Source organism: Bacillus mexicanus (genome assembly GCF_050445615.1).
Classification (GTDB): domain Bacteria; phylum Bacillota; class Bacilli; order Bacillales; family Bacillaceae; genus Bacillus; species Bacillus mexicanus.
Window position 1 is genome coordinate 1 of sequence record NZ_JBCEYV010000002.1, and the last position, 230,686, is coordinate 230,686.

General features: G+C 44.0%; 225 protein-coding genes, 1 tRNA gene, 1 rRNA gene, 15 pseudogenes and 4 riboswitches (1 of these 246 cut by a window edge). Of the genes and pseudogenes, 77 read left to right on the top strand and 165 right to left on the bottom strand.

What is annotated here, in order from left to right; genetic code table 11:
• Window positions 1–132 (bottom strand): 16S ribosomal RNA (locus AAGG74_RS09670); the annotation flags it as partial.
• Window positions 133–582: 450 nt separating this feature from the next.
• A riboswitch (TPP riboswitch) is annotated at window positions 583–684 on the top strand.
• A 100-nt stretch (window positions 685–784) separates the two neighbouring features.
• Between AAGG74_RS09670 and thiT the strand changes: the two genes are divergently transcribed.
• Complete coding sequence (gene thiT, locus AAGG74_RS09675) at window positions 785–1,363, top strand: energy-coupled thiamine transporter ThiT (protein ID WP_429675259.1); 579 nt, start codon at window positions 785–787, stop codon at window positions 1,361–1,363.
• Between the two features lie 38 nt (window positions 1,364–1,401).
• On the opposite strand, the gene AAGG74_RS09680 is transcribed toward thiT, so the two are convergent.
• The 3 genes from AAGG74_RS09680 to AAGG74_RS09690 are packed head-to-tail and all read right to left on the bottom strand — an operon-like array spanning window position 1,402 to window position 4,022.
• A complete protein-coding gene (locus tag AAGG74_RS09680; RefSeq protein WP_162103331.1) occupies window positions 1,402–1,923 on the bottom strand; it encodes a GNAT family N-acetyltransferase in 522 nt (173 codons plus the stop codon).
• 15 nt (window positions 1,924–1,938) lie between these two features.
• Window positions 1,939–3,477: a flotillin lipid rafts scaffold protein FloT gene (gene floT, locus AAGG74_RS09685; RefSeq protein ID WP_429675260.1), complete on the bottom strand. Its 1,539-nt coding sequence runs from the start codon at window positions 3,475–3,477 to the stop codon at window positions 1,939–1,941.
• Window positions 3,478–3,497: 20 nt separating this feature from the next.
• A complete protein-coding gene (locus tag AAGG74_RS09690) occupies window positions 3,498–4,022 on the bottom strand; it encodes an NfeD family protein (RefSeq protein ID WP_429675262.1) in 525 nt (174 codons plus the stop codon).
• Between the two features lie 169 nt (window positions 4,023–4,191).
• Here AAGG74_RS09690 and AAGG74_RS09695 point away from each other — a divergent pair, with 169 nt between their 5' ends.
• Window positions 4,192–4,680, top strand: a complete 489-nt coding sequence (locus tag AAGG74_RS09695) for a DinB family protein (protein WP_429675263.1) — start codon at window positions 4,192–4,194, stop codon at window positions 4,678–4,680.
• A gap of 6 nt (window positions 4,681–4,686) precedes the next feature.
• Here the strand turns inward: AAGG74_RS09695 and AAGG74_RS09700 are convergent, their stop codons facing one another.
• The 3 genes from AAGG74_RS09700 to betB all read right to left on the bottom strand — a co-directional run bounded on the left by AAGG74_RS09700 (window position 4,687) and on the right by betB (window position 8,049).
• Window positions 4,687–5,265: an MOSC domain-containing protein gene (locus tag AAGG74_RS09700; protein ID WP_429675265.1), complete on the bottom strand. Its 579-nt coding sequence runs from the start codon at window positions 5,263–5,265 to the stop codon at window positions 4,687–4,689.
• A gap of 87 nt (window positions 5,266–5,352) precedes the next feature.
• Window positions 5,353–6,561, bottom strand: a complete 1,209-nt coding sequence (gene gbsB, locus AAGG74_RS09705) for a choline dehydrogenase (RefSeq protein ID WP_429675899.1) — start codon at window positions 6,559–6,561, stop codon at window positions 5,353–5,355.
• A 15-nt stretch (window positions 6,562–6,576) separates the two neighbouring features.
• A complete protein-coding gene (gene betB, locus AAGG74_RS09710) occupies window positions 6,577–8,049 on the bottom strand; it encodes a betaine-aldehyde dehydrogenase (protein ID WP_429675266.1) in 1,473 nt (490 codons plus the stop codon).
• A gap of 197 nt (window positions 8,050–8,246) precedes the next feature.
• Here betB and gbsR point away from each other — a divergent pair, with 197 nt between their 5' ends.
• The 4 genes from gbsR to ktrB all read left to right on the top strand — a co-directional run bounded on the left by gbsR (window position 8,247) and on the right by ktrB (window position 11,917).
• Complete coding sequence (gene gbsR, locus AAGG74_RS09715; RefSeq protein ID WP_162103338.1) at window positions 8,247–8,789, top strand: transcriptional regulator GbsR; 543 nt, start codon at window positions 8,247–8,249, stop codon at window positions 8,787–8,789.
• Window positions 8,790–8,995: 206 nt separating this feature from the next.
• A complete protein-coding gene (gene bslA / locus AAGG74_RS09720; RefSeq protein ID WP_429675268.1) occupies window positions 8,996–9,535 on the top strand; it encodes a biofilm surface layer hydrophobin BslA in 540 nt (179 codons plus the stop codon).
• Window positions 9,536–9,684: 149 nt separating this feature from the next.
• A riboswitch (cyclic di-AMP (ydaO/yuaA leader) is annotated at window positions 9,685–9,832 on the top strand.
• 72 nt (window positions 9,833–9,904) lie between these two features.
• A complete protein-coding gene (gene ktrA / locus AAGG74_RS09725; protein WP_429675270.1) occupies window positions 9,905–10,573 on the top strand; it encodes a potassium uptake protein KtrA in 669 nt (222 codons plus the stop codon).
• Between the two features lie 6 nt (window positions 10,574–10,579).
• Window positions 10,580–11,917 (top strand): Ktr system potassium transporter KtrB, encoded by a 1,338-nt coding sequence (gene ktrB / locus AAGG74_RS09730; protein ID WP_429675271.1) that lies wholly within the window; start codon window positions 10,580–10,582, stop codon window positions 11,915–11,917.
• Window positions 11,918–12,043: 126 nt separating this feature from the next.
• Here the strand turns inward: ktrB and AAGG74_RS09735 are convergent.
• The 3 genes and pseudogenes from AAGG74_RS09735 to AAGG74_RS09745 all read right to left on the bottom strand — a co-directional run.
• A pseudogene (locus tag AAGG74_RS09735) lies at window positions 12,044–12,125 on the bottom strand (hypothetical protein); the annotation flags it as partial.
• Window positions 12,126–12,220: 95 nt separating this feature from the next.
• Window positions 12,221–13,069, bottom strand: coding sequence for a glucosaminidase domain-containing protein (locus AAGG74_RS09740; RefSeq protein WP_429675273.1), 849 nt, complete (start codon window positions 13,067–13,069; stop codon window positions 12,221–12,223).
• Between the two features lie 159 nt (window positions 13,070–13,228).
• On the bottom strand, window positions 13,229–14,764 hold the full coding sequence (locus tag AAGG74_RS09745) for an MFS transporter (protein ID WP_429675274.1): 1,536 nt from the start codon (window positions 14,762–14,764) through the stop codon (window positions 13,229–13,231).
• Between the two features lie 870 nt (window positions 14,765–15,634).
• Between AAGG74_RS09745 and AAGG74_RS09750 the strand changes: the two are divergent.
• Window positions 15,635–15,850 (top strand): annotated as a pseudogene (locus AAGG74_RS09750) (T7SS effector LXG polymorphic toxin); the annotation flags it as partial.
• Between the two features lie 21 nt (window positions 15,851–15,871).
• On the opposite strand, the pseudogene AAGG74_RS09755 reads toward AAGG74_RS09750, so the two are convergent.
• The 4 genes and pseudogenes from AAGG74_RS09755 to AAGG74_RS09770 form a co-directional block, all read right to left on the bottom strand.
• Window positions 15,872–16,214, bottom strand: a pseudogene (locus AAGG74_RS09755) (peptidoglycan-binding domain-containing protein); the annotation flags it as partial.
• 235 nt (window positions 16,215–16,449) lie between these two features.
• Window positions 16,450–16,522, bottom strand: a tRNA-Ala gene (locus AAGG74_RS09760).
• Between the two features lie 108 nt (window positions 16,523–16,630).
• Window positions 16,631–17,461: an undecaprenyl-diphosphate phosphatase gene (locus AAGG74_RS09765; protein WP_429675276.1), complete on the bottom strand. Its 831-nt coding sequence runs from the start codon at window positions 17,459–17,461 to the stop codon at window positions 16,631–16,633.
• Between the two features lie 112 nt (window positions 17,462–17,573).
• Entirely contained in the window at window positions 17,574–18,725 is a 1,152-nt protein-coding gene (locus tag AAGG74_RS09770) for an AI-2E family transporter (RefSeq protein ID WP_162103345.1), read from the bottom strand.
• Between the two features lie 179 nt (window positions 18,726–18,904).
• On the opposite strand from AAGG74_RS09770, the gene AAGG74_RS09775 reads away from it, so the two are divergent.
• The gene (locus AAGG74_RS09775) at window positions 18,905–19,891 is read left to right on the top strand and encodes a Gfo/Idh/MocA family protein (RefSeq protein ID WP_162103346.1); all 987 of its coding nucleotides are present in this window, start codon (window positions 18,905–18,907) and stop codon (window positions 19,889–19,891) included.
• 152 nt (window positions 19,892–20,043) lie between these two features.
• Here the strand turns inward: AAGG74_RS09775 and AAGG74_RS09780 are convergent, their stop codons facing one another.
• The 5 genes and pseudogenes from AAGG74_RS09780 to AAGG74_RS09800 form a co-directional block, all read right to left on the bottom strand.
• A complete protein-coding gene (locus AAGG74_RS09780) occupies window positions 20,044–22,029 on the bottom strand; it encodes a methyl-accepting chemotaxis protein (RefSeq protein WP_429675279.1) in 1,986 nt (661 codons plus the stop codon).
• Window positions 22,030–22,146: 117 nt separating this feature from the next.
• A complete protein-coding gene (locus AAGG74_RS09785; RefSeq protein WP_419724073.1) occupies window positions 22,147–23,097 on the bottom strand; it encodes a methyl-accepting chemotaxis protein in 951 nt (316 codons plus the stop codon).
• Window positions 23,092–24,132 (bottom strand): annotated as a pseudogene (locus AAGG74_RS09790) (cache domain-containing protein); the annotation flags it as partial. The gene AAGG74_RS09785 and the pseudogene AAGG74_RS09790, both read right to left, overlap by 6 nt.
• A 121-nt stretch (window positions 24,133–24,253) precedes the next feature.
• Window positions 24,254–26,245 (bottom strand): methyl-accepting chemotaxis protein, encoded by a 1,992-nt coding sequence (locus tag AAGG74_RS09795; protein ID WP_429675281.1) that lies wholly within the window; start codon window positions 26,243–26,245, stop codon window positions 24,254–24,256.
• A 175-nt stretch (window positions 26,246–26,420) separates the two neighbouring features.
• Entirely contained in the window at window positions 26,421–28,412 is a 1,992-nt protein-coding gene (locus AAGG74_RS09800; protein ID WP_225493409.1) for a HAMP domain-containing methyl-accepting chemotaxis protein, read from the bottom strand.
• A 164-nt stretch (window positions 28,413–28,576) separates the two neighbouring features.
• Between AAGG74_RS09800 and AAGG74_RS09805 the strand changes: the two genes are divergently transcribed.
• A complete protein-coding gene (locus tag AAGG74_RS09805) occupies window positions 28,577–29,314 on the top strand; it encodes a protein-glutamine gamma-glutamyltransferase (protein ID WP_429675284.1) in 738 nt (245 codons plus the stop codon).
• Window positions 29,315–29,326: 12 nt separating this feature from the next.
• Here AAGG74_RS09805 and AAGG74_RS09810 read toward each other — a convergent pair whose 3' ends face one another.
• The 7 genes from AAGG74_RS09810 to AAGG74_RS09840 all read right to left on the bottom strand — a co-directional run bounded on the left by AAGG74_RS09810 (window position 29,327) and on the right by AAGG74_RS09840 (window position 35,278).
• Window positions 29,327–29,581 carry a hypothetical protein gene (locus tag AAGG74_RS09810; protein WP_162103352.1) on the bottom strand — a complete coding sequence of 85 codons (255 nt, stop codon included), beginning with the start codon at window positions 29,579–29,581 and terminating at the stop codon, window positions 29,327–29,329.
• Window positions 29,582–29,605: 24 nt separating this feature from the next.
• On the bottom strand, window positions 29,606–30,637 hold the full coding sequence (locus tag AAGG74_RS09815; RefSeq protein ID WP_162103353.1) for a nitronate monooxygenase: 1,032 nt from the start codon (window positions 30,635–30,637) through the stop codon (window positions 29,606–29,608).
• Between the two features lie 13 nt (window positions 30,638–30,650).
• On the bottom strand, window positions 30,651–31,049 hold the full coding sequence (locus tag AAGG74_RS09820) for a secondary thiamine-phosphate synthase enzyme YjbQ (RefSeq protein ID WP_162103354.1): 399 nt from the start codon (window positions 31,047–31,049) through the stop codon (window positions 30,651–30,653).
• Window positions 31,050–31,166: 117 nt separating this feature from the next.
• Complete coding sequence (locus tag AAGG74_RS09825) at window positions 31,167–32,831, bottom strand: glycoside hydrolase family 13 protein (protein WP_429675286.1); 1,665 nt, start codon at window positions 32,829–32,831, stop codon at window positions 31,167–31,169.
• A gap of 129 nt (window positions 32,832–32,960) precedes the next feature.
• Window positions 32,961–34,253: a hemolysin family protein gene (locus tag AAGG74_RS09830; RefSeq protein ID WP_429675288.1), complete on the bottom strand. Its 1,293-nt coding sequence runs from the start codon at window positions 34,251–34,253 to the stop codon at window positions 32,961–32,963.
• 43 nt (window positions 34,254–34,296) lie between these two features.
• On the bottom strand, window positions 34,297–34,974 hold the full coding sequence (locus AAGG74_RS09835; RefSeq protein ID WP_162103357.1) for a zinc metallopeptidase: 678 nt from the start codon (window positions 34,972–34,974) through the stop codon (window positions 34,297–34,299).
• 43 nt (window positions 34,975–35,017) lie between these two features.
• Window positions 35,018–35,278, bottom strand: a complete 261-nt coding sequence (locus AAGG74_RS09840) for a YuzI family membrane protein (RefSeq protein WP_162103358.1) — start codon at window positions 35,276–35,278, stop codon at window positions 35,018–35,020.
• Between the two features lie 48 nt (window positions 35,279–35,326).
• On the opposite strand from AAGG74_RS09840, the gene mstX reads away from it, so the two are divergent.
• Window positions 35,327–35,659, top strand: coding sequence for a biofilm formation protein MstX (gene mstX / locus AAGG74_RS09845; protein ID WP_429675291.1), 333 nt, complete (start codon window positions 35,327–35,329; stop codon window positions 35,657–35,659).
• On the top strand, window positions 35,656–36,639 hold the full coding sequence (locus tag AAGG74_RS09850; RefSeq protein ID WP_429675293.1) for a potassium channel family protein: 984 nt from the start codon (window positions 35,656–35,658) through the stop codon (window positions 36,637–36,639). Before mstX ends, AAGG74_RS09850 begins: the two co-directional genes overlap by 4 nt.
• On the opposite strand, the gene AAGG74_RS09855 is transcribed toward AAGG74_RS09850, so the two are convergent.
• The 5 genes from AAGG74_RS09855 to AAGG74_RS09875 form a co-directional block, all read right to left on the bottom strand.
• Entirely contained in the window at window positions 36,636–37,040 is a 405-nt protein-coding gene (locus tag AAGG74_RS09855) for a YugN-like family protein (protein WP_429675295.1), read from the bottom strand. The genes AAGG74_RS09850 and AAGG74_RS09855 overlap by 4 nt on opposite strands.
• A gap of 59 nt (window positions 37,041–37,099) precedes the next feature.
• Window positions 37,100–37,465, bottom strand: a complete 366-nt coding sequence (locus AAGG74_RS09860) for a hypothetical protein (protein ID WP_429675297.1) — start codon at window positions 37,463–37,465, stop codon at window positions 37,100–37,102.
• Between the two features lie 65 nt (window positions 37,466–37,530).
• Window positions 37,531–38,883, bottom strand: a complete 1,353-nt coding sequence (locus AAGG74_RS09865; RefSeq protein ID WP_162103363.1) for a glucose-6-phosphate isomerase — start codon at window positions 38,881–38,883, stop codon at window positions 37,531–37,533.
• A 110-nt stretch (window positions 38,884–38,993) separates the two neighbouring features.
• Window positions 38,994–40,166, bottom strand: coding sequence for an iron-containing alcohol dehydrogenase (locus AAGG74_RS09870; RefSeq protein ID WP_162103364.1), 1,173 nt, complete (start codon window positions 40,164–40,166; stop codon window positions 38,994–38,996).
• A gap of 93 nt (window positions 40,167–40,259) precedes the next feature.
• Complete coding sequence (locus AAGG74_RS09875) at window positions 40,260–41,423, bottom strand: iron-containing alcohol dehydrogenase (RefSeq protein ID WP_429675299.1); 1,164 nt, start codon at window positions 41,421–41,423, stop codon at window positions 40,260–40,262.
• 228 nt (window positions 41,424–41,651) lie between these two features.
• Here AAGG74_RS09875 and AAGG74_RS09880 point away from each other — a divergent pair, with 228 nt between their 5' ends.
• A complete protein-coding gene (locus AAGG74_RS09880) occupies window positions 41,652–41,888 on the top strand; it encodes a DUF378 domain-containing protein (RefSeq protein ID WP_162103366.1) in 237 nt (78 codons plus the stop codon).
• Window positions 41,889–41,978: 90 nt separating this feature from the next.
• Here the strand turns inward: AAGG74_RS09880 and yugI are convergent, their stop codons facing one another.
• The 3 genes from yugI to AAGG74_RS09895 form a co-directional block, all read right to left on the bottom strand.
• Complete coding sequence (gene yugI / locus AAGG74_RS09885; protein WP_162103367.1) at window positions 41,979–42,371, bottom strand: S1 domain-containing post-transcriptional regulator GSP13; 393 nt, start codon at window positions 42,369–42,371, stop codon at window positions 41,979–41,981.
• A 199-nt stretch (window positions 42,372–42,570) separates the two neighbouring features.
• Window positions 42,571–43,731, bottom strand: coding sequence for an aminotransferase (locus tag AAGG74_RS09890; protein ID WP_225493408.1), 1,161 nt, complete (start codon window positions 43,729–43,731; stop codon window positions 42,571–42,573).
• On the bottom strand, window positions 43,732–44,232 hold the full coding sequence (locus AAGG74_RS09895) for an Lrp/AsnC family transcriptional regulator (protein ID WP_003220765.1): 501 nt from the start codon (window positions 44,230–44,232) through the stop codon (window positions 43,732–43,734).
• A gap of 147 nt (window positions 44,233–44,379) precedes the next feature.
• On the opposite strand from AAGG74_RS09895, the gene AAGG74_RS09900 reads away from it, so the two are divergent.
• Window positions 44,380–45,201 carry an alpha/beta fold hydrolase gene (locus AAGG74_RS09900; RefSeq protein WP_162103369.1) on the top strand — a complete coding sequence of 274 codons (822 nt, stop codon included), beginning with the start codon at window positions 44,380–44,382 and terminating at the stop codon, window positions 45,199–45,201.
• 28 nt (window positions 45,202–45,229) lie between these two features.
• Here AAGG74_RS09900 and AAGG74_RS09905 read toward each other — a convergent pair whose 3' ends face one another.
• Window positions 45,230–45,490: a YugE family protein gene (locus AAGG74_RS09905; RefSeq protein ID WP_429675301.1), complete on the bottom strand. Its 261-nt coding sequence runs from the start codon at window positions 45,488–45,490 to the stop codon at window positions 45,230–45,232.
• Between the two features lie 75 nt (window positions 45,491–45,565).
• Between AAGG74_RS09905 and AAGG74_RS09910 the strand changes: the two genes are divergently transcribed.
• From AAGG74_RS09910 to kapB, 3 genes are all read left to right on the top strand, one after another.
• Window positions 45,566–46,729 carry a MalY/PatB family protein gene (locus tag AAGG74_RS09910; protein ID WP_225493406.1) on the top strand — a complete coding sequence of 388 codons (1,164 nt, stop codon included), beginning with the start codon at window positions 45,566–45,568 and terminating at the stop codon, window positions 46,727–46,729.
• Between the two features lie 126 nt (window positions 46,730–46,855).
• Window positions 46,856–48,142 carry a sensor histidine kinase gene (locus AAGG74_RS09915; protein ID WP_162103372.1) on the top strand — a complete coding sequence of 429 codons (1,287 nt, stop codon included), beginning with the start codon at window positions 46,856–46,858 and terminating at the stop codon, window positions 48,140–48,142.
• A 45-nt stretch (window positions 48,143–48,187) separates the two neighbouring features.
• On the top strand, window positions 48,188–48,574 hold the full coding sequence (gene kapB, locus AAGG74_RS09920) for a kinase-associated lipoprotein KapB (RefSeq protein ID WP_225493404.1): 387 nt from the start codon (window positions 48,188–48,190) through the stop codon (window positions 48,572–48,574).
• Between the two features lie 25 nt (window positions 48,575–48,599).
• Here kapB and kapD read toward each other — a convergent pair whose 3' ends face one another.
• Together kapD and AAGG74_RS09930 are read right to left on the bottom strand one after the other, a co-directional pair.
• On the bottom strand, window positions 48,600–49,217 hold the full coding sequence (gene kapD, locus AAGG74_RS09925; protein ID WP_225493403.1) for a 3'-5' exonuclease KapD: 618 nt from the start codon (window positions 49,215–49,217) through the stop codon (window positions 48,600–48,602).
• A gap of 74 nt (window positions 49,218–49,291) precedes the next feature.
• The gene (locus AAGG74_RS09930; RefSeq protein ID WP_429675302.1) at window positions 49,292–49,495 is read right to left on the bottom strand and encodes a hypothetical protein; all 204 of its coding nucleotides are present in this window, start codon (window positions 49,493–49,495) and stop codon (window positions 49,292–49,294) included.
• Between AAGG74_RS09930 and AAGG74_RS09935 the strand changes: the two genes are divergently transcribed.
• The 3 genes from AAGG74_RS09935 to AAGG74_RS09945 all read left to right on the top strand — a co-directional run bounded on the left by AAGG74_RS09935 (window position 49,398) and on the right by AAGG74_RS09945 (window position 53,007).
• Window positions 49,398–50,606: a multidrug efflux MFS transporter gene (locus AAGG74_RS09935; protein ID WP_429675900.1), complete on the top strand. Its 1,209-nt coding sequence runs from the start codon at window positions 49,398–49,400 to the stop codon at window positions 50,604–50,606. The genes AAGG74_RS09930 and AAGG74_RS09935 overlap by 98 nt on opposite strands.
• Window positions 50,607–50,697: 91 nt before the next feature.
• Window positions 50,698–52,572 carry a transglycosylase domain-containing protein gene (locus AAGG74_RS09940; RefSeq protein WP_162103376.1) on the top strand — a complete coding sequence of 625 codons (1,875 nt, stop codon included), beginning with the start codon at window positions 50,698–50,700 and terminating at the stop codon, window positions 52,570–52,572.
• A gap of 21 nt (window positions 52,573–52,593) precedes the next feature.
• Window positions 52,594–53,007 carry a thiol-disulfide oxidoreductase DCC family protein gene (locus AAGG74_RS09945; RefSeq protein WP_429675303.1) on the top strand — a complete coding sequence of 138 codons (414 nt, stop codon included), beginning with the start codon at window positions 52,594–52,596 and terminating at the stop codon, window positions 53,005–53,007.
• Between the two features lie 17 nt (window positions 53,008–53,024).
• Here the strand turns inward: AAGG74_RS09945 and AAGG74_RS09950 are convergent, their stop codons facing one another.
• Complete coding sequence (locus tag AAGG74_RS09950; RefSeq protein WP_429675304.1) at window positions 53,025–53,582, bottom strand: DUF5366 family protein; 558 nt, start codon at window positions 53,580–53,582, stop codon at window positions 53,025–53,027.
• 177 nt (window positions 53,583–53,759) lie between these two features.
• On the opposite strand from AAGG74_RS09950, the gene maeL reads away from it, so the two are divergent.
• The 3 genes from maeL (at window position 53,760) to maeN (ending at window position 58,027) form a co-directional block, all read left to right on the top strand.
• Window positions 53,760–55,361, top strand: coding sequence for a two-component system sensor histidine kinase MaeL (gene maeL / locus AAGG74_RS09955; protein ID WP_429675305.1), 1,602 nt, complete (start codon window positions 53,760–53,762; stop codon window positions 55,359–55,361).
• Window positions 55,354–56,061, top strand: coding sequence for a two-component system response regulator MaeM (gene maeM, locus AAGG74_RS09960; protein WP_162103380.1), 708 nt, complete (start codon window positions 55,354–55,356; stop codon window positions 56,059–56,061). The genes maeL and maeM overlap by 8 nt, the downstream gene beginning before the upstream one ends.
• A gap of 619 nt (window positions 56,062–56,680) precedes the next feature.
• Window positions 56,681–58,027, top strand: a complete 1,347-nt coding sequence (gene maeN, locus AAGG74_RS09965; protein ID WP_429675307.1) for a sodium/malate symporter MaeN — start codon at window positions 56,681–56,683, stop codon at window positions 58,025–58,027.
• A 37-nt stretch (window positions 58,028–58,064) separates the two neighbouring features.
• On the opposite strand, the gene AAGG74_RS09970 is transcribed toward maeN, so the two are convergent.
• Window positions 58,065–58,280: a hypothetical protein gene (locus AAGG74_RS09970; protein WP_429675308.1), complete on the bottom strand. Its 216-nt coding sequence runs from the start codon at window positions 58,278–58,280 to the stop codon at window positions 58,065–58,067.
• Window positions 58,281–58,511: 231 nt separating this feature from the next.
• On the opposite strand from AAGG74_RS09970, the gene AAGG74_RS09975 reads away from it, so the two are divergent.
• Genes AAGG74_RS09975 through mnhG form a run of 7 tightly spaced genes read left to right on the top strand, consistent with a single transcriptional unit; the run spans window position 58,512 to window position 64,280 of the window.
• On the top strand, window positions 58,512–60,917 hold the full coding sequence (locus AAGG74_RS09975; RefSeq protein WP_162103383.1) for a Na+/H+ antiporter subunit A: 2,406 nt from the start codon (window positions 58,512–58,514) through the stop codon (window positions 60,915–60,917).
• Window positions 60,910–61,341, top strand: a complete 432-nt coding sequence (locus AAGG74_RS09980) for a Na(+)/H(+) antiporter subunit B (RefSeq protein WP_162103384.1) — start codon at window positions 60,910–60,912, stop codon at window positions 61,339–61,341. Before AAGG74_RS09975 ends, AAGG74_RS09980 begins: the two co-directional genes overlap by 8 nt.
• Window positions 61,341–61,682 (top strand): Na(+)/H(+) antiporter subunit C, encoded by a 342-nt coding sequence (locus AAGG74_RS09985; RefSeq protein WP_162103385.1) that lies wholly within the window; start codon window positions 61,341–61,343, stop codon window positions 61,680–61,682. Before AAGG74_RS09980 ends, AAGG74_RS09985 begins: the two co-directional genes overlap by 1 nt.
• Window positions 61,675–63,156 (top strand): Na+/H+ antiporter subunit D, encoded by a 1,482-nt coding sequence (locus AAGG74_RS09990; protein ID WP_429675310.1) that lies wholly within the window; start codon window positions 61,675–61,677, stop codon window positions 63,154–63,156. Before AAGG74_RS09985 ends, AAGG74_RS09990 begins: the two co-directional genes overlap by 8 nt.
• A gap of 5 nt (window positions 63,157–63,161) precedes the next feature.
• Window positions 63,162–63,638: a Na+/H+ antiporter subunit E gene (locus AAGG74_RS09995; RefSeq protein WP_162103387.1), complete on the top strand. Its 477-nt coding sequence runs from the start codon at window positions 63,162–63,164 to the stop codon at window positions 63,636–63,638.
• Window positions 63,638–63,922, top strand: a complete 285-nt coding sequence (locus AAGG74_RS10000; protein ID WP_162103388.1) for a Na(+)/H(+) antiporter subunit F1 — start codon at window positions 63,638–63,640, stop codon at window positions 63,920–63,922. The genes AAGG74_RS09995 and AAGG74_RS10000 overlap by 1 nt, the downstream gene beginning before the upstream one ends.
• Window positions 63,906–64,280 (top strand): monovalent cation/H(+) antiporter subunit G, encoded by a 375-nt coding sequence (gene mnhG / locus AAGG74_RS10005; RefSeq protein ID WP_162103389.1) that lies wholly within the window; start codon window positions 63,906–63,908, stop codon window positions 64,278–64,280. Before AAGG74_RS10000 ends, mnhG begins: the two co-directional genes overlap by 17 nt.
• A gap of 39 nt (window positions 64,281–64,319) precedes the next feature.
• Here the strand turns inward: mnhG and AAGG74_RS10010 are convergent, their stop codons facing one another.
• The 6 genes from AAGG74_RS10010 to degQ all read right to left on the bottom strand — a co-directional run bounded on the left by AAGG74_RS10010 (window position 64,320) and on the right by degQ (window position 69,129).
• On the bottom strand, window positions 64,320–64,700 hold the full coding sequence (locus AAGG74_RS10010; RefSeq protein ID WP_162103390.1) for a hotdog fold thioesterase: 381 nt from the start codon (window positions 64,698–64,700) through the stop codon (window positions 64,320–64,322).
• 17 nt (window positions 64,701–64,717) lie between these two features.
• On the bottom strand, window positions 64,718–65,362 hold the full coding sequence (gene comA, locus AAGG74_RS10015) for a two-component system response regulator ComA (RefSeq protein ID WP_162103391.1): 645 nt from the start codon (window positions 65,360–65,362) through the stop codon (window positions 64,718–64,720).
• Between the two features lie 80 nt (window positions 65,363–65,442).
• Window positions 65,443–67,752: a histidine kinase gene (locus tag AAGG74_RS10020; RefSeq protein ID WP_429675311.1), complete on the bottom strand. Its 2,310-nt coding sequence runs from the start codon at window positions 67,750–67,752 to the stop codon at window positions 65,443–65,445.
• Between the two features lie 18 nt (window positions 67,753–67,770).
• The gene (gene comX, locus AAGG74_RS10025) at window positions 67,771–67,947 is read right to left on the bottom strand and encodes a competence pheromone ComX (protein WP_429675312.1); all 177 of its coding nucleotides are present in this window, start codon (window positions 67,945–67,947) and stop codon (window positions 67,771–67,773) included.
• 14 nt (window positions 67,948–67,961) lie between these two features.
• Complete coding sequence (locus AAGG74_RS10030; RefSeq protein ID WP_429675901.1) at window positions 67,962–68,837, bottom strand: polyprenyl synthetase family protein; 876 nt, start codon at window positions 68,835–68,837, stop codon at window positions 67,962–67,964.
• Between the two features lie 151 nt (window positions 68,838–68,988).
• A complete protein-coding gene (degQ, locus tag AAGG74_RS10035) occupies window positions 68,989–69,129 on the bottom strand; it encodes a degradation enzyme regulation protein DegQ (protein ID WP_003220708.1) in 141 nt (46 codons plus the stop codon).
• A 461-nt stretch (window positions 69,130–69,590) separates the two neighbouring features.
• On the opposite strand from degQ, the gene AAGG74_RS10040 reads away from it, so the two are divergent.
• The gene (locus AAGG74_RS10040) at window positions 69,591–69,956 is read left to right on the top strand and encodes a YuzC family spore coat inner layer protein (RefSeq protein WP_162103394.1); all 366 of its coding nucleotides are present in this window, start codon (window positions 69,591–69,593) and stop codon (window positions 69,954–69,956) included.
• Between the two features lie 445 nt (window positions 69,957–70,401).
• Here AAGG74_RS10040 and AAGG74_RS10045 read toward each other — a convergent pair whose 3' ends face one another.
• The 18 genes and pseudogenes from AAGG74_RS10045 to AAGG74_RS10130 form a co-directional block, all read right to left on the bottom strand.
• Window positions 70,402–70,533 (bottom strand): hypothetical protein, encoded by a 132-nt coding sequence (locus tag AAGG74_RS10045; protein ID WP_429675917.1) that lies wholly within the window; start codon window positions 70,531–70,533, stop codon window positions 70,402–70,404.
• Between the two features lie 125 nt (window positions 70,534–70,658).
• The gene (locus tag AAGG74_RS10050; protein WP_429675315.1) at window positions 70,659–72,131 is read right to left on the bottom strand and encodes a nicotinate phosphoribosyltransferase; all 1,473 of its coding nucleotides are present in this window, start codon (window positions 72,129–72,131) and stop codon (window positions 70,659–70,661) included.
• 15 nt (window positions 72,132–72,146) lie between these two features.
• Complete coding sequence (locus tag AAGG74_RS10055; RefSeq protein WP_225493398.1) at window positions 72,147–72,698, bottom strand: cysteine hydrolase family protein; 552 nt, start codon at window positions 72,696–72,698, stop codon at window positions 72,147–72,149.
• A gap of 96 nt (window positions 72,699–72,794) precedes the next feature.
• Entirely contained in the window at window positions 72,795–73,193 is a 399-nt protein-coding gene (locus AAGG74_RS10060) for a YueI family protein (protein ID WP_429675316.1), read from the bottom strand.
• A gap of 71 nt (window positions 73,194–73,264) precedes the next feature.
• Entirely contained in the window at window positions 73,265–73,513 is a 249-nt protein-coding gene (locus tag AAGG74_RS10065) for a YueH family protein (protein WP_162103398.1), read from the bottom strand.
• A gap of 72 nt (window positions 73,514–73,585) precedes the next feature.
• Window positions 73,586–73,807, bottom strand: a complete 222-nt coding sequence (locus tag AAGG74_RS10070) for a spore germination protein (RefSeq protein WP_429675317.1) — start codon at window positions 73,805–73,807, stop codon at window positions 73,586–73,588.
• A gap of 60 nt (window positions 73,808–73,867) precedes the next feature.
• Window positions 73,868–74,977, bottom strand: coding sequence for an AI-2E family transporter (locus tag AAGG74_RS10075; protein ID WP_162103400.1), 1,110 nt, complete (start codon window positions 74,975–74,977; stop codon window positions 73,868–73,870).
• A 421-nt stretch (window positions 74,978–75,398) separates the two neighbouring features.
• Window positions 75,399–75,635, bottom strand: a complete 237-nt coding sequence (locus AAGG74_RS10080) for a YuzF family protein (protein WP_162103401.1) — start codon at window positions 75,633–75,635, stop codon at window positions 75,399–75,401.
• Window positions 75,636–75,824: 189 nt separating this feature from the next.
• Entirely contained in the window at window positions 75,825–76,355 is a 531-nt protein-coding gene (locus tag AAGG74_RS10085; RefSeq protein WP_162103402.1) for an HD domain-containing protein, read from the bottom strand.
• 284 nt (window positions 76,356–76,639) lie between these two features.
• A complete protein-coding gene (locus AAGG74_RS10090) occupies window positions 76,640–77,206 on the bottom strand; it encodes a dihydrofolate reductase family protein (protein ID WP_429675318.1) in 567 nt (188 codons plus the stop codon).
• A 123-nt stretch (window positions 77,207–77,329) separates the two neighbouring features.
• Window positions 77,330–77,790 (bottom strand): annotated as a pseudogene (locus tag AAGG74_RS10095) (transposase); the annotation flags it as partial.
• A 113-nt stretch (window positions 77,791–77,903) separates the two neighbouring features.
• Window positions 77,904–78,635: a (S)-benzoin forming benzil reductase gene (locus tag AAGG74_RS10100; RefSeq protein WP_162103404.1), complete on the bottom strand. Its 732-nt coding sequence runs from the start codon at window positions 78,633–78,635 to the stop codon at window positions 77,904–77,906.
• Between the two features lie 68 nt (window positions 78,636–78,703).
• Window positions 78,704–79,159 carry a type VII secretion protein EssA gene (gene essA / locus AAGG74_RS10105; RefSeq protein WP_429675902.1) on the bottom strand — a complete coding sequence of 152 codons (456 nt, stop codon included), beginning with the start codon at window positions 79,157–79,159 and terminating at the stop codon, window positions 78,704–78,706.
• A 31-nt stretch (window positions 79,160–79,190) separates the two neighbouring features.
• A complete protein-coding gene (gene esaA, locus AAGG74_RS10110; protein WP_429675319.1) occupies window positions 79,191–82,424 on the bottom strand; it encodes a type VII secretion protein EsaA in 3,234 nt (1,077 codons plus the stop codon).
• Window positions 82,421–86,908: a type VII secretion protein EssC gene (essC, locus tag AAGG74_RS10115; protein ID WP_429675320.1), complete on the bottom strand. Its 4,488-nt coding sequence runs from the start codon at window positions 86,906–86,908 to the stop codon at window positions 82,421–82,423. Before essC ends, esaA begins: the two co-directional genes overlap by 4 nt.
• A 60-nt stretch (window positions 86,909–86,968) precedes the next feature.
• Complete coding sequence (essB, locus tag AAGG74_RS10120; RefSeq protein WP_429675321.1) at window positions 86,969–88,330, bottom strand: type VII secretion protein EssB; 1,362 nt, start codon at window positions 88,328–88,330, stop codon at window positions 86,969–86,971.
• A gap of 14 nt (window positions 88,331–88,344) precedes the next feature.
• On the bottom strand, window positions 88,345–88,584 hold the full coding sequence (gene yukD, locus AAGG74_RS10125; RefSeq protein WP_162103408.1) for an ESX secretion system protein YukD: 240 nt from the start codon (window positions 88,582–88,584) through the stop codon (window positions 88,345–88,347).
• Between the two features lie 70 nt (window positions 88,585–88,654).
• Entirely contained in the window at window positions 88,655–88,948 is a 294-nt protein-coding gene (locus tag AAGG74_RS10130; protein WP_162103409.1) for a WXG100 family type VII secretion target, read from the bottom strand.
• Window positions 88,949–89,511: 563 nt separating this feature from the next.
• On the opposite strand from AAGG74_RS10130, the gene adeR reads away from it, so the two are divergent.
• From adeR to AAGG74_RS10145, 3 genes are all read left to right on the top strand, one after another.
• Complete coding sequence (gene adeR / locus AAGG74_RS10135; protein WP_162103603.1) at window positions 89,512–90,735, top strand: sporulation transcriptional activator AdeR; 1,224 nt, start codon at window positions 89,512–89,514, stop codon at window positions 90,733–90,735.
• Between the two features lie 100 nt (window positions 90,736–90,835).
• Window positions 90,836–91,972: an alanine dehydrogenase gene (gene ald, locus AAGG74_RS10140; RefSeq protein ID WP_429675322.1), complete on the top strand. Its 1,137-nt coding sequence runs from the start codon at window positions 90,836–90,838 to the stop codon at window positions 91,970–91,972.
• A gap of 113 nt (window positions 91,973–92,085) precedes the next feature.
• Window positions 92,086–92,763, top strand: a complete 678-nt coding sequence (locus AAGG74_RS10145) for a DUF2278 family protein (protein ID WP_429675323.1) — start codon at window positions 92,086–92,088, stop codon at window positions 92,761–92,763.
• 47 nt (window positions 92,764–92,810) lie between these two features.
• Here AAGG74_RS10145 and AAGG74_RS10150 read toward each other — a convergent pair whose 3' ends face one another.
• The 8 genes from AAGG74_RS10150 to AAGG74_RS10185 all read right to left on the bottom strand — a co-directional run bounded on the left by AAGG74_RS10150 (window position 92,811) and on the right by AAGG74_RS10185 (window position 106,690).
• Complete coding sequence (locus tag AAGG74_RS10150) at window positions 92,811–93,020, bottom strand: MbtH family protein (protein ID WP_162103412.1); 210 nt, start codon at window positions 93,018–93,020, stop codon at window positions 92,811–92,813.
• A 14-nt stretch (window positions 93,021–93,034) separates the two neighbouring features.
• Window positions 93,035–100,174, bottom strand: a complete 7,140-nt coding sequence (locus AAGG74_RS10155) for an amino acid adenylation domain-containing protein (RefSeq protein ID WP_429675324.1) — start codon at window positions 100,172–100,174, stop codon at window positions 93,035–93,037.
• A gap of 20 nt (window positions 100,175–100,194) precedes the next feature.
• A complete protein-coding gene (locus AAGG74_RS10160) occupies window positions 100,195–101,130 on the bottom strand; it encodes an isochorismatase (RefSeq protein WP_429675325.1) in 936 nt (311 codons plus the stop codon).
• Between the two features lie 31 nt (window positions 101,131–101,161).
• A complete protein-coding gene (locus AAGG74_RS10165) occupies window positions 101,162–102,781 on the bottom strand; it encodes a (2,3-dihydroxybenzoyl)adenylate synthase (protein WP_429675326.1) in 1,620 nt (539 codons plus the stop codon).
• Between the two features lie 28 nt (window positions 102,782–102,809).
• Window positions 102,810–104,006 carry an isochorismate synthase DhbC gene (gene dhbC / locus AAGG74_RS10170; protein ID WP_429675327.1) on the bottom strand — a complete coding sequence of 399 codons (1,197 nt, stop codon included), beginning with the start codon at window positions 104,004–104,006 and terminating at the stop codon, window positions 102,810–102,812.
• Window positions 104,007–104,033: 27 nt separating this feature from the next.
• On the bottom strand, window positions 104,034–104,819 hold the full coding sequence (locus AAGG74_RS10175) for a 2,3-dihydro-2,3-dihydroxybenzoate dehydrogenase (RefSeq protein ID WP_225493390.1): 786 nt from the start codon (window positions 104,817–104,819) through the stop codon (window positions 104,034–104,036).
• A gap of 191 nt (window positions 104,820–105,010) precedes the next feature.
• Window positions 105,011–105,880: a ferri-bacillibactin esterase BesA gene (besA, locus tag AAGG74_RS10180; RefSeq protein WP_429675328.1), complete on the bottom strand. Its 870-nt coding sequence runs from the start codon at window positions 105,878–105,880 to the stop codon at window positions 105,011–105,013.
• Window positions 105,881–106,093: 213 nt separating this feature from the next.
• On the bottom strand, window positions 106,094–106,690 hold the full coding sequence (locus AAGG74_RS10185; RefSeq protein WP_225493388.1) for a sulfite oxidase-like oxidoreductase: 597 nt from the start codon (window positions 106,688–106,690) through the stop codon (window positions 106,094–106,096).
• A gap of 100 nt (window positions 106,691–106,790) precedes the next feature.
• Between AAGG74_RS10185 and AAGG74_RS10190 the strand changes: the two genes are divergently transcribed.
• Window positions 106,791–107,393 (top strand): biotin transporter BioY, encoded by a 603-nt coding sequence (locus tag AAGG74_RS10190; RefSeq protein ID WP_162103420.1) that lies wholly within the window; start codon window positions 106,791–106,793, stop codon window positions 107,391–107,393.
• A 268-nt stretch (window positions 107,394–107,661) separates the two neighbouring features.
• Here AAGG74_RS10190 and AAGG74_RS10195 read toward each other — a convergent pair whose 3' ends face one another.
• Window positions 107,662–108,990, bottom strand: coding sequence for a Na+/H+ antiporter family protein (locus tag AAGG74_RS10195; protein ID WP_429675329.1), 1,329 nt, complete (start codon window positions 108,988–108,990; stop codon window positions 107,662–107,664).
• 143 nt (window positions 108,991–109,133) lie between these two features.
• Window positions 109,134–110,637: pseudogene (locus AAGG74_RS10200) on the bottom strand (leucyl aminopeptidase).
• A gap of 156 nt (window positions 110,638–110,793) precedes the next feature.
• Between AAGG74_RS10200 and AAGG74_RS10205 the strand changes: the two are divergent.
• A complete protein-coding gene (locus AAGG74_RS10205; protein WP_429675330.1) occupies window positions 110,794–111,270 on the top strand; it encodes a divergent PAP2 family protein in 477 nt (158 codons plus the stop codon).
• A gap of 27 nt (window positions 111,271–111,297) precedes the next feature.
• On the opposite strand, the gene AAGG74_RS10210 is transcribed toward AAGG74_RS10205, so the two are convergent.
• The 4 genes from AAGG74_RS10210 to AAGG74_RS10225 form a co-directional block, all read right to left on the bottom strand.
• Window positions 111,298–111,954 carry a 3D domain-containing protein gene (locus tag AAGG74_RS10210; protein WP_162103424.1) on the bottom strand — a complete coding sequence of 219 codons (657 nt, stop codon included), beginning with the start codon at window positions 111,952–111,954 and terminating at the stop codon, window positions 111,298–111,300.
• 100 nt (window positions 111,955–112,054) lie between these two features.
• Complete coding sequence (locus AAGG74_RS10215; protein WP_162103425.1) at window positions 112,055–112,375, bottom strand: YuiB family protein; 321 nt, start codon at window positions 112,373–112,375, stop codon at window positions 112,055–112,057.
• Window positions 112,376–112,426: 51 nt separating this feature from the next.
• Complete coding sequence (locus AAGG74_RS10220) at window positions 112,427–112,570, bottom strand: YuiA family protein (protein ID WP_429675331.1); 144 nt, start codon at window positions 112,568–112,570, stop codon at window positions 112,427–112,429.
• A gap of 174 nt (window positions 112,571–112,744) precedes the next feature.
• A complete protein-coding gene (locus AAGG74_RS10225) occupies window positions 112,745–113,965 on the bottom strand; it encodes an NAD(P)/FAD-dependent oxidoreductase (protein WP_429675332.1) in 1,221 nt (406 codons plus the stop codon).
• An 87-nt stretch (window positions 113,966–114,052) separates the two neighbouring features.
• On the opposite strand from AAGG74_RS10225, the gene AAGG74_RS10230 reads away from it, so the two are divergent.
• Both AAGG74_RS10230 and yumC read left to right on the top strand, forming a co-directional pair.
• Window positions 114,053–114,262 carry a hypothetical protein gene (locus AAGG74_RS10230; protein ID WP_429675333.1) on the top strand — a complete coding sequence of 70 codons (210 nt, stop codon included), beginning with the start codon at window positions 114,053–114,055 and terminating at the stop codon, window positions 114,260–114,262.
• Between the two features lie 35 nt (window positions 114,263–114,297).
• Window positions 114,298–115,296, top strand: coding sequence for a ferredoxin--NADP reductase 2 (yumC, locus tag AAGG74_RS10235; RefSeq protein ID WP_162103429.1), 999 nt, complete (start codon window positions 114,298–114,300; stop codon window positions 115,294–115,296).
• A 38-nt stretch (window positions 115,297–115,334) separates the two neighbouring features.
• Here yumC and AAGG74_RS10240 read toward each other — a convergent pair whose 3' ends face one another.
• Window positions 115,335–115,475 (bottom strand): hypothetical protein, encoded by a 141-nt coding sequence (locus AAGG74_RS10240; RefSeq protein WP_162103430.1) that lies wholly within the window; start codon window positions 115,473–115,475, stop codon window positions 115,335–115,337.
• 276 nt (window positions 115,476–115,751) lie between these two features.
• Here AAGG74_RS10240 and guaC point away from each other — a divergent pair, with 276 nt between their 5' ends.
• On the top strand, window positions 115,752–116,732 hold the full coding sequence (guaC, locus tag AAGG74_RS10245; RefSeq protein ID WP_429675334.1) for a GMP reductase: 981 nt from the start codon (window positions 115,752–115,754) through the stop codon (window positions 116,730–116,732).
• Window positions 116,733–116,778: 46 nt separating this feature from the next.
• On the opposite strand, the gene AAGG74_RS10250 is transcribed toward guaC, so the two are convergent.
• The 5 genes and pseudogenes from AAGG74_RS10250 to AAGG74_RS10270 all read right to left on the bottom strand — a co-directional run bounded on the left by AAGG74_RS10250 (window position 116,779) and on the right by AAGG74_RS10270 (window position 119,091).
• Window positions 116,779–117,132 (bottom strand): DUF1433 domain-containing protein, encoded by a 354-nt coding sequence (locus AAGG74_RS10250; protein ID WP_429675335.1) that lies wholly within the window; start codon window positions 117,130–117,132, stop codon window positions 116,779–116,781.
• A gap of 76 nt (window positions 117,133–117,208) precedes the next feature.
• A pseudogene (locus AAGG74_RS10255) lies at window positions 117,209–117,492 on the bottom strand (DUF1433 domain-containing protein).
• Window positions 117,493–117,811: 319 nt separating this feature from the next.
• Window positions 117,812–118,072, bottom strand: coding sequence for a DUF1433 domain-containing protein (locus tag AAGG74_RS10260; RefSeq protein WP_429675336.1), 261 nt, complete (start codon window positions 118,070–118,072; stop codon window positions 117,812–117,814).
• Between the two features lie 210 nt (window positions 118,073–118,282).
• Window positions 118,283–118,570, bottom strand: coding sequence for a DUF1433 domain-containing protein (locus AAGG74_RS10265; RefSeq protein ID WP_429675337.1), 288 nt, complete (start codon window positions 118,568–118,570; stop codon window positions 118,283–118,285).
• Window positions 118,571–118,806: 236 nt separating this feature from the next.
• A complete protein-coding gene (locus AAGG74_RS10270; protein ID WP_429675338.1) occupies window positions 118,807–119,091 on the bottom strand; it encodes a DUF1433 domain-containing protein in 285 nt (94 codons plus the stop codon).
• Between the two features lie 287 nt (window positions 119,092–119,378).
• On the opposite strand from AAGG74_RS10270, the gene AAGG74_RS10275 reads away from it, so the two are divergent.
• Window positions 119,379–119,690: a hypothetical protein gene (locus AAGG74_RS10275; protein ID WP_429675339.1), complete on the top strand. Its 312-nt coding sequence runs from the start codon at window positions 119,379–119,381 to the stop codon at window positions 119,688–119,690.
• Between the two features lie 137 nt (window positions 119,691–119,827).
• Here the strand turns inward: AAGG74_RS10275 and AAGG74_RS10280 are convergent, their stop codons facing one another.
• The 4 genes from AAGG74_RS10280 to AAGG74_RS10295 all read right to left on the bottom strand — a co-directional run bounded on the left by AAGG74_RS10280 (window position 119,828) and on the right by AAGG74_RS10295 (window position 122,830).
• Window positions 119,828–120,190 (bottom strand): HesB/IscA family protein, encoded by a 363-nt coding sequence (locus AAGG74_RS10280; protein WP_225493382.1) that lies wholly within the window; start codon window positions 120,188–120,190, stop codon window positions 119,828–119,830.
• Window positions 120,191–120,267: 77 nt separating this feature from the next.
• A complete protein-coding gene (dapF, locus tag AAGG74_RS10285) occupies window positions 120,268–121,122 on the bottom strand; it encodes a diaminopimelate epimerase (protein WP_429675340.1) in 855 nt (284 codons plus the stop codon).
• A 118-nt stretch (window positions 121,123–121,240) separates the two neighbouring features.
• The gene (locus AAGG74_RS10290; RefSeq protein WP_429675341.1) at window positions 121,241–122,458 is read right to left on the bottom strand and encodes a NupC/NupG family nucleoside CNT transporter; all 1,218 of its coding nucleotides are present in this window, start codon (window positions 122,456–122,458) and stop codon (window positions 121,241–121,243) included.
• 135 nt (window positions 122,459–122,593) lie between these two features.
• On the bottom strand, window positions 122,594–122,830 hold the full coding sequence (locus tag AAGG74_RS10295; protein ID WP_429675342.1) for a YuzB family protein: 237 nt from the start codon (window positions 122,828–122,830) through the stop codon (window positions 122,594–122,596).
• Window positions 122,831–123,092: 262 nt separating this feature from the next.
• Between AAGG74_RS10295 and AAGG74_RS10300 the strand changes: the two genes are divergently transcribed.
• Window positions 123,093–124,160 carry an NAD(P)/FAD-dependent oxidoreductase gene (locus AAGG74_RS10300; protein ID WP_162103439.1) on the top strand — a complete coding sequence of 356 codons (1,068 nt, stop codon included), beginning with the start codon at window positions 123,093–123,095 and terminating at the stop codon, window positions 124,158–124,160.
• Window positions 124,161–124,185: 25 nt separating this feature from the next.
• Here the strand turns inward: AAGG74_RS10300 and AAGG74_RS10305 are convergent, their stop codons facing one another.
• Window positions 124,186–124,512 (bottom strand): YuzD family protein, encoded by a 327-nt coding sequence (locus AAGG74_RS10305; RefSeq protein WP_162103440.1) that lies wholly within the window; start codon window positions 124,510–124,512, stop codon window positions 124,186–124,188.
• A gap of 98 nt (window positions 124,513–124,610) precedes the next feature.
• On the opposite strand from AAGG74_RS10305, the gene AAGG74_RS10310 reads away from it, so the two are divergent.
• Window positions 124,611–124,946, top strand: a complete 336-nt coding sequence (locus AAGG74_RS10310) for a NifU family protein (protein ID WP_202923606.1) — start codon at window positions 124,611–124,613, stop codon at window positions 124,944–124,946.
• A 40-nt stretch (window positions 124,947–124,986) separates the two neighbouring features.
• Here AAGG74_RS10310 and AAGG74_RS10315 read toward each other — a convergent pair.
• From AAGG74_RS10315 to cotNH, 5 genes and pseudogenes are all read right to left on the bottom strand, one after another.
• Window positions 124,987–126,958: pseudogene (locus tag AAGG74_RS10315) on the bottom strand (S9 family peptidase).
• 108 nt (window positions 126,959–127,066) lie between these two features.
• Complete coding sequence (thrB, locus tag AAGG74_RS10320) at window positions 127,067–127,996, bottom strand: homoserine kinase (RefSeq protein ID WP_429675343.1); 930 nt, start codon at window positions 127,994–127,996, stop codon at window positions 127,067–127,069.
• Complete coding sequence (thrC, locus tag AAGG74_RS10325; RefSeq protein ID WP_162103604.1) at window positions 127,993–129,051, bottom strand: threonine synthase; 1,059 nt, start codon at window positions 129,049–129,051, stop codon at window positions 127,993–127,995. The genes thrB and thrC overlap by 4 nt, the downstream gene beginning before the upstream one ends.
• Entirely contained in the window at window positions 129,051–130,352 is a 1,302-nt protein-coding gene (locus AAGG74_RS10330; protein WP_429675345.1) for a homoserine dehydrogenase, read from the bottom strand. Before AAGG74_RS10330 ends, thrC begins: the two co-directional genes overlap by 1 nt.
• 200 nt (window positions 130,353–130,552) lie before the next feature.
• Complete coding sequence (cotNH, locus tag AAGG74_RS10335; RefSeq protein ID WP_162103605.1) at window positions 130,553–131,572, bottom strand: spore coat-associated protein CotNH; 1,020 nt, start codon at window positions 131,570–131,572, stop codon at window positions 130,553–130,555.
• 153 nt (window positions 131,573–131,725) lie between these two features.
• Between cotNH and AAGG74_RS10340 the strand changes: the two genes are divergently transcribed.
• Complete coding sequence (locus tag AAGG74_RS10340) at window positions 131,726–132,226, top strand: phosphatidylglycerophosphatase A family protein (RefSeq protein WP_162103444.1); 501 nt, start codon at window positions 131,726–131,728, stop codon at window positions 132,224–132,226.
• Between the two features lie 26 nt (window positions 132,227–132,252).
• On the opposite strand, the gene nucF is transcribed toward AAGG74_RS10340, so the two are convergent.
• The 4 genes from nucF to lipA form a co-directional block, all read right to left on the bottom strand.
• Window positions 132,253–133,023 (bottom strand): 5' nucleotidase NucF, encoded by a 771-nt coding sequence (nucF, locus tag AAGG74_RS10345; protein ID WP_429675346.1) that lies wholly within the window; start codon window positions 133,021–133,023, stop codon window positions 132,253–132,255.
• A gap of 28 nt (window positions 133,024–133,051) precedes the next feature.
• Window positions 133,052–133,486, bottom strand: coding sequence for a DUF86 domain-containing protein (locus tag AAGG74_RS10350; protein WP_162103446.1), 435 nt, complete (start codon window positions 133,484–133,486; stop codon window positions 133,052–133,054).
• Between the two features lie 23 nt (window positions 133,487–133,509).
• A complete protein-coding gene (locus AAGG74_RS10355; protein ID WP_162103447.1) occupies window positions 133,510–133,785 on the bottom strand; it encodes a YutD family protein in 276 nt (91 codons plus the stop codon).
• A gap of 619 nt (window positions 133,786–134,404) precedes the next feature.
• Window positions 134,405–135,301 carry a lipoyl synthase gene (gene lipA, locus AAGG74_RS10360; RefSeq protein WP_162103448.1) on the bottom strand — a complete coding sequence of 299 codons (897 nt, stop codon included), beginning with the start codon at window positions 135,299–135,301 and terminating at the stop codon, window positions 134,405–134,407.
• Window positions 135,302–135,531: 230 nt separating this feature from the next.
• On the opposite strand from lipA, the gene lytH reads away from it, so the two are divergent.
• Entirely contained in the window at window positions 135,532–136,512 is a 981-nt protein-coding gene (lytH, locus tag AAGG74_RS10365) for an L-Ala--D-Glu endopeptidase (protein ID WP_162103449.1), read from the top strand.
• A 27-nt stretch (window positions 136,513–136,539) separates the two neighbouring features.
• On the opposite strand, the gene yunB is transcribed toward lytH, so the two are convergent.
• The 7 genes and pseudogenes from yunB to AAGG74_RS10400 form a co-directional block, all read right to left on the bottom strand.
• Window positions 136,540–137,298 (bottom strand): sporulation protein YunB, encoded by a 759-nt coding sequence (gene yunB, locus AAGG74_RS10370; protein WP_429675347.1) that lies wholly within the window; start codon window positions 137,296–137,298, stop codon window positions 136,540–136,542.
• Between the two features lie 71 nt (window positions 137,299–137,369).
• Entirely contained in the window at window positions 137,370–137,675 is a 306-nt protein-coding gene (locus tag AAGG74_RS10375) for a YunC family protein (RefSeq protein ID WP_225493441.1), read from the bottom strand.
• A gap of 65 nt (window positions 137,676–137,740) precedes the next feature.
• Window positions 137,741–139,129, bottom strand: a complete 1,389-nt coding sequence (locus AAGG74_RS10380; RefSeq protein WP_429675348.1) for a bifunctional metallophosphatase/5'-nucleotidase — start codon at window positions 139,127–139,129, stop codon at window positions 137,741–137,743.
• 19 nt (window positions 139,130–139,148) lie between these two features.
• Entirely contained in the window at window positions 139,149–139,970 is an 822-nt protein-coding gene (locus AAGG74_RS10385; protein ID WP_429675349.1) for a sulfite exporter TauE/SafE family protein, read from the bottom strand.
• A 17-nt stretch (window positions 139,971–139,987) separates the two neighbouring features.
• The gene (locus AAGG74_RS10390; protein ID WP_162103606.1) at window positions 139,988–140,836 is read right to left on the bottom strand and encodes a DUF72 domain-containing protein; all 849 of its coding nucleotides are present in this window, start codon (window positions 140,834–140,836) and stop codon (window positions 139,988–139,990) included.
• Between the two features lie 37 nt (window positions 140,837–140,873).
• A pseudogene (locus AAGG74_RS10395) lies at window positions 140,874–141,153 on the bottom strand (YunG family protein).
• A gap of 96 nt (window positions 141,154–141,249) precedes the next feature.
• The gene (locus AAGG74_RS10400; RefSeq protein WP_429675350.1) at window positions 141,250–142,593 is read right to left on the bottom strand and encodes an allantoinase; all 1,344 of its coding nucleotides are present in this window, start codon (window positions 142,591–142,593) and stop codon (window positions 141,250–141,252) included.
• A gap of 174 nt (window positions 142,594–142,767) precedes the next feature.
• On the opposite strand from AAGG74_RS10400, the gene pucR reads away from it, so the two are divergent.
• The 5 genes from pucR (at window position 142,768) to uraH (ending at window position 148,997) form a co-directional block, all read left to right on the top strand.
• Window positions 142,768–144,363, top strand: coding sequence for a purine catabolism transcriptional regulator PucR (gene pucR, locus AAGG74_RS10405; protein ID WP_429675351.1), 1,596 nt, complete (start codon window positions 142,768–142,770; stop codon window positions 144,361–144,363).
• Window positions 144,364–144,509: 146 nt separating this feature from the next.
• Entirely contained in the window at window positions 144,510–145,859 is a 1,350-nt protein-coding gene (locus AAGG74_RS10410) for a nucleobase:cation symporter-2 family protein (protein ID WP_429675352.1), read from the top strand.
• A gap of 4 nt (window positions 145,860–145,863) precedes the next feature.
• Window positions 145,864–147,156 (top strand): nucleobase:cation symporter-2 family protein, encoded by a 1,293-nt coding sequence (locus tag AAGG74_RS10415; RefSeq protein ID WP_162103457.1) that lies wholly within the window; start codon window positions 145,864–145,866, stop codon window positions 147,154–147,156.
• Window positions 147,157–147,168: 12 nt separating this feature from the next.
• Entirely contained in the window at window positions 147,169–148,650 is a 1,482-nt protein-coding gene (gene pucL, locus AAGG74_RS10420; RefSeq protein ID WP_429675353.1) for a factor-independent urate hydroxylase, read from the top strand.
• Window positions 148,650–148,997 carry a hydroxyisourate hydrolase gene (gene uraH / locus AAGG74_RS10425; RefSeq protein WP_429675354.1) on the top strand — a complete coding sequence of 116 codons (348 nt, stop codon included), beginning with the start codon at window positions 148,650–148,652 and terminating at the stop codon, window positions 148,995–148,997. The genes pucL and uraH overlap by 1 nt, the downstream gene beginning before the upstream one ends.
• A 698-nt stretch (window positions 148,998–149,695) precedes the next feature.
• Here the strand turns inward: uraH and AAGG74_RS10430 are convergent.
• Complete coding sequence (locus tag AAGG74_RS10430) at window positions 149,696–150,826, bottom strand: response regulator aspartate phosphatase (protein WP_429675355.1); 1,131 nt, start codon at window positions 150,824–150,826, stop codon at window positions 149,696–149,698.
• A 196-nt stretch (window positions 150,827–151,022) separates the two neighbouring features.
• Here AAGG74_RS10430 and AAGG74_RS10435 point away from each other — a divergent pair, with 196 nt between their 5' ends.
• Window positions 151,023–151,232, top strand: a complete 210-nt coding sequence (locus AAGG74_RS10435) for a hypothetical protein (RefSeq protein WP_429675356.1) — start codon at window positions 151,023–151,025, stop codon at window positions 151,230–151,232.
• 124 nt (window positions 151,233–151,356) lie between these two features.
• Here AAGG74_RS10435 and pucE read toward each other — a convergent pair whose 3' ends face one another.
• The 5 genes and pseudogenes from pucE to allC form a co-directional block, all read right to left on the bottom strand.
• Window positions 151,357–151,863 carry a xanthine dehydrogenase subunit E gene (gene pucE / locus AAGG74_RS10440; protein ID WP_429675357.1) on the bottom strand — a complete coding sequence of 169 codons (507 nt, stop codon included), beginning with the start codon at window positions 151,861–151,863 and terminating at the stop codon, window positions 151,357–151,359.
• Window positions 151,854–154,091, bottom strand: a complete 2,238-nt coding sequence (gene pucD / locus AAGG74_RS10445; RefSeq protein WP_429675358.1) for a xanthine dehydrogenase subunit D — start codon at window positions 154,089–154,091, stop codon at window positions 151,854–151,856. The genes pucE and pucD overlap by 10 nt, the downstream gene beginning before the upstream one ends.
• A pseudogene (locus AAGG74_RS10450) lies at window positions 154,088–154,183 on the bottom strand (hypothetical protein); the annotation flags it as partial. The pseudogene AAGG74_RS10450 and the gene pucD, both read right to left, overlap by 4 nt.
• Before the next feature lie 255 nt (window positions 154,184–154,438).
• Complete coding sequence (locus AAGG74_RS10455; RefSeq protein ID WP_429675359.1) at window positions 154,439–155,689, bottom strand: pyridoxal-phosphate-dependent aminotransferase family protein; 1,251 nt, start codon at window positions 155,687–155,689, stop codon at window positions 154,439–154,441.
• Between the two features lie 16 nt (window positions 155,690–155,705).
• Window positions 155,706–156,944 (bottom strand): allantoate deiminase, encoded by a 1,239-nt coding sequence (allC, locus tag AAGG74_RS10460; protein WP_429675360.1) that lies wholly within the window; start codon window positions 156,942–156,944, stop codon window positions 155,706–155,708.
• A 315-nt stretch (window positions 156,945–157,259) separates the two neighbouring features.
• On the opposite strand from allC, the gene AAGG74_RS10465 reads away from it, so the two are divergent.
• Window positions 157,260–158,129 (top strand): endonuclease I family protein, encoded by an 870-nt coding sequence (locus tag AAGG74_RS10465; RefSeq protein WP_429675361.1) that lies wholly within the window; start codon window positions 157,260–157,262, stop codon window positions 158,127–158,129.
• Window positions 158,130–158,161: 32 nt separating this feature from the next.
• Here the strand turns inward: AAGG74_RS10465 and AAGG74_RS10470 are convergent, their stop codons facing one another.
• Complete coding sequence (locus tag AAGG74_RS10470) at window positions 158,162–159,265, bottom strand: ABC transporter ATP-binding protein (protein ID WP_429675362.1); 1,104 nt, start codon at window positions 159,263–159,265, stop codon at window positions 158,162–158,164.
• A gap of 178 nt (window positions 159,266–159,443) precedes the next feature.
• Between AAGG74_RS10470 and frlR the strand changes: the two genes are divergently transcribed.
• Window positions 159,444–160,172 (top strand): transcriptional regulator FrlR, encoded by a 729-nt coding sequence (frlR, locus tag AAGG74_RS10475; RefSeq protein ID WP_162103470.1) that lies wholly within the window; start codon window positions 159,444–159,446, stop codon window positions 160,170–160,172.
• 24 nt (window positions 160,173–160,196) lie between these two features.
• Here frlR and AAGG74_RS10480 read toward each other — a convergent pair whose 3' ends face one another.
• The 7 genes from AAGG74_RS10480 to AAGG74_RS10510 form a co-directional block, all read right to left on the bottom strand.
• Window positions 160,197–161,051, bottom strand: a complete 855-nt coding sequence (locus AAGG74_RS10480) for a fructoselysine 6-kinase (protein WP_429675363.1) — start codon at window positions 161,049–161,051, stop codon at window positions 160,197–160,199.
• A 13-nt stretch (window positions 161,052–161,064) separates the two neighbouring features.
• Window positions 161,065–161,967, bottom strand: coding sequence for a carbohydrate ABC transporter permease (locus AAGG74_RS10485; RefSeq protein ID WP_225493371.1), 903 nt, complete (start codon window positions 161,965–161,967; stop codon window positions 161,065–161,067).
• A 3-nt stretch (window positions 161,968–161,970) separates the two neighbouring features.
• Window positions 161,971–162,849 (bottom strand): carbohydrate ABC transporter permease, encoded by an 879-nt coding sequence (locus tag AAGG74_RS10490; RefSeq protein WP_162103473.1) that lies wholly within the window; start codon window positions 162,847–162,849, stop codon window positions 161,971–161,973.
• Between the two features lie 57 nt (window positions 162,850–162,906).
• Window positions 162,907–164,175, bottom strand: a complete 1,269-nt coding sequence (locus AAGG74_RS10495) for an ABC transporter substrate-binding protein (RefSeq protein WP_429675364.1) — start codon at window positions 164,173–164,175, stop codon at window positions 162,907–162,909.
• An 80-nt stretch (window positions 164,176–164,255) separates the two neighbouring features.
• Window positions 164,256–165,242, bottom strand: a complete 987-nt coding sequence (gene frlB / locus AAGG74_RS10500; RefSeq protein ID WP_162103475.1) for a fructosamine deglycase FrlB — start codon at window positions 165,240–165,242, stop codon at window positions 164,256–164,258.
• Between the two features lie 215 nt (window positions 165,243–165,457).
• Complete coding sequence (locus AAGG74_RS10505) at window positions 165,458–165,832, bottom strand: nucleotide excision repair endonuclease (RefSeq protein ID WP_162103476.1); 375 nt, start codon at window positions 165,830–165,832, stop codon at window positions 165,458–165,460.
• A 99-nt stretch (window positions 165,833–165,931) separates the two neighbouring features.
• Window positions 165,932–167,056, bottom strand: a complete 1,125-nt coding sequence (locus AAGG74_RS10510) for an NAD(P)/FAD-dependent oxidoreductase (protein ID WP_429675365.1) — start codon at window positions 167,054–167,056, stop codon at window positions 165,932–165,934.
• 158 nt (window positions 167,057–167,214) lie between these two features.
• Between AAGG74_RS10510 and AAGG74_RS10515 the strand changes: the two genes are divergently transcribed.
• The 8 genes and pseudogenes from AAGG74_RS10515 to AAGG74_RS10550 all read left to right on the top strand — a co-directional run bounded on the left by AAGG74_RS10515 (window position 167,215) and on the right by AAGG74_RS10550 (window position 173,195).
• Window positions 167,215–167,358 (top strand): spore protein, encoded by a 144-nt coding sequence (locus AAGG74_RS10515; RefSeq protein WP_162103478.1) that lies wholly within the window; start codon window positions 167,215–167,217, stop codon window positions 167,356–167,358.
• Entirely contained in the window at window positions 167,358–167,636 is a 279-nt protein-coding gene (locus AAGG74_RS10520) for a hypothetical protein (RefSeq protein WP_429675366.1), read from the top strand. The genes AAGG74_RS10515 and AAGG74_RS10520 overlap by 1 nt, the downstream gene beginning before the upstream one ends.
• A gap of 156 nt (window positions 167,637–167,792) precedes the next feature.
• The gene (locus AAGG74_RS10525; protein ID WP_429675367.1) at window positions 167,793–168,143 is read left to right on the top strand and encodes a BLB8/JUQZ-1 family protein; all 351 of its coding nucleotides are present in this window, start codon (window positions 167,793–167,795) and stop codon (window positions 168,141–168,143) included.
• A 387-nt stretch (window positions 168,144–168,530) separates the two neighbouring features.
• Window positions 168,531–170,348: a ribonuclease YeeF family protein gene (locus AAGG74_RS10530; protein WP_429675368.1), complete on the top strand. Its 1,818-nt coding sequence runs from the start codon at window positions 168,531–168,533 to the stop codon at window positions 170,346–170,348.
• A gap of 14 nt (window positions 170,349–170,362) precedes the next feature.
• Window positions 170,363–170,872, top strand: coding sequence for a hypothetical protein (locus AAGG74_RS10535; RefSeq protein ID WP_429675369.1), 510 nt, complete (start codon window positions 170,363–170,365; stop codon window positions 170,870–170,872).
• A gap of 119 nt (window positions 170,873–170,991) precedes the next feature.
• A pseudogene (locus AAGG74_RS10540) lies at window positions 170,992–172,371 on the top strand (HNH/ENDO VII family nuclease); the annotation flags it as partial.
• 13 nt (window positions 172,372–172,384) lie between these two features.
• Window positions 172,385–172,849 carry an SMI1/KNR4 family protein gene (locus AAGG74_RS10545; RefSeq protein ID WP_429675371.1) on the top strand — a complete coding sequence of 155 codons (465 nt, stop codon included), beginning with the start codon at window positions 172,385–172,387 and terminating at the stop codon, window positions 172,847–172,849.
• Window positions 172,850–173,024: 175 nt separating this feature from the next.
• Window positions 173,025–173,195: a hypothetical protein gene (locus AAGG74_RS10550; RefSeq protein ID WP_429675372.1), complete on the top strand. Its 171-nt coding sequence runs from the start codon at window positions 173,025–173,027 to the stop codon at window positions 173,193–173,195.
• Between the two features lie 81 nt (window positions 173,196–173,276).
• Here AAGG74_RS10550 and sufB read toward each other — a convergent pair whose 3' ends face one another.
• The 19 genes from sufB to AAGG74_RS10645 form a co-directional block, all read right to left on the bottom strand.
• Window positions 173,277–174,674 carry a Fe-S cluster assembly protein SufB gene (gene sufB / locus AAGG74_RS10555; RefSeq protein ID WP_024713611.1) on the bottom strand — a complete coding sequence of 466 codons (1,398 nt, stop codon included), beginning with the start codon at window positions 174,672–174,674 and terminating at the stop codon, window positions 173,277–173,279.
• A gap of 20 nt (window positions 174,675–174,694) precedes the next feature.
• A complete protein-coding gene (gene sufU, locus AAGG74_RS10560; protein WP_162103485.1) occupies window positions 174,695–175,138 on the bottom strand; it encodes a Fe-S cluster assembly sulfur transfer protein SufU in 444 nt (147 codons plus the stop codon).
• On the bottom strand, window positions 175,128–176,348 hold the full coding sequence (gene sufS, locus AAGG74_RS10565; protein ID WP_429675375.1) for a cysteine desulfurase SufS: 1,221 nt from the start codon (window positions 176,346–176,348) through the stop codon (window positions 175,128–175,130). The genes sufU and sufS overlap by 11 nt, the downstream gene beginning before the upstream one ends.
• On the bottom strand, window positions 176,348–177,661 hold the full coding sequence (gene sufD, locus AAGG74_RS10570) for a Fe-S cluster assembly protein SufD (RefSeq protein WP_162103487.1): 1,314 nt from the start codon (window positions 177,659–177,661) through the stop codon (window positions 176,348–176,350). Before sufD ends, sufS begins: the two co-directional genes overlap by 1 nt.
• Window positions 177,662–177,678: 17 nt before the next feature.
• Window positions 177,679–178,464, bottom strand: a complete 786-nt coding sequence (gene sufC / locus AAGG74_RS10575; protein WP_162103488.1) for a Fe-S cluster assembly ATPase SufC — start codon at window positions 178,462–178,464, stop codon at window positions 177,679–177,681.
• A gap of 193 nt (window positions 178,465–178,657) precedes the next feature.
• On the bottom strand, window positions 178,658–178,795 hold the full coding sequence (locus AAGG74_RS10580; RefSeq protein ID WP_162103489.1) for a YuzK family famiily protein: 138 nt from the start codon (window positions 178,793–178,795) through the stop codon (window positions 178,658–178,660).
• A 192-nt stretch (window positions 178,796–178,987) separates the two neighbouring features.
• Window positions 178,988–179,365 carry a carboxymuconolactone decarboxylase family protein gene (locus tag AAGG74_RS10585; RefSeq protein WP_162103490.1) on the bottom strand — a complete coding sequence of 126 codons (378 nt, stop codon included), beginning with the start codon at window positions 179,363–179,365 and terminating at the stop codon, window positions 178,988–178,990.
• Window positions 179,366–179,633: 268 nt separating this feature from the next.
• A complete protein-coding gene (gene metQ, locus AAGG74_RS10590) occupies window positions 179,634–180,458 on the bottom strand; it encodes a methionine ABC transporter substrate-binding lipoprotein MetQ (protein ID WP_162103491.1) in 825 nt (274 codons plus the stop codon).
• Between the two features lie 13 nt (window positions 180,459–180,471).
• Window positions 180,472–181,140 (bottom strand): methionine ABC transporter permease MetP, encoded by a 669-nt coding sequence (gene metP, locus AAGG74_RS10595; protein WP_225493365.1) that lies wholly within the window; start codon window positions 181,138–181,140, stop codon window positions 180,472–180,474.
• Window positions 181,133–182,158 (bottom strand): methionine ABC transporter ATP-binding protein MetN, encoded by a 1,026-nt coding sequence (metN, locus tag AAGG74_RS10600; protein ID WP_162103493.1) that lies wholly within the window; start codon window positions 182,156–182,158, stop codon window positions 181,133–181,135. Before metN ends, metP begins: the two co-directional genes overlap by 8 nt.
• 105 nt (window positions 182,159–182,263) lie before the next feature.
• Window positions 182,264–182,370: riboswitch (SAM riboswitch) on the bottom strand.
• An 81-nt stretch (window positions 182,371–182,451) separates the two neighbouring features.
• Window positions 182,452–182,829, bottom strand: coding sequence for an SCP2 sterol-binding domain-containing protein (locus AAGG74_RS10605; RefSeq protein WP_162103494.1), 378 nt, complete (start codon window positions 182,827–182,829; stop codon window positions 182,452–182,454).
• Window positions 182,830–182,936: 107 nt separating this feature from the next.
• Window positions 182,937–183,257 carry a thioredoxin family protein gene (locus AAGG74_RS10610; RefSeq protein ID WP_024713602.1) on the bottom strand — a complete coding sequence of 107 codons (321 nt, stop codon included), beginning with the start codon at window positions 183,255–183,257 and terminating at the stop codon, window positions 182,937–182,939.
• A 1-nt stretch (window position 183,258) separates the two neighbouring features.
• Entirely contained in the window at window positions 183,259–183,621 is a 363-nt protein-coding gene (locus AAGG74_RS10615) for a toprim domain-containing protein (protein ID WP_202923607.1), read from the bottom strand.
• A 71-nt stretch (window positions 183,622–183,692) separates the two neighbouring features.
• Window positions 183,693–183,929 carry a YusG family protein gene (locus AAGG74_RS10620; RefSeq protein ID WP_429675379.1) on the bottom strand — a complete coding sequence of 79 codons (237 nt, stop codon included), beginning with the start codon at window positions 183,927–183,929 and terminating at the stop codon, window positions 183,693–183,695.
• 55 nt (window positions 183,930–183,984) lie between these two features.
• A complete protein-coding gene (gene gcvH / locus AAGG74_RS10625) occupies window positions 183,985–184,368 on the bottom strand; it encodes a glycine cleavage system protein GcvH (RefSeq protein WP_162103497.1) in 384 nt (127 codons plus the stop codon).
• A gap of 66 nt (window positions 184,369–184,434) precedes the next feature.
• The gene (locus AAGG74_RS10630) at window positions 184,435–184,791 is read right to left on the bottom strand and encodes an arsenate reductase family protein (protein WP_162103498.1); all 357 of its coding nucleotides are present in this window, start codon (window positions 184,789–184,791) and stop codon (window positions 184,435–184,437) included.
• A gap of 110 nt (window positions 184,792–184,901) precedes the next feature.
• The gene (gene fadE, locus AAGG74_RS10635; RefSeq protein WP_429675381.1) at window positions 184,902–186,686 is read right to left on the bottom strand and encodes an acyl-CoA dehydrogenase FadE; all 1,785 of its coding nucleotides are present in this window, start codon (window positions 186,684–186,686) and stop codon (window positions 184,902–184,904) included.
• Between the two features lie 14 nt (window positions 186,687–186,700).
• Window positions 186,701–187,876, bottom strand: coding sequence for an acetyl-CoA C-acetyltransferase (locus AAGG74_RS10640; protein ID WP_429675383.1), 1,176 nt, complete (start codon window positions 187,874–187,876; stop codon window positions 186,701–186,703).
• A gap of 10 nt (window positions 187,877–187,886) precedes the next feature.
• Window positions 187,887–190,247: a 3-hydroxyacyl-CoA dehydrogenase/enoyl-CoA hydratase family protein gene (locus AAGG74_RS10645; RefSeq protein ID WP_429675385.1), complete on the bottom strand. Its 2,361-nt coding sequence runs from the start codon at window positions 190,245–190,247 to the stop codon at window positions 187,887–187,889.
• A gap of 174 nt (window positions 190,248–190,421) precedes the next feature.
• On the opposite strand from AAGG74_RS10645, the gene AAGG74_RS10650 reads away from it, so the two are divergent.
• Window positions 190,422–190,568 (top strand): YuzL family protein, encoded by a 147-nt coding sequence (locus tag AAGG74_RS10650; RefSeq protein ID WP_162103502.1) that lies wholly within the window; start codon window positions 190,422–190,424, stop codon window positions 190,566–190,568.
• 24 nt (window positions 190,569–190,592) lie between these two features.
• On the opposite strand, the gene AAGG74_RS10655 is transcribed toward AAGG74_RS10650, so the two are convergent.
• Window positions 190,593–191,501, bottom strand: a complete 909-nt coding sequence (locus tag AAGG74_RS10655) for a proline dehydrogenase family protein (RefSeq protein WP_429675386.1) — start codon at window positions 191,499–191,501, stop codon at window positions 190,593–190,595.
• 94 nt (window positions 191,502–191,595) lie between these two features.
• On the opposite strand from AAGG74_RS10655, the gene AAGG74_RS10660 reads away from it, so the two are divergent.
• The 4 genes from AAGG74_RS10660 to mdtP all read left to right on the top strand — a co-directional run bounded on the left by AAGG74_RS10660 (window position 191,596) and on the right by mdtP (window position 194,438).
• Window positions 191,596–191,841, top strand: a complete 246-nt coding sequence (locus tag AAGG74_RS10660) for a hypothetical protein (RefSeq protein ID WP_162103504.1) — start codon at window positions 191,596–191,598, stop codon at window positions 191,839–191,841.
• 12 nt (window positions 191,842–191,853) lie between these two features.
• A complete protein-coding gene (locus tag AAGG74_RS10665) occupies window positions 191,854–192,186 on the top strand; it encodes a spore coat protein (protein WP_014477927.1) in 333 nt (110 codons plus the stop codon).
• Between the two features lie 160 nt (window positions 192,187–192,346).
• Window positions 192,347–192,817: a MarR family transcriptional regulator gene (locus tag AAGG74_RS10670; RefSeq protein WP_162103505.1), complete on the top strand. Its 471-nt coding sequence runs from the start codon at window positions 192,347–192,349 to the stop codon at window positions 192,815–192,817.
• Entirely contained in the window at window positions 192,783–194,438 is a 1,656-nt protein-coding gene (gene mdtP, locus AAGG74_RS10675; protein ID WP_225493359.1) for a multidrug efflux MFS transporter MdtP, read from the top strand. Before AAGG74_RS10670 ends, mdtP begins: the two co-directional genes overlap by 35 nt.
• 36 nt (window positions 194,439–194,474) lie before the next feature.
• Here the strand turns inward: mdtP and AAGG74_RS10680 are convergent, their stop codons facing one another.
• Window positions 194,475–194,858, bottom strand: coding sequence for a tautomerase family protein (locus AAGG74_RS10680; RefSeq protein ID WP_429675387.1), 384 nt, complete (start codon window positions 194,856–194,858; stop codon window positions 194,475–194,477).
• Window positions 194,859–194,874: 16 nt separating this feature from the next.
• Entirely contained in the window at window positions 194,875–195,615 is a 741-nt protein-coding gene (locus AAGG74_RS10685) for an SDR family NAD(P)-dependent oxidoreductase (RefSeq protein WP_429675388.1), read from the bottom strand.
• Between the two features lie 133 nt (window positions 195,616–195,748).
• Here AAGG74_RS10685 and AAGG74_RS10690 point away from each other — a divergent pair, with 133 nt between their 5' ends.
• Window positions 195,749–196,636, top strand: a complete 888-nt coding sequence (locus AAGG74_RS10690) for a LysR family transcriptional regulator (RefSeq protein ID WP_429675390.1) — start codon at window positions 195,749–195,751, stop codon at window positions 196,634–196,636.
• A 23-nt stretch (window positions 196,637–196,659) separates the two neighbouring features.
• On the opposite strand, the pseudogene AAGG74_RS10695 reads toward AAGG74_RS10690, so the two are convergent.
• The 4 genes and pseudogenes from AAGG74_RS10695 to AAGG74_RS10710 all read right to left on the bottom strand — a co-directional run bounded on the left by AAGG74_RS10695 (window position 196,660) and on the right by AAGG74_RS10710 (window position 200,440).
• Window positions 196,660–196,943 (bottom strand): annotated as a pseudogene (locus AAGG74_RS10695) (YusU family protein).
• A 31-nt stretch (window positions 196,944–196,974) separates the two neighbouring features.
• Window positions 196,975–197,802, bottom strand: coding sequence for an ABC transporter ATP-binding protein (locus tag AAGG74_RS10700; RefSeq protein ID WP_429675903.1), 828 nt, complete (start codon window positions 197,800–197,802; stop codon window positions 196,975–196,977).
• A 176-nt stretch (window positions 197,803–197,978) separates the two neighbouring features.
• The gene (locus AAGG74_RS10705; protein ID WP_162103510.1) at window positions 197,979–198,413 is read right to left on the bottom strand and encodes a YusW family protein; all 435 of its coding nucleotides are present in this window, start codon (window positions 198,411–198,413) and stop codon (window positions 197,979–197,981) included.
• A 218-nt stretch (window positions 198,414–198,631) separates the two neighbouring features.
• Window positions 198,632–200,440: a M3 family oligoendopeptidase gene (locus tag AAGG74_RS10710; RefSeq protein WP_429675391.1), complete on the bottom strand. Its 1,809-nt coding sequence runs from the start codon at window positions 200,438–200,440 to the stop codon at window positions 198,632–198,634.
• A 132-nt stretch (window positions 200,441–200,572) separates the two neighbouring features.
• Here AAGG74_RS10710 and AAGG74_RS10715 point away from each other — a divergent pair, with 132 nt between their 5' ends.
• Both AAGG74_RS10715 and AAGG74_RS10720 read left to right on the top strand, forming a co-directional pair.
• Complete coding sequence (locus AAGG74_RS10715) at window positions 200,573–201,427, top strand: oxidoreductase (protein ID WP_429675392.1); 855 nt, start codon at window positions 200,573–200,575, stop codon at window positions 201,425–201,427.
• Window positions 201,428–201,504: 77 nt separating this feature from the next.
• The gene (locus AAGG74_RS10720; protein ID WP_162103513.1) at window positions 201,505–201,966 is read left to right on the top strand and encodes a Dps family protein; all 462 of its coding nucleotides are present in this window, start codon (window positions 201,505–201,507) and stop codon (window positions 201,964–201,966) included.
• A gap of 247 nt (window positions 201,967–202,213) precedes the next feature.
• Here AAGG74_RS10720 and AAGG74_RS10725 read toward each other — a convergent pair whose 3' ends face one another.
• Complete coding sequence (locus tag AAGG74_RS10725) at window positions 202,214–203,584, bottom strand: S1C family serine protease (protein ID WP_225493357.1); 1,371 nt, start codon at window positions 203,582–203,584, stop codon at window positions 202,214–202,216.
• 277 nt (window positions 203,585–203,861) lie between these two features.
• Between AAGG74_RS10725 and cssR the strand changes: the two genes are divergently transcribed.
• Entirely contained in the window at window positions 203,862–204,539 is a 678-nt protein-coding gene (gene cssR, locus AAGG74_RS10730) for a two-component system response regulator CssR (protein ID WP_162103515.1), read from the top strand.
• Complete coding sequence (gene cssS / locus AAGG74_RS10735; RefSeq protein ID WP_162103516.1) at window positions 204,536–205,891, top strand: two-component system sensor histidine kinase CssS; 1,356 nt, start codon at window positions 204,536–204,538, stop codon at window positions 205,889–205,891. Before cssR ends, cssS begins: the two co-directional genes overlap by 4 nt.
• Window positions 205,892–205,919: 28 nt before the next feature.
• Here cssS and spxO read toward each other — a convergent pair whose 3' ends face one another.
• Window positions 205,920–206,084, bottom strand: coding sequence for an anti-adapter protein SpxO (gene spxO, locus AAGG74_RS10740; protein ID WP_162103517.1), 165 nt, complete (start codon window positions 206,082–206,084; stop codon window positions 205,920–205,922).
• Between the two features lie 168 nt (window positions 206,085–206,252).
• Between spxO and AAGG74_RS10745 the strand changes: the two genes are divergently transcribed.
• The gene (locus AAGG74_RS10745; RefSeq protein ID WP_162103518.1) at window positions 206,253–207,128 is read left to right on the top strand and encodes a TetR/AcrR family transcriptional regulator; all 876 of its coding nucleotides are present in this window, start codon (window positions 206,253–206,255) and stop codon (window positions 207,126–207,128) included.
• A gap of 39 nt (window positions 207,129–207,167) precedes the next feature.
• On the opposite strand, the gene fumC is transcribed toward AAGG74_RS10745, so the two are convergent.
• Together fumC and AAGG74_RS10755 are read right to left on the bottom strand one after the other, a co-directional pair.
• On the bottom strand, window positions 207,168–208,556 hold the full coding sequence (gene fumC / locus AAGG74_RS10750; RefSeq protein ID WP_162103519.1) for a class II fumarate hydratase: 1,389 nt from the start codon (window positions 208,554–208,556) through the stop codon (window positions 207,168–207,170).
• Window positions 208,557–208,622: 66 nt separating this feature from the next.
• Window positions 208,623–208,808: a YvzF family protein gene (locus tag AAGG74_RS10755; RefSeq protein WP_162103520.1), complete on the bottom strand. Its 186-nt coding sequence runs from the start codon at window positions 208,806–208,808 to the stop codon at window positions 208,623–208,625.
• Window positions 208,809–208,924: 116 nt separating this feature from the next.
• Between AAGG74_RS10755 and gerAA the strand changes: the two genes are divergently transcribed.
• The 3 genes from gerAA to gerAC are packed head-to-tail and all read left to right on the top strand — an operon-like array spanning window position 208,925 to window position 212,551.
• Complete coding sequence (gerAA, locus tag AAGG74_RS10760) at window positions 208,925–210,370, top strand: spore germination receptor protein GerAA (protein ID WP_162103521.1); 1,446 nt, start codon at window positions 208,925–208,927, stop codon at window positions 210,368–210,370.
• Window positions 210,339–211,436, top strand: coding sequence for a spore germination receptor protein GerAB (gene gerAB / locus AAGG74_RS10765; RefSeq protein ID WP_162103522.1), 1,098 nt, complete (start codon window positions 210,339–210,341; stop codon window positions 211,434–211,436). Before gerAA ends, gerAB begins: the two co-directional genes overlap by 32 nt.
• Window positions 211,433–212,551 carry a spore germination receptor protein GerAC gene (gene gerAC, locus AAGG74_RS10770; RefSeq protein ID WP_429675396.1) on the top strand — a complete coding sequence of 373 codons (1,119 nt, stop codon included), beginning with the start codon at window positions 211,433–211,435 and terminating at the stop codon, window positions 212,549–212,551. The genes gerAB and gerAC overlap by 4 nt, the downstream gene beginning before the upstream one ends.
• 11 nt (window positions 212,552–212,562) lie before the next feature.
• On the opposite strand, the pseudogene liaR reads toward gerAC, so the two are convergent.
• From liaR to AAGG74_RS10805, 7 genes and pseudogenes are all read right to left on the bottom strand, one after another.
• Window positions 212,563–212,813, bottom strand: a pseudogene (gene liaR, locus AAGG74_RS10775) (two-component system response regulator LiaR); the annotation flags it as partial.
• Window positions 212,798–213,132, bottom strand: a pseudogene (locus AAGG74_RS10780) (protein liaI); the annotation flags it as partial. The pseudogenes AAGG74_RS10780 and liaR, both read right to left, overlap by 16 nt.
• A 159-nt stretch (window positions 213,133–213,291) precedes the next feature.
• On the bottom strand, window positions 213,292–214,560 hold the full coding sequence (locus AAGG74_RS10785) for an MFS transporter (RefSeq protein ID WP_429675397.1): 1,269 nt from the start codon (window positions 214,558–214,560) through the stop codon (window positions 213,292–213,294).
• Window positions 214,561–214,734: 174 nt separating this feature from the next.
• Window positions 214,735–215,316: a cob(I)yrinic acid a,c-diamide adenosyltransferase gene (locus AAGG74_RS10790; protein ID WP_429675399.1), complete on the bottom strand. Its 582-nt coding sequence runs from the start codon at window positions 215,314–215,316 to the stop codon at window positions 214,735–214,737.
• Between the two features lie 21 nt (window positions 215,317–215,337).
• Window positions 215,338–216,666: an ABC transporter ATP-binding protein gene (locus AAGG74_RS10795; protein ID WP_429675904.1), complete on the bottom strand. Its 1,329-nt coding sequence runs from the start codon at window positions 216,664–216,666 to the stop codon at window positions 215,338–215,340.
• On the bottom strand, window positions 216,666–217,727 hold the full coding sequence (locus AAGG74_RS10800; protein ID WP_429675400.1) for a FecCD family ABC transporter permease: 1,062 nt from the start codon (window positions 217,725–217,727) through the stop codon (window positions 216,666–216,668). The genes AAGG74_RS10795 and AAGG74_RS10800 overlap by 1 nt, the downstream gene beginning before the upstream one ends.
• Window positions 217,690–218,643 carry an ABC transporter substrate-binding protein gene (locus AAGG74_RS10805; RefSeq protein WP_429675402.1) on the bottom strand — a complete coding sequence of 318 codons (954 nt, stop codon included), beginning with the start codon at window positions 218,641–218,643 and terminating at the stop codon, window positions 217,690–217,692. The genes AAGG74_RS10800 and AAGG74_RS10805 overlap by 38 nt, the downstream gene beginning before the upstream one ends.
• A gap of 105 nt (window positions 218,644–218,748) precedes the next feature.
• Window positions 218,749–218,888, bottom strand: a riboswitch (cobalamin riboswitch).
• 153 nt (window positions 218,889–219,041) lie between these two features.
• On the opposite strand from AAGG74_RS10805, the gene AAGG74_RS10810 reads away from it, so the two are divergent.
• Window positions 219,042–219,833, top strand: coding sequence for an SDR family NAD(P)-dependent oxidoreductase (locus AAGG74_RS10810; protein ID WP_225493355.1), 792 nt, complete (start codon window positions 219,042–219,044; stop codon window positions 219,831–219,833).
• Window positions 219,834–219,870: 37 nt separating this feature from the next.
• On the opposite strand, the gene AAGG74_RS10815 is transcribed toward AAGG74_RS10810, so the two are convergent.
• From AAGG74_RS10815 to AAGG74_RS10835, 5 genes are all read right to left on the bottom strand, one after another.
• Window positions 219,871–220,749 carry an SMP-30/gluconolactonase/LRE family protein gene (locus AAGG74_RS10815; protein ID WP_162103530.1) on the bottom strand — a complete coding sequence of 293 codons (879 nt, stop codon included), beginning with the start codon at window positions 220,747–220,749 and terminating at the stop codon, window positions 219,871–219,873.
• 67 nt (window positions 220,750–220,816) lie between these two features.
• Window positions 220,817–222,559, bottom strand: coding sequence for a two-component system sensor histidine kinase YvrG (gene yvrG, locus AAGG74_RS10820; protein ID WP_162103531.1), 1,743 nt, complete (start codon window positions 222,557–222,559; stop codon window positions 220,817–220,819).
• Window positions 222,556–223,269, bottom strand: coding sequence for a two-component system response regulator YvrH (gene yvrH / locus AAGG74_RS10825; protein WP_162103532.1), 714 nt, complete (start codon window positions 223,267–223,269; stop codon window positions 222,556–222,558). The genes yvrG and yvrH overlap by 4 nt, the downstream gene beginning before the upstream one ends.
• A gap of 153 nt (window positions 223,270–223,422) precedes the next feature.
• Entirely contained in the window at window positions 223,423–223,659 is a 237-nt protein-coding gene (gene rsoA / locus AAGG74_RS10830) for a sigma-O factor regulator RsoA (protein ID WP_162103533.1), read from the bottom strand.
• Window positions 223,643–224,191 (bottom strand): sigma-70 family RNA polymerase sigma factor, encoded by a 549-nt coding sequence (locus AAGG74_RS10835; RefSeq protein ID WP_162103534.1) that lies wholly within the window; start codon window positions 224,189–224,191, stop codon window positions 223,643–223,645. Before AAGG74_RS10835 ends, rsoA begins: the two co-directional genes overlap by 17 nt.
• A gap of 203 nt (window positions 224,192–224,394) precedes the next feature.
• Between AAGG74_RS10835 and AAGG74_RS10840 the strand changes: the two genes are divergently transcribed.
• The 3 genes from AAGG74_RS10840 (at window position 224,395) to AAGG74_RS10850 (ending at window position 226,298) form a co-directional block, all read left to right on the top strand.
• Window positions 224,395–224,550: a YvrJ family protein gene (locus AAGG74_RS10840; RefSeq protein WP_010330059.1), complete on the top strand. Its 156-nt coding sequence runs from the start codon at window positions 224,395–224,397 to the stop codon at window positions 224,548–224,550.
• Window positions 224,551–224,670: 120 nt separating this feature from the next.
• Window positions 224,671–225,828, top strand: coding sequence for an oxalate decarboxylase (oxdC, locus tag AAGG74_RS10845; RefSeq protein ID WP_429675404.1), 1,158 nt, complete (start codon window positions 224,671–224,673; stop codon window positions 225,826–225,828).
• A 71-nt stretch (window positions 225,829–225,899) separates the two neighbouring features.
• The gene (locus AAGG74_RS10850) at window positions 225,900–226,298 is read left to right on the top strand and encodes a YrvL family regulatory protein (RefSeq protein ID WP_276019976.1); all 399 of its coding nucleotides are present in this window, start codon (window positions 225,900–225,902) and stop codon (window positions 226,296–226,298) included.
• A 33-nt stretch (window positions 226,299–226,331) separates the two neighbouring features.
• Here the strand turns inward: AAGG74_RS10850 and AAGG74_RS10855 are convergent, their stop codons facing one another.
• From AAGG74_RS10855 to AAGG74_RS10875, 5 genes and pseudogenes are all read right to left on the bottom strand, one after another.
• Window positions 226,332–227,561 carry an ABC transporter permease gene (locus AAGG74_RS10855; RefSeq protein ID WP_429675405.1) on the bottom strand — a complete coding sequence of 410 codons (1,230 nt, stop codon included), beginning with the start codon at window positions 227,559–227,561 and terminating at the stop codon, window positions 226,332–226,334.
• Window positions 227,554–228,243, bottom strand: coding sequence for an ABC transporter ATP-binding protein (locus AAGG74_RS10860; RefSeq protein WP_429675406.1), 690 nt, complete (start codon window positions 228,241–228,243; stop codon window positions 227,554–227,556). Before AAGG74_RS10860 ends, AAGG74_RS10855 begins: the two co-directional genes overlap by 8 nt.
• Window positions 228,227–229,426, bottom strand: coding sequence for an efflux RND transporter periplasmic adaptor subunit (locus tag AAGG74_RS10865; protein ID WP_429675408.1), 1,200 nt, complete (start codon window positions 229,424–229,426; stop codon window positions 228,227–228,229). The genes AAGG74_RS10860 and AAGG74_RS10865 overlap by 17 nt, the downstream gene beginning before the upstream one ends.
• A gap of 170 nt (window positions 229,427–229,596) precedes the next feature.
• Window positions 229,597–230,407 (bottom strand): annotated as a pseudogene (locus tag AAGG74_RS10870) (ABC transporter ATP-binding protein).
• A 15-nt stretch (window positions 230,408–230,422) separates the two neighbouring features.
• Window positions 230,423–230,686 carry the 3' portion of a FecCD family ABC transporter permease gene (locus AAGG74_RS10875; RefSeq protein WP_429675409.1) on the bottom strand. 747 nt of this gene lie beyond the right edge of the window, so only the last 264 of its 1,011 coding nucleotides appear in the window; its start codon lies beyond the right edge, outside the window; its stop codon occupies window positions 230,423–230,425.

A 230,686-nucleotide genomic window follows, 5' to 3' on the forward strand; every position in this document is an offset into this window, starting at 1 on the left:
GCAGGTTACCCACGTGTTACTCACCCGTCCGCCGCTAACATCAGGGAGCAAGCTCCCATCTGTCCGCTCGACTTGCATGTATTAGGCACGCCGCCAGCGTTCGTCCTGAGCCAGGATCAAACTCTCCATGAAGTAATGGAGCGCAGATTAAGTTCATCACATCCTGTGAGAACATCTGCATGACCTGCATCGTGCAGGCCCCTGACTACGCACATCACTGTGCGATTTGTTTAAAACTGAATTAACAGGTACGTTTTGTCTTGTTTAGTTTTCAAAGATCATTTCGCTGCCTCTCAACGAAACAGCTTTACCAATATAACATCCAACTTCTTTTTTGTCAACAACTTTTTTAAATTGTTTTGAAGTTTTTTGTTTTGTCTGCTGTTCATCAGCGACGTTTAATAATATAACACCCGTAATTCTTTATTGCAATAGTTTTTCTAAAAAAATTCTATAAAACATATAAACTAGAATCCTTGTCATAGATTCTATGGGAGTTAACTATTAAAAGAACACATACATTAATCATGGGATCTTGTTGTTTTTTTCTTTTTCTTGTATAGTAGAAACGAACTAAATACTGATAACCACAAGGGGAGCATTAAAGCTGAGAGTGAGCGGTTTCGTTCTGACCCTTTGAACCTGTTAGTTAACGCTGGCGTAGGGATGTGGCAAAGTCAAATGAATTGCAGATCGTAAAGCAGTGCGTGGAACTTTTCTCATCCTTCCGCGTGCTGCTTTTTTGTTGTCCTTTTGGATTGTCTATCGACGGAAGGGGATTTTTATGAATCAATCTAAGCAACTGGTTCGCCTTATTGAAATTGCAATTATGACTGCGGCTGCTGTTATTTTAGACATCGTCTCAGGAATGTTCCTCCGCATGCCTCAAGGGGGGTCGGTCTCCATTATGATGATTCCGATTTTTCTAATTTCCTTTCGATGGGGTGTCAAAGCAGGCCTCACTACCGGCCTGCTCACAGGACTGGTTCAAATAGCCATTGGAAACTTATTCCCGCAACACCCCATACAGCTGCTGTTAGATTATATTATCGCGTTCGCAGCTATCGGAATAAGCGGATGTTTCGCTTATTCTATTCGTAAAGCCGCTATATCCAAAGCAAAAGGAAAATTAACGGCTTCAGTGATCAGTGCAGTTTTTATCGGCAGCTGCCTCCGCTATATCGCGCATGTTATTTCAGGAGCTGTATTTTTCGGCAGCTACGCTCCAAAAGGAACACCGGTATGGATTTATTCTTTGACTTACAATGCCACTTATATGGTTCCTTCATTCCTCATCTGTGCAATTGTCCTTTGTTTATTGTTTATGACAGCTCCGCGTTTGCTTACAACTGATAAAGCTTAACGTCGACACCCCCAGCGTCATACGCTGGGGGTGTTTTTTCATCTGTTAAGAACTGTCTTCAAAGCCGAAAGATCCGGCCAGCCGAAGCCTGCTACTTCCAGTCTTTCTCCTGCAATTTCAAAGATATCCTCCGATACCCTTTCAGGTGAATAAGCCTGATAAAATCGGATCGAGGGATTTTCCTTGATAACCCAAACAAACATGCTCGAAAAGCCTTGATGAAGCAAAAACTCCGCTCCTTTTGCTAAAAGCGCTTTGCCTGCACCTTTCCGCTGATGCTTTTCTAAAAGGTAAATCGCGTATAACTCGCCGTCATAGCCTCGTTGTTCAGAGCGAAGAGTCCCAAAGGAAGCAAAGCCGAATAGTGGATCTATTTCGTCCTGAACCACAAATACACCTTTTAAAGAGCGGCTTTTCCATTTGTCTTCACATTCCTTGTAGTTAAGACTGTTTAAGTAATCAGCCGGGACAATTCCGCGATATGTTGTCCTCCAGCTGTCTACATGCACTTTTGCAATGTCCTTTATATCCTCTTCCTTTGCTTCTCGTACAGTTAACATACTGATATCCTTTTCTTAGTCAGCATTCTGGTTTTTTGAGTCTGTTTTTGCTTCTTTTATTTCATTTGTTAATTCGTTAATACTTTGTTTTACATTTCCTTTACCTGAGAAGTTCTCAATCATTTCTTTTACGTCAATTCCTGACGATGCTTTTAAGCTTTCTTGCAGGCTTGACATTAAGTTCGTCGCATAGCTGGTTACTTTGTTAGCACCGCTGGATTCACCGCTTCCTCCTGTATCAACGACGGTAATTTTATCAATATTTGAAAGAGGTGACGCTGCTTGTTTCGCGTATTCCGGAAGCATTTTCACGATCATATCGAAAATCGCTGCCTGCCCATACTGTTCAAAAGCAGCCGCAATTTTCTCTTTTGCTTCCGCTTCTGCCAGACCTTTCAGGCGGATAACCTCTGCTTCTGTTTCCCCTTTTGCTTTTTCAGCCTCTGCTTTAGCTAACCCGTCTATTCTGACTTTTTCTGCCTCAGCCTTCGCCATTGCTTCTATACTGTACTTCTTGGCATCGGCTTCCGCGAGCTGTTTGGCTTTCTCAGCTGCTGCGGACTGCTCAACTGAATAACGGTCTGCATCGGCTTTTTTCTTCACCTCAGAGTCATATTGACGTTCCCGGCGTTGAATTTCTTTTTCCTCTAGTTCTATTTGTTTTTGGCGTTCGATAATTTTAACCTGCATTTCCTGCTCTGTGACTTGCTGACGCGCTCTTGCAGTCTCTAAATCATATGCCTGGTCGGCATTCGCTTTAGCCGTATCTTGTTCTTTGCGGTATTCAGCCATTTTGAGCTGATTGATTTTTTCAGCTTCAGCGATTTCTGTTGCCCTTTCAAGTTCTGATTTTTTTGCATCTTTATCGGATTCCGCCCGCTTAATTCGAGTTTCTTTATCCGCATCTGCCGTTGCGATGTCAGCATCCCGTTTTACTTGGGCAATTCTCGGTTTACCTAATGATTCAAGATAACCGTTATTATCACGCACATCTTTAATGGTGAAAGAGACAATCACCAGCCCCATTTTGGCGAGATCCTGTGAAGCGACACGCTGTACCTCTTGAGAGAATTTTTCTCTGTTTTTATAGATTTCTTCAACTGTCATGGACCCGAGAATGGAGCGAAGGTGGCCTTCTAAAACCTCCCTCGCTTCCTGTTCACGGTCGTCTTTTGATTTCCCTAAAAATTGTTCGGCTGCTGTAGCGATTTCTCCTATAGAACCGCCGATTTTAATAATTGCAGTCCCATCAGCCATTACAGGTACACCTTGTTCTGTATAGACTTCAGGCGTCGATACATCAAGTTTGCTTGATAATAAGCTCAGCGGCTCTGCCTGCTGGAAGACGGGAAGGACAAAAGTTCCTCCGCCGCGAACGATTTTAAGACGGTTGCCGCCTTCATCGACATGAACATTTTTATTGCCAAGATAGCTCCCTGTTACGATTAACGCTTCGTCAGGTCCTGCTGTACGATATTTTGTGATGAATACGGCAATAAGTGCAATTAATAAAAAGAATACAACTCCGATAACAATGATAATCGGCATTGTCATATTACATTCCTCCTTGTGTTTTAAATGGGTTCATGCGGTGTAACCGAAAGAACTCCGTTGTTAATATCTACGACTAACACCTTTGTTCCGTACATGATTTGCTGATTATCAAAACTGACCGCTGATTTTGAAATGGTTCCGCCTATCCCTTCTATAACCACTTCACCAAACCCGTCAACCGGTACAGCTGTAATCACTTTACCGACTCTTCCTCTTAGATCATCTTCTTTATAAACCAATGATTCTTCAGCGGATGATAATGGCACCAGAACAAAGATGTGAAGCAAGATCACCAGCATGATCGAAAGGATGCAAGATAGAAGCGCGATCAACATACTCGACAGCGGCAGAGCCAGTTCGCCTATATATCCGCCTGCCGAAAAACATGTAAAAAATGCGAGCACTAATGTCGGATTAAGCAACGGTATGCCTTCTGACATTCCTGCAAACATATCTCCGAAAAACAGAAATAAAAGCGTAAGACTGCCTGCGATAATAAGCGTATAAAGATAAATCGTTTGTATAGGAACACCAAATAACTCCAATTTCCTCATCCTTTCTCCATCAATGCATTGATGAACGGCTGCCGTTATCATTTAATACGAGATACGCCTGGAAAAGTTTCAAAATTTTAAGACAAATAACCCATTGTGAAGTGCTTGATAAATGATAATTGGTTTTATATATGATAATGTCATGTTAGGAGGAGATATGATGAGTATCTTTAATGAAGCCAGATTAGAAACGTGGAACGAAGTGAAAGGAATTTCTGACGAAAAGCTGAATCAAAAGCCTTCTGCCGAAGAATGGAGCATACGGGAAGTTCTTGACCATTTAAAAAAAATCGATATGACTGCCCAAAAAATGCTGAAGGAGCGTGTAAAAGAAGCTCCTGTTAAAGAAGTTGAAGAAAAACCGCTTGAAGCAGCACAGGATAGAAATAACAAACGGAAAGCTCCAAATCATCTTGAGCCTGAGCATGATTTTATTTCAGGCAGTCAAATGAAACGCGAGCTCGATGTAGTGAGAGAGCAGTTAACAGCTGCAATTGCCTCTTTGAAAGAAGAAGATTTTGAGAGAGTGCTTCCGCATCCCGTGTTTCAAGAACTTACCGTCAGACAATGGATTGATTTTATCGGCCATCATGAAAAACGGCACCTCAGCCAGATTAAAGAAATTAAAGAAAAGATAGAAAGGGCCTGATGTTAATCAGACCCTTTCTGCTTTTCTTTTGACTTTCTTGTGATAAGAATGAACCTCTATTTCATCACCTGCGTAAACAGCACCAGGTCTTTCAACAATGCAGACGATCCCTCTTATGCCCAGTGCGTGGCGGACGAAAGCCGGCGCCAGCCTCTGCTTTTCCGGATAATAAGATTGAATGACTTCACCCGGCTGGATACATGGGTCATTTTCTCCCTCACACAGCAAAGCCGCACCGCTCGGAAAAATGAGCCGGCTTCCTTCTTTTAATGAAGTAAGATCAGGTAAACCGCTGACGGCCACATTCGCTCCAAGCCATTCCGGCAAAATGTTCGGCACGCCTAATTTTAATGCAATTTCATCACATTCCTCTATTGATACGATAGAAATTTGCCTCCGGTTGAAAATTTCAGTTCCTCTTGAAAACATCGGTTCTCTTGCTCCCGCTTTTTTGGTCAGACCAAAATGCAAGTCGCCCGGGATGCCGCCATAATCAAAATCGAGCTTGTCCATTTTCTTTGTTATGAAGCTTTCTGTATCTGCAATATATACCCCTTCCGCTTTTGCGGTCATACGCTTCCACATCAGCAGCACCTTCCTTCTTTCCTCATATTTTCATCTATGTTTCATTATCCAGAAAAATCCCGCTCTGTAAAGGAGCGGGACACGTTGTTATACTGTTTTAGGGATAAGATCAAAGCATCGCTTGTAGATCCAATTGTATGCTTTTTCATTTAAATCTCTAGGGTTTCCGAAGGTTTGCGGATCTTTCATCGCTTCTTTTGACAAACGCTCGATCATATTAGGTGATACTCCCTGCGCTTCTAAAGTCGGTACTTCTAAGTCTGCGACAAGATCATACATCCAATTAACAGATGCTTTTGCAGCTTCTTCTGTTGTCATATTGCTTGTATCAATGCCGAATGCTTTTGCAATACGCGCAAATTTCTCAGGGTAGCCTTTCCAGTTGTACTCCATAACAGGACCCATCATCGCAGCCACGCATTGACCATGAGCAACCGGGATAATACCGCCAAGCGTTTGGCTCATTGCGTGAGCTGCGCCTGCTGATTCACTGCCGTAAGAAAGACCTGCAAGCATCGCAGCCTGCGCCATTCCGTATCTTGCTTCCAGATCCTCTCCGTCAGCAAATGCTCTTCTAATATAATGAGCGGCATATTCAATCGCCATCAAGGCAACTGCATCCGTGATTGGCTGAGCAAATTTCATTGTGTAGCACTCAATGGCATGAGCAAGCGCATCAATTCCTGTCATGGCTGTTACATGCGGCGGCATTGAAGTATGAAGCTCAGGATCAATAATGGTCAGATGAGCTGCGATCAGCGGCCCACCAGTATTGAATTTGAATTCTCTTTCTTCATCTGTAATAACCGCCCATTGGGTTACCTCCGATCCTGTTCCGGCCGTTGTCGGAATTGTCGTCAGCGGAGGAATGCGGTTTTCCAGCGGTTTTTTTCCGTCTGCCGCTTCATAATCAAGCACGCTTCCTTCATGAGTGGCTTCCACTCCGATTGCTTTTGCTGTATCCATGGAGCTTCCGCCTCCGACTGCCACTAAACCATTACAATTTTCTTTTTTGTACAGGTCAGATCCTTCATTCACCAGACGGACAGGCGGGTTGGGTTCTACTTTATGAAAGAGCACCACTTCAATGCCTGCTTCTTTAAGTGATTCAATCACAGGATCAGCGACACCGGCTTTATAAATCCCAGGGTCTGTGACAAGAAGCGCTTTAGAAACGCCCAGCGCTGCTACTTCTTCACCTGTATGTTTGACAGCCCCGATTCCATGCTTAATCACAGTCGGAATTTCAAATGTATGAAACTTGTTCATGCTTTCTACTTTCATATTTAATGTCATCATTAACTCCCCCTCTTATGAATTGAACCAATTAACTGCCGCAGGTTTTGTATTGCGGTACACATGTTTGACTTCTGTATATTCTTCAAGACCAATTTTTCCAAGCTCACGTCCGAATCCGGATTGCTTATAGCCTCCCCATGGCGCCTGTGCAAAGTAAGGATGGAAATCGTTAATCCAGACTGTTCCCATTCTCAAGCGGGCTGCTACGCGCTCACACTTTTCAATATCTTTTGACCATACCGCTCCGGCCAAACCATAGATGGTATCATTCGCAAGCGCGATCACCTCTTCTTCAGAGCTGAAGGCTTCGACAGTCAATACAGGACCGAAAATCTCTTCCTGAATGATTCTCATATCAGACTTACAGTTTGAGAATATCGTAGGTTCATAGAAAAAGCCGTTTTGAAGCGCAGGGTCGTCCGGCCGTTTGCCCCCTGTCTCAAGCTTCGCGCCTTCTTTTATTCCGATCTCTACATATTTTTCTACTTTCTCCCTGTGCTCTGCAGAAATAAGCGGGCCGCTTTCTGTATCTGTGTGAAAACCATTACCGAGTTTTATGCGTTTTGCCCGTTTGACAAGCTCCGCTAAAAACTGGTCATGAATGGCATCTTCAACAAATAAACGGGAACCGGCTGAGCATACTTGACCGGCATGGAAAAATACTGCGTTTAATGCCTGATCGACTGCAACCTTTAAATCTGCGTCCTTGAACACAATATTTGGATTTTTTCCGCCAAGTTCAAGTGCGATTTTTTTGACGTTTCCGCTTGCAGCCCGCATGATTTTTTTGCCTGTTTCGATTCCGCCTGTAAATGAAATCAAATCGACGTCTTTGTTTACGGCAAGCTCGTCGCCTACTGTAGCTCCCGGGCCGAGGACAAGATTAGCGACACCTTTTGGAACACCGGCTTCTTCCATCAGCTTAAAAACTTTGATTGTCGTCAGCGGTGTGATTTCACTTGGTTTCATAACGATTGTATTGCCTGCAGCCAGTGCAGGTGCGATTTTCCAACTCGCTTGCAGGAGCGGATAATTCCATGGAGTAATCTGGCCGCAAACCCCGATCGGCTCTCTGATAATTTTGCTTTCTGAATCAGGGATTGGAGAAGAAATGATTTCTCCACCATCTTTATCTGCCAAGCCGGCGTAATATTGAAAAACATTGGCGATATCGTCCATGTCCCCCTTGCTTTCTTCGAGGGTTTTTCCCGTATCAAGCGATTCAAGTTCAGCCAGCTCATCAAGATCGCGTCTGATTAATTCCGCAATTTTCAGAACAATTTTACCGCGTTCAATCCCTGATAAAGATGGCCATTCGCCGTTGTCGAATGTTCTTCGCGCGGCTGCGATTGCCTTTATGGCGTCCTCTCGTCCTCCTTCGCTTACAGTTGCAATTTCTTCTTGATTAAATGGATTGATTATACTGCGGATCTGCTCTTTTTCAGAACTGATCCATTCTCCGTCAATATATAATGTTTGACTCATATAAGCCTCCTTGACGTAAATAAAGTTTGTTAAATAAAAATTTAACGTTTTTAACAACCTTAATCTATCATACGATTTTTAAACTGTCAAAGCCCTATTTAATTTTTCTTTTTGACTTTTCTTTATGTTTCGTTAAGATAAAGAACATAAAGAAATAACTTAACAAATTTAATTTTCTAATGGAAAAGAGGGTCAGTATGGATGAAAATCCAGAAGTTACAGCTATAGAACAGGCTCGGGATCTTGTTATCGACTCCATTGCTGAAACAATGGATCTTTATGGAATCACCCGCAGTGTGGGGATTTTATATGGGACGATGTATATGAGGGATGAGATGACCCTTGACGAAATGCGCGAGGAATTGCAAATGAGCAAACCAAGCATGAGCACAGGCGTCAAAAAGCTGCAGGACTTAAACGTAGTGAAAAAAACATTTCACAGGGGCATCCGCAAACATACATTTGTGGCTGAAAAAGATTTCTTCAAATTTTTCATAAATTTCTTTCCGCCTAAATGGGAACGGGAAGTTCAAGTAAATATAGCAGCCATAGAAGAAGCTCAGGCTGATTTACAAGAGGTTTTGAGCAAAGAAGGTCTCAATGAAGAGATCAAAAATGAAGCACTTCAGCTATATGAGCAGCTTGAAAGCTCTAAATCTTACTATGACTGGCTGAAACGGCTCGCTGAAGCGGTACAGAGCGGGGAAATTTTTACATTTATACCGATTGAAACAAAGTAAACGAAAAAACGCCCGGGAAACCAGGCGTTTTTTTGTTCTTTTGTATAAAATTACAGTAAATTTGAAAAATACGGTAATAAAATCCCATTTACCTCCTAAAAAATTGATGATAATTTTTTCATGTAGGGAGAATTGTATTTGGCCGGCAAAGGAGGTGAAAAACGGCAGGCCTGTTTTCATTTAAAACTTTGAGGGGGATTTTTATTATGAAACGCAAACTATTATCTTCATTGGCAATCAGTGCACTAAGTTTTGGCTTACTTGTTTCTGCACCTACCGCTTCTTTCGCTGCTGAATCTAAATCAACTTCCGCTCATACTGAGTCTACTATGAGAGCACAGTCAACAGCTTCATTGTTTGCAACAATCACAGGGTCCAGCAAAACGGAATGGTCTTTCTCTGATATTGAATTGACGTACCGTCCGAACACGCTCTTGAGCCTTGGGGTTGTAGAATTTACGCTGCCAAGCGGATTCACTGCAACTACGAAAGACACAATGAACGGACATGCTTTGCGTACAACACAGATCCTCAATAATGGTAAAACTGTAAGAGTCCCTCTGGCACTTGATTTGTTAGGGGCTGGCGAGTTCAAATTAAGACTGAATAACAAAACACTTCCTGCCGCTGGTACATACACTTTCCGTGCGGAGAATAAAAGTTTGAGCATCGGAAATAAATTTTACGCTGAAGCCAGCATCGACGTGGCTAAGCGCAGCACTCCTCCGACTCAGCCATGCAACTAATCTAAAAAAAGACCGGTTCACTCCGGTCTTTTTTTGCGTCTTACTCTCTCCTTTTTCCACCATCCCCAATTATCTTTTTTCTTATTTAAAATTTAAATTGACAAACACTAGAAACAAGAGTAAATTCTTGAGTGTTCAATTTCATACAGTCTCTTTTACCGCTTAATCAAACACGAACGGGGGAACCAACGAATGGCTGTTTTTAAGCAGCCCTGGGGTGAATCTTACGAAGTAAGAAGGGGTACTCTGAATCCCTAATCCGACAGCTAACCTCGTAGGCGTATACAGAGAGGAGGCCTATTTATCGGCCATTCTTTGCAATGGTCTTTTTTTGCATCAAAACGTTATTTACTAAGGGAGATATGAACAGTGGGAAAAATGAAAAATAAACAATTTGCTGTGATCGGACTGGGCCGTTTTGGCGGCAGCATTTGCAAAGAGCTGCACAGAATGGGGCATGATGTCCTTGCAATTGATATTAACGAAGAAAAGGTAAATGCGTTCGTTTCTCATGCAACACATACGGTGATTGCAAATGCCACTGAAGAAAAAGAATTGCTTTCGTTAGGAATACGCAATTTTGAGTATGTGATTGTTGCCATCGGAGCGAATATTCAAGCGAGTACTCTGACTACGTTATTATTAAAGGAGTTTGACATTCCGAATATTTGGGTGAAGGCTCAAAACTATTATCATCATAAGGTGCTTGAAAAAATCGGCGCCGACCGCATTATTCATCCTGAAAAGGATATGGGCGTTAAAATCGCACAAAGTCTTTCAGATGAGAATGTTTTGAATTACATTGATTTATCAGATGATTATAGTATTGTCGAGCTGCTGGCAACAAAAAAGCTTAATTCAAAATCGCTTTTTGATCTGAACGTAAAGGCGAAGTACGGCTGTACAATTCTGGCTATTAAACATCTTGGAGATGTCCGTCTGTCTCCCGCCCCTGAACATATCATTTTCGAAAAGGATTGTCTGGTGATCATGGGAAACAAAAAGGATATTAGACGTTTTGAAAACGAAGGGATGTAGACAAAGGTGACGCTTAAAAAGGATAGAGTAATTAAATGGGTTCGCTTTACTCCGCCTCAAGTGCTTGCAAGTGGTTTTTTTCTTACGATTATTATCGGAGCTGCGCTGTTAAAGCTTCCGATTTCTGTTATAAAGCCTTTGTCATGGATAGACGCCCTTTTTACTGCGGCGTCTGCTACAACTGTTACAGGACTTGCAGTTGTTGATACCGGGACAGAGTTTACTCTTTTCGGGCAAATAGTCATCATGGGGCTGATCCAGATCGGCGGGCTTGGATTTATGACTTTTGCTGTTTTAATCGTCATGATATTAAGAAAAAAAATCGGGTTAAAAGAACGAGTGCTGGTTCAGGAAGCTTTAAATCAGCCGACAATTGGCGGCGTCATCGGCCTTGTCAAAGTTTTGTTTCTGTTTTCAATCAGTGTTGAGTTGATAGCAGCACTCATCTTATCCATTAGGCTTGTGCCCCAGTTCGGCTGGGCATCCGGCTTATTTGCCAGCTTGTTTCACGCCATATCTGCTTTTAACAATGCCGGGTTTTCGGTGTGGCCGGATAATTTGATGAGCTATGTTGGCGATCCTACAGTGAACCTAGTGATTACTTTCTTATTTATCACTGGAGGGATTGGATTTACCGTTCTGTTTGACATGATGAAAAAGCGGCGATGGAAGGCGTTTTCTCTACACACGAAAATCATGCTTACCGGAACCTTGATTCTGAATGCAGCTGCCATGCTTGTGATCTTTGTTTTAGAGTACAGCAATCCCGGCACGCTTGCCCATCTGCAGATAGGAGATAAACTATGGGCCTCCTATTTTCAGGCTGTGACACCGAGAACCGCCGGCTTCAATTCTATTGATATAGGAAGTATGAGAGAAGGAACGATTGTATTTATTTTATTATTAATGTTTATTGGAGCAGGCAGCGCTTCAACGGCAAGCGGCATTAAGCTGACTACGTTCATCGTGATTTTGATGTCTGTCATCGCTTATTTGCGCGGAAAAAAAGAAACGGTTATTTATCGCCGCTCCATCAAATATCCGATTATCATTAAAGCTTTAGCCGTGAGCGTCATCAGTTTGTTCATCGTGTTTTTAGGAATATTCGCCCTGACGATCACAGAACAAGCGCCGTTTATTCAAATTGTGTTTGAAGTCTTTTCCGCATTCGGAACTGTCGGTCTTACGATGGGATTGACTCCAGAACTCACAACAGCGGGAAAATGTATCATTATAGTCATTATGTTCATTGGAAGAATTGGTCCTTTGACGTTTGTGTTCTCATTCGCGAAAACAGAGACATCCAATATTCGTTACCCTGACGGTGAAGTATTTACAGGTTGATGTTAAAAACTCCGGCGATTTAAGCGCCGGAGTTTTTATGATTCGATATTTTTTCATGTTCCGCGATTGATGGCATTATCCCTCTGCATGGTCACAGGTCACGTTTTTTTATCGGACCGACCGCTGCAAGATCATAACAGCGATGTAATTGCCTTTTTTTAAGTTTGAGATTGTCAGCATGGTAGAGTCCGATACTAAACAAACATACAGAACAGTCAATAAGTGATGAATATGTGAAGTATTATTCCGCATAATCCCCTAAACGGAACAAAAAATGAAAAATACCTGCCAAAAGCCCTCGGTTCAGGTTGCTTCCTTGATTTCAACAGCTGAATCATCAATCCAGCCGATGAGTTTATCTTTAATTTGAAATTGGTACCAGACAGACTGGCCTTTCTGCCTTTTGGATACAACTTTTATGTCTTTTCCGACGTAAGATTGGGCAGAGGTGATCTTTATGGACCGATCATCAGTAGAAGGCTTGGACCAGATGTCTTGAACAGCACCGTCTTTAATGGAGGCGTTTATATCCACTGGTTTGAGAGATGGATTTACCTTATCGTACTCATTTAAATCGTATGTTTCCACAATAGCGCTGATTTTGTCGGCGTACTCAGGGTCTGTAGCGTACCCTGCCTTTTGCAAGGCCGTAGCCGCTTCCTTATAATCTCCAGCATCAAGCACTGGTTTATACTTCTTTTTATTCCATGAAGTGCCGCGGACAAACAATTGGGCGTGGTCATCCATTGATTCAAAAAACGTGCTGTATTTTCGAAACTTCGCACGAATGGTCTTTCGTTCCCCTTTTTCAAATTCGTCCGTTTCCATCGTGACATGATGGCCTTTATATTTTCCTTTTACGCCAAAAAGGTTGTTGGCCTGGGCAGCAAGCTCGCTGTTTCCCCAGTCAGATTCAAGAATAGCCTGAGCAATTGTAATACTGGGGAGAACATGATATTTCTCATACAAAATTTGCGCATGTCCGGACAGGCTATCTATAAATAATTGCCGTTCATCAATTTCTTCAGGCTCTTTCGATGTCTCAATCGGTTTTGATAATGTTGTCGCTAAAACAAAAAAAGCGAGCGGGATCGATACAATAAAAAATAGTGCAATGAAGATTCTGCGTTTTCTCAGTTTTTTACGGGCCATGAAAACCTTCCTTCGGATTAAAAGATTACAAAAGTAAAAGAATCTACCTTTTAGAATTTTACTTGCACTTCTCATATTTTTCAATTCTTTAAGGATAAAGTTAGGAAAAGATTGCAAATAAAAAACCTTTCCCTCAAGGAAAAGGTTTTGATCCTGTACCTATTTTAATAAGTTTCTGAGTGCGTGACGATATTCTCTATCCCGTATCACATGATGTGAATTGGCTGCAGTCTTTGGCAGTCCTTCTGATGAAACGGCTGGTTTTTCTGGAGCTGTTTTCGCTTTGTCATGCGGTTTATGTGCCAGCTTGTGCCCCATGCCTGTGGCATTCATACAGAATGATAAGCAAACGATCAGCACGCTTAGGATAAAAGAAATGAGAAAGAGATCATGATAAGCAATCATCATAGAATCCTGCACCGAACCGTTTTGTCTGGCAGCATCTTTTTTCGTAAAAAAGCCGATAAGAATTGGAACTCCCATATAGACAAACAACCTTAAAAACTGAACAGCTGTCATTCTCTTGACTAAATCAGGCAGCGGGCCGCCCATAGCAGCTCCCATAAGCCCTGCGGCCACTGTCAGCCCTGTTCCAGCCGCAAGCATGATAAACAGCACTGCAAACATATAGAGTGATGAATGATCCTGCATATGCAGCCATTGAAAATTCACAAATACGAGCATAAGAGCACCTATAATACCGAGCACTCCGGGTCCGACTTTATCATAAAACAATGTGCTCACAATGGCGGCAATTGCCACTCCAATTAGAAGAGTCAAATTTAAAAGAACGAGATGCTCCTGAGAGATATTATACATTTGACGCAGCAATCCTTGAAAAGCAGAAAGGCTGACAGCTACAGTTATAGTTCCTGCAGCAATGATAAATAAGCCGAGCATCGGTTTTGGCAGCAGCATCAGTTTAATAGAAATGAAGGGGTTTTTCTTTTTATACTCCACAATTAATAGAACAACCAGCAAGCATAAAGTAATGCCAAACCCAGTCCATACATACCCTGATGAAAGCCCCAACTTTTGCAGAAAAACAAATGTAACCGCTGAAGCCAGAGCAAGGCACACAGATAAAATAATTCCTGCGTTATCAAGCGGCTGTTTTTGCTCTTGTGAACCATGATGCTCATCATGAAGAAAGAAATAGCTCACTAAGACACCGATCAGTGACAATACGCCAAAGGTGTAAAACAGCCATCTCCAGTGGCCGCAGCCTGTGGCAATTGTTCCAAGGATCGTGCCGATGATCACAGAGCCATAAAATCCGCCGATCAGCACCAGCAGAGCATAGTTTCTGCGTTCAATCGGAAAAGACAAAACAAGCATTGGAATCATAATCATCAGCATAACGCCTGTAGCCGCCCCCTGTAAAAAACGCCCTATCGCCATCCATGCAATATCACTCGAACATGCGAAGAGCAATGAACCAAATATAAAAGCGGGTAATGAGGCCAAATAGATTGGACGCGCACCAAATTTTTTTCTCAGCAATGGTCCTGCCGGCACTAATAAAGCAAAGGCCATATTGCCGATCAATATTGGATTTACCGATGTGAAGCCACTTGTTCCAACCGTCTTTTGAACGAGGCCTTGCACTAACGACAATGCCGTGTTAGACATCAATCCCGGTCCGACCGCTAAAACGGCGAGCAAAGAAATCATCCAATAATGTTTTGTCTTCATGTTGTCATTCCTTCCTATACATACGAAACACATTATTTTTAAAAACCAAAAGAAGCTAATAGTTTTTGCACGCCATTAGCTTTCATTCTAATATTCTCCCTGTCTTGAGAAATGATATGATGTTATGAGTGTTATGTGAACAAATGAGCATATATTCAAAAATTATTCCGAAACAACTCTGTTTGTCAATGACGCAAATTTCAAGCACAACATAAATATCTGCACCGCATTTTCCTGAAAATCGCGTTTTTAAATACAAGGATGTGGAACTTACGGGTCCATGCTCCCTCAAGCGATTCAAAACAGGCAGGCTGTTCTCTTCCAACTAATAAAAAAGGTTCAGCAAACGGCATTTCTCTCAAAAACAACGCCTTATAGAATAAAGGTATGGAACAAAGGATAGCTCGAACCCTTGTTGACCTCTATCGTGCCAGTTCGAAGATGGATTTCTGATACTAACGGACGTTTTATAGTTTCTGATTGGGTTGGTCACCTGTCCCTAAAAGCATTATAACATACTTCATTTACATCTCTGTCAGGCGTTAAATTAAATAACTATTTTAAATGCCGCTTATTCTCTTCCAAAAATCCCCTCGTAGATAAAAGAACTTTTGTTCGTATGTGATTTATTTAAGGAAAGAAAATTAAAATGGCAGATTTTGAGCATAAAATGTATTGAATTATTTTTAATATAAGTTACTTCAGAAACATGGAACTATTGGAGCGAAAAACCGCAAACTTTTTTCTTCGGTTAGTTTCTTTCAGGGTTCATTTTCCAAATAAAATGCTTTTTGTGTTTTCTCGATAACTTTATATGGTGAAATTTTATTGATTATTGTACCGCAAGGCTTAACAAGAAAGGATATGATCATGAAAGTTTTTGAAGCCAAAACACTGCTTTCCGAAGCAGATAAACGCGCCAAGGAATACGAAGAATTAAGAAGTCAAATGGTCAGTCTAAAAAAGGCATTTAAAGCTGTAGCTGATTTAGATGACAGTGAGTTTTCCGGCAAAGGCGCCGACAACATTAAAGCATTTTATCAAGACCACGCAGGTGTAGCTGACAATTTGATTGACTTACTTGATAAGAGCGATGATTGAAACTTTTTAGGTCCCTTGGAATTCAAGGGACCTTTTTATTACTTCAAGTTTTGCTTTTGTAGCTGGTCCATAAATGTCGTCAGAATTTAACCATTCATCAGCTGGAACCGTCTTACTACATCAGCTGTTTTTGGCCGTAATAGCTAGCGATACCGAAGTTTTTGGCTTTCTTATCCGGATAGAAATGCATTGCCGACAGGGCTGTTTGGATCTGCTTGACGGCTTCGCTGTGCATTAATGGGCTTTTCATTTTGAAAATACCAGAAGGCAGATTAAAGGACAATTTCTTTTTACTTGAGCTTGGTTTTTTCACTGCCTTGGACGAAGTTGTTTTCTCGCTTGATGTTTTCAGCCAAGCGCCGTTCATGCAAACAGACGAATCATATCTGATATTTACGGCCACATTACCGAAAAACTTGAAAATGAGACAGCTCAATATTTTGATCAATTCAACCCTAATTTAAAGGTGAAAAGTAACTAAGTTACCACAAAATAAAAATTTTCTGTCCCAATTATTTTTTTAGGGTAATCCTTTCTGTTCCAGACAAACAAAAAAACCCTTATAGAATAAGGGTTAAAAGGGATGGAGCCAAGGGGGCTCGAACCCCTGACCTCTACACTGCCAGTGTAGCGCTCTCCCAGCTGAGCTATGGCCCCGTATGTAATATCAAAATTTATTATAGAGGATTTTTTTTTGAAAAACAAGCTGTTTTCTCTTGATCTGACAGAAAAAATAAGGCTCCGGAAAGGGCCTTATTTTTCGACTTACATCATGATCAAAAGGATAATCACACCGAGAATGATTCGATAGATTGCAAATGGCACGAGTTTGATTTTGTTTATCAGTTTTAAAAAGAAACGGACGACAAACAGCGCGACAACAAAGGCACAAATAAAACCAACGATAAAAAACGGCATGAGATCTGAGCTTAAGCTGTCCCAATGCTTCACAAGGCTCAGAAAACTTGCTCCTATCATGATCGGCATCGCCATAATAAACGTAAAATCAGCTGCGGCGCGGTGATTTAAACCAAGAATAACACCTCCGGAAATGGTTGATCCGGAACGTGAGAAGCCAGGCCAAAGGGCAAGACATTGGAATACCCCTACCCCGATCGCCTGCCTATAGGAAATGCGGTCGAGAGTGTCTGTCGCTGCTTTCCGTTTATTTACCCAATCAGCAAAAAGCATGAAGACTGCCCCAGCGATTAAACCGAAGGCCACAGTTTTAACGGAAAATAAATATTCATCAATGTAACCCTCAAACAAAAAGCCGAGAACTGCTGCAGGCACGAGCCCGACAGCAATTTGCGAAATGCTTAATTTATGTCCCTGTTTCTGATCGTTTGTAATATTCTTTTTTAATCCGAGCAAATTCAAAATCCGATCTTTAAACACGATAACTACTGCTAAAATAGAGCCTAGCTGAATAACCACTTTGAATGTGTTAGCAGCTTCTCCTGACATCAGATTGCTTGATTTCAGCCAGATATCGTCTACTATGATCATATGTCCTGTTGAAGAAACCGGCGCGTACTCTGTTAATCCTTCTACGATTCCTAAAATGGCAGCTACAAACAATTCCCATAGAGTCATGATTTTGATTCTCCCCATTAGACATTTATTTTTTGCGATTCGGGAGCTTTCCATAATCGGCAAGCCTGTCTTATATAACTATAACCAAAAATCACACTTTATGACCTGTCACTTAGGCATTTTCATTTTTTTCTTCGTCGTATAAATGGGATCGCATTTTAAACCAGTCAAATAAATGTGTCGTAATGACTTTGGCAACTGCATAGCCCGGAATGGCAAGAATGATGCCAACAACACCAAACAGCTTTCCTGCTGTTAACAGCAGAAAAATAATCGTAATTGGGTGGATGTGAAGGTTTTTTCCCATAATTTGCGGAGAGATCAGCTTTCCTTCAATCAGCTGCACAATCGTCCAAACGATCACCAGCTTAAGCAGCATGAACGGTGATGTCACTATAGCGATGATAATCGCTGGCGTAATGGCAATCGTCGGTCCTAAATACGGAACAATACTGGTACAAGCCGCAATGAAGGCAAGCAATGAAGCATAATCCAGTCCGATAATCAAATAACCGATAAACAGCAAAAAGCCGATACAGAAGCTGACAATAATCTGGCCTCTGATATAAGAGCTTAACCGATGATTCATTTCGCTTAAGACTGTATATGTCTGTTCTTTCAATTGAGTCGGCACGAACTTCAGTATGTAGACCGGCAATTTCTTTCCATCTTTTAATAAGTAGAAAAGAATAAACGGAACTGTGACGATTGAAATGATAATCTCCGTCAGAGCACCGATGAAATTCCCAACGCCGGTAAAGGTGCTGTTCACAATTGTCGCTGCCTGATCTGAAACCTTTGTTGCGAGATCAGAAATATTGATGTTCATCGTTTGCTGGGCCTGATTGACGAAATTGCTGCCAATCAGCTGTTTTGTCTGATTTTCTACGACATCCACATACCTTGGGATGTTGTCAATCAAACTCATAATTTGTTCTTTTAAGAAGGGGATGATGGACACAATCGTAATTGTGATCAACCCGATAACCAAGAGATATAACAGCAAAATAGAATAAATTCTTTTAATTCTTCTTCTCTCAAGGAAATCAACGATTGGATTTAACAAATAAAAAACAATGCCTGTTAAAATAATCGGCAGTGAGATCGTTTTGAGAAGAACTATTATCGGGATGAAAATAAATGATGTTTTTGTAAAAACGAGAATATTTAAACCAATCAGCAGCAGTACAAGCAAAAATAAAACAAACTTATTGTCCAAGAAGAATCGCTTGAATCTGCCGCTCCATGTTTGCAACGTCTCCACTATCGTTCCTCCGTTATCCATAGTTTAATTAAATTGTACACTATCGCCCCTATAATGAAAAATAATAACCGCTAATTGCTGGAAACCTCTCTTGTTTTCAATAGGAGATTGGTTTTCTCATGTGCTTTTCTCTTTTTTAAGCTATACTTTATCTATATCATGCAAAAGGAGTGATAAGAATGATACGTTTTGCCATAATAGGTACCAACTGGATTACAGACCGCTTCCTAGAGTCAGCAGCGGAGATCGAAGATTTTGAGCTGACAGCTGTTTATTCAAGATCGGCTGAACGCGCTGCCGATTTTGCTGCTAAACATAACGCTGAGCACACCTTCTCAGACCTCGAGGAAATGGCGGCAAGCGAGTGCTTTGATGCCGTCTACATAGCAAGTCCCAATGCCTTTCACAAGGAACAAGCCGTTCTTTTGATGAACCATGGCAAGCATGTGCTTTGCGAGAAACCTCTTGCTTCGAATACAAAAGAAACAGAAGAGATGATTTCAGCGGCTAAGGAAAACGGCGTTGTTCTCATGGAAGCGATGAAGACCACTTTCCTGCCAAATTTTAAAGAGCTGAAAAACCACATACATAAAATCGGCGCTGTCCGCAGATTTACCGCGAGCTACTGCCAGTATTCCTCACGGTATGACGCATTTAGAAATGGAACCATCTTAAATGCGTTTCAGCCTGAGCTGTCCAATGGGTCATTAATGGATATCGGCGTCTATTGTATTTATCCTGCTGTCGTGCTGTTTGGTGAGCCGCAGGATGTGAAAGCGAACGGATATGTTTTATCTTCAGGAGTGGATGGCGAAGGAACCGTCATTTTGTCTTACGATGGGTTCGAAGCTGTTCTCATGCATTCTAAAATCTCTACTTCCTATGCCCCGGCGGAAATTCAGGGTGAAGACGGAACAATTGTGATCGATACGATTCATCGTCCTGAACGAATGGAAATTCGCTATCGCGACGGCCGCTTGGAAAACATTTCGATTCACGATCCTAAGCCGGCGATGTTCTACGAAGCAGAAGAATTTGTCACACTCATAAAAGAGAACAAGAAGGAATCTGAAGAAAATACGTTTGAACGTTCATTCATCACCGCGAAAATCATGGAAGAAGCGAGAAAGCAAATGGGGATCGTGTATCCAGCTGATCAAGCCTAATAAAATCCGCCCGCGTGCGCCGCGGCGGATTTTTTATTAACTTTTTACCTGCACGCCCGATTGCTCACAGGGGGTATTCCAGATGTCCTGAATGGTACGCTTTAAATAAAAAAGAAAGCAGCAGGATATGCCGCTTTCTTTTTCTATGACAATTATTCAATGATGAATTTCTTAGTAACGTCCTGAAGTTCTTCCGCCATGTTTGCCAGCGTTTCAGCTGAAGAGCTGATTTCTTCCATTGAAGCTAGCTGTTCTTCTGCCGAAGCTGCGATATCTTGAATGCCAGCTGAGCTTTCTTTTGACACTTCAGAAATGTGTTCAACTGCATTTGATACTTCCTGTGATCCCGCTGACAGCTGTTCAACGGTTGCGTTCATGTTTTGCAATTCACCGGAAATTTGAGTGGTCATCTCATAGATTTTCTTAAAGCTTTCCGCAGTTTGGTCAGTAATCTGCAAGCCTTCCTTCACTTCATGATTCACAGATTGGAACATTGAAAGCGATGTGCTGATTTCTCTGACAATCTCTTGAATCAACCCTTCAATTTCCTTAGCAGAGTCTGCTGATTGTACGGCGAGTTTTCTGACCTCTTCTGCAACTACTGAGAAGCCTCTACCGTATTCCCCTGCTCTTGCTGCCTCAATCGCAGCGTTTAAGGCCAGCAGGTTGGTTTGATCTGCAATGCCGTTAATCACATTTAAAATGCTTGTAATGTCTTGAGATTTTGTTTCAAGTCCCTTCACAACAGCCTCTGCTTTTTGAACAGATTGGTCGATTGTTTTCATTTGACCGACTGTGTGTTCCACCAGTTTTTCCCCGCTGCCCGCTGCCTCAGAGGACTGGATTGATGACTTCGTAATGGTTGAAGAGGCCTGAGCCACTGTTGTAATCCCATGGTTCATTTGAGAAAGATGGTTTGAGCTTGTCTCCAGTTTCTCGCTTTGCGCCTCGTTGCCATTTGAGAATTGTTCAATAGCGAGCGTAATGTGCTCAGTCGCTTTACTCGTTTGGGCTGCGCTTGCCGTCAGCTCTTCAGAAGATGACGCCACATTTTCTACAGACGTTTGGATAACGCCAATGACTGAACGCAATGAGGCAGACATTTCGTTAAAGCTTTCGCCAAGCTGGCCAAGCTCGTTTTTCGAGTGGATGTCAACAACTTCTGTGAGATCTCCGTCGCTGATTTTTGCGGACGTTGAAACCAGTTTTCTTAACGGCTTAGTAATAGCACTAATGATAAAGAGAATAAGTATACCGCCAAGCACAATTGACACGCATAGAATGATAATTGCTGTATTCCATACTGGTCTTGACGCGTCTTCCAATTCACTAATAAAATATGTGCCCGCAATTTTCCAGCCTGTCAATTTATTTGTTGTGTAGGCCATTTTCTTTTCTTTGCCTTCAAACGTATATTCTAATGAGCCTTTTTCTTTGGAGTACACTTCGTTTGTCCAAGCGCCGGTACCTGTCGTTCCAGGCTTAATCGTCGGATGGGCAACGTATTTTTTGCTGCCTGTTGTAATAAATGCGAAGCCTTCTTTGCCGATTTTGATTCTTTGTGAAGCCGCAAGCACTTCATCAAGGTTTAAATCAATTGCTACAACTCCTGAACCGTCTTTTAGCTGTTCAGAAATCGTGATAACTGTTTTATTTGTTGTCACATCAGTGTACGGTTCTGAAAAAACAGCTGTTCCGCTTTTATTTGCTGCATCCTTAAACCAATCGCGCCCTGTCGGATCATAGTTTTTTGGATTATTCGTTTTTGGATACTGGGACAGTTTCTTATCGTTTGATGCAACGTAAATAGACGCTACATCGGCATTCAGCTCAGTATACTGCTTAAACTTCTCATCCAACAACGTTTTGTTTTTTCCTTGTAAATCAGCTTTATCGAGTGACTCGCTGTAATAATTAAGTGCTTTTACTTTATTATTCAATTTATTTTGCAGGGTGCTGTTTAGTTCTTCAACATTTCCCATTGCACTGTTCGTAAGTTCCCTATCCAGTGCGTTCCACGCTGAATGATAGCTGAAATATGCTAAAACACCGACCGGCAAAATAAGCACTGCCAGAAACGCAGCGATAAGCGGTTTGCTGATCGATGGCTTTTTAATCCACTTTATAAATTTTTCCATTTCCGCTGATTCCTCCTTTAAGCTAAATCTAATATCGTCACACTAGGATAAAAGTTTTAATAAAAAAACTAAAAAAAACACCTAAGTGTACAACACTTAGGTGTTTTGACTTACTTATTATTCGATTTTGAATCGTTTTGTCATATCGCGAAGCTCTTCCGCCATAGACGAAAGGGTTTCTGCTGACGAGCTGATTTCTTCCATAGAAGCAAGCTGCTCTTCGGCTGATGCTGCGATATCTTGTATATGAGCTGAGCTTTCTTTTGAAATTGATGCAATGTGCTCGGATGCTCCTGAAACTTCCTCGGAGCTTGCAGAAAGCTGCTGAACCGTCGCGCCCATGTTTTGCAATTCGTCAGCCATCTGGTCCGTCATTTCAGAAATTCGTTTAAAGCTCATTTCTGTTTTATCTGTGATGTCAAGGCCTGTCTGTACCTCTTGGTTGACAGACTGGAACATGCCAAGAGATGTATTGATTTCTTTCACAATTTCGATGATTAATCCTTCAATCTCTTTTGCCGAATCTGCTGACTGAACGGCCAGTTTTCTCACTTCTTCCGCTACAACGGAGAAGCCGCGGCCGTACTCGCCTGCGCGAGCTGCTTCAATCGCCGCGTTTAAGGCCAGCAGGTTCGTTTGGTCTGCGATACCGTTAATCACACGCAAAATGTTTGTAATGTCTTTCGACTTCGTTTCCAATCCGCGTACGACATGCTCTGCTTCTTTAACAGACTTGTCAATAACGTTCATTTGGCCCACGGTTTGATTAACAAGCTTGCCGCCTTCACTTGCAATTTCTGTAGATTGAACAGATGAATCTGTGATGACTTCAGACGCTTGCGCCATATTCGTCAATCCGTCATTCATTTGATAGATGTGCTCTACAGCAGTTTCAATGTTTTCGTTTTGTTTTTCATTATTGTTAGAGAATTGTTCAATTGCCAATGTAATGTGCTCAGTTGCCTTGCTTGTTTGTCCAGCTGATGCGGTCAGCTCCTCAGAGGAAGCCGCGACATTGTCTACCGAATCCTGAATCGCGTGTATGAGAGAACGAAGTGACGACGCCATATTATTAAAACTATTGCCGAGTTCGCCCAGTTCATCTTTTGAACGGATCTCAATGGTTTCTGTCAAATCTCCCTCGCTGATCCGCTTAGAAGAACCGACTAGCTGTTTCAGCGGCAGTGTAATGGAACGAATGATGAATGTCACGACGATGATTCCAATAATAATGGCAGCTGCCAGCACAATTAAAGCGAGATGCAGGACAGGCTGCGCAGCATCGTGTATTTCATCCAATGACATCGTTCCGGCAATTTTCCACCCTGTTAACTTGTTTGTGGCAAAGGCCATTTTTTTACTTTCGCCATCTAAATCGTATTGAAAATCACCTTCATCCGTATTTAGCATCTGATCGACTGCGCCTTTTAATTCAGTTCCTGAGGCTTTCTCAGGATGGCTGACAACTTTTTTGTCCTTCGTCATGATAAAAGCATAGCCTTGTTTGCCGATGTTTACTTTTTTCGTGATGTTCAGCAGGTTTTCAATCGTCATGTTGATGGCGATAACGCCTGAGCCATCTTTTGTCTGCTGGGCGATTGTCACAACCATTGTATTGGTAGACGCGGTTTTATACGGGTCTGTCACCACAATTTCTCCTTTATTCGCAACCGCTTTTGTGTACCAGTCACGTTCAACCGGATTATAATCGCTCGGCATTTGAAGATCAGGATAACGGGTGAAGCGCCCGTTTTGGTCACTTGTATAAATGGATTCTACATCTTTATTAATGCTGATATATTGTGAGAATTTTTCTTTAATGCCCGCATTGCTTTTTGCATTGTATTTTTCTTTTGTCAGCCATTCACTGAAGTAAGCGGCGCCCTCTTCTTTTTCACCAATGCTCGTATTAATAATTTCGTTTAATTGCTTTACATTTCCTGATGCGCTCCCCATCATTTGTTTGTCGAGAGAGCTGCTTGCCGATTGATACGCAATGGCCGCCAATACGACAACCGGTATGATAAGGATCGCCAGAAAGGAAACGAGAAGCTTCCGTGAAATAGATCTTTGTTTTATGAGCTGGAGTATTTTTTTCATCATTCATTTCCCCTTTTTTATGCTACTTTTCATATCGGCACGATATAGGTAAATGTATACACCAAAAAAAGAAAAATGAATAGAAATGACTAATTACTCACAAAAATGTAGTTATTTAGACCTATTAAGCATCCACTTTAAATCGTTTTGTCAAATCACGGAGTTCTTCAGACATTCTTTCAAGCATCTGTGCTGATGAGCTGATCTCCTCCATTGACGCCAGCTGTTCCTCTGCAGAAGCGGCGATATCCTGGATGCCGTCCGAACTTTCTTTAGAAATGGCAGTAATATCGTTTGAAGCAGCAGAAATTTCTTGAGCACCCGCTGAGAGCTCCTCAACCGTTGCATTCATGTTTTGCAAAGTTGACGCAATTTCTTTAGTCATGTGCGAAATATCTTTGAAGCTTTGTTGTGTTTCATCCGTCATGACAAGCCCTGTTTCAACTTCTTTATTTACAGACTGGAGCACGTTCAATGATGTATGAATTTCTTTCACAATATCGCTTATCAGTGATTCAATTTCTTTTGCCGAGTCAGCTGACTGTACCGCAAGTTTCCTCACTTCCTCAGCGACGACCGAGAAGCCCCGTCCGTATTCCCCGGCTCTTGCGGCTTCAATAGCGGCGTTTAAAGCTAAAAGATTGGTTTGATCCGCAATGCCGTTAATGACTCGTAAAATATTGGCGATATCCTTTGATTTGATTTCCAGCCCTTTCACCACTAACTCCGCTTCTTTCACAGAGTGGTCAATCGTATTCATTTGGCCGGCTGTTTTCTGGACGAGTGTCTCACCCTTGTTTGATAGTTCAGTTGAGTCTGCGGATGTTTCTGTAATCACCACGGCAGCCTGCGCCAGTTCAGCCAATCCATCGTTCATTTCATTGATTTGTTCGGTTGTCGTTTCAATTTTGCCGCTCTGGCTTTCAGTGCCGTTTGAAAATTGCTCAATGGCAGTCGTTATATGCTCCGTGGCTCTGCTTGTCTGGTCTGCGGATGCAGTCAGCTCTTCGGATGATGAAGCAACGTGTTCTACTGAGTCTTTAATGCCGTTAATGAGTGAGCGAAGCGATTGGGCCATATGATTAAAGCTCTGGCTCAGAACACCTAGTTCATCTTTTGAGTTGATTTCAATCGTTTCGGTTAAATCGCCTTCACTGATTTTTTCAGCTGACGCGACAATGCGTGTTAATGGTTTTGTAATCGATCGAATCACAAAATAAATGGCTGTAATTCCACCTGCGATGGCAATCGCCAAAACGATTGAAGCCATTGTCAGAACTCTGCTCGCGGCATCGTGAATCTCGTCCGCATACAGTGTGCCGCTGATTTTCCAGCCTGTTGCTTCACTTGTGGCAAATGCCATTTTCTTCTTTTTGCCTTCGTACGTGTATTCAAAATCGCCGCTTTTATTTTTGTAGAGCTTATCAACCCAGTCCCCTTTTAGCTCTGTTCCCGCTTTTTCACCAGAGAAAGCGATGACTTTCTTGTTTTGGCTTAAGATAAAAGCATAGCCTTCTTTTCCAATATTGATTTTTTTCGCTGTTGTGACCAGGTCGTCAATTTTCATATCAACGGCAACAACGCCTGATCCATCAACCGTCTGCCGGGCGAGGGTGACGACCATTTTCCCTGAAGAAACCGATTCATAGGGTTCAGTAATAATTGTTTTGTCTTTATTGGCCATTGCTTCTTTGTACCAATCTCGTTCCAAAGGATTAAAGTCACCACTCGGCATTTCCGAGTATGGAAAATATGTGAGTGCCCCGTCTTTGCTGCTGGAAAACACCGCAGCAACATTATCATTCATTTGGATAAATTGTTTAAATTCCTTTTTCATCTCTGTTTTCTGTTTATCCTTAAATTTATCTGCTGTGGCCCAATCACTGAAAAATACGAGGCTTTTTTCAGTGGTGCTGATTTTATCATCAATGATACGGTCTAATATTTGAACGTTTTCCTTTGCGCTTTGCGTCATCTGAATATCTAGAGAAGCAACTGCTGATTGATAAGCGCTTACCGAAAGGACGGCAATCGGAATAAGTAAGATTAGCAGAAAAGAAATTATTAGTCTCCTTGCAATTGATGGTCTGCGAATCGTAGTAAGTGTTTTTTTCATTTCTTTTTGAACCTTCTTTCAATCATTTACAAATTATATCGGATAAAATTCCTTTATATTACATTGAAAATGAAGGAAAAAACGAAAAATGGTTCTAAATTCACCTTAAAAAAGTAGGACTTTATTATTATTTTCCACATAAAAAAACAGCGCTTTAAGAAGCGCTGTTTCTGTTTTATTCGATTTTAAACTGTTTTGTCAGATCACGAAGCTCTTCTGCCATCTGCTCGAGAGTGGTCGCTGATGAACTGATTTCTTCCATCGAGGCAAGCTGCTCTTCAGCTGATGCAGCAATGTCTTGGATGCTTGCCGCGCTTTCTCTCGACACATCAGCTATGCCGCTGACTGCTGAGGAAACATGCTGTGAACGGTCTGACAGCTGTTCAACAGTGGCATTCATCGTCTGCAATTTGCCCGCGATTTCGTTTGTCATGCTGAAAATACTTTGGAAGCTTTCTTTTGTATGATCTGTGACTACAAGCCCTGACTGTACTTCCTGGTTGACTGCTTTAAACATATGAAGAGAAGTTTCAATTTCTGCTACGATTTCTTGAATTAGCTTTTCAATTTCTTTTGCTGAATCAGCAGATTGAACAGCCAAGTTGCGCACTTCTTCCGCTACCACAGAGAAGCCGCGGCCTGATTCTCCGGCTCGCGCCGCTTCAATCGCTGCATTTAACGCCAGCAGGTTTGTTTGGTCAGCAATTCCGTTGATGACTCTCAAAATGCTTGTAATGTCTTTCGATTTTCCTTCCAAGCCTTTGACTACAGCTTCAGCTTGCTGAACGGATTGATTAATCGAGTTCATTTGTCCGACTGTCTCCTGTACAAACTTTTCACCCGTTCCGGCGATTTCCGTTGATTGGATAGACGCCTTTGTAATATCTGATGATGTTTGTGAAACTTGCTGAAGCCCTTCATTCATTAAGTTCAGCTGATGAGAGCTGGAATCAACCTTTTCGCTCTGCTCCTCGTTCCCGTTTGAGAACTGCTCAATCGCCATCGTGATGTGCTCAGTAGCTTTGCTTGTCTGTCCGGCAGATGCGGTAAGCTGTTCGGATGAGGCAGCCACATTGTTCACCGAGTCCTGAATCGTGCTGATCAGGGTGCGGAGAGATTGTCCCATTTCATTGAAGCTTTCCCCTAACTCTCCAAGCTCATCCTTCGAACGAATATCGATCGTTTCAGTCAGGTCCCCCCTGCTGATTGTTTTCGAGGAGTGAACGAGACGTTTTAACGGTTTTGTAATGGAGCGAACGATAAATAGAATTAATACTCCGCCTACCGCAATCGAAGCAATCAGCACAATGATCCCTGTTATTAACACAGACTTTGAAGCATCTTTGATTTCACTCGTATACATTGTGCCGGCTATTTTCCATCCCGTCAGTTCATTTGTTGTATATGTCATCTTTTTATTTTGGTTATCTGAAGATGTGTATTGGAGTTTACCGCTATCATCGGCATACATTTTGGCAACCCAGTCGCCTGACAGCTTTTCTCCAGCTTTATGGCTCTTGTGGGCAACATAGGTTTTGTTTTTCGTTGCAATGAAAGCATAGCCTTCTTTTCCGACCTTGATTTGTTTCATCTGTTCCAACAATTTATCAATGGTAATATCCATGGCGACAACGCCAGATCCGTCCTTCATCTGCTGGGCAATGGTAATGACCGTGCTTCCGTCACTTGCTGCAACGTAAGGATCTGTCACTACAATCTCACCGCCGGCCTTGACCGCATCTTGATACCAAGGGCGCTGTCTTGGATCGTATCCGTCAGGCAATTGTTCTTTCGGCGCTTGTACATAGGCGCCGTTTTCTGAACCTCCGTATATTCTGGCTACTCCTTGATTGATCGAGACATATTGTGAAAACTTGGTCTTGAGCTCTTCTTGGTTAGACTTCCCTTTAAACACAGAGCTTTTAAGAGATTCACTGAAAAAAGTGACCGCTTTTGCTTTTGCTCCCAAATCATTTGTAACGGTTGTATTAAATGAATCGACACTGTTTTTCGCACTTCCCATTATTTCTTGTTCCAGCTTTCCGCTGGCGCTTCGGTAAGAACTAATTTCTAATATAATAATAGGGATGATGAGGATCGCAATAAAAGCGACGATTAATTTCCTTGAAATAGACGGTTTTTTCAGCCAATTGATAAAAGTCTTCATGTCCAGTTTCTCCTTAGGGTTTGATACAGTATATATCGGCTTCTTAAAGTAGTTTTAAAATGGAAAAATGGAACAAGTTCTTTTTCTTTCGGCCGTCATCTGTCTTTTTAACTTTCATTGCCCAAGCCCTCTGCATATCTTATAAAAAACAAGGGGGGCTAAAGATGATTATTATATCCGGACAATTGCTCCGTCCCCAAGATGTTAAAAACTGGCAGATTGATAAAAATTTGAATCCGCTGTTAAAAGAGATGATGGAGACACCCGTTCAGTTTGATTATCATTCAATTGCTGAACTGATGTTTGAGCTGAACCTGCGGATGAATATCGTTACAGCGGCAAAGAAGCTGCACAAAAGCGGAGCGAAGTTTGCTACTTTTATGAAAACATATGGGAATACAACTTATTGGAGGGTTTCACCGGAAGGCGCCTTGGAGCTGAAATATAAAATGCCGCCATCAAAAGCGATTCGGGACATTGCAGAAAACGGTCCGTTTTATGCGTTTGAATGTGCGACTGCAATCGTTATCATTTATTACTTAGCCTTAATTGATACAATCGGGGAAGATCAATTCAATGCCAGCTTTGAAAGAATCATATTATATGACTGGCATTATGAGAAATTGCCGATATATACAGAAACAGGACAGCACTTTTTCCTTGGAGATTGTTTGTATTTTAAGAATCCTGACTTTGATCCGCAAAAAGCACAGTGGAGAGGCGAAAATGTTATTTTACTCGGAGAAAATCAATATTTTGCCCATGGTCTCGGGATCTTAAGCGGACAGCAAATTATCGATAGGCTGAATTCTTTTAGAAGAAACGGAGCCGTACAAAAAGCTTATCTTCTGCCCCAGGCGACCAGACTGGATGTTCCGTCTCTTTACCGAATCGTCCGCTAAAAACCCCATCGCCTATTGTTGAGATGATGGGGTTTCAAACGCTTTTCGTTTTCGATAAAAAGGGGCTGTGCCAAAATACTGGTTTGCAGCCCATTCCATTTTTTCAAGGTCATTTCTTGTCACGATTGGATCCAGGCTGCTCCATTTAATAAAGCGGATAAAATAGTAGCCTTTTATAGGAGCCATTGTAACTTTTGAGTGAGGCCAGCCTTCAAATACAAACTCAATCTTCCCTCTTTTTTTATAAGAATATTGAAGAATGTTCATCATCTGTCACCTCTTTTTTTCAAGTTACGTTCGGCAAAGCTCTGCCAACAGCGTCTTCACATCAATAGGTCCGTTCAGCATTCCGACAGATTGTCCCGCCCACAGGGACATGCGGCCGGAATCTTTTTCTTTGGCAGCGTGCTTTCTCATCGGTTTTGTCAGCGTGTTTTGCAATGGATATGGAAGCGCGTTCACCTCCTCAGCCTGCTGCTCTTTCATCCATTGATTAACTATACCCCTCGCAGGCTTTCCTGAAAACAATGCAGTAAGGCGTGTGTCTGTTCCTTTTGCCTGTTTTAATTCATGTCTGTATGTTTCAGAGGCTTCACATTCCTCACACAGGAGAAAAGGTGTTCCGACCTGCACGCCTTGGGCCCCAAGACAATGAGCGGCTTGAACGCCGCGCCGGTCGGCAATTCCGCCAGCCGCGATCACCGGAACGGAAACAGCATCTGCCGCTTGGGGAATGAGCGACATGAGGCCAAGCGCGGATTCTCCGCTGACCGGGAGAAAAGATCCGCGGTGGCCGCCCGCTTCGCTTCCTTGCAGGACGATTATGTCCATCCCGCGTTCTTCAAGCAGGACGGCTTCCTGCGGAGTTGTAGCTGTCCCGATAAGAGAGCAGCCATTTTGCTTTAATGCTTGAATGCTTTCATCCGGCGGAATGCCAAACGTAAATGAACAGGCTTTTACATTGTGTTTAAGAATGATGTTCATTTTTTTATGGAAGTCCTCCCACTCTTCTTCCTCCGAAGAAAATGGCGGAGCCTGTTCGGCGAATGGAATTTTGCTTTTCCACCTTTGAACGCTGTCCTCCTCCGGTTCCTTTCTGCTTTCCGGAACAAACACATTCACCTGAAATACTCGATCAGTCAGCTGCGGCATCTCACTGATTTGCTTTTCAAGCATGTCCGGATTGAGATATCCCGATGCCAGACTTCCAAGCGCGCCTTCATTTGACACAGCGGCTGCCAGGCCAGGCGTGACAAGCCCGCCGGCCATCGGCGCCTGAATAACAGGTTTCGTCAGTGATAATGTTTTCATCCATTTCGTCATGAAAAACCTCCTGCTATTCCATGATTTTGATATAGCATGTCCGAGTGCGCGGGCCGTCAAATTCGCAGAAATAAATGCCCTGCCACGTTCCAAGAATGAGCCGGCCGTTATCAATGATGACATGCTGTGAAGCTCCCACTGTACTCGACTTCATATGCGCAGCTGTATTGCCCTCCATATGGCGGTCAAGCTCGTGTTCCCACGGATACACTTCATCAAACCTTCTAAGCATATCTTTTTTGACGTCGGGATCGGCGTTTTCATTAATGGTAATCCCCGCAGTTGTATGCGGACAGTAAATCAGCGCCGCACCGCTTGTTACACCTGTTTCTTGAAGAAAGGCCTCCACTTCGCTCGTGATTTCAATCATTTCATCTCGTTTGTTCGTGTTGATTTGAAGTGTTTTCAGCATTTGTTTCTCCTTTCATTTGTCTGCTCTATTTGCTATTTCGTTCTGTGTTCTTTTTTTCCTGTTAAACCGCTCTCATAAACCTGAAAAAAATGAAAAACTCCAGTCTCTGGCTGGAGTTTAGTGCCATACATATACTCTTGCTTCATACGGCTGTAACAGTGCTGATGTCATATGCTGATGCTGGTCTGTTTCAACATTTGACAATACAAGTGCGTCTGATGACAACGGTATTCCGGCGTGTTTGAAAAAGGCGGGCATTCCTGTCAGGTTGGCCGCAATCAGTGCAGTATGGCTCTCGCCTTTCCGAAGATAGGCAAAGATTTGCTGATCCTCAGGTAAGATGAGCTCATATGTCCCGTAGATAAACACATCATATGTTTGACGCAGCTTGATCAAGCTTTTGTAATAATGGCGGACAGATGTTCGGTCGTTTGTTTGCGCCTCGGCATTCAGCCATTTGTAGTTCTCATTGATCCCGATCCACGGTTTGGCTTCAGAAAACCCGGCGTATGGATCAGCATTCCATTGCATTGGCGTTCGGGAATTGTCCCTCCCTTTTTTCCAGATAATCTTCATTACATCCTCGTGCGAAGCGCCTTTCGCCGTTTCTCTTTCATACATCCGTTTCATGGCGACATCATCATAGTCCTCAATAGACGGAAACGCCACGTTTGTCATGCCGAGCTCCTGTCCTTGATAAATAAACGGTGTGCCTTTCATGAGGAAATAGACAGCAGCAAGCGCTTTTGCACTTTCCTTCATGTATACTTCGTCATCTCCCCACACAGAAACTGAACGAGGCTGGTCGTGATTTTCCATAAACAAAGCATTCCAGCCGATTCCCTCAAGACTGTCCTGCCAGTCAGTTAACACTCGTTTAAAGGAAACGATATCAATGTTTTCATTGACCTCTACATCCCACAGGCCGAGATGCTCAAATTGAAAAATCATGCTGAAAATGCCGTTTTTTTCTCCAGCCCAATCTGCCGCCTCCTTTGCAGTGACACCGTTTGCTTCACCGACTGTCATAATCGGATAGCGGGAAAATGTATTTTTTTTCAGCTCTGTCAGCAAATCCATTATGCCGTCAATATTCATATGATAGAGAAAGGAAGGAACATAGTTCAGCCCTTTTGGATTAGGCATATCGGGAAGCCCTTCTTTTTTCTTAATATGAGTAATCGCATCCACTCGAAAACCGTCAATTCCTTTATCAAGCCACCAATTGATCATGTCATAGATGGCATTTCTCACTTTTTTATTTTCCCAATTCAAATCAGGCTGTTTTTGATCAAAAAGATGAAGATAGTATTGGTTTGTCTTTTGATCGCACTTCCATGCCGGCCCGCCGAAAATGCTTTCCCAATTGTTCGGCGCGTTTCCGTTTTTGCCATCCTGCCAAATATACCAGTCGCGTTTGTCGGAGTGGATAGATGAACGGGATTCGATGAACCATGGATGCTCGTCGCTTGTATGGTTCACAACAAGGTCCATAATCAGCTTCATGCCCAGCTCATGAATGTCATCAAGCAGCTGGTCAAAGTCCGCCATGGTTCCGAAATCGCTCAATATGTTTTCGTAATCCCTAATGTCATAGCCGTTATCCGCGTTGGGTGAATCGTATATAGGGCATATCCAGATAACATCAGCGCCCAGCTCTTTTATGTAATCAAGCTTGGATCTTATGCCTTGAATATCCCCGATTCCGTCGCCATTTGAATCTTTAAAGCTGCGCGGGTAAATTTGGTAGACAACCGATTCCTTCCACCAAGCCTTTTTCATACAGCTACTCCCTCCTCAGTGTCAGTGTGCGGTCTGTATATCTTATGTAGAAAAAAGGCGTAACAGCATTGCTTTTTTTGAAAAACCAGAAGACGTCAAAAAACAGCCGTTCAAAATGCCGGCTGTTTTTTATAAAAAGTCGGTTTTTTTTATTTCTATAAAACGAATGTGATGATCTTCGACGTCGAGGATTTTAAATTCACAGCCCTCCGCGTATATCACATCTCCTGCTTCCAGCTCCATTTTTTGCGTTAGAAGCCAGCCTGCAATTGTATCAATTTCTTCGTTTTCAATGGCAATATCGAGCAGATCGTTTACCTCATCAATAAGCGCTTTTCCATCCATAACATAATGGTGCTCGCCTTTTTTCAAAATATGCGGCGTTTCATCCTGGTCGTATTCATCGCGGATTTCCCCGACGATTTCTTCAATAATATCTTCAACAGTGACAAGTCCTGCCGTTCCCCCGTACTCATCTACGAGAATGGCCATGTGAATCCGTTCTTTCTGCATGCGGATCAAAAGCTGCTGAACAGGAATGCTTTCAATGACCCTGATGACAGGCCTCATGATCTGCTCCAAATTAATTGACTGTCCGAGAAAATAAGCTTTAAACATATCCTTGCTGTTGATGATCCCTAAAATATGATCCTTGTCTTCTTTAATGACAGGATAACGTGTATACCGTTCATTAATGATATGATGGATCGCTTCTTCCAGCGACTGCTCCAGAGAGATGATCGCCATTTCTGTCCGCGGAATCATAATCTCTCTTGCTACCCGGTTATCGAATTCAAAAATCTTATTCACATAGCGGAATTCAGACTGATTAATTTCTCCCTTTTCATAGCTTTCTGAAAGAATCAGCCTCAGTTCCTCTTCACTGATGACGACCTCGTGCTCCTTTACTGAATGAAAGCCAAACAATTTGACAAGAAAACTTGCAGAGCCGTTCAATGCCTTAATAAATGGATACGTAATTTTATAAAACCAAATCAGCGGCTTTGCGATCCACAAACTGACAGCTTCAGCCTTTTGGATCGAAACGGTTTTTGGGGCAAGCTCACCCATCACCACATGCAAAAAAGTGACGATGATAAATGCAACTATAAATGTGACAATGTGGTTAAACGGTTCCGGAATACCTGTCATTGTAAATAAAGGATGAAGAATGCGTTCAAATGTCGGTTCCCCCAGCCACCCAAGGCCGAGAGCAGTAATTGTAATCCCAAGCTGGCATGCTGATAAATATTCGTCAAGATTAGAGATGACTTTATGTGCGGCAAGCGCCCGGCTGTCACCGCTTTCGATGAGCTGATTGATTTTTGAACCTCTGATTTTGACGATCGCAAATTCTGCTGCAACAAAAACAGCCGTAATGCCAATCAAAACAAAAATGGCGATCAATTGTAATATAAGCAAAAAAAGCCCTTACCATAAATGGTAAGGGGCCACCTCCTCAACGTTAATTCTCATTACGACCGTTTAAGAAGATCATCACAAAGCGCAGAAGCTCAAACAGGGAAACCAGGGCGGCGGCCACATACGTTAAGGCGGCTGCGCTCAGCACTTTATTTACCCCATTTTCTTCATTGTTTCGGATGAATCCTTCTGACACAATAATCTGCTTCGCTCGTGAACTTGCATTGAATTCAACAGGCAATGTAATCAGCTGGAAAAAGACAGCGGCTGAAAACAGGATGATGCCGAGCCCAATCAAATTCAGGCTGCCGAGAAGCATGCCTCCTAGGAAAAGCAAGGGAGCTACACCGGATGCAAAATTCACGACTGGGAAGATTTTATGTCTCAGCACAAGCGCACCATATGATTCCTGATGCTGCAAAGCATGTCCGACTTCATGGGAAGCTACGGATATGGCGGAGATCGAGCGGCCGTAATAGACCGGCTCAGATAAACGCACCACCCGTGTTGTCGGGTCGTAATGGTCTGTTAAAGTGCCTCTTACCGGTTCGACCGGCACGTCGTAAAGACCGTTTATATCTAAAATCCGTCTTGCCGTTTCTGCCCCTGTACGTCCGCTTGAGGCTTCCACTTTTGAATATTTTTCAAAGTTGCTCTTCACTTTAAATTGTGCCCAAAACGACAATCCCAATGCGGCTATTGTTAAAAATATAAACAGCATTTTTCATCATCCTTTTCCATGATCATATCTTTGTTTATTACGATTATTTTAATGAGTTTTCTTTCTCGTGTACAGAAATGCGCTTCTTCCGGCTCGGAGCACACATTCCACCCAGCAGAAAAAGCAATCCTGCTAAAAATAGATAAAAGGAAAAGCTGCCAGTCAGCCCTTTCAAAAAACGAAGCCAGGAAAAGCTGCCGGAAAAGTGATTATATGAATTCAAATCGAAAATAAACAAAATGACCGCGGATGCCGCCAGCTGCGTACCGATCAAAACCACGATCGTCCTTTGCATGATCGTCATCTTTTTTTTCATCCTTTTTGTTTTAGTCTATGGAGAATTCCGTTTTATATGATTTGTGTATTATTTGAAAAACATCATCGGAAGTGGGACATACTGTTAGAAAAAAGCACAGGTGTGATAGAAGCCATGAAAGTGACGAGTGAGGAAAAGGAACAGCTAAGCACCGCAATCGACCGGATGAATGAAGGCCTGGACACGTTTATCCAGCTTTATAATGAATCGGAAATCGATGAACCGCTAATCCAGCTTGATGATGATACCGCTGATTTAATGAAGCAGGCCCGAGGTATGTACGGCCAGGAAAAGCTAAACGAGAAATTAAACACGATTATTAAACAGATTTTATCGATCTCATTATCTGAAGAAGGAGAAAAAGAATGAAATCAAATCGGATATTTATTTCATGGCTCAGGTGGCCGTTATTTATCCGAATCGGAGTTATTATTTTATTTCTGATTCTTTTGTTTGGCCAAATCATTTATATACTTGAGCCAAAACAGTTTACTTCAGTATTTGAGGGCATTTGGTGGGCTATCGTTACAGTTTCGACTGTCGGTTATGGTGATTATGTGCCGCACACGCCGCTGGGACAGGCGGCCGGAATCCTGCTGATTTTGAGCGGAGCAAGCTTTGTCACCGCTTATTTCGCCACATTATCAGCGGCAGTATTCAGCAGACAGCATCGCTACATCGAAGGAAAGGTCGCTTATAAAGGGCGCGGCCACATTATTATCATTGGGTGGAATGAAAAAACAAACCGGCTGCTGAATGACCTGCAGTTTACGGCCCCTTCCAAAACAGTTGTACTAATCGATGAATCGCTAAAAGAAGGCCCGCTGATCGAAAACGTCCATTTCATACGCGGGCATGCTGCCGATGATGAGACACTGAAACGGGCCAATATTACTGAAGCGGAAGCAGTGATGATAACAGCCGATCAGTATAAAAGTGAAGCTGAGGCAGATATGCTGTCAGTGCTGATTCTTTTATCAGTAAAAGGGCTTAACCCTCTTGCTTACTGCATCGTCGAGATTTTGACTGACCGGTTTGTCACTAATGCGGAACGGGCAGGCGCTAATCATATCATCGGAACTTCGGAATTGATCAGCCGGGCGATGCTGCAGCATTACCAAGTCAAATTACGGCCTTCTAAGCAAAATGGGATCAATCTGACACTTGACGAACGCGTGAAGCTTCTTTCTGTTCCTGACAATCTAAGAGGAGCGGCTTACAAAACATGTGTCCTCTATTTCCTTGATCAAAACATAACAATTATCGGCATACTAAAAGAGGAAGGGCCGATGTTTTCCCCTCCTCCTTCATACATGGTGCTCAAAACAGACCAATTCCTAGCGATCTAATGCAGCAGAACATCCTCCAATTCTTTCATCAGAGCAGCGCCGATATCTAAGTACGCCGGATCAATTTCCGCGTCTCGCCTTTCCGGTTCGGAAAATTGATTAAACAGTGATTGAAACGGCCCTCCCTTGGCATCATCGTCAAGACCTGTCTGAAACACTTGTCTCAGCATAAATGGCGTTCCGATTCGGACGGCTGCTCCGCATTCATCAAGACTTCCCTGTACCGCATGGACCGGAACCCTTACAAACAAATAGCCATTTGTGTCATCAATTTTATAATCAAAGTAGCCGTGATCATATTCCCAGCCGCCGTTTATCACATAACCGAGCGGCTTCATTACTTGTTCCAATTCTTGAAACAGAAAAGTCTGCCCATCTATTGCAGAAGGTATTGTAATCATAAACATGCCCCTTTTTCACTTATCCTGTCCTGTCGACCAAGACTTCATTCAGAGGCGAACTACATGGAAATCGTTGTTTCTTTCGTACGGCCGACAAAAAAGAAAGCGCATTCAATTAAAAAGTAAACAGCCAGTGCCGCTGCAAGCCCTGCAGCTGATTCCCCTGAAAGATAAACAACAGCGGCATAGAGTCCTAATTTAGTGAAAAGAGTATGCGATCGTTTTAAATGCAAAATTCGGTGAACCGCATCAGTAAAAAGCGCAAGCGGCAAACCAATAAGGAGAAAGGCGTGGATAAAAAAGGTTGACTGTGTGCCGCTAAAGGTTGAAGAATGCTCTGTGGACACGGCATCGAAGGAGATAAGGATACTTAGAACAGCTGCTGAAAAACCGGCAATCACGAGTTGTTTAACCAATTGTTTCATAAACCATCAGCACCTCTCTGATTTTATAAAAAGCCGACTGGCACAAGCCAGTCAGCTTTCTCACATTAATCTTCCAGACGTTTTTCAAGCTCTGCTTTTTTCTCTTCAAAACCAGGTTTGCCAAGCAAGGCGAACATATTGACTTTATACGCTTCTACTCCAGGCTGGTCAAATGGATTGACGCCAAGGAGATAGCCGCTCATCGCGCAGGCTTTTTCGAAGAAGTATACAAGGTATCCAAAAGTATATGCATTCAGCTCAGGAATGTTAACGATTAAATTCGGAACATTTCCGTCTGTATGGGCAAGCATCGTACCTTGGAATGCTTTTTTGTTAACGAAATCGACCGTTTTTCCAGCTAAATAGTTTAAGCCGTCCAGGTCATTATCGGCTTCTTCGATTGTCAGTTCATGTTTAGGTTTCTCTACGTTCAGCACTGTTTCAAATAAGTCTCTGCGGCCTTCTTGTACATACTGGCCTAATGAATGAAGGTCTGTTGAATAGTTAGCTGAAGAAGGATAAATGCCCTTCTCATCTTTTCCTTCACTTTCTCCAAACAGCTGCTTCCACCATTCTGCAAAGTATTGAAGCGCCGGTTCATAGTTGATGAGCATTTCGATTGTTTTGCCTTTATTATAAAGCGCATTGCGAACAACCGCATATTGGTATGCAGGGTTTTCTTCCAATTCAGATGTTGCAAAATCCTTGCTCGCATCCAGCGCGCCTTTCATCATGTCGTCAATATTGACGCCGCTGACAGCAATCGGCAAGAGGCCAACAGCTGTTAACACAGAATAACGGCCGCCTACATCATCAGGGATAACAAAGGATTCGAAGCCTTCTTCTTTAGACAGCGTTTTTAATGCGCCGCGTTCTTTATCAGTTGTCGCATAAATTCGCGTTTTTGCTTCTTCTTTTCCATATTTCTCTTCAAGAAGCTTACGGAAAATACGGAAAGCAATTGCAGGTTCAGTTGTCGTACCTGATTTAGAAATCACATTAATAGAGAAGTCCACATTTTCAAGAAGATCCATAACATCTTTCATGTAAGATGAACTGATGTTGTTTCCGATGAAAATAACTTGCGGATTGCCGCGCTTTGCTTTTGGCAAAGTGTTGTAAAACGCGTGGTTAAGTGCTTCAATTGCAGCCCGCGCACCGAGGTAAGAGCCCCCAATACCGACGACAAGCAATACATCAGAATCAGATTTGATTTTCTCTGCGCTATTTTTAATCCGCGCAAATTCTTCTTTATCATAATGTTCAGGGAGGTCCACCCAGCCTAGAAAATCGCTGCCCGCGCCTGTTTTTTCATGAATATTATGGTGTGCTGTTTTTACGAAGTCTCGCAAATATGTAAGTTCATGTTCGTTGAAGAAAGTCAATGCTTTTGAGTAGTCAAAGCGTACATGCGTCATTGCTTGTCCCTCCATAACGGTATAATGTTTTCTCTTTCACTTTATATGAACTTATCTGTTAAATCAAGTGAAGAAGAAAGGGCGGAATGACTGGATTCCGCCCTAAAGAATTATAGAGACGCGCGAAGGATGGCAAGCACGTCATCTTTGTTCAGTTTTTGGAAATTACCGAAACCGCCGTGTTCCATTTCTTTGGCTGCGATATCCGCAATCAGCTCAAGCTTTTCTTCTCCGATATCGTAATCGGCAAGACGAGAAGGCGCGCCAAGACTTGTCCAGAATGCAGACAGCTTGTCGATTCCTTCAAGCACGATTTCTTTATCTGTTTTGCCTTCAGTATCGATGTCAAACATGTTGAGCATGAGATTTTTAAAACGGCCGACATTTGTATCAAGCGTGTATCTCATCCAGTTCGGGAAGAGAATCGCCAGTCCGCCCGCATGCGGAATATCGTATACAGCTGAAATAGCATGCTCCATTGTATGTGATGCCCAGTCGCCAAAGTAACCCATTTGCAGGGTGCCGTTTAGAGCGATAGTGCCTGCATACAAAATAGTTTCGCGAAGCTCATAGTTTTCCAGATCTTCAAGAAGCTTAGGAGCTGTTTCGATGACTGTCTGCAGAACCGCAAAGCACATTCTGTCTTGAAGCGGCGTATTTTTGACATTATGGAAGTATTGTTCAAATACGTGGCTCATCATATCAACCATGCCGTACACAGTTTGATTTTCTGGGACAGTGAATGTATTTTCAGGATCTAAAATAGAGAAACGCGGATGTGTCACATTGCTGCCCCATACATATTTCTCGTTTGTTTCCCAATTTGTAATCACGGAATCAGGGTTCATTTCAGAGCCTGTCGCCGCAAGGGTTAAAACAGTGCCAAATGGCAGCGCATCCTTTGCTGTTACTTTTTTGCTGAAGATATCCCAAGCGTCGCCATCGTACTTGACACCCGCTGCAATCGCTTTTGTACAATCAATGACACTTCCGCCGCCGACAGCAAGCAGAAAATCAATGTGATGCTCTCTGCATAGGTCTATGCCTTTTTCAACTGTCGCCAGACGCGGATTCGGCTCTACACCTGACAGCTCATGAACAAGAGCCCCTTCTTCTTTTAAAATACTTGTAACTTGATCATAGAGGCCGTTGCGTTTAATGCTTCCGCCTCCGTAGACGAGCAGTACATTTTTGCCGTATTGGTTTACTTCTTTTCTTAATTGTTCAATCTGGCCTTTGCCGAAGATTAGCTTTGTTGGGTTATAATAAGTGAAATTTTCCATTGTAAAACCTCCAAATGGTGCTGATAAAAAAATAGACGTTCCATTGTAACATAGAAAAAGGGAAGCAGCCAAATGGCTATTTCCCCTTTTTTATTATAGAGATGCTTTTAAAATGGCAAGCACATCTTCCTTGTTAAGTGATTTAAATTGGCCGAAGGCACCGTTAGCCATGGCCTTGTCGGCAATTGTATCAAGCTGCTCATCATTAATATCGTAATCAGCAAGACGTGAAGGCGCGCCAAGGCTTGTCCAGAACGCAGACAGCTTATCGATTCCTTCAAGTGCGATTTCTTCGTCTGTTTTACCTGCTTCTTCAACACCAAACACGCGAACTGCAAGCTGTTTCATGCGGGCAGGATTTTCAGACAATGTGTGTCTCATCCAGTTCGGGAACAAGATCGCCAGTCCGCCGGCATGCGGAATATCATAAACAGCCGATACTGCATGTTCAATATTATGAGTTGCCCAATCGCCTCTTGCACCCATAGAAAGCATGCCGTTTAGTGCGATTGTTCCTGTGTATAGGATCGTCTCACGCAATTCGTAATTTTCAAGATCATTGATCAGCTTAGGCGCTGTTTCAATGACTGTGCGCAGAAGTGATTCACACATACGGTCCTGATACGGCGTGTTTGAGACATGATGGAAGTATTGTTCGAAGACGTGGCTCATCATGTCAACCATACCGTAGATCGTATGATTTTTAGGAACAGTGAACGTATTCACTGGATCAAGAATCGAGAATTTAGGGAATACGAGCGGGCTGCCCCAGCCGTATTTTTCTTTTGTTTCCCAGTTTGTAATCACCGAGCCTGAGTTCATTTCAGAACCAGTCGCTGCGAGAGTTAATACGGTTCCGAATGGCAGAGCATCCTTCGGCTGATGTTTTTTCGTCACGATATCCCACGCATCACCATCATACTTCGCTCCAGCGGCAATCGCTTTTGTACAGTCGATGACACTTCCGCCTCCGACAGCAAGCAAGAAATCAATGTTGTGTTCTTTACAGATGGCAACACCCTTATTAACAGTCGCCACACGCGGATTTGGTTCTACACCTGCTAATTCATGCACGGTCACTCCGGCCTTATTCAGCTGTTCAATCACTTGATCATACAGGCCGCTGCGCTTAATGCTTCCGCCTCCGTAGATCAGCAATATGTTTTTTCCGTAAGATTTGAGTTCCTCCGGCAGTCTTTCCACTTCTCCGCGCCCGAAAATTAATTTGGTCGGATTCCAGTATGTAAAGTTTTGCATGACATCTCCTCCTTAGATTTTCATTATGCAGAATGTCTCCAGTCCATGTAAAGCAATCCGCTCTCACCGGATACATATCGTATGGTTTCATACAGCACGATGCCGGGAAAGAAGCTGATATAGGTGAGGGTAAACCAGTTTCCCTCGTTATGGAGAATGCATGTATAGATTCTCCAATATGTCACAATCTATAACTGTTTTAATAATTCATGGAGGAGGTTGTAAAACATGAGTACCATTCAGAGAATTTGTCTTGTTTTAACCATCATTGGCGCTATTAACTGGGGACTGATCGGATTTTTCCAATTTGACTTAGTAGCGGCTATCTTCGGCGGCCAAGGGTCAGCTCTTTCCCGCATCATTTACGGACTTGTCGGAATCGCCGGCTTAATCAACCTCGGTCTGCTGTTTAAGCCAAGTGAGGAAAGATCACGTGAAGAAGCAGCAAATCCTGAAATGCGATAGGATCAAAGGGCAAAATCCCGAAACACCATGTTTTGGGATTTTGCGTAATTAAAAAGCACCGGACAGGAATGTCCGGTGCTTTTTTCATGCTTATTTTTTGATAAGGTCTTTACGGTTGGACATTTCAATCCACTCTTCAAGCTTATCTTTTAATGTGTTGAAACCTTGTGGTGTAGTAGCTTCTTCGCTTACTTGCGCAGCTTTAGGCTTTCTTGGTTTGCTTTCTTTTTTCTCTGGTGCAGCTTGTGTCGCACGAATTGAAAGGCTGATTTTTCCTTTTTCTTCATCAACAGCAAGTACTTTTACTTGTACTTCATCGCCAACTGAAAGGTGCTCGTTGATATCTTTTACGAAACCGTGAGTCACTTCAGAAATGTGTACTAAACCTTGAGTTTCTTCATCTAATGCAACAAACGCACCATACGCTTGTAATCCTGTAACTTTACCAGTGTAAACACTGCCTACTTCAAATTTTGCTGCCATTCATAACAACTCCTAAGTTAAATTAAATAACTGTTTATACGCAATTTAAAATTATATCACACATGTCTCATTTTCGCAAAAAAACTTTTTATTAAAAAATCAGGTTTATGCACAGCAAAAGGGGGGAAACTGAATACCAAAGGCTTTCTAGTATTCCCCCCCTTTTATTGGATGCGAACAAAAAGTTCGTATCTTTTTTTTATGTTGTTTTATGCAGGAAGTGTTTTATTCTGACTAGCGCTTCTTGAAGCTGCTCAATCGAGGTTGCGTATGAACAGCGGATATACCCTTCACCGCTCGGACCAAACACACTTCCCGGAACAACAGCCACTTTTTCCTGTGTCAGAAGCTCTTCTGCAAACTGCTCCGAACTCATTCCCGTGCTTTTGATGGATGGGAAAGCATAGAAAGCCCCGCCTGGATGATGACAGCTGAGGCCAATTTCATTGAGTGTTTCCACAAACAAATTCCGCCTCCTGCGGTAGCTTTTTTTCATTTTTTCTACGTCTTCCATGCCGTTCTTTAAACCTTCAAGGGCAGCAAACTGCGCCATTGAAGGTGCACACATCATCGCGTACTGGTGAATTTTAAGCATTGCATCCCGGAGCACAGGGGGCGCTGCGGCAAAACCGAGCCTCCAGCCCGTCATCGCAAACGCTTTTGAAAAGCCCGAAATGACAACCGTGCGTTCCTTCATATCCGGCAGTGCTGCTATGCTTGTAAATTCCTCATCATATGTCAGCTCAGCGTAGATCTCGTCAGCTAAGACGATGACATCATGTTTTTGAGCAAATTGTGCAATCTCCTTCAGCTCTTCCTTCGAATAAACTGAACCAGTCGGATTCGATGGCGAACAGATGAGAATGGCTTTTGTTTTTTCAGTGACTGCGGCTTCAAAATCCGCAGCCGTCGCTTTAAATCCTTTATCCGCCGTTGTATGGACGTGAACCGGGATGCCGCCTGCCAAAGAAACAAGCGCATCATACGCCACAAAACACGGCTCAGGAATGATGACTTCCTCACCCGGATTTACAATGGCGCGAATCGCGATATCCAAAGCCTGACTTGCCCCTACAGTCACAATCAGCTCATTGTCCGGCGAGTAGTTCAGGCCAAACCTGCTGCTCAAATAACGGCTGATTTCTTCTCGCAATGAGTATAAGCCGGCATTTGCCGTATATGACGTATACCCTTGTTCAAGGGAAAGAATGCTTGCTTCGCGGACATTCCATGCGGTAACAAAATCAGGCTCGCCGACGCCCAGAGAAATGACGCCTTCCATCGTTGCCGCCAAATCAAAAAATTTGCGGATGCCGGATGGTTTTATTTGTTGTACATAGTCAGATAAATACGAAGTCATTTACGGTGACACCACGATTCTTTTGTCGTCATCTCCTGTTTCAAACACTTTGCCGTCATGTTTGTATTTTTTCAGGATAAAATGAGTTGTCGTAGAAACAACTGAATCAAGCGTAGACAGTTTATCTGAAACAAAGCGCGCTACGTCAGACATCGAATTGCCGCGGATTACGACAGACAAATCGTACACGCCTGACATCAAATAAACTGATTCAACCTCTTGAAATCGGTAAATCCGTTCCGCTACTTCATCAAAACCGACTCCCCGCTTCGGCGTTACTTTGACGTCAATCATGGCTGTGACGCCTTCATGTCCGTCAACTTTTCGCCAGTCAATCATAGCGGAATAATCGATGATCACCTTTTCTTTTTCCAGTTTATCAATAATTGTTTGCACTTCATTTACAGGGATGCCCGCCATCTTTGCGATTGTTTCTAAGTCGGCGCGGCTGTTCTCGTCTAAAATTTCTAATATTTCTGTTTCTTTTTCCGTCAATTTCATTCGATTCACACCTTTGCATGTCAAGAAATCTCATGACATTATATCACGTTTTTTGACGAATGCTAAGAAAAAAACGAGGAGCAACTTCCACTATAATTGACAATTTCAGGGCACAATACAGTCATCTTATGAAAGGGAGTGATGCAAATGGAGGCGATTTCACCAACAAGACGGCTTACAGTCCATGGCGTAAATATATATTACGAACATTATCAAAATCCGGGCAGGCAAACGCTGGTCTGCATACACGGTTTTTTATCATCTGCTTTCAGCTTCAGAAAAGTCATCCCTCTTCTTCGGGACAAGTATGACATCATTGCGCTTGATTTGCCCCCTTTCGGCCAATCTGAAAAATCAAAAACCTTTATCTATACCTATCAAAACCTCGCTAAGCTTGTCATTGGAATGTTGGAGCACCTTCAAGTCAAACAGGCTGCGCTTATCGGTCATTCTATGGGAGGACAGATTTCGCTCGCTGCCGCTCTCTTAAAGCCAGAGCTTTTTTCAAAGGTTGTGCTGCTTTGCAGTTCAGGGTATTTAAAGCGTTCGCATCCATCGATCATTTTCGGGACTCACCTTCCGTATTTTCATCTTTATATCAAGCGCTGGCTCTCGAAAAATGGAGTGGTGAAAAATTTATTAAATGTTGTTCATGACAAAGCGCTGATTGATGAAGAAATGATTGACGGCTATGGCAAACCGTTTCAAGACGAGCAGATTTTCAAGGCAATGACAAGGTTTATCCGCCATAGAGAAGGAGACTTAGAATCCGACCAGTTAAAACAGATGAACAAGCCCGCTCTATTGATTTGGGGCGAGAACGACCGAATCGTGCCTGTTGAGATTGGTAAACGGCTGCACAGCGATTTGCCTGATTCTGTGCTGTACTCTCTCCGCCAGACTGGACATCTGGTGCCTGAGGAACGGCCTGAATACGTGTCCGAACGCATTGCAGAGTTTATCAAATAATAAAAAAACCGGTGCTGAACCGGTTTTTTTAAGGCGTGCAGGAGCTGCTGTTTTTAATGAATAAAAGCTGGCCTGCCACTTCCCGGCAGCTGTCAATTGGCAGCATTTGCTCAAAGGAAAGCTCAAAAACATGCTGAATCCTTTTCGCCAGCGTGTCGGTATCGTCCTCATCATAGACGGCCTGTACGACATCAACAGCCTCCGTTTCATAAAACTCTTCTCCATATGTAAACGGATCCCATTTAGAAATGATCTTGATCATTTCCCTGACCGCTTGACTTTCTTCCATATTCATCACCGCTTATAATAAAATGTACAGCTCTATTTTATCATAGTGAAGCTTAGAAGATGAGGGGGTAATAGAATGAACTTTGATAAACGAGAAGAACGCCTTGGCACCCAATCGGTCAAATGGGACAAAACAGGTGAATTATTCGGCGCGACAGACGCCCTCCCGATGTGGGTGGCGGATATGGATTTTCGTGCGCCCGAAGTGATAACCGATGCATTAAAAGAGCGCCTCGACCACGGAATTTTCGGTTATACGGCTCCAGATCAAAAAACGAAGGATGCTGTGTGCGGATGGATGCAAAACAGGCACGGCTGGAAAGTGAACCAAGAAAGCATCACATTCAGCCCTGGGGTTGTCACAGCGTTGAGTATGGCGGTACAGGCTTTCACAGAGCCTGGAGATCAAGTCGTTGTCCAGCCTCCTGTTTATACGCCTTTTTATCATATGGTTGAGAAAAACGGCCGGCGTATTTTACATAATCCGCTGCTAAAAAAAGGCGGTGTGTATGCAATGGATTTTGAAGATTTGGAAACGAAGCTTAGCGATCCAAGTGTTACATTGTTTATCTTATGCAATCCTCATAACCCATCAGGACGCTCATGGGGACGGAAGGATTTACTGAAGCTCGGCGAATTGTGTCTTGAGCACGGGGTTACAGTTGTATCGGATGAAATCCATTCCGACTTAATGCTCTACGGACATCAACATACGCCATTCGCTTCACTCTCTGACGATTTCGCTAAGATATCTGTGACATGCGTTGCGCCAAGCAAAACGTTTAATATCGCCGGGTTACAGGCATCTGCCATCATCATTCCGGATCGGCTAAAGCGCGCCAAGTTTTCAGCAAGCCTGCAGCGCAATGGTTTAGGCGGACTGAACGCGTTTGCCGTTACTGCGATCGAAGCCGCTTACTCAAAAGGCGGACCGTGGCTTAATGAATTAATCTCTTACCTTGAGAAAAACATGAACGAAGCCGAAGCCTTTTTAAGCACCGAGCTGCCAAACGTCAAAATGATGAAGCCGGATGCATCATACCTCATCTGGCTCGACTTCAGCGCTTATGGCTTGTCCGATGAGGAGCTTCAGCAAAAAATGATAAAAAAGGGAAAAGTGATTTTAGAGCCTGGAACGAAATACGGGCCTGGCGGAGAAGGATTTATGCGCCTGAACGCAGGATGCTCTCTTGCAGCCTTGCAGGACGGCCTGCGCCGTATCAAAGCCGCATTAGCATAAATATAGCTTGTTAAACGCCTTTACGTCTTCATTCGTAAAGGCGTTCTTTATAAAGGAATTTGTATTTTTCTTCTAATATTTAGTGTTATAATAGATATATATTTTATACGAAAGGATTTCACACGAATGGAAATTCTAAAAGACTACCTCCTGCACATCTGCTTTATTTTGTTTCCTATTCTTCTCTACCAAGTGTTTTGGCTTGGAAAACCGGCGATTCTTGTTCCCAAAATAAACAGCGGGCTGGTCACTTTATTCGCCTGCAGCGCCTCTGTTTTATGCATTATATTCCCTATTTATGAAATGGACTACATCCAATACGGCCTTCAATTGATTCCTGTTATCCTTTGTTTATTTTACGTGAGTACTGCTTCCGGGCTTACAGTCGCCGCGGCTGTCTTATGTTTTGAACTTCTGTTTTACGAACCTTCCGCAATGTTTGTTTTCACATTGCTGCCTTTTCTTATCATTATTCCAATTTTATTTCAGAAAAAATGGCCTCTCATGTCCAAAGCGAAAAAATTGCTGCTGGCTTTATTGATCAGCTGTTTGGAATTCTTCTTATTTTTCGCTTCCAGCTGGATTCTTTCTATACTTCATATTCTAGATTTTCAAAAACCAGATGTTTTACTTTATGAGGCAGCTGTCTCAGAGCTGTTTCGTTTGAGCGTTCTTCTTTTAAGCATTTATATTATCGAAAGCATTGCCGAAAATATCGCTTTGCGCTCCCAGCTTATCCACTCTGAAAAAATGACGATTGTGAGTGAACTGGCAGCGAGCGTCGCTCATGAAGTCAGAAATCCACTGACAGTTGTCCGTGGGTTTGTCCAGCTGCTTTTTAGTGACGAAACCCTGCAAAACAAGTCGAGTGCGGATTTCAAAAAGCTTGTATTGTCAGAGCTTGACCGAGCACAAGGCATTATTACAAACTATCTCGATATGGCCAAACAGCAATTATACGAAAAAGAGGTATTTGATTTATCAGCACTTATCAAAGAGACAAGCGCCCTTATGGTGTCGTATGCCAATTACAAGTCTGTAACTGTCGAGGCGGAAGCAGAGCCGGACCTTTGTGTATACGGAGACGCAACCAAGCTGAAGCAGGCTGTCATCAACCTAATGAAAAACAGCATTGAAGCGGTCCCTCACGGAAAAGGGATCATCCGCATATCAGCCAAAAGAAGCGGCCATACAATTATCATTACCATCTCAGATAATGGGGTCGGCATGACAGACCATCAAATGCAAAAACTCGGCGAACCTTATTACTCATTAAAAACAAACGGAACAGGACTCGGGCTCACTGTAACCTTTTCAATTATTGAGCATCATCACGGGACCATTTCATTTAACAGCAGCCCCCAAAGAGGCACCACGGTCACAATTAAGCTTCCCGCCGATCTTCCCCACTAGCAAATCGCTTGGAACTTTTATAGAATGAATGCGAGGTGATGACAGATGAGTACGTTTGAAACAGGATCTATCGTTAAAGGATTTTACAAGACAGGGGTATACATAGGAGAGATTACTGCTTGCAGGCCGCAGCATTATTTAGTGAAAATCAAAGCGGTTCTCACCCACCCCACTCAAGGAGACCTTCATCATCCAAAACAGGCGGATGTGCCATTTTTTCATGAGAGAAAAGCGCTCGCATTTGGCGAACAGACCAATATCCCTCATCATATGGTAAAGCCTTATGACGGTGAAGTGCCGGATTATAACGAGTCTCTGCGGGAGGCGGCAGCACAGCTGAGAGCCAAATTGAATGCGGATGGTTCGGAGTGGGCAAAGCGCTCCCTGAATAATCTGGACGTTTTAGAAAAAGAATATGTTAACCGGCCATAACCCAGTCTGACAAAAGATTGGGTTTTTACGTCGCTCGCTTGAACAGTTCAGATAAATCAATTCTTTCACCGATTGTAGGCGGTTTTGGTTTTTCGAGGTACTGCTTATCCCGTTCCACAAGTTTAAAAAGCTTGTGTGCTGTAAGGGCGTCATCAAGCGCTTGATGATGGGTGCCTGTTCCGGAGTCTCCATATTCTTCGGCAGCTTTCCATAATCCCGTAAGTGTCCGATCTCCAAAGAAGTTTTTGTATTCAAGCGATAAATCTCTCATTTCTCCTTTAAATGGGAAAGGGATATGGTTAAACATACAGTTTTGCTTCAGCACTTTCATATCCATGTTTCCCCACGTAATAATCGTGCTGTTTTTCTCTGGGTCCAGCTCGTTTAATTTACGGATGAAATCCTCGAACCTCATCCCTTCGTCTACCTGCTTTTGCGTTATTTTTAAAAAAGACTTACAGCGCTTCGTCAGCTTCGGGAACTTTTTCGGCCTGACATAGCTAGAAAACGTCTCAACTACTTCATCATCAACCGATTTTACAATTCCGGCTTCAATAATTTCCGGGAAAAAGTTTTGCGGACTGTACTTTCCCTCAGGCATCGTAAATTCGAAATCAATAATGAGTAAGCTATTTGTCGTCACCTTTTACACCTGCCTTTCCTCCGATCAGAAAATGCTATCTTTATAGTATATCAATTTCCTTTCTCGACCTTTCTTCATTTTCTAAAAATAATGAATTTTCCCAGCCGCTTCGTTTCTTTTAAATGATGAATCGTTTCATTATAATGAGTAAGGAACCCGAAATAATAAGAAGGTGATGATATTTCTATCCGCAAGAAAAACTTTGTCATTGTGTGGCTGGCGAACTTTTTTGTCTCGGCCAGCACAACGATGATTATTCCTTTTCTCTCTTTATACATTGAGACGCTCAGCACTTTTTCAAATGGCTTTGTGCAGAGGTGGAGCGGCTATGTGTTCGGCATTACATTTCTCATGGCATTTTTGGTATCCCCGTTTTGGGGACGATTCGGAGACAAACGCGGATACAAGAAAATCCTTATGGCCACCGGAACGGGCATTGCCCTCAGCATTTTATTCATGGGCTTTGTTACATCGGTGTACCAATTGTTTTTTCTGCGAATGGCGATGGGCCTTGTAACCGGGTTTATCCCGACATCTCTTGCGATGATTTCAGCCCAGACTCCGAAGAGCTCAGCCGGCAAAACACTCGGCACACTGCAAATGGGCCAAGTGTCCGGAAGTTTATTCGGTCCGCTTTTAGGAGGCATGCTTGCCGATCGTTTCGGCTTTACGTATACCTTTTTTATCACATCCTTTGTGATTTTCTTTTCTGTTCTTCTTGTGTTATTCGGTGTCAAAGAAAAGCCTCTGGCTGAGACGGCAGCCAAACGTACGTCTTACACGCGAAAAGAAGTGCTTTCCTATATTTTTCACCATCCGGCTCTTTGGGTGATGATGCTGTTGACCATGTTGATTCAAACAGGCAATTTCAGTATCCAGCCGCTGCTCGCTTTATATGTAAATGAGCTGCACGGACCTGTCAATTTGGCCTTTTTCTCAGGCATGGCATTTTCAGCAACAGGACTTGGCAGTTTGCTGCTGGCTAGAAAATGGGGAGATTTGGGCGACCGCTACGGTCACCGCCGCATTTTAATCGGACTTTTACTTGCCGCCTCCTTCTTTTTTATTCCGCAGGCGCTCGCGTCCTCACTCAGCGTGCTCCTTGTTTTCAGATTTTTATTTGGAATGGCGATGGGCGGTTTGCTGCCATGCATCACGGCGGCGATCCGCGTTCAGGCTCCCGGCAGCATTCAAGGAGAAGTTCTCGGCTACAATGTCAGCTTTCGTTTTTTAGGAAATGTGCTCGGACCTCTTCTTGGCGGCATCATATCGAGCCACTTTACCATTTCAGCCGCCTTTTATGTCACAGCGTTTCTCTTTTTTGCCGGCGCCTGCATGCTTTGGATCATGCAGAAATTCCGAAAAGATTCATATGCCAAAGCAAGCTGATTCACAGAAAAACTGAGGAATCTTCTAAATTTAACCTTCTCGTAAACTCAAAAGAGTGGTACGATATGGCTAGAATTTAGGAGAAAAGAGAGTGGCCATGTTACGAAAAATAATCGGATGGATTTTGCTCCTTTGCATAATCCCATTGTTTGCATTTACAATTATCGCTTCCGGAAAAGAAGTAAAACAAATGAAGTCTCTGGATCAGGTGCTTGATAAAAATATTAATCTGAAAGATATCAGTCTTGTTCAGAACAGCTACATGTATGACAGGGACGGATCCTTGGTATCAGAGATCGTCAGCGACCACGAAAATCGTGTTCTCGTTCCATTTGACAAGATTCCCGAGGAAGTCAAACAGATTTTCTTAACGTCTGAGGACCATCATTTTTATGAGCATAAAGGCTTTGACTTCATGGGAATGGTGCGGGCAGCCGCTTCTAACGTCAAAGACAATAAAATTGACCAGGGAGCCAGCACCATTACACAGCAGCTTTCAAGAAACTTGTATTTAAGCCATGAACGCTCTATCAGCCGTAAGCTGACTGAGCTCGCGTATTCTTATCAGCTAGAAAAAAAGTATACGAAGAATGAGATTCTTGAAGCTTACTTAAATACCATTTATTTCAACAATGGTGTGTATGGTGTCGGTTCAGCAGCTGAATTCTATTTCAGCAAACCGCTGAAATCTCTCACAGTGGGAGAAATGGCTTTTATCTGTTCTATCCCTAATAACCCTACATTATATGATCCTCTCAAGCATTTTGACTACACAAAAAGCCGTCAAGAACGTTTGCTTAAAGGGTTAAAAGCTGCCGGGGTCATTACTGATAAAGAACTGAAAAAAGCCGTCAAACAAAAAATCAAACTGGATATTGAAAAAAGAGAAGACAAATATCCTGACTACGTTTCCTACGTCAATGATGAGTTCACTAAGCTGGTCTCTGAATCGGAAGGCTATGATAAACGCATTCAAAAAGCGTCAGGAAAACAAAAAGAAAAGATTGAAAACGAGCTGTCAGCAAAAATCAGCACTTTGACGAAAGACGGCGTAAAAATTTATACCGCACTTGATCCGTATATGCAAAATCAAGTCGTGGCACAAATGAATGAGAAGCTCCCGTATGCAAACGTACAGGGCGGGGCGGCTGTGATTAATCACCAGACGCATCAAATCATCGCTCTATCCGGCGGGAAAAACTATCAAAAATATGACTTTAACCGCGCTTACCAGGCATACAGACAACCAGGTTCATCCATTAAGCCGCTTCTTGATTACGGTCCCTATATTGAAAAGACCGGCGCGACAGCAAGCAGCACAATTGATGCCAGCAAGTTTTGCAGCAAGGATTATTGTCCGCAAAACTACAATAACCGCACGTATGGCACAGTGACAGTCGATACGGCATTTAAGAATTCTTATAACACACCGGCCATCAGAGTGCTGGACCGAGTCGGCATCCAAAAAGCATTCAGCTACATTGAGCCGTATCATTTTGCCAAACTTGTCAACAGCGACTACCGTCTTCCGGCGGCTCTTGGCGGATTTACAAACGGCATGACGCCTCTTGAGATGACAAAGGCGTATACGACTTTCGGCAACAGCGGGAGCTATACACCGAGCCATGCCATTACAAAGGTGACAGACCTTAAAGGAAAGACGCTTTATAAATGGAATGACAATTCAACTCAAATCTTCAGCGTCCGCACGAACATGGAGCTGAAAAAACTCATGTCTTCCGTTGTAAAAAGCGGAACAGGGAAAAAGGCATACTTTAAAGCGCCTTATATCGGCGGGAAAACAGGAACATCAAATGATTATCACGATATGTGGTTCGTCGGCCTGACAGATACGTATACAATGGGTGTCTGGGTCGGAAAAGATACACCGAGCAGCGTTGAATATCTTCACAGCATCAGCCCTCAGCTTTCCATCTGGAAAGGAACGCTGCAAACGGCTTATTAAAAAAAGAGGAGGGGATCTGGCGTGGCATCAGAACAAATTCCAAATCGCGTTTTGCTGTTTGACGGTGTGTGCAATCTCTGCAACGGCGCCGTGCAATTTATCATTAAACGTGATCCAGAAGGATTGATTTCTTTTACCTCGCTGCAGTCGGAAACAGGACGTAGCCTGCTGAAAAAAAGCGGGCTCCCGACTGATCAGTTTGACAGCTTTGTCTTTATTGAAGATGGCCAAGTGTATACAAAGTCAACTGCGGCCATTAAGGTTTTCAGGCATCTGCGGGGCCCATGGCGGCTCTTCGTCCTGTTTTTCGCAGTACCGAAACCTCTTCGAGACATGGTCTATTCTTTCATTGCCAAAAACCGTTATAAGTGGTTTGGCAAAAAAAATGAATGTATGCTCCCCTCTCCTTCTATCAAAAAAAGATTTTTACCGTAAACGAAAAAATGGCTAGCTTACACAGGTAAGCTAGCCATTATGCTATTATAAAGCTTGATAAATATGAACAGAATACCGATAACAAAGGTAAACCAAAACAGCAGTTCCAACAGAATGAATCCGACTAATGACATGAGAGAAAGCGTCGAATAAATTCGGTATACGATAAACACAAAGTAAGCGAGCGTGACGACCGCAAACCAGATCACAATCCAGACGATACTGTGCAAGAGCACAAAGGATAAAATCCCGCCGCCTAAATAAATCATGGAACCCAATCTGATTGTTTTCAGATTGTTCCCTTCCGGATCATTGGCAAAAAATAGCAACGACAGTTCAGTCACGGTATTTGCAATTAATTTCAGAGCGGAGAGAACCATAAAATATAAAAGAGCAAAGGCAGCAAATAACGCAAGCCTGATCCCTTTCTCTGAAAAATAATCGAGAATTCCGTCATACATTCCAAATGAGGACAGCATGTTCAACGCATAAAGTGAAGTTGAAATGGATAAAGACGAACTAAAAAGCAGGATCGCAATCAGCGGAAAGTATCCTGTCAAATAAGTATTTTTCATATAAATAAGTCCCTTTCTATAATCTACCCCATTTATTATGGAGGACTTAAAACACATTGACAAGATAAATTATTCCATTTTTTCTCCTTTTTACGATTTACAGTCCCAAATCTTCACAAACTCGCGTTTTGAAGGTAAAGTAGTACGCAGGAATCATAAAACATAAGGAAGTTTTATATGAAAAAAACATTGAAACTGCAAACCAGACTCACCATATTCGTTTGTATTGTTGTGTTAATCGCACTGCTCATTACATTTTTTACAGTAGGTGCCCAAACCACCACTCGGATTAGAGATCAGGAAAAAGCCACTGCGCTGCAGACCGCAGAAATGGTGGCAGAAGCGCCGATCACAGCCTCTTCTTTAGAAAAAGGCGAAAAACCGAAGGAGCTGCAAAGCTACACAAAGCGGGTTCAGAAAATCACCGGGACAGAATTTGTTGTCGTTATAGATATGAACGGCATTCGCCAAACCCATCCCGATCCGAAAAAAATCGGAAAAAAGTTCAGCGGCGGTGATGAATCCGAAGTGTTAAAAGGTCATGTCCATATCAGCACCGCTTCCGGTACGCTCGGGAAATCGCAGAGAGCATTCGTTCCTGTCTACGGGAAGAATGGAAAACAAGTCGGTGCAGTCGCCGTCGGCATCACCGTCAATGAAATTGATGAAGTGATCAGCCATAGCTTGCGTCCGCTCTACTTTATTATCTGCGTCAGCATTTTTGTCGGCGTCATCGGAGCTGTTATCGTCGCCCGTACGGTGAAAAATATTATGTACGGCCTTGAACCTTATGAAATTGCGACTCTTCTTGAGGAACGGAGCGCGATGCTTGAATCAACGAAGGAAGGGATACTCGCTGTCGATGAACATGGCAAAATCAAACTTGCCAACGCGGAAGCAAAGCGCCTGTTCGTGAAAATGGGCATCAGCACAAATCCCGTCGATCAGGATGTCAATGACATTCTGCCGAAAAGCCGCTTAAAAAAGGTCATTGAGACCAAAAAACCGCTTCAAGACAGAGATGTCCGCATTAACGGATTAGAACTGGTGTTTAATGAAGTTCCCATCCATCTGAAAGGACAAACTGTCGGAGCAATTGCGACATTCCGTGACAAAACCGAGGTAAAACATTTAGCTGAACAGCTTTCAGGTGTTAAAATGTATGCAAACGCATTGAGAGCACAGTCTCATGAATTTATGAACAAACTGCACGTGATATTAGGTCTCGTCCAGCTGAAAGAGTATGACGATCTTGGAGAATATATTAAAGATATTGCGATCCAGCAAAAGTCAGAAACAAGCGAAATCATAAATGATGTCAAAAGTTCTGTGCTGGCCGGTTTTCTGCTCGGAAAACAGAGCTTCATACGAGAGCAAGGCGCAGATCTTGATATTGAATGCAAAGGTGTCATCCCGAACGCGGCAGACCCTTCAGTTATTCATGAACTCATTACAATCATCGGAAATCTCGTCAACAATGCATTGGACGCCGTTACTAATATGCCGAAAAAACAAATCACGATGTCCATGCGTTTTCATAACAGCATACTGGATATTGAAATTACCGATACAGGAGCTGGCATGTCTAAAGAAGATCAAGCCCGCGTGTTTGAACAAGGCTATTCAACCAAGGGCAAAAACCGGGGATTCGGCCTTTATTTCACACAGCAAAGCATTGAAAATCTAAAGGGCCAAATGATCCTCACAAGCGAAGAAAATGAAGGAACGACATTCAGTCTTCGCGTCCCGTACGAACCGAAGGAGGAAAACCATGATTAATGTACTAATAGTTGAAGATGACCCCATGGTGGGTGAATTAAATAAACGATACTTAAGCCAAATAGAAGGCTTTCAGCTGAAAGGCATCGCCTCTTCCTTTCAAAGCGCTCTGCATATTTTAGGAGAACATCATATCGACCTTATTTTGCTCGATATTTATATGCCGGGTAAAAATGGCCTTGAATTGCTAACTGAGCTGAGATCACAAAATGAAGCGGTTGACGTGATTGTCATCTCGGCGGCCAGCGAGCTTGACGTCATCAAAAGAACACTACGTTACGGCGCTGTCGATTATTTAATCAAACCGTTTGAATTTGAACGGTTTCAAACTGCCCTGTCTGATTACAGACGAAAACAAAAGGTATACTCAACCCATCGCAATATGAGCCAAAAAGAACTGGACGCCGAACTTTTCCAAAAGAAAGAAGCGACAGAAAAAGTACAGCTTCCTAAAGGGCTGACAAAAAGCACGCTGAAGCTCATTTGGTCCAGTATCCAGTCATTTGAAAATGAATCTTTTACGACAGAAGACTTGGCAAAACACACAGAAATCTCTCAAGTATCCATACGGAAATACTTAAAGTTTCTTGAAGACATTCAAGTTCTGAATGTGGAAATGGCATACGGCACAATCGGACGGCCGGTATTTCAGTACAATGTCAATACAGCAAACCTTAATGGAATTAAGCAATATCTATAAAAAACCCGCACTGTTCATTCCGATCAGTGCGGGTTTTCTGTCTTATCTCTTGATTCTATACCGCAACTCCTTTAGAAAGAAATACTTACACCACGCTAATTCAAGAAAGATTAAAACTGTCTCAGCGCAATCTGTTGTTCCCAGGCTTTTTTATGTGCCGCGGCCGATACGATAGGTCAACGCTGCATAGGTGTGATGATCAGCACCTTGTATGGCGGTTTCTATAGCTCTATGATTGTGTTTGATTTCATATACTCCACCAATCTCCGGCCCAGAGCTTGGATTTGGAAACTGGCATCTGATGGGCGCTCTCGGGGCTGCCCTGTTTTCAGGTTCACCAAAATTTTCAGCCTCATTAGCTCCGCCTCCCTCTTTTTGTTTATACGACGATGGCGCTTATGTATTAACAATTTTCACTTCAACAGGCCTCATCGGACATCTCCCCTATATAAAAGAAAAAATAGTCATTCATTCTCCCTAGGGAGACACTTCTCCAGACTTCATCCTAATTCAAACGTCCTTTTTATTTTAATTTTTTATTTATTTTTTAATTTAAAAAACTATCAAGTGTTAACGCTTTCTTGTAGACTGTAACAAACAATACATGGGGGTGTATGACATGGGAGCAATTCCAAAAACGGGGACAATTTCAAATAAGCATAAAGACCTAAATGAGAAAAATCTTTTTCGAAAAATTCGGGCCTGGGAAATCGGTGTGATTCCTCTGCCATTATACACAGTGTTAGCTATTATTATTATTCTTGCAGCCTACTACAATGAGCTTCCCTCAAACATGCTAGGCGGGTTTGCTATCATCATGATTCTGGGTGTGTTTCTTGGAGACATCGGACAGCGCATTCCAATATTGAAGGATATTGGCGGCCCAGCTATTTTATCATTGTTTGTTCCTTCATTTTTAGTCTTTTATCATGTATTGAATTCAACATCTTTAGACGCTGTAACAAACTTGATGAAAACGTCTAATTTCCTTTATTTTTATATCGCTTGTCTTGTTGTGGGAAGTATCCTCGGAATGAACAGAGTTGTGTTAATACAGGGATTTATCAGAATGTTCGTACCGCTGGTAGCCGGAACGATTGCGGCTGTTACAGCCGGCATCCTTGTCGGGTTTATTTTTGGCTACAGCGCTTATGATTCCTTTTTCTTTGTTGTTGTTCCGATTATTGCCGGGGGAATAGGTGAAGGGATTTTACCTCTTTCAATTGCCTACTCACAAATATTGGGTTCATCTGCTGATGTGTTTGTATCTCAGCTGGTCCCTGCCGCTATTATCGGAAACGTTTTTGCAATTATATGTGCTGCTTTGATGAAAAAACTAGGCGATAAGCGCCCGGATCTAAACGGAAACGGGCGTCTCGTCAAATCTAAAAAAGCAAATGAGATTTTTAATCAGAAAGAAGCAGAAGCAAAAATTGATTTTAAATTGATGGGAGCCGGTGTTCTGCTCGCATGTACATTCTTTATTTTCGGCGGGTTATTAGAGAAATTTATCTTTATTCCCGGCGCAATCTTAATGATTATTTCAGCGGCGGCCGTCAAATATGCGAATATTCTGCCGAAAAAAATGGAGGATGGCGCTTACCAGCTTTATAAATTTATTTCTTCAAGCTTTACATGGCCGCTGATGGTCGGCCTCGGCATCCTCTTTATTCCGTTGGATGACGTGGCATCTGTCATTTCTATACCATTTGTCGTCATTTGTATTTCAGTTGTTGTCGCGATGATTGCTTCTGGATATTTTGTGGGCAAGCTGATGAATATGTACCCCGTTGAATCCGCGATCGTTACCTGCTGTCACAGCGGTCTTGGCGGAACTGGTGATGTCGCGATCTTATCAGCGTCAGGAAGAATGGGCCTTATGCCGTTCGCACAAATTTCCACCCGACTCGGCGGTGCAGGCACCGTCATTTGTGCGACAGTTCTGCTTCGTTTTTTTACTTCATAATCAGAAAAAGAGTTCCGTTAATTGCGGGACTCTTTTTCTATCTATTGACAATCCGGATATACTCTCGAGGACCAAACGGCAGATCTTTTGATTCCACCTGACTCATTCTGGCTGACAGGTGATGCTCTAAAAAATAAAGCTCCCATTCCTCACCAGCTCCAACATCGCCTCGCCCATCATATTGATTCACAATGAATGCCCCTGCAAAAATGGAACAGAATAAACCCGAGCACATCAATCCCTTTCTTTTCACATGACCAGCTCCTTACATTCAGCTTGATCAGAAATGATTTTAAATATACAAATGACAATATTTTTGCTAGACTTATTTTGAGGTCAAAAGAACTCATAAGGACCCATTTTGCAGTTCGAAGCATGGCAGCTTGCAGAAAAGTGCGATATAATTTGGACTAGGTCGTTTGACTGTATATGTTGATACATAGAGCATTTTTCAATTAAGAAAAAGAAAAAGGAGGTCTTAACTTTGCAGCTCTTACATTTTGCTATTTTATCGCCTTTTTTATTTGCTTTTATCATTCCCGTCTTGGCAAAATACGCAAAAAGAGTGCACACGGGCTGGTTTGTGCTGATCCTGCCCGTCTTGCTGTTTATATACTTTCTCCCAATGATCAGGATGACACAATCTGGAGAAACACTGCGGTCTGTATTTGAGTGGATTCCTTCACTTGGCATTAACTTTACCGTTTATATAGACGGTCTCGGATTATTATTTGCCTTGCTGATCACAGGAATCGGCTCTTTGGTCACTCTTTACAGCATTTTTTATTTATCGAAAGACAAAGAACAGCTTGGACCCTTTTATGTCTACTTATTAATGTTTATGGGTGCAATGCTCGGTGTGGTTCTAGTAGACAATGTTATGGTTCTCTATATGTTTTGGGAGCTTACAAGCCTTTCATCCTTTTTGCTGATCGGCTATTGGTACAAGCGTGAAAAGTCGCGCTACGGCGCCGCTAAATCACTTTTGATTACGGTCACCGGCGGTCTGTGCATGCTCGGCGGATTTATTCTCCTTTATCTGATAACAGATTCCTTCAGTATTAGAGAGATGATTCATCAGGTTCAATTAATTGCCGGCCACAACCTGTTTATCCCGGCGATGATTCTCATTTTACTGGGAGCCTTTACGAAATCCGCGCAATTTCCTTTTTATATTTGGCTGCCTGATGCGATGGAAGCTCCTACGCCTGTCAGCGCTTATCTTCACTCAGCTACAATGGTGAAAGCCGGGATTTATATCATTGCGAGATTCAGTCCTATTTTTGCCTTTTCAGCTCAGTGGTTTTGGATTATTTCTCTGGTCGGACTCATTACGATGGTATGGAGTTCATTCCAAGCCGTGAAACAAACCGATTTAAAGTCGATTTTGGCGTTTTCAACCGTCAGTCAGCTTGGCATGATTATCTCCATGCTTGGTGTCAGTGCCGCGGCGCTTCATTACGGCCATACGGAATATTATACAGTTGCTGCTATGGCTGCCATTTTCCATTTAATCAATCACGCCACCTTTAAAGGGAGCTTGTTTATGGCGGTCGGGATTATCGATCACGAAACAGGCACAAGGGATGTCCGGAAGCTCGGCGGCCTGATGGCGATTATGCCGATTACATTTACAATTTCCTTAATCGGAACATTTTCAATGGCCGGCCTTCCGCCGTTTAATGGGTTTTTGAGTAAAGAAATGTTTTTCACTAGCATGCTTCGCATCACACATTTCGATCTGTTCAATGTACAGACATGGGGTGTTCTATTCCCTGTTCTCGCTTGGATCGGAAGCGTATTTACGTTTATCTACAGCATGAAATTGCTGTTTAACACATTCAGAGGGAATTACCAGCCTGAGAAGCTTGATAAACAGGCTCACGAAGCGCCGCTTGGCATGCTTATATCACCTGTCATTCTTGTTGCTTTGGCTGTCAGCCTCTTCTTTTTCCCGAATATATTGTCTTACAGCCTGATAGAGCCTGCGATGAACTCAATCTATCCGACACTGCTGGACAGCCATGAGAAATTCCATGTTCACATTTCACAATGGCACGGGTTGAATACAGAAGTGCTGATGACTGCAGGCATTATTGTTATCGGCACCATCGGATATATGGCGATGAATAAGTGGAAAGGAATCTATAAGCTGTTTCCTGCGAAGCTCACACTTAATCGGTTATACGACAAGCTTGTGACGCTGATGGAGAAAGGATCTTATCGTATCACAAAACAATATATGACCGGATTTTTAAGGGATTATTTGCTGTATATCTTCGCTGGTTTCATCATTCTGATGGGCGGCGCTATGCTAATCAAGGGCGGATTTTCCTTTACCACAAAAGGTATGGCTGACATCGGCGGATACGAACTGATCCTAACGGTTGTTATGATCAGTGCCACAGCGGCGACCGTTTTTGCCAGATCAAGATTGACCGCGATTATATCACTCGGTGTTGTCGGTTATACGCTCGCATTGTTTTTTGTGATTTTCAGAGCGCCGGACTTGGCCTTGACCCAGCTTGTCATTGAAACCATCTCTGTAGCGCTGTTCCTGCTTTGTTTCTACCATCTGCCGAAATTGAAGCTGAAAAAGAAAACGAGAACGTTTCGGATGACGAACTTTATCATTGCTTTAGGAGTCGGCATTATCGTTACCCTGCTTGGCATCGCATCTTCAAGCCAGCGGACAAAAGACAGCATTGCAGCGTTCTTTGTAAAACACAGCCACGATCTCGGCGGGGGAAATAATGTCGTCAATGTCATCCTCGTTGATTTCAGGGGCTTTGATACCATGTTTGAAATCACCGTGCTGACCATTGCCGCTCTTGGCATCTACAGCATGATTAAAACAAAAGTAAAAGAGGAGGAGAGAAGCGGTGAATGAACAAAAAACAAATGACTTAATTCTTCAAACCGTGACAAAGCTTGTATCCTTTATCATTTTGCTTTTCTCTTTCTATTTATTTTTATCAGGGCATAACGCGCCCGGAGGAGGCTTTGTCGGCGGACTGATCACATCCGCTTCCATCGTGCTGCTGCTTTTGGCATATGATTTAAAAACCGTCCGTGCGATTTTGCCGGTTAATTTCATTTACGTTGCGGGAGCGGGCCTTCTGCTCGCTGTATTAACAGGCGTTGGCTCCTTTGTCTTCGGAGCTCCTTTTTTAAGCCATACATTCGGACACTTTCATCTCCCGATATTGGGAGACACAGAACTCGCCACAGCGACGATTTTTGATTTAGGCGTTTATCTTGTTGTCGTAGGCATTACGATGACCATTATTCAAACGATTGGAGAGGAAGAATAATGGAAATCTTAATGTCAGTTTTAGCCGGGATTATTTTTATGGCCGCCACGTATTTACTGCTTTCAAAAAGCCTGCTTCGCGTCATTATCGGAACAGCTCTTTTGAGCCATGGCGTTCATTTAATGCTTTTGACTATGGGAGGATTAAAGGAAGGTGCCGCTCCGATTTTGGGCGAGCAAATCAAATCTTTTGTCGATCCGCTTCCGCAAGCCCTGATTTTGACAGCTATTGTCATTTCATTTGGGGTTACATCATTCCTTCTCGTCATGGCCTTTCGGGCTTATCAGGAATTGAACTCGGACGATATGGATCAAATGAGGGGAAATGATCAACATGAATAATTTTGTTATTTTGCCAATACTGATCCCGCTCCTGTCGGCCATTCTGCTGATTTTCATGACGAAAAATCTTATGCTCATGCGGATCTTCAGCACGGTGGCATCAGCAGTCGGGATAGTGATCAGCGGCATACTCGTACAGACTGTCTTTACAAATGGCATCCAGACCCTCAGTTTGGGCGGCTGGAAAGCGCCGTATGGCATTGCGCTGGCCGCAGACCAATTCGCCAGCCTGCTCGTTCTTACAACATCAATCATCGGTTTATTGGTTGTGCTTTATTCCTTCCATTCCATCGGTGAAAAGCGGGAGCGTTCATTTTATTACTCCGGCGTCCATTTTTTGCTTGCTGGTGTTAGCGGAGCGTTTTTAACAGGCGATTTATTTAACATGTACGTATTTTTTGAACTTCTGCTTATTGCTTCCTATATGCTGATCGTATTAGGCGGCACAAAAATTCAGCTGCGGGAGTCCCTTAAATATATTGTGTTTAATATCGTATCGTCTGCCCTGTTTGTCATCGGTGTCGGCTATTTATACGCTGTCACCGGTACGTTAAACATGGCGGATCTCAGTGTGAAAATTAGCGAATCAGGACAAACCGGGCTGATCACTGTCATTGGTATCCTGCTGCTTTTAGTATTTGGCATGAAGGGCGGAATTTTCCCCCTCTACTTCTGGCTGCCGGGCTCTTATTACGCGCCTCCGGCTGCGATCTCAGCACTGTTCGGCGCATTGCTCACAAAAGTCGGCCTATACGCGATCACCAGGGTCTTTACATTGATTTTTATTCACGATACAGCTTTTACCCATCAACTGATGATTTGGCTGGCAGCGCTGACTGTGATTTTCGGTGTAATTGGTTCACTCGCTTATTCGGATGTTATGAAAATTGTGATTTACAACATTATTACGGCTGTCGGCGTGATTTTGTTCGGTGTGGCTGTACATACCCCCGCATCAATCCAAGGCGCGATTTATTATCTGATTCACGATATGCTGATTAAAGGGGCTTTATTTATGCTGGCGGGCGCGCTGATCACATTGACAGGAACGGCCAGCCTTCATAAAATGGGCGGGCTGCTCAAACGCTACCCCGTTCTTGGGTGGATGTTTTTCATTTCAGCTATTTCTCTTGCAGGCATCCCGCCTCTCAGCGGATTTATCGGTAAACTTAAAATTGTAGAGGGCGGTTTTGCAAAGAGTGAATTTACGATTTCCATTCTGGTTCTGCTGTCGAGTCTGCTCGTCCTTTACTCCGTGCTGAGGATTTTTATGAACGCCTTTTGGGGCGAAGAAAAAACTACCCCAAAACCAAATCATAAAACAGCTAAAGGGCTTCTTTATCCGGCAGCTATTTTTCTCTTGCTGTCTCTTCTGGTCGGATTGGGTACAGAATGGATATCGCCTTATGTTGATCAAGCCGCCGAGACGTTGCTGAATCCAGAAAAATATATAGAAGCTGTTTTGAAGGAGTAGATCGCATGGCATTTCAAATTTTATTAAATGTGTTTCTCGCTTTTTGCTGGATGTTCTTAAGCAACAGCTCTAGCGCCGCAGGGTTCTTCACAGGATATGTTCTAGGAATGCTCTCCCTCTTTTTCTTCCGGCGTTTTTTTACCCGCCGGTTTTATCTATGGAAAGTGTGTTCTATCATCAAACTCTTTTTGATATTTTTAAGAGAACTGTACCTTGCCAATGTTAGTGTGCTGAAAACCATTCTATCGCCAAAACTGAATATCAGACCAGGCGTTTTTGCTTTTAAAACAGAGCTTACGACGGATTGGGAAATCACCCTGCTGTCACTGCTCATTACGTTAACGCCGGGAACCTTGGTGATGGATATATCAGATGACAGGACGATTCTTTATATTCATGCGATGGATATTGAAGATGCGCAAAAAGCTATTTTTGATATTCGGGAGTCATTTGAAAAAGCCATACAGGAGGTGAGCCGCTGATGTTTACGCTGATCCTGCAACTTTCGCTCGGCATTATGGCAGTGTCTACCTTTTTATATGTCATTCGGGTTATTAAAGGGCCGACTGTGCCTGATCGGGTCGTTGCTTTGGATGCAATCGGCATCAATCTGATCGCGATCACGGCGCTTGTCTCCATTTTGCTGAAAACGAGCGCGTTTCTGGATATTATTTTGCTGCTGGGGATTTTATCGTTTATCGGAACCATCGCATTTTCCAAGTTCCTTGAGAAAGGAGAGATTATCGAAAATGATCGAAACCGTTAAGATCGTTGTGGCTGTATTTATTTTGCTCGGCGCACTTGTGTGCCTCGTTGCTTCATTAGGCGTACTTCGCCTTCCCGATATGTTTACACGTTCTCATGCTGCATCTAAAGGATCAACATTGGGCGTCAATATAATTTTACTCGGTGTCTTCTTTTATTTGTGGCTTGTGACGGGGAGCGTTTCCGCTAAAATCCTGCTCGGGATTCTCTTTATCTTTATTACGACGCCTGTCGGCGGACACTTGATCTGCCGTGCTGCGTACAACTCCGGCGTCAAGCTTGATAAGAGAAGTGTACAGGATGACTATAACGGAATCAGAAACTTTGTCATTAAACGAAAAGAGGATTCTTACTTATAAAAATAAACAGCCGGGACAGGCAGAGTTCCGGCTGTTTATTTATTTTCGGATGACAGCCAGCGTGCATCTGGAAATACAGATCAGTCTCTCTTGCTCGTCATAAAGATGAATTTGATAGACAATAGTCGTTCTGCCTATATGAATAGGTTCTGCTACTGCTTTTACCGTTCCTTCCTTTACCGCTTTCACATGATTGGCGTTAATCTCCAAACCGACACAAGCTTGCCTCGTATGATCAATCAAGTTCTGTGCCCCTACGCTCGCCGCGGTTTCCGCCAGAGCCACTGAAGCGCCTCCATGCAAATACCCGAACGGCTGGACCGTCCGATGATCCACCGGCATGACCGCAACGCATCGTTCCGCTGTATTTTCAACAATTTCAATTCCAAGCGCTTCAAGCAATGTATGTTTCGTATCCATCAGATACCCCCTCTTATTTATAGTACACCATCTGATTTCGCAATTAATACAGCTTCCGTCCGGGAACCGACATTCAGCTTATTGAAAATCGATGTCAGGCTGTATTCAATGGACCTCTTGCTTAAATGCAGAGCATCTGCGATTTCTTGGTTCGTAAACCCCTTTTCAACTTCTTGAAGAATCAGGCATTCTCTAGGCGTGAGCACATCTTGTTCTTTTTGAGAGGAAGGAGCCGGCTTTGTTTTTTGCTGAGTCATCAGCTGTTTAAAATAAGTAAAATCGACTAAAATTTCTCCGTTAAGTACGTGGTATATGTATTGGGTGATCTTCTCTTTAGATTCCGTTTTGCTGATGGCACCGTGCAAACCCGCACGAATCGCTTCCTCAAAGTAATCCTCAACCTCATAACCGGTATACACAATAATTTTACAATGAGGATACTCTTGTAATATCTGTTTAGAAAACTCCATCCCATTGACTTCGCCGCCTAAATTCAGATCCATTAAAATGAGATCGTATGACGAGAAATCATGCTGCTTGATAAACTGTTCGCTCGGTTCAGGACTGAGACAATCGACAGACAGATTCGAATCCGTTTCCAAAATTGTCTTGGTGCCTTCCATGACAGCCGGATGGTCATCAATCACTAGTATCTTTTTCATGTTTTCCTCCCTTTTACTCACTCATTTCCATTTTATAAAAAAGACTTGGCCTGTGCCAAGTCTTTTCCGTTATAAAACCATTACAATTCGATTTCAATATCAGCCTTAAAGCCCTTTCCTTCACTTGTTTCAATCCGAAGGCGTCCATCTAAAGCCCTGACTCTTTCCTTAATGCCAGAAAGCCCCATGCTCATAGAATGTTCACTATTTTTATCTTGGTCGAATCCTACGCCATCATCCTCATAATGCAGAACGATTTTGTTTTGAATACTGATGAGCATAATCAGCACATCTGTTGCCTTAGAGTGCTTGACCGCATTAGACAGAAACTCTTGAATGATCCGGTACAAATTCAGCTGCGAATCCAAATCAAGCGTAGCCGAAAATCTGCCGGTATTTAAACGAATATGAAATGGAACCCGCTCTTGCTGCTGCGCCACAAGCTTGGACAGCGCCTTCACCAGCCCAAGATCATACAGAAGCTGTGGCCGCAGCTCATGACACGTCTCCCTCGTCATCGAAATCACATCAGACATCTGTTCATTCATCTGTACGAGCTTGTCCTGCACCTCTTCCCGGCACGGATTATCGTCTTTCTTAAATTCGCCCACAAACAGCTCGCATTGGCGTTTTAACGAAATTAAATCCTGAAGTACAGAATCGTGGAGATCGCGAGCGAGATCAGAGCGTTGTTTTTCTTCGATCGCAAACATCAGCTTTTTGAGCCAGACCGGGTTTGAGCCTTGTTGTTTCAGGTCTTGTAAATGATTCATGAGTTCTTCGATCTGCAAAATATTTTCCATCGAAACACTTGTATAAAAAGACAATGTCTTTAACCAAGATATCTCATCTCGTGTCAGCCTCGGGGTATTAATGCTGGATAAACAGAGCAGAATGTATGAATTGGCGCCTCTTTCTCCGATCTTCATCAGAAACCCTTGATTTATTTCAATAATCTTCCCAATCTCTGAGGTGACTTTATCAAATTCTTTTTTATACGGCTGCCAATCGGGTTCGATATTATGTTTATCAAAATACAGAATATCTCCGTCAGAAGTGATGTCAAAAATGTATGCCTTGCTAACAGGTAATACATCCAATATAGTCTTTTTCAGATTCATAAACACTTGATTTAAAGCTGACACACTTTTAAGAAGCTGTGTATATTTGAAGATGCTGTCTTGATAGTTATATTTTTCTGAAAAACGTTTCAGCCGGAATTTGTAGTCTAATAACTCCTTAATATAAAATACTGCCAAGAAAATTAAAAACACAAATACAGTGATCTGAATAATATTGAAGCTATTTCCCTTGCTGTCGAATAATATATTCAGCCAAACAACTCCAATAGTCGGTATAATGGAAAGGAAACCATAGTATCTAATTCTCCCCAACAAAAAGTCTATATCGTAGATTTTATTGACCACGAATTGATAGACTAAAGCTAATGGAATAATAATTAAAAATGGTGCTGTAACTATAGCAGAATATATATACTGTCCGAACAACACCTCAGGTATAATATAAAATACTGTAAAAGGAAAAAAGGCTATGGTATTAGATATAAGTAACACTTTCAACAAATAAAAGTGATCCTTTTTTCGGTAGACTAGTCCATAAAAAATAATGGCTGTATAGACGACCATTATTTCCAAAAAAAATGTTACTAAATTAATATTCGTAATGAGTTGGAAGGCAAAATGCTTCTGAAATATCTCGATTATTATATTAATAACCGGCAATATATAGAGAGTAGACACAACACAACCAGCTGAAAATTTCAATTTTAATTCTTTAAAATATTGATACAAAAAGTGAAAGTATAATACAGGTACGTTCAAAAATGTAAAAAGGTTAATATATCTGTTTATTTCATATCCTCTAGTTACTCCACCCGCGCTTAAATATGCAATGGATGTACACAATAAAAAAATAATCAAAATATAGGCTGAATAAGTATCTTTTACTCTGTTAACTTTATAAATATAAAAAATGCATAACAAGCTTAAAGCAAATAATATGCATGGGATAATATAGATAAAAAAACTATAAGAGCTATTTAAGGAAATAAACTCAGTATTATGCAGGTCTATTTTATGATTACCCCTTATTATTTTCATATTTTCAGCTTTCGCTAGATATTGACCTTTTATATTCTCTTCTGTCGGTGTTTTTCCGCTTATTTCAATTATCTTGTCGCCCTCTTTCAAGCCCATATATTTACCATACGTAGACTTGGAGAGATTTACAACCTGCAATTCATGGTTATCGTTTTCAACCACATAGGTTCCTACCAAAATTCCGTTTTGAGTAAAATATATAATATGAGCAACGTAAAAGAGACTGACGAATAACAATACAATCGAAAAATTTCTAATGAATTTTTTCAATAGATTTCACTCTCTCAATCATTGTTCCCAAAAAATTCCCCTAGATCTTTTTGATTGACTTAAATCTCTTTCAAAAATCTCAACAATGGCAGGTAACAGTTTATCCGGAACTCCTATTAAACTAGCTTCCCCACACGCTAACTTTGTAAGTACAAGTGGATTTTCCATAAGGTAATGTACGATATCTTGCTTCACTGTAATTTCCTCCATTAAAGTTCTAACATTATATTTAAACCTTTTATACTTGTCTTAATTTCTTCCTCGTACATTTTAATTAACATTGAAACATACTGGCTAACTCCTGCATCAAATAGCAGGTCTTCAAAGCTTTTTTTATTATCAATGAGGAATGAATGATAACTTTCTTCTGTATTCATTAAATCCAAAATTTTTTCTGAAGCAGCATTAAATCTTCGCTTTAGATACAACAGAATTAATGTTTTTCTTCCCTTTCTGATATCACTACGATTTTTATTGAAAAGACCATAATAATCATTTTCAATCTGTTTAACAATTCCAATTTTATAAGAATAATTCTCAATTTCTTCGTTAAACTCCCCATTTGCAAGCATTGTTCCTAATACAGCTGACATTGCAGTAAGCGAGCCTGATTTTTGTTTAATCATTTGAAGACATTCATCTTCAGTTTCAGGGAAATTTGCCAGATCATTATGTTGACCTTGCATAGCATTTAAAGCATATTTCATAGCAATCCGGGGAAAATCGGAGTTCGTTTTAAGCTCACAAATAACTTGAAGACTTATTGAATAAAGAGAAGTGGCTGCATTAAAAGAGATAGATTGATCTATCTTCATCCATTCCTTATCCAAGTTATCTTCATCCTCTATATCGTCAAAAATATCAAAAGCTAAAATTAATAATTCAATTCCTGAAGCTAATAACGTAATTTCCGAATAATGTTTACCATCGAAAGCCATATAATGTTTAAATGCAAGAACACCAAAAGCAAAATTATTTTTTTCATTTATAAAAGTCTGAAGAGTGTCTTTTAAATGGGGATTGTTTATTTTCTCCCCAACAATTTCCTTCATCTTCTCTTTAATCGTTTCGGCATCTAAACACATTTGCTCAATAATTGTCTTCACCCTCCCATTCCATTTTACTAAATGGGCGATCCGAAGAACAGCAGGTTTTTCGTTTTTTAACAATCATATAATACTTTATCCTTTTTTTGTATGTAAAGAACGAAAAAAAAGACTTGTTTCCAAGTCTTTTTCACGAAATTTTCATTGCATAATTGTATTTATCGAGCTGATCGATGCTTTTGTTAATGTTTCGTAATGAATCTGTCGTTTCTTTAATATCAAGTTCGAGTCGGAATAATAATTGTTTTACTTCTTCAAGTTTCTTTTCCATCGTTTCCACACTCCTTTTTTTGAAAGATCAATGAATTGTGTATGGTGAACGAGTCCTAGGTATTTGATCTGTTATTAATAGTGTATCTGCTTTCGGCTTATTTTTCACCGAAAAGTATGCAAAAAAGTCCTGCGTGACACCGCAAATATAAATAGTTCTTAATGCCTAAATGAATCATAACAAGAACAGGACTATTTTTCTACACGAAAGAGCAGTTAGATGTGCTGAAGTGAGGAACGATTCTTTACCGCCTTGAGTTTATCATGTTTTACCTTCCCATTAAACAAGTCTATAGTCCTTGATAACGTTTTTTCAAAATTGGATATGCGATTCTTGACGTATCCTGACCGACAAATACCGAAAAAGACCGCAACGCTAAAGTTATGGCCTTTTCGCTTTGTCATATTCGGCAATTAGTGATCTATACATATAGAAATATCCCTTTTGTGTGAGGTGCTCCCATGAGATATCGTTATCCTTGGTTTTACGTCTATCCTTATGAAATTCGCCGTTCTCCCGCTCCTGCCAGCAATACAGATACCTTTATCCGTTCCGCGAATCAAGCCGCAGGAATGTTTGCGGATGCCCAGCTCGTACTCAGCCGCATTGCGGGCTCGCGGGAGCTCTCGCGCCGCATCCTGAACGCAGCCGAGCAGTCTGATAAACAATCTATCAAGCGCTTGATTAAACAAATGGGTGTCCGGCATGAAGTGGATGCGGTCTTTAATCCCGACGGCATCTATATCAGCCTCATCGGAACGCAAAGCCGAATGATTCTTGCTTTGCGGTGGTCAGAGAACCGCAATTATTTTGCGTCCATCAGATGATAACACCACTTTAAAGCCTCACGACAACATTCATACGCTTCTTCTTTGTCCAGTTCATTTCCTAATGTTTTGCAAGTGTCCCAGCTCTTGCTTTCAATTCATTGCGCCAGCAGTTCGCAAAGCTTTGCTCTCATGAAATAAATCTTAATGATTTCATGCTTGAATGTCCGATTTTACTTAAAGCTTTTAGGGGAAACATGTTTGATTTCATTAAATCCTAGCAGCATACTGGACATATGTAAACGATCACAAGCTTTATGCTGGGCTGGTCTTTTCTCAATTCGTTAAGCAGTCATAGCAAGAATAGAAATGAGTCGGAAGGTCATGTGTGATGATGAGGGGTTCGCTGAAAAAGCAGCCTTGGCATAATTGAAAACTGTCTTGTGCCGCTTGTTTATATCTTTCCGGCCTCCACTTCAAGGATTTCAATGACAAGCTGTTGATTCTAAATCTGCAGTTGCCTGATCGCCGTCCTTAGCGCTATATACATTTTCTTCGCTTGCTCTATATAGCAGTTCATCAGCAACAACCTGTTCTTTTCTATTAAAAATGGCTGTCTTGCAACAACCACTCTCATTGAATTCTCCTCCTTACATGCGCCCGGCTTTTACTCGCAAGTCATTTGACGAAGATTGTTTTACCATGAAACTTATATATTCATAAAGAAAACTGGCCTTTTCGCGAACGAAAGGCCAGTCTTCTTTATTCTTCTTCGATCTCTTCATCAAGTCTGCTTTTCACTTCATGGATTCGCTGCATTTTATTGCTCCAGCAGTCCTCGCTTAAATCAACCGGATATTCCTCGGGCTTGCTGATTCTCTTATATTCCTCCCACAGCAGGCTGAGGTTATCCTGCACATACTGCTGTATGTCTGAGATTTCAGGGTTTTCGTAACAAAGAATACCCTTTTCAAAAATCAGTTCATGAAGATCCTTCGCATAAAAATTCGTGACAAATTTGCTGATGAATGTATGAACCGGGTGGAACATTCTGAGCCGCTTCTGATCATTCACCTGCTCATCATAAAGTGCAATATAGTCGCCTTCAGAATGATGATTGGACTGATTGATAATGCGGTACACTTTCTTTCTGCCCGGTGTTGTTACTTTTTCAGGATTGGACGAAATTTTGATCGTATCGACCATTTTTCCGTCTTCTTCAATGGCAACGAGCTTGTAAACCGCGCCGAGTGCGGGCTGGTCATAGGCCGTGATCAGCTTCGTACCCACACCCCAGACATCAATGCGCGCTCCCTGAGCCTTTAAATTCATAATGGTATGCTCATCTAAATCACTTGAAGCAATGACTTTTGCATCTGTAAATCCTGCTTCATCAAGCATTTTTCGAGCTTTTTTTGACAAGTACGCCAAATCGCCGCTGTCCAGCCTAATGCCAATGAAGTTGATGCGGTCTCCGAATTCTTTAGCAACTCTAATCGCATTCGGCATGCCTGAGCGAAGGGTGTCATACGTATCAACTAAGAAAACGCAATCCTTATGTGTTTCCGCATATTTTTTGAAAGCTGTATATTCATCGCGGTAAGCCTGCACAAGCGCATGTGCATGTGTACCGGAAACCGGGATATTAAAACGTTTTCCAGCTCTTACATTGCTTGTCGCGCTGAAGCCGCCGATTAAAGCCGCTCTCGCTCCCCACATAGCCGCATCCATTTCATGCGCCCGTCTTGTTCCGAATTCCAGCGCGACTTCATCACCGATAACACCTTTAATTCGTGCCGCCTTCGTTGCGATTAACGTTTGATAGTTCACAATATTGAGCAAAGCCGTTTCAATCAGCTGCGCTTCTACAAGGGGGGCTTCCACCCTCATAATCGGCTCATTGTTAAAGACAAGCTCTCCTTCTTTCATGGAGTAAAGTGAACCTGTGAACGTTAAATCGCGCAAATATTCAATAAAATCTTCCTGATACCCGAGTTCTTCCTGTAAATAATTTAAGTCACTATCCGTAAACTTGAAATTTTCCAAGTATTCGATGGCTTTTTCTAAGCCTGCAAATACCGCATATCCATTTTCAAATGGAAGCCTTCTGAAAAAAAGCTCAAAGATGGCTTTCTTCTCATGAATGCCGTCTCTCCAGTAGGTTTCTGCCATATTAATTTGATAAAGGTCTGTATGTAATGACAGGCTGTCATCTTTAAATCCATACTCTAACACTGTTTTTCCCCTTCCTTACTCTGCCACTTGCGCTCCGATGCTGTTTGCAAAATGAGAAAGAGCCCATATGTGCCCCTCCTGATTAAAGCTGGCAACGGCCTGTTTGTGCACAACAATCCGAAAACCTTTGTTGTACGCGTCAACCGCTGTATGTAATACACAAATATCTGTGCAAACACCGGCAAGATGCAGCTCGTCAATCTGCCGCTCTCTGAGTTTGAGCTCTAAATCAGTTCCCGCAAAAGCAGAATATCTCGTTTTTTCCATGTAGTAAACATTTGGTTCATGTTCATGTTTCTGATATAGAGGCAAAAGCTTTCCGTACAGATCTTTTCCTTCCGTGCCTTTCATGTTATGCGGAGGAAAAAGACGGGTTTCAGGGTGATATTGATCCCCTTCATCATGAGAATCTACTGCTATTACGACGTAATCACCGTTTGTAATGAATGCTTCAGTCAAATTGACGATCGCCTCTTCAATCATTCTGCCGGGCTCCCCGCAGGTCAATTTTCCGTCACTCGCCACAAAATCATTCGTATAATCAATACAAATAAATGCTTTTTTCATAGCCGGCCTCCCCGCTATCAGTATGAGAACATTATATCTTATCTCCAGTTGTAAGTGAATTGCCATGAACAAAAAGACAAACGGCCTGTTTGCCTCTTAATTTTTCAGCACTGACCGATTAAAAATGTCGTCCTGAATATATATCAATTCACGATTCACAGCGATGTCCGCCGCAATCACAAGGCCTAAAGGCGTATGAAACTGAAGATCAGATACGATCTTGAAGTGTATTCCGTTCCGGTTCGCCATTTGGATATAGGACGAGTAAGATTGGTACTGAAGCTTTCCATTGATCAAAAGGGTGATGTTTTTGCTGCTTTTTATTATGCGATCCACTTCTTCATACGGTTTGCTTCTGAGCACTTGCCCTTTTGTCAGCGCCAAAAGCACCCTTTCCCTTAATGAGCCTAAAAACAAATGGCGCTCGTCAGGCTTTGTCTCTAAAGTCCCGTACATTCCTTGCTGCAAATAGAGATCCATTTTTTCATCACTCAAAAGCTTGTCCTCCCGTCTTGTTTGTCCTCATTATCACCTGATCAGGCAGGGGCTAAACTTTCTAAGGCAGTTTACATTTCCGTTACCCAATGAATGATTTTTTTAGCCAGCTCACCAGCCGGCTCCGCCTCTGTATGCCGGCGCAAAGAAGCGTTCAGCCGTTCAGGCAGAGATGCTTTATCTTCTTCATAAGAAATGACTGTGCTCCACTCCAGCTGCGGAACCGCTACAAGGGTGCGCAGTTCTTTTCTGTTTTCATGCAGATACACGTCCGTGATCATTCCGGATTCCGTATTGATGTTCGCTTTTCTGATTTTCATAACATGACCTCGCTATTCAAAGACTATCCATATTATACAATAAAAAAGCAACAGCCTCTCCTGAAAAGGCTGTTACCCGTTAAACGACATTGTTTCATCAATAATATCGGCATCACGAAAGATTGTTTTACTTGTTTGATTATGAATGCTCACAAAGTCACCGAGCTGAAACGCACCCGATCCCGCGCCTGAGTGATCGACACTTTTCGGCGAAATCGCAAACACATCTCCAAAGCTGGCCGCTGCATCACCCGATATTGACATAATATAAATCGGTCCTACAATAGCAGGCATTTCCCCCACCTCCGCATTGATTTACAGCATCATATGCAAAGAGACGCAATTGGTGCCCGCCTATTCCTCGGCCTTTTCGTTTTCTTCAAGGCGTGACCGCTGACGCAGTTTGATGAGGCGGACAATATTCAGGAAAATTTCCTTCAATACAGCGTAAACAGGCACAGCTAAAATCATGCCGAGAATTCCGCCAAAGCTTCCCGCTCCGATCAACAGCAAAATAATCGTAAGCGGATGCGTATTCAGACGCTTTCCGATCACAAGAGGAGACAGTAGGTTTCCGTCGAGCTGCTGAACGATGACGATTACAATAATCGCAAAAAGCGCTTTAGCCGGCGAGTCCATAAAACCGACAATGACAGCCGGCGCCGCACCAAGAAAAGGTCCAACATAAGGAATAATATTGGTAATCGCCATGACGATTCCAAGAATAAGGGCATACGGCAGACCTGCAATTAAGTAGCCGATAAAACACGCCGTTCCGACAAATAGACAGATTAACAGCTGTCCCTGAAAATATGTCGCAAGCGTATCCGATAAATCTTTGAAAATCTTTACCCCTTCTGTCCGATAAGAAGCCGGAAGAATTTTCACTGCCAATTGCGGAAAGCGGTGTCCGTCTTTCAGCATGTAAAAAAGAATAAATGGAACAGTAATAATCACAATCGTGATGTTTGTCACGAAGCCAAACACCGCAGATAAACTGGACGTGATATTTTGGGGCAGGTTTTGAAGAAAGCTTGTCAATGACTGTTCAATTTTTGATATCGATACATAATCCTGATTCATCATCCAGGTAAACCATTGGGAATGGGATAAATCGTTTGTCATTCCTTGAATCTGTTTTATGTAATCAGGAAGATTGTCAAACAGCCCGGTCAATTGCGACGTAATGACAGGACCGACTAATGCTGAAACGAAGGCCAGCAAGCCGATAAATAACAAATAGATCAATAGAATGGATAATGTCCGCGGAACTTTTTTCTCAAGCAGGCGGACGACCGGATTAAAAATGAAATACAATATCCCCGCAATCAGTATTGGGAAAAACAATGTCGAGATAAAAGCAATAAATGGCTGAAACACAAATGAAACTTTTGTTGCTACGAAAATAATCAGTAAAACAAATAAAATCTGCAATGTCCAAAAATGGACTTTTGATTTCAACAAGCTTTGTTCCTCCTAGCTTTTCTTTGTCTGTCAGATAACAGGACTTTTCCCCATTATTGTAACAAAAATGAACTCATACCAGAACTTTTAATATCATGAAAGGAGTGTCGGTGATGCAGGCAATGACATTTGATAAAGATAATATGATCTTCTTTCTCGGACAGCTCCAGGGTTGGACGGGTCAGAGGAACCTAGAGTCAATGATTGTATCTTGCTGGATATCGATCCAAACGTTTTGTGCCCCGTTCGCTGAGAAATCCTGATTATATGTAAGGCTGTATCACTTTCATGTCCGTCAACAGGCTTCAGTCCTTTCAAAGCTTACAGTATATGACATCACTTGTGTCATAGTATGCTTTACAGCGCTTAACTGAAAAATAGGACGTCCCGGTGTACGCCTATTTTTCATGCGCAAGCACTGTTACACCCGTTCACTATAATCTGGCGCAATGGAAATCATGTGCTGGATACTGATCAGACAAACAGAATTTTTTGCTCCTTCAATTGTGATATGGTCAGGTTTTACATCGATCAGTCTGCCTCTGACCGTATCTCGTACTGTCTGTATCACGAACCTTGAGCCGATAAGCTTTTTAATGGTCTGATAGACATAAGGATCGACTAAAGAGACCAGTTGCGGGCTACTTTGATTGACCATACTTTAAATCCCCTTTATATGTTTTATCTCAGCTTATGCCGCAATAATGGATAATGACATAGGCTGACCTGATAAAACCGGGGACGGGGGAATTTTAGGAGAATATGTTTGGATGTGGTGTAAAAGAGTTGGTGATGAAGCGCGGAGACAGCGAAGAAAGCTGGCGCTGTTCCGTGTAGAAAGCGGGATTTATACAGGCTTTGATATGGATGCCTGGGTTTGGTCGATTAATTGGTCCAGCTTTTCTATTTTTTTACGAGCTGTTGAAGGGTCGATTTGGCGGTAATGATGGTGGCCGCCCGGTTCTTCATCAAGTTCGTCCGCTTTTTTGACAATCTGCTGCAGCGTGTTTTTATCTAATTCGCCTTCAGGCAAATAGGAATCGGTATGAAGCAAAATGGCAAGAGCAATCTCTTTTGCCGCTTTCGGTTCCTCGCCAAGCCGAATCAGAAGCTTATGCGCCCGCTCTGCCCCTTTAATGGCATGAATGTCATTACGTTTGTATTTCTCATAATCCCACTTTCCGTCTGTATACCATTCATAGTGGCCAACGTCATGCAATAGTGCGGCTTTTGCAGCTAAATCAGGGTTGATGTCAGCCTTTACAGACAGCCTGTATGCATGGTAAGCGCAGGCGATCGCATGTGCCACGCCAGAGCGCTGAAGATATTTTTGTGCAATGGGATGGGCGAAAACATCCATTAATGTAACCTTTCTCATGGAAACCCCTCCTTTAGATATTTTTAGAATCCTAACATAATTTGCAGAGAAACTCAATTCTTATGTCACATTATTGTTATACCCTAAAGACAGGGTTTCAGTCAGTATATGCGGCTGTTCAACAAAGTACGCGGGCTGTTGCCTTTTTTATAAAGGCTCTGTTAAAATTTAATGTTTATAATTCCAAATATTAAGAGGAACCCATTATTTATAGATTCCCCTTTTACTGTCGAGTATTGCCTTATCATATTTATTACAATTTATATTTTGGAGTGAAAGATTTTTCAGCCATTCCAATGATAAATGATTTGCACAACCCCAGAAGAAAATGTTCTTGTATTAATCATTTTTAAATTTATCCTCTGTTTTAAATCAATAAATAACGGTTTTCCCTCTCCCAAAACAACAGGGTGAATTGATAATCTAAATTCATCAACAAGCCCCAGATTTATAAAAGTTGTAATGAGACTCGCTCCACCATATAGCCAGATGTCTTTACCAGACGTTTTCTTCAATTTATTTACTTCTTCAAGAATATTATCATTTATAAATATAGCTTGATTATCAATCTCATTTTGTGTTCTGGAAAAAACATATTTCTTTTTACTATGAACCAATTTCCAAATTTCCTTTTCGGTATCAGGGTCTTCATTTTTCGGAGCATATTGCCCCCATAAATCGTAGCTTTTTCTCCCATATAAAATAGTATCAACTTGATTTAAGAAATCAGTAAACCCCATCTCAGGGTCCATAATGCACCAATCAACTTCTCCATTTTTCCCTTCAATAAAACCATCTAAAGTAACTGCTAAATCTAAAATGATTCTTCTCTGGTTTAAGTTATTTGTCATACCGATTCATCCTTTTCCCATTCAGATGTTGATTCTTCTGTCCCGTTGAATAAGAATGACACAACGAATTTAGATAATCGCACTATTATAAGTATCTAGGCTCTCCAAGCATCTGTGACAAGCACGTTTTCGTGGTTTTCGTTCAGCAATACACCGTTGACCTTTTTGAGAATACAGGAAATAGATCTCGTCATTTTCAACGATCCCATCAAAATGTTAGCAGTTTGTGCTTTCCGATAAAAAAAACATAACCCAAGTAACCCTACGATTTTAGCCGATTTTCTCAGGGAATATCCCTTGAACATACAGTCATTGCCTTTGACGCCACAAGACGGTATTTGGTGTGTCAGTGAAAGTTTTGCCACAGCATTTACAGTGGTACCATTGCCGACCATTATATTTTCCAAATCGAACAATGTGTTCTGATGAACAATGGGACACTCAATTCCATCCTTGAAGCGAGTTTCTCTCATTTCATTGATTAATCTACCACCAGCAGAGGAAGAAGGTTCAATATAGCGTTCTTTTTGTGTATGTGGCAATTTGTCGATATACTTTAATAAGTCGCTAAACGCTTTGCTCACCTTGATAACGAATCGAACTTACGTTCTGTTTTTGATCATATCAAGAATTCGGATAAATATCAATATTTACCTTTAACAGAGCCTTTATAAAAAAAGAGCAGAAAATATCTGCTCTACAAAAACTCTTTGATATCGTAAATGCGCCCGTTTTCCGCGCCTGTTTCTAATAAAGAAAGCAGCGAGCCGGCAATAAAGGACGGACTGCGAAGGCTTCCTGTTTCATTTAATTCCCGGAATCGTTCGATGTCGTGGAAATCTTTTTTTGATGATGAACGGATGACGGATTGCATCTCTGTGTCCATCACCCCCGGTGAGAAAGAAATCATGTTCACCGGCCGTTCCTCATCCTCCTGTTCAAATCCAAATGTCCTCGTAAACATGTCGAGCCCGGCTTTTGAGCTGCAATATGCGCTCCATCCCTTATATGGATTTTTAGCGGCGCCTGATGTAATGTTGACAACCGTCTTTTTGCCGCTGTATAAAGCAAACCGTTTTGTAAACAGCTGACTCAAAAGCACGGGCGCAGTCAGATTCAGCTGATAATGGCGCTGAAGCTCGTCAAGCGACGCTTCACCGGCGCGTTTAATTGGTGTTACCATTCCGGCGTTATTTATCAAGGTGATACCCGAATAACGATCTGGACTGATGGATGAAAGCAATGTGTCAAACTGCTGTTCAGCTTCTTCGAGATTGATGAGATCTATTTGGTGCTGCGTAAGCTTTTCATGACGGACATCTGACTTCGTTCTGGATAAGGCATGAACTTCGTGGCCCTTCTCTAAAGCCTGTAAAGCAATGGCTTCCCCCAGCCCTTTTGACGCTCCGGTAATGATATAAAGTTCCATTTGGAAACCCCCTCCTTCCATTCCTATTGTACGTACCGCTTTTACTCAACACAAGCAAAGCACAGGGTTTATACCTTCTTGTTTTCCTGAGCTGTCACTTTTGGGATGAGGAAGACAATGCCTGCAAGTCCGAGCAAGATCAGCACGACATAGATAATCGGAAGCAGCAGGGAAGAGGTGTTTTGCTTTTCTTTTGTTTCCGTGGATGACGTCTTTGTGATCGGTTTTTCAGCAAACGTAATCCCTAGCTGCTTCGACTGGGCTGCAATCGTGTTGGATTCCTCGACATTTGTTGATGTAAACAAATCTTTTATCAGCTCGGCGTCCTTGTCTTCAGGCTTATCAAAGGTGATATCCTTCTGTTCCTCAGGCAGTTTTGTTTTCTCGTCATAGTAGGTATCTTCATGCAAATAATTCGTATCGATTTCGATGTCCTTTTTCTCATATTGGTTTGGTGCGACATCTGTGTTTTCTCCCGTTTCGGCAGCTGCGGCAGAGGGAATGAAAAGGGAAAAGGAGAGCATACAAATCATGATCCCCTTTTCCATGGTGCGATTACGCTTCATACGTTTCATCGCTTTCTGCTGTTTTTTCTGCCATCAGCCGGATAATTAGCGGCAAGGCCGCGGTAATCACCGTAATAATCAGCAGCACCGTTATTCCCATTGTAAACAAGTGCCCTGTACCATACTGGATATCGATATATACTTTCGAAACCGGATTTTCAAATGTAAAGTTCGGCATAATCAAATCAATAAGCGGTGCGATGTAGAATAAAATCATTGCTGCTGAAGCAACCCATCCGGGGATCGACCCGAATCTAAATGCCGCCCTGATGACAGCAGAGCTTGCGACGAGCAATAGAATGGTAAATACCGACCACTTAATCGTCTGATCGTCCGGCAATGAATAAATATTCAAACCGAACAAGCTGATCATGAGTCCGACAAGGATATTCAAAATTCCGAATAACGCTCCTTTGACGAGAAGCGGCGCGTTTTGGTAATACGAGCTGAAATAACCGATTAACAGACTGCTGATCAATATGATGACTAGGATAACAACCGGCGGAACCGTCTGCGTTTTTTCTTCCGGCACCTCTCCGCTGATTTTAAGCGGATTCGCCAAGTAATCATATACATAGCCATTGTTTTGCCCGTCTACTAATGTATTTCCCAGTATGCCGTAAACATCACTGCGGATAAGCTTTGTCGAGGCGACATTTTTCCCCCAGTTGTTATTTAAGGTGTCCGCTTTTGTCTGAACATCGTTGACACTTTGCTGCATATTGGTTGTGTAGTCAATAATGCCTGACTGGCGATCAGATAACGAACCCATCATGTCTGACATTTGCAGCACTTCCTGACCGACCGTATCTTGGACACTCAGTGCCATTGTGCCAGACAGCCCATCGTTACTGAACGTCGAAGCTTCCTGCGTTGCGCCCGTTACAAGCTGTTCTGATGCTTTTGCGGCACTTTCAGAGATTTTGGTCAGCTCGTCAAGAACACCTGCTTGGGAATCACGGATGAAGCCGCTGTAGTCCTCATCAAATTTGGTCATGCCGTCAATGAAGCTGTCAATGTCTTCATCGGTTTGCATCGTGTTGTTTTTGAGGTCTTCCCAGCTGGCTGATTCTTCAGGTGTGAGAGCCAGGATGGATTTGACGTTGCCCTGCTTGCCTTCAATGGCATTGGTTTTCGCAGCGCTGTCTATCGTGCCGGATAAGACAGAGTCATAAACAGATAGATATTTATAATATCTCATTGCTGCATTTATATTTTCTTTATTTATATAGATTGCTTCGGTAAATGGCAGCTGAGCTTTATTTTCAAGTTCTTGAATGGCATTATACATATCTCTATAAATACCTTCAAGTTCTTGCTTGCGTTTCGCTTCAAGCTTTTTAAGTTTATCTTCGAGCGTTTTCACTTGGCCTTTGAGATCATCTATTTCATCGTTGAGACCATCCATTTGCTCTTTTAGTTCTTCTAGTTTCTTTTTCAGCTCTTCATTATGGGCAGTTTCTTTATCTTTGAGCTCTTCTTCGATCTGTTTGATTCGCTCAGACGTTTTGCTGAGCTGTTCTTTTGCTTTTGCGATATCAGAAACATCATCGTTTCCTGTTTGATCTTCGTCTCCAGGCTGAGTCGTGCCGCCGTCGCTTCCGGTATCTCCTGAATCTCCGGTTCCATCTTCATTTGCCAGCTTGACCAGTTGGAGGGCTGAGTCAGATGAAGCAGTCTGTTCGGCAGATGTGCCCGGTTCGGTTTGTCCGCTGTCAGACTCGCCATTAGATGCATCGCCGTTCTTTTCCTGGTCTTGATCCTGAGTATCGCCGTCCGTTTGTCCGTCATTACCGGTATCACTGTTGCTGCCATCGTTTCCTGTGTTCCCCTGTGTATCCTCGGGATTTGTGCTGTTTCCGTCATCAGGTTTTTCCGGGTTGTCAGTAGAAGGCTCGTCTGTTCCCGGGTCCTCTGGCTTTGGCTCCTCTTTTTCAGGCTCCTTCAGATTGTCTGAAATGTCCTGAATGTCAGCGGCGATGCTTTTCAGTTCTTCACGCTGTTTTTCAAGATCGATTTTCAGTTCTTCAGGATTTTCTTCTTTCGGATCTTTATCTTGATTTTGATCATCGTTGTCAGAGCTATCGTCTTCCGTTGGGTCGTCCCCTTTGTCAACAGTTAGCGCCGGACGCGTCAAGACAAGCTGTTCATATATCTGTTCTAATGCAGCCTGTCTTGAAGCGGCCTGATATTGATCAATTAAATCGCTTTGGATCTTCGCCATGCCGAGTTCCTGCTGAGGCACCTGACCTTCCCTGAGTTGCTGGGCGGCTGCAAGAACTGTGCTCGTTTGCCCAAGCTGTGTCTTCACTTGACTGATACCTGTTGCCAGTCCGCTCATTCGTTCGCTGAACTGATTTGCTTTTTGCTGGGCTTGAATGGCATCCAGACCCGTCTGGATTTGCTGCTGAGTTGAATCTTGGGCTGCCATAAGCAGTTTTTTCTGGTTTTCTTGATATTCTTTGTATCTTTCAACTGTATCAACGAATTCTTTCAGCGTGTTTTTCGCTTCATCCGCTGTTGAAGCTTTTTCTTTAGTTGTGCCTTGCGCTTCATTCATTGATTTTTTCAGCTCATCAATTAAGTTTTTTTGCTGGTTGATTTCACCTGCTAAATCATTAGAGCTTGGTTTATAAAAGTTGTACATGACATTCTGGAATTCAGATTCCTTATTGACGATTTTGTCAAATTCTCCTCTGATATTGTCCACTTTTTGCGACACAAAATTCCAGTATAAGGCCGACATTTTTTTGTTCATTTTCTTTTGGGCATCCTCAAGCTCACGCTGCACTTTTTCTTTGTTAACCGCATTCAGGTTATCTTGAATGCTGAATTCGAGCGTCGCTTTTTGAGGATGATCTTTATCATAGCTTAAAATGTTTTTTGAGAAATCTGAAGGAATGTAGACGACCGCATCGTATTTCTTTGAGGCGAGACCAGTCTCGGCCGCGCTTCGGTTTACAATCGTCCATGAATAATCGGGACGTTCACCCAGAGCGGCTGCTACTTCCTTACCGAACTGGGCAGATTTGTCCTCTTCCTCAGACTTTATCTCATCACTCAATACACCTGTATCTTCATTCACTACCGCGATTTGCCGCGTGGAATTGACTGCTTTCTTCATCGGATCATCTCCGATAAAGCGGAAAAACAACACCGGCAGCAGCAAAATAATGATGATGGCGGATATTAGCTTGATCAAGTTTTTACGTTGTTCTGTCATCTAGCACTCTCCCTTTCAGCAGAACATAAAGGAATTTGAACTTTTTGCTCCTTCCCGTTTTCCACAACATATCCGAAGCCCGGCTGAATCTCAGGCTCCTGTCTTTGGTACGGGAGAGGAATGACATTTTGTTCAGATTTTTTCATCAGCAGAATAGCGTGGCGAATTTGCTTCATCTCTGTCGTCAAGGAATCATAGCCTTTTGAGAATTCACTGTGATTTCCGCCCGGGATAAAGCTGAAGCCAAGGTGTGCATAAGATTTCATGAAGTTTGCCAGACGGTCTTGTATTCTCGTATCAAGCGTCTGCTGGAATCTCGTGATCCCGTCAATCATCAGCACCACTTGAGAGAATCGCAGATTGTGCGCCTCTCCCTGGCGGACTGCTTCTACATACATGGCTTCTCTCGTTTTGAAGATGTCTTCTGCTGCTTCAACCCATTGTTCAATATCTTCTTTCGTTTCCAAATATGCAATATCCGATTCCTTCGCATATTGGGATAATCCGCGGTCAATCGAGTCAAACAGGCCGATCATTTCGGTTTCATCATCAATCAGATGTTCAAGCATGACCTTTAAAACGTTCGTTTTCCCGCGCTGCGTCTGACCTAAAATCAAACAGTGCTTATGCTTGCCTAAATCAAAATAGACTGGGCTGACTGTTTCTTCATGAAGCCCGATCGGTACAGATAAAGGCTTGCGTTCCAGTTTGAAGCGGAGAGAAAATTCTCTCGTCGACAGGCTCTCAGGCAGCATCGGAATCGGTGCCGGCTGCTCGAAGGAAGCAAAGCGCTCCTGAAGATGCTGAACGTCTGATTTCAATCCGTTGAACATGCTGATATCATCGTCTGCGTCAACAGGCAGGAACATTTGCGCAAAATAAAGCTCTTCCTTTTGAATGATGACACGTCCCGGAATCGGTTCAAGATTGAACTTTGGCCGTCCGTAAATGGAATATCCCTCAGATTGATCCATAAGATAATGGACAACCTTTGTTTTTAGGTTATTTAACAATGACTGGCGGACAGCATTAACACGCGTTGCTGTCAGCATGAAGTAGATGCCCAGACTTTGTCCGTCTCTGGAAAGCTGGACAAACTCCGATTCGAGCTCATGCATTTCATCTTTGACGATGTCAAAGTTATCAATGGTGATAAAAATAAACGGAAGCTCTTCTTCACTCAGCGCATTGTACATTTTGATGTGGCTGATTTCTTTTTCCCTGAACAAACGTTTACGGCGGTCAATCTCTTCCTTGATTCGTATCATGAACTTTTCAATTTTTCTTGATTGGTCCATCAGGAAGTAATCCGCGGTGTGCGGGAGCTTCGCTAATGGTAGCAGCGTTCCGTTCCCGAAATCAAAGATATAAATATGAAGCTCTTCAGGTGTGTACATCTCCGCAAAGCTCATCAGGAGCGTTGCGGCTGCAATTGATTTCCCGTAGCCCGAAGAACCGAATATGCCGATATTGCCATCTTCCATCATCTTATAAGCAATCGGCGCCTGTCTTTGCAGGTCTGGTTCGTCGACATACGCGAAGTGAAAATGGTCTTTTTCATCCGATGGGAAGAGCGTGCGCGGGATACGTTCCGCAAGCGGCGGCAGCCAAGGGCTTGGCAGCTTCTCAATTCCCATTTCATCTTGGATGCGTTCAATTTCGTCAACTATGACTTCAATTTCTGTTTGAACGTCTTTTTTCGCGATATCTTCGGTATCCACTTCTGAAAGCGGAATCAGGCCCGTATCCATGACGATCGCGATTTCGTCCTCTGTTCCGTAGACTTCCTCTAAGTAAGGGGCACCGCTCCAAGCAGACTGAAACAGCTCATACACTTCATTGTTGCCGACCTGCAAATAACCGCGTCCTGTCACAGTAATATTTGCAGCATCGCTGTTTTTCAAAATTTCTTTACTATCGGTCGCATCCTGCACCTTCAGCGCTACTTTAAAGCGCGAGTTACTCCAAATCTGGTCGTCAATGATGCCGCCCGGCTTCTGTGTCGCCAAAATCAAATGAACGCCGAGGCTTCGCCCGATACGCGCGGCACTGACAAGCTCCCTGATAAAATCAGGCTCCTCGCTCTTCAGCTCGGCGAACTCATCGGAAATCAAGAACAAGTGAGGCATCGCAACTTCTGCTTTTCCCTGCTTGAACAGCTTCGTATAGTCATTGATGTGATTGACTTGATACTCGTCAAACAGCCGCTGCCTTTTTTTTAGCTCACTTTTAATGGAAGCAAGCGCACGCATACTGAAGTTTTTGCTGCCTTCAATATTTGTGATCGTGCCGAGCAGGTGAGGAATATTGCGAAACGGTTGCGCCATTCCTCCGCCCTTGTAATCAATTAATAAGAAAGCTGCTTCATGCGGATGAAAATGCACTGCAAGTGACAAAATGTAGGTTTGGAGAAATTCACTTTTCCCAGATCCTGTTGTCCCGGCAAGCAATCCGTGCGGGCCATGTGCTTTTTCGTGAAGGTTCAGATACACAATGTCATCTTTTCCTTTATAACCGATCGGCACTGACAGCGACTTCGACGATTCACTCGTCAGCCATCTTTGTTGTATGCCGATTTCCTTGACTTCTTTCGCATGGAAAAGTTCCAGGAACGAGACCGTTTCCGGAATGGAATTTGTAATGCCGACCTGATGGTTCAGCGTACGCAGCGTACGTGAGAACCGTTCGTTATCCCCGCGCTGATGATGATCGAGTCGGAACGGAATTCGTACCGCTTTTTTCTTTTGGATTAAGATGTCCCCTTCATGCTCATTGATGTAGCGAACAAGAGTCGTAATGTTTTCCGATAAGCTTTCCTTTGTTTCGGCAGCCACGATTGTAGAAATGCCCAGATGCTCATGCTGCCCTTCTAAATATTCGAGAATGACGTGCTCTGAGATCAGCTGCTGATTTGTGATGACAAATATAAAATGCGGTTTGAACTGCAGCTTTTCTTTGTCATCTTCGAGATCGCGCTCTCTGATCAATTCGTAAAGGGAAGACAGGAGCTGATCTCTGGTTTGTTCATTGTAAATAAAACCTTTCGCATAAATATGGGGCATTTGAAATTGCGGCAGCCACTTCATCCACTCCCAGTCTTTATACTCTTCTTCATGAAAAATGAAAACGAAACGAAGATCGTGATAGCTGTTAAAAAACGATAATTGTCCGATCAGCTGGTGAATCTCATTTTTCACAATTTGCGATTTACCGACAAGCCCCATTGGACCTTCTGCCAAATCGACTGTAACCGGGGCGTTGCGAATGTCTTTATAGACACGCTGGATATGCTGCGATTTCTCCATGAGATCGTCGATATCACGATTGGCCATGTCTCCGCCGCTCATATTAATCTCATAGCTCGAAGGGACAGTTCCCGTCCCGAGACGAAGCTGAAGATAATCCTTGCTTTCCAGTGATTTTTCCCAAATCCGGTCACTGATTTCACTCGTTAAATATTTCATTTGTTCAAACGAAGGAAAATGAAATTCAAGAACCTGCTTTTGTTTTTCAGCGAGCGCTTGAAGCTCTTTGCGTTTGTTGTCTAAGTAAAGCTTATATACGCGCTCCCGTTTTTCCTCGCGTTTTTTCCGCTGGTTTTTATCGCGGAAATATTGCACCGTCGAGGTAATAAGGGTCATCATAAACATCGCTAGTGAAACGAGTATAAATATGCCGCGCGGCTGGATCATGGCAACAACGCCCATCACGATCAGCATTACAAGCGGCGGCAAAATGACGAGCCACAGCCCTCTATTGGTTTGATCGCTTTCCTGAGAGGGAAAACTGAAGGAAACGCGGTCATCTGGCAAATCGTACACCATTCGCGGCGTTCTTCTGTATTGCGGGTATTTTTTCTGCATCTCTGTGCTCGGTTTGACCGTTTCTGTTAATGCTGTATCAAACGGGGCAAAATGTTCAATTTCTAAAAGGTCTTGTTCCGTCACTTTCATTTGCATGAAGTTCCAGAAGATTTCATCCCCCGGCTGGAGTCTTGTATTGCCAATGATCTTCTCTCCGTTTAAGAAGACCGTTTCGTCTTCAGGACGAACCGACCAGCTTTCGCCGATACGAAACAAAGAAAACGTGCTTTCTTCTGTAAAAACAAACTGTTGCGGATTCAAATAAATATCTGCATTCTTCTTTTCTGAGGAGCAAATGATTTCATCCCGATTTCCTGTAAAAAAAACGGATTTCTCAGCTTCACTGCCCATCAACGCCAAGCGTATCTCCTGCTGATCCGTTTGCAGGGAAAATGATGTATTCGGTTCGATCGTGCCGAGACAATCATTTCCCAGGAAAACGTCGTATGGATCGCCGGATTCCTTTCTTTTAAGAGAAATCACTCCGCTTTCAAACGGAATCGTCCCGATCGTAACGGAATCCTTCACATCAGGCCCTATGGTCACCGGATGGGACGATGGGAGGTTAGACAAATTCAGTTTTTGAACGTTACTTTGGTAAAAAACCCATAATAGACTCAAATGGCAAACCTCCTAACGGCCGAACGGGGGCATGCGATGACCTGTACTTCATTTCCCGTGTTATTTGTCATCTTTTTTCTCATCTTTCTTTTTTGTTTCTTTTTCTTTCTTCGCTTGTTCTTCTTTTTTTGCTTTTTCCTCGGCTGCGGCTTTTTCTTTTGCCGCTTTCTCTTCAGCTTGCTTTTTCTCTTCGTCAGTCTGTTCTTCAGCGGTTTGGCTGGTTGTATCAGCTTCTGACGTGTCAGACAACTCTTGTTCTTTTTGTTCTTTGATTTGTTTTCTTATTTGATCAAGCTCGCTCTGTATAGAGTCCAATTCTTTTTGCTTCTCATCATCTTTCATACTTTCATCTGCTAGTATCTCAGCCTTATATCTGATCAAACCCAACCCAATGTAGGGATTATATTCAAGCTTTCTTCCGATACTTATAGCTTCTTTATTCTCGCCTCTTCCTATATCTATCCAGTAAAGGAAGTGCTGTGGATCTGACTGCAGTGTAACCAAGTTATTTTCTACTTTTTTCTTTTCATCACTATTTATACTTTCAATCTCAACATAAGACGTCGCCAGCTGATACTGCACCGATTCGGGCAGGCTTTCCCCATCATACTTGGATAGTGTGCTGATGACCTCACTGTACTGCTTGTTTAGGAAAGCGCGATTGCTGTCCACTATCGCCTGGTGCTTAGGCTGCGCGAAAAATAAGGAGTACAACGAATAAATAAGAGCGGGTACAAGCAAAACAATCAGCCCGAGACCGATATATCGCTGGATGTTCCACTTTTTTCTCGGGATATGTATAAATGTTTTCGCTTTGGCTTCGAGCTCATCGATATGGGTTTGAATCAGCTCAAGCAGGTCATCATAGGACGCCGCATCCAATATCGCCTTGGCCTCTGCAGAGAACGTCAGCGTTTCCTTGAATTTCAGGTAGTCTTCAAACGCAAAAGCGCCGTCAACTGCCAAAGCCGCTGTTGCTTTCAGCTCGCCCCATACTCTTTCCTCATCATGCTCGTAGGGAGGAATGCTTTCTTTTACGCCATAATGGAGAAAATAAGGCGTCAGACCTTTGTCGAATACAATGTTTTCAGGAGCGACAATTACATTCAGTCTCGACAAATTGTGCTGCTGTACAGCCTGAACAAGCTGATAAGCAAACTGCCATTTGCTTTTTTTATCTTTAGCTTTCATGAAGCGGAATGCTTTATAGGAGGGAGGAGGTTGGATTGTGATGATCACTTCATCATCCGTCACATCGATCTCTTTATGAAAAAATGGATTTACATCTTTGATCACATTCGCTTCGAGACCGTCCAGAAGCTTTATTTTTTCCCGCTGAAAGGTAAATGTATAGCCGGCGTCTGTTTTCTCGGCAACGGCTTCTAATTGATTTTCTAGATATGATTTTTGTTTTCCTGACATTCAACCAGATCCTTTCATAATATTTCAAGCCGGTCTCCGTTTGTAATGCCGCAATCAGATAGCTTGCATTCTCCGGAAAACACCGTATCCTTATTAACTACTCTGATCCAGTGCCCTTCGCGCGGAGGTATTGTTACGCTTTGAGCCTGCCAAGCAATATCAATTACTTTTTTCACCGGGTGGTAATCAGACAATCTGAGATCAAAGACACTTCCGTTATAATGTTTCAAATCTATTGTAATATCAATATACATTTTAGGTTCACCCTTACATAGAAAAAGCGCCGTCTTCTTGTGAATCAGGCGCTCCTTCCCTTTCATACTGTTATCCGCGAATTTGATTTGCGATGTCTTGGTCAGTAGACTCAAGTGTATTTGCTGTTTGATCAAGCTGTTGATTCACATCTTGAAGCAAATCTGACATTTTGATAAATGAAGGTTTGAGCTGCTCGTATTGATCTGCGAACGCTTCACTTGAAGCACCTTCCCACATGCTTTTCAAATCAGAAATCATTCGGTTTAAACGATCAACCTGATTTAACACTTCTTGGCTTTCAATGCCGTATTGTTTCGCCATCGCTCTTAGCTCTTCGGGTGTGACACGAATTAATCCTGCCATATTCCTCATTACCTCCTGTGCCATCAGCCTAAATATGGGCTAATTCACTTATTTTTAGAACGTCATTATTATAAAAACAGTTTTTCGGCACAGTCAAACAAATATGTTTTAATTTTACAAAATGAGTCCAATGGTTTATCTTACTCCACTTAAAAATGTTATATATTGTTAAATAACTAGGTTTATTTTCTCAATCTTCTCTTTATCCTCCGAATAATCCAAAAGACCCAAATAGCTCTCCAACTCCCAAAAAAAACCTTTCAGAATATGTAATGCCAGAGCACCATTTCTGAAAGGTTCAGTTTTTTTCTTTCTTTGCCCCGATGACTTCTCTAGAAGAATATTAGGGTAAGCTTTCGTATTATGTAATGCATACAACTGTACTATAAAAGGAAGAAAATATCACCAATATATAAGACATTTCACTCAGCATGCCATGTCATTGTTTTGTTTGGCTTCTCTCTTTGTTGTTGATTTACACAAACAATAACAATCATAATAAAAGGAAGGGGATGAATTGTCAAAGAGTAATCAAGCATGAAAAGTAGGGGAGATTTATGACCATGCCAACTGATCCGTTTACATACAGTTTTGACCGGCTTGAAGATGTGGCTGATCATATCAGCGACGTGCTGCGTTGCCCGATTACGATAGAGGATGTCAATCACAAGCTGCTTGCCTACAGTACACACAGCGACTGCACAGATCCTGCCCGAACGTCTACGATTATTGGCAGAAGAGTACCCGAGAAGGTCATCAACAAGTTGTGGAAAGACGGAACGATTCCAGCTCTGCTAAAAACAGACAAACCAATCAAAGTAAAGCAAATAGACGAAGTCGGACTGAGCAATCGCGTTGCCATCTCCATTTGGAAAAACAACCAAGTGCTCGGGTTTATATGGGCGCTTGAGATCCAAAAAACATTGTCAGACGATGATCTGATGACACTGCAAATGGCAACAAAAGCTGTGAGGAACAAGCTTCTCAAACTTCAAATCAGGAAAACAAAAAATGAAGAACGCAGCCAAGAGTTTTTCTGGAAACTGCTGACCGGGCACATTTATCAGGAGCATGACATGGCGGATGGATTCCACAAGCTTGGAATGGTCGCCCCTTCTGAGTTTTCCGTAATGATTATCAGGATAAACGGCGAGCTGACTGAAAAAATCGAACAGCAGCTGCAATACTTGCAGGAAACCACCCAGCAGGTTCATGTTCTTCTGGCGACAGTAGATTCCAATGAACTCATTATTTTAACCGCCCCCAAAACAGACCACCCTTTTCAAGATGTAAAACAGTTTGCTTTCAGTACGCAAAAACAGCTAAAGGAACGTTATAAAATAGAAGACGTTTCTATCGCGTTTGGCGGAATATATCATTCTATTTCTTTTGTCTCCCGCTCCTATCAGGAAGCATTATCCGCCTTAAAAGTGAAGGAACGGTTCGCAGAAGAGACAAAACGTCTTTTCAGTTTTTCTGAGCTGGGCATTTATCAATATTTGGATGTCTTAGATGCAAAACGAAAACAGACGGGTTATTTGAATTATTCGCTCTCCAGACTGGAAGAGTATGACCGGGATCACCAGTCAAATATGGTAGAAACACTCGAGCGTTTTATTGAAGCAGACAGCAACGTGAATGCCGCCTCCAAAGTATTGAATATCCACGTCAATACGCTGAATTACCGCCTTAAGCGGATCAGCCAGATCGCTGAAATTGATTTAAAAAATGTGAACCAAAAATTCACCATCTATTTAGATATCAAACTTCGGCACATGGATTTGTGAAATTTCACAAATCCATGTTTTTTTATTTTCTTATTCAAACAAAGAATTTTCCGAAAAATCAAGCTACACTAAACCTATCAAGATATAGGAGGAGACAGATATGATCATAGGGGTTCCTAAAGAGATTAAAAACAATGAAAACCGCGTCGCACTAACACCTGGAGGCGTTTCACAGCTGATTTCAAACGGCCACCGCGTGCTGGTTGAAACAGGCGCGGGCCTTGGAAGCGGATTTGATAATGAAGCCTATGAATCAGCAGGAGCGGAAATCATTGCTAACCCGAAACAGGTATGGGATGCCGACATGGTCATGAAGGTGAAAGAACCGCTCCCCGAGGAATATGTCTACTTCCGCGAAGGGCTTGTATTGTTTACGTACCTTCATTTAGCAGCTGAGCCTGAGCTTGCACAGGCCTTAAAAGATAAAGGAGTTACAGCAATCGCATATGAGACGGTTAGTGACGGTCGGACATTGCCGCTTCTGACGCCAATGTCAGAGGTTGCGGGCAGAATGGCAGCGCAAATCGGCGCTCAATTTTTAGAAAAACCTAAAGGCGGAAAAGGCATTTTGCTTGCCGGAGTGCCAGGCGTTTCCCGTGGAAAAGTAACGATTATCGGCGGAGGCGTTGTCGGCACAAATGCGGCGAAAATGGCTGTCGGCCTCGGAGCAGATGTGACTATCATCGACTTAAACGCAGATCGTCTTCGCCAGCTTGATGACATCTTCGGCCATCAGATAAAAACGTTGATTTCTAACCCGGTCAATATTGCAGATGCTGTGGCAGAAGCAGATCTTCTCATTTGCGCGGTTTTGATTCCGGGGGCTAAAGCTCCGACTCTTGTCACAGAGGAAATGGTAAAACAAATGAAACTCGGTTCGGTGATTGTCGATGTCGCGATCGACCAAGGCGGCATCGTCGAAACTGTCGACCATATGACCACACATGATCAGCCGACATATGAAAAACACGGCGTTGTCCATTACGCTGTAGCGAACATGCCTGGCGCTGTCCCCCGTACTTCAACAATTGCCTTGACTAATGTTACTGTTCCTTACGCGCTGCAAATCGCAAACAAAGGGGCAGCAAAAGCGCTCGCAGATAGTTCCGCACTAAGAGCTGGTTTAAACATAGCAAACGGACTCGTGACTTATGAAGCTGTTGCAAAGGATTTAGGGTATGAGTATGTACCTGCCGAAAAAGCTTTACAGGACGAGTCATCTGTGGCGGGTGCTTAATTCACATTGAGCTTGCAGAAAGATTTCTGCAGGCTTTTTTTATCTTTTCAAAGGAATAAAGAGACACAGTCACGAATAAGAACGATGAAACTTGATCATAAAGGAGGATTCATATGGCTGTTCAGCAATATGGCGTGTTAAAAGGCATTGTCTTAGACATGAAGCGGGAAACCGATGATGACAGTCCTCACTTCCAAGTCAAAATGCTTGGTGAGGAGAATACGTTTTACAGGTGCGCCATCAATGTCATGTCCAGTTCTGAGGAATCTGAAGTATTGTACTTGGCTGACGATCAGTTTGATTCGAGTTCGATCACCATCCTTCCGAACATGCCGTATGGATATACTAGGATCAACGAGGCAAACCGTGAAGTGGCGCTGGATTATGTGCGGGGCAATTTGTTTGACCCACAGGACATGAAGCCTCTGCCGCATGAAATTACGGGGCCTGATAATGATTTAAATGACTTTATTGAAGCTTATATGAAAAAAGCGCAGGAGGAGAAAGCACCGGTTTATATATTCGGCTCGAAGTTCGGGCCTGAACAGGCTCCAGATAAGATATTCGGTTTCACCCCGACCAATGGCATGCACAACATTCATATGAATCAAGGGAACGCAATGGATACCCGCTGGAAAAAAGACAACGGCTCTTGGCATGACGGGGGGATTCTAATTCAATTTGCAGATCGGTGGGTCGCTGTGTTTTTAGCATTTTTATCCCAATCTTGGTGTACGGACGAAAATGGAAACCCGGTCAGAGATTGTGACCATACTCAAACTTCTGCGTAAGATAGAAAAAGAGACTGCGGCGGGCAGTCTCTTTTTTATACAATTGATTACATGTTTTCAATCGTCTTTAGGCTGTTTGGCCTCATATCGCTCCAATGTGATTGGATATAGTCCAGACAAGCCTCACGCCCTTTTTGCTCATGAACAATTGTCCAGCCGCTCGGTACATCTATACATTCGGGCCACAGGGAATATTGGCCTTCGTCATTGATCAGCACTAAATATGTGCCGTCCGCATTTTCAAAAGGATTTGCCATCTGTTATTTCCTCCTTATTTATTCATCTCATCCAGTTTGACAGCGAGAACCTTGCCGATTAGGGCAAGCGGTTCAGGCTGACAAAGATCTTTATGACGGCAGTCGATGTCGATCTGTTCAATTTGTCCATTGATATACGGCTTCCACGAATCAGGTTCAATCGGCTCGAACCAATCAGGAATGATTGTTGATCTGAAAAACAAGACATTTCCATGGAAGGTATTCGGCTTATATGAGCCTAATAGGCCGACAGAATTGACATACGTATTTTTCAGATTTAAAATGACCGATTCATCAAGGCTCGCGAGCGCACTGCCATCGCGGCGAAGAGTCTCAATTGCCGTTTCAAAATCAAGCGGTTTGTCTCCTAAGCTGTCTGGATCATATCCGCCTAACGCCAGAAGGGCAATAAGCGCTTCCTCATCATCAGGCGCTTTTTTTATAGGCAGGAAGTGGTTCGGATAGGCATCCAGCATCACCAATAAGGATACTTCTTCTCCTTGATTTTGCAGCTGGACAGCCATCGCTTGAACGACATTCCCGCCCAGAGACCAGCCAAGCAGATGGTAGGGGCCTTTCGGCTGGATTGTTCTGATTTGTTCAATGTAATCGGCAGCCATGTCATCGAGAGTTTCCGGAAGCTCCTCGCATTGCCCGATTCCCCGTGCCTGCAGGCCATAAAGAGGATAATCCGTTCCTATATTTGTCATCAAACCAGCATAGCACCAGCTGAGTCCGCCTGCCGGATGCACGCAGAATAAAGGAGGTTTGTCTCCGCTTGTTCGGAGCGGCAGCAAAACGTCAAGTGCGCTTTGGCTTGAACCCATTTCAAGTCTTTCTGCAAGCCCGGCAACAGTCGGCGCTTCGAATAGGATGCCAATGCTGAGTTCAACGCCGAGCGCTTCACGAATGCGGCTCATCAGCTGAACAGCAAGCAAGGAATGTCCGCCTATATCAAAGAATCGGTCATCAATGCCGACGTGCGGTAAATGCAGCACCTCCATAAACAGGTCACAGAGGATTTCTTCCTGCGGCGTTCTCGGTCCGCGTCCTGTCACTGCTCCTCCAAAATCCGGGGCAGGCAGCGCTTTACGGTCAAGCTTTCCATTCGGTGTCAGAGACAATTCTTTCATCATCACAAAGGCAGAAGGCACCATATAATCCGGCAGCCTCTCAGCGGTATATTTGCGCAGCTCCGCCGTATCAAACGTTTCTTCCGAGAAAGGTATGACATAAGCTGCCAAACGTTTATCTCCTGGCTGATCCTCGCGTACAATGACAGCCGCATCTTCAAGCTGCGGATGCTGAACAAGCGCGGCTTCAATTTCTCCCAGTTCAATTCGGAAGCCCCGAATTTTCACTTGGTGATCAGCACGCCCGACATAGTCGAGAGTGCCGTCAGCGTGAAGGCGGGCCACATCTCCAGTCCGATACATCCGGGTGCCCGGAGGACCGAACGGATCAGCTATAAAGCGTTCTGCTGTTAATCCAGTGCGTCCTAAATAGCCTCGTGCCAGCCCTGCTCCTGATACATACAGCTCTCCGGCAACACCCGGCGGGACCTGCTGCAAGCGTTCGTCCAGCACATAAACGCCAAGATCGGGAATGCTGCATCCGATCAAGCTGTTTGCCCGTAACGCTGCAATGCTTCGGTCTAATTCGATATAGCTCACATGCACAGTCGTTTCTGTAATTCCATACATATTGACAAGCTGCGGTCTATTTTCAGAATGACGATTATACCAATCCTCTAACCGGCTGAGTTCAAGTGCTTCGCCGCCAAAAATGACATAGCGCAGACTGAGTGCTTGTCCGAGATTCGGCTGCTCCCGTTCCGCTTGCATAAATTGATAGAAAGCTGACGGTGTCTGATTTAAAACGGTCACACCCTCTTTGACAAGCAAACGCAGAAACGCTTCCGGTGATCTGCTGACGTGATGAGGCACGATCACAAGGCGTCCGCCATGCAGCAGGGGTCCCCATATCTCCCATACAGAAAAGTCAAACGCATAGGAATGGAACATGGTCCAGATATCGTCTGAGCTGAAATGGAACCACTGATCAGTCGCTGCAAATAAACGCGTTACATTTTGGTGGGGAATCAGCACACCTTTTGGAACCCCTGTTGAGCCGGATGTATAAATGACATACGCTGTATTCAATGGAGAAAGCGGCTGAATTCGATCTGTATGATTGGGATTATCAGCTCGGTATGTGTTTAGCTTCTCTGCCATTTTGATGTCATCCAGCACCATTTTCGGTACGTTTTTCGCTGGCGGAATGCTTTCAGCAGCTTTTGTATTCGTCAGAATAAACGAAGGCTGTGCATCTTTCAGCATAAAAGCAATTCGCTCAGCCGGATAGTCAGGATCGAGAGGCAGATAAGCCGCGCCGGTTTTCAGCACGGCCAGTAGCCCGATGACCATTTCCAATGACCGCGGCAGTGCCAAAGCTACAATTTGCTCTGGCCCGACGCCTTCACTGATCAGCATTCGGGCAAGCCGATTTGCTCTTACATTTAGCTCTGCATAGGTTAGTGACTGATCTTCATAAACGACGGCAACGGCATCTGGACGTAAAGCAGCCTGTTTCTCAAACTGTTCCGGCAAATTTGCGTGCGAAATGTTTTCAGAAACACTTTGCCAATCTGCCACCATGATGCTGCGCTCCTCAGGTTTAAGGATGTCCAAATGTCCGATCTGCTCGTCAGGATCAGATTCAGCAGCCTCCAGCAAGCGCAACAGACGGTCAGCAAAAGCTTGAGCAGTTTCCCGCTTGAAAAGGTCAGTGCTATATTCAATCAATCCTTCCAATCCGTTTGGTGTTCCGTCAGCAAGACGGTTTTCACTGATTTCCAGCGTCAAATCAAACTTGGCAGATCCGACAGTGTGGATCCGCAGGCTGCTTTCCATGCCAGGAAAATGCAGTTCAGCATCCGGTGTGTTTTGAAATGCGAGCATAATTTGGAATAAAGGATGTGTCGATCGCGAGCGAGCTGGATTCAGCACCTCCACAAGTCGTTCAAACGGCAGGTCCTGATTTTCATAGGCTGCCAGATTCACTTCCCGCACACGGTCAAGAAGCTCACGGAAGCTTGGGTCACCTGATGTATCGGTTCTGAGCACCAACGTATTAATAAACAGCCCAACAAGATCGCCTAGGGCATCATCATTACGGCCCGCAATCGGACTGCCAATCGGAATGTCAGTGCCGGCCCCGAGCCTTGTCAATAAAGCAGCGAGACCTGATTGAAGCACCATAAACAGGCTCACCCTATTTGCGCGGGCAAGCTCCTGCAATCGCTTGTGAAGCTCAGGTTCAATACGAAAATGAATCATATCTCCAGCATGACTCGGCTCAGCCGGACGTGAATAGTCAGTTGGCAGTTCAAGGTGATCAGGCAGGTTCTTTAAACTTTCTTTCCAGAAAGCTAGCTGTCTCGCAATCAGGCTATTGGGATCATCCCCGCTTCCAAGCCATTCTTGCTGCCAAAGCGCATAGTCTGCATACTGCACAGCAAGAGGCGCCCAATCGGGAGCTTTTCCGTGGCAGCGAGCTTCATAGGCCTCCCCAAGATCGCGGGTCAGCGGCGCCAAGGACCAGCCGTCCCCGACAATATGATGTACGAGAAGGAGTAGCACGTACTCGTCAGGATTGATAACAAATAGCTCGGCACGAAAAGCAGGTTCAGCTGCCAGATCAAAGCTGTAGCGCACAGCTTCAGCAAGCCGCTCAGAAAGCTCATGTTCACTAATTTCAGTAACATGCAAATCAGGCCGTGATTGATCAGCATCTAAAATATGCTGATAGGATGTCCCCTGTGATTCAGGGAAGATCGTCCGAAGGCTTTCGTGGCGGCAGACGAGATCATAAAGTGCAGCTTGCAGCACTCCTTGGTCCAGCCCGCCAGACAAACGGACAGCAACCGGAATATTATAAGTAGGACTCGGCCCTTCCAGACAATGGAGGAACCATAGCCGGCGCTGAGCAAATGAAAGCGGAATTCTTTCTGGTCGTTTAGCTCTTTGCAAAACGGGCCGTGCACTCTGCGCTTGATCAAGCTGAGCAGCTAGTCCTGCTACTGTCGGAATGTCAAAGAGCTTAGCGATGCCGAGTTCAGCTCCCATTGCTTCGCGAATGCGACTCACCAGACGTGCTGCAAGAAGCGAATGTCCGCCCAACTCGAAGAAACTGTCGTCAATACCGATACGAGCCAAACCGAGAACTTCTGCAAACAAATCACACAATATTTCTTCTTGAGGCGTCCGCGGTGCGCGAGCGCTGACAGATGTACTGAAATCAGGCACCGGCAGTGCTTTTCGATCGAGCTTTCCATTCGGTGTTAATGGCAGCTCGTCCATCTTCATAAATGCTGCCGGTACCATATAGTCAGGAAGACTGTCACCGACATAACGGCGAAGCTCGGCAAGATCAATAGCTGCTGCAGCCACTACATACGCCACCAATCGTTTGTCTCCCGGCTGATCTTCCCGCGCGACAACAGCAGCCTGTTCAATGTCCGGATGCTTGGCAAGCACGGCTTCAATTTCTCCGAGTTCAATTCGGAATCCGCGGATTTTCATTTGATGATCGGCCCGCCCGATATAATCCAAAGCCCCATCTGCACGCCAGCGGGCCTGGTCTCCGGTCCGATACATCCGAGTTCCCGGCGGACCGTATGGATCTGCAACAAAACGCTCAGCTGTTAAATCAGGGCGGCGGTAATAACCTCTGGCCAAGCCGGTTCCTGCAATATAAAGCTCGCCGACAACTCCCGGCGGCACCGGATGCAAACCGTTATCAAGCACATATATCTGTGTATTCCAAATTGGTTTGCCAATCGGCGGAACACCCTTTTGCCCTTCTTCAAGAAAAGCTGCTGCAGACCAAATCGTTGTTTCAGTCGGACCGTATAAATTCGTGACTGAACATTGAAGATCTTGGAGCGCCCGCAAAAGACCGCTCGGCAGCGCCTCGCCTCCGACAAGCACCCTGAGCCCCCGAAGTTTCTCAGGTTCATTCGTGACTAAAGCATGCCACAATGTCGGTGTCGCCTGCATGATATTAATATCGAAATTTTCGATCATTTGAGCTAATGCCTGCGGCTCACGGATCGTTTCTTTTTTTGCGATCACGATTTGCGCCCCGCTGATCAGCGGAAGATATAACTCCAATGCTGAAATATCAAAAGCGATAGTCGTCACGGCCAGCAGCCTGTCTTCTTCTGCTAGAGAAAATGCCTCCTGCATGGACAGCAGAAAGTTGCTTAAGCTTTTCAGCGTTACAACGACACCTTTCGGCCTTCCTGTTGATCCCGAGGTATAAATGATATACGCAGGATGTGCAAGAGAAACCGATACATTCGGATTGTCCGGCGAATAGCGTTTTACAACCTCCTGTGTAACAGCCTGATCAAGCACAAGCTGTGGTACTGCCAGTTTATCAGGCAGACGGGCTGCTATTTCCTCAGTCGTTATGATGCAGAAAGGTTTTGCATCCTCCAGCATGTAAGAAATTCGATCGGCCGGAAACTCTGGATCAAGCGGAAGATATGCCGCACCAGTCTTGAGCACAGCAAGCATCAATGCCACCAGCTCTGGAGAACGCGGCAGTGCCAAAGCGGCAAATTGCTCTGGACCAAGGCCTTTTTCGATCAACAGATGCGCAAGGCGGTTTGCCTTTTCGTTCAGCTCTTGATAGTTCACTTGAACGCCATCACTTATAAGAGCGATACGTTCCGGCGTAATGGTTGCCTGCTTTTCAAACATCTCCCGAAGGCTGAGCGACTTCTCAAGTTTTTCAGTCTCATTCCATTTACGAATGACTTGTTCTTTCTCCTGTGGCAAGAGAATCTTCATCTGCCCAATCAGCATATCTTCCCCGGCTGAAGCCGCTTTCAGCAGCTGCGAGATCCGCTGCAGATGAAGCTTTATATCAGATTCGCTGTATACCTCAGGATTTGCGTCCACATCAATCCGCAGTCCGCTGCCGTCCATTCTGTCATAGACATTGATTGATAAATCTTCAACAGGCCCGGCAGAAAGATTATGCGTTGTGCCTCGGGCTCCGGCAAAGTCAAGATCATAATCAAACGGCATGAGATTGATTTGCGGGCCAAATAATCTATGATTTTCTCCTATTAATTTTAGATCGCGGCGAAGCTCTTCATGGCGATACTTATGATGCCGCCGAATATTGCGGATTTCCCGGGAAATTTGCTGAATCAATTCAGAAAAACGCATCGAAGAGCTGACAGACAGCCTGAGCGGGAGAAGGTTCATTACCATAGCCGGTACGTTTAGTGATGCGGAACCTATCCGTCCCATCATCGGCAAACCGAGCACCACATCCTCTGAGCCAGTCATACGGTGTACATAAACAGCTGACACTGCAAGTATGACTTCATGCCAGCTTCCTGAGAAATAACGCGCTGCTTCTTTTAACGCATTTACATCAGACGGAGGCAGATATGCTGTATGACGAAGAAAACTGTTAGATGTTCTTGGCGCCCGATCAGCCAAGCTCACAACTTCAAGTCCATCAGCAAAACGCGCCAGCCAAAATTGACGATCCTTTTCATACTGCTCTGATCCGCGATAAGCTGTATCCTCCTCCAAAACAGCCTGCAGCGGTCCAAAAGGTCGGTCTGCAGCTGATTGTCCTTTTACCAGTGCGGTATACGTACTTGCCACACGCTGGGCTATCAGAGAAAAACCGAAACCATCGATTGCAATATGGTGAATGCGCTGATACCAAAAGAAACGATCAGGACCAGCTATAAACAGAGCTTCATTGAATAAAGGATCATATTCTAAATCAACCGGCTTTGCCATATCTGCCTTCATCCAGTTTAATGCTGTTGTTTCCGGATCAGTCTCAGAGCTTACGTCAATGACGTGCAGCTGTACATCCGGAGACGGGTTTATCATCTGCCAAGGCCCATCCATATGTTCACCGAAGCCGACATGCAGCGATTCCGCTTCCTTTATCACATGCCGCAAAGCTTCTTCAAATAAAGCAATATTGATTGGTCCATTGATTTCGATATATTCCGCTGTATTGTAAATTGGATTGTCCGGGTCAAGCTGCTGAGCAAACCATATGCCAGTTTGCGCTCCGGTTAAAGAAAATTGAAGGTCTTTTGTCTCGGGCATCCGTCTGTTTCCCCCTCCTTTTATAAATAATCCGCGTTTGGCAGCACTTGCTGACTGCGGGTGGCGAGCAATTTTTGCCATTCTTCGATCGTCGGGCGTTCAGCCAATTCCACGAATGTCACCTCGGCTCCTTCACGCCGCCATTGTTCGACTAATGTCATGATCCTTACTGAATCAAGCCCTCGGTCGAGCAAATCCTCTTGATTCGTAATATCTTCAGGTTTATCTTGAAGAAGCTCAGCAATTTGTTTACGGATCTTCTCACAAGTAAACATTTCTTTGCGGGTGTTTAGTGCCGTTTTTCGCGTGTATGCCGGCGCATTCTTCAGCTGATCGAGAAGGCTGTCCGTCATCACAGTATACGCACAGCGTCCAGCCGCATAATCCAGCGCCATCTGATGTTTTTCTAATGAAAAATCAGCAACTGCATCCCCCACGAAAAAAGCTTCAATATCCTCCATAAATGCTTCACACGCTGTAACGAGACAGCCGATATGGGCGTAAATTCCGCTAATAATCAACTGATCCCGTCCCTCTTTTCGCATCATTTCAAGCAAATTCGTTCTCTTAAACGCGCTGTATCTCCATTTTGTCAGCACGAGATCATTATCATCCGGCGACAGCTCGGTTATAATTTTCTCCTCATAAGGGCCGCTGCTTAATCCTGGGCCCCAAAAGTCTGTCAAGAGCGCCCGGTCAGCTGGATTTTGGTTGCCTGGCTGTGCAGTATAGACGACAGGTATCCCAAGCTGGGCACATTGATCCTTCAGCCTGCGTATATTCGCAGATAGCTCTGTTACCGGAGATGCTCCCGCTGTGAAAGCATCGACAAAATAGTTTTGCATATCGTGGATTAACAGGACTGCCCGATTTGGAGCAGGCACCCATGACACTTTGTTTTGCGGCATATCAGCTGCTGTCGGCATTTGATACGGCTGAATGGCAGGTATAGCCATTTGAACACTCCCTCTCAAATTGTTGTTTATGTTATTTTTTTGATCCTGCAAGAAGCTTTTTGGCAATGGCTTCACGAAGCGCTTTTTTGCTGACTTTGCCGACCCCTGTCCGCGGAAAGGAATCGACAAATTCAATCCGGTCGGGGATTTTGTATGCCGCCAGTCCGCGCTCTCTCAAAAACGCTTTGAGCTCTGCTGCTTTTGGGGCTTCATCCCGGGGAATAATGAACACACAAGATCTTTCGCCAAGAAATTGGTCAGGCATGGAAACCATTGCGGCATCATGGACAGCCGGATGTGCCAGCAGATGATTTTCTACCTCTTCTGCCGCAACCTTTTCTCCTCCGCGGTTAATTTGATCCTTCGCCCGGCCTTCAACGACAATATAGCCGTCTGATGTCAGCCTGACGATATCCCCTGTGCGGTAAAAACCGTCCTCTGTAAAAGAAGTGGCATTATGCTCATCTGCCTTATAGTAACCTCGAATCGTGTACGGTCCCCGCGTCAGCAGATGTCCTGCTTCACCGAGTTTCACGTCGCGATTCTGATCGTCCCACACGCGTACTTCATCGTATGGAGACATCGGTTTTCCTTGGGTGTTGACAATCACTTCCTCAGGGTCATCAAGTCTCGTATAATTGACAAGCCCCTCTGCCATTCCGAACACCTGCTGCAGCGTGCAGCCGAATACTGCTTTCACCTTACGTGCGGCTTCAGCGCTGAATTTAGCACCTCCGACCTGCAGTACTTGAAGGCTGGATAAATCGGCACTGCGTGAGGATGCCGCATCCATCCATACCATTGCAAGGGGCGGAACAAGAGCGGTAATCGTGACTTGTTCCCGTTCAATCAAAGGAAATGCATCATCAGGACTTGGAGAAGGAGATAAAACCACTCTTCCTCCAGCGTATAAAACGCCGAGAACCCCAGGCGAGCTTAGCGGGTAATTGTGTGCCATCGGCAGCGCTGCCAAGTACACCGTGCTGCGGTCGAGCCAGCAGACCTCTACACTCCGCCGCAGACTGTATATGTAGTCATCATGAGTCCGCGGGATCAGCTTTGATAAGCCGGTGCTTCCGCCAGAAAGCTGGAGAAACGCCACATCCGAAGATTTGACTTCAGGCAGTTTTTCAGGTTCTGTGTGCAGCGCCTCCAGAGGCAAAAATTCCTCCGCTTCACCTGCGACTATAACGTGCTTCAAAGACGGCAGTTTGCTTTGAACCTGTCTGGCGAGTGATCGGTAGTCAAAGCCTGAGTAAGAGTCGGGAATGATATAAGCTGCCGCTTCCGCAAACTCGCAAAAATATGTAATTTCACTGCTTCGATGTGAAGGCAATGCGAAGACTGGGAGCGCTCCCAGACGGAAAAGCGCGAAAATGACTTCAAAAAACTCTGCGATATTCGGCAGCTGTACCACGACACGATCCATCTGTTGAATGCCGAGCTTTTGAAAGCCGGCAGCCAGACGATCAACTCTTATGTCAAGCTCTCGATAGCTCCAATGAGTGTTCCCGCATGTAATTGCGATGCGATCGCCATATTTCGCAGCCCGGTCTCTTAACAAATCTCCAAACGTCTCACCGGCCCAGCAGCCGGTTTTCCGATATGTCTCTGCTAACTCTTCAGGCCAAGGAGTAAATCCATTCAGCATGTTGTATCCCTCCAGCAATTCATTCTGATCATATGTGATTCACTCCCATTGCCCGAAGCATTGTCCGAAACTTCGCGGATGTCTCCTGAAGCTCGTCCTCTGGTTTTGATCCGGCAACAACACCAGCTCCTGCATACAGACGAAGTGAGCGGTCTTCTGCCTCAGCGCAGCGGATCGTGACAATCCATTCTCCGTCACCCGCATCGTCACACCAGCCGACCATGCCAGTAAAGAAGCCTCGGTCAAACGGTTCAATGCTATGAATCGCTTCTCTTGCAAGCTCAGTCGGTGTACCGCAGACTGCCGGCGTCGGATGGAGCGCAGCTGCCAATTCCAGTGCGGTCACGGACGGATCGGATAGCTCTCCCTTAATCACACTGGACAGATGCCACATCGTCTCGGTTTTGATCAACGAAGGCTGCTCTGGAACATCCAGCGTCCGGCAGAAAGGACGCAGTGCGGACACAACCGCGTCAGCCACAACCGCATGCTCATGGAGATCCTTAGCGGAAGAAAGCAATTCAGCAGCCCTGCGCTGATCTTCAGCAGGATCGTCACTGCGAGGTCTTGACCCGGCTAATGGATTGGAAACAACTTGAGTCCCCATTCTTGAAACGAGAAGCTCCGGACTTGCACCGAGCAGTGTTCGGCAGGAAGCCGTTTCCGCTTCGCCGGACACATCAGCGGCAAACGTGTAGCCGTGTGTGTTATGCTGCGCCAGATGGTGAAGCAGTTCATCTGTCTGAATCGGTTCAGACGAGGTCAAATGCAATGACCTAGATAGGACGATCTTGCTGAGTGTCCCATTGTCAATGAGCGCCAGACCTTGTTTGACACCATGTTTATAATTCTCTGGTGCAGGAACAGGCTCTATGTGGTATGTATGCTCAGGCTGCTGTTCCTTATCCGCACGGTCAAATTGAAGCGGTCCTGACCAGTGCACTTCTTCAGGAACAATGAGGCGCGCTGCTTTTATATGATCAAAAGGAACGGCTCCGACAACAAGCGGACGGCTTTGTCCCGAGTGTTTTGCCTGATTCAGCGCCTCTGCTATCCGAACAGAAAGGGATTCAATTTGGTTATTCCCGTCTACTTTCGGCACGATTTCACATACGCCTTTCGCCAGCAGGACGCGCTGAGGAGAGGCTAAGAAAAAAGCACCCGGCTGATACTCATGAAGCAAATGGTCCGCTTTGGTTTGTGATATCACGTTTTGTTCCAACATTCTCATAAACCTCCCTTTTAAATTGAGTTACACGCCTAAGGTCGCGCCGCCATCGACACATAAATTATGCATCGTAATATGCCCCGCCTGGCCGGAAACCAAAAAGAGCACGGCGTTTGCTATATCCGAAGGCTGAGCCAGTTTTTTGAGCGGAATTCCCGTCTTAAATGTCTCAAGTGATCCTTTAATGACGTGCTCTGCTCCATTGTCATCGGCCCATAATGACCACTGCATGTCTGTTTCCGTAGATCCGGGTGACACAATATTGCAGCGGATATTATATTCTGCAAGCTCAAGGCCAAGGCATTTCGTAAACATCACAGCTGCAGCTTTTGAAGAGGCATATGCCGCCATTGATGTCCTTGGCACACCGGCAGCATTTGATCCCACTGTTACAATCGAACCTGATCTCCGGTCCATCATATATTTGCTGACTGAACGCGAGGCGTTAAATACGCCAGTCGAATTCACTGAAAACGTGGCTTCCCATTCCTCATCGCTGAGTGAATGGATCAGTCCGGGGCGAAGGACTCCCGCTACATTTACTAAAATATCAATCGGCCCGATTTCATGCTCAATGCGCGCCGTGGTCTCGTCAACCGCCGTGCTGTCCCTTACATCCGCGGCAAAAGCATTCGCATCGCAGCCTTCCGCTTTAAGGCTGTTCACAACCTGTCCCAGCTTTTCAGGATTATAATCAACGGCTGCAATGTGTGCGCCTTGGCCGGCCAGCGTCCGCGCAACAGCTTCACCAATCCCTTGGGCAGCTCCTGTAATCAAAGCAATTTTTCCCTTTATATCCATTTCAGTCATATCATCAATTCCTTTCTTTACTTTTGATGCCGAACGGATAGCCGGTGGAAAAGACTTTTGCACCTCACACCATTAATTGATAATGATTATCATTATCAATTATAAAAATAATCATATCCAAATGTCACGTGACAGTCAAATATAATTTCAATGATGAATCCTTTATTTTTAGAAACAAGGCTGAGGAAGTCTCAGCCTATTGATAGATGCGGTCCGTCGGGGTGAAGTGCAAAACGAAGCGCCCGGCTGACCAAAACAGGAAGAACTGAAATATGCCCTTCTTCTGAAAACTCACAAAAATCTGCTCGGACGCCATATTCCGTTAAAGCGCCCAGCCGCTCGTAAAGCTCCCTTGCATTATCAATCATTCGGCTTTTATGATGCCGCTCCCATTCTCCTGCGGCAAGCAGGAGATTGATAGGCTGGCTGTGTTTCTTGAAGTGCGAGGCGAAATGGTCCGCTTTCTCGAGAATAAACGGTTTATTCCAATGGATGGATGGACTCCCCGCGACATATGTTTGAAACGCATTCGGCTTTGATAATAGAACCTGCAACACAAACAGCCCGCCAAGCGAGTGCCCAAAGATTGTTTGTCTGTTTCTGTCAATCGGATAATCTCGTTCTATCTGTGGTTTCAGCTCTTCCTCAATAAATCTGAAAAAGCCCTCTGCTCCGCCATGCTCCGGCCAAGCTTTTCCGTCAGGCCTTTTCGGCAGCTTTGATTGAGCTGTCGGCATCGTAAAATCCCGGTGACGCGCTGAGGAGAATGGTTCTGCTGTTTCATAGCCGATACCGACGATCACAGCAGGGATCACGCCAGTTTTTTCAGGACGGCGCCCTTGTATTCGAACGGCTTCAGCCATCGTTCCGAAGATAGAATTGGCATCCAGCAGATAAATAACCGGATAACCAGTGGGCGGCGGAGACGTACATGGTTTCGAGATGAAAATTTGATAGGCACGGTTTTCATCTCGTGAAAACATCTTCCGCACTTCTGTACCAGGAATGATAAACGCGTTTTGTGCTCCGCTTTTAGCCCAGTCTGTTGTTTTCTCATTCATGCAGTACGACATTCCTCTCCTAAAAATAAACCGTAATTATTGATAATGATTTTCACTATCAATTATATAACTCAAATAATAGGTTCTTATCCAAAGAAAGTCAACTTTTTCCCAAATAAAAGAGGCACCTTCATCGAATAAGGTACCTTAAGACTATCAATAGCGGAATCAAGCCTTGACAAACATGACATTATCCCTGCTGAAAACAGAACTTTAATCCCATGTGAATCTTTGGTTTTGCCAAGGATCTCCTCTCATGTGATAGCCGTTCTGCTCCCAAAAGCCAGGGTGGTTCTCCTTCGTAAATTGGATACCGCGCAGCCACTTGGCGCTTTTCCAAAAATATAGATGCGGAAACACGCCTCGCAGCGGGAAGCCGTGTTCAGGCGATAAAGGTTCACCATTATGCATATAAGCCAAAAGCGAAGTGTCAGCCAAAAAATCATCAAGCGGCAGATTAGTGGTCCAGCCCTCTTCCGCATGTAAAATGACGTAGCCCGCTTCTTCTTTCACACCCGCTTTTTCCGCGATATCACGTGCCCTTACGCCTTGCCACACATTATCAAGCCTTGACCAGCCAGTGACGCAGTGGATATCATTTTTCGATTCGTGCTGAGGAAAGGCTTTGACATCTTCAAAGCTTAGCAGCATGGGATGGTCAACCAATCCGTATATTTGAAGATTCCATTTCGCTAAATCCTCGTAATATGGGACACTTCCTGTATGAAGTACAGGAAATGAAGTTGTAACATTTTGGTTTGGCGGCACTCTTCCCGATTGATCGGATTGCTTTGTTTTTCCGAAATACATACAGAATCCTCCTTTTGTTAACCTTTTTCAATTCATGTTGACAATCTTTATGTTCTTTATTACGCTATGATTGTGTATGTAAACCTAAGGGGGAACAACAATGAAACGACATCCACTTCGCGCGGGAGATATGGCTCTGATCGGCATGTTCGCCGCGCTTATGGCCGTTGGCGCCAACATTACATCAGTGGCACCTTTTTTTCAAGTGGCCGGTATTCCGCTGTCGATGCAGCCTTTTTTCTGTCTCTTGGCGGCCTTGCTTCTCGGCAGCAAACGAGCAGCGATTGCCATGATCGTCTATGCGATGGTCGGATTGGCTGGAGCGCCCGTGTTTGCTAAGTTTTCAGCCGGCCTTGCACCATTTGTCGGTCAAAGCGGCGGATTTATTCTTTCATACATTCCGGCAGCATTTGCAGCAGGATGGTTTTTAGAACGCAAAATTCACCCTCGCAAAACTCAATTTTTGATAGCTTCACTTATCGGAACAGCCATCATGTATATTATCGGCACGACCTATACGTATCTTGCACTGAAGCTGTGGATTCATACGCCAGTAAGCTACAGCACAGCTTGGGGGTATATGACTTGGTTTATGGTAAAGGACACAGCGCTGGCTGTGATACTGACGTTTATCGCTCCTGCGCTCTACCGCTCGATCCATAAAGCGACCGGCTTTAACAGAAATCACATATCATCCACATAACCGTTCTTTTGGACGGTTTTTTATCATAACGAGAAGAGGCTTCCCAGTAAAGGGAAGCCTTCCGATTGTTGACAAAATCCTAAAACGGTTTACCTTTTAGGATTTTGTTATCTTTTCAGCGTGATTGAAAACCCTTGAAGTCTAGGAAGGGCGAGCATCGGAGCACAGCGAATGTTCTAATTCGTGAGCACCGACGCGCAGGCCCGACAACGAACGCAAGGGTTTGTCGACACGCTGAAGGCTTCCCGGTAAAGGGAAGCCTTTGTCTTTATAAAACAAGCGCCGCAATCCAGCCAAAGAGGATAAGCGGGATATTGTAAAAGAGAAATGTCGGCACACAAGTGTCCCAAATGTGGTGATGCTGGCCGTCTGCACTCAACCCTGAAGTCGGTCCAAGCGTACTGTCACTGGCGGGTGAACCGGCATCGCCAAGCGCAGCAGCCGCTCCGATAATCGCAATCGTCGCCATCGGACTGAAACCGAGCTGCATACATAGAGGCACAAAGATGGTTGCGATAACTGGAATCGTCGCAAAAGAAGATCCAATCCCCATTGTAATGAACAAGCCGACAATAAGCATCAGCAATGCACCTAGTGACTGATTGTGTCCCATAATGCCAGCCGCTGTTTTCACTAGTGCCTCAACATCTCCGGTTTTCGTCAATACATTTGAAAACCCGGCTGCAACGAGCATGACAAAGCCGATAAAGGCCATTAAAACCATACCATCTGTAATAAGTGAGTCCGCCTCATCACGCTTCATCACACCGCTGACAAACAGAATAACCAGACCTGCCAGCGCTCCCATAATCATTCCTTCTACTCCCAAAGTCTGCGATAAATAAAGCTGGACGCCTAGTGACACTGCGATGGCAAGAGCCGCGATAGCCAGGCTTTTTTTCGTGTAGGGAGAAGCGGCTGCACCGGATATTTCTTTTGTTTCATATGTCTTTGGCTTACGGAATACGATGATTGACAAAATCAGACCTACGACCATACCCCCAACTGGAATCATTAAAGCGTACGGGATATCACCTAAAGATACGGTTAACCCTGCATCAGCCATATTGTCCTTCAGCATACCCTGGAAGATTTGTCCGAAACCGACCGGCACTAAAATATAAGGCGCCGTTAAACCGAATGTGATCACACACGCAATCAGACGGCGGTCCATTTCAAGTTCATTAAAGATTTTCAAAAGCGGCGGAATCAGCACCGGGATAAAGGCGATGTGAACCGGAACCACGTTTTGTGAAAAACAAGCTATCATTAAAATAATCAGCACAATCAGCACTTTGGACAGTGCTTTTTTACGAGTGTCTTCTTTATTTCCGATTAATTTAACGGACGCTTCCACCATTGCGTCCGGAAGACCTGTTTTTGTTAAAGCCGCAGCAAACGCGCCAAGCATGGCGTAGCTGACGGCAACGGTGGCATTTCCGCCAAGACCGTCTGTAAAAGCTTTGACGGTTTCGCCAAGACCAAGCCCGCCTGTTAATCCGCCGGCCAAGGCGCCTATAATTAATGCGATAACAATATTGACACGCAGCAGGCTTAAAACAAGCATAAGCAGCACTGCGATAACGACTGCATTCATGATACCCCTCCAAAAATCCTTTAGTTTGCTAATGTAGTAGATAAATAAAGTATGGAGGTATCGTATCATAATCGACACGCTTTAGTCAACTAAAGATTTCAGAAGAAAACATGCCTGCTGTTGAAGGCAGCAGGCATGTCACATTATACGTTTTTATCTTCGTCCAATGTAAATCGCTCCGCCAGTGTTGCCAGTGTTCTAGCCATGACGCCAGTGGCTCCGGATGGACCAAAGCAGGTTGCTTTATTCGATGTGGCAGTACCCGCAATATCAAGGTGAACCCAAGGCGTTGCTTCAGCAAATTCACCAAGAAATGTTCCAGCCATAATCGCATGCCCTTCGCGTCCCGGCGAATTGCTGAGATCCGCCATTTGGCTGCTTTTCACACGCTTTTTATCCTTCTCTGTTATCGGCAGCTGCCAGATCGCCTCGCCGCACTCTTGTGCAGCATCAGCTACCTGCTGATAAAAGCTTTGATCATTGGTCATAGCGCCGGTTGTTTCTTTTCCTAATGCTACAACAACACCGCCGGTAAGTGTAGCCACATCAACTAGAGCTGACGCGCCATGCTGTTTTGCATATGTAATGCCATCAGCTAGCACAAGTCTTCCTTCAGCATCCGTATTGAGGATTTCAATCGTTTTTCCGCTTAATGATACGATGACATCATCAGGCTTCATCGCACTGCCGGAGATCATGTTGTCGGTAGACGGAATAACCGCCAGCACGTTTTGCTCAGGGCGAAGCTCTCCGATCGTTTCCATCGCACCGAAAACGGCGGCTGCTCCTCCCATATCAGATTTCATGCCTACAATGCCGGATTTCGTTTTTATGGAGTATCCGCCTGTATCAAAAGTAATCCCTTTTCCGACAAGTCCCACGACGTTTTCCCATTCCTTTTTGCCCTGATACTTCATCACAATCATTTTTGGCGGTTCAGTCGATCCCTGGTTTACCGCAAGTATTCCGCCCATACCGAGCTCTTCCATCTCTGATTTCTCCAATATCTCACACTCAAAATCATATTTCGCACAAAGCTCCTCTGCATAAGAAGCAAGATCGGTGGCTGTCAGCATGTTCCCCGGCATATTCACAAGCGTTCTTGCTGAATTTGTCCCTTGCCCATAGGCCTGACCGACGCGAAGTCCTCCCCGCACTTCCTGTGTATCTTCATCTGTAACGGCGTACACAGCTTCAATTTGCTTAGCAGGCTCATTCGATTTGTGCTTATAATCCTTTACCTCATAGGAAGCCAGCAAACAGCTTTCAGCTAAAGCATGAGCGGCATCAGCTGGAGGCACATCTTCCGAAATAAACGTATCAAGCAGAACCGTTACTTCTTGTTTTCGGTCTTTATGAATAGCTTGAAACACATGGGCAAAATGTTCTTTCGCCTGTTCAAACGAATAATTGGCTTCTCTTCCAAGACCAACGAAATAAATTCGTTTCATACCCGCAGAAGATGGGGGGAATACTTTTGATACTTGATTCGGTTTCGATGAGACATCACCATCTTTCAAAAAACTGTGTCAGATGGCCTTCCAGCACGTCATCAATTTCCAATGCTTTTCCTGTCAGCTGGCTTTTTTGAAAAAGCCCGACGACAAGGGTTTCTGTATGCTCTAATTGTTGAATCGCATAAAACATAGGCTTACACTCCTAACGTAATGGGTATTTGTAATGAACAATGGTATAATAGGAAAAACATTCTTTCCATTACACTTATTTTATCAAACAACAGTCTAAGACTTGTTTTTTTCTTTTGAAACACGAAGGATTTTTTAAATAGAAAGGATGTCGCCGATGGAACTTTTCATAAATTTTCCTTTATTATCAAGCTTGACCGCGATTATTTTTGCTCAGGTCGTTAAAGTGCCCATTCAGTTTATCGTGTCCAGAAAGCTGGACTGGTCACTGGTCACAAGCACAGGCGGCATGCCAAGCTCTCACTCCGCAGCGGTCACTGCGCTTTCTACTGCCGTCGCCTTGGAGCATGGATTAGATTCCTCTCTCTTCGCGGTTTCTGCCATTTTCGCCGTCATTACTATGTTTGACGCAACTGGCGTCAGACGTCACGCCGGTGAACAGGCCACAGTCATCAATAAGCTTGTCATTGATTTTAACCGCTTCGTAAATGAAGCAAAGGACTTCCCAAAAGCCGAAAATAAAGAAAAGCAAAAAAAGCTGAAGGAGCTGCTCGGACATCAGCCGATCGAGGTCTTTTTCGGCGGGTTAACAGGCATTTTACTAGCATTGATACTTGCTTACTTTTTTATGTAAAAACGCTCCAGCTTTTGCTGGAGCGTTTTATTCTTTCACAGCTTTATATTGATTTCTGAACACCTGCAACGATTTTGTTTCATTGAGCTTCTCAAGCTCGTCCTCGGTAACCTTTCCCGTTCCCTTTTTAATCACATATACATCAAGATCTTTTTTGCCCCATTTATTGTACACATCTTTTACGGTTTCAAAGTACAGATCAAGGCGGTTTCCCTTAATAGCCGATCCTGTGTCAGCCACAACGCCGAGACCGTAGTTCGGGATAAATAAGATCGTGCCGATCGGAAAAACGGATGGGTCAGCAGCAACCGTGGAGTATAAATCACGTTTCACTTTCACACCTGAGTATGTAAGCCCGTATAATGGATCGCCGGGCTTTTTTCCCGTCGATTCAGCTCCTGCTGTGTAGCCTGTCGCTGTTACTCTTTGGACCGGATACTCGTCCCAGTCAAATGCTTCTTCTAACGGTTTTGTTTTAATCTTAGCCGCGGACGTGGTTTTTGTTTTTTTCTGCTGCAATGCTTTTAATGTCAGTCCTGCATGCTTCAAGGATCTTTCTTGATGTTCCTGCACCCATTTTGACAAGTCCTTCGCTTCGATTCCTGATACTGATAAAAAAGTCGTGCCAAATGCAAGCAGAAATAAACAGGCCATCAGCAAACGTCTGATCATCTTCAACATCATTCACCTCTCCCGAAACATTGTTCCCAATTGGAGAGAGCCATATTCAGCATGGTGAATGAACAGAAAGACAAAAAAAGCTTTCTTTAGAAGAAAGCGGCACTTAAAACATTTGATATCCTCTTTTTCTGAGCATGTTGATCGCTAGACCAGAGACGATGGCGCCTGCTAAACCGCTGGCTAAAATCAGCACATCGGCGGCCGCTAGTGATCCGGCACGTTGAAACAGGGCAGCAAAGGATTCTCCAGGCGACTGAACATAGCTGATCAGCTTTTCCTTGCTGATAATGAAAAGGCATACAATCGGATAAATCACAGCCATAATCCAAGACATTCTCAGCAGCATGTTTAATAAGAAACCGATTCCAAAAAATAAGACAAAAAACAAAACAATTGAGATGATTACGACTGGCAAACTAATCAATCTACCCACCCCCTGCGTTGTTTTTAGTGTAACGCGGGGGCAGAAATAAAGTCAACGGCTGGAAAAAGAATGACTGTCTTTTCCTGTCCCCTGGCATGACGGACAAGTCTCTGAACCGCCGAGAATTAATTGGAAATACCCTTTTCCCGAGCAAAATGGACAGGCGTGTGAAGCGGTTGTCTTTGTAGTTTTCATCTCACCATCACCCTTTTTTCTAAATTTTCTGATAATATAACATATCAAGCTGTCAACAATAAAGTCAGATCATGTGACAAATCTTTTGATGTAAGCGTAAACATACGTCTTTTTCTCTCGTTTTCTTTTTATTTTGCCGTTTTTCAATAAAGAAAACCCGCGGAGAGCGGGTTTTTAGAAAAACTTGAACTTTCCTTTTTTCAGCGTGAGTCCGAGTCCGCCAATCATAAACAGCGAACGGTTATCGATGACTTTTTTCATAAACGAAGCCGGCGTGCCTTTCAGCTTTCTGCCATAAACGACCCCAACCGCGTTATGCTCGCCAAGAGAAGCAACCGTTCCTTTAATATCCGGCTTGAATGGCTCAAGCTCTCCGCCTTTAATGAGCCTCCCAATGTTTTTCGCAACCGTTATTCCCTGCTGCATCGCAATTTGTGCCGTCGGCGGATACGGGCGCTCTGTCTCTTCGTTCATAAACAGCGAGCTGTCGCCAAGAATGAAGACGTTATCATGACCGGGTGCGCGGAGGTCAGGATTGACTTTAACCCGGCCGCGCATATTTTCAAAACCGGCTTCTTCTACAATCGGATGGCCGCGGACACCTGCCGCCCATACAACGGTTTGTGATTTGATTTGCTCTGGTTCTTCATCTTTTTTCCCGACTCTGACTCCTTCTGGTGTACATTCTTGTACAGCCGTTCCGATTTTAAATTCAACCCCGTTTTCCTCCAAATAATGCACAGCATAATCGACAAGCTCAGGATCAAAGCCAGGCAAAACGGTCGGCGCCGCTTCCACACAAACGATGCGCACGAGGCTTCTGTCAACATCATACTCCTTGCAAAGCTCCGGCACGCGGGCCGCCAGCTCGCCGAGAAATTCAATTCCCGTAAATCCGGCTCCGCCGACCACAATCGTTAACCTGTCCGGCCGTTTTTCCGCTTCAGTATTGTAAGTCGCAAACTGCAGCTCAATATGTTCCCGCAACAAGCGCGACGTGTTGATATTGGCAATTGGAAACGCATATTCCTTCAGACCTTTAATACCGAACGTTTCGGGCACAGCACCGAGCCCGATCACTACATAATCGTATTGCAGCTCTCCATTCGCAAGCACAACTTTTTTCTCATCAATATTGATCGACTTTACGGTATCCTGTACAAAATTGACCCGCGACTGATTGATTACATCTTTTATCTGATAACGGCAGCGGTCATGATGGAGCGTACCCGCGCTCGCCTCATGCATCCACGTCGTTTCATAATGATAATTGTGTTTATTCACAAGCGTAATATCAGCATCATTCGGCCCGACAAACTTTGTCAGCCTTGTTACCGTCATCAATCCGCCATAACCTGCACCTAAAATCACGATTTTGGGCTTATTCAATGCCATCACATCCACCTTCTCTTTTTTTTGCTTTTGTTAGACGAATAATAAAATCATCATTTTGTGTTAGCTTCAGCTTATTGGCAGGATTTTATGAAATATATTGATAAGTTTTTTGCGAATCCTCACCCAGAGCACTACTATCATATCTATCCGGCTGGCTCAGGAAACATTCAGAAAAAGATCAAATCATTTGGTTCTTATCGTATCGGTCTGCGGAAATATTTTCAAGAAAGAATGCGCACGCCATACACTTATGATTTTTGCCGCTTACTCGTCAATTTTAACGGCAATATGGTATAATTAATAACAATTTTCATTTAGGAGGCAATTTTCGTATGCGAGAGGATACAAAGGTTTATGATATTACAGTTATAGGCGGGGGACCGGTCGGCTTATTCACCGCTTTTTACGGAGGCATGAGACAGGCAAGCGTCAAAATCATTGAAAGCCTGCCTCAGCTCGGCGGACAGCTTAGCGCCCTATACCCTGAAAAATATATATACGATGTAGCCGGCTTCCCGAAAATCCGCGCACAGGAGCTAATTAATAACCTAAAAGAGCAAATGGCGAAATTCGACCAAACCATTTGTCTGGAGCAAGCGGTTGAATCTGTTGAGAAACAAGCAGACGGCGTGTTTAAGCTTGTGACAAATGAAGAAACTCATTATTCTAAAACAGTCATCATTACTGCAGGAAACGGCGCATTCAAACCGAGAAAGCTGGAGCTTGAAAATGCCGAGCAGTATGAAGGCAAAAACCTCCATTACTTCGTTGACGATTTGCAAAAATTCGCCGGCAGACGCGTGGCAATTCTCGGCGGAGGAGATTCAGCGGTTGACTGGGCACTTATGCTTGAGCCCATCGCAAAAGAAGTATCCATCATTCACCGCCGCGATAAATTCCGCGCGCACGAACACAGTGTAGAAAACCTTCATGCGTCGAAGGTAAATGTCTTAACACCATTCGTTCCTGCGGAGCTGATCGGAGAAGACAAAATTGATCAGCTTGTACTTGAAGAAGTGAAAGGCGACCGCAAAGAGATTTTAGAAATTGATGACTTAATCGTTAACTACGGTTTCGTTTCATCTCTTGGACCGATCAAAAACTGGGGTCTGGAGATCGAGAAAAATTCCATTGTCGTGAAATCCACAATGGAAACAAACATCGAAGGCTTCTTTGCCGCTGGTGACATATGCACATACGAAGGAAAAGTCAATCTAATTGCAAGCGGCTTCGGTGAGGCGCCGACAGCAGTGAACAACGCCAAGGCTTACATGGATCCAAAAGCACGCGTACAGCCTCTTCACTCAACAAGTCTTTTTGAAAATAAATAATAAAAAAAGGAGTTTGTGTCAGCGACACAGCTCCTTTTTTATTTGAAGATATTTATATAATTCAACGCAGTTCCAAGGACCAGCGCAATCACAAGGGCTGCGACAATCCAGATCATCGCCATAATAATACGGTCTTGGACCTTTTGGGATTTCGGTGTTTTTTCTTCGTTTTGCGTCATCTCACTCGCTCCTTTCACATGTCCCTGTCATAAAGAAAGCCTGGTGCAGAACAACCAAGCTTTGCTGAACGTATATCATTCGCATTTTTATTCGCTCTTTAAGACTATTCGTTGAAACTATCATACCCAAACTCACTGTGCATGACAAGCTTTGGCACTTGAATACACCTGCAGCAAACAAAAACGTTTGACATCTTAAATAAAACAGAGTACATTATACAAGGCGAACATTTTGATTAATTATTTTTAAAACATTCGTATTTAGGAGTGAAATCAGTGGAAAACGTATTTGATTACGAAGATATTCAACTAATTCCTGCGAAATGCATTGTGAACAGCCGTTCAGAGTGTGATACATCTGTACGTTTAGGCGGACGGACATTCAAACTGCCCGTCGTTCCTGCCAATATGCAGACGATTATAGATGAAAAGCTGGCCATTCAATTAGCCGAAAACGGTTACTTTTATGTGATGCACCGATTTGAACCTGAAACACGAATTGATTTTATTAAAGATATGAACAAACGCGGATTATTCTCTTCTATCAGCGTGGGCGTCAAAGATGAGGAGTACGAGTTTGTGCGCCAGCTGGCGGAAGAAAATCTCACTCCCGAATATGTGACAATTGACATTGCGCACGGACATTCAAATGCTGTCATCGAGATGATTCAGCACCTCAAAAAGCATTTGCCAGACACCTTTGTCATTGCCGGCAATGTCGGCACGCCGGAAGCAGTCAGAGAGCTTGAAAACGCTGGAGCGGATGCCACTAAGGTCGGCATCGGTCCGGGAAAAGTATGTATTACGAAAATCAAAACCGGCTTCGGTACAGGCGGCTGGCAATTAGCGGCGCTGCGCTGGTGTGCCAAAGCAGCCAGCAAACCGATTATCGCGGATGGCGGCATCCGCACCCATGGCGACATCGCAAAATCAATCCGATTCGGCGCCACAATGGTCATGATCGGTTCACTATTTGCCGGACACGAAGAATCACCGGGCCACACGATCGAAAAAGACGGAAAGCTCTACAAAGAATACTTCGGCTCAGCCTCTGAATTTCAAAAAGGCGAAAAGAAAAATGTAGAAGGCAAGAAAATGCATGTGGCACATAAAGGTTCAATCAAAAATACGCTGATTGAAATGGAGCAGGATCTGCAATCTGCTATTTCTTATGCAGGCGGAACAAAGCTTGACGCGATCCGCAATGTGGATTATGTAGTTGTGAAGAATTCGATTTTTAATGGGGATAAGCACTAACACACGAAAAGCATCCAGATTTGGATGCTTTTGTATATACAGATATTCACCTTTCGTCATCACAATCCTTGTCCCTGCATTCTTTTTTTCTTATCGCCTCTATGGTATGTCCCATTATCTTGTCATTTGCCTTATCATACATACCGTCAAATGTATTCGAAGGATCACCGTTGTAATATCCGAATACTTCTATCCCACCCATTGGATTTGTTTCATATTTATCTTGAAATGTAACGGTATGTATTCCTTCATAATTTGCTTTAATAAATGTCTCCATTCGTTCTTGGGCAATCTTTACCTCTTCTGCCTGTTCCTTTTTATCATGATCATTCATATTTTTTATTACAAATCCCCCAACTGCTACAATAACTGTCATGAGGATAAGAATGTATTTTTTCATAGAATCACCTTTTCCGGCGAAGAATATATTTTTAAAAGCAAATGAGAGATAAAAAAGAAAAACATCATGACCTAATTTATTTCCATATATTATTTCGACATTCAGGTTTCATTTCTGCGTCTACTGACGAAATACCTATCTCATCGTTAGCCTTATCATATGTACCAAAGAATTCTTTGTTTTTATCACTGTTAAGATAACCCTCTATTGTTATTCCACCCATCGGATCTATTTTGTAAGAAGTAGAGAAATGGATTTGGTTTATGTCCTGATAATTTTTTCTATAAATGTTTCCATTTCCTCTTTAGCTTTGTTCAAAAGTTCTGCCTCTGCTTCTTTTTGATCATGCTGGTGCTTCATAACAAAACCTCCAACTGCTATGATTATTAAAATTTGGAAATCGCCCCCTCCCTGTCTTATTTTACAAAAATAAAGAGGCGATGTATAAAAGTAACAAAGACATTATTCTTTACAACTCGGATTTTGAGGATAAATCATAACAAATTATTTGAAGGAGAGAGGGATTTACAAGTGAGCGTTTTTGAAGCCAATCATACATATGAAGCATACGCGACAATAGCAGGCAAAAGTATGCATATAGCTCGCGGTTTAGAGAAGTGGCCCAAGATATCCGAGGCAATTGAAGGAATCATACAAAAATAGAAGCCATCTAGGCGTCTTAAGATTTTTCTTTTGCATCTACAGAGGAGCTTCCTATTTTGTCATTAACAGGATCATATAGGCCATCAAACTCTTTGGTTTTATCGCCATTAAGGTATCCCTCGACGGTAATTCCACCAGTTGAGTCAATAAAATAATCCCCGTCATAAGAAATTTTCTCTATACCCTTATATTCACTATGAAGATATTCAGTCATTTTATTTTTAGCCTTTTCAAAAAGATCATTTTCTACCTTTTTCACATTATATTGATGCTTCATAATCAGTCCCGCAACAATTACCATTATTAATAGTGGAATCATAAGGTGTTTACCCAAAAAGATCAGCCCTTTCCCTTCATTATTTTACATGACATGAAAGGTGTTGTAAGCAGGAAAATTAGGACTTCGTGTCTTACGGAGGAAGCATATTACAGAATGAGCCAACGGGCATGTTCCAAATGAAAACTAGACGCCAACAAAGGCGTCTAGTTAATATTCACATTCTTTCTCCTGACACTCCGGCTTCTCTTCTGCATCGACTGATGAAACCCCTATTTCGTCAGTCGTTTTATCATAGAGTCCAAAGAATTCTTTTTCCTTATTACCATTCAAATACCCTTTTACAGAAATGCCTCCCATAGGATTTATTTTGTACTTATTATAGTATGTAATTTGATTTATATCGCTGTAATTAGCTTTTATATAGTTTTCCATTTTATCTTTCGCTTGGTTAAAAAGTTTTTGTTCTGCTTCATCTTTATCGTGTTGATACTTCATGTAAAAGCCTCCTAATGCTACAATGACAACAAAGATTAGGAGCATTATGGTTTTTTTCATCATCTCATCCTTTATTATCTTCATTTCACATCAACTTTGAGGCGTCATACTTATTTTAGAAAATCGATATGTTAATATCAATGATCGAGATTACTTTTATATAAGCCGGATTTTGGATTTATAGAAACAAATTAAAATCTTAGAAGAAGAATAGACACCTTCGTTGGCGTCTATTTTTAGTATTCGCAATCTTTGTCTCGGCACTCTTTTTTCATAACTGCATCAACACTATGGCTCATTATCTTATTATTTGTCGGATCGTAGATACCATCGAACTTGTTGGTTTTGTCTTGATTATAATACCCAAACACTTGCACACCGCCCATTGGATCTGGTTCATATCTATCCTCAAACTGAACGCTGTCTATGCCTTCGTAATTTGCCTTCAAAAATTTTCCCATATGTATTTTCGCAGTTTTAAATTCTTCAATTCCTTCATTATGCTGGGCGTTGTTCTTCACAATAAAACCTCCGACTGCTACAATTACCAAAATTATAATAATAAGGTGTTTTTTCAAAACAACTCATCCTTCCAACACCATTTCACACTAAAATTTGCGAGGTTTTGCATGAATAAAAACATAAAAGTTCCAAATTTATCGGATAGCACATATTATTCATTAAGCAGAAATGCATATAAGTATGATCATATGAAAGAAAAGCTGCTGTTTGAATAAAATCGCCGACGATTTTGAGGAAAAAGATCAGATGCTTGCCAATTGGCTGAGATTATAGGAGTGACAAAGCAATGCCGACATTAGATAACCTTTTAGAACATAAAGATGATCCAATGAAAAAACAGCTACAGCGTCAAATGTTAAAAACAGGCATGACGAAAGTGGCAAATACTAATCTTGAGACGGTTCGAAAAAACCTTAAACCAAAGTTCGAAATGAATTCGCTGCAGGAAGAATTAAACGATGTTTATTCAGCTCTTTTATACAGCTTCGAGGGAAAAGCGCAAAAGGCCATTGCTCAGCGTATCAGTGAAAGTGCCCAGCTTATCGTGAACGCAGAGAACGACGGTGAAACTTTTGTCAATAGCTTTAAAACGAGATAAAAATGGAAAAGCGAACATCCTTAGCCTAGCCTGGGGTGTTTTTTTCTGCAAAAAACGCCTTTCTTAACGATGATTTATCGATAAGAAAAGCGTTATGAATAAATTTTACGATTCATTGCAGGTTGCAGATTCAGCGCTTAGCACTCTTCAGGGGTACCTGTATTCGTCGCTGTTCTAAACGAAGAACCGCAGCCGCATGAAGCGATGGCGTTTGGATTGTCGATAGTAAAGCCGCCGCCGAGCATGGATTCTTTGTAGTCAATGATAGTGCCGTTCATGATGTCAAGGCTTTCTTTGTCAACGAGCACGGTGATGCCGTACTGATCAAACATACTGTCTTTTTCGCCCTTTTCATGTTCAAAGCCCATGCCGTAAGAAAGTCCGCTGCAGCCGCCGCCTTTGACGCCGACACGCAGAAACGCGTTTTCTTCTTCATGCTCTTTCATCATATCTTTTATATGCAAAGCTGCTGCTTCTGTAATTGTTACCGGGTTGCTCATCTTTGTGAACCTCCTTTTAAAAACTGGATGCTGTCTTTTATTATAAACTTGATCGGTTCATTTCTCAAACAAGGTGTTTACAAAAAATAGACACCTTCACAAACGGTTTCAGCCGGTCCTGTCATCATGACATGGCCGTTGTCTTTCCAGTTGATCACCAAATCTCCGCCCGCTAAATGCACAGTGATGTCCTGATTTCGTTTCGATACGCCATTTAACACAGATGCGACGGCCGCTGCACATGCTCCTGTCCCGCATGCCTGCGTAATGCCTGATCCCCGTTCCCAGACGCGGAAATGCAGTTCATGTTCATTTACGGTTTCGACGAATTCCACGTTGACACCTTCTGGAAATCTCGAATCTTTTTCAATCACCGGCCCCAATGTCGTTAAAGGCGCTTGTTCAATATCAGCGATCGGGAAAACGATATGGGGATTTCCCATTGAAACGGCAGTGCCTGTCAGTTCAGCTTCACCAAATGCCATCGTTTCATTAATCATATGCTCTTCCCCGCCGTCAAGCATTGGAAGCTCAGCCTTTGTCAGGCGCGGTTCGCCCATATCAACAGTGACCATTTTCACTTCCCCGTTCTCTGCTTGAACTTCCGCTTTTACAAGGCCGGAGAGCGTTTCAATCAGAAAAGATGTCTCCTCAACGAGCTTTTGCTCATACGCGTATTTTGCGACGCAGCGCAGGCCATTGCCACAGTTTTTCCCTTCAGACCCGTCATTATTAAAAATCCGCATTTTGACAGGCGCTTGATCTGAAGGACATATAAGGATCATCCCATCGGAACCGATCCCTGTATAAACAGAAGAAACCTGAATCGCAATCTCAGACAGTTTTTCTTCTGGAAGCTGTTCTTCAAATTGATTCACATAGATATAACTGTTTCCCAAGCCGTGCATTTTGGTAAAACGAAATGAGTTCATAAGTGCCTCCAACTTTTTTTCTTTTACTTAGTATAAAAGCTATTCTAAACGGACACAATACCATTATCCCCCGTTTTTCATACATAAAAGCTCCTTGCGATTTCGCAAGGAGCTTTTATCATGATATAAACATGCCGGCAATCGCTGCACTGAGCAGATTGGCTAATGTTCCCGCAAGAATAGCCTTCAGGCCGAGACGAGCGATATCCGAACGGCGGCTCGGCGCTAAACTGCCAAGCGTACCGAGCATAATCGCAATGGATGAAAAATTGGCGAATCCGCATAACGCGAAACTGATAATCGTAGCCGTTTTCTTAGAAAATTCGCCGATGTGCGGACCGAAATTAGAATAAGCGACAAACTCATTCAGTACCAATTTCTGGCCGATATAACTTCCTGCTTGCAACGCTTCATGCCAAGGCACGCCAATCAAAAAGGCAATCGGAGAAAACACATAGCCAAGGAGCGATTCTAATGTAACGTCTTTTAAGCCGAACAAGCCTAATACGCCGCCGAGAATACCATTTACTACGGCGATTAATGCAACGAAAGCAAGCAGCATTGCTCCAACGTTTAAGGCAATTTGCAGTCCGGTTGACGCTCCCTTTGCAGCTGCGTCAATCACATTGGCTGCGCCTTCACCTTCATCCATTTTGAAGTCGCTTTTAACGGTTTGCGGCTTTTCTGTTTCGGGTATAATCAATTTACCAAAGACAAGGCCTGCAGGAGCAGCCATAAAGCTCGCCGCAAGCAAGTATTCAATCGGAATACCGAGAAGAGCGTACCCAAACAAGGTTGACCCAGCAACAGCTGACAGGCCGCTTGTCATCACCGTGAACAATTCAGAGCGCGTCAGCCCGGCAATCAGGGGTCTGATCACTAATGGAGATTCAGATTGTCCTACAAAAATATTAGCAGCAGCCGCAAGAGATTCCGTTTTGCTTGTCCCAAGAAGCTTCGACAATCCTCCGCCAATAACACGGAAAATAAGCTGCATGATTTTCAAATGATATAAAACTGCAATCAGTGCTGAGAAGAAAATGATAATGGGCAGGACACTTAATGCAAAAGCCGGACTGTCACCGACTTTTAGAAGCGGCCCAAAAATAAAACTGATGCCTTCATTCGCATAACCAATCAGAAGCTGTACACGGCTTGAAAACCATAAAAAAACAGCGCGCCCCGCTTCCCATTTCAACACGATGTATCCAAACGCCACCTGTATACATAAACCAACGATGACTGTTCTTATCTTAATATTGCTTTTCTTTTCTGAAAATAAAAACGCGATAGCAACGATCGCAACTGCGCCCAGCAGTCCCCACAGAACATCCATGAATACTCGTACACCTCTTAAATTTTATTAAAAAAATATCTTTTATACGATAACAATAATATTTTTTGATGTCTACACATTTTTTGGTTCTCTATGTACGGCAAAATAAAAAAAGGGCCTGTCAGACCCTTTCTCTTAAAACATTGGATTTTCCTCAATAAATGTATATATATTCTCAACAAGCTCCTCAGGCGTTTCACCTTTGACGACTTCTCCGTTTACAAGAGCGAAAAGCGACTCCATGCATGTCCCGCAGTAGCTTAAGCAGCCATATTCAAGGACATCCAGTTTTGGATCCTTTTCCAAGATCGCCCGGGCTTCCTGCGAGCCGTGAGCCAGATTGCTGACACAAAATTCAATCATTGGATTCATGCGGTTTCACCTCACATCTGTCCATTATCGCGAAATTTTCACCATTCGTCAAAGATAGCGGATTGTTCGCATTTCATTATTGTAACATATCATTAAATGAATAACGTTTTACTAATTTATGATTTCAAACTAATTTGTAGGTTATTTTGAAACTATCATTGTGATTTTAGGTCAAATTCGATATAATTCTAGATGTTATTTTACATAGTTCATATTTTTTTCACTGTATCTATCATACTCTTCGGATTAAAGGGGAATTCAAATGAAAAAATTGGTCTTGATCGGCGGAGGTTACGGGAACATGCGTGTTCTTCATCGCTTACTGCCAAACCAGCTGCCTGATGATGTTTCCATTACGTTAATTGACAGAAATCCATATCACTGCTTGAAAACAGAATATTACGCCCTTGCCGCAGGCACAATTTCTGATCATCACATTAGAGTGTCATTCCCGGAACATCCACGTCTAGATGTCCAATATGGTGATATCTCATCAATTGATATTGCACAAAAACAAGTGCTGTTCCAAGATCGCGAACCGATTTCTTACGATGACGCCGTGATCGGGCTCGGCTGCGAGGATAAATACCACAACGTGCCGGGAGCACATGAATTCACCTACAGCATTCAAACCATCGATCAGTCCCGCGAAACCTACCAAAAGCTGAATAATCTGAGTGCTAATAGCACTGTCGCCATTGTCGGAGCAGGCCTTAGCGGCGTTGAGCTTGCAAGTGAATTGAGAGAAAGCCGTGATGACCTGAACATTATTTTGTTCGACCGCGGCAATCTTATTTTATCAAGCTTTCCCGAGCGTTTAAGCAAATATGTGCAAAAATGGTTCGAAGAGCACGGTGTCCGCATTATTAACAGGGCAAATATCACAAAGGTAGAAGAAGGTGTTGTGTTTAATCACGATGATGCAATTCCTGCAGACGCCATTGTATGGACAGCCGGCATACAGCCGAACAAGGTCGTCAGAGACTTAGATGTGGAGAAGGACGCACAAGGGCGCGTCGTATTAACGCCTCATCACAATCTTCCTGGTGATGAACATCTGTATGTTGTCGGTGATTGCGCCAGCCTTCCTCATGCACCGAGCGCCCAGCTGGCAGAGGCTCAAGCAGAGCAGATTGTCCAAATTTTGCAAAAACGCTGGAATGGAGAAGCCCTTCCTGAATCAATGCCGCAGTTCAAGCTGAAAGGCGTTCTCGGTTCACTTGGTAAAAAAGCCGGCTTCGGTCTTGTTGCTGACCGCCCGCTGATCGGCCGTGTCCCGCGTATGCTGAAATCCGGATTGCTGTGGATGTACAAACACCATAACGGTTAATAAGAAAGAAAATCCGCTGATGCTGTCAGCGGTTTTCTGTATACCCGTGCCTCTCCATTTCCTCATACACGTCTTTTAATTTCGGGCTGCCTTCACCAACAATTTTGTCTTCTACAAGCACAAGCGGATAAAAATACTCATCCAGTTTGATTTTTTCCGCAAGCTCTTTCGCATGTTTCATATCAGGCGGATCATGAATATCGATGTAGCGGATCACAAAAGGCTGATTTGGATATTTTCTTTTCAGCGCGGCCTCAAGCCACTCGTACGTATCCTTGGCCGTCGGCATATTGACACAGCTCGCACAAACGGTTTCTGCCCCGTACACGCTAAGCACGACAGGTTTTGTCACTGATAACCGCCTCCTTCTCTCTAAGCAAGTTCTTTCTTTCAGTATACAGAGCCAAATGACGTTTTTATAGAAAAAACCGTTTTTGTGTTCAAGTCTCAATGTGCTATAATAGGAAAAGCAACTTTGCAAACCAAACAATAGATTTTTATTGTTACACTCAATATAATGGTTTTATGATGACGAAAGGAGCGAATGTCATGACTGAAGTTGAAATGAAAGAACAGGTGCAGGAAGTACTGGACAAACTTCGTCCGTTTTTACTTCGTGACGGCGGTGACTGTGAGCTTGTAGACGTAGATGAAGGTATTGTGAAGCTTCGTCTTCTAGGCGCATGCGGCAGCTGCCCAAGTTCAACAATTACGCTGAAAGCCGGAATTGAACGCGCTCTTCTTGAAGAAGTGCCGGGTGTCGTTGAAGTAGAACAAGTCTTTTAATAAACAGCCAGACTGATCAATGATCAGCCTGGCTTTTTTATTAGAGATATTGATCAAACCATGAACTGATATAATTCAGGCGTTTAATCCGCTGTCCAGGATGGCCGCTGCGCGACAAATTGTGCGACGCTTTTGGAAAACGGACGAGCATCGTTTGCTTGTCCATTTTTTTCAAAGCGATGAATAGCTGCTCCGCCTGCTCGATCGGACACCGGTCATCTCGCTCGCCATGCAAAATCAAAAGCGGTGTCTCCACGTTTGCTGCGTATTTTAAAGGGGAACGGTCCCAAAGCTTTTCTGTGTCTGTAAACATATCATGCTCAAGCTCGCCAGTCTGTGAAGAAATAGCCGATATCACTGACGCCGTGAAAGCTGATCCAGTTTGAAATCGAGCGCTGAGTGACGGCAGCTTTAAAGCGGTTCGTCTGTCCGACGATCCAGTTGGTCATAAAACCTCCGTAGCTTCCGCCCGTGACACCGAGCCGTTTAGGATCGATCTGCAGATCTCTTTTTATCGCCTCATCCACAGCCTGCATCACATCCTCATAATCCTTTCCGCCATAATCTCCTCTGACGGCATTTACAAATGTCTGCCCATACCCGTGGCTCCCTCTCGGATTAACATAAACCACTGCATATCCTTTCGCCGCCAGCACTTGAAATTCATGAAAATATGTATGCCCGTACATCATATGCGGCCCGCCATGTATGTTAAGAATAAGGGGATATGACGAGTCTTCCGCCTGGGCAGGTTTCAACAGCCAGCCGTTCACCGTTACGCCGTCTTCTGTAACATATTGAATATCTTCAGGCATTGAAATCGTATGCTCATCGACAAACTTGTCATTCGCGCCAGTCAGCCGCTTCTCTTCCTGTCCAAGCGGGATGCTGTAAAGCTCGCTCGGTCTGTCCGGCTTTGTCACACTGGCAATAAAGTGTTGTTCGTCAAATGACAGTGAAAAACTATTGATATACTCTTTTTCGAGACGAATCGGATACACAAGGCCTTCAATCGAAATATAATAGATTCCCGTGCTGCCTTGATCTGTGCCGATCACATAAAATCCTTGGCTGTCCTTCGTCCAAATTGGACGCTGTTCGCCGCCTCCGATCAATGAATCCCCAATCAGCGCATCTGCTAAATGAACATCCAGCATCTCAGTCAGACATGTAAGGCGGTCTTGTTCGATATCATAGAGCCATGCCTTTTCAAGCGTTGCATTCTGATATTCCTGCTCATGCCCAAGCAAAGCAATAAACCTTCCGTCCGGAGAAAATGAGCTTGATCCGAATGAGCCGCAATGCGGTGTCATTTGCTTGAGATCTCCAGTCTCCAGCGACATTATGTAGACATCGCTCGGCTTGCTGGCATCATCCGTTTCAGTCAAATTCGCTGAGAAAACAAGCCTTTTGCCGTCAGGAGAAAAGGCAGGATCTCCATGATCGGCTTTGTGAGTTGTCAGCTGCTTCACCTCGCCAGATTTCACGCTGACAAGCACAAGCTGGGCGTATGAACCTCTCGTCAGCCCTTTGCCGTCACGTTTATAGGCTAGACCTTGCACTTCAACAGGCTCAAAGCTGCCCTGCTCCGTTTTCTCTCGATCATGAATACTTTCTCCCTCTCCCAAACTGACAGTGACTAGCATCGACTCGCCATCAGGGGACCATATTGGCTTTGACACGCCATACAGGATATCAGTCAGTTTCTTCGCTTCTCCGCCTTCCGTGCTCATGATATACAGCTGTGCTGCATCACCTTCACGATCAGAAATAAAGGCAAGTGTATGCCCGTCCGGAGACCATCTTGGATCTGTGCTCCGTTTCTCTCCGTGTGTCCAAGGAACAGAACAGCCGCTTTCCGTTTCATAGACCCATATGTTTGAAGTATATGAATCTTGCTCTTGATTCACTTGCGATTTCACGTATGAAGCACGGCTGCCGTCAGGGGCGTATTGAGGATCGGTCACAGAGACAATCGCTGTGATGTCGTCTGCGGTTATCAGCTTTTTCATATTCATCTCCTCCTTTTTACATGTATTTCGTTTTTCTAAATATAAACTCCTTTATCTCCAGCAGAAAAAAAGCGTCCCTCACTGATGCTGAGGGACGCTTGGCTTGATCTATACACTTTTTGCTTGATATAAAGGGTTTCGCTCTATTATACTTCCCTCTTTCGGAACGGTCAAAGCGTCGACTTCACAATGAGGGAAATGAAGCGCAAGCTGTTCTTTCAGCTCTTCTCCGTTTCCTTTTTTGGTCATAACGAGGATCGTCGGGCCTGCACCGCTAAGAGCTGTTCCGTACGCGCCCTTCATCTCGGCGACATGTTCTACTTTTGACAGCTCAGGGACAAGCATCGCCCGGTACGGCTGGTGGAACAAATCCTTCTTCATGATTTTTCCGACGAGCGGCCAATCCTTGGACATGATGGCAGCAATGAGTATATTGCTGACTGCGCTTGCTTTTACAGCGTCCGCATATGGAAACTCTTTCGGCAGCACGTCTCTTGCGTCTCTTGTCAGCACCTCGTAAAAAGGAATGACAACGACAATATCAATGTCAGCATCCGGGACGCGGATCATTTGTGTCTCATCATCTTCATGCAGGCCGATGACAAGACCGCCAACGAGAGACGCGCCCGCATTATCCGGATGCCCTTCTTCAAGGCTGGCTACATGGAGCTTGTCCGCTTCAGACAGTTTTAAGCCGCATAATTCATCAGCCAGTTCAACGGCCGCTACAATCGCCGCGGCGCTGCTGCCAAGCCCGCGTGCGAGCGGGATGTCGCTCCATACCTTCACATGAACGGGCGGCATTTCTTTTCCATACAAATCTGCTGTCCGTTTTGCCACTTGATAGATCAAATTATCTGTACCGGCCGGAATTCCTGCGACTGTTTCTGTTTCAGCTTCAAAAGACCATTTGTCGCTTTCAAAGACGGTCAGCTTCAAATATCTGCTGAGCGCCATTCCAACTGAATCGAAGCCGGGTCCTAGGTTAGCCGTGCTTCCGGGAACAGTGACAGTGAACAGCATGTCGGCTTCGTTCATACACGAGCCGCTCCTTTTATATATTCAAGGATGCTGTCTTCGTCAGTCGGCAATGTGACCGGCTTGATTTCTGAAATATCGACCGCTGTGTTCGGATCTTTCAATCCGTTTCCTGTTAAGACAGCCACGACCTTGCTGCCTTTCGGAATGTCTCCAGATTTCACTTGCTTCAGAACACCGGCGATAGACGCGCAAGATCCAGGTTCTGCAAACACGCCTTCTTCACGGGCGATCAGCTGATAGGCGTGAAGGATTTCATCATCAGTAACTTCGTCAATTTTCCCGTTGGATTCCTCAGCTGCCTTGACAGCTTTGTCCCAGCTTGCAGGGTTTCCAATCCGAATGGCTGTCGCTATCGTTTCTGGATTTTCAATCACTTTATTACGGACAATTGCCGCCGCGCCTTCCGCTTCAAAGCCGCGCATTTTCGGAAGACCTGTGTTGTTTTTCTCATGATATTCCTTGAAGCCCTTCCAGTACGCCGTAATGTTTCCGGCGTTTCCAACCGGGATCGCCAATACATCCGGGGCTTCCCCAAGCTGCTCGCACACTTCAAAGGCAGCAGTTTTTTGGCCTTCAATACGGTATGGGTTGACTGAGTTGACAAGAGCAATCGGTGATTTCTCACAAATGGAACGGACAATTTTAAGCGCATCATCAAAGTTTCCATCAATTGCAATAATTTCGGCTCCGTACATGACAGCCTGAGCAAGCTTTCCGAACGCGATTTTACCGTTCGGGATGATGACGATGCATTTCATGTTGGCACGGGCTGCATACGCAGCGGCAGCAGCGGAAGTGTTTCCTGTTGACGCGCACATAATTGTGTCATTTCCTTCTTCTTTTGCCTTCGCCACAGCCATGACCATGCCGCGGTCTTTAAAAGATCCCGTAGGGTTGACGCCTTCCGTTTTGACATGAAGCTCAATTCCAAGCTGCTCGGACAGCTTCGGCAGGTGAATAAGAGGTGTGTTTCCCTCATGTAATGTAAGCGCCGGTGTTTGATCTGTTACAGGTAAAAATGCTTTATATTGATGGATAAGTCCTTTCCACATTAGCTCCAACCGTTCCCTTCTACGCGATATGTGCTTTTGACTTCTTGAACGACTTTCAAATCATTTAAGTTTTGCAGGATATCACTGAAATCAGCTTCTGATGTATGGTGTGTGACAATTACGATTTCTGCCAGCTCATCATGGCCTTTAATCGGCAGCTGAAGGATCTTTTCAAAACTTACGCCCCTCTCTGAAAAGACAGACGTGATTTTCGAGAATGAACCGACTTGATCTTTGACGTGAATTCTTAAAAATTGCTGTGCGTAAATGTCAGACGGCGACTTCATATTTTTTTCGTATTGCGGGGCGACAAAGCTGTTGCCGGTTACCCCAAGACGCATATTTTTCATGACTGCGACAAGGTCGGAAACAACGGATGTTGCAGTCGGCATGCTTCCGGCTCCCGGCCCGTAGAACATCGTCTCACCAACAGCCTCACCATACACATAAACAGCGTTAAACTCATTATGCACGGCTGAAAGCGGATGATGGTCAGGAAGCAGTGTCGGCTGAACACTGACTTCAATTTTGCTGCCGTCACGCTGAGCAATTCCGATCAGCTTCATCGTATAGCCAAGGCGTTTGCTGAAGCTGATGTCCTCGTCTGTAATTTGAGAAATCCCCTTTACTTTGACGTCTTCCAGATCCACATTCATCGAGAAGCCGAGGCGCGCCAATATCGCCATTTTCCGTGCAGCATCAAGCCCTTCCACGTCTGAAGTCGGATCAGCTTCAGCAAAGCCGAGATCCTGTGCTTCCTTGAGCACTTCCTCGTAAGGGCTTTTTTCTTTAATCATTTTTGTTAAGATAAAGTTCGTTGTTCCGTTTACGATCCCCATCATCTTTGTAATCCGATCTGATGAGAGCCCCTCCTCCAATGTGCGCAAAATCGGAATCCCGCCGGCAACACTGGCTTCAAAGTAGATGTCGCAGCCATTTTCCTTCGCTTCCGCAAGCAGCTCGGAGCCGTACACAGCCATTAAATCCTTGTTTGCTGTGACAACATGCTTTTTCGATTTTAGCGCGTCGAGCAGATATTGTTTTGTCTGCTCAACTCCGCCGATGACCTCGATCACGACATCAACATCTGGATCATTGATGACATCATCCACTTCTGTCGTGAGCGCTTCCTTCGGCAAATCTACTTCTCTCTTTTTCTCTAGATCTTTTACAAGCACTTTTTTTATCGTAATCGGACAGCCGACCTGATGCATCAGCTTATCCTGATGGTCTTGAATAATTTTAACGACACCGCTTCCCACGGTACCCAAACCTAAAAGCCCCACACGAATCGCTTTCAAAAAAACTCCACCTTTCTTTTGATTGTCCATTTCAAAAAGACAATTGTTAACTCAACACAGACATATAAGTTACAAACATTATATAAGTCTGCTCTTGTTTTGACAAGATAGCAATCGGCTGAATTTTATGAATGTAAGCGTTTAACGAATTGATATGACAAGATTCTTTATTTTCTAATTATTTTTGTCAGATTTTCTCCTCAGCCTGAACGGCCTTTGCCGAGCCAGCTTACGCGGGGAACAAATAGCTTCTGTCCCCTCATGTTCATGAATTCCTGCGCTGTATTGAGAAATTGCTCATAGCGTCCGCAGTCGTTCAGAATGAAGTCAAGCTGCTCTTCATAATAGTGCTTATCTGACTCTGATGACATGTAGTAGCTCTCTACGATTTCAAAATAATGAAGCGGAAAGAGCAGCCGACTGTATAGAAGGCGTTTTGAAAAAGAAGACAGCGGTGTGACTTGCTCGTATTCTTGCAAGAAAAGAAAGCCGTGCTGATGAAAATCTTGTCTGTGATGCAAAAACGTATGCCTCATGTATTCAGCCAAATCTCGTGAAGAGTGGTCAAATACCCAATCGGATGGAATCCTGATCAAGGAGTCGGGTGACCATGTATGTCTTTCCATCCTCTGATGGCATATCGTTCCTGAATCAGCGGCTTGAGGCTTGTCATCCAGTTCAGTGTCCACTAAATATTGTATCGCATTTTCTGACAGCCCTGCATAATATGGAAATGACTCAATCATTTTTTTATCGAACGGCTCATGCGGCGGCGTATGAACTTTTTGCTGCCAAAAAACCTCAAGCTGATCAATGCGTTTTCCCCACAGATCCTTCCACTGGCCGATCCTTCCCGCTGCCTTCACCTCATACGGATACCCGCGGCCTTTACGGTGAAATTCCGCAAGCTCCTGACCAACGGAGAACGTCCTGTTTGAATACGGGGGTGCCGCTTTCAGCAAAGCGTACGTTTTCTTCTCATGTTCAAACGTCAGCTCACCTTCTTTTGTAAAGATAAAAACAGAAACGTATGGGTCACTTTGTTCTTGTAAATACTGACTCATGTAATAAAGCTCCGCCAGTTCGGTATCTGAGAATTGGGAAACGGGGACAATCAGAAAGAATGAATTCGGTGTCTGAAAGCATTGATATGTGTGCTGGTACGTGGAAAGCTGTCTGATATGAATGCCGTATTTTTCTTTTATTGTACCTTTCACAATGATCACCTGCCTATTGAATTAGGGCTTCATCACATCGTAGTCATACACGTCTGGAATTATGAATACATATTTTCATCCGACAAAGGCGCAAGAAAAAGTCGTAAACATCTCACATATTTTGTATAAACTAGTAAAAAAGATTGGGTGAAACTGATGTCAGAAAACGAACAAATCAGTCAGATGGAAGCAAAAGCAAGAGCACGGATGAAAGAGCGAGGCGTTGAGGTATCAGACATTGCAGAGCTTGTCTTTTTTCTGCAGAAAAAATACCATCCAGATTTAACAATTGATGAATGCACACTGAACGTCAATCGCGTTCTTGCAAAACGCGAGGTGCAAAATGCGATTTTAACGGGCATTGAATTAGATGTTCTTGCTGAGCAGAAAAAACTGTCTGAACCGCTGCAAACGATCCTGGAAACGGATGAAAGCCTATATGGAGTAGATGAAATTTTGGCATTTTCCATCGTGAACATTTATGGATCAATCGGGTTTACGAACTACGGTTACATTGACAAAGAAAAACCCGGAATTCTTAAGCATTTGAATGATAAGTCAACAGGCGAATGCCATACCTTTTTAGATGACATCGTTGGGGCGATTTCCGCCGCGGCCTCCAGCAGGCTCGCACACCGCGCGCGACATACAGAATAAGGGCACCCTTTTCGGGCGCCCTTTTTTTATATGTATGGAATCCATTCAGTCAGAGAGTCAATGGCATGAGTCGGTTTTTCCATGTCGTCTGTCATATGCTCTCTTTTCGTTACGCCTGTGTGAACGAGCAGCGTATCCATACCAGCGTTTATGCCGGCCATAATGTCCGTCGCATAGTTGTCACCGACCATCAGAGTTTCGGATACATCCGTGCCAAGAACACGCATCGCCTGCTCCATAATGATGAATTCCGGCTTGCCGATAAATATCGGCTGTACCCCTGTCGATACGGTTAAAACAGATGTCAGTGAGCCGTTTCCGGGCAGAAGGCCTCTTTCAGTCGGAATCGCAATATCTCCGTTTGTGGAAATAAAACGGGCTCCATTTCTAATGGCCAGACAGCCGACAGCAAATTTTTCGTATGTAATAGAACGGTCAATCCCAACGACAACAAAATCCGCATTTTCCCCGCCAAACGTCAGGCCGTTTTCTTCAATTGCCTGGCGGATTCCTTCTTCCCCGATCACATATACAGACGCGTCTTTTTTTTGCTGGGCGATATGCTGTGCAGTTGCCATGCTGGTCGTGAAGACTTGTTCTTCTGTTGCCGGAATATCAAAAGAGACGAGCTTGTCTGCCACCTGCTTCGGTGTGCGCGAAGAGTTGTTTGTCACAAAAAGATATGGAACGCCGCGATCTTTCAGCGTTCTGACAAATTCACACGCTTCTTCAATTTTTTCCGTACCATTGTACATCGTTCCGTCTAAGTCAATTAAATATCCTTTATATGTTTTCATATCCAACACTCCTGTGGCTTTCCAGTTGTTATTTAAACGCAGAAACAGGGCCAAGCTCTGTTTCCAAGTAGCTTCTGATTCGCTTCGGGAAGTTTTGAAGAGCTGTTTGATGGGCCGTAATCAGCCTGTAAAGCTCTTTGCTGTCAGTGAGCATGTACTGCTGTACCAATGTTTTACGGTAGGCGATAACTGTCTTGAGCTCCGTTCCCTCTTGTTCTGTGACAACTTTTTCATCAACAAGTATGTCCATCATGTCATTATAACTGCCCGGGTCCCGCATAATAAAACCGTCAATCATGTCATTGCCTGTATCCAGAATGCATTCGATTAACAGATGGCCTATACGCTGAAGCGCCAATCCCCCGATTTCTGACTGCCAAGCTGCTTGTGAGTTAAACAGTGCCAGCTGGTGCTCAAAGAACCCGAGTGTTTGCTCGATCTTATTTCTGTCAACAAAATACATGACAGCATCCCCTTTGTATATATTTATTTTCTGATTCGTTTCAAGACAAAATACGCACAGCCGAAATTGCAGTATTCATAAATGTATTCATCTAATGTGCTGATTTTCGTTTCAAAGGTTGCCTTTTGATTCTGGTCGTCAAAGAAGCCCTTGAGCCTGAGCTGGCCGTATCCCCAGTCTCCCACAATATAATCGTATTTATTTAAAATATCAGAGTAGCGGGCTTTAAAAGCCTCTTCATTGAAGCCGTCTTTGAAATTGTGCACCAAGTCAAATTCGGCATTTTGAATAAGAATCATGATCTCACCTCTTTTTCACTCTTTCCTATCATAATTCATTGCCTCGTCCCCATCAATTGCTAATGAATAAATCATGCGATTTGGCTACCCTGCATATGAGGCGGGATTTACAAATGAAACGCAATGCTGTTACCCTTTTCCTGTTGATTGGGCTTTATTCGGGTGCGGAGTTCATACTGACAAACGGGTCCCAATTCATATGTCTGACTTGAAATGATGAGAATCGACAAATTGCTATGTGTTCTATCAACAAGAACAATTGACGCTGCGAATAGCGGATAACATTGGAATGCGGGAAGAAACCGCTCCCAACATATCAAGTGTAACGGTTCAGCTCCCTCCTATTCAAGATGCTCCGACATTGACAATCGAGCAAGCGAAGAGCATGGCAGCTTCTGTAAGACTGCGCTACTATCATGTCTATATGTCCGATAATCCAAACCATATACAGCCGATCAAAAATAACAGCTATCCCAGCTCCGATTTCATGCCAGAGTCGACTAAAAAGAATAAAAACCGCCCCGTAAGGAAGCCGTGTCTCAAAACGTCAATAGAGAAACCCACCAGAACGTAATTCAATAGGAAAGACAAAAACGCCAGATGACCTGGCGTTTTGGCATTATGCTTGTGCTTGGCGTTTTTTAGATGCTTCGTTCACCTGTTCATCCGCATGGTAGGATGAACGGACAAGCGGGCCGGCTTCGCAGTGGCTGAAGCCTTTTTGCATCGCGATTTCCTTTAATTCTGCAAATTCATCAGGGTGATAATATTTTTGGACTTTCATGTGTTTTTTCGTCGGCTGCAAATACTGTCCTATTGCCATAATATCCACGTTGTTTGCCAAAAGGTCGTCCATGACTTCAATAATTTCTTCCTTCGTTTCCCCGAGCCCGATCATGATGCTTGATTTTGTCGGAATGTCAGGCTGCATTTCCTTCGCACGGCGCAAAAATTCCAGCGAACGGTCGTATGTCGCCCGCGCACGGACTCTTGGCGTCAGGCGGCGAACTGTTTCGATATTGTGATTCAGGATGTCTGGGCGTGTATCCATCAAAGTTTTTAAATTATCATAGTTTCCGCCCATATCAGACGGCAGCACCTCAATTGTCGTGAACGGGCTTTTTCTGCGGATCGCACGGACAGTTTCCGCGAAAACGCCTGCCCCGCCGTCCTTCTGGTCGTCACGGGCAACAGCCGTAATAACCGCGTGTTTCAGATTCATAAGCGCGACAGAATCGGCTACGCGTTCAGGCTCTTGCAGATCAAGCTCAGTCGGAAGGCCTGTTTTGACAGCACAGAAACGGCATGCTCTTGTACAAACGGAGCCCAAAATCATAAATGTAGCTGTACGTCTGACCGCCCAGCATTCATGAATATTCGGACATTTCGCTTCTTCGCATACGGTATGCAGATTGTTTTCCCGCATGAGTTTTTTAAGTCCTGTATAATTTTCATTTGTATTTAATTTGATTTTGAGCCATTCGGGCTTTCTGAGGTGTTCGTCTTTCTTTGCCAATTCCCATCATCTCCAATATACTCAATTTCTGTCACGAAACATTCTGAAAACGAGAAAAGTGCAGGTTTTTTTATTTCTGCAACAAAAATAATGTTTTTCTAACTAAAGAAAGTCTTTTCTTTAGACACTTTACCATAGGAAAAATTTCTCGACAAGGGAAGATCATTACTGACATTTTTAAGCCGGCTTGCCGCAAACTATGTGTATTCAATATGAAAGGAGATTCTTATGTGAAAGTTTTGTTATCTGCTCTTCTTCTCCTTTTGTTTGCGTTTGAGCCCTCTGCGCATGGAAAAAAACTTACAGATCCAGTGCTGTCGAAACGAATGGAATTATATCATAAAGTCGAGGCTGTGACGCAGATTCCTTGGTACGTACTCGCTGCTGTCGATCAATATGAGGAAAATGTCCGGAGCAATAAAAAAGACCTGCCTGACAAAGCAGGAATCATCAGCATCTATATACCGGATGAAATGTGGAGCGGACCTGAAAATCCTAATCCGAAAGATGATGCGCCGTTAAGCATTAAAGTGTTTGACGGGATCGGGATGGATGGTGATGGAGACGGGAAAGCCGAGGTCAGCAATGATGAAGATATTTTGTATACATTCAGCCAATACTTGCTGTCATACGGGACAGATGACGACAACATCCGCATCGGGCTTTGGAAGTATTACCGGCGTGACCAGACAGTGGGGATTATTTCTGAATTCATGAAGCTGTTTAAAGCATACGGCCGAATTGATCTGGACGAGCATGCGTTTCCGCTTCCAATCAGAACCGATTACAGCTACCGCAGCACGTGGGGAGATGCCCGCGGATTCGGCGGAAGGCGTATCCATGAAGGCACGGATATCTTTGCCCATTATGGTCTTCCTGTCAGATCCACCTGCTACGGCGTAGTTGAAATGAAGGGCTGGAACCGCTTCGGAGGATGGAGAATCGGCATCAGAGATATTAACAATACGTATCATTATTTTGCCCACCTCAATGGGTTTGCCAAAGGAATAAAAACTGGACAAATCGTTGAACCCGGTCAAGTGATCGGATCTGTCGGCAGCTCCGGATACGGCCCGCCGGGAACCGCTGGGAAGTTCCCGCCGCATCTTCACTACGGAATGTACAAAGATAACGGAAAAACTGAATGGTCGTTTGATCCGTACCCGCATTTGCGGGCATGGGAGCGCTATGAATATAAACATAAGAAATAACGAAAAGCCGCCTCTTTGACAGGCGGCTTATTTGCTGTTTTTTTCACTTTTTGAATCGGCTTCTTTGTCGCTCGGGAGCTGGACAGAAGGCGTGACGCCTGAGCCGCCGCTTCCATTATAAAACTGCGGCACTTCGCCCTGCACTGCTTTAATGGATACAGGAACATTATTTGTGACGACAGCGGTTTTGCTGGCGAACGGAATAATGACCTTCACTTTAATTTCAACAAAGATGCTGATATCAATCAGTGCATTATTTATGCCATACGGCTTGATTTTGGTTTTGACATCTGTAAAAGCGTCGCCGATTAAATTAAACCGGACCGGAATTTTCGGCCCGAGGTTTCCAAGGAGGCTGTTGCCGGTTACCTGTCCGAGCGGAATGTTAATCATAATATTTTCACTGGCGCCGCTGTGACCGGTATGGTTTTCCATCTCTTTCAAATGAGCCTGAAGCTGCTTTGTTACTTTTGTTTTCACACTGTTTATAACCTGTGTATTAAAATCGATTGTCGTTAAGTTCCCGTTTTCATCGGAATTCATTTGAAACATGTCTTTCATATTTTCACTGTCGGACATGTAATCCTCAATCGAGTCCTGGATCACCTCTGTCGCCACACGCTTCGTTTCCATCTCGCCGATGCTCATTAAAACAGGTTTAATTGAGCCATTGATCATCCAAAGACTGACTGTTGTTGACAGAATAAAAAAGACAACTGACAAGAGCATCACGTACCGGAAAGGCAAAGGTCCTCTCTTGCGAAAAGGGCCGCGATATCTTAGCAAGAAAATCCCCCCTTACATATCACAATGTATGCTTGTAAGAGGGGACATAGTAACAGCCGGGCCAAATTATTTTAATTCACCATTTTTAAAAGTGCGTCTCTGCCGCTCATGCCGGTATGGATGCCGAGATCCTCCGCGGCGTATGTCACGGATTCCAAAGGTGCATCTAATAGCTGGTCAATGGTGCGTACACCGACTGCGCGCCCCGCCACGATGCCCCGCTCCTTTAGCTTTTCATTCAGCAGCGCCACATCAAGCGCGCCGCACATAATGTATCCGTGATCGTTTGTGACAGCCATAAAATTCGTTTTTGGAAGCTTCACTGTCACAGCTGTAAAAGGCTGTCCTTCTATCATGATTGGTGTCAGATTCACCACATCAAACACTCCCTTCATTCATCACTTTATGATGAAGGGCACAGCTTGTTGTGGGCTGACCTCCTTTATTGCGCGAGCTTCCATGCGAGCAGATCACGCAAAAACTCCGGCATGAAATATTCCTTTTCTGCGGCGTCGCGGATAATTGGAAACATCCTGCCGAGTGTAAACATATCAAGCACGGCAACGGCGTATTGTTTATGTTTTTCAATCTCTTTTCCGTTCAGTGTGATTCGTGTAACATGCGTGATTCCGTCATCAAGCCGTTCCGTTTCTACATCAATACCCGCATACACCATTTTCCCCATCACTTCACCGCGGAAGCCGAGCCCTTTGATTCGGAGCTGTTCCATTTGCTCTGAAGCCGCATGGACAATGGTTTCCTTTAATTCTTCTCCTGTCAGGCGGACAGCCACCGGGTTGATCGGATGAGGACAGATGCGGTGCAAATCCAGCTTCGTCACAGGACCCGCTTTCAGCGGACCGAGAATAACTCCTGAGTTCACCATACTAATATCCGTCCCGCACCATTCCTTTAACGCATACGCCAACAGCAAAGGCAGCTCTGATTCTTCAAACCATTTGACCTCAGCATCTTGCGCAAGCTCGGCAACGGCATCGGACAGCATTTCCTCGGCTTCACTTTCTTTTTCATGAAGAAATGCTTTTGTTTCGGCGGATTCTCCTCGCCATTCTGCCATGCTCTGCACAGACGCTGTTTTATTGATGATGCTTCGCTGTACGCTGTCCACTGTCATTTCTACACAACCGACATAATGCCCGTATTTCTCGGCGCTGGCAAGCAAAACACCGTTCACCACTTGTCCATCTTCAAGCAAATGATGGGTGTGCGATTCCAGTATCACATCAATCTCAGGAACCGCTTCAGCCACTGCCTGATCATCAAGAATGCCTAAATGTGACAGCAGAACGATGATATCAGCCTGCCCTTTCACTTCACGGATGGTGTTTTTTATGCTTTCTAGCGCATCCGTTACTGTCCATCCCAGCTTGTCATAAACGGGATAATACGGCACAGTCACGCCTAAGAAAGCGATGGACATACCGTTTTTCAATGTTTTGATATGGGAAGGAACCGCCCAGGACGGACGATGTCCGTTTTTATCAAATAAGTTGGAGACAATAACGGGAAATTCAGCATGATCATATAGGGCAGCGAGCTCTTCATGCGGAAGCGTAATCCCTTCGTTATTACCGATCGCCGCTCCATCAATGCGAAGACGGTTCAAGAGATCAACATTCGCTTTTCCGAACGTCGCCTCTGTCACAAATTGAAAACGATCAAGATGATCGCCAATATCAAAAACGAGCGTCTCTTCGCTGTCTGATTGGTGCTCTTTTCTTTTCTGCTCGATATAATCTACAATTTTTGGCCAGTTTTCAAAATGGCTGTGCAAATCATTTGTATGATATAAGCGAAGCTTCTCCTTCATAATATCTCTCCCTAATCGTTCAGCTGAAAATACCTTCATAAATAAGCTGGCAGCCGATTAAAATCAATACGATCCGCATGATCATTACGATCCTTTTCGTCTGCATTTTTCTATTGATGGCGGCGCCAAGCTTTCCGCCAAACCAAGCGCCGGGCACAAGTACGAGGGCGTACAGCCAATTGACATGCCCGGAAATGATATGTGAAACAGAGCCTGTCATAGAGGACAGGAAAATAATAAACATCGACGTTGCCACGGCAACCTTCGGCGGAAACAGGAATAAAAGCATCATCGCCGGGACCATCAGCGAACCGCCGCCTATTCCGAAAAGCCCGCCTAAAAAGCCGACAACAAAGGCAATTGCAATGCCAATAGGAGCCTGATATGAGTACGTATAAGGCTCACCGGCATCATCTTGGAAGGTCCGAATAATGCCTTTGTGGGCTTTGTTGATCGGCCGGGCTTTTGCTTTCAGCATTAAAGATAATGAAATAAGAATCATCAAGATGCCAAACCAAACGGAAAACGAGTTTGAATTGAACAGCTTTGACACGTAAGCTCCGATAATGCTGCCGGGGCCTGAACCGATAAAGAAAATGAGCCCGCTTTTATAATCAACGGTTTTATATTTCATATAAGCTAAAGTTGAAGACAGACCCGTAAAAATAATAACCAAAAGCGAAGTTCCGATCGCGACCTGCGGCGTCACATCCTGAAACAGCGGCGTCACTGTGCTTAAAAACATCAGAGACGGCACGATGATAATGCCGCCGCCAAGTCCAATCAGGCTCCCTACCGTACCTGCAATAAATCCCAGTACGACCAAAATCACAAACGACATCAATCAAAACCTCTTTTCTAAAATAAATCGAGCTGTCTCGGCGCAAGTCCGCTGTACTCGATATTAAGCAGTTCAAGCATCTGCTTACCGTTATCCGCGGCGTCACCGCCGGAATTGTTATTGAACAGGACAAAAACATCCTTACATTGCTGCTGCAATTCATTCAGATGTTTTTTCCAATCTATCAGCTCTTGCTGATTATAGCGGTATAAGTACCTGACTTCCCGCCAGTTTTTCCCGCCATCAGGCTTCATCCAGCCCTGTTTGTTGCGTCCGTGAAGCCTGACGAGCGTTTTGTTTTCATCGGTGGCATGCAGCACAGTCGGAACGCTGCCTTCTCCGATTTGCGGTTCATCACAGACGCTGTGAATCCAGCCTTCCGCTTTCATAAATGAAAGTGTCTGCTCATAAAATGACGGCGAGAACCACGAGCGATTTCTGAATTCAAGCGCACATGGAATATCTCCCATTTGGCGCTTGCACCATCTCAAGTAGGCGACATTCTCCTTCTTGCAGTCAAACCACGGCGGGAATTGGAACAGCACCATGGCAAGCTTATTGCTATGTAAATATGGCGTTAACGATACCTTAAATGCGGCAAACATCTCCTCTTTCGAATCAAAAGGAATGTCACCGCGCTGATGCCCCGTCATGCCCTGATATGCTTTCACGATAAATTGGAAGGATTCGGGCGTTTCTTTGACCCATTTTTCATTATTGCGCGCAGGCTGAATCGCGTAAAAGCTTGCGTCTAATTCAACGATCGGAAAATGGGAGGAATAGGCCTGCAATTTTTTCTGGCTGGCCGTTTTCGGCGGATAGATGCTGTCATGATCCCCCCACCCCGTCAGTCCGATATAAATCACAATCATTCACCTCTCTCCCAGTTTATCACACGTGTTTTCAGGTTTCCTCGGAAATGCTGTTTATATGGCAGGAAAATGCTGAACAAAGATGCTGGTATTGTTCGTCATTCGTATCTCTTGAAGAAGGGGGTATGCTGATATTCTATCGGCGCGTATAACTGTTCACTCGTGAAATTACAAATCACGCCGTTAATGCTGTTCTAAAAATGCCGGTTTTCACCTGATTTTATTTTAAAAATAATGTCTTCGAATTGTTCCTGAATCACCAATGCCGTCACACCGCATAGGTGATTCAGGATAGATTTGGCGTGTTCCATTGTCTCCGTCTCCTTATAAAAAAGATACCACGTTGATCACTTTTAAAAAAACAAAGCTGAGGAAATCAAAAAAACCCGACCGTTTAACCGCCGGGTTTACGAAGGAACGACAAGCGCTCCGTCCATGCCTTTTTCTGCTTCCTCTCCTTCCCTGTACACACATCGTCCTTTACTGTATGTGGCCGAAATGCGGCAAGGAAATGAATGACCTTCATATAGGCTTAGCTTATGCTTTGCAAACATCGATTCTCTTGTGACAGTGTACGGCTCCATGCTGACGAGCACAAAATCCGCATCACAACCCGCTTCAAGCCGCCCTTTATTTTGAAGCCCGAATCGCCGCGCAGGCGCTGCCGCTGTCCATTCAGCAACGGTTTCAAATGGAATCTGATGTCCAAGTGCCAGTTCCAGCATTCCTAATAAAGTGAACTGTCCGCCATTGATTCCGCCCCATGATAAAAACAGATTATCCTCCCGTTTTAAAAACGGATGACAAGGTGAATGATCTGAGGAAATCATGTCAATGTGCCCCGCCATGAGCGCCTCGATCAGCGCTTCCTGACTTTGCGGCGAGCGAAGCGGAGGCGCGCATTTTGCGACAGAGCCCTTTTCACGTAAGTCATTATGGCTGAACAAGACATAATGCGGGCATGTTTCAACCGACACATCAAGACCTTCCTGCTTCGCCTCTCTGATCAGCCGGACCGCTTTCGCCGCGCTGATATGAACGAAATGAACCGGACAGCCTGTCACCTTCGCGTACTGGATGGTGCGATACACCGCTTCAGCTTCTGCTTCCTCCGGGCGGGAGGCGGCGTACGCATTCGCATCCACCTTTCCTTTATTGGCCAAAACCATCTGTAAATAGCTTGTGATTGCGTCGCTCTCTGCATGAAGAGCGAGAATTTTTCCCGCAGCCGCGATTTCTGCCATGCCTTTCAGCAAGGTCCTTTCATCAACAGAGCGGAATTCGTCTGTGCCTGATTTTGATAAGAATGCTTTAAATCCGATGGCGCCCGCTTCAGCCATCGGACGGATATCCTCAATGTGGCCGGGCACAAGGCCGCCCCAAAGCGCAAAATCCACGGCTGATTTTTGCCTGCCGAGTTCAGCTTTTGTAAGTAGATGCTCTGCCGTCACTGTTGATGGAATGCAATTGAGCGGCATATCGAAATAGGTGGTACAGCCGCCTGCCGCCATCATGCGCGAACCTGTTTCAATTCCCTCCCAGTCCTCTCTTCCCGGTTCATTGAAATGAACATGGCAGTCTATCACACCAGGGAACACAAATTTCCCATCTGCCTCGATCGTTGCTGCTCCGCTTGCTTCAATAGCAGTATCAATCTCGGCAATAACCCCGTTGCAAACTGCAATATCCGCTTCTTTCACGCCATCTGGCATCACTGCCTTCGCACCTTTTATCACCATATCGTAAGCCATATTGATCCCCCCATGTCAGGTTGCCGATTTTCTATGTCAGTTTATGTAACACATTCCGTTCTATTTTCAACAGTTTACTGCTACTATGATCGTATTACATCAGCAAAACCGCTAGAATTCCTATTGAAAATTATTCATCTTAACCAATGTTTTTTTAGAAAGGGAGAGTGCGCTATGAATATTTTTGATGTGATGAAAATACCGGCTTATGAAAACGCCACTTTAATCGCGGGAAAAGCAGGAGGAGAAAGAGAGGTTCAGCATGTCAATATGATGGACGCTCCAGATATCGCGGACTTTTTGCATAAAAATGAATTGCTCGTTACCACCGCGTATCACCTGAAGGATCATCCGCACCAATTATCTGAACTGATTCGACAAATGGCAAAACGCGGCTGCGCGGGTCTCGGCATTAAAACAAAGCGCTACTTGGAGGATATTCCAAAAGAAATCATCGAACTGGCTGATTCATACGCGTTTCCAATCATTGAGCTGCCAGAACAAATCCGCCTCGGCGATATTGTGAATGCAACACTCAGCCACATTCTCGATATGCGTTCTAACGAGCTGCAGCAAGCCATTTACGCGCACAAAAAATTCACAAATCACATTATGAGCGGCAAGGGACTGCAATCCCTTCTCAAAAAGGTATCAGACCTCCTTCAGCTCCCCGTGCTGCTTCTTGACCAGCATGCCAAAATGCTGTCTGCGTCCGATCATATTTCAATTGAGACGGAGAAGCTGAAAGGCACCCTGAATACCGTACACGGACCGTTTTTCACTTGTTTCTCTACGATCTCGGACCGACAAACGTATTCTGTTCTTCCTATTTATAATCACGAAAAAAACTGCGGCTATCTGCTGATACCCGACATGATGCAGGCCGGCGACAAAGGATTGATCCTCACCATTGAGCAAGCGGCCAACGTCATTTCCTTTGAACTTCTAAAGGAAAATGCGCTGAAGCAATTCAGCCGGCGGGCGCGCAATGAGTTTTTCAGCAATTTTATCGAGCGCTCATTTTCCTCAGACGATGAAATCAAAAACCGGGCAAAGGAATTTAAGCTGCGCTGGGATCAAAAGTACATGTGTATTGCGGGAAAACTCGACCGGAATCATGAATCAATCAGCTTTACAGAAAACCAGCTCGCCTCTGACAGTGTATTCGAATGTCTTGAAGGCGAATTATCAGCCTTCCCGTTTCCGCCTCACCTCTTTATTAAAGGAAATGTCGGCATTATTCTGATCGAAGCAACAGACAGCTGGAGTGAAATGCACGCCTCGGTGATCAGCTTTTTAAAGCAGTTTCAAACACAGATCAATGCGCAATTGAAACGGACTGTGTCCTTCGGCATCAGCAATATATGCCAAAAGCTCATTGACGTTCCCGACGCGTTCACCGAAGCCTCAGACGCTCTGCAATCAGGACATTTGTCAAGAAGCACAGAGTTTATTCAGGTGTATCACGCCAAAGATGTGCCTGAGCTTCTCCGCCTGCTTCCAGTTGAGGATTTGAAGAAATTTTACAACTCCACGCTTCAAAGCCTTGCTGAAAAACAGCAGGAGGATCAAAGCCTGCTTCACACGTTATCCGTCTATTTAGAAACACACTGCCAAATTTCCGAGACAGCAAAGCGTCTTTACGTTCATCGCAATACGGTGATTTACCGCCTTGAAAAATGCGAGGAGCTGCTGGGCAAAAGCTTAAAAGATCCTGAGATGACGATGCGTTTGCGGCTTGCCTTACGAATGCAGCGGCTGATCAGTTAACACTTGTCACATTCTCTTACAAACCAAATTGTTTTTCGTCACTTTCAGCAACAGCACCTGTCTTTTTCGGCTACTGTATCCAATGACACCCGACAGTCAGCACGTTATTATGTTACTAAAGTTCACATGAAAAAGGAGGGACTATCGTGGAACAAAGATCGTTTGCAGTGTTTACGCTTGGCCTTCAGCATGTCCTGGCTATGTATGCAGGCGCAATTTTAGTGCCCCTGCTTGTCGGCAGGGCGCTGAACTTAACAGCTGAACAGCTGTCCTACCTGTTGGCGATTGACCTGTTAACGTGCGGTGCAGCCACGCTTTTGCAAACTTTGCGCGGCGCATATATCGGCATCGGGCTGCCCGTCATGCTCGGCAGTTCATTTGTGGCCGTCACTCCAATGATTGCAATCGGCACGAACTATGGCGTTCACGCGATTTACGGTTCAATCATCACGACAGGGTTGTTTATCTTTTTGTTCGCGCGTTTTTTCGGTAAGCTAACTTTGTTGTTCCCTCCTGTCGTGACAGGTACCGTTGTCACCTTAATCGGCCTTTCACTTGTTCCGACAGGTGTAAAAAATATGGCTGGCGGCGAAAAAATAAACGGCAGCCCCAACCCCGAATACGGTTCGCTCGAAAACCTTCTTCTCTCTGTCGGCGTCCTTGTCCTAATCTTAGTCCTCAACCGCTTTCTCAAAGGATTCGCTCGAACGCTGTCCGTTCTAATTGGAATCGCCGCCGGGACAGCGGCAGCAGCCGTCATGGGCAAAGTCAGCTTTTCTGCTGCCGCTGCAGCCCCGCTCTTCCAAATCCCGAAGCCGTTTTACTTCGGAGTCCCTTCATTTGAAATCGGCCCGATCTTAACGATGCTGATCGTCGGAATCGTCATTATCGTGGAATCAACCGGCGTTTTCTACGCAATCGGAAGGATATGCGGCAGGCCTTTAAGCGAAAAAGACCTCGTCAAAGGCTATCGGGCGGAGGGGATTGCTATTTTAATCGGCGGGCTGTTCAACGCCTTTCCCTATAACACCTTTGCACAAAACGCCGGCTTATTGCAGCTGACGAAAGTGAAAACGAGAAATGTCATCGTTATCGCAGGCTGTATCCTTGTCTGTCTCGGACTGATTCCGAAGATTGCCACCCTTGCTTCCGCCGTTCCTGTCGCAGTGCTTGGCGGAGCGACTGTAGTCATGTTCGGCATGGTGATTGCGTCTGGCGTCAAAATGCTTAGCACAGCGGACCTCACAAATCAATATCACCTTCTGACGATCGCCTGCTCAATCGCACTCGGTATTGGCGCCAGCACAGTGCCCGCCATTTTCACTGATTTCCCCGCTCCAATTCGGATTCTGGTCAGTGACGGCACGATCACCGGCAGCCTGACCGCCATCTTTTTGAATCTATTTTTCAGCTTACGCGGCAAAAAAGAAACAACAGCGCCGAAAACAGAATTTCCGGTATTAGACCATACACTCGCATTTAAAAAAGAGGTGTGAAAAGATGAAGGAACAGCACAATGCCTTTCAGCTGATGATGCTCGGACTTCAGCATATGCTTGCTATGTATGCCGGAGCGATTCTCGTTCCGCTGATCGTCGGCGCGGCGATCGGTCTGAATGCCGGTCAGCTGACATATGTAATCGCTATTGATTTGTTCATGTGCGGAGCCGCAACCCTTTTACAGCTTTGGAAAAACCGCTATTTCGGCATTGGTCTCCCAGTTGTGCTCGGATGTACGTTTACCGCAGTCGGTCCGATGATTTCCATCGGCAGTACATACGGTGTCTCAGCGATATACGGCGCCATTATCGCCTCAGGGCTGATGATCATCTTAGCCGCGGGCTTCTTCGGGAAGCTTGTCCGTTTTTTTCCGCCTGTCGTGACCGGTTCAGTCGTCATGATCATCGGTATCAGCCTGATTCCGACGGCAATGAACAATTTGGCCGGCGGTGAAGGAAGCAAAGACTTCGGCACACTGGAAAACGTGCTCCTCGGGTTCGGCGTCACAGCTTTTATCTTATTGCTGGTTTATTTCTTTAAAGGTTTTATCCGTTCTATCGCGATTTTGCTCGGCCTTATCGCAGGAACAGCGGCTGCATTCTTCATGGGGAAAGTCGATTTTTCTGACGTCACGGAGGCGTCCTGGCTTCATGTTCCGTCCCTGTTTTATTTCGGGCTGCCGACCTTTGAACTGCCGGCAGTTATGATGATGCTTCTCGTGGTTATTGTCAGCCTTGTTGAATCGACAGGCGTTTACTTTGCTCTGGCCGATATCACAAACCGCAGGCTGTCGGAAAAGGATCTGGAAAAGGGCTATCGGGCAGAAGGCCTAGCGATTTTACTTGGCGGCTTATTTAACGCATTCCCATATACCGCCTTCTCGCAAAATGTCGGTATTATTCAGCTTTCAAAAATAAAAAGTGTCAACGTCATCGCAATCACTGGAATCATGCTGATGGCAGTCGGACTCGTTCCAAAAGCCGCAGCATTGACAACAGTGATTCCACCCCCGGTTCTCGGCGGCGCAATGATTGTCATGTTCGGCATGGTCATTTCTTACGGGATCAAAATGCTTTCCAGTGTTGATTTCGATTCACAGGGAAACCTGCTGATCATCGCCTCTTCCGTCAGCTTAGGGCTCGGCGTCACCACAGTTCCCGCATTGTTTTCATCTCTTCCGGGTGCAGCCTCGGTCCTGGCAGGAAGCGGAATTGTGATCGGCAGTTTGACGGCAATTGTACTGAACGCTTTTTTTCAAACGAAGCAGCCGAATGGCACTGAAATCAAAACGTAAAGGAAGATGCCTATGCTCACGCTGGACGACCTGAACCAAATGGACACAACAACACTGACAGACACGCTCGGATCAATTTTCGAACACTCTTCATGGATTGCGGAGAAAGCCGCGGCATTACGGCCATTTTCTTCCCTTTCTGACCTTCACCACAAAATGGCGGGTATTGTGAAAGCAGCAGACCGCCAGACACAGCTTGATTTACTCAACAAACACCCCAGACTCGGCACAAGGAAAACAATGAGCAACGCATCAGTAATAGAGCAGCAAAACGCGGGGCTCAGCAAACTTGAACAAGAGGAATACGAGGAATTTCTCAAGCTGAATGAACACTACGATGATCGCTTCGGCTTTCCTTTTATTTTAGCGGTAAAGGGAAAGACGAAACAGGACATTCACCGAGCCTTGATGGCAAGGCTTGAGAACGAACGTGAAACAGAATTCCAACAGGCTCTACAAGAAATATACCGCATCGCCCGCTTTCGACTGGCGGCTATCATCACTGAAAAAGGGGAGAGGAAAATGAAAAGAACCATGTCTTACGGCAAAGGAAATGTATTTGCATACCGAACATTTTTAAAGCCGCTCACAGGAGTAAAGCAAATCCCAGAGTCGTCTTTTTCTGGGAGAGACAATACTGTTGTCGGTGTTGATGTGACTTGCGAAATTGGCGGAGATGCCTTCCTGCCATCCTTTATAGACGGAGATAACACTCTCGTTGTGGCCACAGACTCAATGAAAAACTTTATTCAGCGCCATCTCGCTTCCTATGAAGGGACGACAATTGAGGGATTTTTACATGATGTCGCTCACCGATTTTTAAATACGTACTCACATATGGACACGATTACTCTGACTGGCGAAGAGATTCCATTTGAAGCAATGCCTGCATACGAGGCAGAAGAGCTCCGCACAAGCCACCTCGTCTTCAGAAGATCGCGCAATGAACGGGCTCGATCTGTGCTGAAAGCTGTACGAACAGAAGAAACCATAACGATTACAGAGCAGTACAGCGAAATCATGGACCTTCAGCTCGTCAAGGTGAGCGGCAACTCCTTCGTCGGCTTTATTCGAGACGAATATACGACTCTCCCGGAGGACGGCAACCGCCCGCTGTTTGTCCATTTACACATCGGCTGGCATTATGAAAACACCGATAACGCATACGCTACAGATCCCGCCCGCTATGTTGCCGCTGAACAAGTCCGCGACTTGGCGAGCACCGTTTTTCACGAGCTTGAAACCCCTTCAATCCAAAACTTAATCTATCATATCGGCTGCAGAATTTTAACGAGATTCCCGCAGCTCACTGATGTAAGCTTCAAATCTCAAAATCATACATGGGACACAGTCGTTGAAGAAATACCGGGGTCAAAAGGAAAAGTCTACACCGAACCGCGCCCACCATTCGGTTTCCAGCGCTTTACCGTGACAAGAGAAGACGCAGAGAAAGAAAAACAGAAAACCGACGCATTAGAGAGCCTGAAAGCCTGATGGGAAAGCTCACAACCCATATCTTAGATTTAACCTGCGGCAAACCCGCGGCAAACGTAAAAATTGAAGTGAAGCGGCTCGACGGCGGAAACCTTATAAAAGAAGCATTCACCAATCATGACGGCCGAGTCGATGCGCCGCTTCTCGCAGGGGAAGAGCTGGCGCCCGGAGAATATATCATGGAATTTCATGCAGGAGAGTATTTTGCAAGCCAAAACATGAACGCAGCCGCTCAGCCGTTTTTAACCATCGTCACCGTCCGCTTTCAGCTCGCAGATCCAGATGCGAATTACCATATCCCGCTTCTGCTGTCGCCGTTTGGTTATCAGGTGTATAGGGGGAGTTAAGAAGGAAGCCCGCCGGTGAGGCGGGCTTTCAGATGTTTAGGCGGCTGGTAATATTGCGCAAATAAAAAACTGTATAGAACAGCAAATTAAATCGCGGAAATTCCGTAAAATAGGGATCAGCAGTTAGAACTTAAAGAAAGGGTGGTCTGTAATATAACAAACCTAACATAATAACTGCCTCTATTATAGAAAGCGAGAATAGAAATGTTTGATTTATTGACGATTTCACTAGCTTCTGACCAATATAATTGAGTAGGTAAAAGATGACGAATAAAGTAATGACTGCAAAAACAATACTTAACAACTTCATTCCTCCTTTTAAAATAGAGCTGCTATACCGCATCCCAAAACCCATTATATGTAATATCAAGCGTTTTAACACGTGAAGAGGAGTTGAGCAATATGTGTTGATTAAATGACTCGGGTTATTTCTGCAGCAATGGAGAGCAATTCGGACATGTTTATGACAATTAAACAACAGTTAGATGTGCAGGGTTTAAAGAGAGGATACAACCTTAGCGCTTGATTCAATTGTTAATGAATATTCAAATACATAAAATAAACCCTCCGAAGAGGGTTTATTTTATGTTTGATTCCGGTCAGTAAGTTGATGATATGCTGCACTTTGTTCTACAGTAAAAGTAGTAGCGAGACCTAAACTCAAAGTAACTGCAGTAAGAATAATGAATACGTCCTTTTTAAAATTCATACAGGCATTCTCCCCTCTGAATTTGTTTTTGCGTTTCAAGCATTTTTTGATGATAAACATATGATGTTTCAAATTCCTTTGATTTTGCAAAAACTTCAGCTGTATCAATTGCGATATCTTCCACATACGCATAATTCTTATTTCTTTCTAAGTAATCAATCGTTTTTTTGATTCCCACTTGATCTACTGCATTAATATAAAGTGCTTCCAAATACTTTTGCAAGGACACAAAAAGTTTATCACCTTGGGATATTGCAGCGGATAAACCCTTTTTACTCATTTTTATTGCTTCACTTGTTTTCCCCTGCTTAAAAAGAAATTTAGCGTATGTAAACAGTGAATGTGGTAAATTGCTCAACTTAGCACTTTCTGATACCTTGGAAGCCTCATTTAAGAAATAATCAGCTTTATCATTTATTCCTAAATCTGCGTAATTTTTTCCGAGATTGTAGTAAGCGGAGCTAAGTAGCCTTTCATTACGATTTAATTGTTTGGACAATTCTAAGGCTTTTTCAAGGTGCGGCAAGCTTTTCTCAAAATGTTTAAAATCAACGTAATTTCCAGATATAACAAAATGACACTGGATTTTTCGCACTTTATAAAGATCATATTGATTATAAATGTCCATCGCCTGTTTAACATGGTGCATTGAAATATGATTTTGCTTCATAATATAGTAGGCTTCAGCCAGCTTAAAATGAAATTCCGCCTTCTCAATATCATCATTTACATGAGTAAGGTGTTTTTCTGCTTCTCGATAAAAATCAATTGCTTTGACATATTCCCTCTTATCAAACTCATACATTCCACGAAAAAACAGAGAGTAGTAAGACAACAAGCCAGTTATCCCTTTATTTGATGTCTCTATTTTTTCAAGCAGTTCCTCAATAGTTGGCCTGATACGTGTGGTAACTGGTTCCAAGTAATCCAACATAAGCTGATGACGGAATTTCATTAAGGAGAAATAAATCAGCAAATATTCATCCTCTTCCATCTGATTGATCTCTTGCTCTACCTCAGCCTTTAAAATCTCTGCATCCGGAACACTAAATTGACGAATCATCTTATACCATTCATTGATTTTCACGCCAACTTCCGACGATGGTAAAACCGGATTCACAAGACCCCTCCTTATATACTCTTTTATGTAATATTCTAACATTTTAAAAATATGCATGCCCGCAAAAAAACCGCAAAGTTTTCAAGCAAATTCTTTATAACAACGTCATAATCTATATTTGAAAAAAAGACACTTGAAATCCACATCTGCTTATCGATTACACTAGAGGAAAGCCTAAAAAGAAAGGTTGATGGGTTTGAACTTATATTTAGTAACAGCACTTGTCATATCAGTATTGTTAAATGTGATTTTATGTATTCAGCTGGGAAAGTTCAGAACAAGCCGGAATTTCAAATGGAAAGAAGGTATGGGAATCAACACACCATTCGCTGCGTTAGTCTGGGCTTTCCTTGCTATAGCCATTTTTTTGAGTCTTATCGGTTTATTGGCTGGTGTTGGTGATTGATAAGAAGAAATGATTGCAAGACAGTGTTTAATCATGGAGTCGAGAAAGTAAACGTAAACGCAAACCCCTTGATCATAAAAATCAATTTTTCACACAAATGAAGTCCGACTTTAAAAAGCGGACTTCACTTTCCTCTGTTCAACTCTTTTCTGATCCTGCAAGCCGAACGCATAATCCCGCCGTATCCTGTACATCGGCATAAATTCCCTGCCAGCCCTTCTTCTATGTCTTCATCTGTGGGATGCGGGTTTTCCTTGAACAACGCTTTAAGCGCAATGATCATTCCCGGCGTACAGTAGCCGCATTGAAAGCCTCCTTCTTCCAAAAAAGCGGTTTGGCACATATCCAGCTCTTCTTTTTGAAGCCCCTCGATGGTTGTGATAGAGCGGCCATCTGCTTGATAGGCCATCGTCATACACGCATTGGCCAGCCTTCCGTCGATTAGGATGGAGCATGCTCCGCAGCGGCCGATTCCGCACGACACCTTTGTCCCGGTCAGCTGAAATTCCTTTCTAAGCAGGTCACTCAGACGTGCCGTGGCAACGGCTGAAACCTTCCGCTCCTGCCCATTCACAGTCATTCGGAACTGTTCCTTTTTTATAGGAAATGATGTAGCTTCTTTTACGTCCATTGCTTCAGCCCCTTTCTGTCTATCGCTTCCAGCAGCTCCTCTTTTGAAATCGGCAGCTTATTTATCCAGCAGCCGACCGCATGATGTACAGCTTTTACAATGGCAGGAGTGATGGCGATCGTTCCGATTTCACCAACACCGCGCGGTCCGTAGGAATCACCTTCCAGCAGCTCTTCTATTGCGGTTAGCTTCATGTCGGGAACATCCTTCACACCGGGAATGATATACTGATCGAGATTTTCCGCGACATAACGGCCATCCGTCATTTTCGCTTCCTCCATCAGCGTATAGCCGAGCGCCATGGCGGCGCCGCCTTCAATTTGACCCTGATAGCCCTGCGGACTGACAACCGGCCCTGCCGCAATGGCGTGCTCACAATCTATCACTTTGACTTCACCCGTTAATAGATCAACCGCCACCTCAACGGCGGCCGCTCCAAATGAGTAGAGAAAATGTCCGCCGTCCACAGGATCAGGCGTTGTCGGAAAATCGAATGCGGTTTCTTCTGTCAAAGGGCCAATTTCAGCCAGCTCTCTATACGTCACCACGATTTCCTTCGAGTTTTGATCACGCAAGCCTGCGGCGCCGAGAGTAAGGTTTTCTGCTGAACAGACGCCCCATTCTGCCGCCCGTTTTTTTAACTGAGATAAAAATGGCTTCTTCAAACGCTGAATCGCATGCCAGACCATACTTGTGCCGCGGGATGCTGTAGATGAGCCTGACTTCGGTACTTTTGCGGTGTCACCAATCACAATAGATACATCCTCTGCGGCACAGCCCAGCTCCGCGGTGACAATTTGTTCAATCGCCGCTAAAATTCCCTGTCCACACTCTTCAAATCCGAACGAGGCTGTGATTTTGCCGTCACCTGAAAGGGACAAACGGCCTCCTGCCGCATCCATTCGGCCATACCCCAGCCCGCCGCCGTGCATCGTAATGGCCGCTCCCGTTCCTCTTCGGATAAATCCCGAGTTGCGACAGTTTCGGGTGAGAATAGGAGATGCAGAAATAGCTTTCAACACCTTCGCCGCTCCGTCAGTCGGTGCAATCAGATGCTCTAACGGCCCTAAGTCATGCGATTTTCTCAAATTTTTTCTTCTCAGCTCCAGCGGGTCGATGCCGAGCCTATCACTGAGACGATCGAGATGGGTTTCGAGGGCAAATGTAATTTGATTGCCGCCAAAGCCCCGGAATTCTCCTGCCACTCCATTGTTCGTAAACACAGATATTCCTTCCGTGCGGATATTTGGAATGCGGTACGGTCCCGCGGCATGCTCGACGGAAAAATCAAGAACGGCTGATCCAAGTGTGGCGTAGGCGCCTGTATCAGCCACGATTTTCACATCATGAGCCAAAAGCTTTCCTGCTTGATCTGCACCCGTTTTGATTGTCACTTTCATCGGATGGCGCTTGATGCCAGAACGTACAGATTCCTTTCTCGTCTGATGGATTTTGACAGGGCGCCCGCTTTTCAGGGCCAAAAGCGCGGCATACGGCTGGATATTCAGTTCATCCTTTCCGCCGAACGAGCCGCCCATCGGACTCGACACTACTCTGATCTTTTCCTCAGGAATGCCCAAAATACGAGAAAGCTGGAAACGGTCTTTATAGCCGTGCTGTGTTCCTGCATACATCGTCAATCCCCCGTCATCTTCCAGAACGGCTGACCCTCCCTCTGTTTCCATATACGAATGCATCTGCCGCGGCAGTTCATAGATTTCTTCAAGAACTGTATTAGATGTTTGAAATCCTACCTCCACATCGCCGTTTGAAAAAAACGCGCGGTGTAGGATATTCCCGTCCTCATGCAGCTTGGGTGCGTCCGGCCGAAGCGCTTTTTCCGGTGAATCAATAACCTCCAGCTCTTTATACTCCACATGTATCAGCTCCAGCGCCGCTTCCGCGATTTCCTCCGTTTCCGCAGCAACTGCGGCGACAGCATCCCCGACATATCGCACCCTCTCCTCGCATAAAACCGGCTGATCAGGGGTGACGATTCCAAATCGGTTTAAACCAGGAACGTCTTGATAAGTGACAACGGCCCGCACACCTTCCATTTCTTCCGCTTTCATGGTGCAAATTGATACGAGCTCCGCATGAGGATACGCGCTTCTTAATACTTTGCCATACAACATTCTGGGAAAGCTGAGATCGGTCATATATTTCAGTTCCCCTGTGACCTTTCCCCTGCCATCAGGTCTCACTCTTGACGGTTTGCTGACGATCATTTATTCTCCTCCTCAGCCATCAGCTCTGCCATGATGACATTGGCAGCAGCCTTTTTTCTGTATGAAGCTGACATAAAAGCATCTGCGGAAAATTGTGTGCACAGTTGCCAACACTGCACCCTCCTCTCAAAAATCGTTGTAAGGAACAACTCGTTCAGCGTGATGTTATAGGTAACTTGTATAAAGAATAGATGATGGGAGGAAAAATAACTCATGCTTTGTCAGAAAATACAACAGATCGAGAGAGGATTTGTAAAAAGAGTCAAACGAAGAAAATCAGATTGGAGAAAAAGCGAAATCGTATCGCTAAAAAAGCTTGCGGCGTTCCCGCAAGCTTTCTTTATTCTTTACACCGCCGCCTGACGGCCGGCGTTTTCATACACATCAAGCGCTGCTTGGAGCGCTTTACCCGCTTCAATCTTTGCGCCATGTCTGAGCAGTACAGCCTCTAATCCGGCAAGCACAAACAGCACATTTTCTTTTCGGCAGCTGTAGCCCATCGTGCCGATTCTCCAAATCTTCCCTGACAGCGGTCCGAATGAGCTGGCGATTTCAATACCGAATTGCGCCAAAAGCGTATGGCGGACAGACTCGCCGTCAATATCGCAGGGGATTTCTACGCAGGTCACAACAGGCATTTTGCAGCTGTCATCTCCAAACAACTTTAGCCCCATCGCCTTCACCCCTGCAACTAATGCGGTTTCATGGTGACGATGCCGCTCAAATCGGGATTCAAGACCTTCTTCAAGCACCAGCCTGACACCCTCACGCAAGGCATACAGCATCGTCGTTGCTTCAGTATGATGATTGAGCCGCCGTTCACTCCAATAATCCTCAAGCTGGCTCAAATCAAAATAATTGCTTGTGATCGGCCGGTTTTCAGAAAGCGCTGACCTGTCAGCATGTGTCGCAATTCCCCGCTCCACCTTTTTGCGCGCCGCAATCACATCTGCCACCCGCTCATTATATGTGATCGGCGCCATTCCAGATGGAACAGACAAGCATTTTTGCGTGCCGCCGATGGCCGCGTCAATCTTCCAATCATCAACGCTGACCTCGCAGCCCCCAATCGTCGCAACTGCATCGACAATAAACAATGCATCCTCGGCGCGGCAGGCTTCGCCAATTGCTTTCAGCGGGTGAATCCGTCCTGTCGATGTTTCCCCATGCACCATTGCGACAATTTTCGGCTTCACTTTTTTGATTTCCCGTATGATATCATCCGGGTCAAAAACCGCACCCCATTCACACTCAAGCATATGAACATTCGCCCCGTACCGCTCGGCGATTTCAGTCAACAAAAAACCGAAGCGCCCATAAATCGGAACGAGCACATGATCTCCCGGTTCAATCACACTCGCAAGCACCGCCTCAATACCCGCCCGTGAGGTGCCGTCAATCGGATAGGCCCAGCGGTTTTTTGTTTGGAACAGCTCCCGAAGCATCTCCATCGTTTCATTCATGATAGCTGTAAACGCTGGATCAAATTGGCCGACGACCGGGGTGCCCATCACTCTTAATACACGCGGATCAACCTCAACAGGACCCGGCGTCATAATCGTTCTTAAGGGCGTGCATAATTCATTCCTGCCTGACACAGCCATTCCTCCTTTATCAGTAAGCGAGTTTGTATAATAAATCAGTCAATGCGTGGACACCGATCTCAAGCTGTCTGCCTGAGGTGTATTCCTTCGGTGAGTGGCTGATGCCGCTGCGGCTTGGCACAAACAGCATACAAGCTGGATATCGTCTTCCGATCATTTGCGCGTCATGTCCTGCTCCGCTTACCATTTCTTCACAGCTGATGCCGTTTTCTGCCGCTGTTTCAAGAGCAGCAGCCTTCAGTCCTTTGTCCATTGGTACAGGCTCTATCCGCATATATTCATCAATGATGGCACGAATCCCTTTTTGGCGGCAGAGACCGTTGATCAAAGCAGCCATGTCTTCATGAAATTGCTCCAGCACATGCTGATGCTGATGGCGAATATCGATCGAAAACTGCACTCGGCCCGGTATGACATTGGCTATATTAGGATCTGCCATTATTTTCCCGCATGTCAGACGAAGCTCTTCCGGCTGCTCTCCCGCACGAAGTAGCAGTTCATGAATGATATGGCTGCTGGCTGCGAGCGGGTCCTTGCGCCATTTCATGGAGGTAGTTCCCGCATGATTGCATTCCCCCTCCAGCGTGACGAGATATCGCCTCTGTCCCGCAATACTTGTCACAATGCCGAGATCCCTGCCCGACATTTCCAACGTTTGTCCCTGTTCAATATGAAGCTCAACAAAAGCGCTGATATCTTTCCTGTACGCTGATTGAAATACACCTTTGCCAAAACCGTTCTCATACATCGCAGTTTGCAGAGAGACGCCTGCTTCATCTCTCGGTTCGACAGCATCCTGTAATGAAAAAACACCCGTCATATTTCCTGACCCCCAATAGGTCTTTGGAAAACGGCTGCCCTCCTCCTCACATAAGGACACGGCTTCGAGTGTTTTTTTCGGAGCTCCGTACGTTTCTTTGAGCTGCTTAATCGCAAGTATTGCCGCCAGCACACCATAAGCGCCGTCATATTTGCCCCCATTAATGACAGTATCGATATGTGAACCGGTTAAAATGACTTCCTCCGGATACTGTGTGCCTGAAAGCCTACCAAACACATTGCCGACATCATCGAATCTTGTCTCAAGTCCGAATGCCGACATTTCCGTCTTCACAGCGAGCTGCGCGTCCATCCATTCATTTGAATACAAAAGCCTCGTCACGCCGCCATCAGCAGTTGCGCCGTATTGGGCGAGCCATTCAATATAGTCTGTGATGCTGTTTTTGACGGAAAGCCTCTGCTTTTCCATGCACTCCCCCCTATGCCCATTATGGTGACTTCATTATAGAAGGAGTCCACCGATAGTTCATTGGCAAATGAACCAAAAAAACGTTTATTTTTTAGTTATAGTATCTATCAAAAGCATAGCGGAGTGGAGGAATCCAAGTTACACAAATGAATGAGGGAATTGCGTTACCATGTATTCGGACACATACATCAATGGATATCCGCCTCCTCCAAAAGGACTAATTTATAATTTTAATGAAAAATATACAAAATGACACTTCTATCCTTTATTTCAATTTTAGATAATAGACATGATCTGATAAAAGGAGGGCAAGTGATGACAAACATCATAAGGTTTTTGCCGCTCGTCTGTGTATTACTGTTTTCCGGATGGTTTGCGCCCGCCGCTTTAGCAAGCCCGCAAACCTCATGGAGCTTACATGACCGATTAGCAGCGTCTTCCTCTTCAGGTACCAGGGGGCTTCTCTCCTTAGCCGCTCCCGCTGCACCTCACGCAGACACAGATACCTATTATGAAGGAACTGAAGGAAAAACAGGAAAAGCGCTTAAAAACACCTTGCACAGCATTATCAGCGGACACACGATGCTGTCCTACAGCGAAGTATGGAATGCGCTGAAAGAAACCGATGAAGATCCGGCAAACCCCAATAATGTCATCCTGCTCTATACGAATGAATCGCGGTCGAAAAACCTGAACGGCGGCAATGTCGGCAATTGGAACCGCGAGCACGTCTGGGCGAAATCACACGGTAATTTTGGTACAAGCAAAGGGCCCGGCACAGACATTCACCATCTGCGTCCGGCTGATGTCCAAGTCAACAGCACCAGAGGAAATATGGATTTTGACAACGGCGGTACGGAATATGCGAAAGCGCCTGGAAATTATTATGATGAAGATTCATGGGAGCCTCGTGATGATGTGAAAGGCGATGTCGCCCGCATGCTGTTTTACATGGCTGTCCGTTACGAAGGCGATGACGGCTTCCCAGATCTTGAGCTTAATGATAAAACAGGCAACGGCTCAGCCCCTTATCACGGAAAACAATCAGTCCTTCTCAAATGGAATAGACAGGACCCGGTTGACGACCGCGAGCGAAAAAGAAATGAAATCATTTATGAAAAATATCAGCATAACCGCAATCCATTTATCGACCATCCAGAATGGGCGGCCGAGATTTGGCCGTAAGAAAAAGGTGCTCCTGTTCAGGAGCACCTTTCCTAATACACAGCCTCTTCTGTCTCCGCATCGAAAAAAACGACGTGATCCATTTTGACTGCCAGCTGGACCGAATCGCCTGCGGCGATTCGCGTGTTTCCATCCAGACGGACCGTAAGCCGCTCACCACCAGCCGTAACGTGTACGATCTGCTCCGATCCCAGATTTTCATTCACTTCTACCCTCGCTTTACACACTGAATCAAACAGCTGATCATGTCCGATCATTTGTGTGATATGCTCCGGGCGGATGCCGGCAATCATCTGTTCTCCGACATATCCCTTTTCCTTAATCCGCTTCGCTTTTTCTTCTGGAATATGAAGACGGATTGAAGGATTTGTGAAAAACAGCTCGCCATGCTGCTCTTCAATCACACCTTTCAGAACGTTCATTCCCGGAGAACCGATAAAGCCTGCCACAAACAAATTCGCCGGATAATGATAAATGTCATGAGGCTTCGCCACCTGCTGAATTTCTCCTTCATTCATCACGACAATCCGATCACCCATTGTCATCGCTTCAGTCTGGTCATGCGTGACATAAATAATGGTTGCCTCTAAACGCTGGTGCAGCTTGCTGATTTCTGTGCGCATCGTCACTCTCAATTTTGCGTCCAGATTGGACAGCGGCTCGTCCATTAAAAAGACCTTCGGCTCCCTCACAATCGATCTGCCAAGCGCCACCCTTTGCCGCTGCCCGCCGGAGAGCGCCTTTGGTTTTCTCTTCAGCAAATGTTCAATCTCTAAAATTCGAGCCGTCGCATGAACCCGCTCGGCTATTTCCTGTTTCGCCATCTTTTTGAGCTTTAATCCGAACGCCATATTATCAAAAACTGTCATATGCGGATAAAGCGCATAGTTTTGGAATACCATCGCGATATCACGTTCTTTCGGCGGCAGATCATTGACCCGCTCCCCATCAATGAGAAGGTTTCCTTCAGAAATGCTTTCCAGTCCCGCCACCATCCGCAGCGTCGTCGATTTTCCGCAACCTGACGGCCCCACCAGCACCAAAAGCTCTTTATCCTTCACATCTAAATCAAAGTCCTTCACCGTTAATTGTGTGTGATATGATTTTTTGACATGTTCGAATGTTAATGCAGCCATCAGACATTCCCCCTATCTTTTCATCTGTTATTTCGTCACTGGAAACAACTTGGTCTTTCTGTTATTTTTAGAGTAATCGATTCCCATTTTGTCTGGATATCTAAAATAAAATGTAAATTTGTATTATAACGTCATAATACATTATAATATGGTTAATAGGTTAAAAGGAGGCTACCCTTTGTTAAACAACGGAAGTTCTACACCTCTATACATCCAGCTAAAACAAATTATCACTGATGACATCAAAAAGGGCGTGTATTCCCCAACCGCCAAGCTGCCTACCGAAAACGAGCTTTGCAGCAAGTATAATGTCAGCCGCATTACCGTCAGAAAAGCCATTCTCGATTTAGTCGAAGAAGGTTATCTAATCAGGCAGCAGGGAAAGGGAACGTTCGTTAAAAGCCCTAAATTAAAACGAGAGCTGATTGCAGTAAACGGCTATTCGGAATTTATGGAATCAACCGGCAAAAAACCAAAGCATCATGTACTGTCCCACGAGATCATTCCGGCGGCAAAACCCATTGCCGAAAAGCTTCAAATCAATCCCGAGAGCCCTGTCGTTGAATTAAAACGGATTTTATATAATGATGACCAGCCGCTCACCTTTGAAGTGACGCATTATCCGTTGGATTTGTTTCCTGCCATTGATACCTTTATTGCCGATGGGGTATCCATGCATGATATTTTGAGACAGCAATACGAAGTTGCTCCCATCCACAATACGAAGCTATTAAACGTTGTATATGCCCAGCAGGAGGAAAGCAAATACCTGGATTGCGATATCGGGGATGCGCTGTTTGAAATTGATAAAACGGCTTTTACATCAGAGGACCAGCCCATCTACTGTTCACTGTTTTTGATGCACACAAACCGTGTCACCTTTACGATCAACAGCCCCTACACGTAACAGGCATAAAAAACGAGACACTGCTTATAGTATTCTCGTTTTTTCACTGCTTCCTCCGTCCTCCAAACGATAAGGATGGCCATAGCCGAAAGCCCCATACACACCGCATGTGTTCGCAGCCGTTTCTGCCGCTTGGCGCAAAGCGTGCGTGATATCCTGCGCCTCGCAAAAAGCCGTCAAAAAACCTGCTATAAATGAATCTCCCGCTCCAAGTGTATCTATTATATCAGCTTCCACAATCGGCTGATGATAGACTCGGCCACCCGCAGACAGAATTGCTCCCTCGCCCCCGCGAGTCAGACAAACGAATTTCGCTCCATACCCATGAGCTTTTTCAGCAAGCTCGCCGCACTCCGACTCACTCAAATCGCTCCCTGAAAAAAACGCATATGTCACATAAGGACAGACCTTCCTCAAATAATCATCCTCCCGATTGGTTGAAAAATCAAAGGAGACCGGGACCCGCCCGCACAGCTGCGGAAGATCGTTCTCAAGTCTGCTGTAGACACTGGTATGCAGCAGATCATGTCCGCTGATAAAGGCTAGATCTTTTTCCTGAAACACGAGACGAAGCCGGGACTGAATGCCGCCTTTATTTGATCTGACAAAAATCCGATCCCCCTGTTCATCAAGGGTGACAATCGCCATTCCGTTTTCTCCGTGCGCCTGACGGACATAGTCCGCATTGACTTTCTCCAACTTCAGCACGTTCAAAAGATGTGCCGCCGCTTCGTCATTGCCGACGATTCCGATATAGGATGTCTCATGTCCGAGCCGTTTGGCAAGCACTGCGACGTTTAAGGCATTTCCTCCCGGGTAGAACGTTTCTTGATCATGATAGTAATCGACAACATTATCTCCAACCGCAATCAATCTCATTTTACTTCCCCCTTTACCCTTTTACGCTTCCGCTCGCAATCCCGCGGACAAAATATTTCTGCATCAATAAAAATAGAATAATAATCGGTGCGGCTGAAATCGTTAATCCCGCCAGCAGGACGCCCCAATCTGTCTGTAATGCATCTCTGAACTGCATCAGCCCGGCTGGAATGGTCCGCAAGTTCTCATCATCGATAAAAATAATCGCAAACATAAATTCATTCCATGTATGGTAAGCCGTCAAAATGCCGGAGGTTACCAAAATCGGCACACTCATTGGTAAGAAAATTCTGAAAAATACCCCGAAGCTCGTACACCCATCTAAATAAGCCGCCTCCTCCAATTCTTTGGAGATTGAAAGAAAATAAGAGCGGATCAAAATAATGGTGAATGGGATCCGGTAAGCCGCATACGGCAGGATCAACGCCCAATACGTATTGTAAAGGCCCAGCGACTGAATAATAGAATAAAGCGGCACAAGGCTGACCTGCGGTGTCAGCATCAAACCGCCAAGACAAAGCACCAGAAAGAATCCTTTTCCTTTAAACTCAAACCGGGAAAGGCCGTATGCCGCCCACGCACTGATAAAGACAGTAATCACACACGTCAGCACCGTCACAATGACACTGTTCATAAAATAAGAAGAAATCCCCTGATTCCAGGCGGACACAAAGTTTTCCGGATGCCACGAAGACGGCAGCGACCAGCTGTGCTCAAAAATATCGTCCGAGTTTTTAAAGGCGCTCATCACCATCCATAAAAGCGGATAGGCGATCGCAATTAGATAAAGAAACAGAAAAACCCACACAGACGTTTCTCCGATGTACCATTTTCGTCTAGGTTTTCTTTTCATTTCAATGTGCTGGTCAGGCACAGGCTCCAATCTGAACGAATCTGTCTTCTTTTCAGGCAGCATCTGTTACTCCTCCTTTCCGGTTTTAAAGAATTTCATTTGCATGAGCGACAATGCGAGCGTAACGATTAACACAACGGTGGCAATTGCTGAGGCATAGCCCATCATATCCTTTGTAAAGGCGCTTTTATATAAAAACGTGCTTAAGACCTCTGAAGCATTTCCCGGTCCGCCGCCTGTCAATATGTACGGTTCATTAAATACCGTAAAGGCGCCGGTCAGCGTCATGACCACTGCAACAAAAGACATCTCTTTCGTCTGGGGAAGGGTAATATGAAAAAACTGCTGAATTTTCCCCGCACCGTCAAGCCGAGCCGCTTCATACAGCTCATCCGGTATTTTCTGGATCGACACAATGTACAGCATCGCAATATAACCGACAGATTGCCATTGAGACACAAAAATAACAGAAAGCATAGCCGTGCTGTCCTCCCCAAGCCAAGCCCTCGTCAGCTGATCAAGCCCTACCGCCTGAAGCAGCTGATTCAAAAGCCCCGTCTCAGGGTTGTAAATAAAATCAAACAACAGCGCGATCACCGTCATGGAAATGACAACCGGCAAAAAGAAAACGGTGCGAAAAAATGGCGACCATTTTCTGACCAGCTTATCCTCAAGCACCGCCGCCAAAATCAAGCCGCCAAATACTTGGCATACAATCGAGATCACTGCGTAAAGCACATTATTGGTAAGCGCCTGATAGAAGACAGGATCATGAAATAATTCAATATAGTTTTTCAAGCCGATAAACGTTTTTTCAGGAGAAAAAGAGCTCCACTGAAACAAGCTGAGGAAGACATTCTCAAAAATCGGGATATAAACGAAAAGTAAAAAAACGAGAGCAGGCACCAAAAACAAATAGGGAATGATTTTATTCTGATTGACCAAGGAAATCTCATCTCCTTTATAAAAAGAAAAGGTGCGAAGCTTCACCTTTTCTTTGCTTTATTTAGCTGACGCACTTACTTGCTTTGCTGCTTTCTGAACGGCTTTCATCACCTGTTCCGGTGTCATGTCGCCGCCAAGCATTTGCTGAACGCTCGTTAAGTACACATCTGCGATTTCAACATTGACATCCATATCAAACCACGGAACCATTGCTTTCGCATCAACAATATGCTGAACAGCTTCACGCTGAACGGCTGTAGAATTTTCTGCGGTTGCCGTTCCTTGCACTGCACTGTATTTTCCGACATCTTTAACAAGCTTTTCACCCATTTTTTTCGACGTCAGAAACTGCAAAAATTCCGCCGCTTCCTTCGGATGTTTTGTTTTTGAGGCAATCATAAATCCTTCCGGTGATCCCGTTAATACTTTTGAAGATCCTTTTTGGCCGCTGATTTCAGGGAATGGGAACAACCCAAGATTCACCGGTTCAACCAGCTTGATTTCCGCTGTTTCCGCATATATCATCGCCGATTTTCCGCTCTTAAATTGCTGTCTCACATATTCGTGATCGACGGAGTTTACATGTTTATTGAAGTAAGGCATCAGCTCCTGCAGCTTTTCAAGTGCTTTCACATAGCCTTCATCAGTAAATTCACCCGTTTTGGCGTTGTAATCCTTTTTCCGGGTTTTTTCATCGACCATCCGCTGATTGAGCGTGCCGATATAGTGCGAGATGGTCCAAGTCGCCTTTGTTCCAAAGCTGATCGGCGTATAGCCATTTTCTTTCAGCTTCTTTGACGCGTTCATTAATTCATCCCATGTCTTCGGAGGGGAAAGGTTCAATTTTTGAAAAATGTCTTTATTATAGAAGAATGATTTAGCGTCCATTTGCCACGGCACGCCATATTGCTTGTTTTCATAAGTAAATGGTGTAATTTGCGATTGAACGAGCTGTGATGACCAATCGGTATCATCTTTGTAGTAGGACGAGAGATCAAGTGCCTTATTGCCTCTGATGAATTTAAAAGCAAACTCGTCACTCCAAGAGAAGTAAATATCAGGAGGGCTGGCGGTTCCCAGCATGACCTTAATTTTATCTTTATAAGAGTCATTTAAAACGGCTTCAATTTGAATGTGGATATCCGGGTGCTCTTTTTCAAATTCCTTAACAACCTCTTCAAAATAACTTTTTTCCGGCTCCTTCGGCCATCTGTGGAACAATTTTAATGTCACCTTTCCATCCGCTGAACTGCCCTGGCTCGAACAGCCCGCAATGGTGAACATACTGACAGCTGCAATGATCAAAAACAACAACATTTTCTTCAAAGGGTTGGCCTCCTCTGGACATTAGACTATAATGTTATATAACATTATAGTCTAATGCATAATCATTCTTCAGTTTCAGATCAATATTCAACTTTCCACATGTATCTTCTATGAGATAAAGGATGATTTCTCGCCTCTGCCAGCTCGTCCGCATAGCGTCTCAGCACACGGTTGAGAACGAGCGGAGCAAGATAGCCTTTAACTGAATCGTCAATTGCAGTGAAATCATAAGATGCGGCATCAAGCACAGTGAGTTTTTTTCCATATTTTTTCGAGAAGGTAAGCGCCCGCTCTTCCAGAGGTCTTGTTTCGTCTAAACCGAGCAGGATGATAAACGGCACAGATTCATCAATAATTTCAAACGGTCCGTGAAAATATTCTCCGGCATGAATGGCGTGGGAATGAATCCATTGCATTTCCATGAGAATGCAGATGCTGTAAGAGTAAGCGACACCGTAGTTTGCACCGCTTGCCATTGTGTAAATAATGTTCTCTTTTTCATGAGCTTTTGCAAATTGCTTTGCATTGTCAGCTTCTTGCTTAAGGGCTTCTTCGTACACAGCCTGTAATTGATCTAAACCTTCAATCGCTTGTTCAAATTTCGTATTGTTTTCTAATACTTGCAGGACGCCGAAAACGATTTGATACAGAACACCATAGTTCGTATTGATCGCAAGCGCCTCATTACCCCAATCATACTGGGCAACATATTGCGCTTCCTGCGCTAAAGGAGACTCCGGTTTATACGTCATTGCAATCGTAAGTGCGCCTTTACCCCTTGCAAACGCGGCAGCTTTGACCGTTTCCGGGGTATTTCCCGAATGCGAGCACAAAATAACTAGAGACTTCTCACCAAGCTGAACAGGATTGCGCTGAATAAATTCATTAGAGCTGTAAAGGTCGGAGTTCATTGAATTTGACTCCCTGTCAAACACATACTTACTCGGATACATAAGGGCTGAAGAGCCTCCGCATGCGACAAAGAATACATGGTCAATGGTTTTCCCTTTCAAATCCTGCAAGAAAGCTTGAACCTCACGATTTACTTTTGATGTGACCTGACTCAAATCCTTCACTCCCTATTTTTATTATATAACGTTATATAACATTATATATTGTTATATTAAAATCTAAGGATGAGATTGTCAATATTATTTTCAGAAATTTCCCAATAGTTTATACAAAGTGATAGCCAAAGGGCCTATCTGTAGAAAAATGTCCAAATCAAAAGCCAGAGCTTAACATAAGCTCTGGCTTCGCTATTCAATCCGCAGACTGACTTTTATTTAAAAAATGCCTTGTCTATATTGTACTTCGATTGCTGTGTATTGATGATATATGTTTCATAAATGTCTCTATCCATTGGCTCATCAACTACACAGACTTCAATTTTATATACTTCGTCTCTATGTTGTTTGATCGGTGAGACATTGTCTTCAAAATGCTTCTTAATTCTTTGTCTTAGCTTTCTGGCTTTGCCGACAAACAGCAGCTCATCATGAATATTGTAAAACATAAAGATGCCGCCTTTATCCCTTGGTATCTGGTGAAAATCGATGAATCCGTATATCGCCTTTATTTTTGGCTCGTTCTCATTCGCTGACTGCTGTCGTTCGGTAATCGTGACATTCGGTGCAGGTATCTCAATTTTTATCAAAATCAGTTCACGTCCTCTTTTTCATTAAATATAAATGCTAACACAGACAGAAAGAAAAGAAAAGCTAGAACAGCTTTATACTATTTGTTTGTTATGCTTCTACTTATTATGCAACGCTCCGGCTGGATCATAAGGGCTAAGGTCAATTTCTGTCTGCTTCCCGAGAACCAGCTTCGCGAGCTCAGAACCCAAAAACGGCCCCATCGTTAATCCCGAAGCACCTAAACCGTTAGCGGCAAAAAGACCTTGAACGTTCGGCACAGCGCCGATAACCGGCAGAAAACCCGGCGTGAAAGGCCTGAAACCCACTCTTGTTTCAACGGCAGACGCATCAGCAAGACCAGGTGCTGACGCTAGCGCTTTGCTCAATACTTCATGCTGTCCTCCGGCCGTCACACGCAAATCATCAAGATCGGCATCGTTTTCGTGCGTAGCGCCCGCTATAATTCGACCGTTTTCAAATGAAAGAATGTACTGATCGTTTGGCGGCATCACAACCGGCCATGATCCAGTATCCGTGTCCATCATTTCAAAATGCATAATCTGCGCTTTCTGGAAGGACACTTGAAAATGAATGCCAAGAGGTTTCATGATCTCATTGGCCCATGCCCCCGCTGTCACAATCACCGCGTCAGCCGCAAACTGCTGTGTATCTGTTTGCACCCCGGTAACCGTTCCGTTTTCAAAAAGCAAGGATGCATTTCCTTTAATGATCACTGCGCCGCGTTTTTTCGCAGCGCTTAAAAGAGACCGGCGCAGCGCTCTTCCGTTCACACGCGCGGCGCCACTGATATGAACCGATTCATAGCCGTCAGCTAAAATCGGAAACAGCTTTTTCGTTTCACTTGCGGACAAGCGGGTAATATCGCCGATTTCCGGGGCATCCTCCCGTCTCTTATGGGCCCGCTCCTCCATCTTATCTAGCTTCAGCGTATCCGTATGAATACTGATCGCACCGACACGCTTATATCCTGTATCCGTTTCTCCATCCTCTTCTAATTGATGGATTAAATCCGTATAATACCGCGCGCCTCCCTTAGCAAGCTGGTACCAATCCTGGTTGCGGCGCTGGGAAAGCCAAGGACAGACGATCCCGGCAGCCGCATCAGTTGCTTGTCCTGGCTCGTTTCGATCAATAACAGTAACCTGAGCGCCTGATTGTGCGAGATGATAAGCCGTCGACGCACCTAATATGCCGGCGCCGACGATAATATAAGATTTCATATGTTAACACCTTTTCTATTATAATGTCTTTTCATTTTACCAAATCGAGTGCTTTCCTTCGACCTTATGCCCTAATATGAAAAAACGCGAATTCCGTCCAATCTTTTCATTCTCTTATCGAATATCCTGTCACTATCAATAGAGAAAGGATGGATACCATGAGCGAGCAACATCAAGTAAACCCAGAAAACACAGAGCGTGATGCGCCGGTTGCAAATGTCTCAAACAGCGGTAATTCAAAAGTTGTGGTCAGCGTAAATACAGATCAGGATCAGGCGCAGAAACAAGCCGGACAAGGATAATGAAGAAAAATATTATTCCTATCAACAGACACACACAAGACCTGCCCACTAATGAATCCGTGGTTAAAAACAGCGGCAACTCAGAAGTTCATATCGACATTCACATTGATACAATGCCAATCGCCTTTGCTATTTTATGCTCAGCATTAGCCGCAAAGCAGATGTCAAAAGAGGAGTTTGATACGGCTTATCACCAATTATTAGAAATGAAAAACACTCATAGCTCAACAGTGGACTCTGTCATGAATATTCAACCCAATGATATATCTGACAGTTAAAAAAGCAGCCGTAGGTTTAAATAATGCCTGCGGCTTTCTCTCATTTAAATAATAAAAATCCATTTGTTAACATTTTATACATATTGTGTAGAAGGAAGCGAGCTTTCTTTATCTAATTAGTAATGTGTAAGAAAAAATAAAAAAGGAGTGTTACAAATGAAAGTTAAAAAAGCTATTATTTCTGCACTAACAGTGTCTGCTTTGGCTTTCAGTTTAAGCGGTGTGGCTTCTGCTGAGGAAATGTCGGCTGCACCGGCATCTTCCATTCAAAATGCCTCACATAGTCCGATAAAAGTCATGGATGCCTTTTATCAGATGAAAGTAAACAGCTACTTAAATATTGCCAGAGCTGGAGCTACTAGCTACGTAGTAACCTCCGGCCGTGATTATATCTCAGTCAGTCAAAGCGGAATGGTATACAGCAAATCTATACCTGGGTCTGCCCAAGTCACAATCTATAAAGGATCGAGCGTACTAGGCGTTGTAACGATCAGCGTTCGTCAGTAAATAGACAAAACCCGGCGGAAGCATCCGCCGGGTTTCATTTATATTAACCGATTGAACCTTCCATTTCGACTATGATTGCGGGCAAGAAAAACACAAATGCGCATAAAATAAGGGTTTGCGCTGTTTTGTTATCGTTTTTTAAAAGATTTTAGTGAAAAAGTTTATTTTACGGTATCAAAAGTGGTATCACGTTTTTCTTGGGATAAAGAAAATATGGATTATATAAAGTCCCTCTCTAATTGAGTCGGGACTTTTCTGTTTCATAAAAACAGGAATAAAGACACAGATCAAAGTAATCATTTTCTTTAAATACAAAGACTTTTCAATTATTCCTCTTTTCCTCGTGATAAGATTTTGTTGTGAAATTCCAAAAGAAGGGATATGAAGATGAAAGTATTTGAAGCCAAAACACTGCTTTCTGAAGCTGAAAACCGCGCAAAAGAATACAAAGAATTAAGAAGTCAGATGGTCAATCTACAGAAAGCCTTCAAAGCTGTAGCTGATTTAGATGACAGTGAGTTTTCTGGAAAAGGCGCTGACAACATCAAATCATTTTATCAAGACCACGCTGGTGTAGCTGACAATTGGATTGACTTACTTGATATGAAAATTGCTTTTTTGACAAGCATTTCAGGCACTTTAGAGGACGCCAGTTTATCTGATGCTTACATAGAAGAATCCTTCTTAGAACATGAGCTGGCTAATGCTTACACAAAATCAAAATCCATCATGTCTGAACAAAAGAAAGCGATGAAAGATATCCTACATGATATCGACGATATTCTTCCGCTTGATTTGTTCTCGACAGAAACCTTTAAAGACGAACTCGCCGATGCGGAGAACCAACGCAAAAAAACAGTCAATAAAGTAGGCAGCATTGACGAAGCACTTGTTTCTGAATATGTCCAGTCAGAGCCAAACGAGCAATTCATCAAGAAGGACTTTCAAAAGCTTGAGGAATCCACAGGCAAAGGAAAAAACGCTACGCCCATTCACTACAATGCTAAAGCTTATCGAGAAAGTGACATACATAAGAAAAAAGGCGATATTGAGAAACAGACTGAAGCTTATTTGAAGATCAAAAAAGATGAAGCGAAAGAGCGAGAAATCAAGGATTTAAAGAAGAAGCTAGCTGACGGTGTGACGGATCCGGATGAATACTTAGACATCGCCAAGAAGGTCGGCTATGAGAATCTCACACCAGCACAGCTCCAATACGCAGTGCAGCTTGAACAAGCACAACAGCTGAAGGCCGTCGGTGAAAGTATCATCAATGCCGGCAAGTCAGTAATAGATTTCGTTGAAGGAGTTGATGATGGTATTGACGATGTGATTGACGATACCTTTTATGGCCTCAAAGACTTGGCTGTGGGCGCATGGGAATATTCACAGCTCCCTACCGAACTTAAACTGACAAAAACAATTACAACCGTTTTGAGCGTACCTTCTTATTCAAAAATCATCTGGACAAACCTCGCCGATTCATGGAATGATAAAATGGTAAATGGTGATGCATACGATAAAGGACATTATATCAGTTATGTGGTCGGAAATATCGTTGGTCCAAAAGGTGCGGGTGCCGCGGTACAAACCACGACCAAGCTTTCTAAAGTAGGTAAAGTGGTTGAAGGTGGAACAGCCGCTGCTCATGTCAATAAAGGGATAAACAAAGGCAAAGCTTATCTAAATTCTTTCGTTAAAAATAAGAATGATCTTGCACTGGTTGGGATTGCACAAGACATCGAGAATACGTATAACGCAAAAAATACTCCTCTATTAAAAAGTATGATTGAAGATAAAAAAGAGAGTGTTCTCAGAAGATCTGAACGTTCTAACAATAAGGGTATGGGTAATGTTTTAGGTGATGGTACAGTGTGGGAAAATATAAAAATTACTCAACCACTTTATGAAGGTACAAAAATACCAAAATCATTTGAATTAGTAGCCGATGGAAAAAAATTCTGGGTGCATCCAAATGGGACAAAACATATGGTCGAGTATATAACTAGAGATGCAACTACACATGGTATGCCGATAAATAGTCAAACTTTATTGTCAAGTTTCCAAAACTCTGTTAAAAATGCTGTTAAGGAAGGCATTAAATATGAAGAAATCATGAACATAGGCAATTGGGAGTTAATTTTTAGTAAACCCCGTGGAGACGGATTACTACCGGTAATAAAGCACGCTGTGTATAGGCCTTAGAAGGAGACATGATTATGTTAAAAGTAACAGAATATAAAGAAAGTCAGTCTGTAAATATTGAATATGATGTTTATACACCGATTAATATTGAATTCGGTTCTTGGAATATATCAAAGGAACCAACGATATATTGGAGAACTGGGGATTTCAAGAAATCTTTAATTGAAGTAGGCATAGGGAAATATACAGGTAATATTCGTTCTATTACACTAACTTTAAGTGAGAATGTACACAAAATGGAAAGTTTAAACTTGGATATGAAAAATATGACTTTGATTAAAGGTGTACCTAATTTTCAGATTGAAGAATATAATGATAAGACGTATATAGACGAAAATGGTGAATTGAACGTTTATATAGGAATTGATAAGGTGTTAATTTCATTTTCGAAAAATGATACTGTGTCTATTGTACAAAATGATACTGTGGGATTTGTTTTAGATAAAAATAAAATGGTATGTGGCATTATAGTAAGTGGTATGTTAGAACATGAAAAGAAAACATTAGAAGATGCATTGAAATAAAGTATTGTGAATCACAAACCTTGATTGGCTAAATGCCTTTCAAGGTTTTTTACCTTAATTTAGCTGATAAACGAGTGGGATAAAATGAATATGATTTATTTGAAAAGACATTAAATGATAAAGAAGACTTTAAAGACGAACTCGCCGATGCGGAGAACCATCGCAAAAAAACAGTCAATAAACTAGACAGTGTGGACGAAGCACTTGTTTCTGAATATGCCCAGTCAGAGCCAAACGAGCAATTCATCAAGAAGGACTTCCAAAAGCTTGAGGAATCCACAGGCAAAGGCAAAAATGCTTCCCCTATCCACTACAATGCCAAAGCCTATCGAGAAAGTGACATACATAAGAAAAAAGGCGATATCTCGAAACAGACTGAAGCCTATTTGAAGATCAAGAAAGATGAAGCGAAAGAACGAGAAATCAAAGAGCTGAAAAAGAAGCTAGCTGACGGAGTGACGGATCCCGATGAATACTTAGACATTGCGAAGAAGGTCGGCTATGAGAATCTAGAGCCGTCTCAAGTGCAGCTTGCAGTGCAAATTGAACAAGCGAAGCAGCTAGAAGGAGCAGGAGAAATCACCTGGGATATCGTAAAAGGTGTAGGAGTAGGCTTATATGATGTAGGAAAAGACACTGTAACCGGCATATGGGACTTCATCACCGATCCAGGAGAAACACTCTCAGCACTGGGCAATGCAGCTATGCATCCAGTGAAAACATACGATGCCATTTCAGCAGCAATTGAAGAGTCATATCAAAAGGATATGAAGAATGGAGATGTCTATTCTAGATCAAGATGGGTAACGTATGCAATTGGTTCGGTGGCTGTAGCTATATTTGGAACGAAAGGCGCAGGAGCGATTAACAAAGCAGATGCAGCGGGTAAAGTAATAAACAAGGCAAGTCAAGCAGGTAAGAAAATCAAGGACGTTAAGATACCAGATTTGCTACCTTATAACCCTAAATACGATCTTGCCCTAGCTGATAATGTGCCATACAATGTGGTTGATAGCCTAAACCTTAAGAATGAACTCTTGACTAATGCGAAGAAATTAGATGAGAGCAGAAAGCCATTTACAGGTCAGGAAATAAATCTCCCTTGGTTAAATAAAGAAAAGTATGGAGCTGTTGAAATAGACGGCAATGTAAAAGTTAAAGGACAAAGTAGAGATGTAAGCCGTAGAGTCTATACACTAAAGGACATTGATGTTAATCAAAAAACCCCAAAAGGAAAAACTAATCTGGAATTAATGAAAGATGGTAAGTCTCCTTATGCTAAAGACGGAACACAGATTAACCTACATCATCTCATACAAGAAGAAAGTGGACCATTGCTTGAGATACCTAATAGTTTACATACAAAGTATAGCGATGTAATACATGGCCTTAAAGGTAATGGAGAAAGTTTTAGGAACGATGTTTATTTGGAGAAACAGTACAATAACTTTAAGACAAGGTATTGGAGATGGAGAGCAAAACAATACGAGAAAGAATAAGGAGTTATAAATCATGGATTTTTATTTGAAAATAAAGGAATTCTTAGCTGAAAATGCTAAGGAAAAAGATTTCACAGGTGGAATTGAAGGAGATAAAATTTTAAAAATAGAACAAGATCTTCAAGTCACACTTCCAGATAGCTACAAATGGTTTCTTAGAAATTATGGTTCTGGCGGAGTTTATGGAATCGATTTATTAGGCTATGATTTGGGTGGCGCTTCAGTTGTGGAAACAACCAGAGAGTATCGTGAATATAGAGAATTACCAAGTGGTTTAGTAGTTATAGAACATGTTGATTTTTTTGGATATTGCTTAGATACTACGCAAATGAACAATGAAGGAGAATGTCCAGTTATTATTTGGAGTGAATTCGGTGGCTATAAAGAACTTGATTCATCAAATTTTATAAAGTTCTTTTATGAAAGGCTTCTTGAGATGAAAGAAAACTGGGAAGAAGATGAAGACTGGGACGATTAAGCAAAAGTATTGCAATTTAGAGCCCCTCATTATATGAGAGGCTCTTTTATTGCATCAATTTCGCTTTTGTTTTAGCTCTGTAATTCAAATCATTATCAAAATATTAACAAATAGCATAATTGAATCCTTATTTAATTTAAAATGTAAATATCCATTTTAAAAAGAGGGTTTTAGTGTGCTTCAAGAAAAATATCCAATGGATAGGACTCTTTATTTAGTTTTAATTGCTTTTATAGGGTTGAATTTCGCTAATAATGTACTTAATGATATATATAGATTGGGTACAATTGGTTGGTGTCACACTACTCAAAATAGAGTTGAAAAAGTCGTTTGTGAAAATATGTAATATCCCTAATTTACATACCCTGGGTCTAAACAAATAAAAGGACGCAACTGAAAACCAGTTGCGTCCTTTTTTGTGAAACAATTAACCGATTGAACCTTCCATTTCGAACTTAATCAAACGGTTCATTTCAACTGCGTATTCCATTGGAAGCTCTTTTGTGAATGGCTCGATGAAGCCCATTACAATCATTTCAGTTGCTTCTTCTTCGGAAATGCCGCGGCTCATCAAGTAGAAGAGCTGCTCTTCAGATACTTTAGACACTTTCGCTTCGTGCTCTAATGAAATGTTATCATTTAAGATTTCATTGTAAGGAATGGTGTCTGATGTTGATTTGTTATCCATAATGAGCGTATCGCACTCGATGTTAGAGCGGGCACCTTCCGCTTTGCGTCCGAAGTGGACGATTCCGCGGTACGTTACTTTTCCGCCTTGTTTTGAAATCGATTTTGATACGATTGTGGATGATGTGTTTGGTGCAAGGTGAATCATTTTCGCACCCGCATCCTGATGCTGGCCTTTACCCGCAAGAGCGATAGAAAGCGTCATACCGCGCGCGCCTTCGCCTTTTAGGATACAAGCCGGATATTTCATTGTCAGTTTAGAACCGATGTTGCCGTCGATCCATTCCATTGTTGCGTTTTCTTCACAAATCGTACGCTTTGTTACAAGGTTGTAAACGTTGTTCGCCCAGTTTTGGATCGTTGTATAACGGCAGTAGCCGCCTTTTTTGACGATGATCTCAACAACCGCACTGTGAAGCGAGTTTGTTGTGTAAACAGGCGCAGTACAGCCTTCAACGTAATGAACGCTTGCTTCTTCGTCAACGATGATCAGCGTACGTTCGAACTGACCCATGTTTTCAGAGTTGATGCGGAAGTAAGCTTGAAGCGGTGTTTCAACCTTTACGCCTTTAGGCACGTAGATGAAAGATCCGCCGGACCAAACAGCTGAGTTAAGCGCCGCAAACTTGTTATCAGTCGGCGGGATCACTTTTGCCCAGTGCTCACGGAAAATATCTTCATTTTCTTTCAGGGCGCTGTCAGTGTCTTTAAAGACGATGCCCTGCGCTTCAAGGTCTTCTTTCATGTTGTGGTATACAACCTCAGATTCGTACTGAGCAGAAACACCCGCAAGGTATTTTTGTTCAGCTTCAGGAATACCGAGCTTGTCGAATGTTTGCTTAATTTCTTCAGGAACTTCATCCCAAGAACGCTCTGAACGCTCAGACGGTTTTACGTAGTACGTAATTTCGTCAAAGTTCAGTGAGTTTAAATCTCCGCCCCATTGCGGCATCGGCATGTTGTAGAAATGCTCAAGTGATTTCAAGCGGAAATCAAGCATCCATTGAGGCTCTTCTTTCATGCGAGAAATTTCTTCTACGATTTCTTTTGTCAATCCGCGCTCTGAACGAAAAATGGAAACGTCTTTGTCGTGAAAACCATACTTGTATTCACCAATATCAGGCATTTTTTTAGCCATCCATTTTCACTCCAATCCTTTTAATTGCCGCCTTCTTCTTTTGCGACTCCTTTTTCAAGTGCTTTCCATGACAGGGTTGCACATTTGATACGGGCCGGGAATTTTGAAACGCCTTGAAGGGCTTCAATATCCTCGAGATCTATAGAATCATCATAATCTTTGCCTTGCATCATATCCGAGAAAATCTTAGACATGGAAAGGGCTGTTTCGATATCTTTCCCTTTAATCGCCTGAGTCATCATCGAAGCGGATGCCATTGAAATGGAACAGCCTTCCCCTTCAAATTTCGCATCTTCCACGATGTCTCCGTCAAGCTTCATTGTCAGTCTGATGCGGTCGCCGCATGTCGGATTGTTCATATCCACGACGATGCTGTCATTCAAAACCCCTTTGTTGCGGGGGTTTTTGTAATGATCCATAATCACCTGTCTGTACAATGTATCTAAATTTGCATTAAAAGACATTTGTAAAATACTCCTTTGTCTTTTGAAGAGCTTCCACAAGCTTATCAATCTCTTCCTCTGTATTATACAGATAAAAGCTTGCTCTCGCAGTAGCAGATACATCCAGCCATTTCATCAGCGGCTGCGCGCAATGATGGCCGGCTCTTACAGCAATCCCTTCCGCATCAAGTACGGTTGCCACATCGTGAGGATGAACATCATCGAGGTTAAATGTGACAAGGCCGGCACGCTCTTCCGGTCCGTAAACTGTTACACCGTCAAGCTGGCGGAAGCGTTCAAGCGCATAAGCTGCAAGCTTGTGCTCGTGGCGAGAGATTTCATCAAGACCGATTTCTTCGAGAAAATCAATAGCGGCACCGAGACCGATTGCTCCTGCAATAATCGGCGTACCCGCTTCGAATTTCCACGGAAGCTCTTTCCAAGTTGATTCATAAAGCCCGACAAAGTCGATCATTTCACCGCCGAATTCAGCAGGCTCCATGTTTTCCAGCAGGTCTTTCTTTCCGTACAGCACACCAACGCCGGTAGGACCGCACATTTTATGGGAAGAAAGCGCAAAGAAGTCGCAATCGAGATCCTGCACGTCAATTTTCAAGTGAGGTGTGCTTTGCGCACCGTCCACCACAATGACAGCCCCATTGTCATGAGCGATTTTCGCAATGTCTTTAATCGGGTTGATCGTGCCGAGGACGTTAGATACATGAGACACTGCAACAATTTTCGTGTTGCTTGTGACCGTTTCTCTGACGTCTTCTAAAGAAATCGTTCCGTCTTTTTGCAGCGGAATATATTTTAATGTGGCTCCAGTCGCTTTGACAGCCTGCTGCCACGGAATGATATTCGCATGATGCTCCATATAAGTGATGACCACTTCATCACCCGGTTTTAGGTTGGCGCGCACATAGCTTAACGCCACCATATTCAGAGATGTGGTCGTGCCTTTTGTGAAAATAATCTCAGCCATTGACTTCGCGTTAATAAACTTGCGGACTTTTTCACGCGCACCTTCATAACCATCTGTCGCTCTGGTTCCAAGTGTATGGACGCCCCGGTGAACATTGGAATTGTATTGGTTATAATACTTATCCAGTGCTTCAATGACAGCACGCGGCTTCTGGGAAGTCGCCGCGCTGTCGAGATAGACGAGATCATGTCCGTTCACTTGCTGATGAAGGATCGGGAACTGTTCACGAATATCTGTGATATTCATTACTTCACTTTCCTTTCGATAACAGAAACTAATTGTTTCTTAACGCCTTCAATCGGAAGTTCGTTTACTACCGGCGCAAGGAAGCCGTAGATGACTAAGCGTTCTGCTTCTTCTTTCGCAATTCCGCGGCTCATCAAGTAGTAAAGCTGAACAGGATCCACACGGCCGACAGATGCCGCATGTCCTGCAGTTACATCGTCTTCGTCAATTAAAAGAATAGGGTTTGCGTCTCCGCGTGCTTTTTCACTGAGCATCAGTACACGTGATTCTTGCTCCGCATTCGCTTTTGAAGCGCCATGTTCGATTTTACCGATTCCGTTAAAGATAGAAGAAGCGGAATCCTTCATCACACCGTGCTTCAAGATATAACCTTCTGAAGCTTTACCGAAATGGATGATTTGTGTTGTAAAGTTCTCTGTTTGCTCTCCTCTTCCGACAACAACCGTTTTCGTATCGCCATATGTGCCGTCACCGTAAAGGTTTGTTGTATTTTCAGAAATCGTGTCACCATCGTTCATGAGACCTAGAGCCCACTCGATTTTGCTGTCGCGTCCGCGCGCAGCACCGCGGCGGTTCACATATGTTGTCACACCGCTAGACAGATTATCCACCGCACCGTATGTCACGCTGGCATTATCACCTGTGATGACCTCACTGATAATATTGAAGACAGCGTCTTTCGGGTTTACAGTGCTGATATAGTTTTCTACATATGTGACAGAGCTGTGGTCTTCAGCCACAATCAGCACATGGTTGAATAGCGCTGTATCGTTGCTTTCGTGGACATAAACAGCCTGAATCGGTGTCTCCACCTGAACATTTTTCGGTACATAAAGGAATGCTCCGCCATTCATAAGAGCCGCGTGAAGCGCAGTTAATTTATGCTCATCAACCTTCACGCCATCCTTCATAAAGTACTTCTCCACCAAGTCGCTGTGCTCGCGGGCTGCAGTCAAAATGTCAGTGTAAATGACGCCTTTGTCTTTCAATTCCTGCGAAAGAGAAAGGTGTGCCGGCGTCTGGTCACGCTGTACGTATAATGTTTTATCTTCGTTTTCTATATCAATCAGCGCTTTTACTTCATCAGTCAAATCTTCTAATGAAGAAAGCGGTTCGTTATCAACTGTATGCTTCGCGAAATTCGTGAAGTTCCAGTTTGTGATTTTTGTTTTGTCAGGCTTTGGCATCGGCAGATCCTCAGCTTGTTCAAGAGCCTGTAAGCGCAGGTCTTTCAGCCAGGCAGGTTCTTGATGCTTTTCGGAAAAGCTTTTGAGATACTCCTGATCTACAGATAGTTTTGTACCTAGTGTCATGTTAATCCCCCTAACGCTTACGCTTCTTGGCCTACAGTTTCGTCTTCAATGCCAAGTTCTTGTTTGATCCATTCATAACCTTCTGCTTCAAGACGCTGTGCAAGCTCTGCACCGCCGGATTTTACAACGCGCCCTTGCATCATAACGTGAACAACATCCGGAGTGATGTAGTTTAACAGGCGCTGATAGTGAGTGATCATCAGGCAGCCGAAGTTTTCGCTGCGCATTTTGTTGATCCCTTTGGATACAACTTTCAAAGCATCAATATCAAGACCTGAGTCGATTTCATCAAGGATGGCGATTTTCGGTTCAATCATCATTAATTGAAGGATTTCGTTGCGCTTTTTCTCCCCGCCTGAGAAGCCTTCATTAAGATAACGCTGAGCCATTTCAGGATCCATTTCAAGGAATTCCATGTTTTCGTCCATTTTGCGGATGAATTTCATAAGAGAAATTTCATCGCCTTCTTCTCTGCGCGCATTGATTGCTGAGCGAAGGAAGTCAGCATTTGTTACACCGCTGATTTCACTTGGGTATTGCATCGCAAGGAATAAGCCTGCCTGTGCGCGCTCGTCCACTTCCATCTCCAGTACATCTTTGCCGTCAAGCGTGATGCTGCCTTTTGTTACTTCATATTTAGGATGCCCCATAATCGCAGCTGACAAAGTAGATTTACCAGTTCCGTTCGGACCCATTACCGCGTGGAATTCTCCGCCTTTTATTTCAAGGTTTACACCTTTTAAGATCTCTTTCCCTTCGATTTCAACGTGAAGATCTTTGATCGTTAATGTTGAAGCAGCCATATCTATACCTCCAAAAATATATAATCATTATTCTCATTTTATTCTCATTCTAATTTTATAACAAATGAAAAGTAAATACAACTTTTTATCGTGCCCTGCACATTCCACAAGTTTAACAAAGATCAGCACTTTATTAAAGCGATTGAAAAAGAAAAAGAGTGGATTCCCACCCTTTTTTAAAAGATTGATTTTCTCAATAAGCTCCCGCAGAAATCCGCTTGCTCTTTTCATAATCAAGCTCTCTCTGCCGCTCTACTTTGATTCTTGTTTCCAGCCGGCGTCCGTATTCCTCATATCCAATTCCATGTGACAGCTGCATCGCTTTTTCCATTTCTGACGTATAATCGAGGTTCAGTCTATCCTGGCTGCTGCAAATAATGAATCAATCCCTTCATTTATTTGCTTTTATTGTATCAGCGATGCGATGAATGCCGCAAAAAGGATGTGGCTTGATATAGCGGCAGGTGAGACGAAAGCATCCTTTTAGATCAAATGAGAACGGTTTTTTGGAATATTCCTTCTCTTAATGCGGAGTGTTTCCGAATTCCTCTATGCACTGCTGGACAACTGTCACGCCCTGACTGAGTGCCGCACCGCCTCCAAACGCCGCTGCCACACTGACCGCTTCGAGAATGTTTTCTTCTGTGGCTCCCTGATCAAGACAGCCTTTTGTATGATAGATCATGCAATACTCATCTTGGGCATTGATGGCAATTCCGAGCGCGATCAGCTGTTTTTCTCTTTCAGTCAGTGAGTTGCCGGCAAAGCATTGCTCAGTAAACTCGTTAAACTTTCTTCCCATCAGCGGCATCTTTTGTTCAAATGTGCCTAAACCTAATTTATATTGCGTTAGCGCGTCCTGCATGCTTTCTCTGTCTTGATTCAAAGAAAATCCCTCCATCTGTTTAACATTCCTTTTTATTATGAACAGCTTTTAGGAAAATACCCGAAAAAAACCCCGGATTTCTCATCCGGGGTTTCACCGTGTCAGCAAACCCTCGCATTCGTTGTCAGACCTGCACGTTGGTGCTCACGAATCACAACATTCGCTCCGCTCCAATGCTCGGCCTTCCGTTTTCATTCGCGCTGAAAAGATGACAAAGCCCTTAAACTAAGTTTAAGGGCTTTGTCAATAATCGAACCCCGGATTTTCATCCGGGGTTTCGGTCTTATTCAGATACAGGAAGCACAGCTCCATCGTATTTTTTCTCGATGAAATCTTTGATCTCTTTAGAGTGAAGAACTTCCATCAGCGCTTTGATTTTTGCGGAATTCTCTTCGCCTTTTCTGACGGCAATAATGTTAGCGTATGGGTTATTTTTCGTTGCTTCTACTTCAATCGCATCTTTTTTAGGATTTAATTTATTTTGAATCGCATAGTTTACATTGATGAAGACAGCGTCTCCTTCTTTGTTGTCATATGCTTTTGCCGTTACTTCCGGCGCTACTTTTTTAAATTGAAGATTTTTCGGGTTTTTCTTAATGTCTTTCAATGTCGCGTCAACTGTTTCCACTTTAGAGTCAAGTGTGATTAATCCCGCGTTTTCAAGCATTGCAAGCATACGGCCTTGTTCAGCGACGTTGTTTGTCAAAATAATTGTCGCACCCTTTGGAAGGTCTTTCAGCGATTTATATGTTTTAGAGTAAATACCGAATGGCTCTAAGTGAACAGCTCCGGCATTCACAAGTTTGTAGTCTTTGTTTTCTTTCATTTCTTGCTCAAGGTAAGGAATGTGCTGGAAGTAGTTCGCATCCACTTCTTCATCAGATAAAGCTTTGTTGTACATCTTGTAATCACTAAGCACTTTCACTTTCAGCGTGTAGCCTTTTTCTTTCAACAATGGTTCAGCTTCTTTTAAAATTTCCGCATGCGGTGTTTTTGTTGCTGCGACGACAATGTCTTTTTTGCCGGATTCAGCCCCGTTATTCGAACCGCAGGCCGCCATGACTCCTGCAAATACAAGCAGTAATGCACCCAAAAATAGCTTTTTCAATGTAAATCCTCCCTTATCGTTTATCTATAATATTTGTTATCACATCACCGATGATTTGGATAATAAATACGATGATTAAAATAAACACAGTGGCAATGAAGGTAACATCAGCATTATTAGACTGATAGCCTTCTACGTACGCAAGATTTCCAAGACCGCCTGAACCGATGGCCCCGGCAATTGCGGTTGAGCCGATCAAAGCGATGGCCGTAACCGTAATGCCGGAAATGAGAGCCGGCATAGACTCCGGAAGCAGCACTTTGAAAATAATCGTAGACGTTTTAGCACCCATTGATTTAGCGGCTTCAATCACACCTTTATCAACCTCGCGCAATGCGATTTCCGCCAAGCGCGCGTAGAACGGTGCAGAGCCGATCACCAGCGCCGGCAGTGCGGCGTTTGGCCCTAAGATGGTGCCGACTAAAAACTTCGTAAAGCCCAGCAGTAAAATAATTAAAATGAGAAACGGAATCGATCTGAATATGTTGACAATGGCCGCAATTACAGAGTTGACCGCTTTATTCTGCCAAAGGCTCCCTTTGCTTGTCAAAAAGAGCAGCAAGCCGAGGATCACTCCGATGACAAAGGCAAACAGCAGAGAGATCAGCGTCATATAAAGTGTTTCATATGTCGCATTCCACAATTCTGTTAAATCAACGTTTGGGAAGTATTTTTCAAACATTCGCGATCACCTCTGCTTTCACCTGTTTATCATTAATAAACCGGATCACGTTTTGAACTTCTTCCTCGTCTCCGTCAATATGGATGAACAGCGAGCCGTAAGCTCCATCCTTTGTCTGCGAGATTTTCCCTTGCAGAATATTGACGCTGACATTAAAGTTTCTAATCATTTCTGTAATCAAAGGCTGCTCAGCCGAATCACCGACAAATGTGAGCTGGACCGTTTTTCCTGATGCTGTTTCATCAAGAAGGTGCGAAAGCGTTTCTTTCGTTTCTTCCGGCTCTGTCACCTGCTGAACAAATCGTTTTGTCATGTCTTCCTTCGGATTTTTGAAGACATCGAGAACCTCGCCTTCTTCCACAACCTTACCGTTTTCCATGACAGCGACTCTGTTACAGATTTTGCGGATGACATGCATTTCATGGGTGATCAGCACAATCGTCAAACCGAGTCTTTCATTAATATCGGACAATAAATCCAAAATTGAATCCGTCGTTTGCGGATCTAATGCTGATGTCGCTTCATCGCAAAGGAGAACCTTCGGATTGTTTGCAAGCGCTCTTGCGATTCCGACGCGCTGCTTCTGCCCGCCGCTCAGCTGAGACGGGTAAGATTTTTCTTTTCCTTCTAAACCGACCAGTTTAATCAGTTCGTTAGCGCGCTTCATCCGTTCGCTTTTTTTCACCCCGGCAATTTCTAAAGGAAACATGATATTATCTCTGACGGTCCGCGACCAAAGCAAATTGAAATGCTGGAAAATCATGCTGATGTCATGGCGTGCATTTCTTAAAGCGCGTCCGTTTACTTCATTAATTTTAGTTCCCGCCACTTCCACGGTTCCTGAGGTTGGTTTCTCAAGGCCGTTCAGCAGACGGATTAAGGAACTTTTACCAGCTCCGCTATATCCTATAATTCCAAAAATCTCACCTTTTTGTATGGAAAGAGAGACATTTTGGACAGCATTGACATCTCCATGTTTCGACTTATAAACTTTTGAAACATCTTGAAGATTGATCAAAGCAATCACCTGCCTTAACACTATTCTAAGAAATCTTCCGGGATATTCGGCAAAAGAAAAGCCTTTCTGCACATGTGAGCAGAAAGGCTTATATAAAACGCCTTTCTCTCATCTTTCAAAGCTGAACGCTTCGTGTGAATTGGCACCATTTCAACAGCGTTGATGGTTGCCGGGCTTCATAGGGCACTTCCCTCCACCTCTCTTGATAAGAGAAATATATAGTCTTTTTCGTCCGGAAATTCTTAATGTAGAATAGCATGGCGAATGATGAAATGTCAATAAAATAAATGATGTCAACTTTTACTATTATAATAATTTTCTATTTTTTCACTTTTTAAAATCCTCTGAAAAAATCCATTTGTCAGCCAGAGAATAGCTTCTAGTTTTAAGAGAGCCCTGAATGAGCCCTTCACTTTCAGGCTTCCCCTCTGGATCAAATGCTGCAGGGAAATATCTCCGTGCAACAGATGAATAATTTCCGCTTGGTTTCCGTAAAAGGTCAGGTTGGACGCTGGGGGCGGAGAAATTTTTTTCATTTCCCCCTGTTCGTTTATCGAGACGGTTAAGGCTTCTGTTTCTCCCTGGAAGGTAATGAGTAATGTTGATGCGTTCAAAAGAGGTTTTAAAAACAGATGCTGATACTCATCTTCTAACACTTCTGCTTTCTCCATATGTACAACCTCCTATTTGTTGGTCATACATAGACATTTCTCTTTTTGACGCAAGAACCCCTTTATAAAACGAACGACAATTTCATTGAAATACGCTGAGAAATATGTCACAAATGGGACGCGGAAGATGATTTTTGTTTAATCAGCTCATATAAATAAGAAACAGAATGAAACGCATATCCTCTTTCGACCACTTTTCCGCCTTTAAACAGGAGAAAACACGGGACACTTTCAATTTGATACGCTTTTGCGAATGTCGGAGAGTAATTGACATTGTTTTGATAGAAGGCGACATCAGGCAGCATTTCCTTCACCACTGTCAGCATTTTGCTTGCAAGCTGGCAGGTGCCGCAAAACGGAGTATATAAATATAGGAGATACACATCATCTGCGATGTGCTCTAGCTCGTGTTCTTGTAGTTCTTTCATGCTATACACCTCGGGACTTTCTTTCAAGAAAAATAGTATGGACATTTAAATTTGCGCGGAGCAGTACAGAAGCGACATGGTGTTTCGGCGCAGCCTCTACTTCCTTATAGGCTCTGTCTATATGCAAATGGCAGGCGTCATTAAATTCTCTTTTCAGCTGTTTTCTTAATGTCTCGCCTGATTCATCAGCATCAACTAATATATAGACGTCTTTATCGTATAGCTCGTCAGCCAATTCCTCAAGCTTCAGCTGGCTGATTGTTCCGTTGGTACAGATAATGCGCACTGGTTCATTCAGGACACTTTCAACTTTCTCTTTATCTGATTTTCCTTCGACAATCATCACCTTTTCCAGCTCATCCATCTTTATCACCTGCTGCGTTAAATTTGAAACGTTCAGATTGTAAAAGAAGGCAGTGAAATTCACCGCCAACATTAACACCAGCCGTTTTCATAGTCACAATCCACGTATTTTTCATCATTTCCTGAGACCACATCGGCTGTCTTATAAAATTTCTCATTTTCAAAGGAATAGCCTGATTTAAGCTCATATTCATCCATGCTTGTCATTTGGCCGATCTTCTCATTATCATGATATAACGAGAGCTGGCCATTTTGAAAGCGGCCTGTCACATCATTGGTGACATCGAGCTTTTGTTTGCTGAAAGCCATATTGGACACCTCCCATAACGTTAGCGTGTCCAATTGCCTTCACAGCTATCCTGTTTTAGTCTTCTTGTGTCATTTCTTCGTATTGCTCTGCTGTCATCAGTTTTTCAATTTCAGAAGCGTCAGACGGTTCAACAACGATCATCCATGCTTTCTCGTACGGTGATTCGTTAACGAATTCCGGACTGTCATCAAGATCTTCGTTTATTTCCACAACCGTTCCATTAATCGGTGCATAAAGCTCAGATACCGTTTTAACGGATTCAACACTGCCGAATGGCTCGTCCGCTTTGATTTCAGCGCCAACTTCAGGAAGTTCGACAAACACGATATCGCCTAGTTCGGCTTGGGCAAAATGCGTAATTCCGATTCTGGCTTTTTCTCCTTCAACTTTCACCCACTCGTGTTCTCCTGAGTAACGCAAATCTTTAGGTATGCTCAATTGAATCCCTCCATTTTTTACAGCACTATAATAAGAAGATACCACACTTTTCAAAAAAAATTGACATTAAGCCCAGTTTTCTTCAAATTGGTCTTCTTTGAATCCGACTGTCACTTTTTCGCCGTCTGTTGTAAGCGGGCGTTTGATCAGCATTCCGTCTGAAGCCAGCAGTTCTAGCTGTTCGTCCTCCGACATATGATACAGCTTTTCTTTGAGATTCAGCTCGCGGTATTTCATGCCGCTTGTGTTGAAAAATTTCTTGAGATCCAGTCCGCTTTTTTCATAAAGCGCCTTTAGTTCCTCTTTGCTTGGAGGCTGCTCTGCAATATGTATTTCGTTGAATTCTTTTCCATGCTCTTCTAACCATTTCTTTGCTTTGCGGCACGTTCCGCATTTAGGGTACCAGTAAAAAGTTAACGACATCTTCTTCCCCCTCAATAAAATAATCGAGGTTATTTTAACACAGTTTGTTTTAAAAGCCTAAACCTGTGCTTCTTAAAAAAAGCTCCGCTTAATGCGGAGCTCTCGGACAATCAGACAATATATTTTTCAGCTTCGAAAACGGCCGCCGCTGCTTCGCGTTTTTTCTGAATGACGTTTTTAGGCGTTACGCGCGTCAGCTTGCGCAAAGCGGAAAGCATCATGCGGAGGGAGTCTCCTTCTTCCATTGCGATGAGTGATTCTTTCGCGTGCGCTTCAATTTCATGAAAAGCTTCCTGGACAAAAATTTCTGTATACAGCACCTTCTGCACCGCTTTTTCTTCTCCTTGTGCGGCGATGGCTTTTTCTGTTCTAAGCACGGCTGATTCCATTGCATATACATTGCTGACAATATCCGCGATGTTGACGAGGATTTCTTGTTCACGATCGAGTGCTTTTCCGTATGTTTGGGCAGCGAGACCGGCAGCGAACAGCGCGATCTTTTTGGCTTGCTTAACGACATATTTCTCCTGTTCTAAAACGCCGCTGCCAGGCTCTTCAGGCATAAGCATCATCAGTTCTTCTTGAAGCGACTGCGCTTTTTCAAATAGAGGGAGTTCGCCTTTGAGCGCCTTTTTCAAAAAAGTGCTTGGCACGATTAACCGGTTAATTTCGTTTGTGCCTTCAAAAATCCGATTGATCCTTGAATCGCGATAGGCTCTTTCTACTTCGTATTCCTGCATAAAACCGTAGCCGCCATGAATCTGCACGCCTTCATCTACGATATAATCAAGTGTCTCAGACCCGAAAACCTTATTCAGAGAGCATTCTATCGCATATTCGGCAATTGACTTGGCAATTTGCCGGCCGTCCTTGAGATCTTCGGCCGTAAACTGGCTCATATTGTCTTCAAACAGCCCCACAGTTCTGTACACAGAGCTTTCCATCGCGTAAAGCCTTGATGCCATTGTCGCGATTTTTTCCTGTGTCAGCGAAAAGCCCGCAATCGGCGTTTTAAATTGGCGGCGCTGATTTGCGTATGCCGCAGATAGCTCAATCACCCGTTTAGATGCGCCGATTGTGCCAACCGCCAGTTTATAACGGCCGATATTTAAAATATTAAAGGCGATGATATGCCCTTTGCCGATTTCTCCGAGCAGGTTTTCTTTTGGCACTTCAGCCTGATCTAAAATAAGGGTTCTTGTTGACGATCCTTTGATCCCCATTTTCTTTTCTTCCGGGCCTGTTGATACGCCAGGGAAATCTTTTTCTACAATAAACGCTGAAAACTTATCACCGTCCACCTTAGCGTAAACAACAAATACATCAGCAAAGGCAGAGTTCGTAATCCACTGTTTTTCTCCGGTTAATACGTAATGCGTTTCCGCTTCATTCAAGACGGCTGTTGTTTTTGCTCCCAGTGCATCCGAACCAGAGCCCGGCTCAGTCAGGGCATAAGCCGCGATTTTTTCGCCTGAAGCGAGCCCGGGCAAATACGTTTTCTTTTGTTCCTCTGATCCGAAAAAGACGATCGGCAAGGAACCGATGCCGACATGCGCGCCATAAGAAAGCGAAAAGCTTCCCGCGCGCGAAAATTTTTCAGTGATAAGCGCGGAGCTGATTTTATCAAGGCCAAGCCCTCCGTATTCCTCCGGCACATCGGCGCCAAGCAGTCCCAGTTCGCCCGCTTTCTTCAACAGCCTGACGGAATGCTCAAATTGATGGTTTTCGATGTCATCTATATGAGGGAGAACATCCTGTTCGATGTAATCCTCCGTTGTTTTCGCAATCATTTTATGCTCGTCAGTGAAATCCTCCGGTGTATACATTTGGTCGTATGTGACATTCTCAATTAAGAAACCGCCGCCTTTTTGCACTTCAGCCGCTTTTTTCGCCATTTGCTTTTCCCCCTTTAGCATAATTCAAATACACCGGCCGCTCCCATCCCGCCGCCGATACACATTGTGACAACGCCAAATTGCTCGTTTCTCCGTTTCATTTCATGAATGAGTGAAAGTGTAAGCTTTGTGCCCGTACAGCCAAGCGGGTGCCCAAGCGCGATTGCACCCCCGTTGACATTCACTTTTTCTTCATCAATTCCCAGTTCTCTGATGACTTGAATGGCCTGTGAGGCGAAAGCTTCATTCAATTCAAACAAGCCGATGTCCTGCAGCTGAAGCCCGGCAAGCTTTAAGGCACGCGGGATGGCTTCTACTGGCCCAATACCCATTACTTCCGGCGGCACGCCGCCTACCGCAAAGGAGCGAAATTTCACAAGCGCCGCCAAACCTAGCGCATCTGCTTTTTCCCGATCCATCAGCATGACAGCCGCCGCTCCGTCACTCGTCTGTGAGGAGTTGCCCGCCGTAACCGTTCCATCAACAGCAAAAGCCGGACGCAATGTCGCTAAGATGTCTGCCGTCGTTTGCGGGCGTACGCCTTCATCCTGAGAAAACACAAACTGTTTTTCCTCCGGCTTATGGTTTTCTCCGATTTCTGTCACCGTCACTTCGACAGGTACTATCTCACCTTTAAATTTCCCCTCTGCAAGGGCTTTGGCCGCATTCTGGTGACTGCGAACGGCGAATGCATCCTGATCCTCTCGCGTGACGCCGTATTTTTTCGCGACCTGCTCGGCTGTATGTCCCATGCTCATATAATATTCCGGCGCCTGTTCTGCCAGCGCAAGGTTCGGACGGGTGACATGCCCCATCATCGGAACCTGTGACATGGATTCTGCTCCGCCGGCGATCGCTGTATCGTAGGCGCCAAGCATAATTTTTTCCGCCGCATATGCGATAGACTGAAGGCCTGAAGAGCAGTAGCGATTGACTGTTATCGCCGGAACCGTGTATGGCAGTCCGGCGAGCGCGCCGATATTTCTCGCCATATTGAGCCCCTGTTCCGCTTCAGGTGTCGCACAGCCGATAATCAAGTCGTCAATATTGCCTTCGTAGCCGCCTGCTCTTTTCAATGTTTCTTTTACGCAAATCGCACCCAAATCATCCGGACGAACGGCGGCAAGGGATCCTTTTTTGGCTTTTCCCACCGGTGTTCTTGCACCTGACACAATGACTGCTTCTTTCATAAGCTCCCTCCTAATTCCGTAAAGGTTTACCTTTCACAAGCATATGCTGCATTCTCGCTTGAGATTTCGCCTCTCCTGCCAAACTCAAAAACGCTTCCCTCTCGATCTCTAATAAATACTCTTCGTCTACTTCTGTGCCAAACGGCACTTTTCCGCCGGCAATGACATAAGCGAGTTTTTTCGCGATCTTAAAATCATGCTCAGATATATAACCGGACAGTTTCATCTGCTCAGCGCCAAGCAAGAGTGCCGCATAACCGGTTTCACCCGGCACCTTGACCTTTTCTTTTACAGACGGCCGCCAGCCGGTATCGTATAAAGAGGCGGCAAGCTGCTTCGCATCGTACAGCAGGTGATCCTGATTCACGCTGATACGGTCTGTTTCTCTTAAAATGTTCATCTCACGAGCCTCTTGGGCGGAGGCGGATACTTTCGCCATCGCAATTGTTTCAAATGTTTTCATTGCCGCATTCATCGGATCAAGACCGCGGCGAAGATGGTTAATGTACAGCTCTTTATTACCTCCTCCGCCAGGGATAAGGCCGACACCGGATTCGACAAGCCCCATGTAGGCTTCGCTTGCTGCTTGAATGCGTGCCGCAGGCAGGCATACTTCCGTTCCGCCGCCGAGCGTCATGCCAAACGGAGCGGCGACAACCGGCTTCGCACTGTATTTAATCTTCATCATCGTTTCTTGGAACCGGCGGATCACGAAGTCAACTTCCAAAAAGTTGTCATCCTGGACTTCCATTAGAATCATAGCGAGATTCGCGCCGACACAGAAATTTTTTCCTTGATTGCCGATGACAAGCCCTTTATAGTTCCGCTCTGTTTCCTCTAACGCCTTGTTGATCATTTGAATAATATCGAGGCCGATGGCATTGCTTTTCGAATGAAACTCAAGAAGGGCCACATCATCTCCAAGGTCAATCAGGCTTGCTCCGCTGTTTTTCGCAATTACCCCTTTTGTTTCTTTAAGCGCTTGTAAATGAATCTGTTTTTTATTTTCCTTCACGGCCCTGTATTCGCCGCGGTCATAATAAAATACTGTTCCGTTCTCTTTGATGTAGAAGGTTTCATTTCCTTTGTCCAGCATGTCTTTAATCCAGCCGGGTATTTTAGCCCCAAGCTTTTCTGCAAACTGTCTGAGACCGATGGCATCCCACATTTCAAACGGGCCCAGCTCCCAGCCGAATCCCCACTTCATGGCTTGGTCAATCGCATGAATATCATCAGCAATCTCACCAAGCAGCTCAGCTGAATAAAGCAGGGTTTGAGATGTGATATTCCAAAGCAATCTGCCAGATCTGTCGTCCGAGTAAATAAGCGCTTTCATTTTGGCTTTTGTCCCTTTTGCCTGTTTTGCCGCTTCAAGTGCCGGTGATATCATTTTTGTTCGCTTCCCATAAGTAAGCGTCATTGGATCAAGCTCATAAATCGTTTTGCCTTCTTTTTTATAAAAGCCTTGACCAGCCTTGCTTCCGATCCATCCTTTTTCCAGCATATCGTTCATAAAGCTTGGCAGGCGGAATATTTCTTTCTCGTCTCCATCCGCTTTGTCATACACATTTCGGGCGACATGGGCGAATGTATCGAGTCCGACAACATCAAGCGTTCTGAAGGTTGCGCTTTTCGGTCTGCCGATCAGCGGGCCTGTGATTGAGTCGACTTCACCGACCTGATAGCCGCCTTTCAGCATTTCTTGTACTGTAACGAGAAGCCCGTACGTTCCGATTCGGTTTGCGATAAAGTTCGGTGTGTCCTTTGCTGTGACTACGCCTTTACCGAGAACATTTTCACCGAAGGCTGTCATAAACTTTAAGATATCAGGGTCTGTTTCCTGAATCGGAATAATCTCCAGCAGCTTTAAATAGCGGGCGGGATTAAAAAAGTGTGTTCCGAGAAAATGGGCTTTAAAATCATCCGACCGGCCCTCAGCCATTTTCTGCACTGATATACCAGATGTATTGCTAGAGACAATACTTCCAGGCTTTCGGTGTTTATCCACAAGGGTGAAAATTCGCTTTTTGACTTCAAGGTTTTCCACAACAACTTCAATAATCCAATCTGCTTCATTCAGCCTTTCTGCATCATCCTCCAGATTGCCTGATGTGATATAGGAGATGTTTTCCGCTGATGTGAGGGGGGCTGGCTTTTGTTTCAGCAGTTTTTTTACCGCTTGGCGGCTCAGCCTGCTGCGCACCTCCGGACTGTCCTTTGCCAGCCCTCTTTTTTCTTCTTCCTTTGTCAAATCGTTCGGCACAATATCAAGCAGCAAGACAGGAATTCCGAGGTTAGCCAAATGTGCCGCAATCCCGGAACCCATTACCCCCGATCCTAAAACGGCTGCCTTTCGAATGTGTTTGTGCATGAGATATCCCCCTTGAACATTGAATGAATAATCATTCATTTTTTGACCAAAAAAAATGAAACCTGTTTCTTCTTTCATCTTAAAAGATTTCTGATTCGACTTCAATAGCTAATTTGTTATTTTTTTGTATGTGGTTTACAAAAGACGGGCAACTTAAACCCGGAGGTGATAGGAATGGTGCGAGAGAAAAAAAACCCGTCTTCAGCGGCAGTCAGCGCGGCGAGTGTAAAAGGGGATGCAGGTCCGACTCAGCATTACAGCGGCGGAAAGCGGACAAGTCAAAATCAGCAATATAAAAAGCATAACATGGAACAATCGTAATGCAGCTGCTTTTCGCGGCTGCTTTCACTTTTTCAAGATTCCTTTTAACACAAACGTCGCATTGGCAGGCCGCTCAGCAATTCTTCTCATAAAGTAGCTGAACCAATCCGTTCCATATGGGACATACACACGCATTCTGTATCCTTCCTTGGCAAGTTCCTTCTGCCGCTCCGCCCTTATGCCATACAGCATTTGAAACTCAAATTGCGATGCGGGGATATGGTGTTCAGCAACGAGCTGTTTTGTAAACGCAATGATGTCATCGTCATGTGTAGCGATAGCCGTATAGTTCCCGCTTAACAGCTGCAGCTTAATTAAGCTTTGAAAATGAAGGTCTGTTCCCTTTTTGTCAGGGAATGCTACAGCCGCAGACTCTTTATAAGCGCCCTTCACAAGTCTGAGATTCGGCTTTAAGCCATGCATCTGTCTGATATCTTCTGCAGCCCGGTACAAATACGCCTGAATGACCGTACCGAGCATTTCAAATTCCTGTTTACATGTCCTGTAAATAGAAAGTGTCTGTTCATAATGAGAATAGTCTTCCATATCAATAGTCACAGCAACACCATGTTGCTTCGCAGCAGATAAAATTGCACGCAAATGAGAAAGGCAAAGTTCTTCTGAAAGATCTAGCCCAATTGAGGTCAGCTTTAATGAAAGCTCTGAATCCAATTGATACTCAGCAATGGCTCGAATGGCTTTCTTGCACTCCTCTGCGACTTGATGTGCTTCTTTTTCTGATGCCGCATATTCGCCTAAATAATCAATCGTTGCACACAAACCGGATCTGTTTAGTCTTTTGATGGTCTTAACCGCCGACTCAATTGTATCTCCAGCAACAAATCGTCTTGCTCCAAGCTTCGTTCCATATGCTTTGGCGAGCTTGGTAAGTGTTTTATTTTGTGATAAGAATAAAAACACAGGTCTCAACATCCGACTCCCTCCTGCCATCATCTTCAAAACACCTGTATATAACTCCCAGACTGAAGGAAACTATAAAATGAACAAAAATCAAAGGAGGTTCACAATGGACAATCAGCAACAAGCTCAAATGCCGCCTTCCGTTATTTCGACAAAGGATCATTTGTATCTCAATGACATGCTGAACTGGAATTTGCTTGCGATGAAAAAAGCGCATTTCATGGCGCAACAGTGCCAGGATCAAACATTAAAACAAGAACTCGACCGTCTCGGACACATGCATCATGATCATTATCAAAGAATAGTAAAGCACCTGCAGCCAGGCCAGCAACAGTCCGGCTACATCCAATAAGGAGGCGACAAAATGAATCAGCAAAATCAGAAAATCAGCAACCCGCAGACACCTGTACCGACAACTTCGGAGATGAATGACAGAGACTTCGTCAATGAACTGCTGACAACCGAAAAATATATGACAACAGCTTATTGCACAGCCTTGCACGAATTCAGCCACGAATCTCTTTACCAGGATATTCAATCCATTTTTGATGAGTCACAAAAAGCGCAAAGAAAGTTGTATGATCTTATGTTCCAATATGGATGGTATTCTGTTGAAGCGGAGGATACCCAAAAGCTGCAGCAATCCTACCAAAAATTTCAGCAAACCATTCAGCAGCAGTCTCCTTACCAGCAATAACAGCATCAGCAAAAAAGGGTACGATGTGCGTTCAGGCATCTATCCTTTTTTTATGGTAAAAATGATTGACTTTTCATTTACGCTTATTTATATTTAATAAGCATTAACTATTTTGTTATCAAAATATATATACAGTGTAAGTAATAGAGGGGAAATGAACATGAAGAGTGCGGATCGGTTAATGTCCGATATTCAATTATCGCTTCAGGCGCTCTTTCAAAAGATACAGCCTGAAATGCTAGAAAGTATGGAGAAACAAGGCATTACCCCAGCGCAGCTGTTTGTGCTGGCCAGCCTAAAAAAACACGGCAGCCTCAAGATTTCTGAAATTGCCGAGCGTATGGAGGTGAAGCCAAGCGCGGTGACGTTAATGGCAGATCGCCTTGAACAAAAAAATCTCATCGCCAGAACACATAACACAAAAGACAGGCGAGTGATCGATATCAGCCTTACTGATGAAGGAGACAGAAAGTTCGAAGAGGTTTTAGCAGGCAGAAAAGCCATTATGGCACGGTACCTTTCCTTCTTGACGAAGGAGGAAATGCTTCAGGCGGCTCATATTACAGAAAAGCTCGCACAGGCAGCAGCGGAAACTGATGAACAGCACAACACGAAAAGAGGAAACGAATGAAATGAGTACAGAAGGCAAACAGCAATCAAAACGAACGTTATTAATAACAGGCTTAATTATTGCCATGTTTTTTTCCGCGCTTGACGGTACCATTGTCGGAACGGCCATGCCGAAAATCGTCGGTGATCTCGGCGGCTTGAGCATGATGACCTGGCTGACAACCGCGTATTTGTTAACATCAACAACCGTTGTTCCAATTGCCGGTAAACTGGCCGATTTATTGGGACGCCGGATTGTTTATGTATCAGGCTTGATTATTTTTATGGCCGCTTCTGCTTTGTGCGGAATGGCCAACAACATGACAGAATTGATTATCTTCCGAGGACTGCAGGGAATCGGCGGAGGCATTATGATGCCGATGGCGATGATTGTCATCGGTGACTTGTTCACAGGAAAACAGCGTGCTAAATTCCAAGGAGTCTTTGGCGCGATTTATGGGCTGGCTTCAGTGATTGGGCCGCAAATCGGCGGCTGGATCGTAGACTCGCTCAACTGGAAATGGGTTTTCTATATCAATCTTCCAGTCGGAATTATTGCCGTTATTTTCATTGCCAGAGGATTACAGGGCCGCCGGCAAACTGGTCCGATCAACTTCGATATCGCTGGGATTTTCACGATGATTGTCGGGGTTGTCAGCCTTCTTCTCGCTTTAAGCTTTGGAGGAAAAGATTACGGGTGGGGTTCTTGGCAGATTCTTGGCCTGTTCGCACTCGCGCTGGTCGGCATTGTCAGCTTTATTATTGTAGAGTCAAAAGCAAAAGAGCCGATCCTGCCAATGTATTTATTTAAAAACAGAACGTTTACATTCCTAAACTTGATCGGCTTCTTTATGAGCATCGGCATGTTTGGCGCCATTACGTTTGTTCCTTTCTTTATGCAGGGAATTGTCGGTGTAAGTGCGTCTGAATCAGGCACGATTATGACACCGATGATGATCTCTATGATCATTACAAGTATTATCGGCGGCCAGCTTGTCTATAAAATCGGCATTAAACCGCAAATCATTACAGGTATGCTGATTATGGCCGGAGGATTTTTGCTGTTAACGACTTTAGACCTTGATACGGGCAAGCTTGTCGCTACTTCGTATATGGCGATTATTGGTTTGGGAATGGGTCTCGTCATGCCGATCCTGACACTCGCTTTACAGGAAAGCTTTTCGAAGGAAGAGCTTGGGGTCGTCACTTCATCCAGTCAATTCTTCCGTTCTATCGGAGGAACATTCGGCATTACCATGCTGGGAGCAGTAATGAATGCCCGTTCCGGAAATCTATTAACTGATAAATTGGTGCCGTATTTAGACTCTCTTCCGGCACAGGCAAGTTCATTTGCCGGCCAGCTGAAGGGTATGATTGATACAAATCCGCAAGGGCTGCTGCAATCACTGTTCAGCCCGGATGCAATCAAACAAATACCTGCGGCCTTCTCATCCCATATTGTGCCGATTTTAAAAACATCGCTGATGGATTCACTCCATAGCGTGTTTTACACAGGCCTGATCTTTATCGTAGTCGGAGCCGTATTTACATTGTTTTTAAAACCTATCAAGCTATCAAATAAGAAAACGGAAGAACAAGTAAAAGAGAAAACGGCACAAACCGTTGAATCGCCTTCTCATTAATAGAAACCCCGCGGGTCCCAAGACCGCGGGGTTTTCTTATTCGATCATCTGAGCCTTTCCACTTCCGAAAGACCAATCCTCATCCTGATTACCGGCCAGCATGATAAACACATCTTCTTTTCTTACACCAAGCTTAGTATGAATCCGACCTGCGATTGAGCGATAAAGCGCTTTTTTCTGGTCAGTTGTTCTTGAATGTTTCAACGTAAAATGAATGTAGATCAGCTCATCGGTACGCTCGACCTGCAGATAAGACGGATCATAAAAAAATTCGCTGTTTTCATATTGCCTGATGACTTGAAAATAGTCATCTTCCGGCACATTGATTTCTTCAGTCATTGATTGATGAATGGTCCTGCTTAGTTTTTGAAGCCACGCTTCGCTTCTCCCCGCCCGTAAATGAATTTGTACAAATGGCATCCCCGCATCTCCTCTCTTACAGCGTCTGTCCGCTGTCAATTGTGATGATTTGACCTGTGAGCGATTCCTGTTCAACAAGCGAACAAATCAATTTAGCGACATCATCCGGTTCAGCAATACGCTGCAGCAGCAAAGTGCCGATCATGCTTTTCATTTTTTCTTCCCGGCCGGCCCACCATCTCGTTGCGACAGCTCCCGGTGCTACACCGCTCACTCTGATTTCAGGCGCTAAGGCATGAGCCAAAGATTTCGTTAAGCCGTGCACCGCCGATTTTGATACTGCGTAAGGCATGGATGAACCCGCACCGATTACCCCTGCGATGCTGCCGACATTTACGATCGCCCCGGCCTTGCTTTTTTTCATGAAAGGAACCGCTGCCCGCGCGCAGAAAAACATCCCTTTCACATTGACAGCGTAAAGTTCATCCCAGATGTCTTCTGTCGCAGCTTCAAGGTCATCCATTGGAATATGCCTTGTAATGCTGGCATTGTTGATTAAAATATCAATAGTGTCATATATTTTCACAATCGATTGAACCATATCCTGCACTTCGCTGTTTTTGGATACATTCGCTTGGATGGTGAAAGCTTGCCCGCCATCTTTTTTAATCGTTTCTACTGTTTCCTCCGCTTCGAATTGCGAGCGTGAATAATTCACCGCAACAATCGCTCCGCGTTTTGCCAATTCTATGCTGGCTGCTCTTCCGATTCCTGTGCCGCCCCCTGTTACGAGAGCTATTTTGTTCATGACATTCATTGCCGCCACTCCTTGCCGTTTATGAAATTTTCTTGCTGATTCCATTGTAATCCAGGTTTGGTGTTACGTATAATGATTGTTAAAGATACTTGCTATCACTCAGATTGATAGCAAACGAACGGAGGAATGCAAAATGGAAAGCGGAGATTTACGTGTGTTTCAAATGGTAGCCCGTGAAGGCTCCATTACAAAAGCGTCCCAGCAGCTTGGCTATGTGCAATCGAATGTCACGGCCAGAATTCAGCAATTGGAAGCTGAGCTTGGTACCATGCTGTTTTTGCGCCATAACAGGGGCATGACACTTTCTGCAAGCGGAAAGCTGCTGCTGGACTACACCAATAAAATTGTCGGCCTGCTGGATGAGGCATCTAAAGCACTCTCATCCTCCGTCGAACCTAGCGGACCGCTTATGATCGGCTCCACTCAGACAACCGCCGCAGTAAGACTTCCGAAGCTTTTGGCCTCTTATTATGAAGAACATCCAAACGTTCAGCTGTCTTTAACAACAGGACATACACAATTTCTCCTTGATCAGGTTCTCCGTTATGAATTGGATGGCGCCTTTATCGGATGTGAATGCAATCATCCTGATCTCGAATCCTATCCTGCATTTGAGGAAGAGCCGGTAGTTGTTTCGGCTGCTTCCATATCCGGTGCAGAGGAAGCCATCACAAAGCCGATTCTCGTATACAGCACAGGCTGTTCGTATCGGGAGACACTTGAAAAATGGCTGCGCTCTGTCGGTGTCACACAGCCGGTCATTATGGAATTTGGTACGCTTGAAGCGATTATCGGCGGGGTTACAGCAGGTCTTGGCATCTCGCTGCTGCCGAGGACGGTTGTGCAGAAACACGCGGCTGAAGGGACGATTCGATTGTACCCGCTGCCTGAAACTCTCAGACAGATGAAAACAATATTTATTATCCGAAAAAACTCGTTTATCAGCAGCGCGCTGCAAGCCTTTATGGATTCATTTACGCCAGGCAAAACGGCAACATCACAAAAAAGCAGTCTGCTGTGATTGGCAGACTGCTTTTTTAGCTATTATTTGTTTCGATGCGCCTCATTCAGTTCCTTAATATGCTGAATGATATCTTTAATGCCCTGCTTCGCGTCGGGATATGTTGCATTCCAATGCTTGGCGAGCGGCGGCATGCTTTTGGCGATATGTGTGTACAAAATCCATTGCTTTACTTCTTCTTTTAGCTCATTGCTTGTTTCACCAAGCAGAAGCTCAGTATACTTCTCCAGCAACCCATCCAGCTGCTCCTGAAGTTTTTGTTCCATTTCCATCTTCCTTTCGAAAAAAACAGCAAGAAGCCCCTCATCCTGAGAAAGCTCCTTGCGCTGGGCGTTTATTTATCCATGTGATGTAAAAGCCGCTTCCCGGACAATGCACCTGCCTCTGCCATGAGGGATGCATAGAGGCGTTCCGAACAGCGGGTCCTGTGTGACCTGACAGTTCATAGAAAACACATTTTGCACAAGATCGCAAGTGATGACCTCTTCCGGACGGCCTTCAGCATAAATTTGTTTATCTTTTATGGCGACAAGATGATGGGCATAACGACACGCCAAGTTTAAGTCATGAAGAACCATCACAATCGTCCGCTCTTCCTTTTCATTCAGCTCAAACAGCAAATCAAGAATTTCAATTTGATGCGTCATGTCTAAATACGTTGTCGGTTCATCCAGAAGGATAATATCTGTTTCCTGCGCAAGCGTCATCGCGATCCAGGCTCGCTGGCGCTGTCCGCCTGACAAAGAATCGACGGCGCGGTCAGCCATGTTCTCAAGCTTCGTTGCTTTAAGCGCCCTCTCAACCGCCTCCTCATCCTCTTTTGACCACTGCTTCAGCCAATTTTGATAAGGATATCTTCCTTGTTTCACCAGCTGATGCACCGTAAGGCCCTCTGGAGCCGATGGACCCTGCGGCAGAATTGCGAGCTCTTTTGCGACTTCCTTTGTCGGAAGCTTGGCAATCGCTCTTCCTTCCAGCAGCACTGAACCGCCTCTCGGCTTCATCAGACGCGCTAATGAACGTAAAAGTGTCGATTTTCCGCAGCCATTGCTGCCGATAAATACGGTAATTTCACCTTTGGGAATTGTTAAATCCAACTCATCAATAATAACGGCATCTCCGTATCCTAAGCTCAGCGTTTCTGTAGAAATTGCACTCATACCCATAACCGCTCCTTTTTGCTGGCTTTTTAGCAGCACTATGTATTGCACGTTTTCTCCATGTGTATTTGGGTCAATTGTCATTAATGTTAATGTATTCGGTCATATTGCTCATTGTAGCAGAAAATGATGATTTTGAAAATCATTTTCAATTAGATTTGGATATAATTGGCGTTTGCAGGTCATTTCTTAATTTCTCTAACGGAGCCATTGTTCAGCTTCAGCTTTAAGTTGATATGATGGTAATGGCTGTCCAGATTAAAGGCCTCCAGCACATTGCGGATCACTTCTGCTTCTGCCATCTGGTCTGTCACAGAAAGCTCGCTTAGGATGATTCTCATCTCATCTAATGCTTCTTCTCCCTCCTGTTTGACGCCAGAGAGCTTATCCAGTATTTCCGCTGTTTCCTGAGCCCCGTTTTTTGTATATATACTTTCATAACGATTATGCTCACCATCTCCGTAGCTCACATGAAGCGAGAAATCGCTGTACGGAACGGGTTTCTGCTGGGTGACAGCTGTATTTTTTTCTTCTGCCTGCTGCTCTTCATTGAGACGGCAGCCTGCAATCAGAACGACTGCCAGACAAACAGCCCCGGCTGTTCTGATCAAACGCATATATTTCCCCTCCTGTAGGATTCCATTTGTTTTAGGTATATCCAGACTATGAAATCCTCATTCAGGAGAGAATTGAAAAAGCCGAGGCGTTAAACTCCCGCATTCGTTGTCAAGACTGCGCCTCGGTGATCAATACGGAGCGGCGGTTGAATACTTAAGTATCCTGCCTAAACGACGCCATCATCACACCCTTCAAAAATTCTAGACTTCAAGAGTTTTCAATCACGCTGTGAAGATTCTGTCATTTGCAAAAAGTCTTCTGCGTCACGAACGGCCAGCTTGATGGCATTATCCCAGAAATCGCGCTTCGTGATATCAGCGCCCAAATGCTTCATCGCCAAATCTTCCACAGTCATCGAAGCTGTATCTTGCAATAGTGCGATATACTTCTCTTCGAATGCGGTTTTTTCTTCAAGCGCCAATGCATAAATACCAAGAGAAAAAAGATAGCCGAACGTGTAAGGGAAATTGTAAAACGGAACCCTCGTGATATGAAAGTGAAGCTTTGACGCCCAAAAGAGCGGGTGATATTCTCCTAACGCATTGCAATACGCCTCTTTTTGCGCCGCTTCCATCAGCTCATTCAAACGGTCGGCCGGAACCACTCCACGCTTTCGTTCTTCATAAAATCTCGTTTCGAATAAGAATCTTGCATGGATATTCATGAAAAACGCAACGCTTCTTTGCACTTTATCTTCAAGAAGGACGAGCTTTTCTTCCTTCGTCTCCGCCTGTTGGACAGTCGCATCCGCCACAATCATCTCTGCAAATGTTGAAGCGGTTTCTGCAACGTTCATGGCGTAGGATCTGTTTAACGGCCTGACGTTGAGCATCGCTTCCTGATGGAACGCGTGGCCAAGCTCATGAGCAAGCGTTGAGACATTTGAGGCACTTCCCGAAAACGTCATGAAAATCCGTGATTCTCCGCTGTCAGGAAAACTCGTGCAAAAGCCGCCGACTCTTTTCCCGCTCCTGTCTTCCGCTTCAATCCAGCGGTCCCGAAACGCTTTTTCAGTGAACGCGGACAGTTTTTTGCCAAACGTTGAAAACTGGCTGACGATGACATTTGCAGCTTCATCATATGAATAAACCTTTCCCTCAGACCCGATCGGAGCCCCAACATCGTACCAACTGAGCTTTTCAAGACCGAGCATCGACGCTTTTCGATTCAGAAACTGAACGAACGGCTGCTTATTTTCCGTGATGACCTGCCACATCGTATCAAGTGTTTCCTTTTTCATCCTGTTGATTTGCAGCGGCTCCTTCAAGACGTCCTCCCAGCCGCGCGCTTTATAGGTCTCAAGCCGGAACCCCGCCAAATGATTGAGCGTGCTGCTGAACATATCCTGCTTGCTTTCCCACACTTGATGCAAACGTTCGTATATTGTTTTTCTAACAGTGCGGTCTCGATGATCCATCACATTTTCAGCCTGGCCGACAGACAACTGCTTGTTCACACCGTTTTCCTCATACGGAATCGTCATTTTCCCGACAATCATATTGTATAAGTCGCTCCAAGCGTGGTACCCGTCCACCGCGAGGTTTTCTACCAATTTTTCTTTACCTGGGCTAAGCTTTTCGGCAACCCGCTGTCTTCTTTCATGTAATATGTAAGATACATTCCGTAATCCCGGTTGGGTTAGCAATTCATCCCACACGTCTTGTTTAATGGCCACAAGCTTATGATCTAATGTGACGAGGGACGATTGAAAATCAGCATGAAGCCGATTTATGAGGGACTGATGCTCAACAGCCTTTTGATCATTAATATTTTGGGCCAGAAGGCAAGCAACAAAAGCACCGGCTTGCTGAAGCTTGACAGAAACCTGTTCAAATTCATCAAGCAAAGCAATCAGTCCCTCAGCATCTTCTGGCCTTTCAGGCACCTGAAAGGCCTCAGTCGTGTCATGAAATACACGCAGACCTTGTGACAGCTTTTGGATATAATCTTTGAACTCTTCTGATTGGCTCCCACCCTTAAAAAATGAATCAAGATCCCACTTTTGGTCTACTCCTTGCAGCGCCATACCACAAAACCCCTTTCCTGCTTTCGTTTTATTATAGAGCAATTCTGAATTATTGTATAAAAGTTTCTTTTATAGCGTCATTTCCTGTTCATGATTGTACAATAGCTGTAACAGTTAAATTGGAGGTATATGATGAATAAAAAAATTGCAATCGTAACAGGAGCGTCAAAAGGCTTTGGACAGCTGGCAGCCCTAAAGCTCGCCAAGTCATTTTTCGTGATTGCCACAACAAGACAGCCTGAGAAAGCTGAACAGCTGCGTGAAATGGCTGCTGCACACAATGTGGCTGATTCCATTCACATTACCGCTCTCGATGTCACAGATGAACAATCTATAGCTTCATTCGGTCAAGCCATTAGTACTTACGCTCCTATTGATCTTCTCGTCAACAACGCCGGAACAGCTTACGGGGGATTTGTCGAGGATGTGCCGATGGAACATTTCAGACAGCAATTTGAAACGAATGTCTTCGGAGTAATCCATGTGACAAAAACTATTCTGCCTTACATAAGAAAGCATGGCGGTGCAAAGATTATAAATGTGAGCAGCATCAGCGGTCTGACCGGATTTCCTGCGTTGTCGCCATATGCAGCGTCCAAGCATGCATTAGAGGGTTTCTCTGAAAGCCTTCGTATTGAGCTGCTTCCGTTCGGTATCGAAACCGCTTTGGTTGAACCTGGTTCATACAAAACGTCGATCTGGTCGACATCATTATCACATTATATGTCGGTGCCTGCTGACGATTCAGCTTATTATCACTACTATAAAAAGATTCTTACCTACGTTGAAAAAAACGCAGATGACAGCGGAGATCCCCAAGAGGTAGCCGACCTCATTTATCAATTAGCAACAAAGCAGCACGTAAAGAAATTGCGATATCCGATCGGAAAAGGCATCAAGCTTACCCTGTTATTCCGGTCGCTGTTCCCTTGGTCTGCATGGGAATATATCCTGAAGAAAAAACTATTCACCCACCCTAAATTATAATAATTATAATTTAGTATTGATTTTTAATTGATACGTGATATAATTAAATTAACAGATCACAAGGAGGACGTTATCTTATGAAAACCGAAAACGCACAAACAAATCAAACATTAGTTGAGAATTCAATGAACACACAATTATCAAACTGGTTTCTTTTATACGCTAAGCTTCACCGTTTCCATTGGTATGTGAAAGGGCCTCATTTCTTTACATTGCACGAAAAATTTGAAGAACTATATGACCATGCGGCGGAAACAGCCGATACCATTGCTGAACGTCTGCTGGCAATCGGCGGACAGCCTGTTGCCACGCTGAAAGAATACACTGAGCATGCATCTATCACAGATGGCGGAAACGAAACATCAGCTTCAGAAATGGTACAAGCCTTAGTAAACGACTACAAACAAATAAGCAGCGAGTCTAAATTCGTAATCGGCCTGGCTGAAGAAAATCAAGATGACACAACAGCCGACTTGTTTGTCGGATTAGTTGGTGAAGTTGAAAAACAAGTGTGGATGCTTTCCGCTTACTTAGGATAAAAAAAGCTGAACCCTTTTCGGGCTCAGCTCAGCGTGTCGACAAACCCTCGCATTCGTTGTCAGGACTGCGCGTCGGTGCTCACGAATTTCAACATTCGCTGTGCTCCGATGCTCGCTCTTCCTAGACTTCAAGGGTTTTCAATCACGCTGAAAAGAAAGAAAGAAGACAAAGCCCTAAAACGTTTTCGTTTTAGGGCTTTGTCTTCAATCTGAACTGAACCCTTTTCGGGTTCAGCTTTTTAATTACTTAACTTGAGCTGCTTTCTGCCTGCTTGGTCAGTGTCACGTCCAGCTTTTTCATTTTTCCGTTTCGCAGCACTTGGATTGTCGTTTTTTCTCCGACTTTCAGATCTTTGTAGAGGATCTGACGGATATCTGCGCTGCTCTCCACATCTTTACCTTTTAGTTTGACAATGACATCCTCGGATTTAATCCCTGCTTTTGCCGCCGGTGAGTTTGCTTGAACTTCTTTTACATAAACACCTTTGCCTAATTGATCTCCAAACAGTCCGAGCGTATTTTGCTGATAGGTTTCTGGCACTTGAGACATGTCAATCATTTGCACGCCTAAAAATGGTCGATCGACTTTCCCTTTTTCCAGCAGCTGGTCAACAATCGGCTCGACATCATTGCTTGGGATTGCAAATCCAAGTGATTCCACGCCGCTTTCGCTCACCTTCAAACTGTTGATGCCGATCACCTGGCCTCTTGCATTGATTAAAGGGCCTCCGCTGTTTCCCGGATTGATCGCTGCGTCAGTTTGCAACACGTTCATTTCCACGGTACCTTGTGTTGTATCCACACCAATCGTCCGATTTAATCCGCTGATGATACCTTGTGTCACCGTACCGGAAAACTGCTGTCCGAGCGGATTTCCGATGGCAATGACCTTTTCGCCTGTGCGCAGCTGTGAAGAGTCACCAAAGCTCGCTACTTTTTTGATGTTTTTGCTGTTGATTTCCAGAACAGCCAAATCAGTAATGGTATCGCTGCCGACAAGCTTGGCAGTCTCCGTTTCGCCGTTGTCTAACGTGACAGTCAGCTTATTCGCGCCTTCAACGACATGATTGTTTGTAATCACATACGCTTTATTGCCATCTTTTTTGAAAATAACACCTGATCCGGTTCCGCTTTCACTTTCTGAGCTGGAGCCGCCTCCTGTGCCGAATGTGTTATTTTGCGAGGTTTGGATGTTAGAAATACCGACAATCGTCGGCTCTAAATCCCCCACCATATCAGCAACGTTTGAAGCATTCGTTATTGGTTCCGTTGTAAAATTACCAGACTGCACCTGTTTATTAGCAGAAACAGTATTAGTTGTATGATTTTGGTCTGACGGCAGATAAGGCGCGATGCCGAGCATCAAGCCGCCACCAATAATACCGCCTAAAATCGGACTCAGCCAAGCGGCTCTTCGTTTCTTTTCTTTTTTCACAGCCGTTTCGGTCTTTTCCATTTCTATTGCAGCAGCTGTTTCCTGTTTTCCCGTTTCATATGTAACAGGCGCATCAAGCAATTCCTGTTGTTCAATCAGCTGCCGGTTTTCTTTATTCTGATGTTCTGGCCGTGAAGATTCTGATTGATGTTGATTGTTATAATCATCCCGTCGATCATCCATACTCTGACACTCCTTTAACCGTTTTTTATTTATCGTTACATATTGATCGCGTGTACAAGTTCAATTGTGCCAATGATGAGGAGAAAAGCAAAGCACCAAAATAAAATATGTTTGAACATCCTTCATCTTCCTCGCTCTTTTTCTCTTCCTTTCTTCCCTTATCTCTATCATAAACAAACATTGTGGGATAAAAATGAAAAGAATATGTGAAATTATGAAAATGTCCTGCCGTATGTTAAAACTAGTTTATAATGACGTTGAAAGGATGTGAAAAGCCTTGTCATACACCATTTATCTAGTTGAAGATGAGGATAACCTGAATGAACTGCTGACGAAGTATTTAGAGAATGAAGGCTGGAACATTACATCTTTTACGAAAGGTGAAGACGCCAGAAAGAAAATGACGCCGTCTCCCCACCTGTGGATTCTCGATATCATGCTGCCGGATACTGACGGCTATACATTAATAAAAGAAATCAAAGCGAAAGATCCTGATGTGCCTGTCATTTTTATTTCCGCCCGAGATGCAGATATTGACAGAGTGCTTGGCTTAGAGCTTGGCAGCAATGACTACATTTCAAAACCGTTTCTTCCGCGAGAGCTGATCATACGTGTGCAAAAGCTGCTGCAGCTCGTTTACAAGGGGACTCCGCCTGTACAAAAAAATGAAATCGCCGTCTCCACATATCGAATCGCTGAAGACGCCCGCGAGGTCTATGATGAAAACGGAAATATCATCAACTTGACGTCGAAGGAATTTGATCTGCTGCTATTGTTTATCCATCATAAAGGACATCCATACTCTCGTGAGGATATTCTCGTAAAAATATGGGGGCATGACTACTTTGGAACAGACCGGGTCGTCGATGACCTCGTCCGAAGACTGCGCAAAAAAATGCCTGAATTGAAGGTGGAGACGATTTACGGATTCGGCTACAGGATGATGACTTCATGAAAAACAAACCGCTCTCGTTTCAAATATGGGTTGTCATATCCGGTATCCTGCTAGCGATATCCCTTTTACTGCTTGTGTTATTTTCAAACACGCTGCGCGATTTTTTTACAAATGAAACGTATACGACGATTGAAAATGAGCAGCATGTTCTGACCGAATACCGCCTGCCCGGTTCAATTGAACGGCGCTATTACAGTGAAGAAGCGACAGCACCGACAACCGTCCGCTCTGTACAGCATGTGCTGCTGCCTGAAAACGAAGAGGCTTCTTCAGACAAAAATTTACGCATACTGTCGTCTTCGTTTATCCATAAGGTGTATAAGCTGGCTGATAAACAGGAGGCCAAAAAGAAACGGTACAGCGCCGATGTCAATGGAGAGAAAGTGTTTTTTGTCATCAAAAAGGGGCTTTCCGTCAATGGACAATCAGCTATGATGCTCTCCTACGCGCTTGATTCTTATCGGGACGATCTAGCCTATACCCTATTCAAACAGCTTCTGTTGATTATAGCTGTTGTCATTTTATTAAGCTGGATTCCTGCCATTTGGCTTGCGAGATATTTATCAAGGCCTCTCGTGTCATTTGAAAAGCACGTTAAACGGATTTCCGAACAGGACTGGGATGACCCAGTAAAAGTGGACCGGAAAGATGAAATCGGCAAATTGGGCCATACCATTGAAGAAATGCGCCAAAAGCTTGTGCAAAAGGATGAAACTGAAAGAACCCTCCTGCAAAATATTTCACATGATTTAAAAACGCCGGTTATGGTTATCAGAGGCTATACGCAATCAATTAAGGACGGAATTTTTCCTAAAGGAGATCTTGAAAATACAGTAGATGTCATTGAAGGCGAAGCCCTTAAGCTGGAGAAAAAAATTAAGGATTTATTATATTTAACGAAGCTGGATTATTTAGCGAAGCAAAACGTGCAGCATGGCATGTTCAGTATTCTGGAAGTGACAAAAGAAGTCATCGAAAGACTGAAGTGGGCGCGGAAAGAATTATCGTGGGACATTGATATAGAAGAAGACATTCTGATGCCGGGCGATTCGGAGCAATGGAACAAACTCCTTGAAAACATTCTGGAAAATCAAATCCGCTATGCTGAGACAAAAATAAAAATCAGCATGAAACAAGATGATCGAAATATCGTGATCATCATTAAAAATGACGGCCCCCACATTGAAGATGAGATGCTCTCCAGCCTTTATGAGCCTTTTAGTAAAGGGAAGAAAGGCGAATTCGGCATTGGTCTCAGCATCGTAAAACGAATTTTAACTCTTCATAAGGCGTCTATCTCAATTGAAAATGACAAAACGGGTGTATCATACCGTATAACAGTACCAAAATAGACTGTAGATATTTTTGCAGTCTATTTTTTCATGTGAAAGAATAACCGTTAAAATCTCTGTAATTTGTTTTGAGCTGCTGCTTGCATTGATGAACCCATTTTTTCTCTGACAAGGTCTGCTTCGGATATTTGACTTTCTCCACTTTGATACCTCTGTTTCGCAAGCGGCTGATCATTTCATCCAATTCTCTCATATTAGATTCACCCTTTCGCTTGAGCTTTGACCATTCGGTCATCTCAACTTATAATATAAATAATACATGATAAAAAAACAAGTTACAATAAGGTTAATTTTATAGCAGAAGGTGTGACTAGATGGTCATATCCTCATGAGGCCTCCAGGCTCCGAAAGGGTGGTACCATTGAAGGAAAAAGAAAAGCTGATTATTGAAACAGCTTTAAAACTATTTGCCCAAAAAGGATATAATTCAACATCAGTTCAGGAAATCGCAAAAGAATGCAAAATTTCAAAAGGCGCTTTTTATATTTATTTTCCTTCGAAAGAAGCGCTTCTTCTGTCTATGCTGAACGACTATTACGATAAAACGTTTACCCGAATTTTAAATATTAAAACAAAGGGCGACAGTCCCAGAACGGCTTACCGTAAACAGCTGACCGTGCTCTATGAAAACATCCTTGAACACAAAGACTTTATCGGCATGCAGATGAAGGAAGGTTCTCTGCCTTACACAGAGGAAGTGGAGCAATGCGCAAAAAAAATCCGCCAGTCCTCACTTCAATTTCATATCGACAGCTTGCTGCACATTTACGGCAAAAAAGCGGAACCGTATACTGCAGAGCTTTGTTTTTTAATAGAGGGCATCAGTCAGATTTACCTGGAGTGCATGATTCTGCTCGGTTACACGGTGAAGCCTGATCAATTAGCTGATATCATTATGAATCGAATTGATGATATGGTAAAAGGCATGTCAGAACGAAATGATAAGCCTTTCATCACATTAGAAGAGGCGAGCTCATTATTTGGGCCTCTTACTCATGGACGGCCTGATCCGCTGACTGAATCGATTGTGAAAAGCCTTCGCAACAAAATCAACAGCTTACACACAAACTCCTCTCTTGAATTATCGGAGAGCTTGGACATACTTGAAGCAGAAATGAAGAAAAAAACACCGAAGCTCGCGATCATAAAAGGCATGATCCATAATTTGATGGAGTCTGAGGCTCTCGCTAAAGATGCGGAGCAGCTTAAATATTTATTAAAACAGCAACATATTTAGAAGAACGGCTGCTTCACAAGCAGCCGTTTTTTCTTTCTCTTATGCTTTTGGCTTCACCATATCTTCAGGCTTAACCATTTCGTTAAATTGCTCCTCTGTCAGCAATTCAAGCTTCAAAGCTGCTTCTTTCAGCGTCAATCCCTCTTTATGGGCGAGCTTGGCGATTTTCGCCGCGTTTTCATATCCGATGTGCGGGTTCAGCGCCGTAACAAGCATTAATGAATTTGACAGGTTTTCCTGAATGGTTTCTTTGTTAGGCTCAATACCGACGGCACATTTATCATGGAATGAATTCATGCCGTCACTCAGCAGCTGCACAGATTGCAGGAAGTTATAAATAATCACAGGCTTAAACACGTTCAATTCAAAGTTCCCTTGACTTGCCGCAAAGCCGATTGTCGCATCGTTCCCCATGATTTGCGCTGCAATCATCGTCAATGCTTCACTTTGTGTCGGGTTGACTTTACCAGGCATAATGGAGCTGCCCGGCTCATTTTCAGGGATGACGATTTCCCCGATGCCGCAGCGAGGTCCGCTTGCAAGCCATCTGACATCGTTCGCAATCTTCATTAAGTCAGCGGCGAGCGATTTTAGTGCGCCATGCGCATAAGTGATCTCATCATGGCTTGTCAGCGCGTGGAATTTATTTGGCGAGCTGCTGAACGTTTGGCCGGTCAGTTTTGTGATCTCTTCTGAGACAAGCTCTCCAAACTCTGGGTGAGCGTTGATTCCCGTTCCGACAGCCGTTCCGCCGATTGCAAGGGCACGCATTTTATCTGTCGCTTCCAAAATCATTTCCTTCGAACGGTCCAGCATGTAAACCCATCCGCTGATTTCCTGTCCGAGTGTCAAAGGCGTAGCATCCTGAAGGTGCGTGCGTCCGATTTTGACAATATCATTGTATGCTTTTGCCTTTTCGTCCAATGTATTGCGAAGCTGGTCAAGCGCAGGCACAAGCTGCTCGTAAACAGACAAAACTGCGGCAACGTGCATCGCAGTCGGGAATGTGTCGTTTGAACTTTGGCTGCGGTTCACATCATCATTTGGATGAATGGTTTGATCAGAGTTTTTTTCATTTAATAAAGCAGTCGCGCGGTTGGCCACTACTTCGTTCATATTCATGTTGCTTTGTGTGCCGCTTCCGGTCTGCCACACGACAAGCGGGAAGTTGTCATCGTATTTGCCTTTGAGCACATCATCACAAACCGCTGCAATCGCTTCAGCTTTTTCCGCATCCAGATTGCCGAGGCGTTTATTAGCGAGTGCTGCGCTTCGTTTCAAAATTGCAAACGCCTTCACAACACGCATCGGCATTTTTTCAGAACCGATCTTAAAGTTCTCCTTGCTTCGCTGTGTTTGGGCGCCCCAATATTTATCAGCAGGAACTTTTACTTCTCCCATGGTGTCTCGTTCAATTCTGAATTCCATTTATGTATCCCTCCATAACGGTTGCTTCAATAGAATGTAATTCGCCAATGATATAAAAAATCCTTTTTAATTTTCGAGCTTTGCAGATTTTAATTTTAATTCAAGATATACGCGGGAATCTTTTGAATACTTATACTTCGGATTCGTTCTGCCGTACTCCTTTGATGTATAGGAGACATCATAATGCTTTTCAAATGATTTAATGAGCTGTTCTATTTCTTCTTGTTTTCCTGCAAGCCTTACCTGTGCCACTTTCATATCCTCCGCTTTCATAAAAAACTTAACCCTGAAATACTGTAACACAGTATATCATTTTTTTAACAGGAAAAGATAACCTCTACTAAGGTTTTGGACAAGAGGTGACTTCCTTGGAACACACGTTTAAGGAATATATACATGATAATTTAGCATTGGTGCTTCCACAGCTTAAAGAAAATGATGATCTGGTCAAGAATAAAAAAATGCTGGCGAACGGACTTGTTTTTTACTATCTCTATTTTAGTGAATTGAATGATGAAAATTTGGTGTCAGAATCCATTAAAACCTTAATCAAAGATGAGGAGACCTTAACGCTTAACCAGATTAAAAAACGCCTTGACCAGCTTGACGCAAGACCCATTGAAACCGCGGAAAAAACGGTGGAGTCGATTCTCAGCGGCAATTGCGCTGTGTTTATCAACGGATTGGATAGGGCTTATATGCTGTCTACCGGGCAGAAAAAATCAAGAAGTCTGGCTGAGCCGACAACTGAAAAAGTGGTTCGGGGTCCAAAGGTAGCGTTTGTCGAAGATATGAATACAAATCTCGCTCTGATCCGGCAAAGAACTATGCATCCTAAGTTAATCACCAAAAAAATCATGATCGGCAAAAACAAGCTGAAGCCTGCAGCCATTATGTACATTGATGGCAGAGCGAAAAAGTCCGTCATAAAAGATGTGAAAGCGCGGCTTAAAAATGTCCAGCTGGAGGATATTCAGGACAGCGGAATGCTTGGGGAGCTTATTGAAGATAATAAATATTCGCCGTTTCCGCAGATTCAAAATACGGAAAGGCCTGACAAGGTATCGTCGGCCCTGTTTAACGGCCGTGTGGCCATTTTGGTCGACAGTTCACCATTTGTACTTCTCGTTCCCGTTTCTCTCGGTGTCCTGATGCAGTCGCCGGATGACTATTATGACCGCTGGATTTCAGCATCTCTCATCCGTTTGCTGCGTTTTGCTTCTATCTTTATTACCTTGTTTTTATCATCGATTTATATTGCACTCGTGTCCTTCCATCAAGGGCTGCTGCCAACCGCGCTCGCCGTCACGATTTCGGCAAACAGGGAAAATGTGCCGTTTCCGCCGATATTTGAAGCCTTGCTGATGGAAGTGACGATCGAGCTTTTGAGAGAAGCAGGACTGCGCCTTCCCAATTCGCTCGGACAGACGATCGGTCTAGTCGGGGGCGTTGTCATCGGTCAGGCGGCAGTGGAAGCAAATCTTGTCAGTTCAATTATGGTCATTGTCGTCAGTGTCATTGCCCTTGCATCCTTTACCGTTCCTCAATACGGAATGGGCCTGTCTTTCCGGGTGCTGCGTTTTGTTTCAATGTTTTCCGCCGCTATCCTTGGGCTGTACGGGATTATTTTATTTATGCTTGTTGTTTACACGCACCTAACGAGACAAACGAGCTTTGGATCTCCCTATTTTTCGCCAAGCGGCTTCTTTAGCTTGAAAAATACGGATGACTCCATTATCCGTCTCCCGCTTAAAAACAAACCAAAAGAGGCGAATAATCCAAATGAGCCAAAAACAGACTCCAATCAAACTTAATACCTTTCAAGGTATTTCCATTATTGCAAATACAATGCTTGGGGCCGGCCTGTTAACATTGCCGAGGGCACTGACGACTAAGACCAACACCCCCGACGGCTGGATTACGCTCATGTTAGAGGGCATTATATTTATTCTTTTCATCTATGTAAACACGCTTATTCAAAAAAAACATCAGTATGCTTCATTGTTTGAATACTTGCGGGAAGGGCTCGGAAAATGGATCGGCAGCATCATCAGCCTTTTGATCTGCTGCTATTTTATCGGAGTCGCCAGCTTTGAAACCCGGGCGATGGCTGAAATGGTTAAGTTTTTCCTGCTGGAGAGAACGCCAATACAAGTGATTATTATAACGTTTATCTGCTGCGGTATCTATTTAATTGTAGGCGGTTTAAAGGATGTCTCCCGACTCTTTCCTTTTTATCTCGTCATTACGATCATTATTTTGCTGATTTTATTTGGTATCAGCTTTAAGATTTTTGATATCAATAATTTGCGCCCTGTTTTAGGTGAAGGTCTGCATCCTATTTTAAACTCCCTTACTGTCGTTTCCATCTCTTTTTTAGGAATGGAAGTGATGCTGTTTCTACCTGAACATATGAAGAAACAGAAATACACATTCAGATACTCGGTAATCGGCTTTGCGATTCCAATTGTTTTATATATCCTGACGTACCTCATTGTCGTTGGCGCTTTGACGGCTCCTGAGGTCAAAACACTGATATGGCCGACGATTTCCCTCTTTCAGTCCTTTGAGTTGAAAGGCACATTCATTGAACGGTTTGAATCGTTTTTACTGATCGTCTGGGTCATTCAATTTTTCACAACGTTTGTCATTTATGGATATCTTGCCGCGAATGGGCTCAAGAAGACGTTTGGGCTATCGGCTAAAAAAAGCATGATGCTCATTGGAGCGGCCGTCTTTTACTTTTCTCTGTGGCCGGATGACACAAACAAAGTCATCATGTATAGCGATTACCTCGGATACATGTTCATCGGTCTGTTTCTGCTTCCCTTTATTCTCTTTTTTATTGTAGCTCTTAAAAGGAGGATGACAGCAAAATGAAGATCAGGATTTTATGTATATTCATATGCACCCTATTGCTGTCCGGATGCTGGGACAGCCGAAATATTGAGGATTTAAGCTTAGTCATTGGTGTTGGCTTAGACAAGTCGGATCATCAGAACTTAGAACTGACACAGCAGATTCTTGTGCCAAAAAAAGCTAGCTCCACAGAAAGTTCTTCATCTGATCCGACCCAGCTTTCTATCACAAAGGGTGAAACGGTTCATCAAATGATAAGAACATCTGCATTAAAGCATAATCCTACGTTTTCCCAGCATTTGCGTCTCATCCTGCTTTCCAAAAATGCGATTGCTGATCACGTCGGAATGGACGCGATCATTAACCAATTTGTTAGAGACAATGGGACAAGGAGGAGTTCGTACGTCTTTGTTACCAATAGCCGTCCTAAGGATGTATTTAAAATGAATGAGGGAGGCGAGCCTGCATCCAATGTGATTTATGCTCTGACAGAAAATAATTCAGTGACGATCAGAATGATGGATCCTGTTACGCTGGGAGAGATATCAGAGCATTTAACCTCTGATGATTCGTTTCTCATCCCGCATGTCGGTGAGGAAAACGGCAAACTCGCGATAAACGGGGCTGCTATCATCAAAAATAAATTTTGGCTCCGGGATTTAACACCGGGTGAGCTGCAAAACATAAACTTATTCACAGGCACTGTCCAAGGCGGCGTCATTGATATGAGGCATAACGGCAATCTTTTTTCTTATGAGGTATACTCCAGCAGCCGCAAGATCAAAACTGACTATAAGGACGGCAAGTTCAAGTTCACCGTCACACGCCATATTGAAGGCCGATTATCCGAGGACTGGGATACTAAGGAGGATTCTTTTAAGGATTCCTATATAAAAGGGATTGAAAAAACCATCGAAAAACGATTGCATGAAACAGTGACTGCGTTCGTAGGCAAACTGCAGGAAGATATCAAAGCAGATGTAACCGGTCTGGGAAACGAGGTTAGAATTCATTATCCTCAAAAGTGGAGCAAAATCGCAAGAAAATGGGATGATGAATATTTCAGCAATGCGGAAATAGACTACCGCATCCATGTGGTTGTCAGAGACTTCGGGACAAAAGGCGCGACGAAATAACAGACGCATTTTACGAGGTGGTTTCGGTATGCATTTACCGCAGCCTGCGTCCGGTCACTGACATCCAGCTTTGATAAATTATTAGTGATATGGGTTTTGACTGTTTTAATAGTGATAAACAGCTCCTCGCTAATTTCTTTATTTGTTTTTTCTTCCGCGATCAGGCAGAGAATTTCGAGCTCCCGTTTTGTTAATGATTCATGCGGGAGTGCGTTTTCTCCTGAGTGGCGCGCCGGGATAATACTTTTCCCGCCACTTTTGATAGGCAGCCGAAGCCGGTTCAGGGTCAAAAGACGATACACCTTTATCAGCTGATCCGTTTTTCATCAGCTTCCAACCGTAATACACCATAGCTGCCGCCAGCGCGATTCCCAGGACAAATGGAAGCGAGCAGACGAGCATGATTGCTCCGATGCCGCCAAGGATACTTTTCCTGCGGCAAACCTTTTGATTCCTGCGTATGTCATCAAGCTTCCAATGGCGAGCGGGATGATAAAGCCGAAGCTTCCCCCTCCAAAAAAGACAGAGACTCCAAAAACAATTAATAAGAATCCGCCTATCGTTTTTTTGTTTATCTTCATGCAGATCCTCCTTTCGTTTTCCTTGTCTTCATCTTAAACAAGTTGGCATTGCGCAAAACGAACAGAGATTGATTTTTATATAAGACTAGAGTCTTATCATGCCCCGGACCCATAGACGAAAAAAAACGCCATGCACGAGGCATGGCATTTCAAAACCCTTTACAAATGAACACTTGCTTCCCTTTCTTTGACCAGGTCGGACCGTTCTGCTTTAGCCAGCTTTGTGAACAGTAAAATTCCGATACCTGCAATAATTTCAACAACTCCTCCGACAGCGATCACGGTTCCTGAGCCAAAAGCATTCGCGGCATATCCGCAAATAACAGCTCCGGCAGGAATGGAGATATTTGAGATCATATGTATAACGGCGTAGACTTGCGGCTGATCCTCACTATCCACAGAGGTCTGGATAATCGTGTACTCAGGAACATTAACAGCACTGACTGCAGCGCCAAAGGTAAATGCAGCGAGAAAAACGAGCGGCAAAAATGTATTCATCCCAGTAATAAAGAAAGCGAATCCTTCAATAATGCCGGCCGTTACGAATAGCAGGCCGTATCTATTCACCTTGACTTTCGCCAGCACAAATCCTAATAAAAAAGCGCCTGCGGCGGTGGTGGCCTTTAAAAGTGAGTAAACGATCGGATTGCCGTTTAAATCCTCCGCTACATAAACGGCTGAGAGTGCTTCCCAAGGTGCAGCCGCGAAATTCATAAAGATACAGTAAATGGCGAGCGGATATAAAATCTGATGTTTTCTCACGAGCGTAAAACCGCGTTTCAGTCTGCCGATATATGTGCCTCTCTGCGCAACGGCAGCAGATTCTAATTGAGATTGAACAGCAGTGTACTTAATAAAAAGGACGAGAAAACCAGAAACCAAATAAAGGATGAGTGCGATAAGCATTGTATAAGAAGGGCTGATAAATGTCAGAATAGCGCCGCATAATGTGACAGCTCCGAGCCGGACAATTTGGGCGGAGGATTGCAGCACAGCGTTTGCTTTTTGAATGCCCTCTTCATTTACGATTTGGGGAATTAAAGCGATGGAGGCGGGATTATAGGCAGCTCCTGTTGCAGAATGCACAATCATAAGGGTCATGACAAACCACAATGGAGAAAAACCCGCAAAATGGCAAAGAGGAATGATCAAGACAATCGCAGCCCTCGTCAAATCTGAAAAGTACATCCAAAATTTCAGGGTGGTCTGTTTCATGAAAGGACCTGTCACAGGCGCCAGTACAGCTTCTGGCAAGAAGGTGACAGCAATCAATAAAGCAGTGCCGATCGCACCTTTGCCATCATAAATTAAAAACCATAATATTGAGTTAAATGCGAACATATCGCCGGATATCTTGACTATTCTTGAGAAAAAAAGATAATTGAAATTTCTCTTCCAGATGCTATCACTTTCAATTAAATTCACCATCTATCAGAGCCCCCTATTGCCTATTTTTTACATCTATTTGTTACAATATCTCATTTTTTCATTTTTCGGTCAATAATTCGTAAGGTTCATTTTTTGTCGTAAAATAGGAGATTGACAGAATGAAAAACAAAAATCCGGCATGCAGAGTGAACACGCCGAATTTGTTTTCTTTTTTTATGATTTGCTGTTGTTTTGGTCCCGAAACACAACAGCACTTCTTTCATATTCTACATCACCAATGCTGCTTCTCACATTCACAACGCGGGCGGCGGCAAAGAAATAATCGGACAAGCGATTCAAATAACGCAGCACTGTTTCATGGATCTCTTCTGATTTCATCAGGGCCACCACTCGTCGTTCCGCTCGCCTCGTAATGGTGCGCGCTGCATGGAGGAGCGCAGCACCCTTTGAGCCGCCCGGAAGAATAAATTTCTTCAGTTCCGGCGCTTCTGCTGTATAGGCATCAATGCGCATTTCTAAAAAGGAAACGGATTCTTCCGTTAGTTTATAGTCTTTTTTTTCTGTGACGATTGCCAGATCGCCTCCGCAGTCAAACAGCTCATGCTGGATCATCAGCAGCTCTGCTGTCACATCTTCAAAGCCGGACTGCCCAGAAAGCTCCGCTAAAGCAAGCCCGACAAAGCTGTTCAGTTCATCAATGGTGCCGTAGCTTTCGACCCGAAGGCTATCCTTGTCCGTTCTGCCTCCTACTAGACTCGTTTGTCCCTTATCGCCTGTTTTGGTATATAGTTTCATTCATCTCTCTCCTTTACAGACTTATTCAAACAGCTCTGCCGCCTCTTTTACACATTCAGCCATTCCGGCCCTTATCAATTGAATGAGCTGCTTTTCTGTGTGTTCAGATTGCTGAATTTGTGTCGCAGCGATGAGCATATCCCCCTCTGCCTGTCTGTCTCTCAGCACTTTCGTCCGTTCTGCTTCCGCAGCCATAAGGATGTTGACGAAGGATTGATCTGATACATATCCATTGATCAAAATCCAGATCGAAAACCCTGTCATGACACATATGAAAACGGATAGCTCACCATCCTCATACGTTCGATACACGAAATGGGCAAGCCTTCCTGATGACGCCATCGCACACGTTTCCGGCAGATGAAAACCGTTTTCTGATAGATAAGCCGTCAGCCCATCGATTGGATCCGCCTGAAACGGCAGCCTTTTATGGATAAGCGTCCTGCTCCACGAAAACCCCGCACCGACAGGAGCTGAGGACAATGTGCGAAGCGGGAGGTCCGTTTGAAGGATAATGTCATCACGCCCCGCTTGGAGCATTGCTTCAAATGGGATGCGCAGCTGGTCCGCACTGGCTTTTTCAGGCTGAATCACAATCATCGGTTTAGAGGAGCTGTGATGAACCAAAGCAGTGATATCTGTATCGTACACCGCCTTTATATGATGTTCTGTGACCGCATATTCCGGCTTTTGCTTAGGTCCGGCTGTACCGTTTTTCATAAACAAGAGCTTGTCACAATACAGGCTCGCAGTATTCAAATCATGAAAAACGCTGACAACCGCCAATCCGCTTTCTCTTGTCAGGCGTTTGATCAGATCGAGCAATTCTTTTTGATAAGACAGATCGAGAAAATTGGTCGGCTCGTCCAAAAATAACATACGCGGCTGCTGCGCCAAAGCTTGGGCTACATACACCCGCTGCTGTTCACCTCCGCTTAATTCACGGATCGATTTTTGAGCAAATGCAGCTACTCCTGTTTGCTCCATTGCTTCCATTACAATGGCTTCATCCTTTTCAGTCTGCTGTCTGAACAGCCCTGTTTGGAATGGATATCTGCCGAAAGCTACCGTTTCTTTGACGGTAAAGGTAAAGGCTTGATCCGTTTTTTGCGGCAGGACAGCCATCATGCGCGCCAGTTCCTTCGGTTTATAGTCCGCGAGTAGTTTGCCAGCTAGATAAACGCTGCCTTCCTTCGCCGGCAGCGTACCTGTCAGCAAGTGCAAAAGTGTCGTTTTTCCGCTGCCATTAGGGCCGAGAATTCCGAGAAATTCACCCCGCTCTACTGTTAAGCTGACATTGCTGATCAGCCTGCTGTCTCCATATCCTCCCGACAGTCCTTCTGCTTTCATCATAAGCTTTTCCCCCCGCGGTGCTGACGAATTAAAATAAGAGCGAAAACAGGCGCTCCCGCCAAGGATGTAATAATCCCAATCGGCAGTTCAATCGGTTCAATAATCGTTCTTGAAAGCAGATCGGCTAACACGAGAAACCCTGCTCCAAGCAAGGCGGAGATAGGCAGTAAATGCCGATGGTCTGTTCCCCACAAAAGCCTTGTAATATGCGGAATGAGAAGGCCGACAAAGCCGATCGTGCCTGATACAGCAACAGCGCTCCCCGTCAAAAGAGAGCCCGCTATTAAAATCAGCACTTTTCTCTGCTGGACACTGACTCCGAGAAGCCTTGCTTTATCTTCTCCATAAGTCATCACATTCAGCTCTCTTCCGTTTATCATCAGTAAAATCGTTCCTAAAAGAAAAAACGGGAGAAACAACATAATATAGCTCCAGCCCCTCATCGAGACGCTGCCAAGCAGCCAGTGCACAATCGGCAGCAGATTGTCGCCTGTAAGGGCAATAATAAGAGAAATAAAAGCGCCTAAAAATGAGTTGATGATGACACCGGTCAAAATGAGGGTGGAAACAGTCATCGATGCATGCACGAGGCGGCTAAAGGATAGGACAGCCGCAATCGTAACAAGTGCCGCGGCTACACTCACAATCGGGAGTGTGAACCCTCCGATGACAGGAAGCTGCAAGCCGAAGAACAGGGTCACCACCGCGCCGACTGAAGCACCGGACGAAACGCCCAGCGTGTAGGGATCAGCAAGCGGGTTCTTCAGCAGCCCCTGAAAAGCGGTCCCTGCGATAGAAAGAGCCGCCCCCACAAGGGCGGCCAGCACAACTCTCGGCAGTCTGATATTCATTATAATATTGGTGTACATCGGGTCATCAGAGCCAATAGAGCCGCCAAAGCATTCATACCAAAAGACACGAAAGATAGCGGGGATGGGAATTTGCAGGCTTCCGCAAGAAATTCCTATCACGATGCAGGCAGCTAAAAATGAAAAACTGATGATATATGCGGCATAACGATTATTCCTTAAACGTATTCGGGTAAATGCTTTCCGCAAGTTCCTCGACCCCTTCGATCAGACGGGGACCGGAGCGTGTCACGAGATCAGGATCCACATCATACACGCGATGATGTTTCACAGCATTGATGTCACTCCAGCCATCACGTTTTTCCACTGCTTTCGCTTTCACCCCATCTGTTGTCACAATAGCGTCAGGATTGAGTTTTACGATCGCCTCGTCTGTCATTTGCACCCAGCCTGTTTGGTCTGCTGCTGCGTTTTTAGCATGGATGACATTCAGCATTTCATTCATGAACGTGTCTTTTCCGGTTGTGTAAATGTCAGGATCAGGAGAAACCTCGATAAATACGCTTTTCTCCTCGTCTTTTGAAATGGTTTTTGCTTTATCTTGAATATCCTGCAAATCTGATTTCATGTTTTTTACAAGCTGATCGGCTTTTTTCTCTGCCCCGGCAGCTTCTCCGATCATTTCGATTGACTTGTACACCTCGGAAAATGATTTTGCATCATTGACAGTCAGCACAGTAATGCCCGCGTCCTTCAGCTGTTTGATGGCATCAGCTGAAGCTGACATGGAAGATTCATGGGCAAGAACGAGATCTGGCTTTAGAGACATGACTTTCTCAACGTTTATATTCATATCTCCGACCTTCTCAACCTTTTTGACTTCCTTTGGGTATGTATCGTTTGTGGTGACGCCGACCATTTTGTCACCGAGGCCGAGAGCGTATGTGATTTCTGTATTGCTCGGCAGTAATGAAACAATCTTGTTCGGCTTCTTTTTAATGGTCACTTCTTGATTTGACGCATCATCAATCGTGACAGGAAACGCTTCAGATGCTTCTGTCTTTTGCTTCGCCTTTGGATTATTCTGATCCGCTGTATTGCCGCAGCCGGCGATCATAACAGCAGCCAGCAAAAGCGAAATCCATATTCCGGCTCTTTTTTTCATAACCTTGCCTCCTAAGTAAACTAAAAAAGCATCTCTACGACGGTAAAGATGCTGTAAACAACACAAAAAAAGCCTATTGTTTACACATCATCTGTCCTCGCAGACTTCGTGCTGGTCAAACAGGCAGGTATCCTGGCTCTTGGCATTTTGTCCAATTACAGTGGCGGGACCGCACCGGCTTGTACCGGTTTCCCTATTAAGCCGGCTGTTGTTCACGGACCGGCACCTATTTGACATTCGTATCCTTTTTTCGGAGTAATTATACTATAGGACTGACAAGCTTGTATACGAGTCCTGAATGACTTTCTCCCGTTAAATGTATGCGAGCAAAATCCTCGTAAACACTAAATTTGATCTAGTATACTTAATAACATCATCATGAAAAAGGAATGATTCTTATGGATTTACAGCTAAGAGACAAACTCGTTTTAATCACCGGCTCAACTTCTGGCATCGGGAAAGCTGCGGCAAAAAGCTTTCTGCAAGAGGGAGCGGCAGTCATTGTTAACGGACGCAAACAAGAGACTGTCGACCGCACGATTGAAGAGCTATCTGCATACGGAACTGTTCACGGTGCGGCTGCCGATTTGTCAAAAACAGATGAAGCTGCGGCTTTTATTACAAAAGTAAATGAAATCGGTGATATCGATATCCTTGTGAACAACCTTGGTTTCTTCGAGGTAAAAGACTTTGCCGATGTGACAGATGAAGAGTGGAATCAATATTTTGAAGTGAACGTGATGAGCGCAGTTCGGACAAGCCGTCACTTCCTTCCAAAAATGCTTGCTAAAAACAGCGGACGCATTTTAAATATCGCAAGTGAAGCAGGCATCAAACCGATTCCGACGATGATTCCATACTCAATGACAAAAACGGCGCTGATCAGCCTTTCAAGAGGAATGGCAGAAATGACGAAAGGCACAAATGTAACAGTAAACTCAGTCCTTCCGGGACCCACTTGGACAGAAGGCGTGGCCTCTTACATGGAAGGCGCCGCACAAGCTGCCGGACAGGATACAGATACATTTATCAACGACTATTTCAAAGTTAATGAGCCGACTTCGCTGATACAGCGATACGCGACAGCAGAGGAGGTCGCCAACACAATCACATTCCTCGCGTCTGATGCCGCATCAGCTATTAACGGCACGGCACAGCGCGTCGAAGGCGGCATCATCCGTTCACTTTAATACGCAAAAAACGCATCCGTATCTCGGATGCGTTTTTTTATACCTCACCAGCGAATGGAACCGGCTGATAGCCGCCTGTTTCCAAGGTTGCTGAAAACAATCCTCCCGCATGGGGCTGCTCGTGTCTTTCTTTTTCTGTCATTTGTTCTGTTGCCGTTGTGATATAAAGGGTTTTTAAGTCTTTGCCGCCGAATGCGCAGCACGTGACATATTTAGCCGGGACGCTGATTGAATCGATTTCTTTTTTCTGAAATGGGTCAATATGAGCAACGCGGCCGCCCCCAAACAGCGCCACCCACAGCATACCATTTTGGTCGATGGTCATGCCGTCCGGCAATCCGTCTGTTTGATCAAAACGATAGACGGGCTTTGGATTTGAGACATTTCCGCTTTTAGGATCATAGCTGTAGCACATAATTTCCTGAGTAGGTGTATCTATGTAATACATCAAATTCCGCTCGCGATCCCAATCCAAACCGTTCGAGGTGGAAACTTGATCCTTCATTTTGATAAGTCTGCCGTCTGGGTCCAAACGGTATAGCGAGGCTTGTTTTTGCTCGCCTTCCATACTTGTCGTCCCCGCCCACAGCCGTCCGTACGGATCACACTTTGCGTCATTAAAACGCAGGCTCTCATGCATATCTTTCGGCTGTTTGATTTTTTCTAAGCTGTCTTCTTGAAGATGATAAAGGTAAAACCCATCCTTCATTGTCATCACCAGCTCATCCTTTGAATATTTCGCAAGCGCCGTCACAAAAGATGTAAACTTGATCGACCGGTTGATTTTTTCTAGAGGGTCGAAGATATGGAGCTCACTCCCTAAAATATCAACCCAATATAAGCGCCCGTTTTCTTCATCCCATAACGGGCCTTCACCAATTACCGCCCGAGTATCTGCTTCCAATACAGCATCCATGAATGTTACACCTCTTTAGCTTCAGTCTATACCTTGTTATTCCCTGTAAAGAGATGTCCAAACCTATTTATTGTTTTTGGAATAGGATGGTAATGACCGAACCAATGTTTATTCTGCTGTTCACATGAATCGTTCCATTATGCAGATGGACAAGCTCCTTGGCAATCGCAAGCCCGAGACCAGTTCCGGCAGCAGAGTCTTTCGTGTTCGTTCCTCTATAGTATCGGTTAAATAAATTGGTGATCGTTTCTTCATCCATTCCCTTCCCGTTGTCCTTCACCTTCAAAGAAATGTGATTTTTTGTTTGTTCCAGAATGACCTGAATCTCTGTTCCTTTGTCATTGTGCTTCACGGCATTTCCAAGGAGATTTTCTAATATGCGCCTGAACCATGCTTCATCAAGCGCAAATTCGATGTGCTCTTCTTTGGAGACAAAAAAGACATCATACCCTTCGGAAAACGGATTTTTCTTAAAATCTTCAATGACATTTTTAAAAAACGGGATCAGGTTTGTAAGCTTTCTTTCAATTGGAAGGGCATCATTTTTCAGCCGATAGGTTAAATTTAAATCTTCTATCAGCTTGGACATGTATTCGGATTTTTCTCTGACAACCTGCCCCATTTCTTTCACTTCATCCGGCGACCAGTCATACTGCTTCGACTCGAGCATCATGCTGTAGCCGTAAATGCTGCTTAGCGGTGTTTTTAAGTCATGCGACAACCCGGCAATCCATTCTTCCCTTGTCGCCTGGATTTTTTCTCTGTTCCTTTTATCACGACTCAGCGTTTCAGTCAGCTGATCCATTGATTCAAAAATCTCACCGAAGAAACGGTACGGATGTTTGATTTTCCCCTTTTTGTTTTTGCTGACAGGGCGGCCTTTTCGGTTTTTCGGTTCTTCAAGTTTTCCTTTTGATAGATTGACCAGCCATTTAATCGTGTGAAAAATCGGCAGCCCAAATCGGAACATATACCAAACGGTCATCCAAATAATATATAAGAACAAAACGGCCAGAACGAGGAACATCGCCTTTAGCACAACCTTCAGAAACGAATCGTTAAATTCCTGATCAGTGACATACACAGGGTTTGGCACTGTAGCGACCAGCCATCTGTCTTGATTGAGGATGTTAACGGACATTTCCCGCTTATAGTTCCAAGGTTTAGAGCTGTATTTGAGCAGCTCCAGCTGGTTTATCGTTTCTCTTTCACTTTTTGTGCTGTTCATGCTGTCGAGAATCTTTCCATTGCTGTCTAACAGGTAAATGGCGCCTTTTTGCCGCTTAATATACTCAATGGTACTGGACTTATAATGCGATAGAGAGTCTATCTTTTGTTCGCGTTTTCTAACGGAAGTCAGCAGCTGTTCGCTCTTTGACTTCCAGCCGGACAACAGAAGATACGATTTATCTTCAATATTGATGGCCCAATAATTCACCCTATAATGATTAAATTTTTTGGTTTTATAAATAGATAAAAGCTCTTTTTTCGTAAAGTCGCTGGGCACGTCTTTCGGCACGCTGTAGGAATAAGCGTTTTTCCCCTTCGAATCAATGATTTGCATCCAGCCGTCCTGTTTATCGACAGATTTCTTCAGGAAATTATCCACTTCCCATGTCCCGTCTTCATTTACATCGAGGTATGCCTCAAGTGTATCGGTCGTTGCCTTCGTCAGCCCTGAATTGGATTCCGCATCGCTAAATCGCGAGTCTAAATAGAAAAACGAAGCAACAAGCATAACCGTGAGCAACAGAATGACAATCAGCATCTGCCCGAAGAAGTGAAACAGAAACTTCCATCTTAATCTCATGACCGCTTGCCTTCAGGATTCGGGATAAAACGATAACCGAGACCGCGAACAGTTACAATATACTCCGGATTGCTCGGATCGCGTTCTATCTTCTCTCTAAGCTTGCGAATATGAACCATGACGGTATTATTATCACCGTAGGAAGGATACCCCCACACTTTTTCATAAATTTGATCTTTGGAGAGCACAACGTTAGGGTGTTCACAAAAATACTGTAAAAGCTGCAAAAGCTGAGCTGAACAAGCGACGGCTTCCCCGCCTGCAATCAGTTCAGCATTTTGCGGAGAGAATGTAAAATAATCATATGTATAGGTTTGAGCTGCATTCGTTTCTTTCGATTGGTATGTGCGCTTAAGATGCGCTCTGATCCGCGCCGCTAATTCAAGCGGATTAAACGGTTTTGTGATATAGTCATCAGCCCCCACCGCAAAGCCAGACAATTTGTCGGCATCGGATGATCTTGCCGTCAGGAAAAAAATCGGAGCCTCAGAGTACTCTCTGATCATCGTGCAGGCTTCAAAACCTGACATTCCGCCCATCATGACATCAAGCACAATCAAATCAACCTTATTGGCTTTCACAACCGGGATCGCTTCCTCTGCGCTTGCCGCATCAAGTAAATTTCGATAACCTTCTTTTTTGAGAACGCGTTTGATCATATCCACAATCGCTTTCTCATCGTCCACAATTAAAATTGACGCATTTTCCACTTTTATGTTCCTTTCTGTCTCTTTTTTTTTCATCTTATCATTATATCGTTTATTTTTGGTACATTTTTGAATGGGTTCGCCTTATCTAGGCAGGGCAAACAAAAAACGGGAACACGTCAGTTCCCGTCTTTCATATTTTCAGATAATAAATAATTATGAGTTCTCGTCTGCCATATACAAAATAAACTCCCAAAACCCTGGAACGTCCTGGCATAAAAGCATATCAGCCTTTTCAAACATTTTGATCTTCAGCTCTTGCTCTAAATCTTCTCTTTCTTGGTAGGATGTATTGCTGAGTTTTTTTCTGATCATCGGTGAAAAGCATTCGATCAGATGTTCAATGTCAAATGTATCGTCTTCTTGGTTCTTGTATTCAAAATAACCGTTCACGCTTACGTTTCCCCCTTTTTTGCTCCGCTAGCTGTTTTCTGATATTCTCAAGCCCTTTTTTATGAATGTTAGAGATGTTTTGCCTGGACTCCCCTAATGAATCGGCAATTTCTTGCATCGTGGCACCGTGAAGATAGACTTTTGTCAGTACGCTTTTTTGTTTGTCAGTCAGCATTTGGATCGCTTGATAGAGCTGATAATCCTGAACATGCTGGCTCAAATCATCCTGCATATCTAAAAATGCTTCAAACGTATCGCTTCCTGTTTCAGAAGGAAGCCGTTCTCCTGCTTCCGGATGATCAACCGTCAGCGGATACCGTTTTTGGTTTTTGCGAACCCGCTTATCAAAATCAATAGAAAAGATACGGATCATTGAATTCATATACTTGACGATGCGGATTTCTTTATAAAATTGCTTAAATTGCTCGTCCAATGATTGTGCATCTTTTTCATTCGGGCTTTCCATTACGCTTTTGAATAAACGATAATGCTGAGGATTGCTCAAAAAATGCTTCACGATGGGATGCTTCATTATCTCCTTACATTTTGACCGTAAAAGTTCTTGATAGTCCATCAAACCGCCTCCCTACTAAATTAAATGAAGGAAAGCAAAAAAAAGTAAACTACTACTTTCTAACTAGCGATTGTCTTACATACTTCAGCCGCAGTTTACGTTTTCTTAGATTTCCTTCACTTACATACATGACTGTAAAAAAAGAAGGGAGGTATTTTCCTATGGATCAGGTGTTTATAGAGGAGGTCGTGAAACAAATCGGAAATCTGGGGTTTCCTGCGCTGATTGCGATGTACCTGCTGACCCGATTTGAGAAAAAGTTTGATCAGCTTATCGAACTGATGACAGAGCTGAAAGATCAAAAAGCAAAAAAATAATTTTCAATCGAAGTTGACTTTTCACTGTATTTTTTCACTTAACAAGGAAGAAGGGAAAACGAAAGGCCTTTCACCTTCTCTTTCTGTTATTACATTTCCATTCTAAGGAGGAAACATTTTATGAAAAAACAAAATGACATTCCACAGCCAATTAGAGGAGACGAAGGAGCAACAGTAAAAATCCCGCGTAATATTGAAAGAGACCGCCAAAATCCAGATATGCTCGTTCCGCCGGAGACTGATAATGGCACAGTAAGCAATATGAAATTTTCATTCTCTGATACTCATAACCGCTTAGAAAAAGGCGGATATGCCCGTGAAGTAACAGTACGGGAGCTGCCGATTTCCGAAAACCTCGCATCTGTCAATATGCGCTTGAAGCCTGGCGCCATTCGCGAGCTGCATTGGCACAAAGAAGCAGAATGGGCTTATATGATTTATGGAAGTGCAAGAGTTACCATTGTGGATGAAAAGGGGCGCAGCTTTATTGATGATGTAGGCGAAGGAGATCTTTGGTATTTCCCATCGGGCCTGCCGCACTCCATTCAAGCATTGGATGAGGGAGCCGAGTTCCTGCTCGTATTTGACGATGGTTCATTCTCTGAAAACAGTACGTTCCAGCTGACAGACTGGCTTGCCCACACGCCTAAAGACGTCATCGCTGCAAACTTCGGCGTAACACAAGAAGATATTTCTCATTTACCAGAAAAAGAGAAATATATTTTTGAAGAACCAGTCCCAGGATGCTTGAAAGATGACATTGTAGAAGGACCGAATGGCGAAGCGCCTTATCCGTTTACTTACCGCCTTCTTGAACAGGAGCCAATTAAATCAGAAGGCGGAAAAGTCTATATTGCAGATTCTACAAACTTCAAAGTGTCTAAAACGATTGCATCTGCGCTCGTAACAGTGAAACCCGGCGCCATGAGAGAACTGCATTGGCACCCGAATACTCACGAATGGCAATACTACATCTCCGGAAAAGCAAAAATGACCGTTTTTGCTTCTGACGGTCATGCCAGAACATTTAACTACCAAGCCGGTGATGTCGGATATGTTCCCTTTGCAATGGGCCATTACGTTGAAAACGTTGGGGACGAACCGCTTGTCTTTTTAGAAATCTTTAAAGACGATCATTATGCCGATGTCTCTTTAAACCAATGGCTTGCCATGCTTCCTGAAACATTAGTTCAACAGCATCTTGATTTAGGAAAAGACTTTACTGATTTTTTTTCAAAAGAAAAACATCCGGTAGTGAAAAAGAAAAACAGTAAATAAAAAAAGCCAGCTTGCAGAGAGCAATCGTTCTCTGCGAGTCTTTATAAGGAGATGTACCAGTGAAATATCAAATGTCTTTCAAATGTTTTTTGCGGCTCTTTATAACGTATTTACTGGCCGCTTCGGCAGTGGTGTTGACCTATTTTGCCGTCATGTTTATATTGTTTTCTATAGCAGGGACGAGCTACCGTTCAGTAGCTCATATCCTGCTTTTTTCCGTGTTATTTTTAGTCCTTGGGCTATGCTTTGAACCATTTGAACGGCTCATGGTACATAGTTTTACTTTTTTCAAGACAGATAAACGCTTAGTCATTCTCCTCGCTGGCATTGTCCAGCTGCTTTTTTTGTGGATGACTGCATATACAACTGACGAAATAATGAGCGACATCTGGCTGTCCACCACAGAAGAAATGATCATCGCAGCCGTTTTTTTGCTTTTAGACAAATGCAATTCAGCCCTTCCCAGCTAAAAAAAGAACGCATCCTTTTGGAATGCGTTCTTTTTATTCATAGCGAAGCGCGTCTACAGGCTGAAGCTTGGATGCCTTGATGGACGGGAGCAAGCCGAAAACAATTCCGACCGCCATAGAAAAGATGAGTGATCCGATAACAGCCGGAACGGAGACGATAAAAGGCATCGGAAAAACGACCGTCAGCAGCTTCGCAATGCCAAATCCTGCTAGAACACCGAGTATACCGCCAATGCTTGTCAGCACGACAGCTTCGGTTAGAAATTGAAATAAAATCACACGCCTCTTAGCACCAAGTGCTTTCTTAATCCCGATTTCCCGCGTGCGCTCCGTGACGGAAACGAGCATAATATTCATGACGCCAATGCCGCCTACCAAAAGTGAAATACTCGCGATTCCGCCAAGCAGCAATGCAAATGACTGATTAAAAGACTCCACTTCCTGTGCGATCTCCTGAAGATCCATCACACTGTACTCTGCTTTTTCCAATTCAGCTTCGGACAGTCCCTGATTCAAAAGGTCCGCCGCCATTACACCGGCTTCCTGGATACGATCAGATGAACCAGCCTGCACGGCAATCTGCGTTGGCGCGTCAAAGCCTTCAATAAGCGGCCACCCTTTTTTCGGCACATACAAAACCGGGTTCGCATAATCGCCTTCAAACATGCTTTCCTGCAGATCGTTTTCTTTAAAAACACCGGCCACTTTAAACGGCACACCGTTCATCTCAATGTTTTTATGTAGGGCATCTCCGTCTGGAAACAGTTCATCTCTGACAGCTTCATTGATCATTACCACTTGATAGGTGCTTTTTAAATCCTTTTCTGTCAGTTTTCTCCCTTCGATTATACGGATTGGGAACATATCGAAGTAATCATCATCAACTCCGTATACTTGAGGATACGAGACATTTGTTAAATGAAAAACACTCGCGCCTTCTGACAAGTAATATAAAGATAATCCTTTGACCATAGGATCAGATTTGATCGTTTTTATTGTTTCCTCGGCCACAGGCGGCGCCGATGTATACGAAAGCGGGGAGCCTCCTCCCTCCTCTTTTCCGCTTGATGGCTGGTAGACAACGTTGATCGCATTATTTCCCATACCGATCATGCTCTGCTTTAGCTGTTCGCTTTGGCCTTTTAGCATCGAAACAATTGCAATGATTGCAGCAATGCCGATAATCACACCGAGCATCGTCAGAATCGATCTTAATTTATGAGAGAAAATGGATTGAAAGGAGATGCGAATATGTTCAAGCATGGCTGATATCCCCTCTCTCATCTAATACCAGTTCTCCATCTCTAATAAAAATCGTTTTGTCAGCTTTTCTGGCGACGTCTGGGTCATGAGTAATCATAATAATGGTCTTGCCTTCCTGATGCAGCTCAGAAAACAGCGCCAAAATTTGCTCACTTGATTTCGTATCAAGCGCCCCGGTCGGTTCATCAGCTAAAATAAACTTTGGCTGATTGACAAGGGCCCTTGCTATCGCCACCCGCTGCTTTTGACCGCCGGACAGCTTAGGGGGTTTGTAGGAGACCCTGTCTTTTAATCCGACCTTTTCCAGCGCTTCATAGGCTCTCTGCCTTCTCTCTTTTTTCTTCACTTTATTGTAAATCATCGGAAGCTCGACATTTTGCAGCGCGGTGAGACGCGGCAGCAGATGAAAGGTTTGAAACACAAATCCGATCGATTCGTTGCGGATTTCAGCTAAGGCACCGTCTTTCCCTTTCAATATGTCTATATGATCAAGCGTGTAGGTTCCGGAGGTTGGTCTGTCCAAACAGCCGATGATATTCATTAACGTCGACTTTCCAGAACCAGAAGGCCCCATGATCGCCAGAAACTCACCAGCCTGGACAGTCAGATTGATATGCTTCAAGATTGGAACTTCTTCTTTTCCCAGCTTGTACGATTTCGAAATATTATTCAGTGTCAGCATTGACTGTAACCTGCTTTCCTTCCTTGACCGCGGAGTCAGGATAGATCACATAATCTTCCAGCGTCAGGCCGCTCTTGATTTCCACCATATCATTTTTATCAGTTTCCCCGATTTCAACTGGCTGTTTGACCGCTTTCTGATTCTCATCCGCTTTCCACACATACGGTTCACCGTCATCCTGAATGATCATGTCAGCGGGCAGCTTGATCGTGTCAGCATCAGCCTCATCACTCACCACTTCGATATTGACATGATAGCCGACTTCGAGACCTTTATGACCGTCTAATAAAATGGTAAACGGATAGTTAGAGGACTGGGGATTCATTTCTTCTTCAGCAAAGCTTTCTGATTCCTCACCCTCGCCTGCTCCCGCGGGAAGCTTGCCGATCGAGGCGACCTTCCCTTTCCACTCGCCTTCACCGCCTGTTTTCAGCGTGACCTTAACTTTGCTGCCTTTTTTGATTGTGTCCATTAACAGCTCATTGATTTGACTTTTGACTAGATATTTGCCCGTCGAAACGATCTGGATATACGGACCTGTTGCCTGATCGCCTGTTGCTCCGTCAGCGATATCCTGATTGACGCTTTGAACGATTCCGTCATGTTTGCTTGTCACGATATGAGAGCCGGTGTTTTTCGTCAGGGCAGCCAGCTCTTTTTGATGTTGCTTAAGCTCAAGCTGGCTTGTTTTTAAGTCGAAATCGGTCTGGTCCAGTTCATCTTGAAGCTGGGATTTCTCTTCCTTTTCGGCCGATTTCAGCTTCTTTTCCGTTTCCGTTATCGATGTTTGTAAACGGCTGATTTGCAGGTTGGTCATTTCAATTTGCAAATTGGCTTGCTCGACATCCTCGGAATGATCCTCCCCCTCATACTCAAAAAGCTTATCACCCTTTTTGACTTGATCACCTTCTTTGACGTATGTTTTTTTCATGCTGCCTTTTTCTGAATCTATATATACTTTCTGCTGTTTCTCAGGCTCAACCTTTCCAGAAAACGTTTGGCCTGACTCCGATTCTCTCCCCATGTATACCGCTACCGACTCGGCATAGGGCTCCGCTTCCGATGAGACGGCCATTCGATTCATGTGAGTAAAAAAGGTAAAAACGCCGGCGCCGATCCCCGCCAATACGAGTACACCGGCACATATCGCACTGCCAATAAGCCATTTTTTCTTCTTGGACACAAGAATCTCCTCTTTCTGTCAATTATGTAATTTACAATTCGTTCTAACCAATATTATCTATTAATCCAAAAAGACTTTCAATCTATTTATTGAAATAAATGTAATCAAATAGAAAAATTGTATTTTAATAGACAAAAATAAAAAATCCCGGCTCTGCACCGGGATTTTTCTTAATGAGAAACAAGCGTTTTTTCATTTTTAAATCAGGTCATAAGTCAAACAGACAGGTTGATTTGTACGGGGATCGGTCACGATTTCGGCATCAATTTGAAATACCTTTTTCAAAATATCCGGCGTCATGACCTCCAGCGCAGTGCCTTCTTTAATGACCTGGCCTTTTTTAAGCGCGATCATATAATGAGAAAAACGGGCTGCATGATTAAGATCATGAATGACCATTAAAATCGTCCGCCCCTGCTCCTTGTTAAGTCTGTCAAGCAGCTGCAAAATTTCAAGCTGGTGGGCGAGATCCAGATACGTTGTAGGTTCGTCCAGCAGCAGGAGCTCCGTCCCTTGCGCAAGCGCCATGGCAATCCACACGCGCTGACGCTGTCCGCCTGACAGTGCCTCAATCGGCCGATCAGCGAATTCAGCCATGCCTGTTTCTTTAAGCGCCCATTTAATAATCCGGCGGTCTTCCTCATGTAATCTGCCGAATCCTGATTGATGCGGAAACCTGCCGTACGATACCAATTCATATACCGTCAAACCGCTTGGCGCTTCAGGTGTCTGCGGTAAAATTGCCATATCCTTCGCAATGACCTTTGTAGACATTTTATGAATCGCTTTACCGTTTAAATAGACGGAACCTGCATGCGAACGCATCATTCTGGACATTGTCTTTAATATCGTTGATTTTCCGCAGCCGTTCGGACCAATTAAGGTGGTAATTTTCCCTTTAGGGATCGAGATATTTAAATCTTCTACGATCACCCTGTCTCCATAACCGATTCTAAGTTGTTCTGTTGATAATGAATTCATATTCGGCCCTCTCCTCTAATTCGCTTTCATCAATAAATAAATAAAGTAAGGCGCACCTAACACGGAAATGACAAGCCCAACCGGAATCTCTGACGGTGCCAATACATTTCTCGCCAGCGTATCAGCGAGCAAAAACAGAAATGCGCCAATGAAGGCAGAGACCGGGATCAGTGTTTGGTGCCGAGGACCGGTAAGCCTTCTTGCCACGTGAGGCGCAATCAATCCGAGAAACGCGATGCCCCCTGCAGCTGCCACACATGAAGCGGCGAGAGTGACCGC

Excerpts from the sequence above, each read along its gene's own strand:
- AAGG74_RS10100 (WP_162103404.1), bottom strand. The coding sequence starts at position 78,635 with ATGGAACTTTATATCATTACCGGAGCGTCAAAAGGGCTGGGGGAAGCC.
- thrB (WP_429675343.1), bottom strand. The coding sequence starts at position 127,996 with ATGAACGAAGCCGACATGCTGTTCACTGTCACTGTTCCCGGAAGCACG.
- pucL (WP_429675353.1), top strand. The coding sequence starts at position 147,169 with ATGCTCACGCTGGACGACCTGAACCAAATGGACACAACAACACTGACA.
- esaA (WP_429675319.1), bottom strand. The coding sequence starts at position 82,424 with ATGACAGAACAACGTAAAAACTTGATCAAGCTAATATCCGCCATCATC.
- AAGG74_RS10655 (WP_429675386.1), bottom strand. The coding sequence starts at position 191,501 with ATGTTGAGACCTGTGTTTTTATTCTTATCACAAAATAAAACACTTACC.
- AAGG74_RS10465 (WP_429675361.1), top strand. The coding sequence starts at position 157,260 with ATGACAAACATCATAAGGTTTTTGCCGCTCGTCTGTGTATTACTGTTT.
- essA (WP_429675902.1), bottom strand. The coding sequence starts at position 79,159 with ATGCTCTCCTTTTCCCTTTTCATTCCCTCTGCCGCAGCTGCCGAAACG.
- AAGG74_RS09875 (WP_429675299.1), bottom strand. The coding sequence starts at position 41,423 with ATGCAAAACTTTACATACTGGAATCCGACCAAATTAATTTTCGGGCGC.
- AAGG74_RS09800 (WP_225493409.1), bottom strand. The coding sequence starts at position 28,412 with ATGAAGACTTTTATCAATTGGCTGAAAAAACCGTCTATTTCAAGGAAA.
- AAGG74_RS10400 (WP_429675350.1), bottom strand. The coding sequence starts at position 142,593 with ATGGCTTACGATATGGTGATAAAAGGTGCGAAGGCAGTGATGCCAGAT.
- AAGG74_RS10275 (WP_429675339.1), top strand. The coding sequence starts at position 119,379 with ATGCCGACATTAGATAACCTTTTAGAACATAAAGATGATCCAATGAAA.
- kapB (WP_225493404.1), top strand. The coding sequence starts at position 48,188 with ATGAGTACGTTTGAAACAGGATCTATCGTTAAAGGATTTTACAAGACA.
- AAGG74_RS09765 (WP_429675276.1), bottom strand. The coding sequence starts at position 17,461 with ATGACTCTATGGGAATTGTTTGTAGCTGCCATTTTAGGAATCGTAGAA.
- AAGG74_RS09700 (WP_429675265.1), bottom strand. The coding sequence starts at position 5,265 with ATGTGGAAGCGTATGACCGCAAAAGCGGAAGGGGTATATATTGCAGAT.
- sufC (WP_162103488.1), bottom strand. The coding sequence starts at position 178,464 with ATGGCTGCTTCAACATTAACGATCAAAGATCTTCACGTTGAAATCGAA.
- AAGG74_RS10535 (WP_429675369.1), top strand. The coding sequence starts at position 170,363 with ATGTTAAAAGTAACAGAATATAAAGAAAGTCAGTCTGTAAATATTGAA.
- AAGG74_RS10175 (WP_225493390.1), bottom strand. The coding sequence starts at position 104,819 with ATGACTGAAATGGATATAAAGGGAAAAATTGCTTTGATTACAGGAGCT.
- yukD (WP_162103408.1), bottom strand. The coding sequence starts at position 88,584 with ATGTATATTGATATTACAATAGATTTGAAACATTATAACGGAAGTGTC.
- AAGG74_RS10240 (WP_162103430.1), bottom strand. The coding sequence starts at position 115,475 with ATGACGCAAAACGAAGAAAAAACACCGAAATCCCAAAAGGTCCAAGAC.
- AAGG74_RS10515 (WP_162103478.1), top strand. The coding sequence starts at position 167,215 with ATGAGCGAGCAACATCAAGTAAACCCAGAAAACACAGAGCGTGATGCG.
- AAGG74_RS10260 (WP_429675336.1), bottom strand. The coding sequence starts at position 118,072 with ATGAAGCATCAATATAATGTGAAAAAGGTAGAAAATGATCTTTTTGAA.
- AAGG74_RS10670 (WP_162103505.1), top strand. The coding sequence starts at position 192,347 with ATGAAGAGTGCGGATCGGTTAATGTCCGATATTCAATTATCGCTTCAG.
- AAGG74_RS09855 (WP_429675295.1), bottom strand. The coding sequence starts at position 37,040 with ATGATTACAATACCTTCTGCAATAGATGGGCAGACTTTTCTGTTTCAA.
- AAGG74_RS09890 (WP_225493408.1), bottom strand. The coding sequence starts at position 43,731 with ATGACTTCGTATTTATCTGACTATGTACAACAAATAAAACCATCCGGC.
- AAGG74_RS10660 (WP_162103504.1), top strand. The coding sequence starts at position 191,596 with ATGGACAATCAGCAACAAGCTCAAATGCCGCCTTCCGTTATTTCGACA.
- AAGG74_RS10185 (WP_225493388.1), bottom strand. The coding sequence starts at position 106,690 with ATGTATTTCGGAAAAACAAAGCAATCCGATCAATCGGGAAGAGTGCCG.
- AAGG74_RS10155 (WP_429675324.1), bottom strand. The coding sequence starts at position 100,174 with ATGCCCGAGACAAAAGACCTTCAATTTTCTTTAACCGGAGCGCAAACT.
- adeR (WP_162103603.1), top strand. The coding sequence starts at position 89,512 with ATGCCAACTGATCCGTTTACATACAGTTTTGACCGGCTTGAAGATGTG.
- AAGG74_RS10290 (WP_429675341.1), bottom strand. The coding sequence starts at position 122,458 with ATGGATGTTCTGTGGGGACTGCTGGGCGCAGTTGCGATCGTTGCTATC.
- bslA (WP_429675268.1), top strand. The coding sequence starts at position 8,996 with ATGAAACGCAAACTATTATCTTCATTGGCAATCAGTGCACTAAGTTTT.
- essB (WP_429675321.1), bottom strand. The coding sequence starts at position 88,330 with ATGTCAGGAAAACAAAAATCATATCTAGAAAATCAATTAGAAGCCGTT.
- AAGG74_RS10795 (WP_429675904.1), bottom strand. The coding sequence starts at position 216,666 with ATGAAAGCAGAAGGACTGTCGGGAGGATATGGAGACAGCAGGCTGATC.
- AAGG74_RS10210 (WP_162103424.1), bottom strand. The coding sequence starts at position 111,954 with ATGATGTTGAAGATGATCAGACGTTTGCTGATGGCCTGTTTATTTCTG.
- AAGG74_RS10080 (WP_162103401.1), bottom strand. The coding sequence starts at position 75,635 with ATGGTCAATCAAAGTAGCCCGCAACTGGTCTCTTTAGTCGATCCTTAT.
- AAGG74_RS09835 (WP_162103357.1), bottom strand. The coding sequence starts at position 34,974 with ATGCTGTTTATATTTTTAACAATAGCCGCATTGGGATTGTCGTTTTGG.
- AAGG74_RS10000 (WP_162103388.1), top strand. The coding sequence starts at position 63,638 with ATGTTTACGCTGATCCTGCAACTTTCGCTCGGCATTATGGCAGTGTCT.
- AAGG74_RS10525 (WP_429675367.1), top strand. The coding sequence starts at position 167,793 with ATGAAAGTTAAAAAAGCTATTATTTCTGCACTAACAGTGTCTGCTTTG.
- AAGG74_RS10715 (WP_429675392.1), top strand. The coding sequence starts at position 200,573 with ATGAATAAAAAAATTGCAATCGTAACAGGAGCGTCAAAAGGCTTTGGA.
- AAGG74_RS10630 (WP_162103498.1), bottom strand. The coding sequence starts at position 184,791 with ATGTCGTTAACTTTTTACTGGTACCCTAAATGCGGAACGTGCCGCAAA.
- AAGG74_RS09775 (WP_162103346.1), top strand. The coding sequence starts at position 18,905 with ATGATACGTTTTGCCATAATAGGTACCAACTGGATTACAGACCGCTTC.
- AAGG74_RS09805 (WP_429675284.1), top strand. The coding sequence starts at position 28,577 with ATGATTATTATATCCGGACAATTGCTCCGTCCCCAAGATGTTAAAAAC.
- mstX (WP_429675291.1), top strand. The coding sequence starts at position 35,327 with ATGATTTGTGTATTATTTGAAAAACATCATCGGAAGTGGGACATACTG.
- AAGG74_RS10785 (WP_429675397.1), bottom strand. The coding sequence starts at position 214,560 with ATGGTGAATTTAATTGAAAGTGATAGCATCTGGAAGAGAAATTTCAAT.
- dhbC (WP_429675327.1), bottom strand. The coding sequence starts at position 104,006 with ATGTTGGAACAAAACGTGATATCACAAACCAAAGCGGACCATTTGCTT.
- AAGG74_RS09895 (WP_003220765.1), bottom strand. The coding sequence starts at position 44,232 with ATGAAATTGACGGAAAAAGAAACAGAAATATTAGAAATTTTAGACGAG.
- AAGG74_RS10150 (WP_162103412.1), bottom strand. The coding sequence starts at position 93,020 with ATGGCAAATCCTTTTGAAAATGCGGACGGCACATATTTAGTGCTGATC.
- AAGG74_RS10250 (WP_429675335.1), bottom strand. The coding sequence starts at position 117,132 with ATGAAAAAATACATTCTTATCCTCATGACAGTTATTGTAGCAGTTGGG.
- maeN (WP_429675307.1), top strand. The coding sequence starts at position 56,681 with ATGGGAGCAATTCCAAAAACGGGGACAATTTCAAATAAGCATAAAGAC.
- metP (WP_225493365.1), bottom strand. The coding sequence starts at position 181,140 with ATGTTTGAAAAATACTTCCCAAACGTTGATTTAACAGAATTGTGGAAT.
- allC (WP_429675360.1), bottom strand. The coding sequence starts at position 156,944 with ATGGAAAAGCAGAGGCTTTCCGTCAAAAACAGCATCACAGACTATATT.
- gerAB (WP_162103522.1), top strand. The coding sequence starts at position 210,339 with ATGAGCCAAAAACAGACTCCAATCAAACTTAATACCTTTCAAGGTATT.
- AAGG74_RS10090 (WP_429675318.1), bottom strand. The coding sequence starts at position 77,206 with ATGACAAATAACTTAAACCAGAGAAGAATCATTTTAGATTTAGCAGTT.
- AAGG74_RS10145 (WP_429675323.1), top strand. The coding sequence starts at position 92,086 with ATGGCTGTTCAGCAATATGGCGTGTTAAAAGGCATTGTCTTAGACATG.
- pucE (WP_429675357.1), bottom strand. The coding sequence starts at position 151,863 with ATGGACGTAAAAGAAGCTACATCATTTCCTATAAAAAAGGAACAGTTC.
- AAGG74_RS10860 (WP_429675406.1), bottom strand. The coding sequence starts at position 228,243 with ATGCTGACACTGAATAATATTTCGAAATCGTACAAGCTGGGAAAAGAA.
- AAGG74_RS09780 (WP_429675279.1), bottom strand. The coding sequence starts at position 22,029 with ATGGAAAAATTTATAAAGTGGATTAAAAAGCCATCGATCAGCAAACCG.
- AAGG74_RS10310 (WP_202923606.1), top strand. The coding sequence starts at position 124,611 with ATGTGCTATAATAGGAAAAGCAACTTTGCAAACCAAACAATAGATTTT.
- pucR (WP_429675351.1), top strand. The coding sequence starts at position 142,768 with ATGAATATTTTTGATGTGATGAAAATACCGGCTTATGAAAACGCCACT.
- AAGG74_RS09905 (WP_429675301.1), bottom strand. The coding sequence starts at position 45,490 with ATGGAAGAAAGTCAAGCGGTCAGGGAAATGATCAAGATCATTTCTAAA.
- AAGG74_RS10610 (WP_024713602.1), bottom strand. The coding sequence starts at position 183,257 with ATGAAAGAACTACAAGAACACGAGCTAGAGCACATCGCAGATGATGTG.
- AAGG74_RS10350 (WP_162103446.1), bottom strand. The coding sequence starts at position 133,486 with ATGTATTTTGTTGACAGAAATAAGATCGAGCAAACACTCGGGTTCTTT.
- AAGG74_RS09985 (WP_162103385.1), top strand. The coding sequence starts at position 61,341 with ATGGAAATCTTAATGTCAGTTTTAGCCGGGATTATTTTTATGGCCGCC.
- AAGG74_RS09680 (WP_162103331.1), bottom strand. The coding sequence starts at position 1,923 with ATGTTAACTGTACGAGAAGCAAAGGAAGAGGATATAAAGGACATTGCA.
- besA (WP_429675328.1), bottom strand. The coding sequence starts at position 105,880 with ATGAATGAGAAAACAACAGACTGGGCTAAAAGCGGAGCACAAAACGCG.
- nucF (WP_429675346.1), bottom strand. The coding sequence starts at position 133,023 with ATGAAAACATATAAAGGATATTTAATTGACTTAGACGGAACGATGTAC.
- maeM (WP_162103380.1), top strand. The coding sequence starts at position 55,354 with ATGATTAATGTACTAATAGTTGAAGATGACCCCATGGTGGGTGAATTA.
- gbsR (WP_162103338.1), top strand. The coding sequence starts at position 8,247 with ATGGATGAAAATCCAGAAGTTACAGCTATAGAACAGGCTCGGGATCTT.
- AAGG74_RS10160 (WP_429675325.1), bottom strand. The coding sequence starts at position 101,130 with ATGGCTATACCTGCCATTCAGCCGTATCAAATGCCGACAGCAGCTGAT.
- AAGG74_RS10685 (WP_429675388.1), bottom strand. The coding sequence starts at position 195,615 with ATGAATGTCATGAACAAAATAGCTCTCGTAACAGGGGGCGGCACAGGA.
- sufD (WP_162103487.1), bottom strand. The coding sequence starts at position 177,661 with ATGACACTAGGTACAAAACTATCTGTAGATCAGGAGTATCTCAAAAGC.
- AAGG74_RS09860 (WP_429675297.1), bottom strand. The coding sequence starts at position 37,465 with ATGAAACAATTGGTTAAACAACTCGTGATTGCCGGTTTTTCAGCAGCT.
- AAGG74_RS09865 (WP_162103363.1), bottom strand. The coding sequence starts at position 38,883 with ATGACGCATGTACGCTTTGACTACTCAAAAGCATTGACTTTCTTCAAC.
- yugI (WP_162103367.1), bottom strand. The coding sequence starts at position 42,371 with ATGGCAGCAAAATTTGAAGTAGGCAGTGTTTACACTGGTAAAGTTACA.
- AAGG74_RS10300 (WP_162103439.1), top strand. The coding sequence starts at position 123,093 with ATGAAAAAATTGGTCTTGATCGGCGGAGGTTACGGGAACATGCGTGTT.
- sufS (WP_429675375.1), bottom strand. The coding sequence starts at position 176,348 with ATGAATATCACAGATATTCGTGAACAGTTCCCGATCCTTCATCAGCAA.
- AAGG74_RS10690 (WP_429675390.1), top strand. The coding sequence starts at position 195,749 with ATGGAAAGCGGAGATTTACGTGTGTTTCAAATGGTAGCCCGTGAAGGC.
- AAGG74_RS10070 (WP_429675317.1), bottom strand. The coding sequence starts at position 73,807 with ATGCCTGCTATTGTAGGACCGATTTATATTATGTCAATATCGGGTGAT.
- mdtP (WP_225493359.1), top strand. The coding sequence starts at position 192,783 with ATGAACAGCACAACACGAAAAGAGGAAACGAATGAAATGAGTACAGAA.
- sufB (WP_024713611.1), bottom strand. The coding sequence starts at position 174,674 with ATGGCTAAAAAAATGCCTGATATTGGTGAATACAAGTATGGTTTTCAC.
- AAGG74_RS10815 (WP_162103530.1), bottom strand. The coding sequence starts at position 220,749 with ATGGATGCTGTATTGGAAGCAGATACTCGGGCGGTAATTGGTGAAGGC.
- AAGG74_RS09850 (WP_429675293.1), top strand. The coding sequence starts at position 35,656 with ATGAAATCAAATCGGATATTTATTTCATGGCTCAGGTGGCCGTTATTT.
- AAGG74_RS10195 (WP_429675329.1), bottom strand. The coding sequence starts at position 108,990 with ATGAATGCAGTCGTTATCGCAGTGCTGCTTATGCTTGTTTTAAGCCTG.
- AAGG74_RS10485 (WP_225493371.1), bottom strand. The coding sequence starts at position 161,967 with ATGCTGCCTGAAAAGAAGACAGATTCGTTCAGATTGGAGCCTGTGCCT.
- AAGG74_RS10190 (WP_162103420.1), top strand. The coding sequence starts at position 106,791 with ATGAAACGACATCCACTTCGCGCGGGAGATATGGCTCTGATCGGCATG.
- AAGG74_RS10045 (WP_429675917.1), bottom strand. The coding sequence starts at position 70,533 with ATGAGAGTGGTTGTTGCAAGACAGCCATTTTTAATAGAAAAGAACAGG.
- degQ (WP_003220708.1), bottom strand. The coding sequence starts at position 69,129 with ATGGAAAAGAAACTTGAAGAAGTAAAACAATTATTATTCCGACTCGAA.
- AAGG74_RS10295 (WP_429675342.1), bottom strand. The coding sequence starts at position 122,830 with ATGAATCCAATGATTGAATTTTGTGTCAGCAATCTGGCTCACGGCTCG.
- AAGG74_RS09910 (WP_225493406.1), top strand. The coding sequence starts at position 45,566 with ATGAACTTTGATAAACGAGAAGAACGCCTTGGCACCCAATCGGTCAAA.
- AAGG74_RS10705 (WP_162103510.1), bottom strand. The coding sequence starts at position 198,413 with ATGCGTTTGATCAGAACAGCCGGGGCTGTTTGTCTGGCAGTCGTTCTG.
- AAGG74_RS09840 (WP_162103358.1), bottom strand. The coding sequence starts at position 35,278 with ATGACGATCATGCAAAGGACGATCGTGGTTTTGATCGGTACGCAGCTG.
- AAGG74_RS10850 (WP_276019976.1), top strand. The coding sequence starts at position 225,900 with ATGTCTTTCAAATGTTTTTTGCGGCTCTTTATAACGTATTTACTGGCC.
- AAGG74_RS09990 (WP_429675310.1), top strand. The coding sequence starts at position 61,675 with ATGAATAATTTTGTTATTTTGCCAATACTGATCCCGCTCCTGTCGGCC.
- spxO (WP_162103517.1), bottom strand. The coding sequence starts at position 206,084 with ATGAGAGAATTGGATGAAATGATCAGCCGCTTGCGAAACAGAGGTATC.
- AAGG74_RS09785 (WP_419724073.1), bottom strand. The coding sequence starts at position 23,097 with ATGGCGTCGTCACTTCGTTCTCTCATACACGCGATTCAGGATTCGGTA.
- AAGG74_RS10415 (WP_162103457.1), top strand. The coding sequence starts at position 145,864 with ATGAAGGAACAGCACAATGCCTTTCAGCTGATGATGCTCGGACTTCAG.
- AAGG74_RS09825 (WP_429675286.1), bottom strand. The coding sequence starts at position 32,831 with ATGAAAAAGGCTTGGTGGAAGGAATCGGTTGTCTACCAAATTTACCCG.
- ald (WP_429675322.1), top strand. The coding sequence starts at position 90,836 with ATGATCATAGGGGTTCCTAAAGAGATTAAAAACAATGAAAACCGCGTC.
- AAGG74_RS10615 (WP_202923607.1), bottom strand. The coding sequence starts at position 183,621 with ATGGATGAGCTGGAAAAGGTGATGATTGTCGAAGGAAAATCAGATAAA.
- fumC (WP_162103519.1), bottom strand. The coding sequence starts at position 208,556 with ATGGAATTCAGAATTGAACGAGACACCATGGGAGAAGTAAAAGTTCCT.
- uraH (WP_429675354.1), top strand. The coding sequence starts at position 148,650 with ATGGGAAAGCTCACAACCCATATCTTAGATTTAACCTGCGGCAAACCC.
- AAGG74_RS09880 (WP_162103366.1), top strand. The coding sequence starts at position 41,652 with ATGAGTACCATTCAGAGAATTTGTCTTGTTTTAACCATCATTGGCGCT.
- AAGG74_RS10640 (WP_429675383.1), bottom strand. The coding sequence starts at position 187,876 with ATGAAAGAAGCAGTCATTGTGTCAGGTGCAAGAACACCGGTGGGAAAA.
- mnhG (WP_162103389.1), top strand. The coding sequence starts at position 63,906 with ATGATCGAAACCGTTAAGATCGTTGTGGCTGTATTTATTTTGCTCGGC.
- AAGG74_RS10220 (WP_429675331.1), bottom strand. The coding sequence starts at position 112,570 with ATGAAAACTACAAAGACAACCGCTTCACACGCCTGTCCATTTTGCTCG.
- AAGG74_RS09820 (WP_162103354.1), bottom strand. The coding sequence starts at position 31,049 with ATGCTGAAAACACTTCAAATCAACACGAACAAACGAGATGAAATGATT.
- AAGG74_RS10280 (WP_225493382.1), bottom strand. The coding sequence starts at position 120,190 with ATGAGCAACCCGGTAACAATTACAGAAGCAGCAGCTTTGCATATAAAA.
- maeL (WP_429675305.1), top strand. The coding sequence starts at position 53,760 with ATGAAAAAAACATTGAAACTGCAAACCAGACTCACCATATTCGTTTGT.
- AAGG74_RS10165 (WP_429675326.1), bottom strand. The coding sequence starts at position 102,781 with ATGCTGAATGGATTTACTCCTTGGCCTGAAGAGTTAGCAGAGACATAT.
- AAGG74_RS10225 (WP_429675332.1), bottom strand. The coding sequence starts at position 113,965 with ATGGCATTGAATAAGCCCAAAATCGTGATTTTAGGTGCAGGTTATGGC.
- AAGG74_RS10530 (WP_429675368.1), top strand. The coding sequence starts at position 168,531 with ATGAAAGTATTTGAAGCCAAAACACTGCTTTCTGAAGCTGAAAACCGC.
- AAGG74_RS10650 (WP_162103502.1), top strand. The coding sequence starts at position 190,422 with ATGGTGCGAGAGAAAAAAAACCCGTCTTCAGCGGCAGTCAGCGCGGCG.
- AAGG74_RS10790 (WP_429675399.1), bottom strand. The coding sequence starts at position 215,316 with ATGAAACTATATACCAAAACAGGCGATAAGGGACAAACGAGTCTAGTA.
- AAGG74_RS10040 (WP_162103394.1), top strand. The coding sequence starts at position 69,591 with ATGAGATATCGTTATCCTTGGTTTTACGTCTATCCTTATGAAATTCGC.
- AAGG74_RS10065 (WP_162103398.1), bottom strand. The coding sequence starts at position 73,513 with ATGAAAATCAGAAAAGCGAACATCAATACGGAATCCGGAATGATCACG.
- AAGG74_RS10265 (WP_429675337.1), bottom strand. The coding sequence starts at position 118,570 with ATGAAGTATCAACACGATAAAGATGAAGCAGAACAAAAACTTTTTAAC.
- AAGG74_RS09870 (WP_162103364.1), bottom strand. The coding sequence starts at position 40,166 with ATGGAAAATTTCACTTATTATAACCCAACAAAGCTAATCTTCGGCAAA.
- oxdC (WP_429675404.1), top strand. The coding sequence starts at position 224,671 with ATGAAAAAACAAAATGACATTCCACAGCCAATTAGAGGAGACGAAGGA.
- AAGG74_RS10855 (WP_429675405.1), bottom strand. The coding sequence starts at position 227,561 with ATGCTTGAACATATTCGCATCTCCTTTCAATCCATTTTCTCTCATAAA.
- AAGG74_RS10510 (WP_429675365.1), bottom strand. The coding sequence starts at position 167,056 with ATGAAATCTTATATTATCGTCGGCGCCGGCATATTAGGTGCGTCGACG.
- AAGG74_RS10645 (WP_429675385.1), bottom strand. The coding sequence starts at position 190,247 with ATGCACAAACACATTCGAAAGGCAGCCGTTTTAGGATCGGGGGTAATG.
- AAGG74_RS10585 (WP_162103490.1), bottom strand. The coding sequence starts at position 179,365 with ATGGAGGGATTTTCTTTGAATCAAGACAGAGAAAGCATGCAGGACGCG.
- AAGG74_RS09915 (WP_162103372.1), top strand. The coding sequence starts at position 46,856 with ATGGAAATTCTAAAAGACTACCTCCTGCACATCTGCTTTATTTTGTTT.
- AAGG74_RS09995 (WP_162103387.1), top strand. The coding sequence starts at position 63,162 with ATGGCATTTCAAATTTTATTAAATGTGTTTCTCGCTTTTTGCTGGATG.
- AAGG74_RS10810 (WP_225493355.1), top strand. The coding sequence starts at position 219,042 with ATGGATTTACAGCTAAGAGACAAACTCGTTTTAATCACCGGCTCAACT.
- AAGG74_RS10520 (WP_429675366.1), top strand. The coding sequence starts at position 167,358 with ATGAAGAAAAATATTATTCCTATCAACAGACACACACAAGACCTGCCC.
- AAGG74_RS09900 (WP_162103369.1), top strand. The coding sequence starts at position 44,380 with ATGGAGGCGATTTCACCAACAAGACGGCTTACAGTCCATGGCGTAAAT.
- betB (WP_429675266.1), bottom strand. The coding sequence starts at position 8,049 with ATGAGTCAAACATTATATATTGACGGAGAATGGATCAGTTCTGAAAAA.
- AAGG74_RS09815 (WP_162103353.1), bottom strand. The coding sequence starts at position 30,637 with ATGACGAAATGGATGAAAACATTATCACTGACGAAACCTGTTATTCAG.
- AAGG74_RS09795 (WP_429675281.1), bottom strand. The coding sequence starts at position 26,245 with ATGAAAAAAACACTTACTACGATTCGCAGACCATCAATTGCAAGGAGA.
- AAGG74_RS10030 (WP_429675901.1), bottom strand. The coding sequence starts at position 68,837 with ATGTGTTTAGATGCCGAAACGATTAAAGAGAAGATGAAGGAAATTGTT.
- fadE (WP_429675381.1), bottom strand. The coding sequence starts at position 186,686 with ATGGCGAAAAAAGCGGCTGAAGTGCAAAAAGGCGGCGGTTTCTTAATT.
- AAGG74_RS10470 (WP_429675362.1), bottom strand. The coding sequence starts at position 159,265 with ATGGCTGCATTAACATTCGAACATGTCAAAAAATCATATCACACACAA.
- AAGG74_RS10840 (WP_010330059.1), top strand. The coding sequence starts at position 224,395 with ATGGATCAGGTGTTTATAGAGGAGGTCGTGAAACAAATCGGAAATCTG.
- AAGG74_RS10385 (WP_429675349.1), bottom strand. The coding sequence starts at position 139,970 with ATGTCGTTTGTGATTTTGGTCGTACTGGGATTTATTGCAGGTACGGTA.
- AAGG74_RS09810 (WP_162103352.1), bottom strand. The coding sequence starts at position 29,581 with ATGAACATTCTTCAATATTCTTATAAAAAAAGAGGGAAGATTGAGTTT.
- AAGG74_RS10620 (WP_429675379.1), bottom strand. The coding sequence starts at position 183,929 with ATGGCTTTCAGCAAACAAAAGCTCGATGTCACCAATGATGTGACAGGC.
- AAGG74_RS10680 (WP_429675387.1), bottom strand. The coding sequence starts at position 194,858 with ATGCCATTTGTACAAATTCATTTACGGGCGGGGAGAAGCGAAGCGTGG.
- yumC (WP_162103429.1), top strand. The coding sequence starts at position 114,298 with ATGCGAGAGGATACAAAGGTTTATGATATTACAGTTATAGGCGGGGGA.
- AAGG74_RS09740 (WP_429675273.1), bottom strand. The coding sequence starts at position 13,069 with ATGGCCCGTAAAAAACTGAGAAAACGCAGAATCTTCATTGCACTATTT.
- AAGG74_RS10665 (WP_014477927.1), top strand. The coding sequence starts at position 191,854 with ATGAATCAGCAAAATCAGAAAATCAGCAACCCGCAGACACCTGTACCG.
- thiT (WP_429675259.1), top strand. The coding sequence starts at position 785 with ATGAATCAATCTAAGCAACTGGTTCGCCTTATTGAAATTGCAATTATG.
- AAGG74_RS10580 (WP_162103489.1), bottom strand. The coding sequence starts at position 178,795 with ATGGAAAAAGCGATGCAGCTGTCACATGGAATTGGATATGAGGAATAC.
- AAGG74_RS10010 (WP_162103390.1), bottom strand. The coding sequence starts at position 64,700 with ATGGATACGAAACATACATTGCTTGAAGCGCTTGGAATTGAAATTGTT.
- yvrG (WP_162103531.1), bottom strand. The coding sequence starts at position 222,559 with ATGAGATTAAGATGGAAGTTTCTGTTTCACTTCTTCGGGCAGATGCTG.
- AAGG74_RS10340 (WP_162103444.1), top strand. The coding sequence starts at position 131,726 with ATGTCAGAAAACGAACAAATCAGTCAGATGGAAGCAAAAGCAAGAGCA.
- thrC (WP_162103604.1), bottom strand. The coding sequence starts at position 129,051 with ATGTGGAAAGGACTTATCCATCAATATAAAGCATTTTTACCTGTAACA.
- AAGG74_RS10805 (WP_429675402.1), bottom strand. The coding sequence starts at position 218,643 with ATGAAAAAAAGAGCCGGAATATGGATTTCGCTTTTGCTGGCTGCTGTT.
- pucD (WP_429675358.1), bottom strand. The coding sequence starts at position 154,091 with ATGATCGTCAGCAAACCGTCAAGAGTGAGACCTGATGGCAGGGGAAAG.
- dapF (WP_429675340.1), bottom strand. The coding sequence starts at position 121,122 with ATGAACTCATTTCGTTTTACCAAAATGCACGGCTTGGGAAACAGTTAT.
- AAGG74_RS10355 (WP_162103447.1), bottom strand. The coding sequence starts at position 133,785 with ATGATTCTTATTCAAAATGCCGAATTTGACTTGGTGCACAATTTCAAA.
- AAGG74_RS10700 (WP_429675903.1), bottom strand. The coding sequence starts at position 197,802 with ATGGGTATGAGTGCAATTTCTACAGAAACGCTGAGCTTAGGATACGGA.
- sufU (WP_162103485.1), bottom strand. The coding sequence starts at position 175,138 with ATGTCTTTTAATGCAAATTTAGATACATTGTACAGACAGGTGATTATG.
- AAGG74_RS10710 (WP_429675391.1), bottom strand. The coding sequence starts at position 200,440 with ATGGCGCTGCAAGGAGTAGACCAAAAGTGGGATCTTGATTCATTTTTT.
- AAGG74_RS10205 (WP_429675330.1), top strand. The coding sequence starts at position 110,794 with ATGGAACTTTTCATAAATTTTCCTTTATTATCAAGCTTGACCGCGATT.
- gerAC (WP_429675396.1), top strand. The coding sequence starts at position 211,433 with ATGAAGATCAGGATTTTATGTATATTCATATGCACCCTATTGCTGTCC.
- AAGG74_RS10480 (WP_429675363.1), bottom strand. The coding sequence starts at position 161,051 with ATGAGATTGATTGCGGTTGGAGATAATGTTGTCGATTACTATCATGAT.
- AAGG74_RS10055 (WP_225493398.1), bottom strand. The coding sequence starts at position 72,698 with ATGAAAAAAGCATTTATTTGTATTGATTATACGAATGATTTTGTGGCG.
- AAGG74_RS09745 (WP_429675274.1), bottom strand. The coding sequence starts at position 14,764 with ATGAAGACAAAACATTATTGGATGATTTCTTTGCTCGCCGTTTTAGCG.
- AAGG74_RS09950 (WP_429675304.1), bottom strand. The coding sequence starts at position 53,582 with ATGAAAAATACTTATTTGACAGGATACTTTCCGCTGATTGCGATCCTG.
- AAGG74_RS10130 (WP_162103409.1), bottom strand. The coding sequence starts at position 88,948 with ATGGCAGGATTAATTCGTGTCACACCCGAAGAGCTAAGAGCGATGGCG.
- AAGG74_RS10545 (WP_429675371.1), top strand. The coding sequence starts at position 172,385 with ATGGATTTTTATTTGAAAATAAAGGAATTCTTAGCTGAAAATGCTAAG.
- AAGG74_RS10085 (WP_162103402.1), bottom strand. The coding sequence starts at position 76,355 with ATGAGAAAGGTTACATTAATGGATGTTTTCGCCCATCCCATTGCACAA.
- AAGG74_RS10835 (WP_162103534.1), bottom strand. The coding sequence starts at position 224,191 with ATGAAGCATCCCATCGTGAAGCATTTTTTGAGCAATCCTCAGCATTAT.
- AAGG74_RS09695 (WP_429675263.1), top strand. The coding sequence starts at position 4,192 with ATGAGTATCTTTAATGAAGCCAGATTAGAAACGTGGAACGAAGTGAAA.
- AAGG74_RS10605 (WP_162103494.1), bottom strand. The coding sequence starts at position 182,829 with ATGGAGAAAGCAGAAGTGTTAGAAGATGAGTATCAGCATCTGTTTTTA.
- floT (WP_429675260.1), bottom strand. The coding sequence starts at position 3,477 with ATGACAATGCCGATTATCATTGTTATCGGAGTTGTATTCTTTTTATTA.
- AAGG74_RS10720 (WP_162103513.1), top strand. The coding sequence starts at position 201,505 with ATGAAAACCGAAAACGCACAAACAAATCAAACATTAGTTGAGAATTCA.
- gbsB (WP_429675899.1), bottom strand. The coding sequence starts at position 6,561 with ATGACATTAAATATGAAAGTAGAAAGCATGAACAAGTTTCATACATTT.
- AAGG74_RS10380 (WP_429675348.1), bottom strand. The coding sequence starts at position 139,129 with ATGAAGGAGAAGCTTCGCTTATATCATACAAATGATTTGCACAGCCAT.
- AAGG74_RS10725 (WP_225493357.1), bottom strand. The coding sequence starts at position 203,584 with ATGGATGATCGACGGGATGATTATAACAATCAACATCAATCAGAATCT.
- AAGG74_RS09930 (WP_429675302.1), bottom strand. The coding sequence starts at position 49,495 with ATGTATAAAGAGAGAAAAGGAATAATCATCGTTGTGCTGGCCGAGACA.
- comA (WP_162103391.1), bottom strand. The coding sequence starts at position 65,362 with ATGAAAAAGATACTAGTGATTGATGACCATCCGGCTGTCATGGAAGGC.
- AAGG74_RS10230 (WP_429675333.1), top strand. The coding sequence starts at position 114,053 with ATGAAATATATTGATAAGTTTTTTGCGAATCCTCACCCAGAGCACTAC.
- cssS (WP_162103516.1), top strand. The coding sequence starts at position 204,536 with ATGAAAAACAAACCGCTCTCGTTTCAAATATGGGTTGTCATATCCGGT.